This window comes from Arthrobacter phoenicis (assembly GCF_047238215.1).
In the GTDB taxonomy this organism is placed as follows: Bacteria; Actinomycetota; Actinomycetes; order Actinomycetales; family Micrococcaceae; genus Arthrobacter.
The window spans coordinates 2548061-2775794 of record NZ_JBDFMK010000001.1 but is presented as its reverse complement, the minus strand read 5'-3'; the positions used below and the strand labels follow the sequence as shown (position 1 = coordinate 2775794).

Genomic DNA, 227734 nt, shown 5'->3' with positions numbered 1-227734 from the left:
ATGGCCTGGCGGCGCAGCTTGCCGGCCTCGCCGCTCCACTCCGGCAGGTATTCCGGGATGGCGATGGTCTGGTTGCCGGCGTACGGCTTGTTGATGGTGCGGTCACCCAGGTCGGACTTGTAGTTCTTCAGGGCGCTCGTCGGGATGGTCTGCAGGATGTCCAGGTTGTTGGACAGCAGGTCCTGGTAGGCGGCGTCGTCGTTCTGGTAGATCTTGAACGTCACGCCGGCGTTCTTGGCCTTGCGCGGGCCGTTGTAGTCCGGGTTCGGGACCAGCTGGATCTGCACGTTGTGCTGCCAGCCGCCGTCGGCCATCTTGTACGGGCCGTTGCCGACCGGCTTCTCGCCGAAGCCCTTCGGGTCCTTCAGGGCACCGGACGGGACCGGCACGAAGGCGGTGTAGCCCAGGCGCAGCGGCCAGTCGGATTCCGGCTGGGAGAGTTCAACGGTGAAGGTCTGGTCGTCAACGACCTTCAGGCCGGACATGGTCTCGACCGTGGAGCCTTCCTTGCTGGCCTCGTCGTAGCCCTTGATGGACTCGAAGAAGCCACCGCTGAGCTGTGCGTTCTTCGCGGCGGCACCGAAGTTCCAGGAGTCAACAAAGGTCTTGGCCGTGATGGCCTCGCCGTTGGTGAACTTCTGGTCCTTCTTGATCTTGATCGTGAAGTGCTGGCCGTCCTTGCCCTCGATGGACTCGGCCAGTTCGTTCACGGGCTTGCCGTTGGGGTCGTAGCTGACCAGACCGGAGAACATCATGTCGATGACCTTGCCGCCGCCAACTTCATTGGTGTCGGCGGGCATCAGCGGACGCTGGGGCTCGGAACCGTCAGCAATGATGACCTTGCTGGTGTCGCCACCGGTGCTGCCGCCGGCGGTGTTGGAACCGCCGCCGCCGCAACCGGTCAGGGTCATGGCAGCGATAGCCACCAGGCCCAGTGCTTTGGAAGTGCGCGAAAAACGCATTCCTCCTCCTAAGAGTTGTGGGAGTTCTGCGGGAGAGACTTGTGCTTCCCGGCAGGCGCGGGCACAGGGATATCCCTGTGACGTGGCCTACATATGGAAGTAGCCTAACCGCAAGATGTCCAGATCATGGAACTCCGTTGCCAAACCGTGACTCGACAGCACTGTGACGGCTAGCGTCACGCGCAACGTATTTCAAGTCACAGATTACTGGCTGGTAGGATTCGTGCCCCGCCTTTCGGTTCCTCCTGGATTCCCTCCCTGTTGCCCCTCTCCTAACCGCTCCCTTAGCTGGCGCCCGAGAGCAGCTGGGCACGCAGTTCCCGCCGTTCCCGCTGCTTCTCCGGGTCCGGCAGGGGCACCGCGGCCAGCAGGCGCTGGGTGTACGGTTCCTGCGGGTTGCGCAGGATCTGGTCGCGGCTGCCCTGTTCGACGATCCGGCCCCGCTGCATCACGCAGATGCGGTCGGCGAGGACGTCGACGACGGCGAGGTCGTGGGTGACGAAGAGGCAGGCGAAGCCGAGTTCCTTCTGCAGGTTCTGGAACAGCTCCAGCACCTTGGCCTGGACCGAGACGTCCAGTGCGGAGGTGGGCTCGTCGGCCACCATCAGCTTGGGCTTCAGCGACAGCGCCCGGGCGATGCCGACGCGCTGCTTCTGCCCGCCGGAGAGTTCGTGCGGGTAGCGGTTGCGGTAGTTGCGCGGCAGTTCCACCTGGTCCAGCAGCGCCTCGATCCGGGACTGCAGCTCGGCGCCCTTCGCCACGCCGGCCAGGAACATCGGCTCGCCGATGCTCTCGCCGATCGGCAGGCGGGGGTTCAGCGAGGAGGACGGGTCCTGGAAGACCATGCCCACGTGGCGGCGCATCTCGTGCAGCTGCCGGCCGTTGCGTTTGGCGGCGGAGATGTCCTGGCCCACCACCTTCATGGTGCCGGCCGCGACGGGCAGCAGGCCGACGGCGGCGCGGCCGATGGTGGTCTTGCCGGAGCCGGACTCCCCCACCAGGCCGACGACCTGGCCCGGGTAAATCGCCAGGTTGGCGCCCTCGACGGCGCGGAACGCCGGCACCCGGCCCTGCTTGGGGTATTCGATGGCGACGTCGGTCAGTTCCAGGACCGGATCGCCCTGCGGCTTGGCGGCCTCCGCGGCGGCGGCGAGGGCCGCGGCGTTGGCCCGCTCCCGGCGGAGGAGCTCCTCGTGCGGGATGGCTTCGAGGTCGGCCTGGGTAGCGGCGGCGAGGGCCGCGGTAACGTCGACGTCGCCGTCGGCCTCCCCGCCCTGGCCCAGGTGCGGGACGGCGTCCAGCAGCGCCTTGGTGTACTCGTGCTGCGGGTTGTGGAAGATTTCCGCCGCCGTGCCGGTCTCGACAATCACACCGCGGCGCATGACCGCGATCCGGTCCGCGAGGTCGGCGACGACGCCCATGTCGTGGGTGATCAGGACAATCGCGCTGTCGAGCTTGTTGCGGAGGTTGCGCATGAGGTCCAGGATTTCGGCCTGGACGGTGACGTCGAGGGCCGTGGTGGGCTCGTCGGCGATCAGCAGCTTGGGGTCGCAGGAGAGCGACTGGGCGATCATGGCGCGCTGCCGCTGGCCGCCGGAGAGCTGGTGCGGGTAGGAGCGGAAGGCCTTCTCCGGATCCGGTAACTCCACCAGCTCGAGCATCCGGACGGCCCGTTCCCTGGCCTGGTCCGGGGAGACCTCGTTGTGCAGCCGGATGGTCTCCACGATCTGCGACCCGACGGTGTAGACCGGGTTCAGCGCGGTCATCGGCTCCTGGAAGATCACGGCGACGTCCTTGCCGCGGACGGCCCTGATGTTGGCCTCGCTGCCGCCGAGGAGTTCCTTGCCGGCCAGCTTGACGCTGCCGCTGACGCGGCTGTTGCTCGGCAGCAGGCCCAGAAGCGCCATGGAGCTGGCGCTCTTGCCCGAGCCGGACTCGCCGACGATCGCCAGGACCTCACCGGCCCGGACCTCGTAGTTCAACCGGATGGCGGCCGGGACCCATTTCTTGTCCACGCCGAAGTCGACGCTGAGGTCGCGGACCTCCAGGACGACGTCGCCCTTGCCGGGGGCGGAGGGCTGCGCCGGGTCCACGGTGATGAAGTCAGTCATGATGGGGTGTTCCTTCCGCCGGGCCGCCGCACCGGGAATTTAGTGCGCACGGCCGGAATGCTGAAATATGGGGGGCATGAGCACAGTGCCCGATGCCGGAAACGTCGAAATCTTCAAGGCCCGGACCAACAAATGGTTCGCCGGCCTGGCCTGGGGTGTCGGGCTGCTGGGCCTCGTCGTGACGGTGGCCTCGGCCGGTCCCGCGGGGCTGCTGGGCACCGCTCCCCTGCTGCTGGTGGCCTTCCTGGGCTGGCAGTTCTTCTGGCTCCCCGCCGTCGTGGTGCACGACAGCGGGGTCACCCTGGAGAACCCGTTCCGGTCCGTCGAGGTGCCGTGGGCGGCGCTGGTGCACGTGGACACCCGCTACGCCCTGACGCTCGTGACGGCACAAAAGAGCTACGCCGCGTGGGCAGCCCCCGCGCCGGGCATCTGGGGCGGCCGCAACGCCCGTCCCGAGGACCTGCGCGGGCTGCCGGACACCAGCTACGGCCCGGGCAACTCGGTGCGCCCGGGCGATTTGAAGACCACCGACTCGGGCCAGGCCGCCCGGCTGGTGCGCGGCCGCTGGCAGGCCCTCGTGGAGACTGGCGCCCTGGCCGCCGGCGAGGCCGCCACCACCGCAGTATCCGTGACCCCGCGGTGGGCGGCGATCGCCGTCGCCGTGCTGCTGCTGGCGGCCAGCGCCTGGACCGTCGCCGCCGTCTAGCCTGCGGCCCGGGTTCGGGGCTGTCACCTTAGTCGTCCTTGGTGCCGTTGAAGGCGGTGACCGCGGACTTTTCCGCGGCCGGCGAGGCACCCGCCCCGGCGGAAGAACCCGCCGGGGCGCCCGCGGCGGCGTCGGCCTCGCGGGCCTTCTTGGCGTTGAACTTCTTCTGCCGCGGGTCGAAGGCGTCCCGCAGTCCGTCGCCGATGAAGTTGATGCTCAGGCAGATCAGCACAATGAACAGGCCGGGGAACCAGAACAGCCAGGGCCGGGTGGCGAAGGCCTGCTGGTTCTGCGAGATGAGCAGGCCCAGGGACGTGTCCGGGGCCTTGACGCCGACGCCCAGGAAGCTCAGCGCGGTCTCGGTGAGGATGGCCGCGGACATGGTGAGGGTGACGTTGACGATCAGGACGCCGACGGCGTTGGGCAGGATGTGCTTGAAAATGATCCGGGCGTTGCTGGCACCGGAGATCCGGGCGGCGTCGACGAATTCGCGTTCCCGCAGGGACAGGAACTCGCCGCGCATGAGCCGGGCGAGGCTGACCCAGCTGATCAGGCCGAGGAAGATGCCCAGGGCCAGGACGCCGTTGGTGCTGGCGAAGGAGGCGAACCAGCTGCCGGAGTCGCGCCGGCCGGCCATCTGGGCCATGACCGCTGCGAGGAGCAGTGCCGGGATGATGATGATGACGTCGGTGAGGCGCATCAGGACGGCCTCGGCCCAGCCGCGGAAGTAGCCGGAGATGGCTCCCACCAGGACACCGAGCAGGCCGGCAATCACGCCGATGACCACCATGACGGTAATGGACTGCTGCGCGCCGCGCATGGTCATGGCGAACAAGTCGCGGCCGATCCGGTCCTGGCCGAAGGGGTGCTCGCCCCAGGCCAGCGGCCAGAGCGAGGAGGTGGGGGCGCCGTCGTTGACCAGGGCGGAGACCTGCTCGTGGTTGTACTTCCACCAGCCGGGGATGCCGAGGTAGCCCACTGAGGTGAAGGCCATCAGGAAGATGATGGCGAAGACCACCAGGCCGATAATCGCGCCGGTATGGCCGAGGAAGCGCTTGCGCACGATCTGGCCCTGGCTTAGGCCCTTGGCCTCGAGGACGGGTTCGATGCCGGCCGCGGGGGCACCCTTGAGGGCCGCGTCCTCGGCCATGATTTCGTCTTGCTGGCTTGGCTGGCTCATGCTTTTACCCTTACGCGCGGATCAAGTGCGGAGTAGGCGAGGTCCGCAATGAGGTTGAAACCCATGGCCGTGATGGCCACACAGACGAAGACGCCCATGACTGGGTTGGGGTCGGTGTGGGAGATGCCGTCCAGGAACAGGAAGCCCATGCCGCGCACCGAGAACACGGATTCGGTGATGACGGCGCCGCCGATCAGGCCGCCGATGTCGAAGGCCACGATCGTGGCGATGGGAATCAGGGCGTTCCGGAAGGCGTGCCGCATGACCACGGTCCGTTCCGAGACGCCCTTGGCCCGGGCGGTGCGGATGTAGTCCATGTTCATGATTTCCAGCATCGAGGCCCGGGTGAAGCGGGTGTAGCTGGCCAGCGAGATGAGGATCAGGGCCATGGTGGGCAGGATCAGGTGAGTGAAGGAATCCAGCCCCAGGATCCAGAAGTCGCCCTCGATGTTGGGGGTGCCGGCGCCGATCGTGGCGATCGGGCGGCCTCGGACGCGGCTGTTGTCGAAGTAGCTCGGCCAGGCCTGCATGAACCGGTCCAGCAGGATCATTCCGCCGACCAGGAACGAGGTGATCGCTGCGGCGCGCATGGACTGGCCCCGGTCGTAGCCACCCATCAGGTAGCCGATGCCCAGGCCCACCAGGACGGCGGCGACGGCCAGCAGCACGATCATCAGGAAGGTCGCCTGGTTCAGCAGCGGCTGGACCACGAAGTAGAGGACGACGCCGACGGCGACGGCAATCAGCGAGGACTGCAGCGCCTTGCGGTTCTTCAGACCCGCAGAGAGCAGGGTGACGGCGAAGGCGATGCCGACGCCGGCGATCGCAATCACCACCGGGCCGAGGCCCGGGTTCTTGAACCAGAGGGTGGCGGAGAAGTAGACCAGGACGGCGCTGACGAAGGCAAAGACGACAGCGCCGACGGTGAGCCGTCGTCGCAGTGCGCCGCCCGCGGCGACGGCGACGATCACGCCGAGCACCAGCCCGATGGCCAAAGCCACGGGCAGCGGGACGTCGGGGTCCCTCAGGAAGTTGTTGAAGCCGATGGCGCCGAATTCCTTGAGCAGGACGGCGACCCAGAAGATCGGCAGCGAGAAGAACAGGAACGCCATGAAGGTGACGCCGTAGTCCAGGGCGCTGTACTGGCGCAGGGCGGTGATGATGCCGAGCGTGATGCCGATCAGGATGGCCAGGATGGTGGCGCCGGTGACCAGCGTCAGGGTCTGGATCAGGGCGTGGCCGAGGGCGTCCGTGACGGGCTGCCCGGCGATGTTCTTGCCCAGGTCGCAGGAGTTGGCGAACGGCACCAGGCACTGGGCCGCTCCGCCGAGCCAGCGGAAGTAGCGCACCGGGGCGGGGACGTCGAGCTGCAGCAGCTGCGTCCGGGCGTCCATCAGGGCCTGCTTCTGCGGGGAGTTATTGACCCGGAATTCCTCCAGGGGGTCTCCGGACGCCGCTGTCAGGAGATAGACCAGGAAGGAAGCGCCGAGAAGGATGAGGGCGGCCGTCATGAGCCGCCGGACTACGTAAGTCACCATGGGAGTACAACCTCGGTATTCAGGTTCTGGGATTGCCGGGACCGGTTGCTGGGTTCACGCCGGCCGCGGGGATACGGCGGGGCCAAACCTCTGTGGGGTGCCGCTAGAAAGGCGTCGGGACCGTGGAGCCTTGGTCCCGACGCCTTTCGCCAGCACGTGTTACTTGCGGTCGTCGGCTACTTCTGAGCCCACTCCCAGAAGTTCCACCAGACGCCGGTCTGGTTCGGCATGTACTTCACACCGGTGATGCGGTCGGAGTAGGCGTCAACGCCCACTGCCTGGAACAGCGGCAGACCGTACGCGGAATCCCAGATCTTCTTGTCGATCTGCTGGATCAGGCCGTCCTGCTTGCTCTTGTCGGTGGTGACGATCAGCTCGTCCATCAACTTGTCAGCATCCTTGTCGGAGAACTGGTTGAAGTTGGAGTCGTTGCCGGTCTTGAAGATCTGCGGGACGCCGGAGACACCGACGCCCGGGTTGATCCAGCCGAAGATGGTGGCGTCGTAGCCACCCTTGCCCAGGGCCTTGCCCCAGTCGGACTTGCCGAGGCCGCCGTCGACGATCTTGAAGCCTGCCTTGGCGGCGGACTCGCGGATCAGGGAGAAGGCGTCAACACGGTTGGGGTTGTCCTTGTTGTACATGATGCGGACTTCGGGGGTGGCACCGTTGAGCAGCTTCTTGGCGCCGTCGATGTCGACATCCTGGTATGCGGAGGAGCCGTTGTTCTTGACCGAATCGGCGTAGGCGGCCTGGTCCGGGACGAACAGCTGGGAGTCCAGCGGCGCGGCCTTCGGGTCAAGCTTCTTGACGATCTTGTCGACGATGTCCTTGCGCGGGACGGTCTTCATGAACGCCTCGCGGACGTTCTTGTCCGCGAACGGCCCGGTGTAGTTCAGGTCGATGTGGTCGTAGGAGAGCTGGTTGCCCTGGTCGACCGTGACGCCCTGGCTCTCGAGTGCCTTGAGCTGGTCCACCGTGTCGGCGGAGGCCTGCGGGGCGATGATGTCGGCTTCGCCGTTCTTCAGCGCCTGGACCTGGGCGGCGGAGTCGCCGATGTAGCGAACGGTGATTTCGTCCAGCTTGGCGTCCGGGCCCCAGTTGTAGTCCTTGTTCTTGACCATGGTCAGGGACTGGTCCTGGTTGATGGTCTTGACGACGTACGGGCCGTTGGAGAGGAAGAGCTCCGGATCGGCCGGGAGGGTCTTGGTGTCGAAGCCGGTGTTCCAGAGGTCGGACATGGCCTTCAGCTGCGCGTTGGCAGGCTTCGGAGCCTTGGAGTCGCCGCGTGGCATGCCCTTGAGCATGGAGACGAACGCCTTGGCGTCGGCCAGGCCGGCCTTCTTGGCCAGGACGTGCGCGGGGATGTCGATGCCCGGGCCGCCGAGGGCGATTTCCCAGTCGGCGAAGGGCTTGGAGTACTTGATGGTCATCGACTTGCCGTCGTCGCTCAGCTCCGGGAAGTCGGTGAGCGCCAGGCCGGTGGGGTCACCGGCGTAGGAGAAGTACGAGGTACCGGTCTTCGCATCGGCGTCTGCGTCGTTGTAGTAGCCGGAGAAGGCCGCCCACTGCAGTAGGAGGTCGGCGGTGGTGACGGGCGTGCCGTCGGACCACTTCACGCCGTCGTTGATGGTGTATTTCACCGTCAGCGGGTTATCGGACGTCTTTTCCATCTTGCCGAACTTTTCGTTGCGGACAACGTTCAGCTTGTTATCGATGTAGTAGAAACCCGAGTGGGTGGCGTAACTGACCTTGGAGTTGATGTCAGTGTTGCCGTCGGCGGTGTTCGGGTTGAACGTGTTGAACGCGTTAACCTCGACGACCGTTGCCGATCCGCCGGATTTGCCTGCCGCGGCCGACGACGACGGGGTTGACCCGCCGCTGTTGCCGGCGCAGGCGCTGAGTGCGAGGGCAGCTGCCGCTGCCACCCCCACCGCTTTGGAAATACGACCGAAGCGCATTCCGCCTCCTTGTTTCTGTGGTGTGGATGAGACCTGCGCCAACGGCACCGGCCAGACGCCCACACTCCCCCAGCGGCAGTGTGGTTCGTCTCACATGGCATGAACTGTAAACCCGGGATGGCGCGGAATGGTGGGAAATTCGGACAGCACTATCGTTCGTTATCGAGCTGTAACAAACTTTGATTCCGCTGTGTAAATTTTGTGAAAATTCGTTGACGGATCCGTTACCGGGGGCTATTGACGGCCCGGCAGAAATCCGCTTGGCGGCGCCCGGACGCGGTTTCCCAGTTAAGCCGTAATTACCGGGCTCCCGTTGCGGTGAGCCGGTTCCCCGGCCGGCCGGCCGCCAGGAGGACTTCAGCGCGGTTCCGGTGGCGGGCGCGCGTCTCCGGATCCATCCCGTCCAGCAACGAGACGACCATCCGCGACCGCGGGTTCGCGGCAAACACCTCCCGGTGGTCCGCGATGAATGTCCAGTACAGCCCGTCCCAGTCCGCGGTCCACTGCCCCGGCGGGAGGTCCGACATCTTCTTCAGGTAATTGCTGCCGGAGACGTAGGGCTTGGTGGTGATGGCATCCCCGGCCGCGAACTGGCTCATGGCGTAGACGTTGGGGACCATCACCCAGTCGTAGGCGTCGATGAACAGTTCCATGAACCACTCGTAGACGGCGTCCGGGTGAATGCGCAGCAGGGACATGGCGTTGCCGAGGACCATCAGCCGTTCGATGTGGTGGGCGTAGCCGGTGGCCAGGACGCGGGAGACCACCAGGTCTACAGGCGCCAGGCCGGTGCCCGCATCCCACCAGCCCTCACCCAGTTCATTCCGATGCCCCAGCCGGTTGGCACTGCGCAGGGCACGGCCACCCGTCCGGTACGTGGCGCGCATGTATTCGCGCCAGCCGATAACCTGCCGGATGAAGCCCTCCACCGAGGCCAGGGGCGTGGCCTCATCGGCCGCGTCCAGGACGGCGTCGACCACCTCCCGCGGATCCAGCAGGCCGACGTTCAGGGCCGGGGTGAGCAGGCCGTGCGCGATGAACGGGTGCCCGGCGGAGATCGCGTCCTCGTAGGGTCCGAAGTCGTTCAGCCGGTCCCGGACGAATTCACGCAGATGGTCCCGGGCCTCCCCGGCGCTGGTGGGCCAGGCGAAAAGCGTCGGGTCCCCCGGGGCGTCCGGGAACTCCCTGGCCACCCAATCGATGGCGTCGGCGACGTCGCGGTGCTGGCCGGCCTGCGGCCCGCCGTCGGGCTGTTCCGCCGCGGGTCCGTCCAGACCCGTCAGGTCGAAGCTGCCCTGCGGCTCGACGGCGGGATGACCGGCGAACCGGCCCACGGTGGCTGGGGTATAGCCGCGCGGCAGTTTCTTGCGGTTCTCCGCGTCAAAGGACCATTTGCCGCCCACGGGCTGGCCGCCCTCCATCAGGAGGTCCAGCCTGCGGCGCTGCCACACGTAGAAGTCGTGCATGCGTGCGGTTTTCCCGGCGAACCAGTCGTCGATCTCCCGGCGGCTGGTGAGGAAGTTCGGGGTCTCCAGCACGTCGGCCTCGCGCGGCCGGTAGCCGCCGTCGTTCAGCGCGGCGTCCAGGTCCCGCTCCAGCCAGTCGTCGACGACGTCGAACCACGTGACCCGGGACGGGCTGCGGCCGCGGACCAGCGCGGCCAGCTGTTCGCCGGAGGGCCGCCCGGCGTCGCTGGCCAGGACCTCCACCTCGAAGCCGCGGCCGCGCAGCCGGCGGGCGAAGCGGGTCATCGTGGCCCGGTGCAGGACCAGCTTCTGGGCGTGGAACGAGTACTGGCGGAACATCAGGTCGTGCTCGATCAGCACGAACACGGTGCCGGCGGCCGCGTCCAGGTGCTGGTCGAACAGCTGGTGCGGGAGGACGAGGCGCAGTTCCGGGCCGGGGCTCATGACCCTACGATAGAGGACTCCGCGCGGCGGTCCCCGGCCTCAGCCGAGGTCCAGGGCCTTGAGGACGCGGGCGACGCGGGCCCGCTGCTCCGTGTCCAGCCCCCGGATGGGCAGCGGAAGGCTTGGCCCCTGGACGAGGCCCAGCTGTTCGGCCACCGCCGCAACAACGCGGAGGCTGCCGCCGAACTCCTGGAAGAGTTCCCACAGCGGGCCGAGCCGCGCGGACTCCGCCGCCGCGTCCGCGGCCCTTCCCTCCTGGACGGCCCGCGTGATGGTGAGCGCAGGCCCGGGCAGCGTCCCGGCAATCACTGAATACCAGGCGTCGCAGCCCGCTGCCAGCCCGGCCGCGGCGGAAGCATCCCCGGAGATGCCGATGGTGACGTGGGCGGGGATGACGGCGCGGATCCCCGCGACCCGTGCGCAGGCCTCCGCCGGTCCGGCGGGGACGGCGGGGATCTTGATCGAGGCGATCCCAGGGAGCGCCGCGATGTCCGCGTACAGGTCGGTGGTGAAGGTGAATCGGGTGGTACCGGGATTGTCGTAGACGATGACGGGCAGCCCGGTGTGCCCGGTGACCGTCTCGAAGAGACCGAAGACGTCGTCCGCGGTGAGCGGCTGGTAGGTCATCGGAGCGATCAGGAGTCCTGCGGCGCCGGCGCGTTCGGCGGCGTCGATATGGCGGAGGACGTCGGAGGTGCGGAGCGCGCCCACCCCGACGAACACCGGCACGTCGCCGGCGTTGGCGACGGCCAGGCGTGCCACACCGGCCCGCTCCTCCGGGCTGAGGTAGGCGTAGGAGCCGGTTGATCCGAGGGCCGTGATCGAGTCGACGCCTGCCGCGGCCAGGCGCCGGACGAGGCCGCCGAACGCCTCCTCATCCACCGCGTCGCGTGTCAGCGGTGTGAGGGGGAAGGCACTCAGGCCGGTAAAGCTGGGGTTCACTGGTTGCTCCTTGCCGTGGCGGCCGACTGCGTGGGCGGGCCCGAAGGGCAGCGGCCGGCCCTTGCGCCTAGAATACTGACATGCCCACACGTGTTCACGAGTTTGACTGGCCAGACCGGGTGGTCGTCGGCACCATCGGCGTTCCGGGGGCGCGGACGTTCTACCTCCAGGTGAACGCCGGGTCGCAGACGGTGAGCATCGCCCTCGAGAAGCAGCAGTCGGCCCAGTTGGCGGAGAAGATCGACGAGATCCTCGATCAGCTCTTCACCGTCGACGGCAATCCCTTCAGCGTGCCCACCAGCACACCGATCGAACTGGTCGACAACGATCCGCTGGCGCCCGTCCAGGAGCAGTTCCGCGCCGGTGCCATGACGCTCGGCTGGGACCCGACGACGGCCCAGATCATCATCGAGGCGTACCCGATCACCGACGTCAACGCCGATGAGGACGACGATTCGTTCGACGCCGACGCGGACGATCGCGAAATGCTCCTGGTGCGCATCCCGGTGGGAACCGCGCGGGCCTTCGCCAAGCGCACCCGGGAAGTTGTGGGAGCCGGGCGTCCGACCTGCCCGCTCTGCGGCTATCCGATGGGCCCCGACGGTCACACCTGCACCCTTCCCGGCATGTAATTTCCCTCTAGGCGAACCAGGTTATTCCGGCCCCTCGGGTCTTCAGGAGGTCACGACCCGCCGCCCGCGAAAGCCGTGCTGGGAAGATCCTTCTCGCCGTCGATAATGGCGGTGACAATCCGGGCGGCGACCGCGTCCGGGTCCAGCGCCGCGCCAAACTTCGGCGCCTGCCCGGCGATCGGATGTTCTGACAGCGCCGTGCCGGTATGGCCCGGCCTCGCGTCCAGGATCCGGATCCCGGCGCGGCGGAACTCGCGGCCGGCGGCCACCGCGAAGGCTGCGAGCGCGGCCTTCGACGCCGAATAGGCCGCCAGCCCGGCGACGGGTGCCTCGGCGACAACCCCGCTCAGGGTGACTACGAACGGCTCCCGGCCCGCCCTCGCCGACTCCGCCAGGTGCGGCTGGGCCCCGGCGATCAGCTCCATGACGCTGGTCGTGTTCACGGCGAAGAGTTCGTCCACCGTTGCCGGTTCCAGGTCCGCCGCGGCGCCGAAGGCGACCACCCCGGCCGCCACCACCACTCCGTCCAACCGGCCGTGCTGGGCCATCACGCCTTCAAGCACTTCCCTGACCGCGGCGGGCGAGCGCAGATCCTGTCCGCCGGAGCGCGAGGACCGGACCACCGTGGCTCCGCCGTCTTCCAGTCGGGCGGCTATGCGTGCCCCGAGCCCTCCCGTGGCACCCAGCACCAGAACAACTGAACCCTCAAGCGTCGTCATGGCTCGATCCTAGGGCAGGGGCGCCGGGCTGCCCAGAGCAGCAAATTTGAAGAGATCTTCTTTTCCTGACAGACTGTCGGCAAGATGCTGACAGCACGTCAGCATCCGCTCCCCTCACTCTCCAACCTAGGACCGCCAATGTTCCTCGCACTCCGCGAATTGATCTTCGCGCGCGGCCGCTTCAGCCTGATGGGCGGTGTCATCGCCCTCATCGCCGTGCTGATGGTGATGCTCTCGGGCCTCTCCTCCGGCCTCGTCAACGACGGGGTATCCGGCCTCAAATCGATGCCGGTCACCGCTTTCGCCTTCGACCACGGCACCAAGACCGACAATGCCTTCTCCCGCTCCGTCGTCGACCGCCGGCAGCTGGACGCCTGGCGCGGCGCCGACGGCGTGGCCGCCGCCGGACTGATGGGCGTCGGCATGGCCAACGCCACCACCGACGCCGGCAAGCAGGTGGACCTCACCCTCTTCGGCGTCGAACCCGGTTCCTTCCTTGAGCCGCCGCGCTCCGCCGGCAACGCGCTGGGCGCCCCGGACGGCATCGTCGTATCTTCGACGGCTAAGAGCGAGGGCATCAGCCTTGGCACCGTCGTCACCCTCGACCGGATCGGCACCAAGCTCACGGTCGTCGGCTTTACCGACGGCCAGGCCACCTTCGGGCACGTGGACGTCGCCTATCTGCCCTTGAAGACCTGGCAGCTGGTCGCCTCCGGCCAGGCCGCCGCCGGAGCACCGAATGAGGCGCAACTGTCCGCGCTCAGCTTCGATACCGCCAGCGTCGTCGCGCTTCAGGCGAAACCGGGCGCCACCCTGGATCTTGCCGCCGGTGACTCCGCCGCCGGGACATCCGCCAAGTCCTTGTCCGCGGCGTTCAACTCCTCCCCAGGGTACGAGGCCGAAACCATGACCCTGAGCATGATCCAGGTCTTCCTCTACGCGATCTGCGCACTGGTGGTGGGGGCGTTCTTCACCGTGTGGACCATCCAGCGCAAGCACGAAATCTCTATACTGCGGGCGATCGGCGCCTCCACCGGCTACCTGCTGCGCGACGGCCTGGCCCAGGCAGCCGTCCTGCTGGTGGGCTTCACCGCCCTCGGGGTCGCCGCGGGGCTTGGCCTCGGCGCGGCGATCCCGGAGGCCATGCCGTTCTCGCTGGAGCCGGCCCCCATCGCCACAGCCACGGCGCTCACCATCGGCCTCGGCCTGATCGGGGCGGCCGTGGCCGTGGTCCGTATTTCCCGGATTGATCCGCTCAATGCCCTTGGAGGACAACGATGAGCACACAGCTGTTCCCCGCCGGCGGCCCCTGCCGTCCGGACCCTTCACCCGCCGCCGGGCTGTCCATCCGTCATGCTGTCATGAGCCTGGGCGACGGCGACACCAAGGTCACGGCCCTGGACGATGTCAGCCTGGACGTCGCCCCCGGGGAGTTCCTCGCCGTCGTCGGGCCGTCCGGTTCGGGCAAGTCCTCGTTGCTCGCCGTCGCCGGTGCCCTCGCCTCCCCCGACGCCGGAACCGTCAGCGTCAACGGGCAGGACCTTGGCGCAATGAGCCAGGGCGAGCGTGCCGCATTCCGGTTGGCCAACATCGGCTTTGTCTTCCAGTCCGGCAACCTCATCCCCGCCCTGACCGCGGCGGACCAGCTGCGGCTGGTCAACCGGCTCGCCGGCGGCCCGCGGACGTTCGATCCCGTGGCCCTGCTGGAGAGCGTCGGCATGGCCCACCGCGCCGGCAACCGTCCGGCGCAGCTGTCCGGCGGTGAACGCCAGCGCATCGGGATCGCCCGGGCCCTGGTCACCGGGGCGAAACTGCTCCTCGTCGACGAACCGACGGCCTCGCTGGACCGGGCCCGGAGCCGCGAGGTGGTGGAGCTTCTCGCCCGGCAGAGCCATGACCACGGCGTCGCGACGGTGATGGTCACGCACGACCACGACGTCCTCGGGTACTGCGACCGCGTCGTCGAAATGGTGGACGGGCGGCTCGGGGCTCCCTCCCCGGTCCGCTAGGGCCCCCGGGTGCGGGGCGGCGGTCCTATCGCGCCGCCGTCCCGCGCCTATTTTGCGCTTCACCGCTGAGCCGGGACGTACCCTTGTGGGTAGGCCAGTCAGCGTCAAAGGATCGAGTCATGCCCAGAATCAGTGCCGCCACCGTCGCAGAGCACCGTGCCGCCCAGGAGCGCGCGCTGCTGGACGCTGCCCACGAGATTCTGCGGGAGACCTCCGAGGCGCCGACCATGGCGGAGGTGGCCACGCGCGCGGGGCTGTCCCGGCCGAGCGTCTACCAGTACTTCGACTCGCGGCAGGACCTGCTGCAGGCCTTGGTCCGCGATATCTTCCCCCGCTGGACCGAGCGGGTCACCGGCGCCATGGCCGACGCCTCGACCAAAGCCGACAGGGTGCTCGCCTACGCCACCGCGAATGTGGATCTGGTGGCCGAGGGCGCCCACGCCGTCGGCGCGGCACTGGCTGCGCTGGCTCCGGGGGCCGAACTCGATGAGCAGGCCACGCGAATGCACCGGCAGCTTCAGGAACCGCTGATCGCCACGCTCACTGACCTCGGCGTGGCCGATCCCGTGTCACTCGCGGAGCTGATCAACTCGGTGGTCCACGCCGGCACGCGCCTGCTGGAGGCGGGCCAGCCCGTTGCGCAGGTCCACGTGCACCTGGAGACCCTGTTGGGGCCGTTCGTGGCGGCCCACAGGAATGCCGCGGGCGGCAGCGGCGACGCTGAAGGGCACCGCCCGCGGCACTAGCGTCCTAGCGGGACCGGGCTTTAGTTGCCCCCGCCTGGGGGCCCTTGCCGCGCCGCCTCGATGCCCGGAGGCTCAGGGCCACGACTGCCGCCGCGACCACGGCCCCTGCGACGGCCAGCAGCACCGTATTTTTCGATGCCGGCGGGGTGAAGGCGTTCGCCCCGGCAGTAGCGCTGCGGCCCGCAGCCTCGGGAATGTTCCAGTCGGATGCGGAGGGTAAGATACCCGGCGGCAGCTTCTCCTCACGGAGCTCGCGGCGCTTCTCCAGACGCTCCCGGACCTGCTCATTCGGGGCGGCGACGACGTCGTCCGCTGCCAGCGCCGTCGGGAAGTCGATGATGTACGGCTCGCCGTAGTAGGCCGAGGATGCCACGGACTCCAGCCAGGTGAAGGGCGGTTCGTCCACGCCATGGTCTGCGAAAGCCGCACGCAGCCGCGTAATGATCTCATCGAGGCTCCGACCCTTGGAGTCCTTGCTGACCTCGAAGATTGCCAATTGGAGCTGCAGTTTCGCCTCGGCATCCGGGTCGGTCGCGGCCGGGTCCTGACCGGTCGGGTCCTCGACCGGCAGTTTGGCGTTCACGTCGGCGGACTTGCTGTGGTCAGGATTCATGGGTTTCCTTTCGTCGTGCGTCTCCGCCTTACGCCCCGCTGCCAGAGCCGGAGACGTTCGACGACGACGGCGCGCTTGTCATCGCGGACTACGCAGCCACGGTGTGGCTCCTACCGGGATTATCCCCCACGATACCGACAGCAAACTTAGTATCGCGTGGAAATTCCCACCGCCTCTCGCGCGGCGGCGGGGAGGGTAACCGTTCAGACCGTCGAGCAGAAGGCTGGTCAGGCGCTCCTGATGACGCTCGGCGGGTCCTGCTCCGGCCCGGGGTCGGGCCCCTGTCCAGGGCTTGGACGGGCGCCATCCAGGAGTTGCTGCTCTCCATGCACCACCTGATTGACGTATTCCGTGAGACGGTCCGCCTCGGCGCGGTAGTTGTCTGGGTCGGCCAGCGACATCGTCGTCTGGACAAACAAGGTCCCGTTCTTCGCTGCCACCCGGAGGAAATGGGCCGGCCGTCGGCCTTCCATGATGATGGTGGCTATCACGGCAAAGCTTTGGTCAGCATCGGTGAACGCTGAGGCCCGCTGGTACGTGGCGGTGAACGACTGATCGTCCAGGGTCATGGTGGCCGGGGAACAGTCCGGCAGCTTGGTTATGGAGCGGAAGGCCAACGCCAACGCGGCATCCCGGTCCGCGCTGAGGGCGATGAAAACGGGTTCGGCACGGGTTCCGCTGAATGTTCCGGCGGAGGGTATTCCCTCCGCCATCAGCGTGGCCCAACCGATCACGTCTGAGCACTCGGCCGGGATGACCTCTGCCGAACCGGCACCGAAATGCAGGGACTGGTTGGTATCCCACAGCCGTTCGCCGGTAAGAACCTCCCCCGTCGCTCCTCCCGGCCCGGCCACTATGCCTGCCAACGTCTCGACGTCGGCCTGTGAAAAGAGCCGTGTCCCTTTGGCGGTGACCGCGGAGTCTTTCGGGGCGGCGGTACTGGTCGCGGAGCTTGGGGTACCGGAATCCGCGCCGGGTTCGGCCGGAACGGAGGCGGCCAGGAGGATCGTCACGAGTGCTGCCGCCGCGAGACTGTGAAGAATTTTCGCCCTCGACATCATGGTTCCCCCAACCTTGCCCGGATGTGAAGTCATCCTATGCGACCCTGGCGGCATCGTTACACCGGATCGTCCTACCCGTCGTCATCGGGTTATGTCACGGCGGTGGGTGGCACGTCCCTGGTCAGGGACTCGAGCGCCCGAGGGTGGAGCGAGTCTGCATGGTCCGGGTCGGGATCCGGATGCTCCACGGTCAATGCGGCACTGCCGGCGGCAGCCGCGTTTGGCACCGGTTGCAGCAAGGGCGCCTCCGCCGACGTCTCCGCCGTCGCAGATCCGCAGACCGGATTGTCCGTCTATGCGCCCACCAGCAGCACCGCGTCGTCCTGGGCGCAGTATGGCGGCACCAGCCTCTCCTCGCCCCTGATCGCCGCCATGTACGCACTTTCCGGGAACACCGGCAACTCGTCGATGTTGGCCAACTCGCTCCCGTATTCACACACCGGCAACTTCAACGATGTCACCTCGGGTTCCACGGGCAGTTGCCCTGTAACGCAGTGGTGCCTCGCCGGCAATGGCTGGGACGGACCCACCGGCGTCGGCTCGCCAAACGGGGTCGCGGGTCTCTGACCGCAATCCATAACCGGCCCAGTGATGGCCGGCAGCCCACGGCTGCCGGCCATCACTGTTGTTACTCGCCGGCCCAGGCGGTGATCGTCGCCCCGGCCTCCACCCGCCGTTGCTGAACCCCTGTCAACCGATCAGGTAGGCAAATCCGCGCCCATCCGAGGCCGCCGCATGGACGAAGACCTTCGCCCTATGAAGGAAGGCGGCGGCATAGGCCACCTCGGACTCCAGCGAGCGGCCGGACGAGCAAGACCCGTCCAGAGCGGCATTGATGTCGTGGTCGTTGATCGCCTCAAGGTCCCGGGCAATCAGAGCGACTTCGCGCGGCGGAAGCGCTCGCACCCACGGCTGCCAGGTAAAACCATCGTCGGCGTATGTCACATGCCGTTCGAACATCCGGTAGGAAGCCCTGGCTGCAGCACCCGGCGAGGGCGCAGCAGTGAGCCGCTGCAAGTACGGCCATGCTCTGTCGAGGTAAAGGAAATCACGCTCCGACAGGGCTTGCCGGAGGTCTGTAGAGCCCTGTATGAAGCCACGCTCAAGACCGAACGCGTCCGCGAGCGGGTCGGAGCCGATCACGGTGCGTGGATCAGCGAGTGCTTTTGCCGCCTGATCACTCTCAAATGCGTAGGCGTAGTACCGGATTCCCATGGGACCAATCCTGAACGGACAGCGGGCTGCGCTGAACCGAGTCCTGCCGTATGTGGATGACTCGCGGATCCGGACCGACGGCCGTACGACCTCCTCGTCGAATCTCACTTTGCCTGGGGTGAAGGCCCTTCCTAGCGCGCCAGCGAGCGGCCAATCTGCCGAAGGGCGGCATCATAGGCGGCTTCCCACGTCCAGCCGGCTGCTGGTGCCCCGGCAAGCTCCAGTGACACCATTCCGTGGACCTGGCCCCACACCACGCCGACCGTCGACGCGACCTCATCCCCCTGCGCTCGGGGCATCGCTGAGGCAACTGCAGCGAACAGCGGCGCCATGGCTGGTTCGGCGGCTCCCGGTGTCGGCCGGCAGGGTACTTGGCTGGTCAGCGAACCACTAAACATCAGGCCGTAGAGGACCGGATGCTCCAGGGCCCAGGCCCGGTAGGCCAGCCCTAATGCTTCGACGCCGCCGTCGGACGCGTCTTGCTGGGAGGCAGCAAAGGACGCAAAGCCGTCATCGAGGACGGCACTCAGCAGTTCCGCTTTACCCCCGAAGAGGGAATACACCGCCGTCGTCGACGTCCCCGCGGCCGCAGCGAGACTGCGCAACGATACGGCGGCGGCGCCCTCCCTGGCGATCAGGGCTGCGGCGGCGTCGAGCAGGGTGCGACGCAGGTTTTCGTCGTGGACAACGGGTCTTGCCATAGGACCAGTATTCCATAACACTGTTCTGTAACACTGTTATGAAGGGAAGAGGCATGGCGAATCAAGTTCACCCGGGACGCTTCACTGCCGCCCCGGAAGGATCGGTGACGGTCTTCCTCATCGGGATGCGCGCGAACCGGTGGTGGAAAATTGGCAAGGTGGCCCGGGTGGCCGCGTCCATGCCCAGGATGCTTGCTTACCTGGCCACGACGCCGGAGGCCGGGTTGCTGGGCTACGAGCAATGGTTCGGTCGGAACACCATCATGGTCACCTACTGGAAGAGCCCGGAGCATCTGCAGAGGTTCGCGGCGGACCGCTCCGCACCGCATCTTGACCCCTGGCGCCGGTTCATGCGCGAATCAGCAGGCACTGGGGACGTCGGCGTATGGCACGAGACCTACGAGACGCTCCCGGGCGGCAGGGAAAGCATGTACAGCGACATGCCGGTCTTCGGGCTGGCAGCAGCTACCGGCCACGTCCCGGTCGGAGCAGGACTCAACACGGCACGACAGCGTTTGGAGTCAGATAGGGCGGGTCATCATCTGTCCGATTGAGGCGTCCCGGCCGGGGCGTGCAGGAGGCTTCATTCTCACTCGGCCCAAAATGCGCGTGGCCGCCGGGAACAGGTGTTCCCGGCGGCCATCCCATCGCGATCTCTGCGGAACTACACGTTGAAGCGGAACTCCACCACGTTCCGTCACGCACCAACCTTTGGTTCCCTCACAACAGACCCCGCGAGGGAAAGCTGGCTCGTCTCCTAGTAGGGGGATTCGAGAATCTTCTTGAGGTTCTCCAGGTCCTTGCGCATGGCCCTGCGCATCAACGGCGCCATGAAGATGCCTGTCAGTGCTGAAAACCCGGAGGGTTCACCTGTGTTGCGGAGGGTCATGCGGGTCGCACCATTCTCATCGGACCAGCCGTAACTGGTCCGCATCGGAAAAGGACCTTGACTTGTACGCATAGTGAGTTTGTATCCGGGGACAAGTTCGGTTATTTCGTAGACATAATCCAGATTCCGGCCCAAGAATCGTGCGGTGAAGGCAACCCGGGATCCGACCGTCAAGGGCCGCGGAGTCTGCCATTGTGCAGATCCTATGTTCACGTACCAAGCTGGCGCGTTGTCAGGGTCGGAAGCATAACTGGCCACGATCTCACGGGGCCGCCGGATCAGTGCTTCGGTCTGGACGTTCACCATGGTGTTCCTCTGTGTGTGCTGGCGGGTCGGAGATGCCGGAGGCGGACCTTCCCAACTATCGCATGACGCGCTTGCCGGCGTGGCCACCGCGGATCGTCGGCACCATGCAATCGGCCGTCCGGGGCCTGTTTGATAGCCCTGATGCTCGCAGTGGCACGCCCCGAGGTTGCATGGTGATCGTACGCCAACGGCAACGATCGCGCAGACCGCCACTTCCTGACTTTTCCTGAGCTAGGAAATGCTGGCAGCATCATTTCGACGTGGCAACGGCCCCAAAAGCGCGTGGCCGCCAAGAACATCTGTTCTTGGCGGCCAACGCGAAAGTTTCAGGGAGGTCAGGACCTAGACGTTGAAGCGGAACTCCACCGCGTTCCGGCGCGGAATAACCTGTCGCACCCTGCCAGGGATACCGTCCGGCCGAAAGCTGAGGCTATTCCACGCGCTTAGCTCCCCAGGAGTGTGACGTCGCGGACGGCGCCCTTGTCCGCGGAGGTGGCCATGGCGGCGTATGCGCGCAGTGCGGCCGAGACCTGGCGGTCCCGGTCCTTGGGCTTGTAGCCGCCGTTGATCAGCAGCTTCTCCCGCCGCTCGGCCAGCAGCTCATCGCTGACTTCCAGCTGCAGGGACCGCTGGCTGATGTTGATGCTGATGATGTCCCCGTCTTCGACCAGGGCGATGGTTCCGCCGGAGGCGGCCTCCGGGGAGATGTGTCCGATGGACAGGCCGGAGGTGCCGCCGGAGAAGCGGCCGTCGGTGATCAGGGCGCACTTCTTGCCCAGGCCGCGGCCCTTGAGAAACGACGTCGGGTACAGCATTTCCTGCATGCCCGGACCGCCCTTGGGCCCCTCGTACCTGATGACCACCACGTCGCCTTCCTTGATGGTCTTGTTCAGGATCTTCTCCACGGCCTCATCCTGGGACTCGCACACCACGGCCGGGCCGGAGAAGGTCCAAATGGATTCATCCACACCGGCGGTCTTCACCACGGCACCGTCCACGGCCACGTTGCCGCGGAGCACGGCCAGCCCGCCGTCCTTGGAGTAGGCGTGCTCCACGGAGCGGATGCAGCCTTCGGCGGCGTCGGTGTCCAGCGAGGTCCACTCGTTCGACTGGGAAAAGGCGGTGGAGGACCGGACGCCGCCGGGGGCCGCGTGCCACAGTGCGCTGGCTTCCTCCGTGGCCTTGCCGCCGCGGATATCCCAGTCGTCCAGCCAGCCGTCCAGGTCGGCCGAGTGCACCGAGTGGACGTCCTTGTGCAGGAGGCCGCCGCGGTTCAGCTCGCCCAGCAGCGCGGGGATGCCGCCGGCACGGTGCACGTCCTCCATGTAGTAGGTCCGGTCCTTGGCCACGTTCGGGGCCACCTTGGCCAGGCAGGGTACCTGGCGGGACTTGGCGTCCATCTCGGCCAGGCCATAGTCCACGCCCGCCTCCTGGGCCGCGGCCAGCAGGTGCAGGATGGTGTTGGTGGATCCGCCCATGGAGATGTCCAGCGCCATAGCGTTGTCGAACGCCTTCGCGGTGGCGATCGAACGGGGCAGCACCGACACGTCGTCGCCGTCGTAGTAACGCTTCACGAGCTCGACGACGGTGGTCCCGGCCTTCTCATACAGCGCCTTGCGCGCGGTGTGGGTGGCGAGCACGGAGCCGTTGCCGGGCAGCGACAGGCCGATGGCCTCGGTGAGGCAGTTCATCGAGTTGGCGGTGAACATGCCGGAGCAGGACCCGCAGGTGGGGCAGGCGTTCTCCTCGATGAGGTTGATGTCGGCGTCGGAAATGGACTCGTCGACGGCGTCGGAGATGGCGTTCACCAGGTCCAGGGAGCGGACGGACCCGTCGGTGAGGGTGACGCGGCCGGCCTCCATGGGGCCGCCGGAGACGAACACCACGGGGATGTTCAGGCGCAGCGCGGCCATCAGCATGCCGGGGGTGATCTTGTCGCAGTTGGAGATGCAGACCAGGGCGTCGGCACAGTGGGCGTTGACCATGTACTCCACCGAGTCGGCGATCAGGTCGCGGGAGGGCAGCGAGTACAGCATGCCGCCGTGGCCCATGGCGATGCCGTCGTCCACCGCGATGGTGTTGAACTCGCGGGGAACCGCTCCGGCGGCGAGGATCGCGTCGGAGACGATCCGCCCGACGGGGGCGAGATGGGTGTGGCCGGGAACGAACTCGGTGAAGGAGTTGGCCACGGCAATGATCGGCTTTCCGATGTCCGAGTTGGCGACGCCGGAGGCGCGCAGCAGTGCGCGGGCTCCGGCCATGTTCCGGCCGTGGGTGACTGTTTTAGAGCGAAGTGCAGGCATGTCTGACATCTTCCCCCGTCCCACGACCGGGGTGAAGACAGCCCTGCTACTAGTAGTGAAAGTAACAGAGTAATAGTATTCTGATGTACAGCACTCCGATCGTCGAAAAGAACTGGGACTCTTCCTCCGCGCCCGCCGGAACCAGGCCGTCCGGGTGGATTACGGCCTTCCACCCCTGTCCCGCACCCGCGAGCGGGGCCTGCGCCGAGAGGAGGTAGCGTTCCTCTCCGGCGTCAGCGTGACCTGGTACACCTGGCTGGAGCAGGGACGGGACATCAATCCGTCCCGCCAGGTCCTCGAAGCGGTCGGCCGGGCCCTGCATCTCTCGGACGCCGGGCTGGACTACGTCCTCTCCCTCGGGGGCTACGCCGCCGTCGGGCCGGGGCCCGCCGCGGCGGCCACCGCCCCCGCCCATCTCCAGCGCCTGCTCGACGCCCTGGACCCGAACCCGTCGTTCGCCCTGTTCCCGGACTGGGGCATCGCGGGCTGGAACAGCGCCTACGCGGCCCTGTTCCCCAACATCGCCACCGTGCCCGCCGCCGACCGGAACCTGCTGTGGCTCGTCTTCACCGACCCCTACGTCCGGGACCTTCTGCCGGATTGGGAGGTGACCAGCCAGCGGTTCCTGGCCGAGTTCCGTGCCGAAACCGGGCAGCGCCTGGGCGACGTGGACGTCAGGAACCTGGTGGAACGGCTGAAGTCCGCCAGCCTGGAGTTCAAGGAAGGCTGGGACCGGTACGACATTCTCGGCTTCGAATCGCGGGAGAGGGTCTTCCGCCACCCGAGCGTCGGCACACTGCAGTTGGAGCACCATCAGCTCTCCCCCTCGGACCGGCCGGACCTTCACCTGGTGGTCTACACGCCGGCTCCGGGCAGCGGGGCCGACGTCCGCATGAGGCGCCTCATCCCATTCGATGGCTGAGTGGTAGTGTCCTCGACGGAGAAGGCGTAAGTGGGTGCGGCCGCACCCGCGATCGCAGCGTCCCGCGCTGGCCGCTATGCGACTTCCAGGATGCCGTGCCTGCGATAGAAGAGCACCTTCACTCGATCGAGGATGAACATAACCACCACCGTCACGACCGCCACAATCAGCAGCGCCGGCCCCGGGACGGGGCTGGTGAACACTCCCGACAGGACTAAGAGGGTCGTGAGCACGATGTTGCCCGCGACGACGCTTCCCACCCACCGGCCGGGTATCGACTTCCAGAATGCGTTGCGGGTGCGTGTCATCAGGATGGTGACCATGGCCGAGTAGATCAGGTAGGCGAACAACAGCGCGCTGACCTGCCCGGGTTCGAGCCTCTGGACGTCCAGGCAATACCACAGCAGGCCGAGTCCGACCACGACCCACCCGACCGTGAAGATCGCGGCGGTGCGTGCCAGCCGCGGCATGTCCCACCGTTCCGGACTGCTGGAGGCACCGGCCCGGTCGGTGCCCAGGGTGAGAGTGACAAGGTCATTGAGGATCACGATGAGAACGATGAGACTCAGGGAGACGGGGAAGAACCCGGCCAGGATGAATCCGAAAGTCAGCAGGGCCGCCAGCTCGGCGGTACGGGCGAGTTTGGTGATGGTCCAGGTCATCATCCGCCGGTACACCCGGTGCCCGCTGTCGATGACGTCCGGGACGGCGCCCAGGCCCTCACCGGTGAGCACGATGCGGGCGGCGGCTTTCGCCACGTCAGTGGCGGAGCCGACGGCGATCCCGACATCCGCCTGCTTGAGCGCGGGGGCGTCGTTGATTCCGTCACCGGTCATCCCCACGACGTGCCCGGCCTTCTGCAGGGCCACGACCACGGCATGTTTGTCCTCGGGGTAGACCTCGGCGAGCACATCGAAGGCGGCCGGGTCGTTGATTGCATCCTGTCGGGTGCCGGTCCGCTCACCCACGCCGACCTGCGCGGCGATGGCCCGCGCGGTGCGCACGCTGTCGCCGGTGATCATGATGATGCGCACGCCGCGGTCTGCCACCTGCTGCAGGACGTCCTTGGCGTCCTCGCGTGGCGAGTCCGCCAGCGCGACAAGCCCTCGCACCCGCAGCCCGTCCTCGTTGGGACCGGTGGCAACGGCCAGGACCCGCGCCCCCGTAGTGGCCAGCGCGTCGACCTGCTCGGCGTAGTCGGCCGGAACGCCCGCCAGCTCGACCAGCACAAGCGGGGATCCGAGCACGACTGCGGCCTGGATGCCATCGTCCTGCGTGATGCGTGCCTTCGATACCTTCGCCACCGGGTCGAATCCGTTGAACCACGACCGCGTGAACGACTCCGGAGCCTGATACTGCGCGGCGCGGGTGATCGCCGCGCTAATGGTGTCGGCTGCGTCCGCGTCCGTCGCGGCCGCAGCCAGCCGCAGCACCTCGGAGCCGGACAACCCGTCGAAGCCCCGCAGGTGCGCAATTTCGGGCCGGTTCCGTGTCAGCGTGCCGGTCTTATCCACCAGCAGCACATCCATGGCAGCGGCTTCCTGGACGCCTGAAAGCCCTACGACCAGCGCGCCACGACCAGCCAGGGCCCGGGCCTCCAACGAGTTCGCCACGGTGAAGCTGGAAGGCATTGAAATGGGGATGGTGGCGATGAACAGGATCACCAGGAACGGCAGCAGTTCCAGCCACGACTCGGCACGGATCACAGCGGCGGCCACGAGGATAATCGCGAGTCCAACGTCGAGGAACGCGAGGTAACGGACGATCGTGAACAGCAGCTTCTGCAGCCTGCCCGGAGGCTCGGCGGTGCGGACCAGCTGGGCAGTCTTGCCGTAAGAGCTGGACGCCCCGGTGGCGCTCACGGTACCAATCGCAGCCCCGTGGCTGATCGTCGCGGCTTGGGAGAGCATGTCACCGGCGGTCTTGGTGACGTCGGCCGACTCCCCGGTGAGCGCGGACTCGTCCACCTTCACCGTGCCCTGGTCGACGCGGACATCAGCGGGCACGATGTCGCCCACAGCAACGTAGACGACGTCGCCCGGCACAACCTCCCGGGAGGGCAGAATGACCCAATGGCCGTCCCGGAAGGCGCGGGCGCTGACCTGTAAGTGCCGGTGAAGAAATCCAATCGCTCGCGACGCCCTCGACGCTTGCACCTGCCCGGTAATTGCTGAGAACACCAGCAGCAGGAACACGAACAGTGCTTGAACGGTCTTGCCGAGGGCCAGTTCGAAGATGATCGCAGCTTCCAGGAGCCACGACACCGGGTCCCACATCCGCTTCAACGTTCCCAACACGGGGCCCGTTCGCTTCTCCGGAACCTCGTTGTAACCGTGCTCGGCGCGACGCTCTGCCACCGCGGCGGCGTTCAAGCCGCCCCCGGAGTAGCTCGCTTCGAGAGTGCTCAGTTCGTTTTCGGACGTCATGGACTCTCTCCCTCTCGGATCCGGACGGCCATATGGCCGGCGGCACTCGGCCGGAGCCAGCCCCCGTGACGGAGAGGACGCAACTGTTTAGCGGCGAATCTTCCCGGGGCGCGCATTCCTACGAACCTCGCGCCAGCCGGTGGTGCCGAGTAAGGCGCGTCAACGAAGGGCGAGGAGGCATGCGCGCGTTATTGCGCTTAGGCCGGTCCCTCCGCGGACTGCTCCTGCCAGCGCTTACAGCAGGCGTCGATGATGGTGATGGCCTCCTCGACCCGGCCCCAACCAAGGACCCGGGTAGTTGATCCCTGCTGAAAGTCTTTGTAGTGGTTGAAGTGGTGCTCTATTTGCTCCCGCCATCTCGTGCCGAGGTCATCCAGGGACCGGACCCTTTGTCCGGTGTCCCTTTCGTCGGCGGGGACGATGACGATTTTGTAGTCGGGGTCGTTCCCATCGAGGAAGTTAAGCAGCCCGAGGATCCGACCGTGGACAACCAGCCCGGTGGGCAGCGGTTCCCTGGTTACACAGAGAATGTCCAGTTCGTCTCCGTCCTCGTCCAGGGTTTGTGGGATAAAGCCATAGTTGACGGGTTTGGCAAAAATCATGGGATCGACCCGGTCCAGGTGGAACGCTCCGGTCCTTCTGTCCCATTCGATTTTGTGGCTTGATCCCATGGGGATGTCGATGACACCCGTGACCAGGCCGTTCCGGTAGTCCCCGCAGTCGTAGAGTGCATTGAAATCAGTCATGATGCCCCCTCCGAAGCCTCTTCGAACCGGGCCCCGATCCATACCGGCGGGTTGCGGGTTGGGCGGTGGAACGCAGCGGCTAGGTTCAGTTGCGGCGGGGGGCCGAAAATGGTCATGGCTTTCCTGTCCAGGCATGTATCACCAAACAGGAACTATCAGCCGGGTCGGCGGTTCGGACAGAAAAGCCATCTCTGTCCCGGCGAGATCCATCACCGTTCCAATAATCAACCACAACAGCCCCACCGGAGGCAAGGGACGGCTGCGTTTTTCGTCGTCCACGGCTGGATGGGCCCGGACCGGCTCGACGCCCGGTTGCGGGACAGGGGGCAGGTCCAGGCTTAGGACGTCCGTTGCGTCCCGGTGGCGACGACCGGGGGCGCAGCGGTGCGTTCATCGGTGACGGCGTCGGTATCGACGGTGTTGCCGGGATCGGCGGGGCCGTGCTGGTCCTTGAAGATGCGCAGGTACAGGTCTTTGCCGTAGCTGGTCGGTGTCGGTTCGCCTTGCTGCAGTTTGAAGGTGCGTCGTCCGTCCTCCCGTCGTTCGGCCTGCAGGAACAGTGCCCCGGGCAGATGGCGGGTGAACAGCGAGTGGGCAAGGTCGAACATGTGGGTGACAAAGAATACGCGGACCCCTGATTCAGCCAGGGCAAAGATCACGTCCCGGGCTATGCCGGAGCCTTCACGTTCGTTGGTGGCTGCGAAGGACTCGTTGAACAGAACCATGGAAGAGCTGGTGAGCCTGCACGCGATGGTGTCCATGCGGGCCAGTTCCTCATCGAGCTTTCCGCTGGTTAGGCTGGCGTCTTCTTCCCTCTTGAAGTGCGTGTGCAGGCTGTCGCAGGGGGTGGAGCTGAAGTAGTCGGCACAGACGAACATTCCGGCTTGCATCATCAGCTGGGCCAGTCCGACGGCGCGCAGGAAGGTGGACTTCCCGCCTTGGTTGGCGCCGGTGATGATTACTATGCGCTTGCCGTCAGCAGGAAGGTCATTGCCGGTGACGTTGGTGCCGGCCAGGGCGAGGGTAGGGTCGCTGAGGGCACGGGCCGAACACACCGGGGCCTTCCCCGCTTCATAGGATTCAGGTTTGGGTATGCACAGTGGGGCGCCGACGGTTTCGAGCTGCTCACGCAGGTTCAGGCAGCCGATGTAGAAGCCCAGTTCGTTCCGCAGCGCCGTGAAGAAATCGACGATGTGGTCGTCGGCCTGCGCCAGGGCGTTGGCGGCAAGGTTCAGGCCGCGGTCCCGCAGGGCGGAGAGGGCACGGTAGCCTCCTTCGTCCCGGTCAGGGATCTGGAAGGACAGCGCTGAACGGTCCGGGACAAACCACTGGCGCAGCAGCCGCTGGAGCTTACCGCCCGGGATGGCCTCGGATCTGCGCAGCCTGTAGCCCGTGCCTTCGTTGGCCACCCCGAGCCCGGCGCTGATCTCCACGCCGCCCCGGAATTTCAATCTCCGCAGGTGGACGTCGACGGCGTCGAAATATTCGTCGTTGAGCTCATCGGTGATCATCGTGAGGAACCGGTTCATCCCCGGGGACGCGAAGTGCCCGCGGGACGCGCCGGCCAGACGGCGCAGCTCGCGCAACACGACCATCAGGGCGTTCAAGGATTCGATGGACCGGCTCAGCACCGCCGCGGGATAGTTGTTAAAGATGCTGCGGTAGATCTTCTTCTCTGCCTCGACCGCTTCCACGGCCAGGCCATAGAGCTTCCGGACGGTGGCCGGGTGTTCCAGGCAGTCCAAGAGGACTTGTTGACGGTAGATGATCTCGTCCGGCTCCCTCATACCCGCCAGGACCGTCCGCAGGGACACATCACGGAGGAACTCATCGCCGCGCGCCATGGCCTCGATGACCGGGGCGAGGGCGAGGTCGCCGATGATGTCAGGGGCATTGGCAGGCAGGTCAGCCGGCGGTGCAGGGTCATAGGTGCGGTAGAGCAGGAATGCCTTCATGACCGTATCCGTTCTTTGAGCGACTCATAGTTCAAGCCGTATTTGCGGGCCAGGACCTTGGCGTACGCGCGGCCGTCGGCCCGCCGCCGGACGACTTTGAAGGTCCGGACCGAGGGATCCTCGGGCAGGACGGTGCTGACCATGCTCACCGTGGTGGCGCTGACTGAGGCCAGCTCCTCCACGAACGTCACGCACACACAGATCAGGTCCAGGACAACGATGCGTCCGAGCACTTCCCGGCCCAGGTAGATGGCGTCGTTCAATGTGGTGGAGGTGAAGATTTCGTTCAGAATGATGACGCTGCGCGGCGTCGCCTGGGAAAGAACCCGCTGGACCCTGATCAGGTCATCCTCGAGTTTGCCCCGCAGGTCCATCCGGTTCTCTTCACGCTCAAAATGGGTGTAAATCCCGTCCGGAAGGAAAACCCTGGCGCGTGTGCCCGGAACGGGCACACCCAGCGCGGCAAGGTAATGCAGCTGGCCTACGGTCCGGGCGAAGGTCGTCTTTCCGCCCTGGTTCGGGCCGGACACAATGAGGATCCGTTCGGCGCCGTGCAACTCGACATCATTGGTGACCACCGGAGCCTTCTCGCGGACCAGGTTCACGGCAAGGGCGAGGTCGAAGGCATCCGCGGCGCTGGTCTGCTTGGAAGTGACCGATACCTCCGGGTAGCAGAAGCTAAGGCCCGCGTCTTTCAGGGGCCGTATGTGGCACAGATACGAGATGTAGAACTGGATTTCGCGGTCGAAACGGGTGATGGTCGGGTTCTGGAATGACGTGTATCTGGTGCAGAAGTCGTTGAGCCGGTCAAACGTGTCGGCGAACAGGATCGCTACACGGTCAAGCACCTGCGCCTCGACATGGTCCAATTCGACCGGCGTCGGGAGTTTGCTGCGGTAGTCCTTCACCGCACCTTGCCGGAACCTGGCAAACGTAGCTTCCACTTCGGCGGTGTAGTCCACTTCGTCCCGGTAGGGGCTGACGCTGACGTGTCCCCCGTCGATATGGATTTTGTAGGAGACCGCGTCCAGGTCGGCCCGGATCCGGTCGGCCTCTGTCCGGATCCGGGTAAAGAAACCTGACGAGGTGTAGGCGTCCAGGAAAGCGGTCAAGGCCCTGAACCCGGGCGACTGCAGGCCCAGGGCGGAAAGTTCCCCGCGCAGGCCGGTCACGGCTGAACAATAGGTCCGGGCCGCAGCCAGGACCAGTGCCTGTTGCTGCAGCCTGTAATGAAGCTTCCCTGCCTGGGCCAGCTGCTCGCGCACACTCTGCATCCCGCTGCTGAACCTTTCAACCGCATCCAGGCAGGACGGGATTTCCAGATCACGGAACACCTCATGCCGGAAGGCCACCGTTTCCGCATCCCGGCATGGGGAGTGGAAGAACGGGACAAGGTCATACCCGGCACGACCGGAAGTGACCGCCCCGATGATGGCATCAAGCTGCAGGTCCTTCAGGGTCTCCAGGAACAATGGCCCCTCACCATCGGGCACCACCCCGAGAACACTTACTGCCATGGCACCAGCGGTCCTGGCGGTGAACGTTACGGGGCCAAGCGTCGGCGCGGCACCACGATGGATTCCCCCTGTGGGGACTTCTTCGGGAAAGACCGGCATGTCAGGGCTCCGTCCGCCGAGAACTTCGGACAGGAACCATAGGCCGGGAGGCAGTTTGAACCGGGTATCCTGTCCGGTCCGGGCGGGATCCACCGCCTGAACACTATTTTACTCGTCCGGCGAACGAGGCGGTAGCGTCCGGATCAGGACCGGCCGCCGTTCAGGGTGCAGCTGGCAGCACGCGTGCCCCACAGACGACGTTCGCAAGCGAGGACCGCGGCCCCTAGGAGAATCGGTATGGCCAACCAGACAAGGTAGAGTTGGTCTCCGGCGATGGATCCCGCCTGAGCTGGACAGCTCGAACCGCCGCACGGCTGATGGTTCCTGCCTTTGAGACCGAAGGTAGGTGAGCCATGCCCGGCGACCGGGACCGGCCGCGCGAAATCCCCATCCGGCGCCAGGAATCTTCCCTGCCGCCCCTGCCCGCCCACAGGCTCCCCGGGGGTGGACCGGTGCCGCCGGCAGCACCGCCCTGGAACCCAGACCTCCGAGGCGCGACGGGCGCGTTGTCAAACGGTCCGATTTGAGACACCACACAATTCATGGGGCCGTGCTGCGGTCCGGGAGGAGAACATAATGGATCGTGACTTGTACCTGACTGTTATCGCGTTAGCCCGGCAGACGCCGTGGCTCCATGATTTTATGGCCGCCTACGCCCTGTGGGGCGGCCTTGTGCTCCTGTCATTGCTGCTTGTCGTCGGCTGGCTGCAAGGTCGGCGGCGAAAGGATGCTCCGGCCCGCTCAGCGTCCGCGCTACTGACAGGCCTTTCCGTCGTGACCGCAGTCCTCCTCAACCAGCACCTGATCTCCCCACTGATTGGCCGCGTCCGGCCGTGCAACGCCGTCGCCGGGGCCCAGGCCTTGCTGCCGTGCGGGCAGGACTTCTCGATGCCCAGCGACCACTGCATCATGGCCGGGGCGTTCATGGCAGGACTGTTCTTTGTCAGCAGGAAACTGGGAATCCTGGCCGTCATTGCGGCCGCCGTCCTGGCTTTCGGCCGTGTGTATACGGGCATGCATTACCCGACGGACACCGTTGCAGGTCTTGCCGCAGGAACGCTCATCGCCCTCGTACTCCAGTGGCTGCTCCATCGGCCGGTGTCGCTGTTGTTGGTGCGCCTGAACCGGACCCCGCTGGCAGTGCTGGTGCAAGCACCAAGGGCTTCCACCGCTCCACATCTGCCCGCTATCCCGGGAAAGTGACCGAACGGGCGCGGTTACCAGCGGGCCTTGCCCACCATGCGGAGCAGTTCCAGCCCCAACACGCGGTCCAGGCGGGTAAAGGTCGCAAACTTGCCGCCCGAGGCCAGGCTCTGGTCGGTTTCGAGCCGATGAAGCAGGGTCAGCACTGCGGCCGTGTTCAAGTCGGAGCTAAGAGCATGGTCGGCGGCTGCTAGAACTTCAGGCACAGCCGGCGCGGCCGGCATGTCCTTCCAGTTGGCCACCTTGAACCGCCACCGTTGCAAGGTCTCCCCAGCCCGGTGGAGCCTGGCCCGCGACAGAACGGCGGGACTGGCGTAGGGGAAGCGAAGGATGCAGAGGCGAAGCGCGAGCGGATCGTGGTCGCCGGGCAGGCTGGAGTCGAACGGCGCTCCGCACGGAGCAGGAGGTTGCACCGCGCCGATCTCCAGGATCTGCCCTGGCACGGGTGCCCTGGCGACGGTCCCTGCGGGTGCTGCGGCTCTGATGACGGCAGCTGCGGGCCCGCGGAGAAACGCCTCAATCTCCGATTCGGAGTGGCTGCGCATTGACGGCTCCCCGATCAGCGACGCCTTCTTCCAGTCACCTGGGCCAGCCGGCAGTCCGTTACCGTCATCGAGGACGGCCAGCAGCACCTGGATGCCATGCAGGTCCTCAGCCAGACGCCGGAGCACATCAGCAACCAGCAACACCCTCAGTGCCTGAAACGAGCTTTGCCCCAGACCCCGCACGTCTACTTTGACCCGCAAGGGGCCCTGCCCGGCCTTTACGCATGCAGCCGAACCGGTCGACGTGATCGGGTGTTCCTCTATGGCTCTTATGGCTTCCGCAGCCAACATTGGCCCCTCAACGCGAGTCATTCAGGACCCGGATGAGGACATCCTCGCCGCCGTTGTACCGCAGGGTCGCGACCCACAGCTGATAGGGCTCCTCCCCGGCCCTGACCGGCGGGAGCACCCGCGGTTTCTTCAAAGGCGCCGCCCAGCCCGGGATGTCCTCCTCACGGAGGGCTTCCAAGGCACTGGGCACCATTCTGTGCGGAAGTTCGGCCAGGCAGGCCCAGAAGAGCGCGTCCAGACCGTTGCCCTCCCCATACGGCGGAAGCCAGCGGGCGCGGCCGAACCGCGTCAGGTCCACCGCCGACAGCGGAGCATCAAATGATGAATTCACGCCTCATCACCTTCTTTGCCGGTCAGTCCACCCAGCCGGTCGCGCGCAGGTATGCCGCGCACACCTCATCGACCAGGTGGTCGGCCTCGAGCGTGGGGCTACAGCCGACGACCGGATGCCGTGCCCCCGGTAACATCCGGTCCAGTGCAGACGCCCAGGCTTCCGGTTCGGCGTGCCACTGCGGCAGGTCGGTCCTGTCTGTCAGATGCGAGAAGCATTTTTCCTCGGCGACGCACAGAATCTCATCGACCGGATCATCGCCTCCCAGATGCAGGACCGCGACGGGCCGGGCGAGGACGTCGACACCGGGAAGAGCCGGCTCACGCATCAGGACAAGGGCCTGGGCTTCCCCGCCGTTCCCGGTAAGGGTTTTCTCTACCCGGCCCCACCCCACCGGCCATCCATCACGCAGGTCCGTTTTTCCACGGGCGATTGCAGTAGGTCCGTCGGGTTCCTCACGGATAGCCGAGCCGACCGTTGAGATCACATGGACCACAAGTTTGGACAATGCCTCCACCTCCCGCAATCATCAAGCATTGATCACGTAGGGGCCATCAGCATCGTCCGGATGCGGTTTGCGGCGAGCCTCATCACCACCTCAATTCTCGCCCAAACCGGTCACCAATAACAGGCCCTGAGTTCCGCCCAGTTTTTCCTCCCAGCGCCAGGCCCTGACCGTCGCACTCCTGGGTGTCGCCGCGGTCGCCGCCGGCACCCGGCTCCTCCTGCTCTTCACCGACCAGCTCTCAACAGAGCGCTCTTCACAGCTACCTCCGCCTCCGCGACCGTCAGGCTTAGCACCCGTGTCACCCCCGGCCTGCACGCGACTGCCCCGTGGGTGGTCGTGGTGCTCATGTCCACCGGAGGGGTCGGGACCATTGCCGTCGCATCAGCTCTCGCCCTCTCATCCCGCCCCAAGCTTTACCCAACTCCCAGAAGAACGGCCAGTCATGGAGTACGGCCCGCAACCGCACCTGCACCTGCACCTGCCCGGAGTTCTCGGACGGTTCTGCACGTGCTTCGGCCTCCGCATCTGTCCAGTCTCCATGAGTTGCCCCTCGCCCCTCCTGAGATGAGAACCGCGTGGTCTAGATTCGTCTTAGCGTCCCGCGCTCCGCACCGGAGCTTGGGTGAGCACTGGGAAAGAAAAATGGGAGTTCTTTGTGGCCACTGCCTTGCTGTTGTCCTTCGCGGTCCTGCTACTGATCGGTGTGCTCATCTCCGAACGGGCGCATCGAACCGTGCTGTCCACGGCCGTGCTCTTCCTCGTGGGCGGCTTCCTCCTGGGACCCGGAGCCCTCGGATTCATCACCGTCACACCGGGAGATCCGATCGTTAGCGGGCTGGCGGAACTGGCGTTGTTTTCGGTCCTCTTCACCGACGGGATGCGGGTCGGGTTCCGGGACCTGCGCGCGGCCTGGCGCCTGCCCGGCCGCGCCCTGCTCCTCGGCCTGCCCCTGACCCTCGCCCTGACAGCTGTCTTCGCCCACTATCTCGTCGGGCTGCCGTGGCTGGAAGCGTTCCTCCTCGGGGCCATCCTCGCCCCCACCGATCCGGTCTTCGCCGCCGCCATCGTTGGCCGGGAGGAAGTCCCCGGCCGGCTTCGGCACCTGCTGAACGTTGAATCCGGCGTTAACGACGGCCTGGCGCTGCCCATTGTGCTGATACTCCTCGCCGCAGCCGGCGGCAGCAAGACCACCAGCGAGGAGCTGCTGCTCGAAATCGTCCTCGGCATCGCCGTCGGCGTCGTCGTGCCCGTCATCGTGCTCGGACTCGAACGGCTGCCCTTCCTGCAGGCCATCCAGTCGATGCAGCCGCTGCTTGCGGTGTCCATCGGCCTCCTGGTCCTGGCCATCTGCCAGGCGACGCATGCCAACCTTTTCCTGGGCGCCTTTGCCGCGGGCATCACCGTAGCCACCCTCGGTAAGGAGCTCCGGCACGACTTTGAGCAGTTCGGCGAGCTGGTCACCGAGCTGCTCAAGCTGGCAGCCATCATGGTCTTTGGTGCCCTCATCACCCCGACCTTCCTCTTCGGCGATATTTCCTTCGCCGGCTGGATTTTCGGGCTGCTCGCCCTGCTCGTTGCCAGGCCGCTTGCCCTGCTCGTGTCCTTCATCGGAGCCAAGCTGAGCTTCGGCGAACAAATCACCGCCATGTGGTTCGGCCCGAAAGGCTTCGCTTCAGTCGTCTACGGCCTGATCATCCTAGAATCAGGCATCGCCCTGGCCGACCAGATTTACCACCTCGTCGCCCTCGTCATCGTCCTGTCGATCCTCGCCCACTCTTCCACCGACGTCGTCATCGCCCGCAAATTCGCGCGCAGCCAGGAAGGGACGCGTTCAGGCACGAAGACCTCTTGATCCAACTTCAGTAGTTTGAGCGCCTGTTCTTTGCTGTGGTCCCCATCGCGACCTCAGCACCGGCCCGAAACCCCTACCGGCAGGAGAAGAGACCAGATTTCCCCAGGCCGTCCCACGCGTCCCGGCGAAAGAAGTCCAGCCGCACCTCGTCGGACTTCAGGTCCACAACAGGCCGGCCAGGGCGAGGCCCGCGGCTGCTGCACCGACCGCTGCTACGGCGGTGCCGACGCTGTTGGCCAGGGCCAGGCCCGGGCGGCGGGACTGGATGAGGCGGACCGTTTCGAAGCTGGCCGTGCTGAAGGTGGTGTAGCCGCCAAGGAACCCGGTGCCGGCAATCGACTGCACCTCCACTGGTGCGGCGTGGACGACGACAGCGCCCGCGACCAGGCCCAGGAGGAAGGATCCGGTGACGTTGATGGTGATGGTCCCGACCGGCAGTGCGGTTCGAAGTTTGGAGCGGACGAGGCCGTCGACGACGAAGCGGGACCCGGCACCGATCCCGCCGGCGAGTCCGAGCAGGATAACTGTCAGTGCGTTCACAGGCCGGCCTCGTGCCGGGTCGTTGCCCGGGTGTGGTGGCTTGCGGCAAACCAGATCCCTGCCAGTGTTGCCCCTGCTCCGCCGGCCAGGGTCGCGGCGAGGTAGAGCAGCGCGTCGGTGACCCGTCCGGAGTCCAGGAGGGTGTTGGTTTCCAGGGCCAGGGTGCTGTAGGTGGTGAAGGCTCCCATGAACCCGGTCCCGGCGAGCAGGCGGGTGATCCTGCGCCTGCCGGCATCAGGGCCGCGGCGCACGAGCGCTTCGAGCAGGCCACCGAGCAGAAAGGCCCCGGCCAGGTTGATGACCAAAGTGGGTAGCGGCCAGCTGCCCGGGGACGGCAGCAGCGCACTGAGCCCATAGCGGGCGAGGGCGCCGAAAAAACCCCCGGCCATCACGACCAGCACTAATCCAGGGTGCAGGTGGACGGGGCGGTGGGCACGGGGCTCACCGAGGGTTTCCGCGTCGGGATCAACGTCAACGGTTATCGATTCGACCGGCCCGCTGTCTGTCGGGAGCAGGTTCTCGTCCCCGGCTGCCGCGAGGGTACGGGCCGACGCCGTGGTCCCGGGAAGGGGCGGTTCCATCATCGGCTCTCCTTAGGATGCTTCATGTGAGGGGCGAGCGGGACGACCAGGACGGGCCGGTGCTGGCGGTGGGTGAGGTGGACCGCCACGGAGCCGACCAGGAGCTCCTCGAATCGGGCGCCGAGGCCGCGTTCCCGGGTGCCGACGACGATGACCGAGGAATCGGTTGATTCGGCTAGTCGCCCCAGCGCCCTGGCCGGGTCGCCGGCCAGGGTCACGAAGGACCAGTCAATGCCTGCATCCCCAAGGACGGCCCCGAGATGTTCGTTGATCCCGGCGCTGATGCCCTCGATATCGTCATCAACTCCCTCCGGATCGATCGGCAACGCCTCGGCCCGGCCGTCGGGTTCCTCGGCGAGGTAGGTCGTGACGTCGACGTAGGCGCAGATCAACTTCACGCCCAGGCTGTAAGCCATCTCCGCGGCACGGTGTGCCACAACCAGCGACTGGCCCGGGACGACCCCCATCAGCACCGGCCCAGTAATCTTCCCGGGCACGTACGGGTGGCCCGCGCTGTGGGCGTCCTTCGCCGGCTCGTTCATCGGTTCTCCTGTCGTAGGTGGGGCTTTTATTGGTCGTTCAGGTGGGTGCCGGTGGGTCCGTAGGGCAGGCCCGGGTTTTCGTCCTGTATCTCCAGGAGCCGGTTGTATTTGGCGACGCGTTCCCCGCGGGCCGGTGCCCCGGATTTCAGCTGCCCGCAGCCGGACCCGACGACAAGGTCAGCGACAAAGGTATCGTCGGTTTCTCCGGAGCGGTGCGAGACCATGGCACCGAAGCCGCCCTCCACGGCGGCAGTGAGCGTATCGAAGGTTTCACTCACAGTGCCGGCTTGGTTCGGTTTGATCAGGACCGCCGTCGCGGCGGCGGTCCTGATCCCCTCCCGGACACGGTCTGCGGACGTGACGAACAGGTCATCGCCGACTACTTGCACCCGGCTCCCGAGGGTGGCGGTGAGTGCAGGCCAGCCCTCGGTGTCTTCCTCGGCCAAGGGGTCTTCAAGGCTCCAGATCGGGTAGTCCGTGATGAGTTTCTCGTAGTAGCTGATCATCTGCCCCGGGGTGTGGGCGCGGCCGGCCACGGTGTAACTCCCTTCGCTGTAGAACGAGTTCGCGGCCGGGTCCAGGGCGATCGCGATCCCGTGCCGTCCCGCGGTGTAGCCCGCGTCTTCGATGGCGGCCACGATCAGATCCAGCGCCTCCTCGGGCCGGGCGATCGCTGGTGCGTAGCCGCCCTCATCCCCCAGCCCGGTCGCCAGGCCCTGCTGCTTCAGCCGCTTAGCCAAAGCATGGTAGACATCCGAGCCCCAGCGCAATCCGTCAGCGAAGGACGGCGCCCCGGCAGGGGCGATCATGAACTCCTGGAACTCCAACGGATTCGCCGCGTGCTGACCGCCATTTAGGACGTTGAAGTGCGGCACCGGCAGCCTCCCGCCCCGACCCAGTCGCTGCCCGATCCAAACATGCAAAGGAACACCGGCGACCGCAGCGAACGCCCGGGCAGCTGCCATCGACACCGCAACGATGGCGTTAGCCCCCAACCGGGACCGGCCAGGGGTGCCGTCCAGGGACACCAGGGCGTTATCCAGTTCCGCCAAGGTCGTCCAAGGGCGTGATGTCAGCAGGTCGGCTATTTCACCGCGGACGTTATTCACAGCTTTTTCCACGCTTCGGCCGGAATACTCCGTGCCGCCGTCCCGCAGTTCGACCGCCTCATGCGCGCCGGTGGAGGCCCCGGACGGCGCGGATGCGACCGACACGGTCCCGTCGCCGGCCGTGAGCCAGACCTTGACGGTCGGGTAGCCACGGGAATCCAGAATCTGCAGGGCGCGTACCCCTGTGATGTGAAGGTCATTCATGATGTACTCCATTTCCTCATCCTCGTGTCAGGTCCCGCCGGCGGCGGCGACCAGGGCAGCGGCGGTCCGCGCTGCCAGCGGATTCAGGTAGTCCCCGCCCCGCACTACCGGCACCATGGCAGGCGTGAAGCCATACAGCAGCGGATGCCCGGTGGGAATGTTCAGCGCCTCGACCTCGGCCTCGGTGAGACTGTCCAGGACGCAGCACAGGGCGCGCAGCGAATTACCATGGCCGACGAGCAACACGTCTGCTCCGGCCTCCAGACGGGGCCGGAGTTCCCGGTGCCAAAAAATGCGGACCCGTTTCACGACCCCGCACAGGGACTCCGTAGCCGGGAGCGCCTCCGGAGGCAGCCCCTGAAGGGCGAGACTACGCCGGATCACGCCCAGCTGGGTGCCGGACATGGGAGGTGGCGCCCCATAGTAGGAACGCCGCCAAAAGTGGAAGACCTCCGGCCCGAGTTCGCAGAGCAACTCATTCCTGGCGCGGCCGGTCAATGCCCCGTAGCTACGCTCGTTCAATTCCCACACACGAGCGACCGGAACACCGGGGCTTCCTAGCTCTTTCAGTACGATGCGAGCGGTATCCACCGTGCGCCTAAGCGTCGACGTGTAGACGATGTCGGGGATGAGCGCCGCAGAGGCCAGCATTGCTCCAGCCTGGACTGCTTCGGCTTTGCCGGCAGCGCTCAGGGGTGGGTCCAGCAGGCCGGTGAAACGATCTTCGGCATTCAGGACGCTCTGGCCGTGGCGGAGTACCAAGAGTTTGCCTGGTGCTTGCATGGCTCACCTACCTTCGTATCAGCAAAGGTAGGAACCATTAGCCAAAGGGCGGTTCGAACACCACGCACCTCACGTGCGGTGTTCCGGCGGGATCCATCACCGTCAACAGAGACTACAGGGACACCGCGGCTGCCGCCACATGTGACGCACCTAGTTCGGCATCCCACGGCCCTGCGCGTCCTTGGAACCGGCATCGCCGATGAGGAAAAGAGGCAGTCCCCAGCCCGCGAAGAAGCCCACCGCCTCAATCCAGGAAGTGTTCTCCTCCGCTCCGGCCGGGGCGCCACGATCGGTCATGGACTCGGTCAGTCGCCGTATCCTGTCCCTGATTCCCAGCAACCGGGAGGCCACCTCGTGCCGGAGCGACTCGGAAAGAGGGCGGCGCCCGGCCAGATGGAACCGACACAGCAGCGCCAGTTCCCCGGCACCGTCCGGCATGTCAGGGTCACAATCCGGGCAGACCCTGGTCCGCCATAGCGCCGATGTTTCCCTGAACCAGGTCTTGGTGTACGCCAAGCTGTTCGCCTCGGCGGTGAGAGCCTCTGTGTTCGAGTTCGCGTAGCCCATCCTCAGGCCCGGCAGTTCCGGGGAGGCCATATCCGCGCAGATCCTGCACGGCCCGACGGGGAGAAGCACCTCATCCGGATGCCTGTGCAGCAGGGAGCCTCTCCGGGCGAGCCCGTCCGCGACGTGTTCCAGGAGGTCCTCGTAAAGGACGGTGACGTCGAAGGGCTGGTGCCCTCCCCGGGCACCAGCGCCGGCCTGCCATAGTTCGACCTCCACCACGGCGTAGGCCCACGCGTGCCGCGGGCACAGCCCCAGGGAAGCACGGAGCAGCCGCCTCATGTTGCCGTCCATGATGTCCCCATGAATGAACGACCACAGCTGGCGAACTTCCTCCACCGACAGCTCCAACGCCGCCGCGGGCACCAAAGCCCCGGTCAGGCGGTCACGTTCGCATGTCCCCGGCTCCACCGGCCTTTTCCATGCCTTATCCCCAGTAACCATCTCGCCTCCACACCCGATGCAGGAGCCATCAGCATCACAAACCATTGGAGCCAGCCCATCGCCGGGCCCGACCGCGTCCATCTCTGCAACACAAGGCTAAACCCGCCAGTCCCTCCCGAACATGAGCCGCCGTGCACGGGCACCGCCGGAAGGCAACAGCACAGCTACCCCACCTACGGGCGCGGGGACGCCGCCATCAGAACCAATACGATCCGGGACCGCCGAACGGCCGCGGAGGGAGGCCACCCTTAAGCCCCATTCGTGCCGCAGTCACGGGGAGCGTGGCCCTGTAGACTGAAAAGAGGTGAGCCGGGAAGTCTGGTCGGCAGTGTTTTTGTCGACTCAACTTCCGAGGATTCCTTCATGAGCCAGAAACTTCCCACCCCGCCCCCTCCGAGATTCACCGTCTTTGGGCGGGGTAACTATGCGGAGTCACTGCGCATCGGCGAAATCCTGCGCAAAGAAACCGTCGGCGGTGTCCTCCTGGTGGCGGCCGCTGTCCTTGCGTTGATCTGGGCCAACTCTCCGGTGTCGGAGAGCTACTTCGCCCTCAGGGACTTCAAGATTGGCTACGAGCCCTGGCATCTTGAGCTGAGCCTGGGCGCCTGGGCGGCCGACGGGCTGCTGGCGGTCTTCTTCTTCCTTGTGGGACTGGAGCTTAAACGGGAGTTTGTAGCCGGGGACCTGAGGGAGCTCAACAAATCGGTTGTTCCCGTCACGGCCGCAGTAGGCGGCGTGGTGGTTCCGGCTCTCGTTTACGCAGCGCTGAATGTCGCCAGCCCGGAGTCTCTTCGCGGCTGGGCCATTCCGACGGCCACCGACATTGCCTTCGCCGTCGCGGTCCTGGCTATCGTCGGGTCGCACCTGCCGAGCGCCCTCCGGATCTTCCTCCTGACCCTTGCCGTCGTTGACGATCTGATCGCTATCGGCATCATCGCATTCTTCTACTCCAGCGACATTCAGGCCGCGCCCCTGCTGTGGGCACTGATCCCGTTCGGGCTCTACGCGTTCCTGGCCCAGAAATACCGGCTGTACTTCAGGATTAAGGCCGCTGCCGCGTGGCTGATTCTGCTGCCTCTGGGGACGGTGGTGTGGGCCCTGGTGCACGCCTCGGGAATCCACGCGACCGTTGCGGGCGTCCTGCTTGGATTTGCGGTCCCGGTCCTGCGCTCCAAGGCCAGCGGTGGTCCGGACACAGGGCCTGGCTTGGCCGAGGTTTTCGAGCACCGGTTCCGCCCGCTCTCCGCGGGCGTGGCCGTGCCCGTCTTCGCTTTCTTCTCCGCTGGCGTGGCCGTCGGAGGCTGGGACGGCCTGGTCTCGGCACTGACGGATCCGGTGGCGGCGGGCATCATCTTGGCGCTGGTACTCGGCAAGCCGGCCGGGATTCTTGGAACCACGTGGCTCCTCACTAAGGTCACCAAGGCGGCTCTGGACAACTCGTTCAAATGGATCGACGTCCTCGGCGTCTCCCTGTTGGCGGGCATCGGTTTTACCGTATCGCTTCTTATTGCGGAGCTGAGCTTCGGCAACGGCAGCTTGCACGACGACCACGCGAAGGTAGGGATCCTCGCAGCGTCCGTCCTGGCAGCGCTGCTGGCCGTCGCCGTGCTGCGGGTCAGGAATCGGCAGTACCGGCGCACCCGTGAGGCCGAAATGATCGATTCTGATCACGACGGCATCCCCGACCTCTACGAACCCCGCGACCCTTCCTGACCCTTCCGCCACACCCGGCAAGTCCCGGCCCACGGCCACAGGAAGGAACCGGCCATGACACCACAGCCCTCCGGACCAGACCCGATACCCGCGAAGCCTGTGCCGTGGCACGCCATGGGTTCTGACGCCGTTTTTGCCGGGTTGTCGTCCGGCCCGGACGGGCTGGGCGCCGCTGAGGCCTCCAGCCGGCTGACCGACGTTGGGCCGAACGAACTGAGTTTCGCCGGAGCCACCCCATGGTGGCGGGTCTTGTTGCGGCAATTCATCAGCCCGCTGATCGGAATCCTTCTGGCCGCCGCTGTGGTCACCCTCCTCCAGCGGCACTGGGTGGACTCCGGCGCGATCTTTCTGGTTCTGTGCATCAACGCAGCCCTGGGTTTCGTTCAGGAGCGTAAAGCAGAGGCGGACGTCCGGGCGTTGCAGTCACTTTCCACGCCTTCCTGCCGGGCGTTGCGGGACGGCATCGAACAGACGGTCCCCGGACGTGACATCGTCCCCGGCGATGTCGTCCTCCTCGAAAGCGGAGAACGGGTCCCGGCCGATCTTCGCCTCTTCGACACCAACGGCCTTCAGCTCGACGAGTCCATGCTCACGGGAGAGCCGTTCGCCGCCACCAAGCACCCGGATCAGCTGCCGGCCGATACGGGTGTCGCGGACCGGGCAAATATTGCTTTCAGCGGCACGTTCGTGGGCAGCGGCCGCGGCAGGGGCGTTGTGATTGCGACCGGTCCAAGAACCGCGCTGGGTGAAATCAACGCCCTCGTTCAAGGCCCGCCCGGCAAATCACCGCTGCAACTGCTCACTCACAGCCTGGAACGGCGCATCGGTTTGATCGTGCTGGCCGCACTCGTCTTTATCTTCATTGCCGGACTGGTCCTCGGCAACGACGTCTCCACCATGTTCCGCACTTCTGTCGGGCTGGCGGTGGCGACCATCCCCGAGTCCCTCCCCATCGTCCTGACCGTCGCGCTCAGCCTAGGCGTCTCACGGATGGCGAAACGGAACGCCATCATCCGCACGCTCCCCGCCGTGGAAACGCTAGGCTCCACCGATGTCATCGGATCCGACAAGACCGGGACCCTGACAGAGAACCGGTTGACCGTGGAAAAGATCTGGACCACGGCAGGCCTGGTGGACATAACTGTCGCGCCCGGCAACGGCCAGCCCTCCGAACCGAAGCTCGTCCGGGCCGTGCTGCGCGCCGGTGCACTGACCAACGAGGCGACACTCTCCTCGGAGGAGGAAGACCTGGAATACTCCGGCGACGCGGTCGACGCCGCCATGGCGAAAGCCGCCGTCGCCCGCGGTGCCATCAGCGAGCAGACCCGTACCGCCCCACCACTGGCCCACCAGCCCTATGAACCCCACCTGCGGTACTCGCAAACTGTGCACGTCGATGACCACGGCGGCCGCATCCTGTATGTCAAAGGCTCCCCCGAAGCAGTGCTGGACGCCGCCGCCACCATGGCCCGCGGGGACGGCGACGGCCCGCTGGACAGGGCGTTGATCCACACGGCCAACGAGGCGCTGGGGCGGGACGGTCTGCGGGTCATCGCCACCGCGTCCCGGACGCTGGCAGAGAGCGAAAAGCTGTGTTCTCCGCTCCCGGCGCCCTCCGGGCTGACGTTCCTGGGCTTGGAAGGAATGACCGACCCGCCGAGGCCCGGCGTGGCCGAGGCCATCGCAAAGTGCAGGCGCGCCGGGATCAAAGTCATCATGATCACCGGAGACCATCCCGCGACCGCGACTGCCATCGCCGGCCGGCTCGGGCTCCCGATCGACAAACCCGCACTGACCGGCGTCGAAATGGCGGAGTTGGATGACCATCTACTCTCCGCGCGCCTCGAGCAAGCCAGTGTGGCGGCCCGGGTCTCCCCGGTGGAAAAACTCAGGATCGTACACGCTCTGCAGAGTGCCGGCCGGGTCGTCGCTGTCACCGGCGACGGCGTCAATGATGCCCCGGCCCTCAAAGCAGCAGCGATCGGCGTCGCGATGGGCAGGTCCGGCACGGACGTGGCCCGCGAAGCAGCCGACGTCGTGCTGACCGACGATAACTTCGTCACCATCGTCCATGCCGTGGAAGAAGGCAGGATAACTTTCGCCGCCATCCGTAAAACCACGTACTTCCTGCTCTCCACCGGGGCTGCAGCGCTGGTGGCCGTGACGCTGAGCGTCTTCGCCGGGACGCCTCTGCTGTTCCTGCCCGTGCAGATGTTGTGGATGAACGTGGTAACCAACGGCGTGCAGGACATCGCCCTGGCCTTCGAAGCGGCGGAGGGCGATGAACTCGCCCGCCCGCCCCGTCTACCGTCTGAGGGCATCCTCTCCCGCACCCTCTGGTTCCGGGCCGGCATCACCGGCGCCTGGATGGCCTTGGCCGTGATTCTGAGCTTCATCGTGGAACTGCACGCCGGGTACCCCGAAATCCACGCCCGAACCCTCGCACTGACCATGTTCGTCATGCTCAGCTTGTTTCAGGTCTTCAGCTCCCGGGCCGAGAACAAGTCCCTCTTCCAACTCAAGCTGCACGGCAACAAACCCCTCCTCTACACCTCACTGGCCGCCCTCACCCTCCACTGGGCCGCCATGACCTGGCCCGTCACCGCCGGGCTGCTGGAGCTCACGCCCCTGAACGCGTGGGAATGGCTCCTCTGCGCGGCCGTCGGCTCCACCGTACTGATCATTGTGGAGGCAGAAAAAGCGGTACGTCGCTGGGCGCACCGGAACGAGGTCCCCGTCCACCAGCAGCCGCCGAGATGAGACGCCGAAGCGTGCCCCGAGCACTTCCCACACGCGCAGCGCGACCCTCAGTTCGAAATGGGAGGGCCTTTAGTTGGCCTCCATTGTGTGATTGTGCTTGCTTCGCAGTGTCCGCAAGGAAGATCCTGTGTAGCTAAGGTCTGAAAGCCTACGTCTTGTCTCGTGACCATGATTCCGTGAGGGATTGAACTCGACAGGTTGGACGCCGCCCGGTTGGACGGCCTTTTGGCCGACCCTGAGACCGCCGGTGCGGTTGTGACGGTATAGGCGGCCCCGGCTGAGTCTGTTTCGTCTGTTGGAATAAGACTGTTGGGGGGGACTTACGGGCGTACGGGTGGGACTCCGCGAGGATCAGGAAGGGACGCCGGGATCGAAGGATTTTCGATCCTGGCGTGGCACATCCTCATCGCTTTGATCGAAAAACCGCGCGGCGGGCACTCCAATCCTCTGAGCTCCTCCGACCGGGAACGTGACACTTCATATCGTCTAGGCTGACCTAATGACCCCTCCTGACGGACTGATCCCGGCCCTGCTCGGCGTCGCCGTGCTAGTGGTCCTGACCCTAGCGGTACTTACGGTCTACAAGGTGGCGGCCCGGTTTGCGCCTGCCTGGGCGATTCTCCGCGGGGCGGTGCAGTTGGCGGCGATCAGCCTCGTCCTCAGCGGCATCATCACCAACGGCCTGCTCGTAGGGCTGGCCCTGCTGGTGATGTTCACGGTCGCCACGGCTACGGCCGCCCGGCGGCTGCGGCGGGACTGGCAGATGTTCGGCTACGTCTGTTCCGCCATGGGGGCCGGAGTGGCAACCACCCTGGCGGTTGTCTTCGCCACCGGTGCCATCGAGTTCTCGCCGCGCTACGCCCTGGCCATCGGCGGCATCGTCATCGGCAATGCCATGTCCATCACCACCCTGGCCGGCCGGAATTTCAACTACACTGCCATTGCCCGCTGGGAAGAGGTGGAAGGTTGGCTGGCCTTAGGCGCCCGGCCGCGGCAAGCCACAGCGGAGCTGGCCCGCGACGCCGTCCACTCGGCCCTGATCCCCACCACCGACCAAAGCAAGACCACCGGTCTGGTCACCCTGCCCGGGGCCTTCGTGGGCGCCATCTTCGGCGGCATTTCTCCCCTGTCCGCCGGGCTGTTCCAGATTGTGGTGCTGGCCGCCATCATGGCCGCCGGCACGATCACGGCCGTGGTCATCGTGGTATTCCTCGCGCCGCTGCCGGTCCGGCCACTGCCGGTAGGCTGAGTTGCCAGATGTACTTTTTGCCGACAGGCCTACGCTAGGAAACTTCACGCGCGGCCTGTTTGTTTTTGGGAGCTTTGGCGCATTCTCCTAGGCGGGTAGCAGGACGGCGGGAAGGCTGGCCGGCAGCCGCTTTTACACATCGAAGGCCTTCGCAAAGACAATGCACCGCTTACGTCCTTCACCTACCTCGATGACGCCCTGCTCTGCCTCTGCGAAGTGCATGTGGGGGCAGTCGCGGATGAACGAAGGAACCGTCCGCAGTCGATGGCAACGTTCTCGCACGGCGCTGGACGCAACGCGAAGTACACCTCACACTTCAGTAACACCGCAGCCGCCCAGTTGGGGCACCAAGAACTCTCCCCCAAACAGGCAGGCTTGCTTCTACCGTTGACGTCGCTGCCCTTTGGGCCCTCGCCTCGGGCTGCACACCCAAACCGTGGGGGTTGCGGTCTAACCTGGTGGCCCCTCAATCAGGCCGCCTCGGTGATCTTGGTTTCATTGACATATTGACGTCAACCAACAGCGGCCTCGTTGAGGGTGACAGCCGCGGTGTGACCGAGAGCACGTCGCATGCGCGTCGTGACGTCCCGACAGCCCGGACGGGAAGGTTCTTAGTGGTCACGGTCTTAGGTTCGTGTTTGGCGTCGGTCTCAGTTGACTTCGCGAGAGGCCGCAGAAAGGCAATAGCCGCTAAGACCTCTGTTCTTAGCGGCTATTGCACAAGGCCTCAGAGAGGTCAAAAATTACACATTAAAGCGAAATTCAACCACGTTCCGTATCTAAATAACCTATCCAATTCTGGCGTCAGCGCAAACATGGGCTCAAAGTTTGGCGACTCACGAACGCTTAGAGTCACTGATGCTCTAAACCGAAAGTGACGGATCCTCTGTCGACAGGATCGATATTAGAGCACTCATAGACGGCCACCTTGGTCGCTTCGAGGGGAACCTGTGTTGCCCACACTTGCCGGCGATCACCGGGAACCTGGATAGCAACTGGTGTAGACCACCCCTCGCCCACGTCGTATGCGGCGGATAGTTGGGAATTCGATACGGCCGCAGTGCCATGAATCTCAAACTGTTCTCCCACCCTCTGCACGCCGATGACTTCAATATGGGATCGCCCGTCATAGCTGATAGTCGCTGAGCGGTATTTGGGCCATGGGGTCAAGTGGCGATAGAAGTCCATGACCGACGATACAAACGCCGGGTTGGAATTGTGCTTTTCAATACGTGCCTCAAGCAAGGTCTGGCGAACCATACCCGTCGAATTTCGCAATGGGTAGTAGCCAGCATGCTCTTGGCAGAGCGCTCGAACAGATTGCGCATCGCTTAATGGGTGGGATGCTGATATCTGCGCAACTCCGTAGCTGCCCTTAGGAACGAGACGTCCTTTAGCTCGCTCCAAGCGCCGCATCCACCTCGGTCGTTGCAGCGCCTCCGCCGCCACGATGGCCTGCATCAAGACCGGCTCGCAATTAGCGTCGAGGGCAGCCTGATTCACATACTCCCAAGTGTCTTCGCCTACATCTTTCCTCGCCGCTGCCAATTTCTGCTCGACACTTAGCGCTGGGGAGCGTAGGAGCTGCTGGAAAGCAGTGGCGAGTACCGCGGCGAAGACAGCGGTCCACACAGCGAAAATGAGTTCATCAGGTTCTGGGATGAAATCCGCGTACCAGCGATAGGTAAAGTAGGACAGGGCCACGAGCCCTGCGATCAGAACGAGATTGAAGAGGTAGTAGAACCAAAGCACAGGTCCGCGCCCTGCGCCCCCGCGCCGCAAGCGCCAAAGGGCGCGACCATCGTTCACCAGCGCATATGGGACGCCCATGCACACCAGGGCGACCAGGGCATAACCGCCCAACCGTTCCACCGTGATGGCCAGCAGGCTACCAACCGCATAGGTCGGTAGGCAGCGGAAAAGCAAGTACCTCAACGCACTTGATCGTGGAGCACTGTCGAGCGCAGTGCGGACTGACATGTAGGACTCTGGCCACTGGGATCGCATGCTGGTGTAAAGGACATGCAAGAAGCCTGCCCCTAGGAAACCGAGTATTACTGACGTCATGGGATTACTTTGACTTGTGAGCACCTCAAAACAAAATCAACGCCTGGTCAGCGTCTAAGCCTCACAATATTTGAGAGCACACCCGATCCCTTCCGCACTGGCCCCGCCTCGGCTCGCTCATCCGGCGAAGATCCATAAGGGCTAATAACCTTCAGGCCCTCGATTCTGTTATAAGAAATGCCGCCCTGATCTGCTTTCACAAAGGGCGGCAATTCTATTTATTCAAGCGAAGAAACTAAACATTGAATCTAAATTCCACCCACGTTCCGTCACGGAATAGCGTCTCAATAGCGGGCCCAAGGGATGGGCGGATCAACTCAGTATTCCCGGGTTGCGTCTGCTTGGCGGCCGGGGACTTTGAAATGATGAGGCCTCCGTTAACTTTCTTCGTAGCCCGTTCCTGTTGCAGAACTCCCCGCCCACTACCGGGCACCTAGGCTGTCACAACCTTTGAGCCCTAATCCTCACTTAACAACGTGGCCACGGTTGTGAATCACCCGCGGCGTCAGTGCCAGCCTGTCGCACTAGAGGGTCTTGACCCGAGTGTAAAGGTCGCGCAGGGCCGCATCAGACAGATCGATGATCGGTTCGTACATGAACGAGTTCACATGGATGTTCTCCGGGGTCATGAGCACGACGTCGTCGATCGCGCGTAGCGAGTCAAGAGTCCCGTGTCCACGACTCTTGTATGCCTGGAACAGGGCCTGCGTCTGATTCCCGGTGATCGCGTCAGTGAAGGTGGGGTCACCGAGCTCGGCCACCATGTGCTGCTCCGCTACGATGCGCGTTGCGATCGAGAGCACGATCTTATTCTCGAAATTGATACCCTCATCGGCCACCAGCGCCGCATCGGCCTGCTCCAGCAAGAGGCCGATCACCGACTTGTTGCCGGCCTTCCAAGACTTCTTTTTGCCCGACTGGAAAGTCTCATTGAAGATGCGGTCGAGCTCGGCGTTGTCGATGGTGTCGGAGTCCGTCTTCCAGTGCAATAGTGAGGTCAGTTTCAAGTAGTCGGGGTCGTCCTCGCCCTTGGTGTACTCGAGAATGTTGCGCACGAAAGGAATCGCGGCGATGCGCTGCATTCCATCATTAAAGAACTGCTTCTTGAAGCCGTAAATGAACGGATTATTGATGTGGCGCGCTGGGTTGATCGTGACCTTACCCTCGCCCTTTTGCGCCATGAAGCACTTGCTGTAACCGACGACCTGGCGGCTGCGAAGAGTCCGGAAGAAGTCGAAGTTGTGGGTAAGCATGATGAGCTTGAAGTTTGCGTGGTCAGCCATCTCCTTTAGGTACTGGATGATGGCGTACTTGTTCTTGTAATCGAACGAGTCGGCGAGGTCGTCTATGACGAAGATCGTTTCCCGACCGGAGGCCTTGCGCGCCTCCATCTCGAACAGGACGTTGAGGATGTACAGCGCCTTCTTCTCGCCGTTGCTGAGCACCGCCAATAGATCGTCTCGCTCGACGCCGGTGGACTCAGTGCCGTCATTGAACTCGAAGACGAGCTTGAGCATGGTCTCCTGTCCGAGAGCCACGCGGTGCTTGTTCTCCGCGCGGAGAGTAAAGGGTACAAAGAAACGGTCATTGAAGATGTCGATGACTTTGTCCCACTGAGTGCTCTCGGTCGCAGCTTGCCGCTCAATCTCCTTGCGCCGGACCTCGGTCTTTTTGTAACACTGCACGACGTGCAGGAAGGCCTCCTCGTGAGCCTTGAAGTAGGACTTCCAGACGTCTTGGTGGAAGGCCTGCACGTTGGCGAACTCCGGGAGGAGATCCTCCCTGTCGGCAATGAACTCGAAGAACTTCCTCGTATCATCGTTGCGCTGGACGGCACGCTCAACGGCGTCGAGCTTCTTGCGCAGGGCCGCGTCATCACTGATGCGAGTCCTCTCCTCCGTGATGAGCGCCTGCAGGTCGGCGTCGCTGGTGATCCGGCGGGGTTCGTCTTCGCCGTGCAGGAGGAGCGAGTGCTGTGCCGCGAAGAAGCCGTTGGCGCCTAGACTCTTCGTCACGTTGGTCGCGTTGTAGTAAGTGAACGAGCTGCGGTTGAAAAACGTGGACTCGTCCAGGAGCTGGTTGAGCCTGCTCACGTAGTCAGCCAGCTGCGCCTGGACATCGGCGCCCTTGAGCGCCGTAGCGACCTTGTCGTTGAAGAGCAGGTCGTGCGGCAGGTCAGCGAACCGCGCGTCCTCGAGCTGCTCGATCTCGTATGAAACGCGGATAAGCGCGTCGAAGAACTTGTCCTCGCTCTGCGTGAAGACGCGGGAGACCGCTGTGATGACATCCTGTTTCGTGCCCGACTGGGAGGCGAGCGCAGAGACAAGAGCGTCCCTGGCGTCAAGGAGATCCATTTGGAGCGTCTCGTACTCCTTTCGGAGCGCCGGGTTAACGAGCAAGGTCGACGTCGACTCCGTCGGCCCGAGCTCCTCGTCGTAGGACAGTACGACGGCCACGTCGTCGGGATCGGGCGACTGACCGTTCTCGTCCGTGATGGAGCGCGAGGACTGCCGGTCAGGAAAGACGTTGTCGACGCTGTCTTTGCCGCAGGCGAGGTCCTTGAAGGTTCGGGCGAACGAGGTCTTCATGGTGCCGTTGGGCGCGTAGATCGCGACCGCGTTATCGTCTCCAAAGTCCAACGTCGCGTCAAGCGCCCGGATCCCATGGCAGTTGGTCAGCTCAAGGTTCAGCATCTTCATGTCAACAGAATATGGCGCTCACTGCCTCCTCATGGGATGACCTATCCGCGGATGCAAGAGAAGACTTCATGATGGAGAGCAGGCGCCTCAACAGGGCGCACCCAAAGCCGCCAGACATTTGCCAGGCCAGGACCTGTCAACTTTCGACCTTGAGTCCTAAGAATCCGTCCGCACCTGCACCCGACCAGTTTGTATGGCAGCACTTCACGGAGCTGAGATTGCGATGCCCAACCGTTAGCGGATGTCCCGCGACCATCAACGAAGCCATGTGGTTCATCGGCTACACTCACGCGTGGTGACCCCACTTCTCTCGGCTTACTTCCGTGGCGTTCGCGTGCCACCACTTCGAGGACCGAGGTTTCGTTTCTGGGCCATTCCGGTATGCAGCGGCTCAGTGGACCAATTCCAGTACAAGGAGAATTTTTGACACCCAATAGTGCCCTCCCGGGCATTCTGACTCGCGCCGAAACTGCTATGTGGAAAGAGTTCGCAGACGCTTCAGCGTTCGACAACACCTCTGACATAGGAGAGGTTCGTGAACGGGGCCTAGCACTTTTCTTGTCTGATCGGTTGCCCAGCAAGTACAAGGTGGCGAGAGGAGAGGTGGTCGACGCCGGCGGTTTTCAGAGCGGACAAACCGACATTCTTATATACGATGGAAGCTCCACCGCACCGCTGCTAACGAAGCCAAATGGACTAGTGCTGCTGCCAGTGGAGGCTCTGCTCGCTTCGATTGAGGTGAAGAGCAAACTTACCAGGGACGAGCTCAGGAAATCGGCGCGCGGGGTGGGGAAGCTGCGCAGCCTCCGGCCTTTCGCCTCCCCTTGGGGGCTGTCCAAGCGTAACGGTGACCATGCAGACGACGGCCTGCCCACTTTCCTTTCCACTGTTTTCGCATACGGAAGCACTATTGAAAAGGATTGGGACACCCTTGAGGTCCAACGTATACGGGACGTGTGTTCAGAATCGGAAGTGCCTACTGAATGGATTGATCGCGTCGTCGTCCTCTCACGGGGAATTGTTCTGCCGGCAGCAGGGCGAGTCGTCGGATTCCAGTCTGATCAGCAAGTTCTTGGGCTATGGTTCTTTCACCTTATGAACTTCTTGGCCCGGGAGAGCTCCCGTCGAGCGCCCTTTCCATGGGCTTTGTATGAAAGGAGCCTGAGTCCTAAATGGACGCAACAACTCCCGCCGTTAGCGGACGCTCCCATGCCTAAGAAAGCATCGTCCAGCTCGCGGAGACGCTACCTCCGCAAAGCGTAGGAGCAATCCCCTGACGCTGAAGATGGCGAAGGTCGCCTCGGCTGGCTAGCAATCCCGGTAGCCAAGGAGGCGCGGTTCAAATGGCATCGCATTGAGAGGCGACCAGATGGGAAGGCCATGCTGATCGCGGAACCCGCCCCGCTCCCCCGGGTTGGCCGGCTCAAGTTGGCCCAAGGGGGAGGATGAGGGCAAGCCAGAACGCGTAGAGACTGATGGCTGCCGTCGACGCCCATGCCTCCCAGGGCTTGAGCCCGATCTGGTGATTCCCCTCGTCAGGATGCCTAACCCTCACGAGGGCGGTTCCCGTCCCTGCGAGGGTGAGGGCGATTCCCACTCCGACAGTCACGTTGACCCCGTCCAGGTTCATTGCCCAGTGCACATCGAACAGCCGCAGCACGAACACGAGCATCATGGGTGCGATCCCAACCTTGATGAGGGTGTTCGCCGCTTTAGAGGCTTCCTTCTGGTTCTGAATCCATTGTTGTTTACGCCAGTTGATCAGGGAATCTACATTCCTGGTGGGGTGCATGCTCCAGCTATCAGCGACGACGGCGGCGGAGAAGAACACGGTGGCCGCTCCTCCGGCCACGGTGATGAGCGCGAATAGCTTGGCAGATGGCGCTAGGAATGTGGCGGCGAGAGCTTCGAATGATCCAAGGATTCCGAGGAATGCCAAGGAGACCGGCACGGCAATGAACATGACGGAGGCGGGGATGTTCGCAGTGGGGTCGTCCTCGGCGGCGATGGCTGCGAGGGCGAACGACCCGGCGAAGCTGCCGAACACCGCGATGGCGAGCAGGCCCGCAGTGAGGGTTTGGATTGCGTGGTCTTGGTCCTGCGGGGCGGGAGGGCTGGTGAAGACGACTACAAGGGCGGTGACGGCGAGTGCGCCGAATGAGGCGACGATGGGTGCGTATCCTTGAGCGCCTTTGCGTGGGTCGTAGCGTCCTTCGTCGGGTCCTCCGATGGGCCTGGACCTCTCTGGTAATTGATCCATGCCCAAGGTTACGACTGGGGCTCCTTGCTTGGGGAGGGGTAACGCTACCCCATTTGCAAGCCATGAACCTGCCCCAGCAAACACAGCCCGTCGGCCGGACCCGCTCTGCTACTCTCACGCCTATGCAACAGCGCGAGACAGGATTCATTGCTCAGTACGACAGCGGAACATGTACGGCGTGCAGCGCGCCGATCGTGGCCGGCCAGGAAATCGCGACTTCGTCATCAGGGCGAGTGACGCGTTACCACCACATTGAGCCATGCCCTGGTTCTTCACCGATCACTTGCAGCATCTGCGGTGACAACTGGTGGGAGTGCGACTGCCCCTGACAGAATCCGAGAGGTTGTCTGAGGCTGGTCCGGGAGGAAGTGTCAGACGGCGCAGACTGCCGTTGCACTTGGCAAGGATCACTTCAACGAAGACGACGTCCCAGAGAGCAGCTATCTCTGCTATTCGAACGCCGAGTATTTTGGCTATCTAGCGGAACGCCCGAGGCTATGCACTGGCGAGAACACAGAGTCCCGACAAGTGAGTTTTTCTAGGTAGCGCCTACTAATAGCGGTCGGTTTCAGGAATGGCGTCCTTCTAGCGTTGTCCAGCGATTGCCTGCCACCTACTGACTTCATCGGCCAACAGTGTCCCGCCGACTGTTAGGCGTAGAACCTCGCCATACGTCAAGCGGTCGGTGTTCAGTGCAGCCGCGGCGATCCGTTCGACATCCCCCCAGGAGGACGTGATGACAGCCATTGTCACTGGTAACGCCGCCTCCGCATAAGGTCCGGCGTGGATATAGTCATCCGGTTCGTCGCAGGGTTCTGCTTGAGCAAACTCCCGCCGCTGTTGGAGCTGATCGACGATCCATCCGTAGATTTCCGTGTCACCGCCGCGGCCGACGTGATACATAATCGACTCAACGGCGGGGCCAGCCATAGCGGTTACAGCTCGATCCCAGGCGTCTATGGTCTGCCCGTTTCCAACGAGCTGCCAATCGACGGCGGACAGATATTCAAACGCGCGCCCGATGCTGAGATAGGCGACAGCATGACCAGCCTCATGCAGAGCGGTGGCAACCCGGTCATCCTTGCGGGCGGCGTCCAGGAGGGTCACGCGTATGCCAGCCAGGCCACGTCAGCCAGAACAACAGCGGCGACCTTCCCGGTCAGTCGCCGCGTACTGACCCGATGGATGAGGAGCCCGTGAGTCGGCGGAGCGGTCATCCGCCGCAGCGCGGCCGTGTAGTTCGGGCCGGTGAAGTCTGGCCAGACGCGTGCATCCTGCTGAAGCTTGCGGGTCTGTTGGTGGTCTGTGGAAGTCAACTCAATCTCCGTTCCGGGCCACGCACCCCACGCTTACCAGCCCCGTGTATGAATGGAGAGATCCCGGTCCAACAGGCACTGACTCTCTGGACCGGCAACCGTTGCCCTCGGCGACTTTGTCGCGTGGGGCCTCAGCCGCGGAGATGGGCAGTTCAAACTGTCCACGGAGAGCGTAGCCAGGAGAAGTCGTTATGTCCAAGCATCTGCACGAGTCGGCCGGCCCAGAAGGAGGTCGGGCGTAAGAACACATCCAAGGGGCGCGCCGGGCGGAGTCTCGGGCGGTTCATTCCCAGCGGCTACGGCCCCCTTTGATCAGTTAAGGGTCATCACTCCGAGGCGACACGGAAGGCTACTCCAATGTCGGGAGCTTCCTCTGGGCCAGCCTCTTAACGGCTTCGGGAGTCGGCCGGTCCCGTTCCTTGTCCAGGGCGACCCTCAACTGCGCGGCCAGGATATTCCGGCGAACGTGGAGCGCCAGTTCTCTCCGGGCCTCCGGGTCCCTCCGGAGCTTCCCATCCGGCGATCTCAACGTAACGAATGGGGAGGGCAGCTTCGGGGGCGGCAGCTGCGCCAGCCGTACCACCGCCTCCGGAGTCTCCCGCCCACGGACCTCGTCCAAGGCGACCCGAAGTTGGGCCGATCGGATACAGCTCCGTATACGCAGGATAGTTTCTTTCCTGGAGGCCTGGGCCCCCTCATCAGTAGCAGACACTGGCGCGCCCCTCTCTGCACGTTGCTTCCATCATTTTAGAGACGTCCACAACCGCCATGGCATCAACGTTCAACAATGCGGGCGCCGCGCAAAGCACATCTCTACGCTTGCCTGCCAAGACAACTCCGCCCGGAATGTAAGGCGCAAACCGCAGCGCTTTCCGGTCGCCAATGGATGGTCTATCGTCACATAGCAAGGCATATTTTGGCATGACAGGGAACAGACGATGGCCGCACCTTCAGGACCTTCCGACCGGCACGGAGCCGACGACACAGCGCGCGCCCGGTCCGCAGAAACTACGGCAGCGGTGTTCCGCGCCTTGGAGAGCGTGGACGGCGACGTCTCGCCGCAATTAGCCCGGTCTGTTCAGGCCCAAATCAACTTGGTAAAGCAGATCGGTCGGGAGTTCGGGCTTCTCACCGAGGACGATGCCCAAGCCGCGCTTGGACAAGTAAACGCCACGGATCTGCCAGACTTCGGGGTCCGGTATCGCGGCGAGACCCTGTATCCGGGGTTCCTGTTTGAACCGTCGCCCTGCGGTGAGGTGCCGATGAGTGTCCGCCCACTATTGAAAGACTTGAAGGAGATCGCCAGCGAGTACGGCTGGAGTGGCCAGAGCACCGTCTTTTGGATGACATCCCCGACGACGTACTTTGCGGATGATGGCCGCCCAGTCGACCACCTTGATGAACCCGCCAGAGTCATCGCCGCGTTCACGGACGCGGCCGGCAGCCGAATGTGACCAGACCCAACCGACGTCCAACTACCGAACCGGCACCCCACTTGCTAGCTCGGAGGGGTCGTCTACACGGAAGCCGGCCATCGCTGGCAGGAGACAGCCTGGGGCGCAAAACCGGATTCTCGCCACAGGCTCCCGCGGGCGTCAAGGTTGAAGTTCCACCGACTTCTAGGAAGTTCTAGTGGGTTCTAGGATTTTTCCTAGAACCCCCTAGAACTTCCTAGGTCTTCCAAGACCCTTCGGATTGCGAGGTTATTGAGCGGCAGTCGGCTAGGTGGCCAGAGCTTCCTGGATGAGCCTGATCGGCATGCTGTGTTTCCTTTCCCAGTCGTAAACTTCAGGGGCCGCCACACCAGGAACAGGAGGTCGCAATGTGTGACCCAAGGCAGCATCGAGATCTCCCCGAAGAGCAACCTGACCGTGTCCTGACGCCTAAGCAACTACGCGAACTCACCATCGATACGATGGCCAGCTGGGCCTTGGACGGCATGTACCCCACCCGCGAGACCGTCGAGAGCATCAACGAGTTCCTGGCCAGCGGACTCACGGCCGGCCAATACATCGAGAAGTTGAAGGAGAAGTGGCGTCAAACGGAGGGTGACTAGCCTTTCAGTTATGACTTTCGGCGCTATGTGGCTGCTCTCTTTGACAGCGTTGCTTATCGATCGGTCAAGCACGAAAGGGGATCGGCTATCGGGCATCCTAGAAACGAGTCCGTCAGATATTTATCGTGTAGCGCCCGACTTCCCCCTGGGCTGTCACGACGGTTCGGTCCAGAACTCCTCTGCAGCGTTCCATAGTCCTGACCGAGGAAACGTTGTCTACAAAGCAGGCCAGCAGACTCGATTCATACCGCGTGCCTTTGCCACACCGAGTATTTCCTGTAGCGCCACAGCGGAAAGGCCGCGGCCTCGGGCGGACGGCCGGAGGCCATAGCCTACATGTCCCAGTACATCCACGTCCTGGGCTGATTCGTGGCGCAGAGCGATTCCCCCACAAACTCTGCCGTCCTCAACGATCCAACGGAAGGTGGCCCCGTCGCCTCCAGTCGAAGCTTCCTGAGTATGTCAACCTGATTCAGGACCACTTAGACGGCCTGATCCAGGACCACCTGCCGTTCCGTTGCAGGAAGCCGAAGCAGCATCCTTCACCGGATGTGCGCCGAGGTGGCAGCGGCCAACTTCAGCCGAACGCCATTGTCAGTTCCGCCAGGGATTCAATGCGCATGTCGGCCAGTTCGACTTGCGGGCGCTGTGCGTGGAGGTATCCCCACGGGCCACGACGAACGAAGGCAGTCCGCATGCCGGCATTGCGGGCAGGCAGCACATCGTTATCGAGGCGATCGCCGACGTACAGGATCTGCCCGGCATCAAGCTTCGCGGTGTCGACGATTCGGGAAAAGAACTCTGCGGAAGGCTTCGTGACACCCCAGGCGGCAGAGGAAGCGATGAAATCCGCGTTGAAACCTGCCTCGCGCAGCTGGGCCTCGACTCCAGCCGGCTGATTCCCGGCTATACCGACCGACAGGCCAGCATGCCCAGCAGCGCGTAGACAAGCAATCGCATCGGGGTAGAGGTCGACTCGCTCGATGAGTGGAGGCTCGGCCGGACGCTCAACCCCCAGCATGTCCCATACACGTCGGTGGTCCTCGTCTCGGGCGATGAGTGCACCAAGAAGCCCCATCAACGTGAACGGCGTTACTCCCGCGCGCTCTGCCTGGGTCGTCCACGCGCGGGTTTCGTCAACCAAGGTTTCTCCGACATCGAACACCACCCCCCGGATTCCAGCAGGCATACGAATTGTCGTCATCGTGTAATCCTTTCACTACTCCAGGGCCGTCCGATGTCCGGTCCCCTTACGGCATGTTGCGTGGGAAGGCTCGCCGAACAGACTCTCCCTGGCGTTATTCTCTTCAAGGTGTCTGGGATGTCCCGATCGAGCCACCATGGAACGTGCGTGCAATTCAAGGAGGTATGACCAATGGATGATCGATTCCAGCTAACTCCAGTCAGCTATGTCGTTTTCAGACGCCGCGACTGCGTACTCCTACAGCTGCGTAAAGGGACCGGCTACTTAGATGGGCACTGGGCAGATGCTGCTGCGGGACACGTTGAATCAAACGAGTCAGCTATAGGCGCCGCAGCGCGCGAAGCCTATGAGGAACTGGGAATCGTGGTTAGTTCAGCGGACCTGCGCCCACTAGTGGTTACGTCCCGTGGAGTGGTGTAGTTCTCCGGCGTTGCGCGTTGCTCCGGCAACGTAGTGAGCCATCGTGCGATGGTCAGTGAGTACCGATCAAAGAACTCACAAAGGACACAAACACACGATGGCTCTAGACCAGTCTGCCCTGCTTGACCTGCTTGGCCAACTGAAACTCACCGATGTCTCCGATCGGATCCGTGCCGCGACCGAAACGCTGTACCAGCAGCTCATCGATGCGGAGGCGACAGCGTTCATCGGCGCCGCCCCGTTCGAACGGACCGGGGACCGAACCACCCACCGCAACGGGTCCCGGCCCAGGACGCTGACGACCACCGCAGGAGACCTGAACCTGAAGATCCCGAAGCTGCGCAACGGGTCGTTCTTCCCGGCACTGCTGGAACGCCGCCGCCGCGTCGACCAGGCCCTCTACGCCGTGGTGATGGAGGCGTATCTGCACGGTGTCTCCACCCGCAAGGTCGATGACCTGGTCAAGGCCCTCGGCGCCGATACAGGGATTTCCAAGTCAGAAGTTTCCCGGATCTGCGAGGACCTGGACCACGAGGTCGGCGCGTTCCGGGACCGCGACCTCTCCGGACTGGACTACCCGTACGTGTTCCTGGACGCCACCTACTGCAAAGCACGTGTCGGGCACCGCGTCGTGTCCCAGGCGGTCGTGGTCGCCTTCGGCGTCGCCGCCGACGGGCGGCGGGAAGTCCTGGGCTTCGACGTCGGCGACAGTGAAAACGAGGGGTTCTGGACCGCGTTCCTGCGGTCCTTGAAGGCCCGCGGGCTGGCCGGGGTGAAGCTGGTGATCTCCGACGCCCACAGCGGGCTGAAGAAGGCCATCGGGACGGTGTTCCAGGGCGCGGCATGGCAGCGCTGCCGGGTCCATTATGCCGATGTCCGGATTATGCCGATGTCGCCGGTGGTGCCCTTATTCCGTGCGGGTTCCGTGGAATTGGAGTCGGCATAATCAGAGCGTGCCGAGCCACGCCAGAATGTCGTCTGGGGGACGATATCTGCCCCGGGCGCTGGTGAGAGGCCGGGTGCGGTTGATGGCGTCTTCCTTCACTTTCAGGTCTGCGACGATGTAGATCTGTGTGGTGTCGACTTGTTCGTGGCCGAGCCATAGCGCGATGACGCTGGTATCGACGCCGGCGTGGAGAAGTCGCATCGCGGTGGTGTGTCGCAGGACGTGGGCGGTGACGTGTTTATCGGCCAGGCTCGGACAACTCCCAGTTGCGGCGTGGGTATGGATGGCGATGCGATGTTCGATCGCGTCGCGGCTGAGGAGCTGGCCGGTGCGGCTGGGAAACAGCACCGTGATTCCCGTAGGCGCCTGTTCTCTCTCCCAGTCGCGCAGTGTGGTGACCGTGTTCGGGGTGAGCGGGGTGATGCGGTCTTTGCGTCCCTTGCCGCGGCAGGACAGGTGAGCTCCGGCACCCAGATGGACATCGCTCGTGGTGAGTCCGATGAGTTCAGACACGCGTAGTCCGGTTTGTAGGGCAACGACCAGGAACGTGTAGTCGCGCCGCCCGGTCCAGGTGCTGCGATCCGGCGCCGCCAACAGTGCTTCGCACTCCCGGTCCTCGAGGTAGTCGATGAGGTGACGATCGACGCGTTGAGGTGGGATCGCCAACACTCGCGCGATGCTGGCAGCGTGCTCTGGATGGTGGAGGGCCGCGTAACGGAACAGGCTATGGATCGCACTCAGCCGGGCGTTGCGGGTCCGGGCGCTGTTACCGCGGTCTTTCTGCAGGTGGTCTAGAAATGCGGTGATGTCCGCGGCATCGAGGTGGTCCCACTGCAACGACGACGCCGGGACCTTATGGGTGGCGGCGGCGAAGACAAGAAGCAGCCTCAGGGTGTCGCGGTAAGCGGCGATGGTGTGGCTGCTGGCGTCCTTTTGCCGTGTCAAGCGGTCCGTGAAGAACGACTGCAACGTGGCATTTATGGCGGTCATGACCGCTCCTCGTATGCGGCCAGTCGGTTGGTTGCGGCGGCCATGAGGTCGGGCGCGGCGGAAAGATACCAATACGTTGCCGCGGGATCGGTGTGCCCCAGATAGGTCGAGATCAACGCCAGCTGCGCCTGGCCGTCACCGCCAGCCGTGTAGGCGTCCAGCATCGAAGCTACGGCGAACGAGTGCCGGAGGTCATGAATTCGGGGTCGGCATTTGCCTGACCGTGCCGGTAGTCCCCCCTCGGCCACCATCCGTTGGAAGGCGTGGTGGACGTTGCAATACAACAGCCGGGTGCCGGCCAGTGAGAGAAACAACGCCGGGCACTCACTTGCCGGCTGCCACTGAGCGCGGTCGGAGCGATACTTTTCCAGCGCAGCGATGACGGTGGGATGCAGCAGCACCTCACGGGTCTTGCCGAATTTGCTGTCGCGGATCCGCAGTAATTGCCGGTTCGTGTCAATATCGGTCACGTCCAGCCGGATGGCCTCACCGACCCGCATGCCGGTGGTCGCCAACAGCCCAACCACCGTGGCCATTGTGCCGCGCCGTTGCGGGCAGGACAGGATCGAGGCGGCGTCCATCAATGCCGTGATCTCGGCGGCCGAATACAGATACGGCGTTGCCCGCGGTGGGCTGTAGGGCAGCAGGCCCATCGCCGGGACTTCAGCCGTGGTGTCCGAAATGTTCAGATAGCGGGCGAAGGTGCGAACGACGGAAAGTCGGTAGTTGCGCCAACTTCCGTCCGATTTCTCGGGCAGGCTTGCCCACGACAATGCCGCTGCCGTATTGATTCCGGCCGCGTCCGATGCGACGAGATAGTCGACGAACTGGTTCAGCAGCTTCTCGGTGCGCGCCAGCGTGTATCCGAGCGCGCGACGGGTCTGCAGATACTCCACCAGCGCGAGTCGCAGACCATCAGCTGTCTTCGTGTCCATCACAATGCCCCCGGCCAAGCGCGGGTCAGGCCCCGGAGTGCTTCGCGGTCGACTTTGGCGTAAATCGCCGTCGTCAGCTGGCGTTGATGGCGAAGAACCAACCCGACCTCCGCAAACGATGACCCACCGCGCAACATCTGTGTCGCCGCCGCATGGCGCAACCGGTGGGCGTGGATCGTGCCCAGTCCCGCCCGCCGGGCCGCGCGGGCAACAGCAGAGCTGAGCCCGGAGGAACTTATCGGGTCATGGGGTGCTTTATGCCCTAAGAAGACTGCCGTGTGATGGATCCCGGTCGGACGGGCGTAGCGCAAATACTCCACCAGCGCCTCGCCCACCTCGGTGGGAAGCGGCAGGCGTGCCGGATGGTTTCCCTTGCCGTGCACCACGAATTCTCCCGCGCCCCAATGCAGATCACGCAGCTCGAGCGCGGCGACTTCGCCGGCGCGCAGACCGATCCGGCATAACAACAACATGACCGCGTAATCGCGGCGCCCGCCCCCGGTGTCCCGGTCGCAGCTGGCCAGCAGCGCCGCAAGTGCGGCGGCGGTCAGATCTTTGGGCAGAGCAGCCTGCGACCAGCCTGCCGCCGATGGAACTGCCGCCGCCGACACCGACATAGCAATGCCATCCAGGTGCAGGAAACCCAGGAACGAGCGCACCGCCGAGACGCACAACTGCGCCGACGATGCCGCCTCACCGGCGCACCTCTCCGCAAGGAACCGGTGAACATCGATCGACGTCAAGCCATCAAAACCGACCCCGGCCGTCTCCAGCCGGGCGACAACCAACGGGTGTATCCGGCCGATGTAACCGGTGACCGTGCCAGCAGCCAAGCCCCGCACGTGCGTGAGGTATTCGGCGAAGCGGTCCAACACAAGTTGCGATGCAGTCGGCACCGCCGTCGAGGTGACGACGACCCCGTGCGTGGCCAAAACCCGCCGCAAAGGCCTCGCGGCCTTCATCGTCCGATAGTTCACATACCCCGCCGTCCGGCGGGTAGTAAAGTACTTCTCCAGCACATCGTCCGTCAGATCCTCGACGGAGTGATGCTCACCCTCCATCCACCGACTTAGATGAGCGACGAATGCCATGTGCTGACCAGCCGACGAGGTTGTGTAACCGACCCGCGCCAATTCTTCCGCGACCGCCGGAGCGTAATCCTGTAATGGGCCCACGACCAACGATCTGAGAACCTTGATCATCCTGCTCTCCTCTCATACGAATGAGAATCAAGCGTCCCCCCGGTGGGTCAGATTATGCCGACTCCAATTCCACGGAACCCGCACGGAATAAGGGCACCACCGGCGACATCGGCATAATCCGGACATCGGCATAATGGGTTTTATGCCGACGTCGGCATAAAACCCATTTCATGCGGAACGTGCTCTCGACCGTGCCAAAGGGATCCCAGGACATGGTCGCCTCGATCATCCGCACCGCCTTCGCCCAGCCCGACGCCGGGCACGTGAACACCCAGTTCGACGAAGTCACCCGGATGCTCGCCAAATCCCACCCGAAGGTCGCCGCGATGCTCGGCGATGCCCGGGACGACGTGCTCGCGTTCACTGGGTTCCCGGTGAAACATTGGCGTCAGGTCTGGTCGACAAATCCCATGGAGCGGGTCAATAAAGAAATCAAAAGACGCACCGACGTCGTCGGGGTCTTCCCCAACCCCGCAGCCCTTCTCCGGCTCGCCGGCGCCGTCCTGGTCGAGCAGCACGACGAATGGGAAGCCGGAGACCGCCGCTACCTCTCCGAGGCCTCCATGGCCGAACTCACGGCCATGGACACCGCACCCGCCACGCCGATAGAGGAGGCGATTTTGCTCCCCGAACTCACAGCAGCATAATCAGAGAACTGACCTGCACGGTGTCGAGAAACTCCACCACTCAGCGGGACGTAAACCCACTAGTCGTGATGCACCGTAGTCAAGAAGGTGCGGAAGCCAGCCATGGAAGAGTTGATTTCTTCTTCGAGTGCACGTCATGGGCATCAGAGCCGCAATTGATGGAGGAGGACAAAGCCGCTGATCTTAGATGGTTTCATCTCGATGACCTGCCGTCGCCAGTCGTTCCCCATGAACGCCACGTCCTCGAACCGCTTAGGCGCGGAAATGCCCCCAATCATCTCCTTTGGATTTTCGTCGTCGGTTGAAGTATGAATCGCCGGGCTGGATGGCGGGCCTCCGCTTGAGGAACCAAGACCGCCCGGTTAACCTGCGGTTTGTTGGGCGAGGGTGTGGGCGAGGCGGTAGGAGTCGGTGCCGGTTTCGATGATGGCGCCGTTGAAGGTCAGCCGATCGACGATGGCGGCGCAGAGGCGGGGGTCGGTGAAGGTCTTGGTCCAGCCGGAGAAGGACTCGTTGGAAGCGATGGCGATGGAGTTTTTCTCTTCCCTTTCGGTGAGGACCTGGAAGAGGAGTTCGGCGCCGCGGCGGTCCAGTTCCATATATCCGAGTTCATCGATGCAGAGCAGGTCGACACGGCCGTAGCGGGCGATGGTCTTGGCGAGGACTTTCTCGTCGGCGGCTTCGACGAGTTCGTTCACGAGCCGCGTGGCGAGGGTGTACTTGACCCGGTAGCCCTTCTCCGCCGCGGCGGTGCCAAGCCCGATGAGCAGGTGGGATTTGCCGGTGCCGGAGTCCCCGATCAGGCACAGGGGCGATCCTTTGCGGATCCAGTCCCCGGTGGCGAGGGTGTGGATGGTGGCGGGGTTGATATTCGGGTTCGCGTCGAAATCGAAATCGCCGAGCCATTTGTCACGCGGGAAACCTGCCGCTTTCACCCTGCGGATGGAGGAGCGCCGGTCCCGGTCGTCGCACTCGGCCAGCAGCAGTTCGGCCAGGAACCCCTGGTAGGACAGTTGTTCCTTGCCGGCGACGGTGAGGGCTTCGTCCAGGACCGCCCGGATCGTGGGCAGCCGGAGCCGGCGGCAGGCCTGGTCCACGGCCGCGACGGCGGCCTGTTCGGTCAGGCCGCGCCGCCGGCGCAGAGTCGGAGTGATGCTTGTTCCGGGGACATTGGGGCTCATGAGATGTTCTCCTTCGACGCTGTTCCTGTGGAGTCTTCGGTGCGTTTGGCCAGCAGCTCGTCATAAATTCCGATCGACGGAAGCGGACGCCTGTCCGGCGGCAGCCCAGCGATGACCGCGGCGGGGTCCATGAGCCGGCGCTGCGTAAGGCTGACAACTCGGTGCACATTCTCTTCAGCGTGAGCACCGGGATGACGGTCCGAACCGGACCCACCGCCGTACGGCATTGTTGCGTGTCTGCGGGCTTCGACGGCGACGACATCGGCACTGACAGCACCGACCCCTAGCGCCGCAGTGATCCCGGCCTCAATGTCACCGGCGTCCATGGAGCGGTGGAGCAGCAGGACGTCGATGAGTTCACGGGTCCCGTCCGCGTCGCCGTTGACCCGGCGGGAGGCGGCCCAGAACGCCTCGTGGGCGCTGGTGAACGCCCCGGACTCCCGCGCCCGGGCCAGTGCGGTGGAACCGGGAAGGGCGCCCGGTTTGGTCTTGAGGACCTCGAGGTAGTGGTCCAGCTGGACTGATTGCCCGCCTTTGGCAACGATCCGCGGATGTCTGGCGGCCACGGCACGGCCGTCGAACACCACGACCTCGGATGCCCGCAGCGACACCCGGACTTTCCGGCCGATGAACCGGGCCGGGACGGAGTACTTCACCATGCGCACGGTGATCATCGAGGACCCGTCCACCCTGGGTGTCAGCACCAGACCCGGGTCGAAGGCCTCTGCGGGCAGCGGTGTCAGGAACGGCTGTTCGGCGGCGAAGTCCTGGCCGATGGTGCGGATCCTGTCATTGATCCGCCGGGCATCGTCCTGGGCTTCCCGGGCCCGGATGCGGTCGTTGAGCTCATCCAGCGACTCAGCAACGGGCATGGGCGAGAGCCGGTTGCGGCGGAACCAGCCGACCTCCCCCTCAACCCCGCCCTTCTCATGAGCCCCGTCGATACCGGGCTGGCAGTAGAACGGGTCGAAGCCATAGTGCGATCTGAAGAGCACCCACCGGTCGTTCTCCAGGCGCTGCCGGCCCCGCCCGAACACCACCGCCGTGACCGCGCTGGTGAGGTTGTCATACCTGATGTGCTTGACCGGCACCCCGCCGATCTCGCTGAATGCCTCGAGGTGGCCTTCAAGGAAAGCCTCCTGGGCCTGTGTCGGGTAAATCCGGTGGAACGCCTTGCCGGAGTGGGACAGCCGGAAGACGAACATGTGGCACTTCGTCTTCACCCCGTTCAGCACGACCCAGACTTCACCGAAGTCCACCTCGGCCTCCGCACCCGGAGCGTGTTCCTGCGGAACGAACACCTCGACCCTGCGACCAGCCTCCACATCGATCTGCGCCCGACGGACGCGCACGTAGTCACGCACCGTCGAATACGACAACTCCTCCGCTCCGTGCTCCTCGATCAGACGGGCCAGGACCCTGCGGGCGGTATGACGCTGCTTCCTCGGCGCCGTCGTGTCCTCGACCAACATCGCGTCGATCGCATGCTTGAACGACTCCAGCCGGGGCGACGACCTCTCGGGCGTCTTTCGTGGCGGTGGGACAGGATCCGACAAGGCCTGCCGGACAGTGTCTCTGCCGATCTGGTGCCGTTTCGCCAGCCCACGGATGGACATGCCCTCAACGCGGGCGTCTCGGCGAATCTTGGCAAACAGCTCCATGCGCACCCTCATCCGGACCTCCAAATGCTCGCTTTCATTAGATGAAAGCAACACTGGAGGTGGTCCTGACTCAAACCGTTACAAGCAACCGGCGAGTCGTGGGTGGTCCTGGATCAGGCCGTCACACCGGTCCTGAATCAAACTGCCATATTCACGTCGCCCCATTCCCTGTGCGCCTCTAGCCACGCCGCATGAAAGCCAACCGAAGGGGGAACGAGTAGAGACACGGTCCAACGCTACTACCGACTAGGGGCGTCCCGGTGAGGGTCCCCTAGCGGCCACTCCATCGGCATAGGGCAAGCGATCAGAGTCGCGTTGTCGCGTAGAGCACCATGTCGCGCCGGGTGCCGTCAATTTCCTGATGGCTGCGGAGCAGGCCCTCCCGCTGGAAGCCAGACGCTTCGGCAACGCGACTTGAGCTGCTGTTCCACGGCTCGATATACAGCTCGATCCGGTGCAGAGTGGGGATGGTCCAAGCGAAGGCTGTCAGTGCCTTCAACGCACTCTTGGCGATTCCGCGGCCCCGGTGCGCGGGGGTAACCGAGTAGCCAGCCGTCGCACGTCCGGCCGACATGTCCTGAAGCCACAGCCCGATGGCGCCGACAGCGTTGCCGGATTCAGCATCAGCGATGGCGAAGGACAGCCCTTTTCCTTCGGCAAGCCGGCCACGCTGCCGGTAAATCCACTCCTGAGCCTGCTTTGCCGTGGGGAGCGCGGGAAGGCTGCCAATGAGAGGGATGTAAGGATCCTCCCCCAACTCGAGGGCGAGGTGTACGTCGTCGTCGGCGAACTCGCGCAAGACGACTGAACCGAAGGTCGGTGGTGTGGTCGGCCAAGACGGTAAGTGCTCAGTCATACCTCGATTATCGTCATGGTCATCGTCCCGCTGCTCAAGATTCATCCTCGCCTGCCGAAGAGAGGCGGTTTTCCACCCTTTGCCCACTTCCGGTAACCGATCCTTCCCTGGGCAGAAGCGTGCCGCCTGTTCCGTACTCCCAGTTATCAAGCACTGAAGCCGCAATCTTCTGCGCTGCCTGGTGCGCCGTTATGTGTGTGGTGTCAACAACCTCGGCTTCATTGTGCAGCCAGGTATGCGCTGCCTCGGCGTAGGGCTCCAAGTACGCGAAGCGGAACGTCGAGGGGCCTAGGTCTTTGTCGTTCTGTATGCGGTCGCGGAGCGTGGCCTGGTCTGCGTGGAGCACGAAATGCTGGATCGGTATGCCGTACCCCTTAAGACCATCGCTTATCTCCCGCCAGTAGTTTTCGACTAAGACAGTCATCGGCATCACGAGTGTGCCTCCGGTGTACTCGAGCACGCGCCGAGCGGTTTCGACGACGAGGGTCCGCCATGGCTGCCAGTGCTGGAAGTTGTCCGTCGCGGGAAGTCCCGGCTTGATGTCCATGAGCACCTCACCGACCTTCTCCGCGTCGAAGACGCGCGAGTCGGGCAACAACCGTTGCACGAGCGCGCTCGTCGTCGTCTTCCCCGCCCCGTGGGTGCCGTTAAGCCAAACGATCATAGACCGAACTCTAGCGCCAGAAAGTGTCCCTCACGGGGTGCCCGCAAGCCGGTCGATCATCGTGCCCGTGCAAGGCCGCCGCCGCGCCCGCGCGGTTGCTGACATGGGCCATGTACGTAAGACCCGCACGATCAAATGCACGGTGACGGGGGGCGGTTTCTGGGGGATTACTGCAACCACGTTCCGTCCGACTGGAACTCCGACAGCCGGCTTGCTCGTTCACCGCGCCACCCTTGACCCCAGGGCCACAACATAACGGTCATTATGTTGCTGGATTTTTCGACCCTCCGGCCCATCGCCAGGACCGACGACCACCGAGAGGCCTGCCCAAGGTAGGGCGCAGCACTTCATAATGTCGCGGCCGTTGGTTCCGCACATTCCAGGTACCCATCAGAGGTGTCGCGGGGCTGACTGGGCTCGACCTGGAACAGCTGACCGCCGTGGATCGGATGCCCATAGCTTCAGCCCTCCCCACCGCCCGGGTCGCTTCAACGTGGCGACGACTTAGAACACCGCAGGACCTGGATCTGGACTTCGATCTACACGACTAGGCACAGGACACGCCCGGGCATGCCTGACGCGCCCACGAACGCAGCGGTCTACCCGCTCCGGGGTAATTTTCCCGCCGCTCATGAAAAACGAGGCGCACTGAAAACGAATCCAATTTTCGCCGACTTGACTCGCGACATGGCGGGTGTGACACTTGTGACACCTAGAAATGATTTTCCTGGACCCGGAACGCTAGTGCGTTCTCTTATGAAGGCGAACTCCACATGACTACCACCTTGTCCGCTTCCGTCGTGCCCGAAAATGAGATTGATGCGCTGAGTAGACTGCGTGCGTCACTTCCGGATGGTTCGGAACTTGGCAAGGTATTGGGCGCGATGAGCGATGGCTTACGTAGCGGCGTTGGCGTCACTGTCGCACGTGATGACGACCAGTTGACCCCCGCCCGGGCCGCGGCGATGCTGGGAATCAGCCGTACACACCTCTACAAGGTTCTGGATGCCGGGCTGCTCCCATTCCACGTTGTTGGTGAGCGTGACCGCAGGATATTTATGGTCGATGTCCGCGAATACCTGACCCGCACGATGGCGTTCCGCGCTGCGGATGCGCAGTCCATCGCAAAGCGTCAGCAGCTTGAAGACGACCTGCTCGACTCCATGGAGTAGCCCGGAGCCGGCATTTCGATCTCCAGCTAAGCTGGGCGGATGTTGCTGGATAGACGAGTTACCCTGAGGTGCCTGGTTGATGACCTTACTTCCGATTGGGATGATGCGAACCATCACCGTTACGCAAAGACTCTTCGTGCACTCGTCAACAAGTGTATTGCTGGCGAAGCTCCGGAGTCCTCGGTAGCGGCTCAACTCCGGAACATGCCCCGCCTCAACGCCCTCGATCACCCGCTGGTTAGGCACTTCGACGCCTCTTTTGGCCTCGACCAGCGTTCGGAGTCGCGAGAAAGCATTTCGGGCCTTTCAGCACCACACTGGTGGAAACAGAAGACCTCGCGTTGGAGAGGTGCAGCCACGGACCATTCAACTGTTGGCACGAGCACAGTATGGCTGTGCGCCGCCGGTGTCCGCCGCCAAGGCGATACCGATGATTTTTACGCCGCCTTCATGCGTGATGTAACCCGGTCAGGTCCACAACCCTGGCTGCCCACAGAAGAAGATTTCCTGGCCGGCAAGGTCGACGACAAAATTCTGGCCCTGGATGCTTGGAAGCTGCAGATACATTGCGGCGCCTTGGCGTTGCTAGCCGAATCATTTCTAAGCCCCAGCGAGACGTTCACACTGGAATTTCCAGCGCCATCCCGCACGTCCTCAAGAGCCGCTATCGGGGAACTCTCTATGAGTATCGAATCAGTCGACGTCGACGGCGTTGAGCTGGGGGAAGTTTTTCTCGTTGCCTCGGTCCTCGACCGCAAGCAAATAAAGGCAGTTGACCTTGCCGTTCAGATCGCGCGCGCGGCTCTGCAAAGTGACGCGGAAGTATGGCATTCGACGACCTACACAGACGACGCCTATGCATTCTCGGCTCTGATCGACCCGGCAGCTCGGGCATACTCAGAGGAACTCGCCCGCACAGGAAACCTTCCCGTGGAATCAGTACCGGGGGGTCTCCGCATTGGCCTCCGCGCCCACTACGCCCGGAAACATGGTCTCGTTGACGCCCAAGTTGAGGGATCATCGGTACTTAGTTTGTGTGGCTATTGGTTCGTACCCACAGCCGATCACACGGACCTCGAGACTTGCAGCGAATGCTCCCAACGGCATGACCAGATGGGTGTGGTCTAACCTCGTCGCGGCAGACTGGAGGCCAAGCAATCTGACTGATTCCATGGGACACAGCCCGCCCGAATCAGGGGTGGGCTCTCGATGTGTCAGATGACTTGATCGGCCATCCAGCCCTGCCGAGAACTGCAGCTCAAAACCGGACTGTTCACCGCAGTCCCCGGAGCCCGCTGAGACCATTGCTACGCGGCCGCGGACAGCTCAATCGGATGCCCCGAGGAGTTGGAAGGAGCGGCCTCGGATTCGTCAATGCGTCCAAGTTCGGCAGCGCACGTGAGCCTTCGCCAAGCGCTTCCACAGGGTCACGCCCTCAGTTATAGGAAGTTATAGGGGGTTATTGGGTTTTTCCTATAACCCCCTATAACTTCCTATATCTGGCTATAGCCCCTGTCGCACCGGGTGGATGCTGAACACTCCGATCGGTGCCCACTCCAAGCACCAGCGGCATCAGAACATCCTAGGGTGACCTTCGAGTCGGCGCCGTGGCAAGATGACACCCATCATGGACAGCAAGTTGCGGCGCGCTCCTGACGCGGAATGGGTGTTGATGTACCGGCTCGGGCTGAGCCGGAAACGCATCGCTGACCTCGTTGGCGCCGAGCCCGCCACTGTCGGCTACCACCTGGTCATCGCGCGCCGGAAGGACCCGGAGCTCGAGGCAGCACATCTGGCTGCTACCGGCACAAAACGCAGACGCTCCCCTGTGGACCTTGCCCGCATGGAAGAAATCATCAGGTGGGTGGTAACCGAGGGCCGGTTCCCGAGAGAGCGTTCCGCGGATCAGGAGGAGCGATCTATGGCACGGTGGTTCTCTGACCGCCGTCGCGAGGTAGCCCAAGGCACTCTTCACCAGGCCTACGGCGAGGGCCTTGTCCGTGTCCCGGGATGGGGTTGGAATCTCAGGACTGCGGCGGAGGAAGCCAGATGGCACCAATGGCTGGGTCAGCTCGTGAACTTCCGCGCCGAAGGCAACGATTGGCCGCGCCACAAGAAGTGCGGTTCCGAGCGGGAACACACTCTCGGCGTGTGGGTGCATGCGCAGCGGCAAAAGCAGCGCCGTGGCGAGCTCGAAGCTGAAAAGGTCAAACTTCTGGACGACGCTGTTCCAGGCTGGCAACGCGGAAGGACCAGGGGCCGCCCTCCCCGACGATAAGCGCGCAGCCCGGCAACGCTCGAAACGTCAGACCTGCGACTCATACTGTGCGCATGATCGAGATCCGGCAGCTCTACCCTCGGGACTGGGAACCTACAGAGCCCCTAGTCGCCTACAACAAGGCCGACCGGCGTGTGGTGATCGCAGCCGAGATGCGCCGCGGGAACAATTCCTATTACGACCGCTACGGATACAAGGGTTCCCAGGACATCGTCTGCATCGACTGCCTGGAGGCCGGCCGCGACGTTCCCGTCTCGCTCGTAGAGACAGAGAAGAAGTGTATACACTTCCGCCACAAGGCCGGAGAAGCTCCCGACGGTCTGGGCCGGCACGGCGAGACAGCAGAGCACCTGCACGGCAAGCAGCTGATGATGGACTGGGCAGGGTACCAACGACATATTTTCCCTGGGTCAATTGACGATGAAGTCTGGGTGCCGGGCGTACGGCTGCGCAGCGACGTGAAGGCAGAGACGTTCGGCGGCCGGCAATTGGCGTTCGAGGTCCAACGCAAGCCGATGGACCGCCAGGACTGGGGCCGGCGCCATGGTGGCTATGAGCGTGCAGGCGTCCTTGACGTATGGCTATGGTCCCCGGACGTTCCTCACCTGGTCCTGGGCCTGCCCCTGACAAGCGTCGTGCTCGACATGGAGTACGAGGAGATCGGCATCATGGTGGCGGACTACGCAGGACGTTATCGCCACCCCACGGCGGAGAGCCGCATCATCAGGCCCACTCACTACGCCGCAGCGTCGCTCACGGAGTGGGGCTTGTCAGCTGTAGGGTCTCTTGTGCCCCCACCGGAGATGGCCGAGTACATCGGCGACAAACCTGAACCGAGGCGTGTTGCTCAGCTCAATGATCACCGGAACCCCCCGGCGAAGCCGCTGGGAAACCCACCGCAGCAGCAGGGTGCCTCGTCCGGTAAATACTGGAGCGTCACCCGCTCCGGCTGGGGGCAACCGGGCGTTGGTGGACGTGCGCCGTATATCGACCCGGAACGCGAAGAGCAACGCAGACTGGACGCCATCGCACGTATTATGAGCAAGAAGCGCTAGTTCGCCGGATCTCCGCGGTGCCAGCTAGAGCCCGCCGCCGCCCTTCCACTCCTCCGGGCTCACGCGCTTGATGTTCCCGGACTGGGCCCAGCCCAAGTGGTACTTGCCTGAGGCATCCAGCCACTCGATTAGGCCGTAGCGGTCTGACCAGGCCACAGCCTTGCCGTAGATCCCGTTGACGCACACAAGCGGGCGGCCATACTTTGGGAAGTCCCGGATCCGCGAACTGTCATCCATAGGACGGATCCTGTCTGCATCCAGGCGCGCGACCATCCGATCCATGTCCTCGGGAGAGCCTGCCTTGATCACAGCTAAATTTTAGAACGGATTCCCGGGTTTATCGAACATACGTTCTCCACAGACTTCTCCACATGTGAACACAGATTCGACAACTAAGAAAGCGCTACGGCACGTCCGAAAACTAAAAAACGTGTGGCGGCGCGTAGCGCCGGCCCTCGTTGTTCTTTATGCCCTCAATCGCAAAAGTTTAGAATAGTAGTGGATTTTTTGTGGCTAAACCGTACCCGTAGCGATAGAGTGAATGAGCCCCCCAACACACAAGGATCAACAGTGAGCATCTCGACTATTCAAAACACCGGGTTCGCCGGGACCGCACGCCTGGGGATCCGCGAAGTCGTTCGTCAGCTCAACTCCGCCCTGGGAGCAACCCTCGTGGCGGCCCTCACAGGCAGCAAGGACCCGCGCATAAGCTACAAGTGGGCCCGCGAAAACGGCCCGGAGCCTAAGCCTGCTGCGGTGCAGAGACTATTACTGGCCCACCGGGCGTGGATCGCGGTCTCCACCAACGAGGGCGAGCACGTTGCACGCCTCTGGTTCATCGGAGCCAACCCCTGGCTCGGTGAAGTATCGCCCATCGAAGCCATTGCCACCATGGAGTCGAAGAAGGTCATGGCCGCGGCTCAGGCAATGATCGACGACAGCTTCAACGGATGAGACGCATCTGCGCGAGCACCGACGGGTTGACGCATTCTCACGCGCAGGCCTTTTTGCCCTGCCGCTCACCGCTAGGCCGACTGCCGCATTTGGCCCCCCTTCATCTCGCCAGCGGCGCAATCAAACGCGCTGTGGCCGACCCTGAACGCGCCGATTAATCAGCTCGACAGGGACCAGTGAGGCAAATAGGGGTGTTGCCATGGTCGTCGTTTTTCCGCTGCCCGGTCTATGAGTTCCGCAGGTATGCCGCACAGGTGTGGCCCGGCGAACGGCTCGCCCGGACGGACGGGGGTGCGACGAGGGTGTCGTAGTCAGCCATATCGCTGCAAGGTGGGACGAAGACGCGGGTCCATTCGTTGGACTCGGCGACGATAGAAACCAGGTCCTGGGCGAATAGTCCCTCATGGCGGAGGCGAATGCCTTCGTCGGTTTGCGCGTAAACCCAATCCTTGTAGCGCTCGTGGATGAATCGGAAGGTGACGAAGGACTTGAAGTCCGGAGCATTAGTCGACCAAAACCCCCGGGTGTTTTCGTCAACGCGTCTCCGCATTGTAGATCCGCTCTGACTACCGACGATGCGGTTGGGAGGGTTCGACGGTCTCGTTGCCAGATGCGTGCCTTCTGCCACGTCGTCGTCATCACGACAGCACGCGATGAGGCCGACTCCGCCTGACCGGACGACATAACGGAATGTCCTGACCGGGCGGCCCTCATCCAGCAGCTCCAGGATGCCGTCAGCGGCTTCCGGATGGATAGACGCTGCGATGATGACTGATACCTGGGATTCGTTCACTTTCTCTGGCAGCGGGTGCCCGAAATGACGCTGAAAGGCCTTCACCAAGTCGATCTTGAGATCACCGTCGGCCACGAACCGAATGAGCTCCTCCCTGCTCAGCCCCTTAATCGCGCGCCGATAGCGCAAGATCTGATTGGTGATGCTGGGGCCGGCTTTGCCGAGCTTGAGTTCGATGATGTAGACGACACCAGCAGAGTCGATCGCTAGCAGATCCATTCGCACTCCGACCGCCCTTACCTGCCACCCGCTCCCCAGCTGCCTGTCCCTCACCACCTGTCGTCCGATTTTCAACAGATCGTGGCCCGGAAGCAACCGGCAACTCTCCAGATAGGTTTCCAGGTCCCTTTCGAGCCGAAACAGGAGCACGGTCTGGTCATTCACCCGAACACGCCCGATTCGCCATCGAGTGCCTCACCAAGTCCGGGCGTACAGCGGATCACGAGTAACGAGACCAAGGCCGCTCGGTGCGCTGCGAGTGAGTCCGAAAGGCCCCTGCGACGTTGGCGCTCATACGCGACACGAAGCGGGCATTTAGCGGCGCGTCCGTCAAGTGCGCCGGTCCAGTAAATCGAGGACGACGATACGTCCTCCAGTTCACTGAGGAAGACGCCCGCGCCAATCGCTAGCCCACGGCCTACCATGACGGAAGCTTCATCCCATACGATGGGGCCACTAAGGGTGGCGGCGTCCCCTGTGCCAGCCGGACCACTGCTTTCGGAGTTTGGCGCCCCCAGGTCTCGCCCAGCGCAACCCGCGGAAGGACCGCCAGGATACCGCGTCGTACCCGTTGACGGGTATGTTCCCCGATGGCGCGGGTTTTGTCGCTTCCAGCAGAGATTAAAATGCCTCTGTCCCGCATTGCTTCATAGTGGCAGAGAGGGCAAGACATGCCAAGGCTTCCCGTCAGCGAGTTGTAAGGACAACCAGCGCTGGAGCACACTCGGACGGCCGCAGGACAGGGGCGACACCAGGATCTGGAGAGGCTTCGGGCCGCCGTCGCTTCCTAAACCTGCGCCCCCTGGGCCTGTCTTATCGATCACGGTATCAACGATCAGGAGGGCCAGTCCGCCTCCGCCCAACAAACTGATCACAACGCATGTAGCCACCGAAGCCACTCGACGATCCACAAGGGGCAGCGATGCCCCTCCAGGCTCCACGTATCGCTGTATTAGGCAACCAAGGCCCAACGACGACTCGCCTTCGCCGTCGTCGGGCCAGTCAGGTCTGTGGCTCATGGGTCGTGCCGGGACCAAGCGGCATGGAGTTCTGGGCACGCCCCTGGCCAAAAATGGGCCAAATCTGGCCAATTTCTGGCCGGATTTGGTCAAACATTCCTGTCGCCGCGGAAATCCGGCCATTTTTGGGCTAACGGCGGCCCAAAAGTGGGCCACTTCTGGCCAGCTAAATGGGCCGCTAGGCGCCTGGGGCACGGTTTGGCCACATTTAGCCCAAGAAGGGCCCAAGAAGGGCCCATTACTGGGCCAGCAGGCTGTTTCAGCGCGCCGCGAGGGGCCACGAGAGCCGCTTTCCGGCCCTGGGCCTCAATCGTGGCCAACTATTGGCCATTTTTGGTCAATTTCTGACCAAACGCGGGCCGGAAACAGCCCACGACGTTGCAGCCTTCGGGCTGCATATTTCCGCTGACAGGCGGCTTGGCGACCGCCACGCAGCGTCGAAGGCACGGTGCTAAAAGCGTAGAGGGTGGGGATGGGTCGCGATGCACTGGCCCGTGCGCCCGGCGCTCACATGGTGGTCCGGGAGTCCGGTTCCACAGTAGTTTTGTTGGATGACCTCCGAACAGCGCCGGGCGGCGATCTACCTCCGCATCTCTCAGGACCGCGAGAACACACGTCTGGGAGTGGATCGTCACAGGGAGGACGCCGAAGCCCTCATCACGGCCCGGCGGTGGACGCCCGCCGGTGTCTACGAGGACAACGACATCTCCGGCAGCGGGCATAAGAAGCGACCGGCATTCGAACGGCTCCTCCATGACATCGAGGCAGGACTCATCGACGTTGTCGTCGCCCAGGAGTGGCCCCGCCTCGAACGAAACCGTGCAGACGGCGTGCGGATCATCGAGGCAGCCCAGCGTCACCAGGTCCTGCTGACCTTCGCGAAGGGATCCGACATTGACTGCCGGACGGCCGCGGGCAGGCTCTCCGCCGACATGTTCTCGGCGATCGCCCGCAACGAAATCGAAGTGAAGGCGGAAAGACAGTCCAGGGCGCAACGCCAACGCGCCGAGCAAGGAAGACCGCCCAAGGGCGTACGTCCGCTGGGCTACGCCACTAACGGCGACGTCATCGAACACGAGGCAGAAGCCGTGAAAAGGATCTACGCAGCGTTTTCCTCGGGGGCGTCGCTGCGGGCGATAGCCGCGGCTTTATCCGGCGACGAGGGAGAGGATCTTTCTGACATCCCGGCTCTCCCCCGCCACAAACGGACCCTGATGATCGAACGCAATACTCGCCGCGCCGAAGAGGGACTCGACCCGCGTCCTGTTCCGGACGACGCCCCTTGGGTGCCGTCGACCGTCCTGGGCATCCTGCGCAACCCCAGATACGCCGGGTACAGCACATACACGCCCAAGGAGGTGCTCGCCAATGGCGACCGGCGGCGATCATGGCGGGCACAGATCCTGCGCGATGAGCACGGGGAACCGATCCTCGGCAAATGGGACCGAATTGTCAGCCTGGACGTTTGGGAAGCCGTACAGGACCGGCTCGACGACCCCGGGCGTATCTCGAACCGGGTGGGAACCGACAGGAAGCACCTGGGCTCCGGCCTGTATCGATGCGGGGTGTGCGACAAGCCGGTGAAAGCACACGGGCAGCGGTACCGGTGCGAAGGGCACGTTATGCGCTCACGGGAGCAGATCGATGATTTCGTTGTGGAGACCGTGCGGAGGCGGCTCCGACTGCCGGACCTCCACGACCTGTTGCCGTCTGCCGATGAGCCGCGTCTGCGGGAGATCAAAGCGGAGATCGATGAACACCGGGCCCGGATTCACAGGGCGCAGCGCGATTACGATAGCGAGCTTATTGAAGGCCTCGACCTCAAGCGCATTCGGGACCGTGAAAACGCCGCTATTGACACCTTGGAAGTGGACCGTTTGCGGCTCTCGCTGGGGATGACACCCAACAGTGTGCTGGAGGCTCCGGACCGAGTTGCTGCCTTCGATGCCGGCGATCTCGCTCTCCGCCGGCAGGCTATCGAAATCCTCTGCGAGGTGCATCTCTTCCCGCATCCACGGGGTCTCAAGGCGTTCAATCCTGATTCTCTGACCGTCACGTGGCGGTGATTTCTCAGCAGAGGCACGCCTTACAGACATTTTGCACTTGATCTAAAGTGTCGCCAGCAAGCGCTATAGTGATGACTGTCTGACCACCCGGTCAGATGCACCCGACGGAATCACGGGGATGGGATCCCTCCGTCGAGATAGTTCCCACGCTCCGGGCGAGTGCGATCACCAGCGCATTATGAGCCTAAGAGTCTAGTCTGGTGAGGTCGGGTCGGCCACAAGCGATCCTGGCAGGGTAGAGCGCGGTAGCGTCCTGTGAGAGGTACAAGGTGTTCACTCCTCACGAGAGGAGCGGGCCTTTGCCTGCTACCACCCTTGCTCCCCCTATTCGCCGGTCCCTGAAGGAAGCTGTTGAACGCGGCTACGGAGGGTATTCCACTCTTCGAAATAAAATTGCCTCCGGCGAACTCCCCGCCGAGCGCGTCGGACGACGCTACCTGATTCTCGAGTCCGACCTTGAGTCCTTGGTCGTCCCCGCTGTCGGTCGCCCCACTGAGCACGCCTCCGTCAGCGCGGCCATCGACCGAATAGTCGCCTCCGCGCCGCGGCTGTCGAAGGAACAGCGCGAACGCCTGGCTAATCTCCTTGGCGGAGGTGCAGCATGAGCGCCCCGGCACCGGGGGGATGGTCCAGCCACGAGATCAAGGACGGCGGTGGCCGCTTCCAAGTGCTCGTACGGCGGACCCAACGCGGGGGCGCCTTCGCCGCGCACGTGTACCCGCAGACCGCGGTTCTTTCCGCTCAGAACCGCTCAATTGCTCCGGGCAGTTTCAAAGTACCCGAAGTAATTGAGCGCACACGAGCGGATAACTTCCGCGGAAATCCGGGGATTTCGCCACGGGGTCATAAGACCCCTATGGGCCCCCCGAGCTACGGCGTTATGACCCCGTCGCCTGCGCAGCCCCTTGCGAGTGTCGTGCCGGCGCCCCCAATCGCCTTTGGCGACCTGCCGTCGGTACGCGCCATGGGCACCGGCCGCGCCGGGATCGTCGTCGGCTTCGACACGGAATTCACGACCAGCGGCCCCGGCGGGACGCGCGTCATCGACTCGTACCAGTTCGCACTCCCCCACCCTCGACCCAGCGGTCATGGTCCAGATCGTGATCCTGCCTCTCGATGAGCGGCGCATCAGTCTCCATGCTGCATTGTGGGAGGTAGTCGTGGCAGCCCGACTATGGCACTCCCCCCTCGTCCGTGAAGGGGTCGACGACCGGGGGGTGCGCCGCGATCTGGTGCTTGATCAGCCTCCCCACGGGGCAGCGAAGAATGCCGCGCTGGCTTGGGCGGCGGATTCCCATGACTGGGAGGCGCGGGCAGCGACCCTGGCTCCTTGGGGGGTGCCGATCGTGCTCGCATCCCACTACGGGTCAGCTGATCTCACGGCCTTCCGCGGCGACCGGTTCGTCACGGACCACCTCACCCGGCTCACTTCTGCTGCCGGCGGCCTCGTCACGCTCCTGCCTTTCCGCCTCCAGCGGGGCGACGGTCAAGGCGATTGGTGGCGTCCGTTGTCGGTGACCGTCCGGGACACAATGGGCCACACGCCTGCGGGCAAGAAGAGCTTGGCAGTGATCGGGCCCGCGTGCGACGTTCCCAAGCTGGAGGTCCCGGACGGGTGGATCTCCGACATGACGGGTTACCGCGCCGCCCACCTTGACGACTTCCTGGAGTACGGCATAAACGACGCAGTCATCGTCGTCGAATACCTCGCGCGGCTCTGGGGCGACGGTGTCATCCCTCCGATCACCTTGAGCGGTGGCGCTGCCGCCGCCCTCGTTGCCACGGGATCCGACTATTTCGGTGTCCAATCTCCTAGCGACTTTCGGCTCCTGTTTGCCGGACTCGTCCAGGACGACGGCCTTGAGATCGTGGACGAGGATGACCAGCTCAGCTTCTACAGCAAACGTTTCCGTCGCCCTGTCGACGGTGCAGCCGACCTTTTAACGTCCTCCTATGCCAGGGCTTACCACGGCGGACTCAACGCGTGCAGCGCGCCGGGCTACTACCCCCATCCAACTGTCGACATTGATGCACAGAACGCCTACCCGACCGCGATGGCGCTCGTCCATGACCTCGACTGGGAAGCCGGCGTCATCGATGAGACTGTGAACAAACGCCAACTGACCCTCGCGGACGTGCCGGAGCCGACGACACCGATCGTCGGGTTCGTGTCCTTTACATTCCCTCCGGGCGTTGCCTTCCCGTGCCTTCCGATCGTCGCTGACAGCACGCTCGTCTACCCGCGCACGAGCGAGGGAACTGCCGGCACTTGGGCATGCGGTCCTGAACTGTGGCTCGCCCTCACCCTCGGTGCCGAGGTCTTCTGTCAGATCGGGTTCTCCGCAAAAACTGTCACACGCAAGGACGGCACTCCTTCACGAGTACTGCGTTACGGCGTGAAGCAGCTCATCGACGACCGCAACACTGCCAAGGCGCTCTACGGGGAGAAGTCCATCGAAGAGCAGACCCTAAAGACAGCAGCGAGCTCGGTCTACGGCAAGACCGCCCAGGACGTTGCCGAACAACGCGCTTGGAACGCCCACGAGCAACAGATGGACAGCGTCGGCGGTTCCGCGATCACCAGCCCCTACCATGCGGCGACGTCGACGAGTCTGGTCCGGGCGGAGCTGCTCGCGACGATGAACCAGATCACCGAACGCGGGGGCCACGTCTACAGCGTCACGACCGACGGGTTCATCACGGACATGACCCTGGACGAAGTCAATGACCTTGACCTGTACGGCCTGACTAGGCACCTCCAGGAGGCTCGTACAGCCCTCACCGGGGACCCGTCCGTCTGGGAAGCCAAGCACCATCAGAACGACCTGGTGAACTTCACGACCCGCGGAAACGTCTCACTCTCGCCCCACGGAGTCTGCGCACACAACGGAATCAAGCGCCCGGAGGACATGGATGCGGACAGCCCCGAGGACCGCGAGCACCTGCTGACGCTGGTTGTCACCCGAACAGGTCGTGTCGACAACGAATACAAGCGGTTCCCCAGCTTCAGCGAGCTCTCAAGCAGGGACAACCGCAAGGACTTCTTACCGAGATGGGTGTCCGCACCCCGCTCCATGGACTACGACCTCAAACGCGGCCCCGTCATGAACTCGATGACCGCCGAGTTCGTGCCCCTGCCCGACGGTTCACGTCACGAGATGGCGACATTCACAACCGAGCCATGGGAGACCGTCGAGGAGTGCCTGCGTGCGCGCGAGATCGCCCGCGAGATATCGAAGACCGGATGCCTGCGCACCGTCGACGAATGGCGCGCATGGCACGTCAGGTACACCCACGGCAAAGGCCGGCGGATCATCACAGCCCAGCGCGCCGTGCTCATGAGCATCGTCATGGCGCATCGCCAAGGCATCGTCAACATTCCCGCACTGGCCGACCGATCATCGACGGTTACAGACAAGATCGCATGGCTGGCGCAGTGGGGCTTGGGAACGGTCTCTGAGGGCGACTGGAAAAACGCCCGCAGACCCGAGCGCGTCTCTCAAATGCTCCCCCTGGACGCCCTAAACCCTTACCTCCACCGCATGCTCTCCATGCCCGCCGGCGCCACCCCCGGCGACGCTGACCGCTTGCCCTACTAATCAGACCCCGGACCACGCCAGCGTGGTCGCCGCCATCGCGGGATCGGCTCCGCACAACAGCACTCATCAACGAAAGGTCACCACCATGACCAACACGATCACTGCCAACCTCGACGCCGAAATCGCGAAGGCGAGGAAGCAGGCCGCGGAGCGTATCGCCAAACTCAAGCGGGAGGCCGCAGCCGAACAGAAGAAGATCGATGCGAAGGTCATCGAACTGCTCCGCGAGCAGGACCTCGCCCTGCATGAACGGCTTACGCGCGCAGCCGTGGAAGTTCTCGCCACGGCAAAACGGTCAGGTTCCGTCGGCGCCCGCCGCGCGGCTCCGACAAGCTCATCCGAGCCGACGAGCATCGACGACGCACGTCAGGCGTTTGGGGAGGGAGCATGATGGACGTCGAGTTCAGCGCTCCGCCCTTCCCGGGGATCGAAGGGGGCGCAGCCCCCTCGCAAGCAGCACCGGAAGACACGAGCGCCAGCGAAGTGTCTGACGGGGCTACTGCTTGCCGCTCTGACGTACAGGTGGATCAGCAGCCCGACACCCGAAGCAACGCCGGTCGGGATGCTGTGGAAGCTGTGCGTCAGAGCCACGGCGCGCAGCGTCGTGCCAGTCGAGCGAAGCTCGATGTGGACTTCGGTCACACGACTCTTCCTGCGGTGCGCGCCCGCGCGCACCGCCTCGGGCTTCAGCCCGGCGTGTGGGTGAAGGCCGTCGTCCGGGACGCGCTGCATGCGTCGCGGGCGGAGGAGCTCGATGCGGCGATAGCTGCGGCTATGATCGGCGGCGAGGCACGGGCCCAGGCATCAGCGGACGTTCGGGCATTGGCCGCGCAGATCCGACCGCTGGCCATCAACGTCAATGATCTCGACCGACGTGCCCGCGCAGGCGAACCGGTTTCGCTCGACGGCGCCGTGGCGGAGCTCGTGGATCTTCTCCGCGAAGTGCGAGGTCTTTTGGGCGATCGGACGGCCGGATGAGCACCACACATTACAGCCCGAGCAACAGCGCTGCCGACACTGAGCGGTACGTCAGGGGAAAGGACAACTCGCGAGGCGTGGCGATCACGTGCGACGTCCCGGGGCCGCCGGGCGCTTTCGCCGCCCGGGCGCGGGCATTGACGCAGAACACCCGGCGTGAGGTGCAGGTTCTGCACTATCGGCAGTCATTCAGCGACCAGGAGTTTGATCCGAATAAGCCCGAGCACGTGCAGCGCGTTAATGACCTGGGCTATCTGTTTGCGAAGAAGATGCACCCCAACTCGGACGTCCTCATCGTCACGCACACTGACGGCCGCGGTGGGAAAGCACACAATCACATCATCGTGACTAACCACGACACCGTCACCGGCAAAGCACTCTCGCAGTACAGAACATTCCACGACCGGAAGTCCGGTCACCAGCGCGGTGTGCAGTCCGCTAACGACGAGCTGATGATCGAGCACGGTCTGTCAGTGGTAAAGCGCATCGATTATCAACCGAAGGACTGGGAACTCCGCCGGGAGGACTTTGCCGACGGCTCTTTGGACCGGCAGATGGGCGACCGCATGATGGCTGCGCTCGAAGACCCACGTTCCACCAGCAAGACGGGACTCATCGCGGTGTTGGACGAGCAGAATCAGCTGCCCGCTGACGACGGTGGCTTCCCTCCGCGGATCCGGCTGCACACCTCGGTCGCCAGGAAAGGCAAGCACGCAGGTCAGGAAACCTGGACGCTCTACATCGAGGATCGCCGCGGTGAGACCAGCCGCGCCGAGCGGCGGAAGCGTACGTCGGTGCTCTCGGCCGACTTCACCCCGGAAGGCGCACAAGCGTTCTTCGACTACCACCAGCAGAACTTGATTCAGAAGGAGCACGACAATGAGCGCAGCACTCGAACGGCTGAAGCAGCACGACGCGCAGCAGGCGCCGCCCGCGGAGCAGACCGACAAGATCATGGAGGTGTTGACCTCACTCCTCACCGCCGTCGAGACACAGAACAGCCGCCTCGCGGCATTGGCGGACCGCCAGGAGAAGCTTGCCTCGTACGTGCGGACGATGGACCTGGAGACCAACAAGCAGATCGAAGCGCTGGAGCAGCTGGTCCGGTTATCGATCACGCCGGCATCCGAGCCCGCACCCAACGAATCCTTGACGAGCGAGACCGTGCGGAACGAGATGAACGAGTTCGGGCAGACGCTGAGCTTGCTCGCCGGCGCGATCGACGGCAAGCAAATCGCCGGCGCAGTTTCGTCGCTGATGTTCGCGAAGAATCAGATCGAGAAGACGACCGCCTGGAATTCTGACAAGGCCAACGAATTTGTCCAGAAGTACCAGCAGACACTCAACGTTGCAGGAAGGGCGATCTCCGCGACCAAGGATAAGGCCGTCACGACAATCGAAGAGACAGCGTCGGCAGCGGCCGACGGGGCCGCTCATCGGGTAGACGCCGCCATTGGACGCCTCGATGCTGCTAGCCAGAGTGCAGAACGTCTTGTGGCTGTCGCGGAGCGGCTGCAGAAACCGTTGGGGTGGGCTGCAGTAGCCCGGCTGAGTCTCGTCCTGCTCCCCGTTGCCGCGGTGTTACTTATGGGGGTGATGACCGTATGGACTCTCGTGGTCGGCATCCGGTGGGCGCTGGCTCAGGACTGGGAGATCTGGCTGAACATCACCGCGGGAATCGGCCTCACAGGATTTGTCGCGGGGGTCGGGTTCGGATTATGGCGGTTGACGGTATGGGTGAAGGTCGCCCTCGATAGGGCAGCAATGGAACTGGGGAGGAGAAGGTGATGAAGTACGGCTACACGCGGACCAGCACGAAGGACAAGCAGGACGACGACCTCCAGCGGCGCGCATTGGTCGATGCAGGTGTTCCCGGCAGTGCCATCTTCTCTGACCAGGTCTCTGGTTCCAAGGAAGCCAAGGCCCGCTCGGGATGGACAAACCTCGACGGGCGGCTCTTGAAAGGTGATGAGATCGTCGTCTGGCGCATAGATCGCATCGGGCGTTCCATGATCGACGTCATCACCACTGTGAAGGAACTGCTCGACCGGGGAATCGAGGTGAGATCCCTCTCCGACGGTATTGACCCGTCGACCCGCGAAGGACGCTTGATGCTGCACCTCATGGCGACCTTCGCTGAGTACGAACGCGAACTCATCCAGGAACGTGTTCAGGCCGGCGTCGATGCAGCCAAGGCCAGGGGCGTGAAGTTCGGGCGTCCCACCCCGGATGCGAAGAAGGTCGCGTTGAACCTCCGGACGGTTCAGCATCTCATCGAGTCGGAGGGACTCGGAGTTGTCGATGCATCCCGGACCGTCGGGTGGTCGAAAGCCACCTACTATAGGCACCGTTCAGCGGCCGGAGTCTCATAAACCCCTAGCCGAGGCTGGAACTTCTGAGACAACGTTCCGAGACCCGTTCACCTGCGCATTGAACCGTACCGGGTTTGATGCCGCTTCCTTTTTTGTGAAGGATGGCGATCATGCCCAAGCGATACCCCCAGGATCAGCGTGAGCGTGCCGTGCGGATGGTCCTGGACCACCTCAGTGAGTACGACTCCGTTTTCGCCGCCTGCTCCGCCATCGGACCCAAGCTGAACATCGGCAGGGAGTCCCTGCGCCGGTGGGTTCTCCAGGCCCAGATCGACGCCGACGAACGTCCCGGCGTCACCAGTGCCGAGCAGACCCGGATCAGGGAGCTGGAAAGTGAGAACCGGGAACTGCGGGAGGCCAACGAGATCCTGAAGAAAGCCTCGATTTTCTTCGCGAGGGAGCTCGACCCTCGCCGCCGCAAATAGCCGGATTCATCGACGAACTGCGTGCCGATGGCCACGGGGTCGAGCCGGCCTGCAAGGTCCTGCGTGAGCAGGGCGTTCAGGTCGCCCCGCGGACTTACCGGTCCTGGAAATCCAAAGCACCCGCTGCCCGGACTGTCACGGACGCTGCTATCGTCAACGCGCTGAAAGACACCGCAGAGAAACCCGAGTCCCTGTACGGACGGCGGAAAATGACAGCCTGGCTGCGCAGAGAGGGCCACGAAGTGGCCAGATGTACCGTCGACCGGCTCATGCGGGATGAAGCCATGAACGGCCTCGTCCGGGGCCGGAAACCCAAAGCCGTCGCGCCAGCGAAGGACTCCCAGCGGGCCCCGGATCTACTGAACAGGGACTTCACCGCGGCCCGGCCGAACGCCGTGTGGGTCACCGACTTCACCTATGTCAGAACGTGGGCCGGCTTTGCGTACGTGGCCTTCGCGATAGATGTCTTCTCCCGGGCGATCGTGGGCTGGCACGGCTCCACAATCAAGGACACGGACATGGTGCTCACCACCTTGAAGATGGCGCTCTGGCGCCGGGACCAGGCCGGAACGCCGGTCCCTGCTGGCATGGTTCATCACAGTGACGCCGGCTCCCAATACACCTCGATCCGGTTCGGAGAGGCACTGCTGCTTGAAGGCTTGGCGGCTTCCGTCGGCAGCGTCGGCGACGCGTACGACAACGCCCTCGCGGAATCCACGATCGGTCTGTACAAGAACGAATGCGTCCGCAAAGGCAGTCCCTTCATGACAGGCCCGCTAAAGCAGTTGGCGGATGTGGAGAAGGCGACCATGAACTGGGTCCACTGGTACAACACAGAGCGGCTGCACAGCACCTTGTCCATGATCCCGCCCGACGAGTTCGAGCAGAACTACTATGCTCAAATAGACGCCTCATCAGACGACGAGGCCACCAGCAAGAAGACGGCCTAAAACCCGGTACGGTTCACATCGCCGGTGGGCGGGTCTCGTCTCGTCTAGGAGATGTTCGCGAGACGCCAAAGTTCTTCTCTTGCGACAGGGAGTTCGCCTCTTGGACTCCTCCAGCGCGACCGAACGATCCGTGGGGGACGCCAAAAGAAGTTGGAGGCCCAGCAATGCCCCCAAGTGGGGCTGTTATCGGGCGATCAGCCGAAACCTGCCCAAGTATTCAAGGTGCTAATAATCAAGACTCACCCGCGGACGAAGGTCGGTGCACGCATGCCCGTCTGAGCACAAGAGGCTGGTGTGGGCGGCAACGCAATCGCAGGCAAGTAGCTCTCTAGGTCGGCGACAGCGAAGCGGACACTAAGGTGACAACACCCCTCGGCTGTCGGCCGGCACGCCGTCCGCCGGCAGCACGTGAATCTCACCCTTCAACAAGTTTTCGAGCAGGTCCTCGCGGACCGTCCCAAGACGGTCACGTTCGTCGGCAACCGCCTGGATCTGCACCCGGATGGCATCCGTCGAGGCAACTACCCGCTCACGGTCGTTCTCGTCCTCAGGCCACTTCACTGAGGTGGTGAACAGCTGCTTACGGTTGAACTTTGGCATTTTTGCTCTATCAGAGGCCATCACGACCTGGGCTGTGAAACTGTCCTCGAGGAGGACTTCCCGAAGGACGCCCGGGTGCACGCCGTCAGCAGGAGCGAGCGGGTAAGCATCTGCACTGCAAAGCACCGGAACGTCCGGAGTACATGCCTTCCGAAGGGCGGGCCGGACTTTCGACAGCACAACCTGCCCAGGGGATACGAGGAACTTGCCGCTGATGACGCCATCTTCCTTAGCGCTGCGCATGGGCAAGAGCCGCCCCGTAGACTTTTCAATCGCGTCGACACCCATATGAGGTAGCTCCGCGTGCTCCGGCAACCTCGGGTCTACAAGCTTGGCTGAAATAGCACATAGATCTCCCAGCGGCTTTGACGGCGCATCAGCCAGCAGCGACTGCCTCACAGCGGCCATTAATTTGATCAGGGCCACAGCTTCGTCATCGAGGGTGTCGATCGCTTCATCCACGGCAGCGATGACATTGATGATGCGACGCTGCACGGCAAGTGGCGGCTTCGGCACAAGCTGCATCACGAAGTCGGATTCCTTCCAACGGGCGCGACCGTCCCGCCCGTTGCGGGCTGAACCGATGCCCCGCAGCACGCTCCGTCGGAGGAAGCAAAGAGCCAGAAACCTCGGGTGGAAGGCCTCTGCATCTACCTTGTAAAGGGGGAACTCGTTGCTGACCAGGGCCCCCTCGAGCTCGCGCGGCACGACGGCGAAAGGACCGTTCTGCGTGTCGATGCGGCAGAACACGAAGTCCTCCGCTTGCGCTCGGGCTAGGGATTTTGTCTGAGGTCTACTAGTAGGGCGCAAGTAGGCGCCCCTGCCGTACCAGCGCACACCCATCGTTTCGTACTCGCTGCGCGGGTCAATATCGATCCTGTCAGTTCGGCGTTCGACGTGGTTTCCTATGGCCACGTGGGGCCACTCAGACATTGAAGCCCTCAATTCCCGCGCTACTCAGCACCTCAATCATGCGTTCGGATGCCTCGTTCCGCTGGGTGCGCGCCTCCTGCCAATCAGTGACTGCAGTGTCGAGATCATGGGTTGCCGCCTGGGGCCACGGGTTTCGACGAATTCCACGCGGGTCGATGCGACCGCCGTCCCCAAATATCGGGGTGCGCCAGGATTGCATCTCCCTCCCTTCGACAGAGTCCCGCACGGCTCGCAAGGCGTTCTCCCTGAGACTCGCCCACCTTCCTGTGTCGCGTCTCCCCTGCCCGACTCGAACCTCATGACCGTCGTCTTCGAGGTTTACAAAGGTAACGAGCGCATCGTGGCGATGGCCTGAGCTTGTTTTGGTGAAGCCAAAAACAGACGTTTTAACCACACGCCCCTGTTCAAAGAAGAGCTGGCCAGGCATGTCGATAACGAAGTCAAGGCGCGCCTTGTTCAGAATCACCTTGGCAACCGCATCATGCTTGGCCAGAACATTGTTAGGCATGATGATTACGAGACGACCGCCCTCTTCAAGGTACTCGATCGCCGACATCGTGAAGTTTATCGGGTTTTCGTTCTCATAAGGTGGATTAATCACACACTTGTTTGGCTCGAGTGACTTAATATAATCGCGCAACTGCTTGTCGGCCGCACTCACCTCAAACGATTTGCTCCGGGTGACCAGCGAGTCCCTGTACAGCAAGTTCGAGCGACCGTCGCCGTGAAGAAACATGTTCGAACACGCGAGAGCGAACAAGATCGGGTCGATCTCCAGCCCAACGAGCTGGTTCTCGTGTATGTGCTTGATCCGCGTTTCGTCGCCATGAGCCATCTCGACGAGCTGCTCCATGGCGTCCATAAGAAAGCCACCCGACCCCATACACGTGTCGAGGACTACGTCGTCCCGTCCCAGCTGCGCAAGATCGACCATTAAGGTCTTGATGTGATCAGGGGTCAAGATGATGTTCTTGTTGTCCATCTTCCCGGCCCGAGAAAGAAAGACCTTGTACGCCCGACCGAGGATGTCGCGCTTCATCAGGCGCTTCGAGGGTTGGTGCACCCGGTCATCAATGTCTGAGATTATGGCCTTGTATTCATGAAGGGGAATATCGACGGTCTTAATGAAGGCGAAGCGATCCTTCCAGTCAATTTCCTTGGACCAGTTCTCGTCCATCTTGTCTTTGAGCTGCCGATCGACTGCGGCGACGATTTCGTCATTCAGGAATCGCGCACGCACGAGCCGCCTATCAGCAGGTGGCTGCTGCAACTTATAGACGGCTCGGAACTGGTCGTCATCCAGAGCGATCATCAGGGCCGAGAAGAACAGAGAACGCTCAGTGTCTCGCACGCGAGAGTCCTTGTGGAACTTCTCGTTGAGGCCCACCAAAAATCGCTGAAGTTCCGCATCAGAAAGCGGATCTCCGTGCGCCGCAGTTTGGTAGTACTTCGTCAGCGCGTCAAGACTCACGAGGCTCCAGGGTGACTCCATCTCTTCGATCTCGTCACTCTCCCCTCGTCGCAATAAATGCGTCACACGCAAGCTTTCGAGAGTCTGCCCCGAAATTGCGATGCCAACGATGTCGGCGTGAGGCACCGCGTTGTTACTCATGTAGCTGCGAACGTCGGACACTGCTGCGGCATGATCCGATCGCAATCCGGGCTCGCCAGACTTGGCCTCGACGACGATGAGCCATTCGCCCATGTCCTTGAAAAAGTCCGGGAAGCCGTCTACGACGGAACCAGTGCGCTTGGACTGGAACCCGAACTCTTTCGGGATGTCGCGCTTCTCGACGAACGTTGAAGCCCCGTAAAACTCGCGGAAGATGTTCTCGGTCGTGCTCTCAGCCACTTCCGGTTACTTCTTGCCTTGCGCCGCAGACGTTATTCCGTGACGGAACTCCACCACGTCGCCGTCGGCCATGACGTATTCCTTACCTTCGATCCGGACCTTGCCGCGGGACTTGGCCTCGGCCATGGAACCGGCGTCGATCAGGTCGTCGAAGGAGACCACTTCGGCCTTGATGAAGCCACGCTGGAAGTCCGAGTGGATGACGCCGGCGGCCTGCGGAGCGGTGTCCCCCTGGTGGATGGTCCACGCGCGGGTCTCTTTGGGACCTGCGGTGAGGTAGGTCTGGAGCCCCAGGGTGTGGAAGCCGACGCGGGCCAGCTGGTCCAGGCCGGACTCTTCCTGGCCGTTCATTTCCAGCATCTCGCGGGCCTCGGCCTCGTCGAGTTCGACGAGGTCGGACTCGAGCTTGGCGTCCAGGAAGATGCAGTCGGCGGGAGCCACGAGGGCGCGCAGCTCATCCTGCTTCTCGGGGCTGCCGAGGATGCCTTCGTCGGCGTTGAACACGTAGATAAAGGGCTTGGCCGTCAGCAGGCCCAGCTCCTTCAGGTGTTCCATTTCCAGCTTGTCGCTCTTGATCGAGGAGAAGATGGTGTCGCCGCGCTCCAAGACGGCCTGGGCGGCCTTGACGGCGGCCAGCTCGGCAGCCTCACGCTTCTTGATCTTGACTTCTTTTTCGATCCGCGGGATGGCCTTCTCGATGGTCTGCAGGTCCGCGAGGATCAGCTCGGTGTTGATCGTTTCCATGTCCGAGCGGGGATCGACCTTGCCGTCGACGTGGATGACATCGGGGTCGTCGAACACGCGCACCACCTGGGCGATCGCCTCGGCCTCACGGATGTTGGCGAGGAACTGGTTGCCCAGGCCTTCACCCTCGGACGCGCCCTTGACGATGCCGGCAATGTCAACGAAGGACACTGCGGCCGGCAGGATGCGCTGGGAGCCGAAAATCCCGGCCAGCTTCTCCAGCCGCGGGTCCGGCAGGTTCACGACGCCGACATTGGGCTCGATGGTGGCGAACGGGTAGTTCGCCGCGAGCACCTGGTTGCGGGTCAGTGCGTTGAAAAGAGTTGATTTGCCGACGTTGGGCAGTCCGACGATGCCAATAGTAAGAGCCACGAGGATTGATTCTACCGGTAAACGGCTCCCCGGCGTCGCTGGCTAAAACTGTCAGGGGTGCGTGCCAGAGTGAAGCCATGGACGCTTTCGCACTCATTCTTGCCCTCCTGATGCTGCTCATCGGGGCCGTCGCCGGCGGCGGCTTCACCTTCGTCGTTCTCCGCCGCCGCGCGATTGGCCTCGAACAGGACTTCGACGGTCTTTCCGCCCGGCTTTCCGAGACCACGGCTCAGCTCGCCGCGGCCGACGCCGAACGCCGTCTCCTCGCAGCCCAGAACCGCGAGCTGGGTGACGCACGGTCGCAGGACGGCAGTGTGCTGCGCGCCCTGGCGCCCGTCGCGGAGAAGCTTTCCGCCGTCCAGCAGCAGGTTTCCCTGCTGGAGCGGGACCGCCTGGAACAGTACGGCCAGCTCGCCCAGCAGCTGCAGGAAGCCAGGCTCTCGGATGAGCAGCTGTTGCGCTCCACCCACGCCCTGGAATCCGCGCTCCGGTCGAACAGTGCGCGCGGCCAGTGGGGCGAGGTGCAGCTGCGCCGCGTCGTCGAGGCAGCCGGCATGCTGCGGCACGTGGACTTCCACGAGCAGGTGCACAGCACGGGGTCGGACTCCGCCGTGCGGCCGGACCTGGTGGTCCAGTTGCCCGGCGCGAAGCAGCTCGTGGTGGACGCCAAGGTCCCGCTCACCGCGTACCTTGAGGCGCAGGAACTCGGTGCGTCCGGCCGGGCCGGCCACGCCGCAGCGGGGACCGCAGGACAGGGCCCTTTGCTGGCGGCACATGCCAAGGCGCTCAAGGCGCATGTCGATGCGCTCAGCGGCAAGAAGTACTGGGACATCCCCGGCAACGCCCCGGAGCTGGTGATCTGCTTCCTGCCGGCCGAATCCATCTTGGCCGCGGCCCTGACGGCGGACCCTGCTTTGCTGGACTACGCCTTGTCCCGGAACGTGGTGCTGGCCTCCCCCGGCACGCTGCTGGCCGTCCTCAAGTCCGTGGCATTCACGTGGCGGCAGGACGTGCTGACAGACAGCGCCCGGGAACTGTTCGAACTGGCACAGCAGCTCTACGAGCGGATGGGCACCCTGGGTGAGAACGTCTCCAAGCTGGGCTCCTCGCTCAAGACGTCCGTGGACCGCTACAACTCGATGGTGGGTACCCTTGAGGCCCGGGTGCTGCCAACCGCGCGCAAGCTCAACGCCATGGATGCCGCCGGTCTCACCGCGCCGGTCACCGTCGAAGTGACGCCGCGGTCAGTGGCCGCCCCGGAACTCCAGTACGAGGCCCCCTCCCTTGCCGCAACCGGACCGGCCGAAGAGGGAGAGTCCGCCGCCTAAGGCTTTCCTGGAAGGCCGGGAGCCCTAGGAACCGGCGGCGGGGCGTGCCCCACGGCCGCCCAGGGCGCGGGAAACATCGCCGGCCTGCTTGAGGGTGGCCCGCAGTTCCTTCGGCAACGAGAACAGCAGGTCCTCCTCCGCGGTGACGACTTCCTCCACGGTGCCGTAGCCGTAGTCGGCCAGCAACCGGAGGACCTCCTGGACCAGGACCTCGGGCACGGAGGCGCCGGAGGTGACGCCGACGGTGGCAACGCCCTCGAACCAGGACTCGTCGACCTCGTTGGCGAAGTCCACCCGGTAGGAAGCCTTCGCCCCGTACTCCAGTGCCACCTCCACGAGCCGGACGGAGTTGGAGGAGTTGGCCGAACCCACCACGATCACCAGCTCTGCCTGCGGCGAGATCTTCTTGATCGCCACCTGCCGGTTGGTGGTGGCGTAGCAAATGTCATCGCTGGGCGGATCCTGCAAGGTCGGGAAGCGTTCCTTCAGCAGCCGGACCGTCTCCATGGTCTCGTCAACGCTGAGCGTCGTCTGCGAGAGCCAGATGACTTTCTCCGGGTCCCGGACGGTGACCTTGTCCACCTCGTGCGGGCCGTTGATGATCTGGATGTGTTCGGGGGCCTCACCGGCGGTGCCCTCGACCTCCTCGTGGCCGTCGTGGCCGATCAGCAGGATGTCGAAGTCGTCCTTGGCGAAACGGACGGCCTCGCGGTGGACCTTGGTCACCAGCGGGCAGGTCGCATCAATGGTGCGCAGGCCACGGTCCTCGGCGGACTGCACCACCGAGGGAGCCACGCCGTGCGCGGAGAAGATCACCAGGGCGCCCTCGGGGACTTCGTCGGTTTCGTCGACGAAGATGGCACCCTTCTCCTCCAGCGAGCTGACCACGTGGACGTTGTGGACGATCTGCTTCCGCACGTAGACCGGCGGCCCGTAGTGCTCGAGCGCCTTTTCCACGGCGATCACTGCGCGGTCAACGCCGGCGCAGTAGCCGCGCGGGGCCGCCAGCAGCACGCGCTTGGGCCCGGAAACGGGGGCCGCGGCCAGGATTTCCTCCGGCGAACGCCGCCGGCGCGGAACGGAGGGCATCGGAATGGAAACAGCGGTGGACGTCATGTCCCCCATGCTACCGGTGTTCGCTACGGCCGGGCCGTGGGCCGCCTGTGCGGGGCGACGATGCGGAGTACGATGCCGGCCACCAGCAGCGCACCGCCGGCCACCAAGGCGGCGATGATCCACTGTCCGAAGTTTGCGGTGGCGGCGTCCACGAATTCGCGCTTGAAGATGCCCGCGACGTCGTTGCCGCCCGAGGTCGTCAGGACAGCTTTCCCGGCCAGGTCCGAGCCGAACTTCCACACCGCGGCCAGCACGAGCGCGCCCAGGCCCATACCGGCCAGAACGGTCCACTTGCGGCGGGCAGCGACAAAAGCCAGGAGGAAAGCGATGCCGGCCCCCACGGCCACGGGCGTTCCCATCGGCGCATAGGCGGACACGCGTTCGATCATCTGGCGCTGACTGGATTGCCCGATGTTGATCCGGACCGTGTCGGGGGCCTTCAGCGACAGGGGCAGCGGGGAAGCCTCGGTGATCCGTTTCACCACCAGACCCACCAAGGGTGCGACGTCGAGGGTCAGGGAGGTAGCGCCGTCGGTTTCCGGGGGCAGGGTCGACGGGTCCGCAAAGCTCAGCCGGTGACTGCGGCGGAGAGTCTCCGCCCAGGCGTCCGCGTAGCCCGGAGCGGTGGTGAGGGACTTCGCCGCGTCGGTCAGGATCGGTTTGATCAGGTTGGCCAGTGCGTCCGGGAGCTGCTGCTGGCCGGTGCCGATGCCGTTCACCGCCGCCGTCGCCAGGCCCTGCTGGAAGGCGGGATCCTTGCCCAGCGGAGCGGTCAGGGCAACAAAACCGTCTTCCTGGACGATGTTGCGGTCCACCCAGAGGGCGGGGACGGCGACCGCGGACAAGGCGAGGCCGATCAGCACGGCGATGGCCGAGACAAAAGTGCGCACGAAAGTCTCCTGATGGGTTGGGAGTGAAGCCATCCTACGGGTGAGCCCGGGCGGACGGTTAAACCACCGCGCTCCCGGCCTCCAAGAGGCCGGCCGTTATAAAGTCGGATGCCGCTGGTATTGCTATGGATAGAGTTGAAGCCGGCCCCGCCGCCGGAACCGTTCCGAGACCACCACCGAAGGACCCCGCAACCATGCACCTGGCACCCCGCGTCGACAGCCGCCGGCATGTCTGAGGAGACCGCCGAGGCCACCACCCTGCCAGCCACCGCGGCCGGAACCAGCCCGGATAACCCGTGGCCGCTGCAGCTGCTCTCCCAGAAGCTGAAGGGCTACATCGACCGGGCACCGTCGGCGTGGGTGGAGGGGCAGGTCATCGAACTGAACCGCCGCGGCTCCAACGCCTACCTGACCCTGCGGGACATCGACGCGGAGATCTCCCTGCCGGCGTCCGTGTGGAGCAGCGTCCTGGACCGGCAGGCGACCCCGCTCGAACGCGGCTCACGCGTCGTGGCCCTGATCAAGGCCGAGTTCTGGCTGAAGACAGGCCGGCTGAACATGTCGGTCAAGGACATCCGCCCGGTGGGGCTCGGTGACCTGCTGGCCCGCATCGAACGGCTCCGCCAGGCGCTGGCCGCCGAGGGGCTCTTTGCCGAATCCCGCAAGAAACGGCTGCCGCTCCTGCCCCACCGGATCGGGCTGATCACCGGCCGGGACTCGGACGCCAAGAAAGATGTGCTCCGCAACGCGGCGTTGCGCTGGCCCGCCGTCGAGTTTGAAATCCGTGAGGTCGCCGTCCAGGGCAACACCGCCGTCGCGCAGGTCCTCGGCGCTCTCCGCGAGCTCGACGCCCATCCGGGGGTGGACGTCATCGTCATCGCCCGCGGCGGCGGCTCCCTCGAGGATCTCCTGCCGTTCAGCAGCGAGGAGCTCATCCGCGCCGTCTCCGCGGCGTCCACCCCGGTGGTCAGCGCGATCGGCCACGAGGCGGACCGGCCCATCCTCGACGACGTCGCCGACCTGCGCGCCTCCACCCCCACCGACGCGGCCAAGCGGATCGTGCCCGACGTGGCGGAGGAACTCGCCCGGGTCCGGCAGGCCCGCGACCACCTGCGCCGCGGCGTCGGCCGGCTGGTCGACCGGGAAACTGACCGGCTGGCATCGCTCCGGTCCCGGCCCGTCCTCTCCGCCCCCGAGGGGATGATCACCACCCGCCACGACGACGTCGAACGGCTCAAGAACCGCTCGCACGCCGCGATCACCACGGCCGTGGTCCGCGCCGCGGACCAGCTGGTGCACCTCAAGGCGCAAATCCGGGCCCTGTCCCCGCAGAAAACCCTGGACCGCGGCTATGCCGTGGTCCAGTTGGACGACGGCATCGTCGAACCCGGGGCCCGGCACGAGGTCATCCGCTCCCCCGACGAGGCCCCGGACGGCACCGCCCTGGCCATCCGGGTGGCCGGCGGAAAATTCACCGCCCGGTCCACCGGCGGCGCCGAACCCACCGACGACTAACCCAACAGACCACCAGGAGAACCACCATGGCAGCGGACAGCGCGGCAACGCCCACCACCCACACGGACCTCGACGCCCTCAGCTACGAGGAAGCCCGCGAACAGCTGGTCGCGGTCGTCGGCAAACTGGAGGCCGGCGGGGTCAGCCTCGAAGACTCACTCGCCCTGTGGGAACGCGGCGAGGCACTGGCGAAGCGCTGCGAGCAGTGGCTGGAGGGTGCCCGGAAGCGCCTGGCCGCCGCGAAGGAGCACGCGGCCGACGAGTCCTAGGAGCGCCGGACCAGCTCCCGCTCCATGTCCAGGTCTATCTCCGGGGCGGGCCACTGCAGGGCCAGGGACTCCAGTGCGTCCAGCAGCAGCTGCTGCACGGCGATCCGGGCGTACCACTTCTTGTTCGCCGGCACCACGTGCCAAGGCGCGTGCTCGGTGCTGGTCCGCTCAAAGGCAGCCTGGTAGGCGTCCATGTAGTCGTCCCAGAACGCCCGCTCCTTGAGGTCGTTGCCGCTGTACTTCCAGTGCTTGGCCGGATCGTCCAGGCGGGCGAGCAGACGCTCCTGCTGCTCGTCCCGGCTGATGTGCAGCATCACCTTGACGATCTTGGTGCCTGCCGCGGCCTGCCGCGCCTCAAATTCGTTGATGGCCCGGTAGCGGCGGTCCAGTTCCTCGGCGTCGGCCCAGCGGTGCACCCGGTGGATCAGGACGTCCTCGTAGTGGGAACGGTCGAAGACGCCGACCATTCCGGCCGCCGGCACTTCCTTCTCGATCCGCCACAAAAAATCGTAGGACTGCTCCTCGGCCGTGGGTGCCTTGAAGGATTTGAGCTGCACGCCCTGCGGGTTCATCTGGCCCATGACATGGTTGACGATCCCGCCCTTGCCGGCGGTGTCCATCGCCTGCAGGACCAGCAGCACCCGTTTCTTGCCACCGGCGCGCGACTCCGCGAAGAGCTGCTCCTGGAGCCGGGTCAGCTTGCCGTCGAGTTCGCCGAGCAGGGTCTCGCCCGCGGCCTTGTCGCCGCTGTACCCGGGGGTGGCGCCGGGGTCCACACCGCCCAGGCTGAACTTCTTGCCCGCCCTCAGCAACTCGGCGGGATGTTCCTCAAAGTTCACGGCGTCTGCCATTACAGCCTCATTCCGGTCCGGGCAGCCTGCCTCCGCGACGGGTGTCCGGCGGCGCTGCTGACCCGAATCCTAGTTGCCCTTGTAGCGGCTGAGGAAGTCCGCCATGCGGTTGATGGCTTCCTCCAGGTCCTTGACGTTGGGCAGCGTGACCATGCGGAAGTGGTCCGGCCGCACCCAGTTGAAGGCCCGGCCGTGGGAGACCAGGATCTTCTGCTGCCGGAGCAGGTCCAGCACAAACTTCTCGTCGTCCCGGATGTGGTAGACCTCGGGGTCCAGTTTGGGGAACAGGTACATGGCACCCCGGGCCTGCTGCGTGCTGACGCCGGGAATGGCGTTGAGCATGTCGTAGGCCTTGTTGCGCTGTTCCAGCAACCGGCCGCCGGGCAGGATGAGATCGTTGATGCTCTGGTACCCGCCGAGGGCGGTCTGGATGGCATGCTGGGCCGGGACGTTGGCGCAGAGCCGCATGTTGGCCAGCAGATTGATGCCCTCGAGGTAGTCCGCGGCATTCTTCTTCGGCCCGGAGATGGCCATCCAGCCGGCCCGGAACCCGCAGACACGGTAGGCCTTGGACAGTCCGCTGAAGGTCAGGCAGAGCACGTCGTCGCCGGTGAGGCTCGCCATGTTCACGTGGACGGCGTCTTCGTAGAGGATCTTCTCGTAGATCTCGTCGGCGAAGAGCACCAGGCCGTGCTTTTCGGCCAAGGCCACGATCTTCTTCAGCGTCTCCTCGGGGTAGACGGCGCCCGTGGGGTTGTTGGGGTTGATCACCACGATGCCCTTGGTGCGCGGGCTGATCTTGGCTTCCAGGTCCTCCAGGTCCGGCTGCCAGCCGGACTCCTCGTCGCAGAGATAGTGGACGGGCTTGCCGCCGGCGAGGGCGACGGAGGCGGTCCACAGCGGGTAGTCCGGTGTGGGGATCAGCACCTCGTCGCCGGCGTCGAGCAGGGCCATCAGGGACATGGTGATCAGTTCGCTGACACCGTTGCCGAGGTAGATGTCGTCGACGTGGATGTTCTGGATGCCGCGGGTCTGGTAGTACTGCGAGACGGCGGTGCGGGCGGAGAAGATGCCGCGGGAGTCGCTGTAGCCCTGGGCGTGCGGCAGGTGGCGGATCATGTCCACCAGGATCGCGTCCGGCGCTTCGAAACCAAACGGGGCCGGGTTTCCGATGTTCAGTTTGAGGATGCGGTGACCCTCTGCCTCCATCTGCTGGGCGGCCTGAAGAATCGGTCCACGGATGTCGTAGAGGACATTATGAAGCTTGGTGGACTGCTGGATTTCTGCCATCCATCAAATATGCCATAAGGGTGATGGACTTCCCCTGAGACTTGCCTCACAGACCGTCACAGCCTCACGGACCGACGGCAACGGCCGCCGGGTCCCGGTGATCCGGGTCCCGGCGGCCGCCGTCGTCAGGAGGTGGCGCCGTCTACTTGACGATGCCCTTGTCCTTCAGCCACGCCGCGGCGGCGTCCTTCGGGTTCTGCTTCTGGCTGCCGCTGACCGCCCGGTTGAGGTTGATCAGGTCGTCAGTGGTGAGCTGCTTGGAGACGGCGTTCAGCGCTTCCTTGGCCTTGTCCGTCATCTTCGCCTTGTTGTACAGCGGCAGGACCTGCTGGGCGATGAAGTTGTTCTTCGGGTCCTCCAGCACCACCAGGTCGTTATCCGCGATTGCGGGGGTGGTGGTGTAGATATCGGCTACCTGGACCTGGTCGGAGAGCAGGGCCTTGACCGTCAGGGGGCCGCCGCCGTCGCTGAACGGTTCCAGCTTCTTGGGCTCGCAGTTGTAGTTCTTCTTCAGGCCCGGGAGGCCGTAGGCGCGCTCGGCGAACGTCGCGGGGGCGCCGACGACGATCTCGTTGCAAACCTTGGCCAGATCCTCGATGGACTTCAGCTTGTACTTCTCCGCGGTGGCCTTCGTGACCACCATGGCGTCCTTGTCCTCGGCCTTGGACGCATCCAGCACTGCCAGGCCGTCGGGCAGCTTGCCGGGCAGTGCCTTGGCGATGTCGTCCGCGGAAACCTCGGTGGCTTCCTTGTTTACGTACAGCAGGAGGTTGCCGGTGTAGTCCGGAACCACGTCCACCGAGCCGTCCTGGACGGCTTTGAAATACACCTCGCGGGAGCCGATGTTCGGCTTGGTGGTGGCGGTGACGCCGGCCGCATTCAGGGCACCGGCGTACAGCTCGGCGATGATCTGGCTCTCGGTGAAGTCGGCCGAGCCGATCACCAGGGACCCGCCGGCGCCGCCGGTGGAACCGCCGCTGGCGGGCGCGGAGGACAGCGGGTTGGACGAGCCACCGCAGGCGGACAGCGCCAGGGCCAGGCCGACACCGGTGGCCAGGGCGCCGAATGCGCGCCTGCCGAGGGCTCGTTGGCGGTTTTCCTTCATGATGTACCTCCTTGAAGAACAGGCTCCGCGGTCGCGGGGTCTGTGAGATCAACCGTGGCCTGCTGGCCCCGGTTTGGTGTGCGGGCGGCGCCCCGGACGAGGAAGAGCCGCTGGAACAGGGCGAGGACGAGGTCGACGGCGATCGCCAGCACGGCGATCAGCAGCGAACCGCCGAGCATCTGGGGGAAGTCGGAGAGCACCAGCCCGTCGAAGAGGTAGCGCCCCAGGCCGCCGAGGTTGATGTACGCGACCACCGAGACGGTGGCGATGACCTGCAGCACGCCGGTGCGGAACCCGCCAAACATGACGGGCAGGGCATTGGGGAACTCGGCCCGGAACAGCACCTGGAGTTCGGTCATGCCCATCGCGCGGGCGGCGTCCACCACGTTCCGGTCCACGCTGGAGATGCCGGCATAGGTGCCGGCCAGCAGGGGCGGGACGGTCAGGATCACGAGGGCCCAGACCGGGGGCATCAGCCCGATTCCGGCGAGCAAAACAAAGAGCGTCAGCAGGCCCAGGGTGGGCAGGGCCCGCAGCGCGCCGGCGAGGGCGACGACGGCCACCCGGCCGCGGCCGGTGTGTCCGACGTACAGGCCCACCGGCACGGCGATGGCCACGGCGATCAGCATGACCAGGCCGGTGTACTGCAGGTGCTCGGCCAGGCGTACGGGTATCCCGGTGCTGCCGGACCAGTGGTCCGGGTCGGCCAGCCAGGCGAAAGTATCGGAGAAGACGTTGCTCATGCGCCGGCCTCCACGGTGGCCGCGCTGCCGCGGGTGGCCCGCTCCGAGCCGGCCGGGGTGGCGCCCGCGGCGCGGGCCCACGGGGTCAGGAGGCGTTCGAGGACCACGAGGATTGCGTCCATCACGAGGGCGAGGATCAGGATGGCGATGATGCCCACCATCACCTCGGTGACGAAGTCGCGCTGCAGTCCGGAGGTGAACAGCATGCCGAGGTTTCCGATGCCCAGCAGCGCCGCGACGCTGACCAGCGAGATGTTACTGACCGAGACCACCCGGAGGCCGGCGAACATCACGGGCAGGGACAGCGGCAGGTCGATCTGCAGGAAGCGGGCCAGCGGCCTGAAGCCCATGGCGACGGCGGCCTGCTGCAGGTCATCGTCCACCGAATCGAAGGCGTCGAGGGCGGCACGGACCAGGAGCGCCACCGCATAGATGGTCAGCGCGACGACCACGTTGAGGGGGTCCAGGATCCGGGTGCCGATCACGGTGGGCAGGATGATGAACAGCGCGAGGGAGGGAATGGTGTAGAGCAGGGACGAGGCCGTGAGGACCACGGCCCGGAGGGTGCTGCTGCGTCGCGCCAGCTGGGCGAGCGGGATCGCGATCAGCAGGCCCAGGACCATCGGAATCACCGCGAGGACCAGGTGCTGGCCCGCGAGGGTGAAGACGGTTCCGCTGTTGGCCAGGAACCATTCCATCAGAGCCGTCCCTGCCTGGCCCGCCGGTCCGCGTCGATGACGGCGAGCACCTCGTCGGCCTTGAGAATCCCGGCGACGCGGCCGTCGTCGTCGACGGCGACTCCCAGGCCCGAGGGCGAGGACAGCGCCGCATCCAGGGCGCGGCGGAGGGTCTCGCCCTTGCGGAAGAGGGAGCCGCCGGGGACGGTGGCCGCTCCTGCCCCGGGACCGCTCCAGCCCAGGGGACGGCCCTCGTCATCGACCACCAGCTGCCAGTCTCCGGCCCCGTTGCCGGTGCCGAGCTCGTGGAGCCGGACGGTCTGCGCTGCGTGGATGCGGACGCCGTCGGACGGGCTGAAGGCCAGGTGCCGGAAGCCGCGGTCCCGGCCCACGAAGGCCGCCACGAACTCATTCGCGGGAGCGCGCAGGATTTCCTCCGGCGCGGCGTACTGGGCGAGCTTTCCACCGGTAGCGAAGACGGCAACCTTGTCCCCCAGGACGGTGGCCTCGTCGATGTCGTGGGTGACGAACACGATGGTCTTGGCGAGGTCCCGCTGCAGGCGCAGGAGTTCCTTTTGCAGCTCGTCGCGGACCAGGGGGTCCACGGCGCTGAACGGCTCGTCCATGAGCAGCACGGGCGGGTCCGCGGCGAGCGCCCGGGCCACGCCGACGCGCTGCTGCTGGCCGCCGGAGAGCTGGGAGGGGTAGCGCTTCCCGAGGGTGGAGGCGAGCCCGACGACGTCGAGCAGCTCCTCGGCGCGCTTGCGGGATTCGGCCTTGGAGACGCCGTTGAGCCGCGGGACGGTGGCGATGTTGTCCAGGACTGTGCGGTGCGGCATGAGGCCGGAGGACTGCATGACGTAGCCCATGGAGCGGCGCAGCTGGGGTGCGGGGACGCTGGTGACGTCCCGGCCGTCCACGGTCAGGGTGCCCGAGGTCGGCTCCACCATGCGGTTGATCATCCGCAGGGAGGTGGTCTTGCCGCAGCCGGACGGGCCGACGAAAACCGTGATCGCGCCCTTGTCGATGGACATGCTCAGATCGTCGACGGCGGCCTGGCCGCCCTGGTACGTCTTCGTGACGCTCTGGAACTCGATCATGGCCTCTGCCATTACGGGCTTACCTAACTGTTGGCGGCAACATGGGACGGTCCAGCCAACTGATCATATGCATGCTTATTTTTTACTGTAAAGCGAGTAGGAGCCCAGCGTAACGGGCGCCGCAGACAGGTTGATCAAACGAGTCGAAAAAGTGATCAAACCGTCCCACGGCGCCCGCGTCTCCCGCAGCGACGGCGGACCGCCTCCGCGGGGAGAGCGAAACTCTCCCCGCGGAGACTTCGGCACCGTTGACCGGACGGATGGGCGTAACTTTCCATTAGCGGCCGCGCCGCCCGGCCTTGTTACCCCTGCTGGCGCCCCTGCCGCTGCCGGGTTCACCGGAGCCGGCGGCCCGTTTGGCCCCGTACCCCTCACCCAGGCGTTCCGCCGCCCGCTGGCCGCGGCTGGCCGCGGACACTTTCTGGTGCCATTCCCGCTGGTAGGCCCGGCGCGCGGCCGCGTCGTGCCGGCGGCCCAGGGCGGCGAGCTCGCGCTCCATCTTCCGGTAGCTGGTCCAGCGGCGGGCCTCCAGGGTGCCGTCGGCGAGCGCCGCCTGAACGGCGCAGCCCGGTTCGCGGTCGTGGGCGCAGTCGGCGAACCGGCAGGCGGCAAACAGCTCCTCGAGGTCGCCGAACATCTCTCCCATGCCGTCCTCGGCGTCGTACAGGCCGAAGCCGCGCACCCCCGGGGTGTCCATCAGGACGGCGCCGCCCGGGAGCGGCACCAACTCGCGGACGGTGGTGGTGTGGCGGCCCTTGCCGTCACCGGTCCGGACGGGGCCGGTGTCCTGGACGTCGGCCCCGGCGAGCGCATTGATCAGCGTCGACTTCCCGGCTCCGGAGGGTCCCAGCAGCATGATGGTGCCTCCCGGAGGCAGGTGGGCGAGCAGTTCCTCGAGCCCGTCGCCCTGCTGCGCGGACGTGGTGACCACCGCGGCGCCGGCAGCCTGGTGGAGGACGGTGGCGACGACGTCGTCCGCCACGCCCGCCAGGTCCGCCTTCGTGATGACCACCAGGGGTGTGGCGCCGGAATCCCAGGCGGCCACAAGCGTGCGCTCCAGGCGGTTATGGGTGAGGGGCCGGTCCACCGGCACCACCACCCCTACGAGGTCCATGTTGGCGCCAAGCACCTGGGCCTCCGAGGAGGCGTCGAAGGCCTGTTTGCGGGTCAGGGCGGTCCGGCGGGGCAGGACGTCGATAATGACCGTCTCCCCCGCGCTGTCGCGGCCGAGCCACACCCAGTCGCCGGTGGCGGGCAGGCCGCCGTGGCGGGGATAAGGGAGGTGGAGCGGACCGTCGTGGGCGGCGACCACGACGCGGGTGCGGTCGACGCGGGCCACGCGGCCGGCACCGGTTCCTCCGGACACGGGATGGCCGGCAAACAGGTCCCGGACAGAATCGGTGAAACCGTACGCTTCCGGGCCCTGGAGGCCGTGGTGGTGGTGAAGAGATGGTGCAGAGTGCGCGTTCAAATGAGCGTTCAATGGGAACCCTTTGTACTGGGCCCCGGGACATGTCGCCCGCCGCGGTCGGAATGGACCGGTGGATACCCGCCCGGCAGGGGGCGCCGGTGGTCGGGTCAGGAAGCGCGGACGGCCGGGGCAGAACGTGTGCTGTGGCTGCTGATGGTGCGCTGCGCACACTGGTCCGTTGCAATCATCACGTTCACCTCCCCCGCAGTAACTTTCGCATTTCCCCGCTGCCGTTCACGGCCCGGTGTCTTCAGGGTAGCCGCCCCCGCGGCCGCTGGCTAGGGCCCGTTCGGGGAGAGCCTGCCGTCCAGCGGCCGTTCCCGGTAGAGCCTCAACGCCACGTCCACCAGCGAGACCCGGTTCAGTCCGGCGACCTCGGCCAGCGGGATCCATGCCGCGTGCGTGGTGCTGCCGCCGACCTCATGGCGCAACTCTCCCCCAGTGATCTCCGCTTCGTAGACGAGCCGGAGCGACTGGAAGTCCCGGTGGCCGCCGTCGAGCCGTGACTCGGCGGGCCAGTACCCGACGTCGACGCCAAGCAGGGCGCCGACGGCGGCGTCGTAGCCTGTCTCCTCGAAGATCTCCCGCCGGCAGCCGTCCACGGGGTGTTCGGCCAGGTCCAGTCCCCCGCCGGGCAGCGTCCAGCCCTCGCGGCCGCCCTGCTTCCAGTACGCGAGGAGGAGGCTGTCGTCGCGGATGACGACGCCGTAGGCGGCCGGGCGGGTGTCGAATGGCAGGGTCTGGCCGCTGGCGGGAACCATCCGGCACCGCGACAGCGTGGGCAGCGACGTGATTGTGCGGCCCGGGGAGCTCAACATCATGACCGCCGGCCGGGGCGTCTCCCACTCCGAGTTCGCGGTGCTGCCCGGCGGCCCCGATGCCGAAATGCCTCTGCAGCGCGGCCTGCAGCTGTGGGTGGCGCTCCCGGACAGCGACCGGCACCGCGCCCCGGCGTTCGAACAGCACCGGGACCTGCCCGTGGTCCGCGGCGAGGGCTTCGCGGCGACGGTCATGGTGGGAAGCTTGGCCGGGACGACGTCGCCCGCCACCACCTTCACTCCGATCCTTGGGGCCGACATCAGTTGCGACGGGCCCCTGGACCTGCCCTTGGACCCGGACTTCGAGCACGCCGTCCTGGTGCTCGACGGCAGCGTGGAACTGGACGGCCAGCAGGTGCCGCCGGGACCGCTGGGCTACCTCGGCACCGGCCGGGACCGACTGAAACTGGTGGCCGCTCCCGGGACCCGGTTCGTGCTGCTCGGCGGGGAACCGTTCGAGGAGGAACTGCTGATGTGGTGGAACTTCGTCGGCCGCAGCCACGAGGAGGTGGCCCAGGCGAGGGCGGACTGGGAGGCGCAGGCCGGACTCACGGACGCGGACGCCGCGTCGGCCCGCTTCGGCCTGGTGCCAGGCCACGGGCCCGAGGCCGGCCCGGAAGCCGGGCGGATCCCCGCGCCGCCGCTGCCCGGGGTTCCCTTGCGACCGCGCCGGCGGCACTAACGACGACGGAGGGGTGGCCCGCCGGGCCCTGGTAGGCCGGCTCAGTCCTGTTCGGCGACGAGCTGCAGGACCCCGAACACCGGCTCCTGCTGCAGCACCCGGACGTCGGTGATCCCCTCGGCGGCGAGCGCAGTGCGGAACGCATCCTGCAGGCGCACCACGTTCATACCGAGCCCGCTGCCCAGGATCACCGGCCCGGCGATGCCGAGCTGCCGGAGGGTCTGCGCGGCGAGGTCCGCCAGGTCGCGTCCGGCCTGTCCGATCAAGGCCTGGCTGGCGGGGTGTCCGGCGTCGGCGGCCTCGACCACCAGACGCGCCTGCTGGGCCCAGAAGCGCCGACCGGTGGCCGGTGAGTGGAAGAGGGCAATGAGCTTGTTGGGGTGGTCCGTGCCGCAGGAGGCCAGCAGCGCCCGGGTCAGTTCGTCGGGTTCCAGTCCCTGATTCATCCGGCGCAGGCTGTGCCGGACAGCTTCCCGGCCGAGCCAGTAGCCGCTGCCCTCGTCGCCGAGCAGGTAACCCCAGCCTCCGGCCCGGGCCTCGGCGCCGTCGGCGTTGCGCCCCCAGGCGGCGGAACCGGTGCCGGCGATGACGGCCACTCCGGTGGCGGCTCCCCCGGCCGCCAGCAGCAGCCGGGAGTCATGCACCACGGTGACCCGGGCGCCGGGGGCGTGCGGGGCAATCAGCGCGGCGAGCGCGGCGGCGTCCTCGTCCGTATCGATGCCGCCGGCGCCGGCATAGACGCGGGCGATCGTGCCGCCGCCGATCCGGGCAAACAGCTCCGCCAGGTTCCTGGCCGCCTCCTCGGGAGTGACGTTTTGGACGTTGGCGCTGCCGACGGACTCGTCGGCCACGGGGACGCCGGCTTCGAAGCGGACACCGCGGGTCTTCGTTCCGCCGATGTCCAGGCCGATCACGGCCCCGTCAGGGCTCGGGACGGCGGCCGGGGAAACGGAGGGAGTGTCAGAATGGGTCACCGGACAAGCCTACTGACAACGGCCGCCGAAAATCCCGTCAGGAGTACCCATGCCGCACCCGATGTTTGGCACCAGCGTCATCGCAGCGCCGATGGCCGGCGGGACGTCGACGCCGTCGTTCGTCACCGCCGTGCACCAGGCCGGCGGCCTGGGCTTCCTTGCCGCCGGCTACATGGACCCCGCCGCCATGGCGGCCGAGATCCGCTCCGTGCGCGCCACGGGCGCCAGGTTCGGGATGAACGTCTTCGTCCCCGACCCGGCCCAGCTGCCGCCGGGCCCCGCCGTGATGGCGGCGCTGGAGGCGTACCGCCAGGAGCTGATCCCCGAGGCGGAGCGCTACGGCATTGAGCTCCCGGCGCCGCGGCTGGACGATGACGACAGCTGGCAGGAGAAGATCGAGCTGCTGCTTGCCGACCCCGTGGAACTGGTCAGCTTCACCTTCGGCCTGCCCGGGACGGACACGGTGCGTCGCCTGCAGCAGAAAGGTTCCCTGGTCCTGGCCACGGTGACCGGGGTGGCCGAGGCGAGGCTTGCGGAGGAACGCGGCGTGGACGCCGTGGTGGTGCAGCACTCCTGCGCTGGCGGGCACAGCGGGGCCTTCCTGCCGGGATCGGCCGGGCCTGCGGAGGGAACGACGGCGGACCTGGTGCGGGCCGTCCACGCCGCCGTCGGACTCCCCCTGGTGGCTGCTGGCGGCATCATGGACGCGTCCGGCGTGGCCGGCGTCCTCGCCGCGGGGGCCGGCGCCGCACAGGTAGGGACGGCCCTGCTGCGCACCGCGGAAAGCGGAACCCGCCAGCTGCACAAGGACGCACTGGCCAACCCGCGCTTCACCGGAACGGCCATGACCCGGGCGTTCACGGGACGCTCCGCCCGGGCCCTGGTGAACGAGTTCGTCGCCGCACACCCCGACGCGCCGGAAGCCTACCCCGCGGTCCATCACCTGACGGCCCCGCTGCGGGCCGCCGCAGCCGCCGCCGGCGATCCGGAACGGCTGAACCTCTGGGCGGGCACCGGATGGCGGGAGGCGCAGCCCGGGCCGGTCGCCGGGGTGCTGGCACGACTCCTGGGCTAGCCGGGCTTAACGCGCCGGCGCAGCGCACCGGCCGCCGGAGACGACCAGTCAGTGCCCGGAGCGGCCACGGACGAAGCCTGCCAGCAGGGAGGGGCCCTCGCTGAGCACCAGCTCCCGGAACAGCCGTACCGGGTCCGGTTCGGCGTCGGCCCCGCCGCGCTGTTCCCGCCAGGCGAGGCCGATCTCACGGAAGGCCAGGTCCGACTCCAGCGCCAGCTCCACCCAGCCCAGTTCCGGCGGCTGCCCGGGCTGGTGCCGGTCCAGGGACGGCCCCGCCGGCGGAAGGATGCTGACGCCCAGCCCGGCCGAGACCAGGCCCCGGGCCGTATGGGAGTCCTGGCTTTCGAAGGCAATCCGCGGCCGGAACCCGGCCTCCCGGAACAGGGCATCGGAGAGGGAGCGCAGCCCGTACCCGGAGCCCATCGCCACGAACGGTTCGGCCCGCACTTCGGCCAGCGGCACGCTTGCCCGGCCCGCCAGACGGTGACTGTGGTGGACCACCAACCGCAGCGGTTCACGGTAGAGGGCGGCGGAGGAAATTCCCCGGGTGGGGGCGGCGACGGGGGCGGTCAACGCCAGGTCCGCCTCGCCCGCGGCAAGCTCGGCCAGGCATCCGTCGCGGGAGCCCTGGCTGAGCTGGAAGGCCGGCTGCGGGTGCCGCCGGTGGAAGGCGCTAATCAGCAGGGGCAGCATCGCCTCGCCGAAGGTGTGCTGAAAGGACACCGCGATCCTGCCGCGGACCACCTCCGATTCGTGCCGGACCACGTCCAGTCCCGCCTGAAACTGGGAAAGTGCTGCCTCGATGTGCGGCAGCAACGCCTCCGCCGCAGGGGTGAGCCGGACACCCCGGCCGTCACGGAGCAGCAGTTCCGTACCGATGAGGCGGCCTGCCCGCGCTATGCCGCGGCTGACCGTGGATTGCGGCACGCCCAAGGCCTCGGCCGCCGCGGTGACGTGCCGGGTCCGGCCCAGCTCGGCCAGGACCGGAAGCAGCGGCAGCAGCTGGACAAGGTGTTTGTGCTCCACATCCACGCGGGACCTCCTCGGCACGGGACCTCCCGACGGGCCGGAAGTGTTCCGTTACGGCTATGAATCTGATGATAATGATGCATTGGAAGCATACCCGGCCGACGTCTACGCTGGGCAGATGCCCCACCACCCCGCCTCCAGCCCCGCCACCGGCCGGCCCACCCCCGCGGTTCCGCCCGTCGCCGGCGCTGAACTCCCGGGGAACCAGGAGCACCGGGAACCCCAGGCAGCGTGGGCCGGCCACCGCAAGGGCTCCGCGGGGTACCGCAGGATCCTCGCCGGCCTGGCCTTCGCCGGCGTCGCCACGTTCGCGCAGCTGTACTCCACCCAGGCCGTCCTGCCGCTGATTGCGCGCGGGATGCAGGTCACCGCGGCGGAGGCCGCCCTGACGATCTCCCTCGCCACGGTCGGGCTGGCCCTCACGGTCCTGCCGTGGTCCTTTGTTGCGGACCGGGTGGGACGGGTCCGGGCCATGGCCTGGGCGATCTCGGCGGCAACCGTTTTCGGCCTGCTGGCGCCGCTGGCGCCGACATTCCCGGTGCTGCTCGCCCTGCGGGCACTGGAAGGTATGGCACTGGGCGGGATTCCGGCGATCGCGGTGGCCTACCTGAATGAGGAGATCACCAAGGCCCAGGCCGCCCTGGCCGCCGGGACCTACGTTGCCGGCACCACCCTGGGCGGGCTGGCCGGCCGGTTGCTCGCCGGGCCCGTCGGCGAACTCTGGGGCTGGCGCGCCGCCGTCCTGTGCGTCTCCGCCATGGCCGCGGTGGCGGCGGTCCTATTCCTGGTCCTGGTCCCGCCGGCCCGGAACTTCACCCCATCCCCCGCCGGGGGCTTGCGCGGCGCGCTGGCCACCCTGGGACGCCACAGCCGGAACCCCCGACTGCTGGCCATCTACCTGCAGGCCTTCCTGCTGATGGGCGGGTTCGTGGCGGTCTACAACTATCTGGGCTTCCGGCTCTCCGCAGCACCGTTCGGCCTGCCGGCCACCCTGATTAGCCTGATCTTCCTGGCCTATCTCTCCGGCACGGTCTCGGCCCGCTGGGCCGCCGGGCTGACCGCGAGGTATGGCCGGCGGAACGTCCTGATCGCCGGCACGGTGCTGATGGTGGGCGGCCTCGCCTTGACGCTCACCGCCCAGCTGGTCCTGATCCTGGCCGGGCTCCTGATCTTCACCGGCGGTTTCTTCGCCGCCCACAGCATCGGCTCCGGCTGGACCGGGGTGATCGCCAGCGGCGGCCGGGCCCAGGCCGCCTCGCTCTACAACCTCGCGTATTACCTGGGCTCCAGCGTCCTGGGCTGGGCAGGGGGCCTGCTGTTCCAGTCGCTGGGCTGGACTGCGCTGGCCCTGGGGGTCATGGCACTGGCGGCGACGACGGCGGCCGTCACCGCCGTCGTCCATCCGGCCGGGGTGCCCGGCGCCGCGCAGGCCTAGCGCGTGGCTTCCAGGGCCTGAACCATGTCCGCGATGATGTCCGCCGGGTCCTCGAGGCCCACCGAGACCCGCAACAGCTCGGCGTGCGGCCTCGCCTCGGCCGCAACGGGCCGGTGTGTCAGGCCGGCGGGATGCTGGATGAGGGAGTCGATGCCGCCCAGGGAGACCGCGTGGCTGAGCAGCCGGACGGCGCCCGGAAGCCGCTCGGCATGGTCCGGGCTGCCCAGCTCAAAGGCCAGCAGCGATCCCGGTCCGGCCATCTGGGTCCCCACCAGCCCCTGCGGATCGCAGTCCGGCAGTCCCGGGTAGTAGACGCGGCGGACCAGCCCGTGGCCGGCCAGGGCGAAGGCCACCTTATGCGCGCCGACCTGCTGGGCCCGGACCCGGACCGGCAGGGTGGCCAGGCCGCGATGCAGCAGGTAGGCCGGCCAGGGCGTCAGGATTCCGCCGGTGATGGCCCGCACCCTCCGCAGCCGGGCGGCCCACTCGCCGTCGGCCGCAATGACCCCGCCCATCGCGTCCCCGTGGCCGCCGATGAACTTGGTGGCACTGTGCAGCACCATGGCCGCCCCGTGGCGTGCCGGCTGCTGTAGCACCGGGGTGGCGAAGGTGTTGTCCACCAGCACCGGGACCCCGTCGGCGGCGGCCACGACGGCGGCGATGTCCACCAGGTCCAGGCTGGGGTTCGCCGGTGTCTCCAGGATGACCAGGCCGGTGTCCGGCCGCAGCGCACCGCGCACGCCGTCGGCCGTGGTGAAGGTGACCTCGGTGCCCAGTGCGCCGGTGGCCAGCAGGTGGTCGCTGCCGCCGTAGAGCGGCCGGACGGCGACGACGTGCTTCCGGCCCGTCGCCACGACGGCCAGCAGTGCGGCACTCAGCGCCGCCATGCCGCTGGCGAAGCCCACGGCCTCGGGCATCGCCTCAAGCAGGGCCACGCCCTCTTCGAAGCGTGCCACCGTCGGGTTCCAGAGCCGCTGGTAGACCGTGCTTTGGCCCTCCAGCGGGGTGCCACCCGTGGCCAGCTGCTCGTAGGCGAGGCCGCCGTCGTGGACGGAGGGAAGCGGGGCGGTGGTGGACAGGTCGATCGGGACGGCATGCAGGCCCTGGTCCGTGAGGCCCTGACGGCCGGCGTGGACGGCCTGGGAGTCGAAGGAAAGCACGATTCTCCTTGTGAATATTCGCCATTGAATAGGGAAAGTATCCGGCAGATATTCGGAAGGAGACAGGTGTTTCGAATGGAACCGGCGGATATGGCCGCCTATGATGAACCTAAACCAGATCGAGGAGGACCCGTGAGCAGTGCCGCGAAGAATGTTCGGACCGGAGCGGGGGCCGGCGAACCGCTGGACGCGATCGATGAGCGTCTGCTGGCGGCGCTGGTGGCGGACGCCCGCATCTCCAACAAGCAGCTGGCCGAGCTGGTGGGCATCGCGCCGTCTACCGCCCTGATGCGCACCCGGGCGCTCTCCGACCGTAGCATCATCCAGGGCTTTGAGGCCAAGCTCAGCCTCCCCGCCGTCGGCCGGTCCGTGCAGGCGCTGATCGCCGTGCGCCTGCGGGCCCACGACCGCGAACAGATCGACCGGTTCACCGCCCGCGTGCCCAAGCTGCCCGCCGTGCTCTCGACTTTCCACACCTCCGGCTCGGTGGACTACCTGCTGCACATTGCCGTGGCCACCACCGAGGATCTGCGCGACTGGGTGCTGGACAACCTGGCCACGGACCCGGTGGTGGGCCACACGGAAACCACGCTGGTCTTCGACCACATCCAGGGAAACCACGGGCCGCTGCCGGACTGAAGAGCGCGCGGAGTCGTGGGACCTTCGCCGCCCGCGGAAGCGCGGGACTAGGCGCGCAGCGCCTGCCGCAGCGACACCGCCGCGAGGACCAGGCCCAGCGCGGCACAGAGCACCACGAAGCCGGCCACCGCGGTCTGCAGCCCGACAGCGCCGGCGGCCAGGCCGAGGCCGATCACCGGGAAGGCGCTGCCGAGGTAGGTGATCACGTACACGGTGCTGATGATCTGCGCGTGGCGGGCCGCCTCGACCTTGCCGGCGACGGTGTTGAAGACGGTCCGGAACGCCACGCCCTGGCCCAGGCCGGCGGTGACGCTGGCCGCGACCAGCAGCCAGGGGCTGCTCCAGGCGGCAGCGGCGGCGATCAACAGCACCGACACGGAGAGCAGCACGAGCCCCACCGGCACCACGAAGCGTCCCCGCACGGCCAGCAGCTGGCTCAGGGCGGACGCGGCGAGGGTGAGCCCGGCCAGCACACCGATCAGCGGCCGCGAGTCGGCGTGGACGATCTGCGCGAAGTAGCCCGGGGCCAGGGAGAGGCAGAAACCGAACACGGCGAAGCTGAGGAAGCCCACCGACGAGGCGATCCAGAAGGCGCCCCGTGCCTCGCTGGAGACGGAGGGCCGGCGCGGGGCGAGGACCTTCAGCGGCTGCTGCCCGGCGGTGGAGGTGATCGCCGGGCGGGCTTTGAGCAGGTACAGCGGGACCAGCAGCGCCGCCAGGACCAGCGAGTGCAGGTAATACGGCGTCGACGTCGGACCCGGGAACACCGAGAGCAGCCCGCCGATCGCAGGCCCGGCCGCCACCCCGCCGGCCGAGGCGAGCAGCGTGAACCGGGAGGCCCATTCGGGCCGGCTGGGCAGCAGTTCACGCAGCGCCGCGGAGCTCGCGCCCGTGGCCAGCGCCACCGCGGCGCCCTGCAGGGCGCGGCCCGCGCAGAGCGCCGCCAGGCTGTCGGCCAAGGCAAAGACGAGTCCTCCGGCCAGGCCGGTCAGGACGGCCAGCACCAGGGCAGCCCGCCGGCCGATGTGATCGGACCAGTGCCCCGCAAGGATCAGGGTGGCCACGAGGGCCAGGACGTAGGCGGAAAACGCCACTGTCACGTCCAGCGCCGAGATGCCCAGCCGGGTCTGCAGCAGCGGGTAGAGCGGGGTCGCGAGATTGGCTCCCACCAGGAGCGTGAAGATGACGACGCCGGCCATCACCAGCCGGGCGGTGACGGAGGCATCCCAACCCCAGCGGGCGGCGGTGGCCGGGCGCATGCGGAGTTCACTGAAGACGGTCATGACGGTGTCCCTGCACATCGGGGTGCCGCGGGCGTTCCCGGTAGGGAGGCCGCGGACCCGGTAAAGAAATGGATGCCTCCAGAATGCGGCACGAATGATCGTTCACATCCCTTTTCATGCCAAGATTGATCAAAACCATCAATGATGACCCGCACGGATGAACCGGAGTGATGATTTGAACAGCCTCGACCCCACCGACCTGCGGATCCTGCTGGAACTGGTCAAGGATCCCCGGGTCCAGATCGGCGAACTCAGCGACGCCCTGGGCATCGCGCGGAACACGGCGCAGACCCGGGTCAGGCGGATGCTGCGTTCGGGGATCCTGCACGACGGCGGCCGCGAGATCGACCTGGAAGCGGTGGGATACGACGTCGTCGCGTTCGTCACGATCGAGGTGAACCACCGGGAGCTCGACGGCGTGGTCGCAGCGCTGCGCCTCATCCCCCAGGTCCTGGAGGTGCACGAAATCTCGGGCCGGGGCGACGTCTGGTGCCGGCTGGTCGCCACGGACACGCACAATCTCCAGACTGCCCTGCGCTCCATCCTGCGGATCAAAGGCGTCATCCGGACCGAGACGGTGCTCGCCCTGCACACCCACATCCCCTACCGCACCGAGCCGCTGATCAGCCGGCTGGCCCAGGGCGCCGCCGGAACCGCTGCGCGGCCAGCGCGCCGGGCCGTTGCGCCCGGTGACGGCACCGACGCTGGATAATGGCCCGGTGACTATCATCGACAACGCCGTCTACGTGGACGGCGTCCGCCGGGCCGAACCCGAGAGCCTGGAACAGACCTTCGAGACCCTGAACCGCCACGGCGGCATGGCGTGGATCGGCCTGTACCGCCCCACCACCGAGGAAATGGCCGCCGTCGCCGCCGAATTCGGGCTGCACGGCCTCGCCGTGGAGGACGCCGTCTCCGCCCACCAGCGCCCCAAGCTTGAGCGCTACGACGACAACCTCTTCACCGTGCTCCGGCCCGCCCGCTACCTGGACGACTCCGAGACCGTGGAGTTCGGCGAGCTGCACGTCTTCACCGGTCGCAACTTCGTCGTGACGGTGCGGCACGCGGAGACCGCCGGCGTCGGCCAGGTTCGGCGCCGCCTGGAGCTGCGCCCGGACCTGCTCTGCCATGGTCCCGAGGCCGTGCTCTACGCCCTGATGGACCAGGTGGTGGACGACTACGGGCCCGTGGTTGCCGGGCTGGAAAACGACATCGACGAGATCGAGGACCAGCTCTTCAGCGGCGACCCCCTGGTCTCCCGGCGCATCTATGAGCTCGCCCGCGAGGTGATCCACTTCCAGCGGGCCATCCATCCGCTGCCGGCCATGATGCAGCACCTCCGCAGCGGCTTCGAGAAATACCGCGTGGATTCGGAACTGCAGCACAACCTCCGCGACGTCGAGGACCACGTGGAGCGGCTGATCTCCCGCGCGGACTCCTTCCGCGACCTGCTGCAGAACGCGCTGACCCTGGACGGCACGCTGACCGCCAACCGCCAGAATGAGGCGAGCGCCGAGCAGAACGAGCAGGTCAAGAAGATCTCCTCCTGGGCCGCGATCTTCTTCGCCCCGTCCTTCGTGGCCGGGGTGTACGGCATGAACTTCGAGAACATGCCGGAGCTGCACTGGGCGTTCGGGTATCCGATGGCGATCGGCCTGATGGCCGCCACGGCGACGCTGATGTACGCCATCTTCAAGCGGAAGGGCTGGCTCTGACCGGAGCCCGCTGACACCGCCGCCCGCTCACGGGCGGGCCTTCCCTACCGCCCCGCTTCCCGCGCCCCCGTGTACTCTGGCCGCATGAGCGCGCGGCGGGAGCGGTTCCGGCACATCGTGGAGACCCTGGGCAGGCACGGGCTGGGGTTCGCGGTGGGCGGGCTGCACCTGGAGCGGCTGCACCTTCCCGGCCTGGCCGCCGGCACGCCCGGCGCCCGGATGCCTGCCCCGGAGCGGGTGCGCCTGGCCCTGGAGGAACTCGGGACGGTGTTCATCAAGTTCGGCCAGATCGTCTCCACCCGGACCGACATCCTGCCCACGGACTACGCCGCGGAACTCGCCACCCTGCAGGACGCCTCCCCCGCCATCCCGGCCGAACAGATCCGCGCCGTCATCGCCGAGGAGCTCGGGCCGGCCGCGCACCAGCTGCTGGATGGGCTGCGGGACACCCCGCTCGCCACCGGTTCCATCGGGCAGGCCCACGAGGCAATCCTCGCCGGCGGCGGCGCGGCCGACGGGGGCGCCCTGGCCGACGTCGTGGTCAAGGTGCGCCGGCCCGGCGTCGTCGAGGAGGTCAAGGAGGACCTGGAAATCATGGCCGAACTGGCCAAACGCGCCGAACAGGCATCCGCGGCCGTGGCCGGCTGGCGGGTCGCGGCGCTGGTGGACGAGTTCGCCCAGACCCTCCGGGCGGAACTCGACTACCTGCAGGAGGCGCGCAACGCCGAGCAGTTCGCGGCGAACTTCGCCGGCGACCCGCGCGTGCACATCCCCCGGGTCTTCTGGGACGCCACCACCACGCGGGTACTGACCCTGGAGCGGCTGCGCGGCATCAAGATCAGCGACGTCGGCGCGCTGCGGGCGGCGGGAATCGACACCGGGGACCTCGCCGTCCGGGCCTGCACCGTGCTGCTGAAGATGGTCTTCGAGGACGGGTTCTTCCACGCCGACCCGCACCCGGGAAACTTCTTCGTCGAACCCGACGGCAGGCTGGGCATCATCGACTTCGGCATGGTGGGCAGGATCGACGACGGCGCCCGGTGGAACCTGGTGCGGGTACTGCTGGCGGTGGTGGATAAGGACCCCCGGAGCCTGACCACGGCGGTGGTGCGGCTCTGCGGAGGCGCCGACGGCGACTACGGCACCCTGCAGGCGGCGCTGGGCCGGCTGTTGGACCGCTACGCCGACCGGCCGCTGGCGGAGGTGCCGCTGGTGCCGGTGCTGGCCGAGCTGGCGGGCCTGCTGCGGACCAGCCGGCTCCGCCTGCCGCGGGAGACGGCCCTGATGGTCAAGATGCTGGTCATGGCCGACGGGCTGGGCAAACAGCTGGACCCCGGCTTCGAGCTGACCGAACAGCTGGGGCCCTTCGCCCGCGGCGTGGTGCTCTCCTCGCTCACCCCGGAGGCGGTGGCGGAACGGCTGAAGAAGCTCGGGTGGGAGGCGCTGAGGTTCGGCATCGAGGCCCCGGAACTGGCCCGGAGGCTGCTGGAGGTGCTGGAGCGCGGCGGGGTGGACGTGCACTTCCGGGCCGGTGAACTCCAGGCGCTGATGGACCGGGCGGAGAAGACCGGCAACCGGATCGTCGCGGGCCTGATCGTCGCCGCGCTGATCGGCGCCGTCGGGGAACTCGTGTCCTTCCAGCCTGACCGGTGGAAACGGTGGCCCAAGGCCCTGTTCACCGCCGGGCTGGGCGGGGTCGGCGCGCTCGGCGGCTACCTGGCACTCGGCTCGAGGCCGCACCGGCGGCGCGGGACCGGCTAGGGCCGCCCGCTTCAATCCAGCAGGTTTAGCGGGACTGCCTCAGGGTGTGGGGCGGCGATGCCGTGCCTGCGCCACCAGCCGGGCAAAGGCCAGGACGAATACCGCCTCGATCGCCGCCATCAGCGCGAGCCAGAGCCACTCCCGGTGGCCGATGAAGTAGACCACCCCCGCACCGACCAGGATGCTGCCAAGAACCAGCGCATACACCGCGAAGCCGACGGCCACCTTCGCGCTGCGGACTCCTGTGCGGAAGCCGAAGCCGTTGGGCTCGCCGCCCGGCTGTCCGCGCACACGGTCCTGCCGTGCCGGGCCAAGCCGGTCGAATTCCTCCCACGGATCGGGTCCCTGGTCCGGATGTTGGTCCGGAGGTAGGTCCGGAGGTTGTTCCGCCATTGCCCCATTTTAGTCGGCGCCGTCAGCCGCCGCAGGTCAGGCGGCGCGTTGCTCCACCTGGCCGGGGGCGGCGCCGTCGGCCCCGAAGACCAGCAGCCGCGTGGCGATCTTGTCCGTGAAGAACCGGTCGTGGCTGACCACCACGACGGCGCCCGGGAAGTGCAGCAGGGCCCGTTCCATCACCTGGGTGCTGGAGAGGTCCAGGTGGTTGGTGGGTTCGTCGAGGAGCAGCACGGACGCCCCCGAGAGCAGGCACTGGGCCATGGCGACGCGGGCCTTCTGGCCGCCGGAGAGGTTGCCGATCTTTTGCTTGAGGTCCGCCTCGGAGAACTGGAACATCGCGAGGAAGCGGTTGACCGACTTCCTGGTGGCGGTCAGGGCCAGGCTGTCCGGGAGGGCGTTGACGGCGTGCGAGACGGTGTCGCCGTCGTCGAGCCCCGCCAGCATGGCGTTGTAGGAGACGTACCCCGGGCCCTTGGCCCAGGTGACCGTGCCGGCGTCGGGGGCCTCCTCGCCGGTGAGGACCCGCAGGAGGGTGGATTTGCCGCTGCCGTTGGCGCCCAGGACGGCGATCCGGTGGCCCTTGCGGATCTCGAAGCCCAGGCCCGTGAACAGCGTCCTGCCGTCGTAGGCCTTCTCCAGCCCCTCGACCCGGCAGAGGACGTCCTTGACGTGCAGGCCGCCGTAGATCTCGGTGACGATCTGGTCCACCGGCCGGGGGTGCGGGACTTCTTGATCTTGGCCAGCTTGTTCTCCAGGCCCCGGCTGGCGGCCTTGACGGCCTCGCGCCGGTCGGCAATTCCCTCCGCCTCGAAGGCGAGCAGCTCGGCCTCGTGGACGAACTGCTGTTCCAGGGTCTTGAGCCGGAACTGCTTCTGGACCACGTATTCGGCGAAGTTCCCCGGGTACTCGTGCAGGTGGTAGTTCTCCACTTCGACGATCCGCGTGACCACGGCGTCCAGGAACATGCGGTCGTGCGAGACGATGACGGCGGCGCCCTTGAAGTCACGGAACCAGTTCTCCAGCCACTGCACCCCGGCGACGTCGAGGAAGTTGGTCGGCTCGTCCAGCAGCAACACGTCCGGGCTTTCGAGCAGGATCTTCGCCAGCGCGGCGCGGTTGCGCCAGCCGCCGGACAGGTCGTCGATGGCGCAGTGCCGGTGGGCGTCCTCGAAGCCGAGGGTGGTCAGCACGGTGTCGATCCGGCGCGGGTAGTCCCACCCGTCCAGCCGTTCCATCTCCTCGAAGAGGGCGGCCTGCCGAGTGATCAGGCGGTCCAGTTCCCCGGCGCCGGGATCGGCGGCGATGGCGGCGTCGATCCCGGCCAGTTCCGCCTCGACCGCCTTCACCGGGCCGAACAGTCCGTTGAGGACCTCCGTGATGGTTGAGGCACCGTTCAGCTCGGAGAACTGGGAGAAGTAGCCCACGCGGACGCCGGGATCGACGCTGACCGTACCGGTGTCCGGGGCGACCTGGTCCAGGACCAGCTTTAGGACGGTGGTCTTGCCGGAGCCGTTCTTCCCGATCAGCCCCACCCGGTCGCCGGGCTCGAGCCGGAAGAAGACCTCACGGAGAACCGGCATGTTCTCGAAGCGGACGCTGACGTCGTTCAGGCGGATCAGGCTCATGGGGGGTCCTTTCGGGGCGCCCGTGCCCGACGGCGGACCGTGCGATGGGCGGCCCGGCTGCTGTGGGAAGCGGGAGTGGAGTCCGGGTGGCGCAGGGAACCCGTGGTCTCCAGAATATCCCGGCACGCGAAGAGCCCCGCACCGCGGTTGCGGTACGGGGCTCTTCGGGTGTGGGGCTCTTGGGCTGCGTGGCCCTTGGGGTGTGCGGTCCGCTAGCGGCCGGACTTGCCGTGGCCGGCAGCGGGAGCGGCTGCCTGGGCCGGAGCGGGAGCGGGAGCCGGGGCGTGCTCGGCCTCGTGGGCCGGGCCGTTGCCGTAGCTCGGGACGGCGGGGGTGGCCGCGTGCTCGTCGCGGTGCTGTTCGGCGTTGGCCTGGCCGGCGGCACGGTGCGCTTCGGCGTTCGCGTGGGCCCAGGCGCTGTTGCCCGGCTCAGCGGGAGCGGACTTCTCCGGTTCGCTGTCCTTCGTTTCCGTGGACTCGGCCGGTTCCGTGGCCTCGCCGGTTTCGGTCGGGGCCGCGGACGGGGTATGGGTGGCCGTAGGGGCCGGGGCGGGCTCCGTCGGTTCAGCCGTTTCCGTCGGCTCCGCGGATGCGGTAGCGGCCGGGGCCGGTTCCGTCGGCTCGCCGGTCTCGGTGGGGGCCGCCGTCGGAGAGTCGGTGGCGGTGACGGCCGGCGTCGGATCCGCGGTGATCTCGCTGACCGTGGCGGCCATCGCCGCCCCCGCTCCGCCGGTGACGACGACGGCGGCCACGGCTGTTGCCTTGCCTGCGGTGCCCAGGGCGCCGAGCCACGTGAAAATTCCTGCCAAGGGGTGTTCCTTCCAGAGTTCCAAAGAGGTGTCCGGCAGGCCCTGTCACCAAGCCAACCGGGGAAAACATTACTCAGACGGTGACGGCGCGACGGCGGGGAACGGGATTCCTGCGGATTTCTTTGGGATAAACAGCGATGCGGGGCGTCGGCGCGGGCTCAGGGACCCCGGGGCGCGAACATGATCACGGCCACGCCCGCCAGGCAGACCACGGACCCGATGATGTCCCAGCGGTCCGGCCGGAATCCGTCCACGGCCATTCCCCAGGCCAGGGAACCGGCCACGAAGACGCCTCCGTAGGCGGCCAGGATCCGGCCGAAGTGGGCGTCCGGCTGAAGCGTCGCGACAAAGCCGTAGAGCCCGAGGGCGACGATCCCGATCCCGGCCCACCACCAGGCGCGCCCCTCGCGGACGGCCTGCCAGATCATCCAGGCTCCGCCGATTTCGGCCACGGCGGCCAGGGCAAAGAGCAGGACGGTGCGCGCAATGGTCATGCCACCATCTTTGCGCACCACGGCCCTTGTCCGCGGCGGCGTCGGCGGGTATGAGGGAAGCATGCAGACCGGACAGGGGCTCCTCCGGGGGCGGGTAGCGGTGGTGACCGGGTCTTCCCGAGGCCTGGGCTTTGCGATGGCGGGGCTGCTGGGCACCGAGGGGGCCGCCGTCGTCCTCGCGTCCCGGTCGGCCGCCGACGCCGAGGCGGCCGCCGCCCGGCTCCGGGCGGCGGGAATCACGGCGTCGGGGCTGCGCTGCGACACCGCGGAGCTGGCCGACGTCGAGTCCCTGCGCGACGAGGCCCTGCGCCTCGGCGGGCTTGACATCTGGGTCAACAACGCCGGAGTCTCGGGTGTGTACGGGCCGACGGCGTCCACGCCGGTGGACGACTTCACGCGGGTGGTCCGGACCAACATCCTGGGCACCTTCCACGGTTCCCGGGTGGCGCTGCCGGTGATGCTCGGGCAGGGCCACGGTGACCTGGTGAACCTCTACGGCCAGGGCGACGGCGGACCGGTGCCGCTGCAGAACGCCTATGCCTCCAGCAAGCGGTGGGTGCGCCAGTTCACCGAGACGCTGCGCCGGGAAACACGCGGCACCGGGGTGCGGGTCCACGGGATGAACCCCGGCCTGGTGGAAACCGACCTGCTGCGGCACACCCGGGCCCAGTCCGGCTACGAGAAGCGCCTTTCCGCCCTGCAAGTGGTCGTGGGACTCTGGGGCCAGGACCCGGAGGCCGCCGCGAAGCCCCTGCTGGGGCTGGTCACGTCGGATGCCGCGGCGTACCGGGACCTCACCCCGGCGCGGCTGCTGTCCAGGGGCGCCCGGAGCGTCCTGGCCGGCCGGCTCCGTAGGAGTCACCGGATGCCGCTGGATATCACCGTGGTGGAACCGGAACGCTGACCGGCGGAAGCGCCGCCGCGGCTACCTGATGGTCAGCGCCGGGTTGACGGGCGCCTTGCCGGCGTTGACCTGCAGCCCGACCGTGACCTTTTGCCCGGCGGCGAGCTTCGCCGTCCAGTCCGAGCCGGTGCAGGTGACGGACGTCTTCGGGACCACGGTGCACTTCATGCCCCAGGAGTTGGCGACCGAGGTGACCGTGGGGTCGTTCCAGGACACGGACCAGGACGGCACCGCGCGTAGCGCCGTGAGGTCCAGGTTGGCCACGTAGCCGCCGGGCCAGGAACTGGTCAACCGCCAGGTGGCTGACAGGGCGCCACCGCCAGCCGGGCCCGGGCTCGCGCTCGGCAAGGGCGAGGGGCTGGTGCTCGGTGCGGGTGCGGGAGCCGTGGGCGCGCTCGTCGGCGTCGGAGAGGGCGAGGGAGACGTCGTAGGCGTAGGCGCGGGCGACGTCGTCGGCGTCGGCGTTGGGGACGTGCCCGGGGCGTTGTTCAGGATCGGGGCCAGCGCATCCCGCTTGGCGCGTTCCGGCGTGCGCCAGTCGGACTGGACCAGACCGCCCGTCCCGGCCGAGTTGGGGTTGAACGCCCAGTAGGCAAAGGACATGCCGCTGGCCTTGAGGTAGCTGACAATGGAGGTCATCCAGGCCTTGTCGGAGGCGGTGGCCAAGGCGGTGCCGAACTCCCCCAGCAGCACCGGCGCGATTCCCTGCTTCTGCAGGTATCCCCAGTTGCGGTCCCAGACGGCGGGAAGGTTGGCAGGGTAGGCGGGGTCGCTGAACCATTTCTGGGCGAACATGGACGCCGGGTAGTCGTGCGGCGAGTAGACCACCCGGTGCGGCACGGCGAGGGTCACCGGCTTCGCGCCGGCGTCGGCCAGGCCCCCACCCCACCAGGTGCCTCCCGCGGTCGCCTGGTTTTCGATTCCCTCCACGAGGATCAGGAGGTTCGGGTTGGCGGCCAGGACGGCGTTGCCTCCCCTGGTCGCCGCCGCCTGCCAGTCGGTCGCGGCGGGTCCGCCCCAGGTGGCCGACCCCGCGGGCTCGTTGTGCAGGTCGGCCCCGATCACGGTCGGATCGTTCCTGTAACGGGTCGCCAGCATCTGCCAGTCCGAGATCCACCGGGACTCGGGGACGGCGGCGGTGTACCAGAGGGGCGACTGGCTTGCCGAGGAGGGGCGGTGCCGGTCCAGGATGACCTGCAGGCCGTTGGCCTTAGCCCGGGCGATGACCGTGTCCATCACATCCAGCGGGCGTTTGCCTTCCAGGTTGTAGGCCCGGTTGGCCCAATAGTTGACGCTGCCCTTGATGGTCGTGGCGGCCAGGCACTCGTTGGAGAACGGCAGCCGGACGGTGTTGAACCCCATGGACTTTATGTTGGCCAGGGCTTCGTCGATGGTCAGGGTGCCCCAGAGTCCGTGCGGGACGCAGTCGGGGGTCTCGAGCCCGAACCAGGAGGCCGCCTTGATGATGTACGCGGCGTTGTTCGAGTCCCGGATGGTGCCGCCGTCCGTGTGCAGCCATCCCGTGGCCGCGGGCGTGGTGTCCGCGAGCCGCTCAAGGCCGGCACCGGACGCCGCGGGCCCGGCGCAGCCCGCCACCGCCAGCAGGGCGGCGACTCCCGCGGCGACGACGCCCAGCGTCCGGGCAGGACGACGGCGGGCAGGGCTCTGTTCGGTGGGGCGGCCTGATGACACATGTCCTCCAAGATTCCGGGCCAGGCAGGCCCACTGTGCCTCACCGTACCCACCCCGGGTGCCGCCCCTTCGGCGACGCTCTGGGTGGTCGGAATATTTCCTGGTTCTGGGCCGCGGCAGACGGCGACTAACCCTCGCGGCGCACGTGGCCGGGGCTGGGGTTTGGCTGGGACTTGGCCCCGGATGCGGCGCTCCTACTTGCGCGATAGATCATAAGCAGGCTTAGGATAGAGATATGGCCGTATCGAGCGGCCGCCAACCAGAGGAGGAAACACCATGGGACTGGGCGACAAGATCGAGAACGCTGCCGAGAAGATGACCGGCAAGGGTAAGGAAGCCGCCGGCGACGCGACGGGCAACGACCGCCTCCGCGCCGAGGGCCAGGCCGACCAGGCCAAGGGCGACCTCAAGCAGGCCGGCGAGAAGGTCAAGGACGCCTTCAAGAAGGACTGATCCTGGACAACTGCCAAGGGCGCTTCCCGTCACGGGGGGCGCCCTTTGCTGTGCCACCACACTTCCCACGGCGAACCGACGCGCCGGGAAGCGGTGGATCCTAGAACTTGCCGTACTTGGCCCGGGCCATCGAATACACCCCGTAGCAGACCAGTCCGGCGGCGGTGGCGGCGAGCAGCACCACGCCGAACGGCTGGGACCCCAGGGTCTTGAGGCCGCCGTCCAGGCCCGAGGACTTGGAGGGGTCCGCCGTCGCCGCCGCCACGATGATGAGTATGCCGACCACGGCCAGCACCACGCCCTTGGCGGCGTACCCGATGGTGCCAAGCCATTCCACGGCGGTGCGGGTGTTCCCGGGAACGCTGAGGTCCTCCATGAACTTCCGGGTGACGCCCCGGTAAACGTAGTAGGCCCCGCCGCCGATGATCGCTGCGCCGATGACGATCAGCAGGAGGACGCCGGCGGGTGCGCCGAGAATCTTTGCGGTGAAGTCGCTGGCCGACTGGCTGGAGCTCTTGGAACCGCCGGCGGCGAAGACGGCAAAGGTGATGGCCAGGAAGCCGAAGATGACGGCTTTTCCGGCCGCCGACGCCGTTTCCTTGACCTTGTCCTTCGCCTCACCCTGTGCGCGGCCGGCGACGACGGCCTCGCTCACCATCCACAGGGCCAGGGCCGCGCAGGCGGCGAACCCCACCCACAAGAGGATGGCTCCGCCGGGCTTGGACGCCAAGGAGCCGATGGCCCCGGACTGGTCGGCCTCGCCGCCCTGCCCGCGGTCGATCTGGAGGGCGATGGCCCCGATCAGGATATGGACCAGGCCGATGAAGACGTAGCCGGCCCGGGCGAGGTTCCGGAGTACCGGTCCTCTGGCAGCGGAGCTGGCCTCCGAAACGGCCCGGTTGGCTTTTTGCGAGGCTTCACCCACGGCGTGATCCTTCACTGGTCATCAAGCGGCTGAACTGGTCCGCTCAGCATAGCCAGCGTGAGGGTGGAGGGGAATGATGGCGCCGCGCGGGGAACCTGCGGCGGGGAGGCAATGTGGAGCTAAGGAGATTCGAACTCCTGACCTCTTCGATGCGAACGAAGCGCTCTACCAACTGAGCTATAGCCCCGTGACAACGCCGCTCCCGAAAGGGAACGGCGTCACCAAACGTTCTTAGGCTACAAAGTATCTGCCCGCAACGCCAACCGACGCACCGGCGCGGGCAACAACCTCACCCGGAAAAGCCAGAAAGCCCCGGATTCACCGTGGTGGTGGATCCGGGGCCTCCTGCGTGGACTCAGGCTCGGCGCCGCTGGAGGACGTCGTCGAGGTTGCTCAGTGCGCTCTGGCCCTTGCCCTGGGGCTTGGCCTCGGCAGCCTCCTCGGCGCCGCGCACGGAGGCCTGCTTCAGAGACGGCTTGCCGACGGCCTTCGGTGCGGCTGGGAGGTCGAGGGGTTCCGGGGCCGCACGTTCGGCCTTGGGTGCCTCGACGTAGGTCGGCTTGGGCACCTGGACCGGTTCCCAACTGGCGCCCTCGGGGGATGCGGGGTCGCCGACCTGGTGGATGGAGGTGTCACCGGACGCGGCGGCCTCGGCCAAGGCAGCCTGCCGCAGCTCGGCGACGGTCAGCGCTGCGGGACGAACCGGCCCGGCGTCGGCTTCGGCGTCGAACAGGGGGCTGTCCTTTGCCGGCGCATCGGAGGGGGCAGCAGCGGGCTGCTCGGCAGGCGCGGGCCGGGCCGGGCGGGCCGGCGCCATGGCCGACCGGAACGCGCGCTCAACCTTACGGCGACGGTCACGGACAGCGAGGGAACGAAGGACCACGACGGCGGCCACCGCCGCCAGCAGGGTCAGGACCGGCAACCATCCAGAGCCCAGGCCGAAGAGGCGGAGCACGCCGGACACGACACCGGTCAGGAGGGACACCACCGCCAGCAATGCCAGCGACAGGCGGCCATACCGGATGCGGAACGCGGAGTTCGCCGGAAGGCTCGCGGGCCGGGCGGACTTCATCGACGCCGGGGCGGCCTTTAGCGACGACGGCGCAGCCGCGTCGGGCGTCGAAGGGGCGGAGGCGGGGCGCTGCGTACTGGTCATCGGTTTCTCCTGCGGTGACGTCATGGCCATGACGTCACCGGCTTGGGGGTCGGCTCGTTCCACGTCCGCGGCGTCCATCAGGAAGTCTCCAGCCGGCCGAAGCTGGCGGCTGTTCCGGAGCATGTAGGGAGCCACCCATACGATCCAGAGCGCAACAGCGACGACAAGGATCACTGAGCTGCTGAGAGGGAAGTCCACACTCAAAACCGTAAGAGCTTGAGGGCGTGGCGGACCGCATTAGCGGCGGTGTGTCGCGCGGCGGCCGGAGAAACTGTCCGACGTGACGAAAACGCAGGTCAGGACGGCGTTTCCCGCTGGCGTACCGGACCCTCCCGGAGCCACCGGCCCAGCAGGCCCTCGGGGACTTCCTCGGCCGTCAGCGCGAAGCTGCGGTGGTCCGCCCAGCGGCCGTTGATGTGCAGGTACCGGGGCCGGTACCCCTCGTCCCTGAAGCCGAGTTTCTCGACCACCCGCAGGCTGGGACCGTTCTCCGGACGGATGTTGATTTCCATCCGGTGCAGCCCGAGGGTGCCGAAGCAGTGGTCCGTGGCCATGGCCACCGCGGTGGGCGCGATGCCTTGGCCGGCGCGGTCCTGGTCCACCCAGTACCCCAGCGTGGCCATCATGGCTGAGCCCCACACAATCGAGGAGACGGTCAGTTGCCCCACAATGACGGGTTCCCGATGTCCCGGCGTCCAGGCGGCGATCACGAACGGCAGGGCCGTCGCCTGGGCCGCCTGGGCCTTCAGTGAACTCACCATCTGACGGTAGTTGGGCAGGCCGCCCCCGGGGGCCGGGTTGGACGCTTCCCAGGGGGCCAGCCACTGCTCGTTCCGGGCGCGGAGGGCGCTCCATTCGCGGCGGTCACGGTACTTGATCGGCCGCAGGACCAGGTCGCCGCTCTCCAGCGTGACCGGCCACGTGAAGCTGCCCCCCACCGGACTAGTGCGTCAGGCCGGCGGTGAAGCCCGGCAGCCACTCACGCAGGCCCGGGCCCAGGTCTTCGCTGTCGCAGGCCAGCTGAACGCAGGCCTTCAGGTAGCTCAGCTTGTCGCCGGTGTCGTAGCGGCGGCCGCGGAAGACGACGCCGTAGACGCCGTAGCCCTCGCCCTCGCCGGCTGCGAGTTCCTGCAGGGCGTCGGTGAGCTGGATTTCGCCGCCGCGGCCGGGCTCGGTGCGCTCCAGCACATCGAAGACGGCCGGGTGCAGGACGTAACGGCCGATGATCGCCAGGTTGGAGGGCGCGTCTTCGACGTCGGGCTTCTCCACGAGGTGGTTGATGCGCACGTAGTCTTCGCCGTCGACGGCCTCGACGTCGGCGCAGCCGTAGGCGCTGATCTGGGACGGATCAACTTCGATCAGGGCCACGACCGAGCCGCCGGTCTTGGCCTGCACCTCGATCATGGTGCTCAGCAGTTCGTCGCGGGCATCGATCAGGTCATCACCGAGCAGGACGGCGAACGGCTCGTAGCCGACGTGCTGCTTGGCACGCAGCACGGCGTGGCCGAGGCCCATCGGGTCACCCTGGCGGACGTAGTGGATGTCGCCGAGGTTGCTGGCGGCCTGGATGGACTCGAGCTTGGCGGTGTCACCCTTCGCTTCGAGGGTCGCCTCCAGGGTGGGGACCCGGTCGAAGTGGTCTTCGAGGGCCCGCTTGCTGCGCCCGGTGATCATCAAGACGTCGTTGAGGCCCACCTTGACGGCTTCTTCGACCACGTACTGGATTGCCGGCTTGTCGACGACGGGCAGCATCTCCTTCGGCATCGCCTTGGTGGCGGGAAGGAAGCGGGTGCCGAGGCCCGCTGCGGGGATGACGGCCTTGCGGACGGAGGCGTTAGGTGTCTTCACCCGACTAATCTAACCGAGGGGGCAAACATCAGGTAATTGCCCTCACAGTGCGGCCGTGGCATTTTTGCCCGGCCGGCGAGGCGAAGGAGCCACCGCATGGACACGCACGACAAGGACACCAAGGAAGCGATCCGCACCCGGCACCGGCAGCGTCGGGCGGCGATGACGCCGGCGGCGCGTTCGGCGGCCGGCGCAGCCCTGGCTGTGCGTGGCGCTGCGTGGGCGGCTTCGCTGACCGACGGCGGAACGGGCACCTTCGCGGCCTACCTGGGGGTCGGCTTGGAGCCGCCGACTCTTCCCCTGTTGGAGGCCTTGCACGTTGCCGGGCACAGGGTGCTGCTTCCCGTCTGCGAGCCGGACCTGGAACTGAGCTGGGTGGCGTGGACGCCGCAGAGCGAATACGTGCGGAGCCGATACGCGCCGCTTCAGGAACCGGTCGGGGAACGGCTCGGCACCGATGCCGTGGCGGGGGCCGCCGGAATCTTCGTTCCCGCCACGGCGGTGGACCTCGACGGAAACCGGATCGGCCAGGGCGGCGGCTACTACGACAAGTTCCTCGCCGCCCTCTCGGCCCTCCCCGGGAACGGCGGCAGCCACCCGGTGCCGACTGCCGGCGTCGTCTACGCGGATGAAGTGCTGCCCGCGGGCACCATCCCCGTCGAAGTCTTCGACCGGAAGGTCGGCGCCGCACTCACGCCCGCCGGCCTTGTTCCCACCGGCGCCGGCCGCTGACGCCGCATATTCTTCCACCTGTTCGCACGGTGATAGAATTGGCACTCAGGCCCTGTGACTGCTAATCCCCTGGCTCCCGAGCCAGCCGCCCCTCAAGGGGCGGACGGGAGGGACGCAGTACGGACCTGCTCGTTTGTCCTAGAGGAGGAACCCAGTGCCCACGTACGCCTACGCTTGCAAGGACTGCAACCACGCCTTCGAGACCGTGCAGTCGTTCTCCGATGAATCGCTGACGACCTGCCCGGAGTGCCAGGGAACGTTGCGCAAGAAGTTCAACAGCGTCGGAGTCGTCTTCAAGGGCTCCGGCTTCTACCGGACCGATTCCCGCGATTCCAAGGGCAGCTCCGTGGCGCCCGCCGCACCGGCTGCCACTCCTGCCGCCGCTCCGACCGCCGCCGCCAACTAGGGCACCTGCCGCTTCCCGCTGCAGCTTGTCCACATAGCCCCGACCGGGGCTGAGCCCGCCGCGTTCAGGCTCTTACCGTGGAGCCATGGCACCAGTAAGGCTTCCCTTCTTCCGTCCCGGGTCTGCCGGGGGCCCGCCCGTTGCGGGCCGGCCCGCGGGAGGACGACTAGTTCCCTCCCGCCGGTCCGCCCCACGTCGCCTCCGTCGCTGGGTGGGGCGCAACCGCAGGTTGATCGCCGCCCTTTTGCTGTGCCTGGCCGCCGGGCTCGCAGTCCAGCAGCTTACTCCCGCCCCCCCGCCGACGGTTACGGCCTGGGCCGCGGCCGGGGACCTTCCGGCGGGGAGGCTCCTCGCCGCGGGGGATTTCACCGCCGTCCAGGTTCCGCCAGGAGTATTACCTGACGCGGCCGTTGACCCGTCGGCGGCCGAGGGGCAGCAACTGGGCGTCGCGTTGAGCCGGGGGCAGTTGCTGAGTTCATCGTTCTTTGTCGGCCCCGGCCTGTTGACCGGCACCCCACCCGGTTCCGCCGCCGTGCCCTTGCGCATGGCTGATGCTGCCTCGATCCAGCTCGTCTCCCCCGGTCAACTGGTCAACGTCGTGCTGACCGGCGGCAACGGGTACGAACAGGCGGCAACGTCGCAGGTTCTCGCCGCGCACGTCCCGGTACTCTGGACCTCCGCCCGGGGCGGCAAATCCGGGCAATGGCTCGGCGCCGGCGATACGGACGGGCTGATGGTGGTCGCGGCCGACCCGGAGCAGTCCAGAAAGCTTGCCGGCGCATCGACGCAGGGAAAGTTGTTTTTCGTCCTGGTTGGCCCCGGCGGGCCGTAGTCACGCTGCGGGCGTGCTGTGGCCCACCGTGCTGCGCAGGCCCCGGCCCCCTGGCGTCAGCCCCAGTGCGGTGGCTTCTGTTCCTGCAGCCAGGCGTCGTGGTCATACCCGCCGGGCTCGTCGCCCCAGCGTCGGGGGTCATCCTCCGCGGCCTTGGTGGGAAGAATCCCCGCCGGGGACGCGCTGTGTGCAGCGGCGCCTTCGGCCTGGGACGGCTGACCGGAAGCACCGGCTGCAGTCCGGGTCGCGTCCTGGTCCGGGGATCCGGCGCTCCGGCCGACTCCGGCCCTGGCGGCTGCGCTGTCGGTATCGATGGTGGCCGCCGTGGCGGGTTCCCCGTGGGCCTCGCCGGGCTGGTTCCGGTTGTCGTTTGCGGCGCTCTGGTGACTGGTCACGTCCGCCTCCTTAGTACTGCTCGTAAATTCCTGCTGGTGCGCCGCGGCGGCCCAGGCGGTGGGCGCCTGGCCGGAGGCTGCGTACGCGTCCCGGGCGCTCTCGAGCCCGAAACTTTCCATGTCGTCCGAGAAGCCCGGCGCGGTCCCGATCCGGGAGGACGCCACCGGCTTCTCCAATCCAAGGTACCCGCCAATCCGGTCCGCGCACACGGAGGGATCAGTGAAGACCTCGATGGTCCACAGCGGCATGTAGCGCCAGCCCAGGCGTTCCAGCAGCTGCGGCCGGAGGCGGCTGCGTTCGCGGACGGTCATCCGCCGGTAACGCTCGGTGCCGTCGGACTCGATGGCCACCGGACGCGGAATGTCGGCGTCATCCTGTCCAATCGTGTGCAGTGGATCCGCGGCTGCCACCATGTCCAGGGCCCCGTCGTACTGGTGCCAGACGCGGGCGCCACGGGCGCGGAGCCTGTCGCCGAGGTCCGTGACCAACGGGTCGGCACCAAGGGCCTGCTCGCTGGCGGCGGCGCGGGAGGCGGGGCTGCCCAGGTCCGAGTTGCCGGCAATCTCCCGGTCGATCAGCTCGTAGAAGTCAACGGCCCCGTGGCTCAGCCGGGAGCTGTCCAGATCCTCGGGCCGGAAGCAGGTCAGCACGTGGAGGGAGCGCCGGGCACGGGTCATCGCGAGGGCGAACTTGGCGCGGCCGCCGTCGACGGACAGGGGCCCCAGGCTGTGCAGCGCGCGGCCGTGCGGCGTGCGGCCGTACCCGGGCGAGAAGATCACGCGGTCGCGGACGAGGCCCTGCGCCCGTTCGAGGTCGACGACGCGGAACGATTCGGTGCCCGCGGTGAAGAAGCCCGCCAGGAGCGGGTAGTTCGGCAGCTGCAGACGGATGGCCTCGCCGATCCGGGCGGCGTGCCGCAGGCTGCCGGTGACCACGGCGAGAGAGGTCCTCGGACGCAGCCTCGCATGATCGAAGACGAGTTCCACGACCCGGTTCACCTCGGCCAGGACGGACTCGACGCCGTCCTGGTCGGCGCTCGGCAGACCGGTTCCGTCCGGCAGGTATTCGACCGTGAGGGCGCGGTCCAGCCCGGTTGCGGACTGCCCCTCCGGCAGCCGCCGGAGTTCGCCGCCGTAAAAGTTCTTGCTCAGCTGCCGGACCAGATCCTCGTCCACGGCACGGTAGACGGTACGGAGCCTGCGCACCGGCAGCACCGCCGCCAGGCTCTGGTAGGCGCTGTCGACACGGTGGTGGGAGCTCTCTCCCGCCGCGAGCCGCTCGACACCCACGGTAAAGGTCCGCGGGCTGGCGATCCTGTCGTCACCAAAGGCAATGACCTGGCGGGACCGCGCGACCGCCGGCAGCACTGCCTGCAGGGAGGTCGCCTCGGCGTCGAGGATCACCACCGCGTCGAAGTGCTGTTCGGCGGGTAGCAGGCTGGTCATCAGGTACGGGCTGATGGACCAGACGGGCACGAGCATGGGGATGAGTTCGGCAGACTGGGCGGTGAGCGCCGCCGGCGTGACCCGGCCGTCCTTGAGCAGGCTCCGCAGCAGTTCGGCTTGCCGCGGGTGCTCGGCCAGCGCCGCCCGCCAACGCTCCGCGAGCTTCCAGCGGAGCCGGGCAGCGCCGCTGGCGATGTGGGCGTTGTCCGCGAGACGGTACTCGGCCTCCAGCTGGCGGAGGGCGTCGCCGTCGGACATGGCGAGGTAGTCGTCCCCGCTGATCATCGCCTCCAGCGCGGACTGCCACCAGGCGAGCTCGAGTTCGGCGGCGACGGAGTCCGCGGAGACCTCACGCTCGGCGAGGTCCGCCAGGAGCTCACCGAGGCCGTGCTCGCGCATGTTTTCAATCAGCAGTGTGCGTTCGGGCAGGGTCTCGAGGGTCCCGGTGTCCGCCACGAGGCGGGTCAGCCGGTCGAGCAGTTCCGGGTACGGCGTATTCTGCACGTCGCCGCCATCGCGGGTATATCTGACGGCCTCGCCGAGGTCCTTGAGCTCGGCGTCCAGTTCCCGGTACAGCGCCGACAACTCGCCCAAGCCGGACGGCACCGCGGGGTGCCGCTGCGTGGTGGCGTACCCCGACCACGCCGCCCGCTGCTCCTGCACCAGGACGAGCGAACTGTGCAGGTCGGCAATGTGGACGCCGGGCCGGACGTACTCCTTCGCGACCCGCCGCAGCCGCGACCGCTGCATCGAGGGCATATCAATGCTGCGCTCCCGACGCCACGACGAGGATGCGGTGGCCGAGATCAGGTCGTGGACGGGACGGTCGAAGATGTCGGGGGTGAATTTGTCCAGGCTTCCCCGCACGGCGACCAGCAGGTCGATCTGGTCGCCCCACTCGGCGAAGGTGTCCCCCAGCCGGATTTCTGCGTGCTCGGCGACCTCGTTCATGCGGTCGCGGAGCCGCGGCAGCTTCTCCGCGACAGAACGCGCCACCTGCTGCGCTTCCTGGGTTTCCTTGCGGGTCAGCAAACGGGCGCCGTGCCACGGGCTCAGAGTCGAGGCCCGGCTGAAGCTGCCCAGCTCCGCGGCACGCCGCAGCCGCTCGGCCAGTTCCGCGCGGTCTCGGATGTTGTCCAGGACGCTGCGCTTGAGCCTGACGGTGGTCGCCGGAGCGGGATGGATCGCGGTCAGGGCCGCGAGCGACTGCATCGCCTCGTACGGCGAGCAGCCCCAGCGCTCCCGCACGTTGTGCAGGGAGGCCACGTGGTCCATCAGGGCGTGCCGGTGCTCGGTCAGGGTGGCGTGCAGGTTCTTCAACTGCGGTTCGAGGGACTTCTCGTTGCGCACGATCGCGCGCACCAGCTGGCCCTTGAGCTGGAGCGGGGTGGTGCCTCCGGCCAGCTGCACCAGCATCGAGTCCAGGCCCAGCGCTTCGAGCTGCGCGGAGACCTCGCCCAGGCTGGCGCGGCGGTCCCCCACCACCAGCACGCTTTTGCCCTCGTCGACGAGGGCGCCGATGGTGTTGATCGCGGTCTGGGTTTGTCCGGTTCCCGGAGGGGCGCTGACAACCAGGGAATCGCCGGCACGGGCGGCGTCCACCACGTACTGCTGGTCGGCATCCGCGTCGAGGAGCAGAAGCTCGTCGGCGGGATCCCGCTCATCCGTGCTGGCGAAGCGGCCGTCCTTGAGCTCGGGGACCTCCACGGGGTCGCCGGCCGCGACGCGCCCAAGGGCGGCCACGAGCTTGTTCTCCGGGTTGATCCATGGGTCGTCGAGGTTGCCGGAGAGATCGGCGAAGGTGGAGACGAGGAGGTTGTGCTCCACCTCGGCGCCGTGGATCGGCTGGATCAGGGTCGCGAGCCGGTCCAGGACGGGGAGCGGATCGAAGCGTGCGGTGCTGTACGCCATCCGCGTCACGGCGTTGACGTCGAAAACGATGCCGTGGATGCTCTTCAGGTGACGGACCAGGGCCGGATTGATCCGGGCCTGCTCGGTCAGTTGCAGTTCGTAGTCGTCTTCGCCGGGACGGACCGTGAGGGACACGGCGGTGAGCATGACCGGAGCGGAGACACGCTGCGGTTTCCCGCCGACGGCCGAGGTCCAGACGACGGTGCCGGCCGAGAGGTACCCCGCGTCGATGCCCCGGTCGTTGGCCAGCTCAAAAATCTTCGAGCGCAGGTTCCGCGAGGCCCGCGCCGCCACGACGTACTGCTGGCGGTCACGGATGAGGGTGGACAGCCGCGTGCGCCGCCCGGCCATCAACTGCGCCAGGCCCGACGGGTGGGCGTGCGTCAGGTCGATGGAACCCTCGGGAGTCTTGGTGAAGCGCAGCATCGTGTCGGGGCCCGTGACGGGCTTCAGTCCCGACAGCCATTTCCTGAACTCCTCGGAGCCTTCGGGGTGGCCTTGACCAACTGACACTTCTGCCTTCTTTTCTGTGCTCACGGTTTCTGTGTTCGCGCGGAACGCCCTGGACCATACCGGCATGCCTTCGAGCGTAGCCCGGATCGGTCCGCCGGGAGGGGCCGCAACACTGGCGGGGGCCAAAATAGTGCGGCCGATTCCTCTCCGCCGGCCGGAGGATTAAACGCCAAGGGCCGGCCTCCGGGGAGGCCGGCCCTTCACAACGCTATTCCCACTCGATGGTTCCCGGCGGCTTGCTGGTCACATCCAGCACCACCCGGTTCACGCCGTCGACCTCGTTGGTGATCCGGTTCGAGATCCGGGCCAGCAGGTCGTACGGGAGCCGTGACCAGTCTGCGGTCATGGCGTCCTCGGAGGAGACCGGGCGCAGCACGATCGGGTGGCCGTAGGTGCGGCCATCGCCCTGCACGCCGACGCTGCGGACGTCGGCCAGCAGTACCACGGGCATCTGCCATACCTCGTTGTCGAGGCCTGCGGCGGTCAGCTCGGCGCGGGCAATCGCATCGGCCTTGCGCAGCAGGTCGAGGCGTTCCTTCGTGACTTCGCCGACGATGCGGATGCCGAGGCCGGGGCCCGGGAAGGGCTGGCGGCCGACGATTTCCTGCGGCAGGCCGAGCTGGGCGCCCACGGCGCGCACCTCGTCCTTGAACAGGGCGCGCAGCGGTTCGACGAGCTCGAACTGCAGGTCCTCGGGCAGGCCGCCGACGTTGTGGTGGCTCTTGATGTTGGCCGCACCCTCGCCGCCGCCGGATTCGACGACGTCCGGGTACAGCGTGCCCTGGACCAGGAACTTGATCTTGTCGCCGTGCGCAGCCGCCTCGGCGATGATGGCCCGCTCGGCCTCCTCGAAGGCCCGGATGAACTCGCGGCCGATGATCTTGCGCTTGGTCTCGGGATCGCTGACACCGGCCAGGGCGGCCTGGAAGCGTTCCTGTTCGTTGGCGACGTAGAGCTTGACGCCGGTGGCGGCGACGAAGTCGCGCTCCACCTGTTCGGCTTCACCTTCGCGCAGCAGGCCGTGGTCGACGAAGACGCAGGTGAGCTGGTCACCGACGGCCCGCTGGACCAAGGCTGCTGCGACGGCGGAATCCACGCCGCCGGAGAGGCCGCAGATGACCCGGGCGTCGCCGACCTGCTCGCGGATCCGGGCGACCTGCTCTTCGAGGATGTTGCCGGTGGTCCAGTTCGGTTCCAGCTTGGCGCCCTTGAAGAGGAAGTTCTCCAGGACCTGCTGGCCGTAGGCGGAGTGCTTGACCTCGGGGTGCCACTGCACGCCATAGAGGCACTTCTCCTCGTTGGCGAAGGCGGCGACGTCGGCGCCGGCGGTCGTGGCCAGGACCTCGAAGCCCTCGGGTGCCTCGTGCACGGAGTCACCGTGGCTCATCCAGGTGCTCTGGTGCTGCGGCATGCCTTCGAGGATGGAGCGGCCCTCACCCAAGACGGTGGTCTCCGTGGCGCCGTACTCGCGCAGCCCGGTGCGGGCCACCTTGCCGCCCAGGGCGTTTGCCATGGCCTGGAAGCCGTAGCAGATGCCGAAGACCGGGATGCCGGCGTCGAACAGGTCCGCGCCGACGCCGGGGGCGCCCTCGGCGTAAACGCTGGACGGGCCACCGGAAAGGATGATCGCGGCGGGGTTCTTGGCCAGCAGCTGCTCGGTGCTGTAGGTATGCGGAACAACTTCCGAATACACATTCGCTTCCCGGACGCGGCGGGCAATCAGCTGCGCGTACTGGGCACCGTAGTCAACAACCAGTACCGGCCTCTGGGACGTCTGGGATGCAGTGGGTGTGGTCACCCCTCTAGCCTACTTTGCGCCCCCGCTCCCCCGCACATTCGCGGTGCGGCGGGTAAGCGAACTCACAGCGCTTAGTAGCGCTGCGGTGCCTGCGGGTTGGCGGCCAGTTCGGCCTCGACCTCGGCGTGGAACTTCTTCTCCACGAAGAACGAGAGGAACGGCACAACGCCGCCGAGGGCCAGGATGATCATCTTGCCGAAGGGCCAGCGCATCAGGGACCAGAGGCGGAAGTTGGACATCAGGTAGACCACGTACATCCAGCCGTGCACGATCAGCACGGTGACCGAGACGTTGACGCCGCCGATCACCCCGGCCGGGTCGGCGTCGGCGAACCCGAAGCCGAACGGCTGCCCGGTGACCGCGTTGGTGCCGCCGGCGAAGAGGTACTGGCCGAAAACGTAGCGGGCGATCAGCTCGGCGCACAACAGCAGCAGCATGGAGCCGGTGAGGTAGGCCAGCACCTTGTAGAACTTCAGCGCGGAGCGGATCTGGGCCTCGGTCCCGCCGAAGCGGCGCTTCTTGCCGGAGGGACGTCCAGGTCCGGCGGGCTGCTGCGGGTCGATGGCCGGTTTGGGCTCAATCATGATTGCACTCTCGGGTCGGTGGTGGTGTGGGTGGACGGGGTGTCGGTGTCCGGGTGCGGCGGGTCCTGGCGTTCGGCCTGCTCGCGTTCCTGCTCGTCGAGGGCGTCCTCGAGGTCCCGGCGGTAGTCATCCTTGACCAGCCGCCACCAGATGAACAGGGCGAACCCGGCGAACACCACCCATTCGGCGGCGTAGAAGAGGTTCAGCCAGTTGATGCTCTGTTGCGGCGGCTGGGGGCCGATGTCCAGGGCCTTCGCCGGGGCGGTAACGGCGACGTCGGCCCCGCCCGAGCGCTCGGCGCTGGCGGCGACGAAGCCGGGGTAGCTGCTGACATTCCAGACGTTGATCAGCTCGGCCGTGGAAACGGCGGTCGCCCGGCCAGGACCCGGGTCCGTGTTGGGGACGGGTGCCTCGGACGGTATCAGCCGCCCGGTCAGGGAGATGGTGCCCGAGGGCGGCGCGGCCGCGTCCGCGGGATCGGCAACCCAGCCGCGGGCAACGGCCAGCCAGGTTTCGGGGCTCGCGCCGGCACCGGTCAGCACGGGGGCTCCCTGGACGGCGAACCCGGTGACAATCCAGTACCCCTTGGCACCGTCCTTGACCCGTCCGGGGACCAGGACCTGCTTCTGCGGGTCGTAGTGACCGGTGGCGGTAACCACCTGGTCGGCCGCGGTGCCGGGGAAGAACTCGCCGGGTTTGAGGACGGCGGTCAGCGGTTTCGGGTCTTCGGTGGCGGTGGAAACCGGCGCCTCGGACCGCGTGGAGCGGCCGAACTGCCACTGGCTCAGCAGCACGAAGACCCCCGAGATCACCAGCGCAAAGACCAAGCCGGCTATCCAACGGGGTTTGAGGGCGGTTTTCAACACCCCTTAACCGTACTTCGTCCGCCTGTAGAAGACCGAAACGGGGCCTGGGAGTCCCCGCCACCAGAGTGGAGCAGCCGGAGCCTGCCCCTAGAGTGGGGCAGCAGGGTCCCTGCGTGGCGACGAAGTCGACACGGAAGGGCCTGCACCACCCCTAGTGGTCGAAGAACACCAGCGAGGAGTTGATCAGCTCGGCAATGACTTCCGGGTCATAGGCCCGGCGCAGGGACTCGCGGAAGGATTCCTTGGACAGCGAGCGGGCAAGCGTGGCGAGGACCTCAAGGTGGTCGGAGAACGAACTCGCCGGCGTCGCGATCAGCAGCACTACGGTGGCTGGACCGTCGGCGGCGCCGAAGTCCAGCGCCTTGCCATACTTGGTGATGCCTACGGCGATCGAGGTGCGGGAAACGAACTCGCTGCGGGCGTGCGGCAGGCCCACTCCGCCGGGCAGGCCGGTGGCCATCTGGTGTTCCCGTGCGTTGACGTGTGAGAGGAAGCCCTCCAGGTCCGAGATCCGGCCCGCCTCGAACATCCGCTGCGCGAGCTGGGCGGAGGCGTCGTACTTGTCGGCGGCGTCCAGCTCCAGGATCACCATCTGCGGCGTCGTGAGGTCGGCATCGTACCGGTCCAGTGGTTCCGCCAAGAGCTGTCCCTTCGGTTTGGCTTCGTGCACGCCGGCCGGCTGGGGCCGTTCCCGCCCGGGTCAGCGCAGCGGGACGATGTCCTCCACACCCAGCCGTGCGGCGTCGGCGGATTCGTCGTCCGGCTGCTCCTGGCTGAGCCGTTCGGCGTCCACCCGGGCCAGGTAGTGCTTGATTTCGCTCTCGCGCTGCGCATCGCTCCAGCCGAGAACTTCACCCATGAGTTTAGCGACTACCGGCGCGGCTGACACACCGCGGTCCCAGGCCTCGATCGAGATCCGGGTCCGTCGGGTCAGGACATCCTGCACGTGACGGGCGCCCTCGAACTTGGCAGCATAGACCGCCTCGGCGCCCAGATAGTCGTCGGCCCCGGGCAGCGGCTCGGCCAGCTCGGGGTTCTCGGCGATGAGGGCCAGGACTTCCGGGGCCATCGAGCCGTACCGGTTGAGCAGGTGTTCGACCCGTGCCACGTGCACCCCGGTCTCCTCGGCCATCCGGCTGCGCTTGTTCCACGCCGCCTTGAAGCCGCTGGCGCCCAGCAGCGGGATGGACTCCGTGCAGGACGGCGGGACGCGTTCGTCCATGGTGCGGGTAGCCTCGTCCACGGCGTCCTTGGCCATCACGCGGTAGGTGGTCCACTTGCCGCCGGCGACGACGACGAGGCCGGGTACCGGGTGCGCCACGATGTGTTCCCGGGAGAGCTTGGCGGTGGAGTCGCTCTCCCCCGCCAGCAGGGGCCGCAGGCCGGCGTAGACGCCCTCGACGTCCTCCCGGGTCAGCGGGCGTTTCAGCACCTTGTTGACGTGCTCGAGGATGTAGTCGATGTCCTTGCTGGAGGCCGCAGGATGCGCCTTGTCCAGGTTCCAGTCGGTGTCGGTGGTGCCGATGATCCAGTGCCGGCCCCAGGGAATGACGAACAGCACCGATTTCTCGGTCCGCAGGATCAGCCCGACGGTGGACTGGAACCGATCGCGGGGCACCACCAGGTGGATGCCCTTGGACGCCCGGACCTTGAGCTGGCCGCGGTCCGTGACCATGGCCTGGGTCTCGTCGGTCCACACCCCGGTGGCGTTGATGACCTGCTTGGCGCGGATGTTGAAGCTGGAGCCGTCCTCGTGGTCGACCACTTTGGCGCCGACCACCCGCTCGCCCTCCCGCAGGAAGTCCACCACGGCCATCTGGTTCACGGCGTGCGCCCCGTAGTAGGCGGCGGTCCGGATCAGGTTCGCGACGTACTTGGCGTCGTCGACCTGGCCGTCGTAGTAGCGGATGGAGCCGACGAAGGCGTCGTTCTTCAGGCTGGGGGCGGCGCGGAGAGTACCCCGCCGGCTCAGGTGCTTGTGGAAGGGGACGCCGCGGCTGTGGCCGCCGGTGATGGACATGGCGTCGTACAGGGCGATGCCGGAGCCGACATAGGGACGTTCGACGAAGCGCTTGGTCAGCGGATACAGGAACGGGACCGGCCGGGCCAGGTGCGGGGCCAGGACCGAGAGGATCAGGCCCCGCTCGTGCAGCGCCTCCTTGACCAGGGCGAAATCGAGCATCTCCAAATAGCGCAGGCCGCCGTGGATGAGTTTCGAGGACCGGCTGGAAGTTCCTGCGGCCCAGTCGTTGGCCTCCACGATGGCGACGCTCAGCCCCCGGGTGACCGCGTCCAGCGCGGCCCCGGCGCCGACGATGCCACCGCCGACGATGAGGATGTCAAGTTCCTTGCCGGTCTCTGCGGTTGCCCGCAGCGCGGCCAGGGAAGCTTCGCGCTCGTCGGGTCCGAGCGCGCCTCCGGCCTTGGGAGCACCACCGGGAAAACTGTTCATCTCACGCCTCCATCCGGATCAAACCTCGTAGTGCACCACACTACGTCCAAGTTCGGCGGATGGGCAGGGGCAGGACGGCGGACCGGTTACCCCCGGCGACGTCTCAGTTCCCGGCGTAGGGCGAGACGACGACGTCGACGCGCTGGAATTCCTTCAGGTCCGAGTAGCCGGTGGTCGCCATCGAGCGGCGCAGGGCGCCGACCAGGTTGGAGGTGCCGTCGGTGTGGTGGCCGGGTCCGAAGAGGACCTCCGCGAGCGGGCCGACGGTGCCGACGTTGACCCGGTCGCCGCGCGGCAGCTCCAGGTGGTGAGCCTCCTGGCCCCAGTGCCAGCCGCGGCCGGGGGCTTCCTCGGCGCGGGCGAGGGCACTGCCGAGCATGACGGCGTCGGCGCCCATGGCGATGGCCTTGACGATGTCGCCCGAGGTGCCCATGCCGCCGTCGGCGATCACGTGGACGTAGCGTCCGCCGGATTCGTCCATGTAGTCGCGGCGGGCGGCCGCGACGTCGGAGATGGCGGAGGCCATCGGCGAGTGGATGCCCAGGGCGCGCCGCGTGGTGGTGGTGGCGCCGCCGCCGAAGCCGACCAGGACGCCCGCGGCGCCGGTGCGCATCAGGTGCAGGGCCGGTGTGTAACCGGCGGCCCCGCCGACGATCACGGGGACGTCGAGCTCGTAGATGAACTGCTTGAGGTTCAGCGGCTCGTGGTCCTTGGAGACGTGCTCGGCGGAGACGGTGGTGCCGCGGATGACGAAGATGTCGACGCCGGCGGCCAGCACGGTCTTGTAGTGCTCCTGGGTCCGCTGCGGGGTCAGGGAGCCGGCTACGGTGACGCCGGCGGCGCGGATCTCGGCCAGCCGGGAGGTGATGAGTTCGGGCTGGATCGGCGCCTGGTACAGCTCCTGCATGCGGCGGGTGACGGCCGTGGAGTTCTCCTCCGCTTCGAGGGCCGCCAGCTGGTCCAGCACCGGCTGCGGATCCTCGTACCGGGTCCACAGGCCTTCGAGGTCCAGGACGCCGAGGCCGCCGAGACGGCCCAGGGCGATGGCGGTTTCCGGCGACATGGCCGAATCCATGGGTGCGGCGATCACCGGCATGTCGAACTTGTAGGCATCGATCTGCCAGGAAACGGAGACGTCCTTGGGGTCACGCGTACGGCGGTTGGGGACGATCGCAATGTCATCCAGGGAGTAGGCACGACGCCCACGCTTGCCTCGGCCAATCTCAATCTCGTAAGTCACTGCTCTAGGTTATCCCAGGCCCGGCCCGGGATGCCTGCGGCCAGCCGCCATGGGCAGCGCTGCCCATGGCGGCCCCGCGGGCCTGTCCCCTACGCTGGGGTCACACCAGCCCCACTTCATCCCTTCCTGGAGGACCATCCATGGCCCCTGGCCTTTACGGCGCCGACGTCGAACAGTTGCGGTCCTTGTCAAAGTCCATGGGGCTCTCCGGGTCGCGGCTCTCTGACACCGAACGCCGGATCAACTCCCTGGTGGCGGGAGCCGCCTGGCAGGGCGCCGACGCCGGCCGGTTCCGCAGCGAGTGGAGCGGCACCCTGAAGCCGCTCCTCAGCAGGGCCTCGCAGTCGCTGGCGGAGGCCTCGAAGCTCCTCCTCACCCAAGCCAACGAGCAGGAGGCGGCCAGCGCGCAGGGTGGAACCGCGGGAACCCCCGACACCGGAGGCACCTCCCGCCCGGGGACTCCCGCCGGGCCGTCCGGCAGCACCGGCGGCACCGGGCAGGAAACCGGCCTCGAGGCGATCGTCGCCGGGGCCGGCGGGGCACCGTGGCTGGCAGGGAACGCTGCCGTCACCTCCGCCGGGCTCTACGCGGACAAACTCTTGGACACCATGGCCAAGGGCGGGCTGGTCACGAAGCTGACCAACTGGCCCATGCTCAGCGCCCAGTACGGCCAGGCTGCCGAAGCCGGCTACGTCCGCGGCACCCAACTCCTCAACGGCACCTCCATGCTGGGGCGGCTGTCCGGCGGTCTGGGCATCGTCACCGGCGGCCTGCAACTGGCGCAGGGAATTGCGACGAACAACACCGGGATGGAGATCGACGGCGGCATCTCCACCATCCTCGCCGCGGGCAGCTTCGTTCCGGTGGCGGGGCCCTTCTTTGCCGTCGCCGGGGTCGCCTGGGGCGGGGCGGGCCTGCTCGCCAGCAAGTTGGGCTACGGCTCGGCCTCGGAAATGATCGGCGACGGCGCCACGCACGTTGCGGATGCCGTGGCCGACGGCGCCAAAAAGGTGTGGGGCTGGCTCACCTGAGCCGCCCACCGCCCCTTCTCCCTAGACTGGGACCAGAGACCGAGACCCGCACCACCATCCAACCCCCAGACCCGTCGCCCGAAAGGCAGTCATGACCGCGCAAGACGACGCACCCCTGCTTATCACCGAGCACGAACTGATCGCCCTGGTCGCCTTGGCGGGGACCGACGCGGCCCTGAAATGCCAGCGCTTGTTCCGGCTGGACCATGCCGCCGGAGCGCCGCTGGAACAGGCAGGGGTCAGCACGCTCCTGGAACGGGGGCTGATGACCGTCGAGGCCGATGCCCTGGTGCCGGTCGGGCAGGCCGCCAGCGTGGCGGCCGCGCTGGCCGGTGCCGATGCGTGGCTGGAAATCGCACTGGTTACTCCCCAGGCCGACCACGTGTACTTCCTCTTCGGCTCCGCCGAGGGCGCCCTGATCCTCAGCCTGAGCAAGTACGGGGTGCACGAACTGCGACCGCTCACCGATGCCGAGGGCATGATCGTCACGGCCGTCGAGATGGTCGATTTCTACCTGGGCGCGGCCCCGGACGGGCGGCCCGCCGCGGCCACCCTCCGGCGCCACCTCCCGGACGGCGCCTCCCACGCCGTGCACGTGAAGGCGGACCCGGACGGGTCTCTCGAGCTCCGCGCCGGCGACGACGGCAGCGAGGCAGTCCCCCTCCGTCCGGAGGACCTGGACTCCAGCCTCCGCAGGGGCCTCGGCCTGCAGCCGGCATGACCGACCCGTCAACGTTCGCCCGGGACCGGCCTGTCCATCCCTTGGACCAGTGGGCGTCGCCGGAACTGGCCCGGGTCAGCCCGCCGAACGCCCCGTCGCGCCTGCGCCAGTTAGCCGACGCGCAGGCGGCCCGGGCCGCGGCCTGGAGCGCTGCCGTCGCCGCCGGCCCCGTGCTGCTGCTGGCGGGAGCCTTCATCTCGGCCCTGTCCGGAAACCCCGCGTGGGTCCTGGCCCTCGGCGTGGCCGGAGTGCTGTTGACGGTGCCGGGCATCGTGGCCTGGAAACGGGTCCGCGCGACGCTACCGGACGCCGGCGCCAGCCTGGTCACCCGCGGCCCGGGGTCGGCGCGCGGCGGCATCATGATGGTCGCGGTGCTGGCCGTAGTCCTCGGGGCCATCCTGGGGTTCGTCTCCCCCGGCATCGCCGCCCGGGGCGGCTCAACGCTGGCGGCGGTGGCCGGCGCCTACGTCCTGCTGGTCGCGCTCCTGGTGGCCTGCATCCTGGTCCCCGCCGTGGTCCTGGGCCGCGGCCGGCAATCCTTCCGCCGCAGGATCGGCACGGACCCGCGCCTCCGTGCCGCGGTGGAGGCAGACCTGGCTACCTGGCGTGACCCCGGCGGTGCCGCCGGCTACGGACCCCTCTGACCGTGGCCGGGCACTAATCATGGCCGAGCGCTGGACTTTTGACGGACACATCGCGGGGATTGGCGCCGCGTCCGGTTTCCGGGCGGTGGTCGGCATCTGGCATTCGTCCCCCTTGGGCGCCTTCGCCGACGTGATGGTCCAAGAGGCCACCGGACGGCGGCTGCTGCTGGCCCCCTCCGCGGCGGTGGCGGAGTTCGTCGCCGCCACCTACCAATTCGACGAGGTGCGGATTGTGGACGTGGACGCCGGGCTCGACGGCGGCCGGCTCACCGTCGCCGCCGGTCCCCTGGCGATCGAGGCAGGCATCGGCACCCGCACGGCGACCGGCGTCGGGCTCCGGGCGGTCCCGCGCCGGCTTGCCGTCCACCCTGCCTGGCTGACCGCGATCAATCCTCTCGCCGCCCTGTTCAGCCCGGGTGCCCGGACGGCCGGCACCGCCGGGAACGGCAGGCGGGAGTTCTACGGCGTCACCGACCTGCACCGGATCACCGACGCCCGGGTCCGCTGGGACGGCGAAGACCAGGGCACGCTGGTGCCGATCCGACCGGCGGTAACCTTCGGCTTCAGCAGCGTCCCGGCCCGCCCCGCCGTGGCGACGGTCCGCACCACAATCCTTTCCGGGGACTGAGCTTCCAGTGAGGCAGCGTCGCGACGGTCAGACGGCGTCGTCCATGCCCAGCTGCGATTCAAACATCCGGAAGTAGCGGCCGCGCAGGGCGACGAGGTCCTTGTGGGTGCCCTGCTCCACCACGCGGCCGTCCTCGAGCATGTACACCACGTCGGCTTTCTCGATCGTGGCGAGCCGGTGGCTGATGGCGATGATGGTGCTGCTCCGGTCCGCGAACAGCCGGGTGAAGATCCGGTGCTCGGCGAGCGCGTCGATCGCCGACGTCGGTTCGTCCATCACCATGAAGGCGGCGTCCCGGTAAAAGTTCCGGGCCATGGCCAGCCGCTGCCACTGCCCGCCGGAGAGGCCGCTGCCCTTGCGCCCGCGGGGGTCCTCCATCCAGTTGCTGACGTGGTTGTCCAGGCCGTTGGGGAGTTTAAGGATGAAGTCCAGCGCCTCGGCGTCGGCCGCTGCCCGGCGGATCCGTTCGTCGTCCCGCGGGGCCTCGACGTCGCCGAAGCGGATGTTCTCAGCGGCGGTGGCGAACTCGTACTTCAGGAATTCCTGGCTGAGTACCGCCAGGTGGCGGTGCCAGGAGGTGACGTCGACGGCGGCCAGGTCGACGCCGTCGAGCAGCACCTGGCCCGAGTCGGGGCGGTACAGCCCGGCGAGAATCCGGATCAGGGTGGACTTGCCGGCGCCGTTCTCCCCCACGATGGCGACGTGCTGGCCCTGCCGGATGGTCAGCGAGATGCCCTTGATGACTTCCAGGTCGCTGCCGGTATAGGTGAAGCGGATATCCCGCAGTTCCACGGTCCGGGGTGCCTGCAGCAGCGGCGGCGCGTGCTCGGAGTGCACCGGCAGCGCCATGAACAGTTCGTAGTCCTTGAGGTTGGCGAGGTCCTCGTCAATGGAACTCAGCGAGGAGACCAGGTTGTTCGCCGTGGACAGGGCGCGGCTGACGATCTGCTGGACGTAGAGGAACTGCCCGACGGGCTGGGCCCGGGCGATGATCTGCCCGACGACCCAGATCAGCGCGACCACCTCGGCGCCGTACTGCAGGGCGTCGGCGGCGAGCTGGCGCGGGATGTAGCGTTTCTGGAAGTCCAGCCGTCGTTTCTCGTCGGCGTCGCGGAGCCGGGACCGGAGCCCCATCAGGTAGCCGACGATCCCGTAGAGCCGCATCTCGGCGATGTGCTGCGGCCGCAGCAGGTTGGTTTCGATCATCCGCCGCTGCCGGCGCGAATCCACCTGGGTGTTCCAGTGGGCGATCTGCTCCCGTGAGAGCTTGTACTGCAGGTAGACGCTGGGGACGATCGCCACCAGCACGATCACGGCAATCCACCAGCTGACCAGCCAGAGTGCGCCGATCGCCAGCACCACGGAGACCAACTGCGTGAAAATCGCGGCGATTCGGTCCAGGACCCGGGCGTAGGAGTCGGAGAAGCGCTTGGCCCGGTCGTAGAGGTCCACGGTCTCCTTGTCGTCGTAGCGCCAGAACTCCAGGGCCAGGAACCGCTCGTACATCAGGTCGCCCACGATCGCACCGACCCGGAAGCTCATCAGCTGTTGAATGTAGCGGTCCACGCTGCTGAACGCGCCCCAGAACAGCCCCAGCGCGGCGGTGACGACGACGTAGACGATCGCCTGCTGCCCGGCGGCGGCGTTGCCCGCGTAGGCGGCGGCCAGCGCGGTCGTCGTCAACGCGGCGAAGTAGGTGGTGACCAGCGGCAACAGCGCCGAGATCAGCGAGCCGGCCACCTTCATGACGACGGCGGCGGGCGACGCGCGGAAACTGACCCGCAGCACCTGCGCCACGGCCCGGGTGTAGGGCCGCAAGGCGAGCTTCCGTGCCGGTTCGCGCGCGGGCAGCAGTTCGGACATAGCTTCAGCCTAGGTCAAGCGCCCAACGCCAAGGACACACGGAAGGGGCCGTTCTGAGTGATCAGAACGGCCCCTTCCGTGTGTCCGTCGGGCGACGGGTATTGGTCAGCGTGCGCCGTAGTTGGGCGCTTCGACCGTCATCTGGATGTCGTGCGGGTGCGATTCCTTCAGCCCGGCCGGGGTAATCCGGACGAACTTGCCACGGGCCTTCAGCTCGGGGACCGTGGGGGCGCCGGTGTAGAACATGGTCTGGCGGAGCCCGCCGACCAGCTGGTACGCCACGGAGGCGAGCGGGCCACGGTAGGCCACCCGGCCCTCGATGCCTTCGGGGATGAGCTTGTCGTCGCCGGAGACGTCGGCCTGGAAGTACCGGTCCTTGGAGTAGGACGTGTTCTTGCCGCGGGTCTGCATCGCGCCGAGGGAGCCCATGCCGCGGTAGAGCTTGAACTGCTTGCCGTTGACGAAGATCAGGTCACCCGGGGACTCGTCGCAGCCAGCCAGCAGGGAGCCGAGCATGACAGTGTCGGCGCCGGCCACCAGGGCCTTGCCGATGTCACCGGAGTACTGCAGGCCGCCGTCGGCGATCAGCGGCACGCCGGCGGGAATCGCGGCCTTGGCGGATTCGTAGATGGCGGTGATCTGCGGGACACCGACGCCGGCCACGACGCGGGTGGTGCAGATGGAACCGGGACCCACGCCGACCTTGATGCCGTCGGCACCGGCGTCGATCAGGGCCTGAGCACCCTCACGGGTGGCGGCCTGGCCGCCGACGATGTCCACGTGCGCGGCGACCGGGTCCGACTTGAGGCGGCGGATCATGTCCAGCACGCCCTGCGAGTGGCCGTTGGCGGTGTCCACGAACAGGGCGTCGACGCCGGCGTCGATCAGGGCCATGGCGCGTTCCCAGCCGTCGCCGAAGAAGCCGATGGCGGCGCCGACGCGGAGGCGGCCCTCGTCGTCCTTGGTGGCCAGCGGGTACTGCTCGGCCTTGGTGAAGTCCTTGGTGGTGATCAGGCCCTTGAGCCTGCCCTGGTCGTCGACCAGCGGGAGCTTCTCGATCTTGTTGGTGGCCAGCTTGTGGGAGGCTTCCTCGCGGCTGATGCCCACGTGGCCGGTGACCAGCGGCATCTTGGTCATGACGTCGCTGACCAGGCGGATCGCGAAGTCGGCCTCGGGAACGAAGCGGGTGTCGCGGTTGGTGACGATGCCGAGCAGGCGCATGCCCTCGTCCACGACGGGCAGGCCGGAGACGCGGTAGTGGGAGCAGATCTCGTCGAGCTCGGCCAGGGTGGCCTCGGGGCCGATGGTCAGCGGGTTGGTGATCATGCCGGATTCGCTGCGCTTGACCCGGTCCACCTGGTCCGCCTGGTCGGCGATCGAGAGGTTGCGGTGGACGACGCCGAGGCCGCCCTGCCGGGCCATGGCAATGGCCATGCGGGACTCGGTGACCGTGTCCATCGCGGCCGAGAGCAGCGGGGTCTTCACGGAGATGCGCTTGGAAATCCGGGAGGAGGTGTCGGCGTCGGAGGGGATGACGTTGGTGTGCCCCGGCAGGAGCAGAACGTCGTCGTAGGTCAGGCCGACGAAGCCAAAGGGGTCGTGTTCGGGCTGGGTCATGAGTGCGCCTCTTACCTTGGGTTTCTGGGGTTCACGGGTAGGGGTTGCAGCAGATGACCAGCCCGTCATTACGGGCATGGCCTGTGCAGAAGTGTTGAATAGATACTAGAACCTTGGCGCCGATCCCCATATTCCGGGCGGCGGATGTGAGCCACTTCATCCGGGGCGCCGGCACGGCACGCAGGCTCCGCTCAACTCCAGCCGGTCGCCGCGAGCAGCCGCTCCTCGAACATCGGGATCATGGTCTGCACGTAGGTCTTGGTCAGGTGGTTATCGTCCTTGTAGACGTAGACGTTGCCCACCACGGCGGGGCAGGTGCCGTTGGCGCAGATGAAGTCGCTCATGTCCATCAGGTGCAGCCGGGGCACCTTGCCGCGGTAGTCATCCAGCGGCGAGGCGGCGGCCAGGGACTCCTGGAGCGGGACGTTGCACGCGGCGGCGTCGGCGCCCTTCTTCTGGACGCATTCGGGCATGTTCTGGGTGAAGCGGGGGTTGTCCCGGATCCCGACGACGTCGATCCCGGCGTCGGTGAAGGGTTTGATGCCCTCGAGGTACTGCGGTACCTCGGTTTCGTAGGGGGCGTCCTTGTGGGTCAGCGAGGCGACGGTGAAGACCGCATCCGGCTTATGCTCCAGGACATACTCGGCGCTGGCCTTGTTGAAGGCGTTGCAGTCGGCGTCTCGCTGGTCCGACTGGCCGCCGAACCTGCAGTTGCCCTTGAGCAGGGTGACCACCTCCCAGCTGTGGCTCTTGGCGACCGGGCCGAGGGCGGCCATGTACTGCTGGGCGTGCGAGTCGCCGAGCACCACGATCCGCTTGGTCACGTGGTCGGGGCGGCTGTTCTGCAGGCAGCCCTGCAGCAGCGGGTTGCTGGGGACGTTGGCGTCCGTGCAGAGGCCGTCGATGTCCGCCCATTCGTTTTTCATCGCCTGCGGCGCGGGGATGATCTTCGCCTCCGGCGTGGGTTTGCCGGCGTTCTCCGGCGCCAGGACGGCGGCCCCGGGGGTGAGGTCGCGCGGCTGCGCGGCGGCGGCGGCCTCGTCCGCGCTGATGCGCCCCTGCCAGAGGGTGATCGGGGCGGCCAGCAGGGCGCCGCAGGCGGCGATCACGACGGCGGAGCGCCAGGCCCGGCTCTGCGGCCAGTGCCATTGGCGCAGCGGCTTCTCCACGTAGCGGGTGGTCAGCACGGCCAGCGCGATGGAGACGGCGACGATCGCCAGGCCCTGCCAGAGGTTCGGGGCGGTGATCCCCCACCCGGCGAGGGCCAGCACCAGCAGCGGCCAGTGCCAGAGGTACAGGGCGTAGGAGTTGTCGCCGAGGGCCACCAGCGGCCGCCAGGTCAGGAGCCGGTCCACGCCGAACCGGCTGCCGCTCTGCCCGGCGACGATGATGGCGGCGGCGGCCAGCGTGGGCCAGAGGGCGATGAAGCCGGGGAAGGACCGGTCGACGGTCAGGAGCAGCCCGCAGGAGAGCATCGCCACGAGGCCGGTCCAGCCCAGCACCACGCGCAGCGCCTTGCCCGGCTTCAGGTGCGGCAGGGCCAGTGCGAGCAGCGAGCCCAGGGCGAACTCCCAAAGCCGGGCCCGGGTATCGAAGTACGCGTAGGCCTGGTTGCTGGCCGTCTGGTCGATGGAATAGACGAGCGACGCGGAGAAGACTGCGCCGAAGGCCACCGCGAGCAGCAGCGGGTAGCTGACGCCTTTCTTCCCCAGCGGCGTCCAGCGGTTCAGGGCCCGGCGGAGCAGCGCCGTCCCGGCGAAGATCAGCGGCCACAGCAGGAAGACCTGCCCCTGGATGGAGAGGGACCAGAAGTGCTGCAGCGGGCTCGCGCCCGAGTGGTCCTGGGCGTAGTAGTCGACGGCGGTGTCCGCGAGCAGCCAGTTCTGCCGGTACAAGAGGGAGGCCCAGGCCTGGCTCAGGACGTCGGGCCAGCGGCTCGCGGGGAGGATCGCCCAGGTCCCGGCGAGCACGGCCAGCACCACCACGACGACGGCGGGCAGCAGCCGCTTCAGCAGGTGGAGCCAGTGGTGTAGGAGGCGCAGCGGCTTCCCGGCCTCGACCTTGCGGGCGAAGCTCAGGGTCATGAGGAAGGCCGAGATGAGAAGGAAGATGTCCACGCCGCCCGAGACCCGGCCCAGCCAGACGTGGTAGGTCACGACCATGAGGACGGCCAGGGCACGCAGCCCCTGAACCTCGGGGCGGTAGCCCGTTTTCCGGCTCGCCGGAGACCCGGCCGGTGTATGCGGCCGGGTGGTACTGGTTCGCAGCTCTGGCACGCGGGACCCCTCGGGGTGATTCATCGACATAGTGGACAGGATTCCGAACCATCAATGTTACCGAACCGTAATTTCCTTCGCCAATCGCCAGAGTGCTTACTCATCGCGGCTGTTCCAGGGTCCGCGCTCCTCGAGACCGCGCGGCTGGGTCGCCCGCCGCCCTCCCCCGGCTACTCTGAACGGGTCGAAGGAGGCCGCCGGTGATTGTCACGGTGCGAATAAGCGTTCCGGCGGAGCTGACCTCCGCCGTCGTCGAGTGTTGCTCGGATGCGGAAGGTGTGGCGGAAGTGGCGTTGCACCCGGGGACCTCGCTGGTGCCCAAGGGTGACGTGCTGCAGGTGATGATCGCCCGGGAAGCCGTCGAACCGCTGCTGGAAAGGCTTCAGTCACTGGGCGTGCAGCGGGCGGGCTCCATCTCCGTGACCACCCCCGAACTCCTGCTGTCCGATCGGGCCGACCGCGCCGTCGCCGAGGCCCCGGGCGAAGGCGCGGACGCGATGATCTGGGACGAGGTCTCGCGGCAGACCGGGGACGACGCCAAACTGACCTGGAGTTTCCTGGCCTTCCTGGTTCTCGCCACCCAGCTTGCGGCCATCGGCATCGTCACGGACTCCACCATCGCCATCGTCGGCGCGATGGCCGTCGGTCCGGAATTCGGGCCGCTCGCGGCGCTGGCGGTGGCGCTGGTGCGGCGGCAGTGGCGGCTCGGCCGCAGCGCAGCCCTGGCCCTCGGCGTCGGGTTCCCGGTCGCGATGCTCGCGGCGGCCTTCACCGCCTGGCTGTCCGTTCCGCTGGGGCTCTTTCCCACGTCCGCGCTGGACACCGGCTCCGCTGTCGAGTTCATCTACCACCCGGGACCGTACTCGCTGATCGTGGCGCTGCTGGCCGGGGTGGCCGGCATGCTGTCGGTCATCAGCCGCCGTTCCACTGCCCTGGTGGGTGTGTTTATCTCGGTCACCACAGTGCCGGCGGCGGGGTTCGTCGCGGTGGCGCTGGTGCTGGGCGAGTATCAGAAGGCGGCCGGCTCGGCCGTGCAGCTGTTCATTAACCTCGCCGGGCTGGTTGTCGCGGCGGTGGCCGTGCTCCTGTTCTACCGGGTGGTGACCCGGCGGCACCCCCGCGGCACCCGACCCCGCCAGGGACGGAGCCGCGCTACTCCCAGCCGGTAGCGGAGAGCAGCCGGTCCTTGACCATCGGGGCCATGCTCGCCGAATAGGTGCGGCTGAGGTGGTTGTTGTCCAGGTAGACGAAGGTGTTGCCCACGACGCCGGGGCAGTCGTTTTCACGGCAGATGAGGTCGGTCATATCAAGTGTGACGACGTTCGGGGCCTTGTCTGCCAGGGTGTCGAGCGGGTTATCTGCGGCGAAGAGCCCACTCTTGGCCGGCAGGCACGCCGGGTCGGATTCGCCTTTGGTGACGACGCAGTCTGCCATGTTGAATCCGAACCTGGGGTTGTCCCGGAGCAGGACCACCTGGATGCCCATCCCGGTCCAGGTGTCGAGGCTGGCCTCCAGACCGGGAATCAGCGTTTCATCGGTTGACGAGGGCGACGCCGCGGTGCCCACCACCACGATCGCATTTGGCGGGTTGCGCTTGACCTCTGCCGTGACGGCGGCGTTGAACTTGTCGCAATCGGCGTTGGCGTTCTGCGCAGTCGTGGCGGGCTTGCAGCCGCCCATCAGCATGGCGTAGAGCCGCCATCCCTTCTCATCACTCACCGGTTCAAGGGCCGGGAGCCACTGTTCTGCGTGTGAGTCGCCGAGGACGAGGACCGTCTTGGCCGAGTCCCCGGTCTGGGTGTTTTCGTTGCACACTCCGCGGAGGGTGGCGTCCTGGGGCTCGAGTGTACCGCTGCACGGCTGCGGCAAACTGGCCCAGTCCTTGCCTAAGTTCTCCGGCGCGGGAAGGAGCGCCGCATCGGCGTCGGCCTGCTCTGTGAAGTCCGGCAGCAGCGCACGGGCACCGGGATTGTTTCGCGCGGCCTTAGCCAGGATGCCCTGATTCTCGAAGTACAACGCCAGCTGAAGCCCGACCAGTGGGACGGCTGCGACCGTCAGGGCGGCCACGATCGCGAGTGAGGCCCGGCGCCGCTTTACCTCCGGCCACTTCCACTGCCGCCACGGGCGCTCCACGAACCGGGTGGTCAGGTAGGCCAGCGCGATGGTGGCCACAATGATCGCCGAGCCCGTGACCGGACCGGCGTGGTCGCGCTGCTGGACGGCGAGCGCAACGACCAGGAGCGGCCAGTGCCAGAGGTACATCGCGTAGGACGTGTCCCCGAGGCGGACCAACGGCCGGGAACTGAGAATCCGATCCACCCCAAACCGGCTGCCGGTCTGACCAGCGACGATCACGCAAGCGGCGGCCAGGGTGGGCCACAGCGCGATACTGCCAGGGAAGGACGCCTGGACGTCCAGCAGGAAGCCGCAACTCAGCATCGCGGCGATACCAAGCCACCCAAGGCGCACCCGCCATGGGACCGGAATCCGGAGGATCGGAAGGGCCAACGCCACGAGCGATCCGAGGGCAAATTCCCACAGGCGGGCACCGGTGTCGAAATAGGCTTCGGTCTGGTTGGAAGCTGTGAACACGATGGAGTAGGCCAAGGAGACTGCGAAGACGAGCCCGAAAACGTAGGCCAGCAGCGACCGGTACTTGAGGCGGAAGCGCTTGGCGAGGAACCCGGCACCCACGAAGATCAGGGGCCACAGGATGAACACCTGCCCCTGGATGGACAGCGACCAAAAATGCTGGAAGGGGCTGGCCGAGGAGTGGTCCGACGCGTAGTAGTCGGTGGCCTGGGCCTGCAGCAGCCAGTTTTCGGAATACACCAGGGACGCCCAGGCCTGGCCGACGATGTCCAGCCACCGGGTCCGGGGAAGGAACAAGATCGTCGCCGCCAGCGTGGCGACCACCACGACGACGGCCGCCGGGATGAGGCGGCGGAAGAGGTGCAGCCAGTGTTTGACCAGGGCGGTCGGACGCCCGTCCTCGAAACGTCCCACGAACTGCAAGGTCATGAGGAACGCCGACACCAGCAGGAAAACGTCCACACCGCCGGAGACCCGGCCAAACCAGATGTGGTACGTCATCACCATCAGGACAGCCAGCGACCGCAGCCCCTGGATCTCGGGCCGGTAGCCGGGTTTCCGGTTGGGACGGGCCGGAATGCCCGTTAGGGCGGCTTCCTGGAGCCCCGCCTGCTGCGTCATCAAAATTCCTCACCACGGACGGCCCGCATCGGGCCGCCGAAACCTAAGTGTTCCACTTTACGGAAGGTGCGCCGGGGGTGCCAGCCGCCGTTATGCACCCAGCGAGTTAAGCAGGGCGGACTGTGAGGAGCTTGTGAACCGGCCATGCGGTTCCAGGCCGCACCGCGGCAAAACAGGCGCGCCATAAGACGAAAGAACGCCCCGGCGCGATGCCGGGGCGTTCTTTCTGGATGCACGTGGTGCAGCCGGAACTACACGTTGACCTTAGTGCTGGTGGCCGGCGTGCTCGTCCTCGTCGGCCGGCTTCTCCGCCACCAGGGTCTCGGTGGTGAGAACCAGAGCGGCGATGGAGGCAGCGTTCCGCAGGGCGGCGCGGGTGACCTTGACGGGGTCGATCACGCCGGCGGCGATCAGGTCCTCGTACTCACCGGTCTTCGCGTTGAAGCCCTGGTTGACGGCCGAGTCCGCCACCCGTGCGGCAACGACGTAGCCGTCGAAGCCGGCGTTCTGGGCGATCCAGCGCAGCGGCTGGGTCAGCGCCCGGCGGACGATGCCCACGGCTGCTGCCGCGTCGCCGTCGAGGGCCTTGACCGTCGGGTCCTCGTCGAGGGCCTTGAGGGCGTGGACCAGGGCCGAACCGCCGCCGGAGACGATGCCCTCTTCCAGCGCAGCACGCGTGGAGGACACGGCATCTTCGATGCGGTGCTTCTTTTCCTTCAGCTCGACCTCGGTGGCTGCGCCGACCTTGATGACGCCGATGCCGCCGGCCAGCTTGGCCAGGCGTTCCTGCAGCTTTTCCTTGTCCCAGTCCGAGTCGGTGCGGGTCAGCTCGGCACGCAGCTGCGCGACGCGGGCCGCAACGTCCTCGGCCGAACCGGCGCCGTCGACGATCGTGGTGTTGTCCTTGGTGACGGTAATACGCCGCGCGGTGCCGAGGACCTCCAGGCCCACGGTGTCCAGGCTGAGGCCCAGTTCCGGGGAGACAACCTGCGCGCCGGTGAGTGTCGCGATGTCCTGCAGCATGGCCTTGCGGCGGTCACCGAAGCCGGGAGCCTTGACGGCGACGACGTTCAGGGTGCCGCGGATGCGGTTGACGATCAGCGTGGACAGGGCCTCGCCGTCGACGTCCTCAGCAATGATGAAGAGCGGCTTCGAGGACTGCAGGGCCTTCTCCAGCAGCGGCAGGAAGTCCTGCAGCGAGGAGATCTTGCCCTGGTTGATCAGGATGAGAGCGTCCTCGAGGACGGCTTCCTGGCGGTCCGCGTCGGTGATGAAGTACGGGGACAGGTAGCCCTTGTCGAACTGCATGCCCTCGGTCAGGACGAGTTCGGTCTGCGTGGTGGAGGACTCCTCGATGGTGATCACACCATCCTTGCCGACCTTGCCGAACGCCTCGGCCAGCAGTTCGCCGACCTCGTCGCTCTGCGCGGAGATGGCGGCAACGTTGGCCACCTGGGTCCCCTCAACCGGACGGGCGTTCTCCAGCAGGCGGGCAGCGATGGCCTCGACGGAGACCTCGATGCCGCGCTTGATCTGGCCCGGGGCGGCGCCGGCGGCAACGTTGCGCAGGCCCTCCTTGACCAGGGCCTGCGCCAGCACCGTCGCGGTGGTGGTGCCGTCACCGGCGACGTCGTTGGTCTTGGTGGCGACCTCCTTGGCCAGCTGCGCGCCCAGGTTCTCGTACGGGTCGTCCAACTCAACCTCGCGGGCGATGGTCACGCCGTCGTTGGTGATCGTGGGGGCGCCCCACTTCTTGTCCAGAACGACGTTGCGGCCGCGGGGGCCGAGCGTCACCTTGACGGTGTTGGCGAGCTTATCGATACCGGCCTCGAGGGACCGGCGGGCAGCGTCGTTAAACGCGAGCTGCTTTGCCATGGTGTTGTCCTTTCACGAAAGAACCCCGCGCAGCCGTTCCGTTCATTGCTGACGGTCCGGCGGCGCGGGGATCCAAGAGAGTTACTTTACGACGATCGCCAGAACGTCGCGGGCGGACAGTACGAGGTACTCGACACCGCCGGTCTTGACTTCGGTTCCGCCGTACTTGGAGTAGATGACGACGTCGCCAACGGCAACGTCGACGGGAACGCGGTTGCCGTTGTCATCGAAGCGGCCGGGGCCTACCGCGACAACTTCGCCTTCCTGCGGCTTCTCCTGTGCGGAGTCCGGGATAACCAGGCCGGAGGCCGTGGTCTGCTCGGCTTCGAGCGGGCGGACAACAATACGATCCTCAAGAGGCTTAATAGAGACCGACACTCGGACCTCTCCTTTTCGTCAGCAAATTCATGGACTTCAAAGCGGTGGTGCCATGCGTACAGACCGTCGTCGCGGTGCCGGCAGCAGCCTGGCAGCTGATGCTTTGGTATTAGCACCCGCCTAGGGGGAGTGCTAATGACGACTCTATGTAAGGAGTTAGCACTCGGTCAAGGTGAGTGCCAGAAGTTCATCTGTGGCGAACGGCCTTCTGGAAGAGCGGACGGGCGAGCGGCCCGGCTACTCCCCCGCCAGGTCGTCGTAGTCCCACTCCAGTCCGTCGTCGTCCTCCTCCACCCGGGGCACGTCGTTGCGCGTCCGGTAGAGCAGGAACCCGCCGGCCAGGGCCGCGATGACGCCGGCGACGAGGAAGATGATGCTGCCGATCCGGACCCCGGCGTAGGTGTCGCGGATGGCCCGGGCCTCGTCGGTGGCGTCCGCGACGTCCTTGCCGTCCACCGAGTAAACCGTTGCGTTGAAGGTGTCGAGGAGGAAGATGATCACGAGCAGCGCGACACAGACGACGGCGACCACGATGCCGGCGATCAAAGCCGGGCGGGCGTAGCGCGCCAATCCCCGGCGGCCGGGAGCCTCCCCCGCTGCCGTTCCATCGGTTTCCGTGTTCCTGTCGTTCATGCCGTCAAGCCTAGTGGGCGCCGCGGGGTTCCCGGGCCTGAACTACGATCGATGGCATGGCTGAGACACCGCAGGACCAGATCGCACCATTGCTCAACCCGGCGGGGTGGGAACTGCTGTCCTCGCTGGGCCCGTACCGCGAGGAGGAGGCGTTCCAGCTCAACGCGGCGCTCCGCAAGGCCGGTCACCCGGCGGATCTGGTCTCCGCGGCCTTGACGCAGTCCCGGCTTCGGACCAAGGCGGAGGCCAAGTTCGGCGAATTCGCCCGGCAGATGATCTTCACCCGTGCCGGCCTGGAGCAGGCCACGCGGCTCACGGTCGCCGCCAGGCACGCCCAGCGCTTCGCGGAGGCGGGGGTCACCCACGTCGCGGACCTGGGCTGCGGCCTCGGCGCCGATGCGATGGCCCTGGCGTCCCTGGACCTGACGGTGACCGCCGTGGAGCTGGATGAAACCACCGCCGCCTGCGCCACGATGAACCTGATCCCGTTCCGGAACGCCACCGTGGTCCACGCCGACGCGGAATCCGTGCCCCTGGACGGGATCGACGGGGTCTGGCTGGACCCGGCCCGCCGGACCACGTCCACCTCGGGCACCACCAGGCTCTGGGACCCGGAGGACTTCTCCCCGCCCCTGTCCTTTGTCGAGTCGCTGGCCGCCTCCGGCCGCGCTATCGGCGTGAAGATGGGCCCCGGGATCCCCCACACCGCGATCCCCGCGGACTGCGAGGCACAGTGGGTTTCGGTGGGCGGCGACGTCACCGAGGTGGCCCTGTGGTTCAACGCCGTCCGCCGCCGGGGCATCCGCCGCGCCGCTCTGGTGCTCGGCCCGCGGGGGGCGGCGGAGCTCACCAGCGCCGAGGACTTCGACGGCGGCCCGGCGGCCCCCGTGGGCCCGGTGTCCGGGTACCTCTACGAACCCGACGGGGCCGTGATCCGCGCCGGACTCGTGGCCGACGTCGCGCTCCGGCTCGGCGGACACCTGGTGGACGAGCACATCGCCTACATCTGCGCCCCCGACCTGCAGGACACCCCGTTCGCCCGGGCCTACGAGGTCCTCGAGGTGATGCCGCTCAACGTCAAGGCCCTCAAGGCCTGGGTCAGGGAAAACGGAATCGGGGTACTCGAGATCAAGAAGCGCGGCGTGGCCGTCACCCCGGAGGAACTGCGCCGGCAACTCCTTCCGGGTGGCCGGGCCGCGAAGCAGGCCAAGAACAAAGCCACCCTGGTCCTCACCCGGATCGGCGAGGAACGGGTTGCCGTCTCGGTACGGCCGGTGAACCCCTACGTCCCCTAGGGCCACTGGCGCCCTTACTGGGCGCGCATGAACTCCTCGGCGGCCCGGACCTGCTCATCGCTGGGCCGGATGCCGGTGTACAGGACGAACTGTTCCAGCGCCTGGATGGTGGCCACCTCGGCGCCGGTGATGACCTTCTTCCCGGCGGTCCGCGCGGCCTTGATCAGCGGCGTCTCGGCGGGCAGCGCGACGACGTCGAACACCACCTCGGCGGCGTCCACCGCCCACTGCGGGTAGGCCAGGGCGTCCGCCTCGGCGCCGCCCGCCATGCCGATGGGCGTGACATTGATCAGCAGCGCGGCGGGGTCCACCCCGTCACCCTGGGCCGGAACGTCGGCGCGCCAGGCGAAACCGTAGAGGTCGGCGAGTGCCCGGCCGGCGTCCTCGTTGCGGGCAATGATGGTGACGTCCCGGAACCCGGCGTCGCGCAGCGCTGCCGCCGTTGCCTTCGCCATGCCGCCGGCACCGCGGAGCCAGACGGAGTAGTCCACCGGCACGGCGTTGCGCTGCAGGAGCTGTTCGATGGCGGTGTAGTCGGTGTTGTAGGCGGTGAGGGTGCCGCCGTCGTTGACGATCGTGTTGACCGAGTCGATGGCCTTCGCGGACGGGTCCATGACGTCCACCAAGGCGATCACGTCCTCCTTGTACGGCATCGACACGGCACAGCCGCGGATCCCCAGCCCGCGGACCCCGGCGATCGCCTGGCCCAGGTCCGTGGGGGCGAAGGCCTTGTAGATCCAGTTCAGGCCGAGCTGCTCGTACAGGCGGTTGTGGAAGCGCGTCCCGTTATTGCTCGGGCGGGCCGAGAGCGAGATACACAGCGTCATGTCTTTGTTCAGGATAGGCACCGCTCCATTAAACGCCACTGGGCCGGACGGTACCGGGCGTAGGGACTGCTGCAGGGTCCAGCGGCTGAACAGCTCCTGGGTGCAGCGCCTAGGTGCAGCCGGCCCCCGGGCCCTGCGCGCCCACGGCCACCGGGAGTTTCCCCGGCGCGGGTGCCTTGCCGGCCAGCACCGCCGCGAGGGCTTCGAAGGCCTCCTGGCTCCGGCCGTAGAGGGCGATTTTGGCCGGGGCAGCGGATTTCTCCAACGGCCAGGGCGCGTCGAGGGCCACCGCGACGTCGGCGGTCACGGGGCCCTCGCCGTAGCCGATGAGCGCCACCACCGGGCCGGACCCGACACTGATGCCGGCCTGCCGGGCAGCGGCGGCGAAGCGGGCCCGGTCCTGCTCCGTGCCGCCAGTCACCCGGACGCTCGCGGGCACGATCGGACCCCTGCACGGCCCGGACAACACCGTGATGGCTTCCTGGGAGACCTTCTCCGAGAGGGCCGAGCCGCTGCCGGGCGCCGAGGCACGGGCCGGCTGGCTGCGTCCGCGCCAGAGCTGCATGGTCACGACGCGGCGCGCGGCCTCGTCCAGGCGTGCCGCCGGCAGGCTGCCGTTGCGGACGGCGGAGACAATCGCGGCGTGCGCGGTGTCCACCGAGGCGGGCATCAGGATCAGGTCCGCCCCCGCCGCGAGCGCCAGGGGCGCGGACGAATCGTTGGGGAACTGCTCCGTAATGGCGCCCATGTTCATGGCGTCGGTGACCGCCACGCCCCTGAACCCCATGCGGCGCAGTTCGGCATAGGAGGCAGCCGAGACGGAGGCGGGCACCCCGGGCTGGAGGGCGGGCACGGCGATGTGGCCGGTCATCACCATGGGCAGGCCCGCGTCGATCGCCGCCTGGAAGGGCTTGAGGTCACGGGCCCGGAGCTGGTCCAGGCTGGCGCCCTGGACCGGGAGTCCCTGGTGCGAGTTGACGCTGACGGACCCGTGGCCGGGAAAGTGCTTGGCCGCGGGCAGCACGCCGGCATCCAGCATGCCCTTGGAGAACGCGGTGCCGACGGCGGCCGCAGTGTCCGGGCTGCCGGAGAACGAGCGGGCACCGATCGTGGGATCCGCCGGCCCCATGGTCACGTCCGCTGCCGGGGCGAAGTCGACGTTGAAGCCCACCCCTGCCAGTTCTGCCGAGAGGGCGCGGCCGGCGTCGGCGGCCAGCGGGTCGCTGCCGGCGGCGCCGTAGCTCATGGGGGCCGGCCATTCGGTCAGCGGGGCGCGCAGGCGGGCCACCAGCCCGCCCTCCTGGTCGACGCCGACCAAGCCGGGCCAAGTACGGCCGTCGGCGCGGGCCGCCCGCTGCAGCCGGTCGGTGGCGGCGCGCATGGCGGCGGTATCTACCTGGCCGGTCGCCGTCGCAGGAACGTTGTCGCCCATCACGATCGAGCCGGCCAGATGCAGCCGTTCCACCGTCTTGGCGTGCGCCTCGACGTCGAGCCCGGCGAAGGAGGCCAGCAGGACCTGGCCCGCCTTCTGCTCCAGCGACATTCCCGCCACCGCCCGGGCGGCGGCGTCGGCGTCGGCCTGCTCGGGTCCCCAGCCGAGGGGCTGCGCGGAGGGGGCGGCGGGGTGCCCGGTTTGCCCCTGCGAACCGTCGCCGGGAGTGGCCGGAGACGAACATCCGGCGGCCGGGAGCACGAGCCCCGCCAGCAGCGCCGCGGTTACGGGCAACAGGTTACGGTTGTGAAGACTCTCACGCATCAGCTGTAACTTGACCACCAGCTCGATGCTACCCCTGCACTAGACTTGGGACATTGTTGCCATACCCCCGCTCGCCGCCCCGGCTGCGGTGACGGCGCACATAACCACCGGCGAGCGCCGCCACTACAGCGAAGGGACCGCATGAAGATCGAGTTCGCTTCATCCAGGCAGTCAACACTCGGCGTCGAATGGGAGCTGGCCCTCGTCGACGCCGAGACCGGCGAGCTTGCGTCGGTGGCCAAGGAGGTGCTGCGCGGCGTTGCCGCCCGGCACCCGGAACTCAACGAGGACGACGAGCACCCGCACATCAAGCAGGAGCTGTTGCTCAACACGGTGGAGCTGGTCACGGGGATCTGCACCACGGTGGCCGAGGCCAAGGCGGACCTGGCGGGTTCCCTCGCCGCGCTCCGTGAGGTCACGGACCCGATGGGCGTGGAGGTCTTCTGCGCCGGCTCCCATCCGTTCAGCCCGCCGCAGCTGCAGCCGGTGACGGACAAGGAACGCTATGCCAAGCTGATCGACCGCACCCAGTGGTGGGGCCGGCAGATGGTGATCTATGGCGTCCATGTCCACGTCGGCCTGGACAGCCGCGACAAGGTCCTGCCCGTGCTGGACGGCCTAGTCAACTACTTCCCGCACTTCCAGGCCCTTTCCGCCTCCAGCCCGTTCTGGGGCGGAGAGGACACCGGCTACGCCTCGCAGCGGGCCCTGATGTTCCAGCAGCTGCCCACCGCGGGCCTGCCGTTCCAGTTCGGCAGCTGGGAAGATTACGAGTCCTATGTCCAGGACATGTTCACCACCGGGGTGATCGACGCCCTCTCGGAGATCCGCTGGGATATCCGGCCCGTGCCCAACCTTGGCACCATCGAGATGCGCATCTGCGACGGCCTGGCCACGCTGGAGGAAGTCGGTGCGATCGCGGCCCTGACCCAGTGCCTGGTCCACGAGTTCTCCACCATCCTGGACAACGGCGGGACCATCCCCACCATGCCTCCGTGGCACGTGCAGGAAAACAAGTGGCGGGCCGCCCGGTACGGCCTGGACGCGATCATCATCCTCGACGCCGAGGGGAACGAACAGCTCGTCACGGATCACCTTCGGGAAACCCTGGATCGGCTCGCCCCGATCGCCGAGCAGCTGGGCTGCGCCGCCGAACTGGGCGACGTCGCGAAAATCATCGACCGCGGGGCCGGCTACCAGCGGCAGCGCCGCATCGCCGCCGAGCACGGCGGCGACCTGCGCGCCGTCGTCCTGGACCTGGTCAAGCAGATGCGGCAGGGCCGGGCGGCCTGACGCCTCCCGCCCGACGGCGTGGGCCGGGCGAATTAGCCGGGCCCTTGGCCTCGACTCTCCGCCGGGTCAGACCGAGACGGACGTGACCGGCATCGAGGAGTCCGGCGCAAAGCCGATCCCGCTGGGGGCCGTTCCGGCCATCACCAGTTGCGCCCCGAGGGCGGCCACCATGGCACCGTTGTCCGTGCAGAGGCTCAGCGGCGGCACGGTCAGGCGGATTCCGGCCGAGGTGCAGCGCTGTTCGGTGAGCTGCCGGAGCCGGGAATTGGCCGCCACTCCCCCGCCCAGCAGCAGCTCCGTGATGCCGTGTTCGCGGCAGGCGAGCACCGCCTTGGCCGTGATGACGTCCACCACCGCCTCCTGGAACGCCGCGGCGATATCGGCCACCGGCACCTCCTCGCCGCGGGCCTCGAACTGTTCGACGCAGCGGGCGACGGCGGTTTTCAGGCCACTGAAGGACCAGTCGTAGCGGTGCGGGCCGGGCTCCTCCGCGGTCCCCATGTACTTGGGCTGGCTGAGCCCGCGGGGGAAGCGGATGGCCTTGGGGTTGCCGGTGCGCGCCAGCTTGTCGATGGCCGGGCCGCCGGGGTAACCCAGGCCCAGCAGGCGGGCCACCTTGTCGTAGGCCTCGCCGGCGGCGTCGTCGATTGTCGATCCGAGCAATTCCACGTCGTCGGTGATGCTGCGGATGCGCAGGATCTCGGTGTGTCCGCCGGAAACCAGGAGTGCACCGAGGTTGTCGGGCAGGGCGGCCGGCTGGCCGGGACCGCCGGCGCCGTCAGTGTCCAGCAGGCCGACGCCGACGTGCGCCACCAGGTGGTTGATCGCGTAGAGCGGCCTCCCGGTGGCCACGGCCAGCGCCTTGGCCGCACAGACCCCCACCATCAGGGCCCCGGCCAGGCCGGGTCCGGAGGTCACGGCAATCGCGTCGATGTCGTCCAGGGCCACGTCCGCAGCGGCGAGCGCCTCGGTCAGCGTGGGAACGAAGGCGTCGAGGTGGGCGCGGGAGGCGATCTCGGGGATGACGCCGCCGAAACGGACGTGTTCCTCCATCGAGGAAGACACGGTGTTGGCCAGCAAACGGGTGCCGCGGACAATGCCGACGCCGGTCTCGTCGCAGGAGGATTCGATGCCGAGCACCAGCGGCTGGTGGCTGTGCGGAGCGTTGTTCATGCCTGGCCTGTCTCCTCAGGGTTATCGTCCGGCGTGTGGCCCGGGGTTGCCGGGCCGGTCAGCGTCAGGCGCATGATCAGGGCGTCGACGCCGTCGCGGTAGTAGCGCGGCCGGATGTGGATCTGTTCGAAGCCGAAGCGCCGGTAGAGCTGCTGGGCGCGCGGGTTGTCGGCCCGGACCTCAAGCAGCACGTCCGCGGCGCGGCGCCGCCGGCTCTCGGCGATCAACCGGGTCAGCAGGGCCGAGCCGATCCCGCGGCCCTCCTGCTCGGGGACGACGGCGATGGTCTGGACGTCCGCGATGGGCTCGATGCACATCAGTCCGGCGTAGCCCACGATCCCGCCGTCGGCCTCGGCCACGAGGTAGTGGCGGGTGTCGGTCTGCGAGAGCTCGTCGCTGAACATCTGCAACGGCCACGCGTCCACGGGGAAAAGCCGGACCTCCAGGGCGTGGACGGCCGGGATGTCCACGGCCGTCATGGGCCGCAGGGTCACGCCCCCGGGGGCGGGTCCGGACGCGGCGGAGGCTGCCCCGGCGGTCACAGTGCGCGCTTCCGCGGGCCGGGCACCTGGGCGTCGGATTCGCGCAGGTAGAGCGGTGTGGTGTCCGGCAGTTCTTCCCCGGCGGCCAGGCGTGCGAGGGCGAACTGGCCCAGGGAGACCGCCTCGGGCTGGCGTTCGGCGAAACCGGCGACGGCGCGCACCTGGTCGGCGTACAGCCCGGCACCGGCACCGTAGACCGGCAGGTCCGGCAGCTCGGAGGCGAAGCCGACATGGGGTCCGTCCGCGAGCTTGGGCAGCTGCCCGGCGGCCAGGGTGTAGCGGGCCCAGTACACCTCGCGGCGCCGGGCGTCGGTGGCCACCAGGAACTCGGCGGCGCTGTCGATGGACTCGGCCACCTCGAGGGCGATCGCGTCCAGGCTCATCATCCCGTACAGCGGCTTGCCCCAGACGTTCGCGAGGGTCCGGGCGGTGACGATCCCCGAGCGGAGGCCGGTGAAGGGTCCGGGGCCGACGCCGGTGACCACCGCGTCGAGATCGGCGCCGGTCAGGCCGGCCCCGGTCAGGAGCTTCGCGATGCCGGGGGCGAGGACCTCGGCATGGCTGCGGGTGTCCTCGGTGGCGAAGCAGCCCACCACGGATTCGAGGGAATCGTCGGAGACGAGGGCCGCGCTGGCAACCGCCGAGGTGTCGATGGCGAGAATCAGCATTTAGTCCTCTTCCTGGTTGCGCGTTGCGGCCGGGCCGCCCATCAGGGCCGCGGGAGGTTCGGCCCAGCGCGGGCCGTAGCCGCGGAAGACCACGGTGCGGGGTTCGTCGTCGTCTTCGTCTTCGAAGTCGAGCACGCCCTCCGGGGCGGTGTCCGTTTGAGGGGCGGGCTGGTGGCCTCCGCCGGGGCCGCTTCCCAGCCGGCGGTGCAGGTCGATTTCCAGGCGGCTCTCGCTCAGGTGTTCCACCCGGTCCCGGCCCCACTCCACCACGGTCACCGCGGAGTCCATGGTGTTTTCAAGGTCGATGTCGTCGATCTCGGCGGCGGACTCCAGCCGGTAGGCGTCCACGTGGACCAGGTCAGGACCGCCGGGGCGGGGTCCGTCCGGCAGGTTGGGGTGGATCCGGACCAGGACGAACGTCGGGGAGATGATGCCGGCGCGCACGCCGAGCCCCTCACCCAGGCCTTGGGTGAACGTGGTCTTGCCGGCGCCGAGTTCCCCGGTGAGCACCAAGAGGTCCGCCGCCCGCAGTTCGGCGCCGAGGGCGGCGGCCAGCGCCTGTGTCTGGGCGGCGGTGGCGACCTCGACGCTGCGCTCCCACACCGGCGCGCTCACAGCGACTCCCCGCCATCGGCGTCGGGGGCCTCGTTGATGTAGCGGCGCGGCACCCGGGTGCTGATCCGCGTGACGATCTCATAGTTGTTGGTGCCGGCGGCGCGGGCCCAGTCCTCGGCGGTGGGGCCGCCGTCGGCGCCGTCGCCGAACAGGACGGCTTCCTCGCCCAGCAGCGACGTGCCGCCCGCCGAGACGCCCAGCGGACCGAGGTCGATCACCATCTGGTCCATCGCGATGCGGCCCACCACCGGGTAGGTCCTCTCCGCCACCCGGACGGGTCCGCCCGTAGCCACCCGCGGGACGCCGTCGGCGTAGCCCAACGGGATGAGGCCCAGGGTGCTGGGGCCGGCGGTGCGGTAGTTCAGGCCGTAGGAGACGCCCTGGCCGGCGGGGACGTCCTTGCAGTGGGCCACCACGGTGCGCAGGGTCATGGCCGGGCGGAGGCCCACGTCCTCGGCGCCCTGGTCCTCGAAGGGCGAGAGGCCGTAGATGCCCAGCCCCACCCGGACCAGGTCGAAGTGCGTGTCCGGCCGGGACAGGGTGGCAGGGGTGTTCGCAAGGTGGCGGACCTCGGGGTCGACGCCGGCATCCTGGGCCATGGCCAGGATGTCGCGGAAGGCGGCGAGCTGCGCGTCGGTTTCCGGCCGATCGGGCTCGTCCGCGACGGCCAGGTGGGAAAAGATCCCGACCACGCGCAGCAGGCCCTGGTCCTGGTACTCGAGGGCCTCCCCGAGCAGCGAATCCCACGCCGCGAGGGTCACACCATTGCGGCCCAGGCCGGTGTCCACCTTGAGATGAACCCGGGCGGGGCGTTCCTGTTCGCGGGCCGCCGCGACGATCCGGCCCAGCTCCCAGCCGGAGCAGCCGATGTCGATCCCGGCGGCGACCGCGGCGGCAAAGTTGCTGTCCGGGGTGTGCAGCCAGGCCAGCAGCGGCGCGTCGATGCCGGCGGCGCGGAGGGCGAGTGCCTCGGAGATGTGGGCCACGCCCAGCCAGCTGGCGCCGGCGCTGAGCGCGGCGCGGGCCACCGGGATGGCGCCGTGACCGTAGGCATCCGCCTTGACCACGGCCATCACCTTCGCCGGGGAGGCGACGGCGGCGAGCCGCCGGACGTTGTGCCGGACCGCGGCGAGGTCGATGACCGCTGACCGTTCCTCCGCGCGGGCCGGCGCGGCGTCCTCGGACGGCTGGGACTCACCTGACGCTGCTGGGGATATCACCTAACGATTCTACGGGTGGCCCCGGACGCGGCTGAATTCGGGGGCCGGGCTCCCGGCCTGGGTCCCGGCCGTCCTACGTGACCCAGCCGTCCTACGCGTCCGAAAGGTGCGCGATGGTCGCCGCGGCCCGGCGCTGCGCCGCCGGCGGGACGTCGCGCACAATTTCCTCAAGGAAGCGGTAGCGGCGCAGCCACTGGCTGCCCTGCCGTTCCTTCCGGGCATTGGCCCGCTGCCACCAGTCGGCCACGTCGCCCCAGCCCGGCGCGGCGAGGGAACCTCCCACATGCTGCACGGCCAGGGCGGCGCAGAGATTGGCGAAGCGCAGCCGGTCCCCCAGCGGCCAGCCGGCCAGGCAGCCCACGATGAACGCCGCGGCAAAACAGTCGCCGGCGCCGGTGGGGTCGAAGGCGGTGACGGGCAGCGAGGGCACCCATTCCTCCTCGCCGCTCTCCGAGTCCACCGCCATGGCACCCTGCGCGCCGAGGGTCACCACGGCCACCGGCACCCGGTCCGCGAGCGCGTAGAGCGCCGCCCAGGGGTTGTCCTTGCCGGTGAAGGCCATCGCCTCCTCCTGGTTGGGCAGGAAGGCGTGGAAGTAGCGCAGGTTCTCCAGCCGCGCCCGCGCCCAGGTTTCCGTGGGGTCCCAGCCGACGTCGCCGAAGAGCCGGACGCCGGCCCCGTGCGCGGCCACCGCCCACGGTTCCATCTCCTCGGAGAGGTCGGCGACGGCGGCGAGCGCGAGCGGCCGTGACCCGATCAGTTCTGTGGCGGACACGGGCGCCGGGTGGCCGTGGGTGATCATGGACCGGTCCTTTTCCACGCTGAGGGACACGGTGACGGGCGAGTGCCAGCCGGGAATCCGGCGGGACAGCGAGAGGTCCACGTGCTCCTGCCCGGCCAGGATCTTCCAGTTCTCCTCGCCGTATCCGTCGTCGCCGAAGGCTGCCGCGAGTCCCGTCCGCAAGCCCAGCCGGGCCGCGGCGATGGCCTGGTTCGCCACCCCACCCGGGCAGCTGCCCATGCCCTCACTCCAGATCTCGGTGCCCGGCTTCGGGGCGTGCGGGAGTCCCGTGAAAATGATGTCCTGGAACACGGTGCCCGTCAGTAGCACGTCGAATCCCAGGGCCGCCGGGGTGCGGACAGCGGCAAGCGGATCGAAACGCGGCGCTGGAATCGCGTCCATACACCGCAGGGTACGCCGGCCAGCCCGCTCCCGGTAGCGTCTTCCGTCCGTCCCTCCCCTGCCACCGGCGGACGGGCCTACACTGCTGGCATGCGGCTCATGGTTGCCGGCGGCGGCGGGTTCCGGGTGCCGCTCATTTACCGGGCACTCTGCACCGGCCCGTACGCCGGGCTGGTGGACGAGTGTGTGCTGTACGACGTCGATGCTCAGCGGCTGGAGGCCATCGGGTCGGTGCTGGCCTCCTTCCGCGCCCAGCTTCCCGACTCCGCGCAGGTCCCTGCCGTACGGACGTCTACGTCCCTGGAGGTGGCCCTCGCCGGGGCGGACATGGTCTTCGCCGCCATCCGCCCCGGCGGAACCGCGGGTCGGGTGAGGGACGAACGGGTGGCCCAGGGCCTGGGACTGCTGGGTCAGGAAACAACCGGTGCTGGCGGCATCTCGTACGCGCTGCGGAGCATCCCGCCGATGCTTGAGCTCGCCGAGGCCATGCGCCGGCTGTGCCCCGGGGCCTGGCTGGTCAACTTCACGAACCCTGCCGGGATGGTGACGGAGGCCCTCGTGCCGGTCCTGGGCCCGAAGGTGGTGGGGATCTGCGATTCCGCCGGCGGCCTGGCCCATCGGGCGGCGCGCGCGGCCGGGGCAGCGCTGCCGGACGGCGTTCTGGCGGGGGTGGGCTATTACGGGCTGAACCATCTCGGCTGGCTGTACCGGCTTGAGGCCGGCGGCCGGGACCACCTGCCGGAGTTGCTGGCGAATCCGCGGGCTCTGGCCGGGTTCGAGGAGGGGCGCCTGTTTTCCCCGGAGCTTCTGGCCGGGCTGGGCTGCCTGCCCAACGAGTACCTCTTTTACTACTACGCCACGGAGCAGGCCGCCGCCGCGATGCGGTCCGCGACGGAGACCCGCGGCGAGTCCATCCACCGGCAGCAGGCCGGGCTGTACCCGCGGGCTGCGGCGGGGGCAGAGGCCTATGCGCTGTGGGACGCAGCGCGCCGGTCCCGTGAGGAGGGCTACCTCGCCGAGGCCCGGCCCGGCGGCGAACAGCGGGACGAGGAGGATCTCGCCGGGGGCGGGTACGAGCGGGTGGCGCTGGCCCTGATGCGGGCGCTCTCCGGCGGCCCGGCGACGGAGTTGATCCTCAACGTCCCCAACACCCTGCCGGATGCCGGGAGCGGGGGTGCCGCGATTCCGGGCCTGCCGGGGGACGCCGTCGTCGAGGTGCCGTGCCGGGTCGGCGCCGACGGCGTCGTGCCCATGGCCCAGGACCGGCCGGCCCCGGCGCAGCTGGACCTGATGCGCCGGGTGAAAGAGGTCGAGCGGCTGGTGGTCCGGGCCACGACGCCGGGGCCGGGCTCAGGGAAGGGCATTCCGGCAAGCAACGACACCGGCGGCGCGGGCGGGGACGGCGGTCCCGGCGCCAGCTCCGGATCGGCACGTAGGGAAGCGGCGCTGGCGGCCTTCGCCCGCCATCCGCTGGTCGACTCCGAGGAGCTGGCCGCGAGGCTACTGGCCGGATACGAGGCGGCCTTCCCCCGGCTCCACGCGCTATGGCAGGACGGCGCGGGCAGCTAGACGAAATTGCCGGACAAGCGGGAAAGCCTGCGTGGGAGCGGACCTGCCTACAGCATCCGGTGCATCACGTGCAGACCCACGAACCCGCGCTCCGGGTGCTGGAAGGCTTCCGGAATGGTGGCCAGAACGATGAAGCCCATGCCCTGCCAGGCGGCGACCGCCCTGACGTTGGTCTCCACCACAGCGTTGAACTGCATGGCCCGGAAGCCTTCCCGGCGGGCGGCGTCGAGGGAGTAGGCGCAGAGCGCGCGGGCCAGGCCACGGCCGCCAAACCCGGCCCGCACCATGTAGCCCGCGTTCGCCACGTGGCTCCCGCCGCCGCCCTGGTTGGCGTGCAGTTCCCCCGTGCCCAGCACGACGCCGTCGCGCTCCGCAGTGCCCACGGCCACGAAGGTCCGGCCCGGCGCCGTCTTGACCCACTTGGCCCGCGCAACGTCCTCGGTGGTGTCCCGGTCCCAGGTGAAAGTCTCACCGGCACGGATCACCGGCTCCAGGATTTCCCAGATGCCGGGCCAGTCGTGGTCCGTGGCGTCCCTGATCATCCAGTCGGCGGTTTCCTGCGGGGCCTTGTCAACGGTGCTCACAGCGGCCACCGTATCAGCGCCGGTGCGGCGGTGGGCCCGGTGAGCACGGCGGCGCCGGCACCGGCGGGCGCACCGGCGGCGGGCTGCCGGGTCCCGGGCGGGAACCCGCGGCCCCCGCAGGAGTAGTGTTTTACCGAATCCACGTCCCCGGAACGCCGGGAACCACACGCTGAGAGGAAGGACACCACGATGCCGCTGGTCCGTCGGGTCGCATTCCTCTCGCTCCACACCTCCCCCATGGAACAGCCCGGGTCCGGCGACGCAGGCGGCATGAACGTCTACATCCGGGCCCTGGCTGCCGCCCTCGCGGAATCCGGGGTCGAGGTGGAAATTTTCACCCGCTCCACCGCGGCGGACCAGCCCGCCGTCGAGCACCCCTCCCCCGGCGTGTGCGTGCACAACGTCTTCGCCGGGCCCCCGCGGAAGGTCCCCAAGGAGGAACTGCCCGCGCTGCTGCACACGATGGTCGCGGAGATTGACCGGATCAAGGCCGACCAGCCGCGCGGCCGGTACGACCTGATCCACTCGCACTACTGGGTCTCCGGAGTCGCGGGGCTGGAGCTATCGGAGCTTTGGGGCGTGCCGCTGGTCCACACCATGCACACCATGGCCAAGGTCAAGAACCTGCTGCTGGAGTCCGGGGAAAAGCCGGAGCCGCGGCGCCGCGAAGAGGGCGAACACCGGATCGTCGACGGCGCCACCCGCCTGATCGCGAACACCGCGGCGGAGGCGGCCGAACTGGTCTCGCACTACGACGCGGACCCGGACCGGATCGACGTAGCCCCGCCCGGGGTGGACCTCGATGTCTTCACTCCGGCGTTCCGGGCCAAGGCCCGCAGCGACCACGGCATCCCGCCGGGCCGGTTTCACCTCCTCTTCGCCGGCCGGATCCAACGCCTGAAAGGCCCGCAGATCCTGATCAAGGCCGCGGCCCTGCTGCGTGCCCGGCGCCCCGATATCGACCTTCAGGTCACCATCCTCGGCGCCGTGAGCGGGGCGAAGGACTTCGACCTCAAGGCCCTGATCACCGCCGCCGGGATGGACGACGTCGTCACCCACCACCCGCCGGTCAGCGCGCCGAAGCTTGCCGGCTGGTACCGCTCGGCCGACGTCGTCGTGATGCCCTCCTACAGCGAATCCTTCGGGCTGGTGGCGCTGGAGGCCCAGGCCTGCGGCACCCCCGTGGTCGCGACCCGGGTGGGCGGCCTCTCCCGCGCCATCTTCGACGGCAGGACCGGGATGCTGGTGGAGGGACACAAGGCCTCGGACTGGGCGGACGCGCTCGAATCCCTGCACGACGACCCGCTGACCCGTGAGGATATGGGCCGCGCGGCGTCGGTGCATGCCCAGGGATTCGGCTGGCACCACACGGCCGCGCTGACGCTGGAGAGCTACCAGGGCGCGCTGGTCCAGTATTTTGGAACACGAAGCACCACGGCGGTGCCCGCTCCCTGACCGGGAGCCCCGCCGGACGCTTGGCCGGGACCGCCGGCACAGCGAATCCACGCCACGAGCCGAAGGACGCCGATGTCAGCCCCCACCTCCCCCGCCGCGCCCGTTCCCAGCGACCTCGAGATCGCCCGGCGCGCCACCATGCGGCCCATCGACGACGTCGCGGCGGCCGCCGGGATCAACCCCGAGGCGCTGGAACACTACGGCCGGTACAAGGCCAAGATCGATCCGGCTCGGCTTACCGGCGCCGCTACTCCGGCCCGCGGCAAGGTGGTGCTCGTTTCGGCCATGTCGCCGACTCCGGCAGGAGAGGGCAAGTCCACCACCACGGTCGGCCTGGCCGATTCCCTGGCCCGCGCCGGCCACCGGGTGATGATTGCGCTGCGCGAGCCCTCGCTGGGCCCGATCCTGGGGATGAAGGGCGGCGCCACCGGTGGTGGCTTCTCGCAGGTGCTGCCCATGGACGAAATCAACCTGCACTTCACCGGCGACTTCCATGCCATCACCTCGGCCAACAACGCCCTGATGGCGCTGGTGGACAACCACATCTACCAAGGCAATGCGCTGAACATCGACCCTCGCCGGATGACGTTCAAGCGGGTCCTGGACATGAACGACCGCGCGCTCCGCGAAGTGGTCATCGGCCTCGGCGGGCCCACCCAGGGCGTTCCGCGGCAGGACGGGTTCGACATCACCGTCGCCTCCGAGATCATGGCCGTCTTCTGCCTCGCCACGGGCCTGGATGACCTTCGCTCCCGGCTGGGCCGGATCACCTTCGGCTACACCTACGACCGGGAGCCGGTTACCGTTGCCGACCTCGGCGTCGAGGGGGCCCTGACCATGCTGCTCAAGGACGCGATCAAGCCCAACCTGGTGCAGACCATCGCCGGCACACCCGCCCTGGTCCACGGCGGTCCCTTCGCCAACATCGCCCACGGCTGCAACTCCCTGATCGCCACGCAGACGGCCCGCTCCCTGGCGGACATTGTGGTCACCGAGGCCGGCTTCGGCGCCGATCTGGGCGCGGAAAAGTACATGGACATCAAATCGCGGGTGGGCGATGTGGCACCGTCCGCCGTCGTGGTGGTCGCCACCGTCCGCGCGCTGAAGATGCACGGCGGGGTGGCCAAGGACCTGCTCCAGGCGCCCGACGTCGATGCCCTCGCCGCCGGCGTCGCCAACCTGCAGCGGCACGTCCGCAACATCGGCAAGTTCGGCATCACCCCGGTGGTCGCCATCAACAAGTTCGGCACCGACAGCCAGGAGGAGCTCGACTGGCTGCTGGCCTGGTGCAAAGCGGAGGGCGTGGAGGCCGCGGTCGCCGACGTCTGGGGCCGGGGCGGCGGGGGCGACGGCGGCGACGAGCTCGCCGCGAAGGTGGCCGCCGCGATCGAGGCCCCGCACGGGTTCTCCCCGCTGTACCCGCTGGAGCTGTCGGTGGAGGACAAGATCCGAACCGTAGTCCAGGAAATCTACGGCGCCGACGGCGTGGAGTTCTCCGTGCCGGCGCTGAAGCGGCTGGCGGACATCGAGAAGAATGGCTGGTCCTCGATGCCGGTATGCATGGCCAAGACGCAGTACTCGTTCAGCGACGACGCCACCAAGCTGGGCGCACCGAAGGGCTTCACCGTGCACGTCCGGGACCTGATCCCCAAGACGGGCGCGGGCTTCATCGTGGCCCTCACCGGCGCCGTGATGACCATGCCCGGGCTGCCCAAGGTCCCGGCCGCGATGCGGATGGACGTCGACGCCGACGGCAACCCGGTGGGCCTCTTCTAACCCCTCCCTCACGTCCTGCACCGATCGACGAAACCCTCCCTCACATCCGGCACCGATCGACGAAACGCTCCCTCACGTCCGGCACCGATCGAGGAATCCCTCCCTCACGTCCGGAACCGATCGAGGAATCCCTCCCTCACGTCCGGCGCGGCTTCTCGGGCCGCTGTGGATAACTCCTCCAAGGCTTGTCCAAGTCGTCCACAATGCCAGCATGAGCGCACGAAGAGAGTTGCCGGAGTCGTTGGAGGCTGGACCTTTCACCCTCACGGCCGCGATGTCGTTGGGAGTAACGAGAGCCAGGTTGCGGCAGCCGGATGTCCGGCACGTCAGTCGGGGGCTCTACCGGCCCGCAGGTTGGAGCTTCGAGTTGGAGTCGGCCGCCCGCGCGTTGTCCGAGGCCTCCCCCGGGGCGTGGATCTCGCACGTCACGGCCGCTCGGCTTCGCGGCCAACTCTTGCCCCCGCGGCTCTCCGATTCCGAGGAGTTACACCTAAGCAAGCCCCGCGCGCTCCCGGAAGTCCGTCGGAAAGGGATTGTTGGACACACGGTTGTTGCGTTCGACGGCGAGGTCGAGACCGCGGATGGCATCCGGATCAGTACGCGCTCCCGGACGTGGCTCGACTTGGCCAGGGTCCTGAACGTGCCTGAGCTGGTCTGCATGGGGGACGAGCTCGTTCGTGTCCCCCGGTTAAACCTGGAGGGCCGGAGCGAGCCGTTCGCGACCCTCGCCGGATTGCGTTTGATGCTGGGTCGCCACCCGAACCTTCAGGGAATCGTCCGGGCCCGAACAGCTTTGGAGTTAATGCGCGTCGGAGCAGACTCGGGACCTGAGACCCTCCTGCGCCTCGCAATGTGCGACGCCGGGCTTCCTGAACCGGAGCTTCAAATAGAACTGCGCCCGGGCAGTCCAGCAACCCCGACGGCCGACCTCGGGTACCGGCGTCGGCGCCTCGCCATCCAGTACGACGGCGGTCATCACCTGGAGCCCGCCCAAATCTTCAGCGATCGACGCCGAGATAAGGCCTTTGAAGCGGCCGGCTGGGCAGTGATCCTTTTGACTAAACAAGACCTCGCCGACGGTTTCGTTGCCGCGACGTCCAGAATCAAACGTGTCCTTCGCAACGCCTACGTTAGCCCGTCAAGCGCCGCTGGCTTTTGATGTCGATTTGAGGGAGCGTCCCAACGGAACCCGCCGATCGTGAGGGAGCGTCCCAACGGAACCCGCCGATCGTGAGGGAGCGTCCTAACGAAACCCTCCAATCCTGAGGGATCGTGCGGACAGGAACGTCCCTCCGGCCGGAAAACACGACGCTCCCGCACCGGAAGTGCGGGAGCGTCATGGTGAAACGTGCCGGATCTGAGGGAGCGTCCGGAGGCGAGGAAGGGCTTTAGCGCTCCAGGTCTCCGCGGATGAAGGCCTCGACCTTTTCACGGCCGAGGTCATCGTTGAACTGCTCCGGCGGGGACTTCATGAAGTAGCTGGACGCGGAGAGCAGCGGGCCGCCGATGCCGCGGTCCAGGCCGATCTTGGCGGCGCGGACGGCGTCGATGATCACGCCGGCGGAGTTGGGCGAGTCCCAGACCTCCAGCTTGTACTCCAGCGACACCGGGGCGTCGCCGAAGTTGCGGCCCTCGAGGCGGACGAAGGCCCACTTGCGGTCGTCCAGCCACTGCACGTAGTCGGACGGGCCGATGTGCACGTCGCGGGCGGCGAGGTCGGCCTCGACGTTGGAGGTGACGGCCTGGGTCTTGGAGATCTTCTTGGACTCGAGCCGGTCGCGTTCCAGCATGTTCTTGAAGTCCATGTTGCCGCCGACGTTCAGCTGGTAGGTGCGGTCCAGGGTGACGCCGCGGTCCTCGAACAGCTTGGCCATGACGCGGTGGGTGATGGTGGCACCGATCTGGCTCTTGATGTCGTCGCCCACGATCGGGACGCCGGCCTCGGTGAACTTGTCCGCCCACTTCTTGGTCCCGGCGATGAAGACCGGCAGGGCGTTGACGAAGGCGACGCCGGCGTCGATGGCGCACTGGGCGTAGAACTCGGCAGCCTCCTGCGAGCCGACGGGCAGGTAGCAGACCATGACGTCCACCTGGGCGTCCTTGAGGGCCTGGACGACGTCGACCGGCTCCTCCGGGGACTGCTCGATGGTCTCGAGGTAGTACTTGCCGAGGCCGTCGAGGGTGGGGCCGCGCTGGACGGTGACACCGGTCGGCGGGACGTCCGCGATCTTGATGGTGTTGTTTTCGCTGGCCAGGATGGCGGCGGAGAGGTCCTGGCCCACCTTCTTGCCGTCGACGTCGAACGCCGCCACGAACTGCACGTCGTTGACGTGGTACTTGCCGAACTGGACGTGCATCAGACCCGGGATCGTGGCCTCGGGATCGGCGTCCCGGTAGTACTCGACACCCTGGACCAGCGAGGTGGCGCAGTTACCCACGCCCACGATTGCAACACGAATCGGATTTGCAGACACGAAACTCCCTTAGAGAACCAACAGGTGCCCGGCGAGGCCGTTCCGCGAAGGGGACGGCGAAGAAGCGGGCACGACGCCGTGCGGCGTCCTTGCATTCTAGTCAACGGTGCCACGGGCGGGGTTTGTTCCCGTCCGCGGCACCGTTTCGATAACGGACCGGTTACTTCTGGGCCCAGAGGTTGATGTCGGACTCGACGGCGAACTCGTCGATGGCGTCCAGTTCCTCGGCGCTGAAGTCCAGCTTGTTAATCGCGGCGAGGCTGTCCTCGAGCTGCCGGACGCTGGAGGCCCCGACGAGCGCGGAGGTGACCGGGGCGCCCTTGCGCTGGTCGCGCAGGATCCAGGCGATGGCCATCTGGGCCAGGGTCTGGCCGCGGCCCTCGGCGATCCGGCTGAGCCCGCGGACGCGGTCCAGGTTCTCCTCGCTGATCATGTCCGTGTCCAGCGACTTGTGCTGGGCGGCGCGGGAGTCCTCGGGGACGCCGTTGAGGTAGCGGTCGGTGAGCATGCCCTGAGCCAGGGGTGAGAACGCGATGCACCCGGCCCCCACCTGCTCCAGCGCCTCGTGCAGGCTCGGGCTGCCGTTCTCGGTCCAGCGGTTCAGCATCGAGTAGCTGGGCTGGTGGATCAGCAGGGGCGTGCCGAGGTCCTTCAGGATGCGGGCCGCCTCCAGGGTCTGTTCCGGGGTGTAGGAGGAGATGCCGGCGTAAAGGGCCTTCCCGGAGCGGACCGCCTGGTCCAGGGCGCCCATGGTTTCCTCCAGCGGGGTTTCCGGGTCCGGGCGGTGGCTGTAGAAGATGTCCACGTAGTCCAGGCCCATCCGGCCCAGGGACTGGTCCAGGCTGGCCAGCAGGTACTTGCGGGAGCCCCAGTTGCCGTAGGGGCCGGGCCACATGTCGTAGCCGGCCTTGCTGGAGATGATCAGCTCGTCGCGGTACGGGGCGAAGTCGTCCCGGAAGTGCCGGCCGAAGTTGGTTTCGGCGCTGCCGTAGGGCGGGCCGTAGTTGTTGGCCAGGTCGAAGTGCGTGACGCCCAGGTCGAAGGCGCGGCGCAGGATATCCCGTTGCACCTCGAAGGGCTTGTCATCGCCGAAGTTGTGCCACAGGCCCAGTGAGATGGCCGGCAGTTTCAGGCCGCTGCGCCCGACCCGGCGGTAGGGCATCGTGTCGTAGCGGTTTTCCGCTGCGGTGTAGGTCATGGGTTTCCTTCCGTTCTGACGTTAGGGCCGGGACGCGAGGATGCCGGCGCTGTGGCCGGGCAGGCTCAGCGTCCCGCCATCGAGGGCGACGGCGTCGTCCGTGGCGAGCCGCAGGGCTGACCAGGCGACCGGCACGGTCCGGGCCTCGGCGGAGAAGTTCAGGGCAACCTCGGTGCCGCCGCGGCGCAGCAGCAGCCAGCCTTCGTCCTCGCTGAAGTCGACGGCGGTGTCCGCGAACCCGCCGTCGGTGAGGTCCGGCGTCGAGCGTCGCAGGGCGATGAGCTCCCGGTAGAGAGCCAGCAGCCGGGCGTGGTCTCCCTCGGAGGCCTCGGCCCAGTCCAGCTTGGAGCGGGTGAACGTCTCCGGGTCCTGAGGGTCGGTGACGACGGCGGGGTCCCAGCCCATGCGCTCGAATTCCTTGATCCGGCCCTCGGCGGTGGCCTTGCCCAGTTCCGGTTCCGGGTGGGAGGTGAAGAACTGCCAGGGCGTGCTGGCGCCGTATTCCTCGCCCATGAACAGCATCGGGGTGAACGGGGCGGTGAGGGTGGCGACGGCGGCCAGGGCCAGCTGCCCGTAGCCCAAGGTCTGGGAGAGCCGGTCGCCGGTGGCCCGGTTGCCGATCTGGTCGTGGTTCTGGTTGCAGACCACCAGCGCGGCGGGGTGGACCAGGCCGGTGTTGATCGGCCGGCCGTGGTGCCGTCCGCGGAAGCTGGAGTAGCTGCCGTCGTGGAAGAAGCCCTTCTCCAGCACCTTCGCCAGTGCGCCGAGGGAGCCGAAGTCCTCGTAGTAGCCGGTGGTTTCGCCGCTGACGTTGACGTGCACGGCGTGGTGGAAGTCGTCGCTCCACTGCCCGGCCAGGCCGTAGCCGTTCGCGTCCCGGGGGTACAGCAGGCGCGGGTTGTTCAGGTCGGACTCGGCGATCATGGTGGCGGGCCGGCCGGTTTCGGCGGCGACAGCGTCGGCGAGCGCGCCGAAGTCCTCCAGCAGGTGGACGGCGCGTTCATCCTTGAAGGCGTGCACGGCGTCGAGCCGGAGGCCGTCGACGTGATAATCGCGCAGCCACATGGCGGCGTTGTCCAGAATGTAGGAGCGGACGACGTCCGAGCCGGGGCCGTCGAGGTTGACCGAGTCGCCCCAGGTATTGCCCTCGCCGGACTTCAGGTACGGGCCGAAGCGGGGCAGGTAGTTGCCGCTGGGGCCAAGGTGGTTGTAGACCACGTCCTGGATGACGCCCAGCCCGGCGGCGTGGGCGGCGTCGACGAAGCGCTGGTAGGCCGCGGGCCCGCCGTACCCCTCGTGCACGGTGTACCAGAGGACGCCGTCGTAGCCCCAGTTGTGGGTGCCGTTGAAGCCGTTGACCGGCAGCAGTTCGACGAAGTCCACGCCGAGGTCGGCGAGGTAATCCAGTTTTCCGGCGGCGGCGTCGAGGGTTCCCTCGGGGGTGAAGGTGCCCAGGTGCAGCTCATAAATGACACTGCCCTGCAGTTTCCGGCCGGACCAGCCGGCGTCGGCCCACCGGTGGGCGCGGGGGTTGAAAGTCCGGGACAGGGAATGCACGCCCTCGGGCTGCCGGCGGGAGCGCGGGTCCGGCAGCGGGCTGTCGTCGCCGTCGAGGAGGTAGCCGTAGTCGACGTCGTCGCCGGCGGGCGCGTCCGCCGCCGTCCACCAGCCCTCGGGGCCGGAGGTCGCCTGGGTCATGGGGTAGCGCTGGCCGTCGGCGAGCAGGACGACGTCCTTCGCCTCCGGCGCCCAGATGTCGAAGCGCGCGGATCCGTCTGTGGGCAGTGTCATTGTAGTTCCCCCTGGGTTGGCGTCGGTCTGTGAAGGGCTCATGCGGTCGGGGCGAGGAGGGCCACCGGGAAGTGGCGGAGGAGGTCCCCCACCGCCACGGAGCCCGGCTCGAAGAACCGGCCGGTGAGCTGGTCGGTCATCGCCACGGCGAGCTCGAGGGCCGTGTCCTGCCAGCCGCCGCGCTGCTCCAGCCCGTGGGGCAGTCGGGTCGCGACGGTGACGGCGCCCGGGGCGTCCTGTCCGCGGTCGAAGGCGACGACGTGGCCGGCGGCGTGACCGGTGGCCTGCAACGGCGTGTAACCGGTGAAGAGGTCCTGCCGGTCGCGGCGCAGGCGCAGGGCCCGGGAGGTGACCAGGAGTTTGGCGTCGTCGTCGCGGTAGGAGTCCGGCAGTTCCCCGGCGTCCAGCCGCGCCAGGGCGGCCCGGCGGGCGCCGAAGTCGAACGGACGCCGGTTGTCCGGGTCGGTCAGCGACCGGTCCCAGAACTCGGTGCCCTGGTACACGTCCGGGACGCCGGGCATGGTGAGCTGGACGAGCTTTGCGCCGAGCGCGTTGACCGCGCCCCGCGGGTCCAGCCATTCGACCAGTGAGTCCAGCTCGGCGCGGACGGCCGGGTTGTCGAAGGCGGCGTCGACGGCGGCGGTCAGCTTAACCTCGAACTCCTCGTTCGGGTCCAGCCAGTCGGTGGAGTTCCCCGCTTCCCGGGCGGCCTTCTGCGCGTAGGACTGCAACCGGTCCCGGTCCGCCGGCCAGACTCCGGCGATGGCCTGCCAGAGCAGGTTCGCCAGCGGGCCATCGGGCAGCGGGGCGAGCTGCTGCAGCCGTCCCAGGGACGCGCTCCATTCGGCGGGGCACTCGGCGAGCACCGTGATCCGGGCGCGGGTGTCCTCGCTGCGCTTGGTGTCGTGGGTGCTGAGAGTCGTCATGGAGAGCGGCAGGCGCTCCTGCCGGCGCGTCATCCGGGTGTGGAAGTCGTCCACGGAGATTGCGAATTCGGTGGGGTCCGCACCGACCTCGGTGAGGGTGCCCAGGCGGGTGTAGCGGAAGAAGGCCGTGTCCTCGACGCCCTTCGCCATCACCATGCCGGAGGTCTGCTGGAAGCGGCGGCCCAGTTCCTCACCGGCGTCGGGGCCGGCCTTGAGGAGCAGCGGCAGCAGGGCGCGGACGGCGTCCTTGAGCTCCGGGCGGCGCTCGACGGCGAGATCGCACGCTTCCTTCAGCACGTCCTCCCCCTCGGGCAGGTAGCTGCGGTAGACCGGGAAGGCGGCAATGATCTCGGAGAGTGCGTCCGCCGCGGCGTCGACACCCAGGCCCGCGTCCGACGGGACCAGCCGGGCGAGGCGGAGCATCTCGGAGTGCAGGATGCCGTCGGTGATCCGCCTCTTGGTGCCGCGGATCATGTCCTCGTAGTCGGGGACCCGGCCGTCGCGCAGGGACGCGTCCAGGGCGTCCAGGCCGGCCTGGCCGGCCGGGTCGACGAAGAGACGGTCCACGTCGGCTAGTGCGTCGTAGCCGGTGGTCCCCTCGGCTTCGAACCCGGCGGGCAGTTCCTCGCCCGGTTCCAGGATCTTCTCGATCAGCAGGTACGCCCCGCCGGTGGCCTCGCGGAGCCGGTGCAGGTAGCCGCCCGGGTCGGCCAGGCCGTCCGGGTGGTCGATGCGGAGGCCGTCCACCAGGTCCTCGCGGAACCAGCGGACAATCTCCTCGTGCGCCTCATCGAAGACCTTCGGGTCCTCGACCTTGATTCCGGCGAGGGTGTTGACCGCGAAGAACCGGCGGTAGTTCAGCTCGTTGTCGGCGCGGCGCCAGCCCACCAGTTCGTAGTGCTGCCGGTCGTGCACCGCGCGGGGGTCATCGCCCTCTGTGTAGGTGCCTTCGGCGAGGGGGAACCGGTGGTCGTAGTACCGGAGTTCGCCGTCGCGGACCTCAAGGGCATCGACGTCGGTGTCCTCACCGAGGACGGGGATGCGGATGCGCCCGCCGCCGAAGTCCCAGTCGACGTCGAACGCCGGGGCGTAGGGCGACTGGCGGCCTTCCTTGAGCAGGGACCACCACCACGGGTTCTGGACCGGGGTGGCGACGCCGACGTGGTTGGGAACGATGTCCACCAGCACGCCCATGCCGGCCTCTCGGGCGGCGCGGGAGACAGCGGCGAGGCCCTCGGGTCCGCCGCGGACGGGGTCCACGGTGGAGGGGTCGGTGACGTCGTAGCCGTGGTCCGATCCCTTCTCCGCGGTGAGGATGGGTGAGAGGTAGATCCAGTCGACGCCGAGTGACTTCAGGTACGGGACCTGGGCAGCGGCGTCCTGCAGGGTGAAGCCGGACCGGATTTGCAGCCGGTACGTGGAAATCGGTGTTTTCATGCCTGGGTGGCCTTCGCTTCGCTCTCGTCGGCGGCCTTGGTCTGGGCCTGAACCATCTCTTCCTGGGCTTCCTCGTCGGCGGCGCGGGCGGCCAGCGACGCGGCGGCGGAGTAGTCGACCTCCACCTCGGGGCCCGAGTAGGCACGCAGCACAACCATGGACTTGGCGGCGAGGGTCAGGGTGGTCCCGGCCTTCAGCGGCTCGTAATCGTCGGCCTGGGCTGCGGTGTCGATGAGGACCTCCCAGTTCGGGGAGTACTCGTCCGGCGGCAGGACGAAGTCGACGCCGTCGTCGTGGGCGTTGAAGGCCATGAGGAAACTGTCGTCGGTGATCCGCCGGCCGCGGGAGTCCTGTTCCTGGATGCCGTGGCCGTTGAGGAACACGCCGATGGTCCGGCCGAAGCCGCTCCCCCAGTCCTCCGGGAGCATGCCCGTGCCGTCGGTCTTGAGCCAGACGATGTCCGGCAGCTTCTCACCCTCGCCGCGCACCACCGGGCGGCCGTCGAAGAAGCGGCTGCGGCGGAAGGTCGGGTGGTCGTGGCGGAGCTTGTTCACGAAGGCGGTGAACTCCACCAGCGGCTGGTCCATCGCTTCCCAGTGGATCCAGCTGAGCTCGGAGTCCTGGCAGTAGGTGTTGTTGTTTCCCTGCTGGGTGCGGCCGAGTTCGTCGCCGTGGAGAAGCATGGGGACGCCTTGGGAGAGCAGCAAGGTGGCGATGAAGTTCCGCTGCTGGCGGGCGCGCAGGGCGAGCACGGTCTCGTCGTCGGTGTCACCCTCAATGCCGCAGTTCCAGGAGCGGTTGTGGGACTCGCCGTCGTTGTTGCCCTCGCCGTTGGCCTCGTTGTGCTTCTCGTTGTAGGAGACGAGGTCCCGCATGGTGAAGCCGTCGTGGGCGGTGACGAAGTTGATGGAGGCCACCGGCCGGCGGGCGGAACTCTCGTAGAGGTCCGCGGAGCCGGTCAGCCGGGACGCGAATTCGCCCAGCGTGGAGGGTTCGCCACGCCAGAAGTCGCGCACGGTGTCCCGGTACTTGCCGTTCCATTCGGTCCACTGCGGCGGGAAGTTGCCCACCTGGTAGCCGCCGGGGCCGACGTCCCAGGGCTCGGCGATCAGCTTGACCTGCGAGACGATCGGGTCCTGCTGGATGAGTTCGAAGAAGGTCGAGAGCTTGTCGACGTCGTAGAACTCGCGGGCCAGGGTGGAAGCGAGGTCGAAGCGGAAGCCGTCGACGTGCATCTCGGTGACCCAGTAGCGCAGCGAGTCCATCAGCAGCTGCAGCGAGTGCGGGTGCCGGACGTTCAGGGAGTTACCGGTGCCGGTGTAGTCCATGTAGTGCTTGAGGTCGCCGTCCACCAGCCGGTAGTAGGCCTGGTTGTCGATGCCCTTGAAGGAGAGCGTGGGTCCCAGGTGGTTGCCTTCGGCGGTGTGGTTGTAGACCACGTCGAGGATGACCTCGATGCCGGCGCGGTGCAGGTCCCGGACCATGGCCTTGAATTCCTGGACCTGGTGTCCGCTGTCACCGGCGGAGCTGTAGGTGTTCTGCGGGGCGAAGAAACCGATGGTGTTGTAGCCCCAGTAGTTGTTCAGGCCCTTCTCCACCAGGGTGCCGTCGTTGACGAACTGGTGCACGGGCATGAGCTCGATGGCGGTCACGCCGAGCTTCTTGAGGTGTTCGACGACGGCGGGGTGCGCCACGCCGGCGTAGGTGCCGCGTTGCTCCTCGGGGATCTCCGGGTGGAGCTCCGTCAGGCCCTTCACGTGTGCCTCGTAGATGACCGACTCGTGGTACGGCACGCGCAGCTGGCGGTCGCCGTCCCATTCGAAGTAGGGGTTGATGACGACGCCGTGCATGGTGTGCGGCGCGGAGTCGGCGTCATTGGTGGAATCCGGGTCGCCGAATTCGTAGGAGAAAAGGGCCGGTTCCCAGTCGATCTGGCCCTTGATGGCCTTGGCGTAGGGGTCCAGGAGGAGTTTGTTCGGGTTGAACCGGTTGCCGTTGGCCGGGTCGTAGGGGCCGTGGACGCGGAAACCGTAGCGCTGGCCCGGCTGGACCATGGGCAGGTAGCAGTGCCAGACGTAGCCGTCCACCTCGGTGAGTTCAATCCGCGTCTCGGTGAGGTCATCGGCCAGGAGGCAGAGCTCCACCCGCTCAGCCTGTTCGCTGAACAGTGCAAAATTGGTGCCGGTGCCGTCGAACGTGGCACCCAACGGGTATGCCGTACCGGGCCAAACTTCCATGTGTACTCCTCGTGCGATGCGGACTATCTCTAGACAGACTACTTGTAAGCAGGGTTACTAAATTACCAAGGCGCGACGGGGTCGGTTGTGTTACAGCGCGGCCATGACCTCCGGGAGCGTGCGGGCGATATCGGTGGCCGTAATGGGGCCTCCGCGGCTGGCGAGTGTCCCGGCCCGGCCGTGCAGGCTTGCGGCCATGGCGCCGACGGCGGCCCAGCGGTCCGCGGTCGCGATTCCGGCGGCCGCGAAGTGGTCCGGATCGTCTGCCAGCTGGGCCATCAAGGCGCCCAGAATGCCGCCCAGCACATCGCCGCTGCCCGCCGTGGCCATCCAGGGGGTGGCCTCGGCCTGGCTGAACACCGCGCCGGACGGGGCCGCCACCAGCGTGGTCGCCCCCTTGAGCAGCACCGTCGCGCCGGTCAGGGACACGGCGTGCCGTGCGCTGGCCAGCGGCGCGGCCTCGACGGCGGTGCGTTGCCCGTCGGCGCCGTAGCGGGTCAGGAGGGTGGCCAGTTCGCCGGCGTGGGGGGTCAGCACGGTTCGACCGCTCAGATCGTGAGGCAGGACGGGAAGGGCCCCGGCGTCGGCCACGACCGGCAGCCCGGCGGCGGCCGCGGCCCGGACCCGGTCAAGCTGCTCCCCGGCGCCGTCGTCCAGTCCCGAGCCGAGGAGCCAGGCCTGGACCCGCACGTCGGTGTCCTGGCCGCATACCACCTCGGGGCAGGCCTGCCGGACCAGGTCGGCGACCGCCGGCGGTCCGACGTAGCGGACCATGCCGACGCCGGCGGCGAGGGCGCCGCGGCAGGCGAGGACGGCGGCTCCGGGGTACCGCTCCGAGCCCGCGACCACGCCGAGGACGCCACGGGAGTATTTCTGTGCCCGGCGGGTCGGGTGCGGCAGGAGCGCCGCCAGGTCGGGGCCCTGGAGCCGGCGCAGCGGCGGGGCACCGAGGCCGTGCTCAACGCCGATGGGTATGGTCACGATCCGGCCGGCGTGGTCCGCGCCGGGGTCGGCCAGGAGACCGGCCTTGGCGGCGCCGAACGTCACGGTCAGGTCGGCGGCCAGGACTGTCCCGTCCGCTTCGCCCGTGTCCGCGTCGATGCCGCTGGGAATGTCACAGGCGACCACGAGGGCTCCGCTGCCGGGCGCCAGCCTCCGGTCACGCTGGTCCCGGATCTCGCCGGCCAGCAGCTCGAGGAAGCGCGCCGTCGGCCCCTGCAGGCTGCCGCGTGCGCCGGTGCCGAGGATGGCGTCGATGACGATGTCCGAACCGGCGGTTTGGCGCGCCAGCCCGGCGGCGGCGTCGCCGGAGTCCGGCAGGGCGATGGATCGGCCGCCGGCGGCGTGGAAGGCGGCCAGGCCCTCCGGGTGGGCGTCGCCGGCGGTGAGTACCGCCGTCGTCCGCATGCCGCGGCGGGCCAACAGGGCCGCGGCGAAGAGGCCGTCCCCGCCGTTGTTGCCCTTGCCCGTGAGGACGGTGACGCTGCCTCCGTAGAGCCGGCGCCCTCGGCCCCGCAGCTCCCGCACCACGGCGTTGGCCAATCCGTAGGCGGCCCGTTGCATGAGAACAGCGCCCATACCGGGGTCCGCAGCTGCGTCCAGGAGCCGCCTTTCGACGTCCCGGATGTGCGTTCCGGTATGGGCGCTGATCATGGCCTAGCCTTCGGCGATCACCGTGGCGGTGGCGATCCCGCCGTCGTGGCTGATGGACAGGTGCCAGCGCTTGACGCCCCTGGACTGGGCCACGGCCAGCACGGTGCCCTTGACCTGCACCGTGGGGCCGTTCTGGTCCAGGCCGATCCAGCAGTCCTGCCAGTTCATGCCGGCCGGAGCGCCCAGGACCTTGGCGACAGCTTCCTTGGCGGCAAAACGGGCCGCCAAGGAGCGGGTATTCAGCTCACGCTCAGCCGGGACGAACAGCCTGTCCCTCAAACCGGGGGTGCGCTCAAGTTGCCGCCCGAACCGCTCGATGTCTACGACGTCTACGCCAATGCCTACGATCATGCGGCTATTCTACGGTCACGCTCTTGGCGAGGTTCCGCGGCTGGTCCACGTCGTAGCCCTTGGCGCTGGCGAGGGCCAGCGCGAAGATCTGCAGCGGGACGGTGGTCAGCAGCGGTGCCAGCAGGGTGGGGGTTTCCGGGATGTAGATGACGTGCTCGGCGAAGGCCTTGACCGCTTCGTCACCCTCTTCGGCGATGACGATCGTCTTGGCACCGCGGGCGCGGACTTCCTGGATGTTGGAAACCACCTTGGCGTGCAAGGAGTCGCGGCCGCGCGGGGACGGGACCACCACGAACACCGGCTGGCCCTCCTCGATCAGGGCGATCGGGCCGTGCTTGAGCTCGCCGGCGGCGAAGCCCTCGGCGTGGATGTAGGCGAGCTCCTTGAGCTTGAGCGCGCCCTCCATGGCCACCGGGAAGCCGACGTGGCGGCCCAGGAACAGCACGGACTTGGCGTCCACCATGGACTCGCCGAGCTCCTTGATCTGCGCCGCGTTGTCCAGGATGGACTGGACCTTCTCCGGGATCTTGCCCAGGTCGGAAAGGATGTCCTTGATCTCGCCCTGGAACTTGTTACCGCGCAGCTGGGCGAGGTAGAGGCCCAACAGGTAGGCGGCGGTGATCTGGGCCAGGAAGGCCTTGGTGGAGGCGACGGCGATTTCCGGGCCGGCGTGCGTGTAGAGCACGGCGTCGGATTCGCGCGGGATGGTGGAGCCATTGGTGTTGCAGATGGCAACCGTCTTGGCGCCCTGTTCCTTGGCGTAGCGGACCGCCATGAGGGTGTCCATGGTCTCGCCGGACTGGGAGATCGAGACGATCAGGGTCTGGGCGTCCACGATCGGGTCGCGGTAGCGGAACTCGTGCGAGAGTTCGACCTCCGTGGGGATCCGGCACCAGCGCTCAATGGCGTACTTGGCGACCTGGCCGGCGTAAGCGGACGTACCGCAGGCGAGCACGATGATCTTGTCGACGCTCTTGAGCAGCTCGGGGTCGATGCGCAGCTCGTCGAGGGTCAGCTTGCCGTCGACGTCGGAGCGGCCCAGCAGGGTCTGCAGCACGGCGTCGGGCTGATCGTGGATTTCCTTCTCCATGAAGGACGGGAAGCCGCCCTTCTCCGCGGAGGCCGGGTCCCAGTTGACGTGGTATTCCTTGCCCTCGGCGGGGGCACCGTAGAAGTCGGTGATCTCCACGGAGTCGGCGGTGATGGTGACGATCTGGTCCTGGCCGAGTTCCACCGCGCGGCGGGTGTAGTCGATGAAGCCGGAGACGTCGGAACCGAGGAAGTTCTCGCCCTCGCCCAGGCCTACCACCAGCGGGGAGTTGCGCCGGGCGGCCACGACGACGTCGGGCTGGTCGGCGTGGATGGCGAGCAGCGTGAACGCGCCCTCGAGCCGCTGGCAGGCGAGCTGCATGGCCTTGGTCAGGCCGCCGTTGGCGTTGTCGCCCCCGAGCTGGTTGCGGTAGATGTCGCCGAGCAGGGCGGCCGCGACCTCAGTGTCCGTCTCGGACTGGAAGGTCACGCCCTTTTCCAGCAGTTCCTGCTTGAGTTCGGCGAAGTTCTCGATGATGCCGTTGTGGATCAGCGCCAGCTTGCCGCCGTCGGAGAGGTGCGGGTGGGCGTTCTGGTCGGTCGGACCGCCGTGCGTGGCCCACCGGGTGTGGCCAATGCCGGTGGTCGCATCCGGCAGCGGGTTGGCCTCGAGTTCGGCGATGAGGTTGCTGAGCTTGCCGGACTTCTTCCGCGAGGAGATCGCGCCATCGGCGACCACCGCGATGCCCGCGGAGTCGTATCCGCGGTACTCCAGCCGGCGCAGGCCTTCGAGGACAACGTCCAGGGCCTGGTGCTCAGTACTTGTCTGGCCACCCGGGCGGCCTACATATCCAACGATTCCACACATGGACCCAAGCCTATCTGGTTTTGGCGCTGCGTTATGGATCGCTACGTCCGGAAGGCCCGCCGCCACGGCGCGCGCATTTCGCTCTGGGCGCCTGCGAGGGCAGAATCTCTAGGGTGACTTCGCAACGCAACGATGCGAACGGCGAGGGCGTCTCCCCGTTCGTGGAGCTGGACCGGCAAACCTGGTCCCGGCTCGCTGCCCAAATGGAGCAGCCCCTCAACGAAGAGGACGTCCTCCGGCTCCGCGGCCTCGGCGACCCGCTGGACATGCGGGAAGTCCGCGAGGTGTACCTCCCGCTTTCCCGGCTGCTGCACCTCTATGTTGAGGCCGCCAATCAGCTGCACGCGGCCACCACCACGTTTCTGGGTGAGACGACCCGCCGCACCCCCTTCGTGATCGGCGTCGCCGGCTCGGTGGCCGTGGGCAAGTCCACCATTGCCCGTGTGCTGCGGGAAATGCTGCGCCGCTGGCCCGGCACGCCCAATGTGGAACTCATCACGACGGACGGCTTCCTCTATCCCCTTGCCGAGCTAAAGCGGCGACAACTGCTGGACCGCAAGGGATTCCCGGAGTCCTACGACCGCCGCGGCCTCCTGCGTTTTGTCAGCGAGGTCAAGGGCGGAGCGGAGGAAGTCCGGGCCCCGTGGTACTCGCACGTCACCTACGACATCGTCCCCGGCAAGGAAGTGGTGGTCCGCCGGCCGGACGTGCTGATCGTGGAGGGCCTGAACGTCCTCGCCCCCGCCCGCCCGCGCTATGACGGCCGCCAGGGCCTTGCACTGAGCGACTTCTTCGACTTCTCGATCTACGTGGACGCCAAGACCTCCTACATCGAGGAATGGTACGTGGACCGGTTCCGCAAGCTGCGCACCACCGCGTTCGCCCAGCCGGAGTCCTACTTCCACCGGTACGCCACGCTCTCCGACGCCGAGGCCGAGGAGACGGCCCGTGGGATCTGGAAGCGGATCAACGAGCCGAACCTGGTGGAAAACGTCCTCCCGACCCGGGGCCGGGCACAGCTGGTGCTCACGAAGGATGCTGACCACTCGATCCGCCGCATGTTGCTCCGCAAGGTCTAGCACGGGTGGGCTATATACCGGGCGAAGATGGGCTTGAGGGGCTTTTCAGCCGCCGGCGCTTCGGCGGCCTTCTGGCTGCGGCAGCCGTCCCAGTAACCGCCGCCGCCCTGACAGCCTGCGAGCCCTCCGCCGGACCGGCGCCGTCGTCCGGCACGGGCGTGCCACCAACGCCCGCTGCCGCCCCGGTCAGCGCCTCCCCTAAAACGACTCCGTCGGCGACGCTCTCAGCAAGTCCGGAGCCCGCCACCCCGTCGGCGACCGTCCCGGCATCATCGTCGCCGGCGGCTTCCGCGCCCGGGCCGCAGCACTCCCTGACAGATCCTGCCAGCCCCTGGGTGGTGGTCAACAAGCATCGGCCGCTCTCCCCTGCAACTTTTATCCCGCCGGATCTGGTTCAGCCCGCGATCCGGTTGGCGGTGTCCGGCGAGGCCGCCCTCCTGAACAGCATGACGGCGGCGGCAGCGGAGCGGATGTTCGCCGCGGCCGCAATGGCCGGCGTAGTGATGACCCTGGCCAGCGGGTACCGGTCCTTTGTCACCCAGACCTCGACCTACAACGGCTACGTCGCGACGCGGGGACAGGCGGAGGCGGACACGGCATCCGCGCGGCCGGGCTTCTCCGAGCACCAGACGGGCTGGTCGTTTGACATCGGCGACGGCGGGGGCGCCTGCAGCTTCCAGCCGTGCTTCGCCGAGCAGCCCGCGGCCGTCTGGGCGAAGGCGAACGCCCACCGCTTCGGCTTCATCGTCCGGTATCCATGGATGTACCACGAGACCACCGGCTACTACTACGAGTCCTGGCACCTGCGCTACATCGGAGTGGAGGCCGCAGGCGACATGGCCGCCAGGGGTGTCCCCACCTTGGAGGAGTACTTCGGCCTGGAAGCCGCGCCGGCCTACCTCTGATCGAGGCAGGCCGACGAAATCTGCTCCGCGTGGTCGTTAGTCGCTGGCCAGCGCCAGCGCGAGCTCGGTCCGAACCACCTCGGCCAATTCCCCGGCCACCCGTTCTGCGGTTTCATGGTCCCCTGCTTCGACCATGACGCGAACCACCGGCTCGGTGCCCGAGGGACGCAGCAGCACCCGGCCAGTGTCGCCCAGCGCGGCCTCGGCGGCTTCCACGGCGGCGGCGACGGCCGCGTCGCCGTTGACCCGGCTGCGGTCGACGTCGCGGACGTTGATCAGTACTTGGGGAAGCTTGGTCATGACCGTGGCGAGGTCCTTGAGCGGGCGCCCCGTCAAGGCCACCTGCGCGGCAAGCTGGAGGCCGGTGAGGACACCGTCGCCCGTGGTGGCGTGATCGGCGAAAATGACGTGGCCGGACTGTTCACCACCCAGGCTGAACCCGCCGTCGCGCATGGCTTCGAGGACGTACCGGTCCCCCACACCCGTTTCCTTCAGCTCGATGCCGGCGCCGCGGAGGGCCAGCTTGAGGCCAAGGTTGCTCATCACGGTGGCCACCAGGACGTCGTCCTTGAGTTTCCCGGCGTCCTTGAGGGCCAGCGCGAGGATCGCCATGATCTGATCGCCGTCGACTTCGGTGCCCTCATGGTCAACGGCCAGGCAGCGGTCCGCATCGCCGTCGTGCGCGATGCCGAGGTCTGCCCCGTGCGCCACCACGGCAGCCTTGAGCGGGGAGAGGTGGGTGGATCCGACGCCGTCGTTGATGTTGATGCCGTCCGGCTCAGCGCCGATGGTGATGACTTCGGCGCCGGCGGTCTTGAATACCTCGGGTGAGCAGCCGCTGGCCGCGCCGTGGGCGCAGTCCACGACAACCTTGAGTCCCTCAAGGCGGTGCGGAAGGGTGCCGAGCAGGTGAACGATGTAGCGGTCCTCGGCGTCGGAGAAGCGCTGGATACGGCCGACGTCAGCGCCCACGGGGCGGAGCGGCTCCTCGCCGAGCCTGGCCTCGATTGCGTCCTCGACCTCGTCGGGGAGCTTCTGGCCGCCGCGGACGAAGAACTTGATGCCGTTATCCGGTGCCGGATTGTGCGACGCGGAGATCATCACGCCAAAGTCGGCGTTGAGGTCCGCCACCAGGTAGGCGGCCGCCGGGGTGGGGAGGACACCGGCGTCGTAGACGTCGATGCCGGAGCTGGAGAGCCCCGCCTCCACGGCGGCGGCGATGAACTCGCCGCTGGCCCGGGGGTCGCGGGCCACGACGGCGCGGGGCCGCCCCTGGCCTGTGTTGCGGTCGTGCCCGAGCACGACGGCGGCGGCCTGTGCCAGCTGCATCGCCAGCTCCGCGGTCAACAGGCCATTAGCAAGGCCCCGGACACCATCTGTTCCAAATAATCTAGACATCGTGTCCGAGTTTAGTCGATGGCCCGGGATACGACGTCGGGTCCCACGGCCCCGTTAACGACGGAAGCCCGCCCCGCGCATGCGGGACGGGCTTCCAAAGCAGGCGCTGTTTAGCGCTTGGGGATCCGAGCGCTGAACAGCGCCGCGGGTCCCACGGTATGGTCGCGCCAGCGGCCACACCGTGGGTAGGCGCTGTTTAGCGCTTGGAGTACTGCTGAGCCTTGCGGGCCTTCTTGAGACCGGCCTTCTTACGCTCGATGACGCGGGCGTCACGGGTGAGGTAGCCGGCCTTCTTCAGGGTGGCGCGGTTGTTCTCGACGTCGATCTCGTTCAGCGAACGGGCGATGCCGAGACGCAGTGCACCGGCCTGGCCGGAGGGGCCACCACCGTGGATGCGGGCGATGACGTCGTAGGCGCCTTCCAGATCGAGGATCTTGAAGGGCTCGTTGACGTCCTGCTGGTGCAGCTTGTTCGGGAAGTAGTTCGCCAGCTCGCGGCCGTTGATGGTCCACTTGCCGGAGCCGGGGACGACGCGGACGCGTGCGACGGCTTCCTTGCGGCGGCCAACAGCTGCGCCGGCAACGGTCAGGGCCGGACGCTCCTTCTTGGGAGCGGCTGCGTCAGCAGCGCCGCTCTCAGAGGTGTAGCTGGTCAGGTTTTCCTCAGCCTCAACGGCTTCGGTGGTCAGTTCTTCGTTCTGAGCCACGATTCTCCTTGATAAAAAGTTGGTTGGTGGCCAGGACTACTGGGCGACCTGGGTGATTTCGAAAGTCTTGGGCTGCTGGGCGGCGTGCGGGTGCTCTGCACCGCGGTAAACCTTCAGCTTGCCCAGCTGCTGTGCAGCGAGGGAGTTCTTCGGAAGCATGCCCTTGATGGCCTTCTCCACGGCGCGGACCGGGTTGGTCTCCAGCAGCTCCGCGTAGTTGACGGAGGTCAGGCCGCCCGGGTAGCCGGAGTGGCGGTAAGCGCGCTTCTGCTCCAGCTTGGCGCCGGTCAGGGCAACCTTCTCAGCGTTGATGATGATGACGAAGTCGCCCATGTCCATGTGGGACGCAAAGGTGGCCTTGTGCTTGCCGCGCAGCAGGATTGCGGTCTGGCTGGCAAGACGACCAAGGACAACGTCGGTGGCGTCAATGACGTGCCACTGGCGGTTGATATCGCCGGGCTTCGGGGTGTACGTACGCACGGTGTTTGCCTCGTTCTTGTTCTGGCGTTCTTGTTTTAGGCGTCACGCGGGGTGCACCTACTATCTATGCGCTACCGGAACAGAGGTGAGGGCTCTATGTAACCAGTCATCCTGTGGTCTCGAATGTGCACGCGGAGTAGTTATCCTGCAACCGGATTCTCTGCGGGCACGCACCATCGAGATAGGACACGCACAACGACTACCTAGATTAGCGGAAGCCGTAGGCATGGGTCAAAATGAACTGTCCGCCGCCCGCAGGCCCGCAGTGGCGCAGAACCGGGCGGCACCAGAGCCGCGCTCGATCCCAGGAGGCCCCGTGACCGCTCCCACCCTGGCCGGAGCGGAACATCTCCCGGCGGCCGGAGCGGCACTCTTCATCCTGGCGACCGCCCTTGCCGGTGTCGCGCTCGACTTCGCAGCCCGGGCCGCTTCCAGACGCGCACTCCCCCAGTACGCTGTTTCGTCACCACGCCGGGCGTGGCCGACGGCGGCTGCGGCCGGACTGCTCTGCGGCGCCTTGGCCTGGCACTTCGGCCCCGCGCCGGAATTAGCCGCCTACCTATTTCTGGTAATTGCCGCGGTGGAATTGACGCGAATTGATCTTTCCTTCCATATCCTTCCCAACCGGATTGTGGCACCCCTCCTGGGCGTCGGCCTGGTGCTCCTGACAGGCTCCGCGATGGTCTCCGGCGAGTGGCCGGCACTGCTCCGGGGCCTCATCGGCCTCGTCATCCTCTTCGTTTGCTACTTCATCTTGGCGCTCATCAGTCCCAATGGCATCGGAATGGGCGACGTAAAGCTCTCCGCGCCGCTCGGGCTGTACTTGGGATACCTAGGCTGGCCGCAGCTGTTCTACGGAGGCACCCTGGGCTTCGTCGCTGGCGGTATCGCAGCAGCCTTGCTGGTGCTGAAAAACCGCGGAACCAAGCCTCAGGAAGTTGCCTTCGGGCCCTCTATGCTTGCGGCCACCCTGGCCGTCATCCTGTTCTCCGCATAAGGCTTCCGACGTCGGTTCCTCTCCCCGCCAATAGGTAAGCCGACTTAGTAAAACAAGTAGTTCGCCGCCAGGGCCTGGTCAGACTGAGTACACCGCTTCGGATACCTGCGTAAACGCGCTCTTTTACGGGCGGAAGACGAGTAGTTGAAATCATTGCCGGGTCGATATTTGCCGTGCCATTGTGGTCGCATCGACGCTCCACCGAATAGCAAATGGGGGATTTGCCGGAGTTTCGATAAACATTCAAAACTCTGGAAAAGGATTAATACAATGACTGGTCTCATGGTCTCAATGCTTTCTTTCATCGCCGGCGTCAAGGGCAAGTTCGAATCCGAAAAGGGCGCGACCGCGACGGAATACTCGCTGCTGGTGGCCTTCATCGCCTTCGGCATCATCCTCGCCGTTACCGCCTTCGGCACGGCCCTCGCCGGCTGGTTCAACGGCCTCGCCGCCACCGTCAATGGATGGGCCCGGTAGGTTCCCTGCCACCTCTCTCAAACAGGTCTCAGCACCAACCTCTGTGCCGCGTCCGCGCCACGCGGGCGCGGCACAGTCCACCCCTTCGCTGCATCTATTCCCTGGGGGGATCCCATGAAGCGCAGCAATCAGCCACCGTGCCCGCCGAGGCGGGCCGGCCGTGAACGCGGGGCGGCCGCCGTCGAATTCGCCCTCGTCGCACCGATCCTCCTGGCCCTCGTGGGCGGGATCGTCGAGTTCTCCTACACCTACAACCTGCAGATCTCCGTCACGCAGGCGGCCCGCGAGGCAGCCCGGACCATGGCGATCTTCAACGACCAGGCCCGGGCCCAGAGCGCCGCCGTCGCGGGGGCGCCCGGACTGAACCCGGCCGGCTTCAGCTACACCTTTACGGGTGCTTGCCCCGTCGGCGGAACGGGCAACGCGCAGGTGGCGGTCAGCTACACCGCAAACTCCCTCACCGGGATCTTCGGCGGCTCAGTCACCGTCCGCGGAGCGGGGGCCATGCGATGCCACGGCTGAAAGCTCGAACTGGCAGAAACCGGGCACGCGTGAACACTGAGCGCGGCGCGGCCGGCGTCATGGTGGCGCTGATGATGGTGGTCCTGATCGGGGCCGGGTCCCTGGCCGTCGACGCCGGGCAGATCTACTCCGAACGCGCGCAGCTGCAGAACGCCGCCGACGCCGGCGCCCTTGCCGTCGCGCAGCGGTGTCATGCAGCCGGCAGCTGTACCGTCGCCCAAGCGATCACATGGGCCCGCGAACTCGCGGGGCCCAATGCGAACGACGGAGCATCCGCCGTCGATTCGGTGGACCTCTCCGTGGCCGGCCAGGCCAAGGTAGTCACCTCCACCCTGGGATCCAACGGTGCCGGCTTTCTCACTACGATGTTCGCCAGCGCCCTCAATGTGGGACCGGCCACCGTTCGGGCCGCAGCCACCGCGTCCTGGGTCCCGCAGAGCGCGGGCTCCGGGTTCCCGCTGGCCATCTCGGACAGTTGCTACAACCTGTCCTCCGCGGCCGCCACAGCCCAGGCGCAAAAGATCTCCTACAAGCCCGGGGGGACCTGCACCGGCCCCTCCGGGACGCAGATTCCGGGAGGCTGGGGCTGGCTGGACCAGAGCTCCCCGTGCGTCGCCACCACTTCGATCGGAAGCAACCGGGTGGGTTCGGACCCGGGCAACAATCCGCCCAGCGGATGCGCGACGGTCCTTGCGGGCTGGCGTTCCACCATCCTGGCGGGCGGAGACGTCAAGATCGCCTTCCCCGTCTTCGATGACGCCAGCAACCAGGGCCAGAACGGCTACTTCCACGTCATCGGCTACGCCACCTTCAAGATCTGGGGCTGGCGCTTTGGCAACAACAGTGCACAACACCCCGAGTACTCGTTCCGGAACACGGCCGGGGATCCGAACATGACCAGTTCCCTTGCCTGCCCGGCCAGTCAGGACCGCTGCGTGATTGGCCAGTTCGTGAAATTCGAAACCATCGATTCATCCGGCGCAATTTCCGGGGGCGGCACCGATCTGGGGACCGTCGAAATAAGACTCACACGATAAGTAATTGTTAGGAGTTGACATGAGAACACGCCTGCTGGGGGGCATTGCGGCTTTACTTGTTGCCATTATTGGCACAGTGCTTTTGGTCTCTTACGTCCAAAATGCAGATAAACGCGCAATCGCCGGAACTGAAACTGAATCCGTGTACGTCGTGCAAAAAGCCATTCCCGCCGGAACTGCGGCCGACAAGGTCGCCGGCATGGTGACAAAAAAGGAGGTTCCGAAGCTTGCCGTGGCGGAAAACACCATCACCGATCTCGCCTCCCTCGGGTCGAAGGTCACAGCGGTTACCCTGGAGCCCGGTGAGCAGCTGCTGTCCAGCCGGATGGTGGACGAAACGTCGTTCCTTGGGCCGTCCCGGGTCCAGGTGCCCGCCGGACTGCAGGAGATCACGCTCAAGCTGCCCATCGAACGCGTGGCGGGCGGCATCCTGAAGGCCGGCGACACCGTGGGTGTCTTCCTCTCGCTGGACTCCGCGGCCACGGGCACCGACGGTGCGGCCGGGGCCAAACTGAGCCGTACCCAGCAGTCCTTCCACAAGGTCCTGGTCACCGCGGCACAGTACAGCGACGGTGCGGCGACCCAGCCCGGAACGGCCGCGGACACCGGCGGCGCCAGCCAGGTCTCGTCGACGACGTCGAAGTCCTCCGGCGACGGCGGTTACCTCATCACCCTGGCGCGGAGCAGCGCCGACGCTGAACGGATCGTCTTCGCTGCGGAGTTCGGCAAGATCTACCTGTCCAAGGAACCCTCGGATTCCCCGGACGCCGAAACCGGCACGGTGGATGCGGCAGGGCTGTTCAAATGAGCCGCTTCGTCCTGATCACCCCAAATTCGGATTTCGAACGCCTGGTCCGCCTGGCCGTCAACGGAATGCACGGCGAGCTGCACGTCTTCAAGGCGGACTACCTGCCCGAGGGTCCGGCCGACATACTGAAGCAGTTGGTCGGCGAACCTCCGGAGGTCCTTATCCTGGGACCGGGCGTTCCGGTGGCGGACTCGCTGAAACTCGCGTCCGTGATGGATCTCCAGTACCCCGAGATCAGCGTCGTGCTGGCCTGCACTGCCGATCATGAGACCGTGGTCCAGGCCATGCGCGCCGGCGTCCGGGACCTCCTCGACCCCGACGCGGATCCGGACACCATCCGGGTCATGCTGGAGCGGGCAAGCCTCGCCGCCGCCGGCCGGCGCCGGGGGCTGGGTCCGCAGGCCACGGAGCACGCAGACCACGGCCCCGGCCGCGTGATTGCCGTGATGTCACCGAAAGGCGGCGTCGGCAAGACAACGGTGGCCACCAACCTCGCCGTCGGACTGGGAAAGAGCGCCCCGATGAGCGTGGTGGTGGTGGACCTGGACCTCCAGTTCGGCGACGTGGCCAGCGGGCTGTTACTGGAACCGGAGTTCACCATCACCGACGCAGTGGCGGGTGCGGCAAGCCAGGATTCCATGGTGCTGAAGACCTACCTCACGGTCCACCCGGCCGGAATCTACGCGCTCTGCGCCCCGCGGACGCCGATTGAGATGGACCGCATTACGGCGGCCCATGTCAGCCACCTGCTCGAGCAGCTGCGGCAAGAGTTCCGCTACATCGTGGTCGACACCGCACCGGGCCTGGGCGAGCACGTCCTGGCCACGTTGGAGCAGGCAACTGACGCAGTCTGGATCTGCGGGATGGACGTCCCCAGCATCCGGGGACTGCGGACCGGGTTCCAGATTCTCGACGAGTTGAATCTGGTGCCGGCCCACCGGCACATCGTCTTGAATATGGCAGACCGCCGCGCTGGTCTCTCGCTCAAGGACGTCGAGGCCACTATCGGCGCCCCGGTGGACGTCGTCCTCCCCCGCTCTCGCACCCTGCCGTTCTCCACTAACAAGGGCGTACCCATCCTCCAGGACAACAGCCGGGACGCGGCCCTCAAGGGCCTGCGGCGCCTGGTCGACCGGTTCAAGCCGGACTGGGACGCCCGGCCGCACAAGCAACTCCACAGAAGGGCGGTAGTCCAATGAGCCTCGCGGACCGGTACCAACAACTGCGCGGGGGCCCCGGGCCCACCGAATCGAACAAGCCCGACGACGACGTTTTCGCCGCCCGCAACTCCCCGGCCACCCTCGGCCGGATCCTCGAGGCCAAGACAGCCGCCGATGCGCAGCTGCCGTCCGAAGAGCTCCAGCAGACGGCGACGGTGGCCAGCGAGGCGCTCAACGCGCTCAAGGAACGGGCCAGCGCGTCGCTCTTCGAACGGTTGGGCTCCCGCATCACGGATTCCTCGGTGGACGAGGCCGAGCTGCACCAGTCGGTCAAGGAAGAGCTCAAGGCCGTCGTCGAAGAGGAGCAAATTCCCCTCTCCGCGGCAGAACGCCAGCGGCTGATCCGGGACATTTCCGACGACGTGCTGGGCCACGGACCCATCCAGCGCTACCTGGACGACCCGACCGTCACAGAAGTCATGGTCAACCGGTTCGACCAGATCTATGTGGAACGTCAGGGACGCCTGCAGCTCACCGATGCGAAGTTCACCTCCGACGAGGCACTGCGCCGGGTGATCGAGCGGATCGTCTCCAACGTTGGCCGCCGCATCGATGAGTCGTCCCCATTGGTGGATGCCCGCCTCTCCGACGGTTCACGTGTCAACGCCATCATCCCGCCCCTCGCGGTCAGCGGGCCGGCCCTGACCATCCGCAAGTTCGGCAGGGACCCCCTGACGGTGCACGACCTGGTCACCATGGGCAGCCTGTCGCCCGAGATGGCCGAACTGCTCCAGGCGTGCGTTCAGGCACGGCTGAACATCATCGTCTCCGGCGGTACCGGCACCGGCAAGACCACCCTTTTGAACGTGCTCTCCTCCTTCATTCCGAGCGCGGACCGGATCGTCACCATCGAGGACGCCGTGGAACTGCAGCTGCAGCAGGACCACGTGGTCCGGCTGGAGAGCCGTCCGCCCAACATTGAGGGCAAGGGCGAGATCTCCATCCGCGACCTGGTCCGCAACTCGCTCCGCATGCGGCCGGACCGGATCGTGGTTGGCGAGGTCCGCGGCGGCGAGTCCCTGGACATGCTGCAGGCCATGAACACCGGCCACGACGGCTCCATCTCCACCGTCCACGCCAACTCGCCGCGGGACGCCATCGCCCGGCTGGAAACCCTCGTGCTGATGGCCGGGATGGACCTGCCACTGCGGGCCATCCGCGAACAGGTCGCCTCCGCGGTGAATCTGATCGTGCACATCACCCGCCTCCGGGACGGTTCGCGCCGGGTCACGCACATCACCGAGGTCCAGGGCATGGAGGGCGACGTCGTCACGCTCCAGGACGCGTTCGTGTTCGACTACGCCGCCGGCGTCGACGGCAACGGCCGCTTCCTGGGCCGGACCATCCCCACCGGTGTTCGTCCCCGGTTCACGGACCGCTTCGCCGAGCTGGGGATTCCGATCTCGCCGGCGGTCTTCGGCGCCTCAGCACTGAGGGGGCGGTAACGGTGGAACAGTCTCCTCTCATTTTTGTCGGCGGACTGCTCCTGGTCTACGCCGCCCTGGTGATCGTGGTCGCCGTCGTGTTCGCGTCCCGCACCGTCCCCCTGTCGCGGCGCCGTCCCGAGCTGCAAGCCCAGCACACCTCAGGCCTAACGAAGCTGACCGACACCGCCGTGACCGTCCTCAACCAGCAGCTCCGCGGCCGGGGGCCGGAACTGCTCAGCCGGAAACGGCTGGACAGTGCTGGTCTGAAGAAGCAGCCCGGAGACTACCTTCTGTTCGTCGGAGCTGCTGCTTTCGTGGCAGCAGTGATCGGTTTTCTTCTCGGTGGCCTGCTGCCGGCCTTCCTGCTGCTGGTGATGGCCCCCGTGGGACTGGCCGTCCTCCTGAACGTCCTCGTCTCCCGGCGCCGCAGGAAGTTCGACGAGCAGGTACCGGATGCGCTGCAGATGTTGGCCGGGGGCCTGCGCGCCGGGCACAGCCTGCTCCGGGCGGTGGACGCCGCCGCGGAGGAAAACGAGTCGCCGATGAAAGAGGAACTCAGCCGGGTGGTCAACGAGACCCGGATCGGCCGGGACCTCGGGGAATCACTCGCAGACGTGGCACAGCGGACCGCCAATGAGGACTTTGCATCCATCACCCGGGCCATCGAGATCCACCGCGAGGTAGGCGGTGACCTCGCGCAGGTCCTGGACAACGTCGGCGAGACCATCAGGGACCGTACCCGGCTCCGTGGCCAGGTGAAGGCACTGAGCGCGGAGGGGCGGATGTCCGCCATGGTCCTGATGGCGCTCCCGATCCTCATGTTCACCGGCCTGGTCATGTTCAACCCGACCTACTCCAGGACGTTCCTGACCACGGTCCCGGGATTCATGATGATCGCGGCCTCGGTGGTACTGCTCGCCGTCGGCGGTTTCTGGCTCAGCCGCCTCATCAAGCCGAAGTTCTGAGAGGGAGAAGACCATGAATCCCATCGCCTACGCCGCCATCCTGGCGATCATCGCCCCGGTGTCCGTCATGACCTGGTTTGCCGTCACCGGCGACCGCGCCGGCCTGCGGAACATCCAGGCCAACCTCGGGCGGCGGCCCGCGGCGGGCGGGTCCCCGCTGTCGGCCACGGGGCAGTTCGCCGCGGTATCCAGGAGGATCACCCCTGCCGGCTACACGGCCTGGTTGGACCGGCAGCTCGCCGGTGCGGGCCGTCCCAAGGACTGGCCCCTGGGACGGGTGCTGATGATGAAGCCCCTCCTCGCCTTGGGCGGCGCCCTCACGGGGGCCCTCCTCATCGCGGAGAACCCCACACCCGTCAACATCCTGCTGGCAGTCGCGGCCTCCGGGCTGGCGTATGCGGTCCCGGACATCCTGATCCGAAACCACGCACAGAAGCGGCGTGAACAGATCAAGCTTGAACTCCCGGACACGCTCGATCAGATGCTCATCTCGGTCCAGGCCGGCCTGGGCTTCGAGACGGCAATGGCGCGGGCCGGCCAGTCCGGCCGGGGTCCCCTGGCGGACGAACTGATCCGGACGTTGCAGGACATCCAGGTGGGCAGGTCACGGAAGGAGGCGTACCTGGCCATGGCCCAGCGCGTCGACGTCCCCGACCTTCGCAGCTTCGTCCGCGCCGTCGTCCAGGCCGACTCCTACGGCGTTGCCATTGCCAACGTGCTGAACGCCCAAGCCAAGGACATGCGGGTGAAGCGGCGCCAGCGAGCCGAGGAACACGCCATGAAGATGCCGGTCAAGATGCTCTTCCCGCTGATTTTCACCATCCTGCCGACACTCTTCATCGTGCTGCTGGGGCCGACGGTGATGAGCACGATTGCGGTGTTCGGCGGTTCCCGCTGACGACGGCGGAACGCCTCACCGGCGCCCGTAGACCGGACCCCCTCGGACCAGAGCCGAGGGGGTCCTCCTCTGTTGTGGCCGGCCGTAAGGAACATCCGGCGCAGTATCGGCGCAGGTAAAGAGCAGGAAAGGGACAGTTCGGCAAGCCTTGCCACAGGAAGTTGGAAAGTGGGGTTGAGGGCGTGTCGGTGGTTGCTAAGTTCCTCTCAGTGCTGGTGCAGGGCCAGCCGCCCACCTCGCTCAGGAGTCACCAATGCGTTCCTATCTCTCCACCATCGCAAGCCGCCTTCGCCGCGACCAGCGCGGCGCCACCGCCGTCGAATACGGCATCATGGTCTCGCTCATCGCCGTCGTCATCATCGTCGCCGTAACGCTACTCGGCGACAACTTGAAGGGGACGTTCAACTCAGTGGGTTGCCAAATTCAGGGCAAGACCTACTCCGCCACCGGTGGAACCGACGGCAAGGGCGGATGCGGATAGCAATACCTCTATCGCAGGTCAGGGTTGGGACAGGCTCCGGCTTTCCCAACCCTGACTGCGTTTCGCAACAGCCACACGAAGCACCAGGAGGGCGGTACCCATGTCCAAGACAAGCGAACGGGGTGCCGTTGCCGTGGAGTTCGCGTTGCTGGCACCGGTCCTGGTGATGCTGCTGTTGGGCATCATGGAATTCGGCCGTGCCTACAACGTCCAGGTGTCGCTTTCGAGTGCAGCCAGGGAAGGCGTGCGCGTGATGGCCATCAACAACAACCCCGCAGCCGCCCGCATCGCGGTCAAGAACGCAGCGCCCCAGTTGCAGCCGGCGATCACCGACGCGAACATCACCGTCAGTCCATCGCCTTGCACCTCGGGTGCGCAGGTCACGGTCACCATCAGCTATACCTTGTCCACCATGACCGGCATCGCCGGGCCTTTCCCCATGTCCGGCAAGGGGGTCATGCTATGCGGCGGCTAGCTTTCCCCGCATCCGATCCCGACGGCGAGCGCGGAGCAATCGCGGTCATCGTCGCGATCCTCATGGTGGCCCTACTGGGATTTGGAGCGATCGCCGTGGACGTCGGTATGCTCTATGCTGAACGCGCCCAACTGCGCAACGGGGCGGACGCGGGGGCCTTCGCCATCGCGCAGAAGTGCGCCAAAAACCTCAACGACCCGGACTGCTCGGCGACATCGTCCCTTCCGGGCAGCCTCGCCAACGGCAACGCCGGCGACGGGCTGAGCAACGTCCAGTCCGTCGCACTGGACAAGACCAATCGAACTGTCACCGTCAAGGCCGGCGCCCAGGAAGCGGGCAAGACGCCCAACAAAGTATCGCTATTCTTCGCGAAGGTTCTCGGATTCCAGGACACCACGGTCGCCGCCGCCGCGACGGTGCAGTGGGGGCGGCCGATCTCCGGACCCACCGCCTTTCCGATTGCCTTCTCCGTCTGCCAGGTCAACGCGCAGATCAACGCCGGGATGCAACTCCTGGTGAGCCACGGCAGCAAAGCTGAGACGTCCTGCAATTATGGACCGTCCGGGCAGGTCGTCCCCGGCGGTTTTGGCTGGCTGCAGCGCCTCACCGGAGGTTGCGCGGGAAACGTCAACGCCTCGGGCTGGGCCACCGGTGACCCCGGCAATAGCTATCCGAGTGTGTGTGACGCCCAGCTCACGTCGTGGGCGTCGGATCTCTCCGCGGGCAAGGATGTCACCGTCCTCCTGCCGATCTTCGACCAGGTCACAGGCACAGGCTCCAGCACCGCCTATCGGCTAATGTCGTTCGCCGCCTTCAAGATCCAAGGGTGGAGCTTCAACGGAAACACCTTTCCCACCACCTTTCGAAATAAACCCCCGGACGTGCCATCCAGCCTCTCGTGCACCGGCAGCTGTGTGGGCGTCATCGGCAGCTTTATCAGCTACGTGTCACTGGACAATGCGTACACCCTGGGCACCCCGCCGGACTTCGGCGCCGGCGTCATCAAACTCACGAACTGAAGAGCTTCCCCCTTCCCGTAGAACCGCAGGAGCAGTTTTTTGAAGTCACGCTTATTGGCAGGCGTAGCGGCCGTCGTCCTCGCTATCGTCGGCGCCATTCTCGTCGTCAGTTACGCCCAGGGTGCGGACAGCCGTGCCGTCAAGGACCTTGACCCCGTCAGCGTCCTGGTAGTCCAGAAGGCCATCCCCGCGGGCACCCCGACGGCGGGCCTGCAGGCCTTCCTCACCACCCAGGAGCTCCCCGGCACAGCTGTTTCCAAGTCGGCCTTGAAGAACCTGGACGGCCAGGGCGGCAAAGTCACGTCCGTGGAGTTGCTGCCGGGCGAGCAATTGGTGGCCGAACGGCTGATCCAGCCCGAGGAACTGAAGGCCAGCGGCGCCGTCGAGATCCCCAAGGGCCTCCAGGAAGTCTCCTTCCAGCTCGAACCCCAGCGCGTCGTTGGTGGCCGCATAGCCGCGGGCGATCACGTCGGTGTTTTCATCAACCTGAAGAATGGAGGCCTGGACGCCAAACCGGAGAAGGAAACCACCCAGCTGAGCATTCACAAGGTGCTGGTGACCTCCGTGCAGCGGGCGCCAACGGCCACGCCGAGCCCGGCGCCGTCAGCCAACGGCTCAACTGGCCCTGCACAAGACACCTCACTTCCCACCGGTTCCTTCCTCATCACCGTCGCCGTAAACGAGCCAGATGCGACCAAGATCGTCTATGCCTCCAACTTCGGAGAGGTCGCCAGCATCTGGCTCAGTAAGGAACCCTTGGACGCCACAGAAGCCCCCCGCCCCGGAATCATGACCCGCCCGGAGGTATACAAGTGAGCCGCTTCGTCCTCATCTCCCCCAACACCGACTTCGACGCCCGGCTCAGGCGGGCAGTGGGCGGCGGGCTGGCGGGCGGCGTCCAGACCTTCGCCGCCGTCGACCCCGCCAACCCGGGCGAACTCTTCGCCAAGCTGGACCAGGAACGCCCCGAAGTGCTGATCATCGGACCGGACGTCCCCGCCGAGGACGCGCTCCGCCTGGCGACGGTCTTCGACGTGCAGCTGCCCGAACTCAGCGTGATCCTGGTCGGGGAGACGGACCCCGACGTCGTCCTGCTCGCCATGCGTGCCGGCATCCGGGACGTCCTCAGCCCTGCCTCGGACCCGGCGCAGATCCGTGTGCTGCTGGAGCGGGCATGCCAGTCCTATGCCAGCCGCAACCGCACCGCCGCGGTCCAGAACCCTGACGCCCCTCGCGGCCTGGTGATCGGGGTCTTTTCCCCCAAGGGCGGCGTCGGGAAAACGACCATCGCCACGAACATCGCCATCGGCCTGGGCAAGGTCGCGCCGATGAGCGTCGTCGTGGTGGACCTGGACCTGCAGTTCGGCGACATCGCCTCCGGGCTCTACCTCAACCCCGAACACACCGTCACGGACGCCGTCTCCGCCTCCGCCAGCCAGGATTCCCTGGTCCTCAAGGCGTTCCTCACCGTGCATCCCAGCAGCATTTACGCGCTGTGTGCGCCGCGAACCCCGGTGGAGGCGGACAGCATCACCCCGCAGCAGGTCAGCCGCCTCATCGCCCAGCTTGCCGAGCAGTTCCAGTACGTCGTCATCGACACGGCGCCCGGGCTGCCGGAGGTGGGGCTGGCCGCGCTGGAGCAGTGCACCGACGTGGTCTGGGTCAGCGCCATGGACGTCCCCAGCATCCGCGGCCTCCGGTCCGGCCTCGACATCCTCCGCCGGCTGGACCTGCTGCCCGAGACCCGGCACGTCGTGCTGAACATGGCCGATGCCAAGTCCGGCCTCAGCGTCCAGGACGTGGAAGCCACCATCGGCGCCCCGGTGGACGTGAGCATCCCCCGTTCCAAGGCCGTGGCCTACTCCACCAACCGCGGCATCCCTGTCCTTCAGGATGGGCGGCGGGACCCTGCCGTGAAGGGGTTGCGGCAACTCGTGGCCCGGTTCGATCCGGCCTGGCGGGCCAAGGCCCAGAAGAAGCTGCACCGAAGGGTGGTCGTCTAAATGAAACTTTCCGAACGCCTGTCCGCGGCAGAGGGTGGGCACGGCCCGGCAACCCCGCAGCCGGCTCCGCCGGCGCCGCACCCGTCCCCCATCCCGGGCGGTCCCCTCCCAACCGAAATCGGTGCACAGGCCGTCCCGGCGCAAGCCCCCGCCCCGCAGGGTCCATCACGCCTGGCCGCGGCGCCGTCGCACGCCCTCGGCGAGCACCACGACGGCGGCCGCGGCGCCCAGCCGGTGGACGCCTTCGCCGCACTCAAGGAACGCGCCGCCACCGCCCTGTTCGAACGGATGGGGACGCGCTTCAATGACTCCGCCCTGAAGGAAGACGAGCTGCGGGCTACCGCCCGGGACGAACTGATCCGCATCGTCGACGCCGAACAGGTTCCGCTCTCCGCCGAGGAACGCGGCCGGCTGGTCCGCGACGTCGCCGACGACGTCCTCGGCTACGGACCGCTCCAACGGCTCCTGGACGACCCGGCCGTCACCGAAATCATGGTCAACCGGATGGACCAGATCTACGTGGAACGCAAGGGCCAGCTCACGCTCACCGACTCCCGCTTCAGCTCCGAGGAGCACCTGCGCAAGGTGATCGAGCGGATCGTTTCCAAGGTGGGCCGCCGCATCGACGAGTCCTCGCCCCTGGTGGACGCCCGACTCGAGGACGGCTCCCGCGTCAACGCCGTCATCCCGCCGCTGGCCGTCGGCGGGTCCTCGCTTACCATCCGTAAATTCAGCAAGATCCCCCTGACGGTGCAGAACCTGATCGAGTTCGGCACGCTCACCCCGGAGATGGCAGAGCTGCTCAACGCCTGCGTCCGGGCCAAGCTGAACATCATCGTCTCCGGCGGCACCGGTACCGGCAAGACCACCCTGCTCAACGTCCTGTCCTCCTTTCTGCCCCACGACGAGCGGATCGTCACCATCGAGGACGCCGTGGAACTGCAGATCCAGCAGGAACACGTGGTGCGGCTGGAGAGCCGTCCCCCGAACACCGAGGGCAAGGGCGAGGTCACTATCCGCGACCTGCTCCGCAACTCCCTGCGTATGCGGCCGGACCGGATCGTCGTCGGCGAGGTCCGCGGCGGCGAATCCCTGGACATGCTCCAGGCCATGAACACCGGCCACGACGGATCGCTGTCCACCGTCCACTCCAACTCCCCCAGGGACGCCGTCGCCCGCCTGGAGACGCTGGTCCTGATGGCCGGGATGGACCTGCCCCTGCGCGCCATCCGGGAACAGATCGCCTCCGCGGTGAACCTGATAGTGCAGATCTCCAGGCTCCGGGACGGCTCCCGGCGCATCACCCACGTCACCGAGGTCCAGGGCATGGAAGGGGACATCGTCACCCTCCAGGACGCCTTCGTCTTCGACTACTCCGCCGGTGTCGACAGCAGCGGACGCTTCCTGGGCAAACCGGCGGCCACCGGCATCCGCCCCCGCTTCATCGACCGCTTCGAGGACCTCGGCATCTTTGTCTCCCCGAGCGTGTTCGCGACGCCGCTGGCCCCCGCCGGGCGGGGGTGACCCTGACTGTGATTCTGTACGCCGGCGTCGCCCTCTTGGTCGCCGCCATCCTGCTCCTCGCCGTCGCCGTCGTGGCCCCCGGCGCGTCCCGGGTACCCCTTGACCGACGGCGGCCGGTACAGGCCGCCGCGGAGTCCTCCCTCAGCCGCTTCGCCGGCTCCGCCGCAGGCCTGGCCGAGGGTTTCTTCGCCCGCCGCAAGATCCGGCTCTTCAACCGGGAAGCCCTCGAGCAGGCCGGTCTCCGCCTGGGACAGGGGGACTTCTACGTGCTGCTGCTCTCCGGCGCACTCGTCGGAGCCCTGGCCGGCCTCCTGGTGGGCGGCCCCCTCCTGGCGGTACTCCTGGTCCTCCTCGCTCCGGTGGCGGGATATCTGGTCCTCACCTTCCTCGCCGGCCGCCGCCGCTCCCGGTTCGATGACCAGCTCGGTGACACCCTGCAGCTGCTCTCCGGCGGCCTGCGCGCCGGGCACAGCATCCTGCGGGCCATCGACGCGGCCGGCAACGAATCGCAGAGCCCCACCGCCGAAGAGATGCGCCGGATCATCACGGAAACCTCGCTGGGCCGTGACCTGCTCGACTCCCTGACCGACACCGCGGACCGGATGCAGAACGAGGACTTCGTCTGGATCGCCCAGGCCATCCAGATCAACCGCGAGGTCGGCGGCAACCTGGCCGAAGTCCTGGACCAGGTCAACGAGACCATCCGCGAGCGCAGCGAGATCAAGGGCCACATCAAGTCCCTCGCCGCCGAAGGCAAATTCTCCGCCTACATCCTGATGGCCATGCCCGTGGGCATCGTACTCATGCTGATGCTGGTCAACCCCGGCTACATGAACGTCATGTTCACCAACCCGCTGGGCTGGGGCATGATCGTCGCCTCCATCATCCTGATGACCATCGGCGGTCTGTGGATGCGCAAGATAATCGACCTGAAGTTCTGAGGCCGCCGTGAACCCCATCCTCCTCGCCGGGCTCCTGCTGATCTGCCTGCCGCTGTCCTACCTTTCCTGGTCCGTGCTCTCGGTGGACCGGAAATCCCAGCGCGCCATCCGCCAGATGCTCGCCCTCGGCACCGCACCCGTAGAGGCCACCGAGACGCGCAAGCGTGACGTGCTGGAGCGGCTGGGACGCCGCCTCACTCCCCCGGCCTACGTCCGCAAACTCGACCACCTGTTGGCCCTCGCCGGCCGGCCGGCGTCGCTGCCCCTGGGCCGGGTGCTGGCCGCGAAGCCGCTGCTCGGCGCCGTCGGTGCCCTGCTGGGGCTGTGGTTCACCAGCACCCCCGCGCCCATGCTCAAGCTCGTGGGGCTCTTCGTGATATTGCTGGGCTACTTCATCCCCGACCTGCTGCTGTACAGCAAGGGCCAGGAACGCCAGAAGGCCATGCAGCTGGAGCTGCCGAACACCCTGGACCAGATGCTCATCTCGGTGGAGGCGGGCCTGGGCTTCGAGGGCGCCATGGCCCGGGCCGGCGAAAACGGCAAGGGCCCCCTCGCGGAGGAACTGGTCCGCACCCTGCAGGACATGCAGGTGGGACGAAGCCGCCGCGAGTCGTACCAGGCCCTCTCCGAACGCACCAGCATCCCCGAACTCCGCAGCTTCGTCCAGGCCGTCGTGCAGGCGGACACCTACGGCATCGCGATCAGCCGGGTGCTCCGGATCCAGGCGAAGGTGATGCGCGTCAAGCGCCGGCAACGGGCCGAGGAGAAAGCCATGAAACTGCCCGTGACCATCCTGTTCCCCCTCCTGTTCTTCATCTTTCCGGTGCTGTTCATCGCCATCCTGGGCCCCGCTGTCATCAACGCAATCAACACCTTCAGCGGCCACTGACCCCGCCTGTGGCGGGTGCCTTCGGGCCCGACAAGGTTCCCCGCAGGGTTTGCGCAGGATCATCGGGCGCCCGGACGGCCACCGGGCCAAGCGGGTACCGTAGTGCCATGTCTCTTTCAGCTGCCAGCCCCGAAAACCCGGCGTCGGGGGCCGCGACCACAGCCGTCACTCCCGACGACGGCGCGCGGCCGGGGCCCGCGGCGGCACCCCTGATGGACCCGGGCGCCCTCCAGGACCTGGGCGAACAGCTCAACAGTGCGACGGTCGCGCGGGGCTTTGCCCGCGATTACGCCCTGATGTGGGAGCAGCGCTACGACTCCCTTGCTGTTTCCCTGGAGCGCCGGGACGCGACGGCGGCCCTCGACGCCGTGCTGAGCGTGAAGACCTCGTCCTCGATGGTCGGCGGCCTGCGCCTGGCAGCCCTGGCCACGGAGCTGGAAGTCCTGGTCCGGGAGGGCCTGCTGGCGGAGGCCGAGGCCAGGCTCGGCGAGGTCGCCACCCGGGGCCGGGAAACCGTCCAGGAATTGCAGTTCAGCTACATCCTGATGGAGTGCTAGGTGTAGTTCCCACGGAGGTTGTGAACGCGGCTGATGGGGGTTTTGCCTCCGATGCCGGTATGGGGTCTGTGGTGATTGTAGTGGTGGAGCCAGTCTGGGTAGGTGGCTGCCCGTTCGGTTTCTGATGTGTAGGGCCGGGCGTATGCCCATTCCGTGGCGAGGGTCCGGTTGAAGCGTTCTACCTTGCCGTTGGTTTGGGGCCGGTAGGGGCGGGTCCGGCGTTGCTTGATGTGCGGGCCCAGTGCGGCGGCGAAGGCTCTGGAACGGTAGCAGGCCCCGTTATCGGTGAGCACGGCTTTGACGGCAATTCCGTGGGCTGCGAAGAACGCGGTCGCGCGGAGCCAGAACGCTGCGGCGGTTTCCTTCTTTTCGTCGGTGAGGATTTCTGAGTATGCGAGCCGCGAGTGGTCATCCACGGCGTGGTGCAGGTAGGCGTAGCCGGTCCCTGCGCGGCGGTTCCTGCGGCCCAGCGCCCGGCCCAGGGTGCGGTGCCCGCCGCCTTGTGGGATGCGCCCAAGTTTCTTGATGTCCACGTGGATCAGGTCCCCGGGATGGTCGTGTTCGTAGCGTCGTGGCGCAGGCTTGCGCACGGGCAGGCCGGTGCTTTGGTCAAGGCAGGCCAGTCGGGGCATCTGGTACCGGGCCAGGACCTTGCCTACCGTCGAGCGGGCAAGGTGTAGGTGGGCCGCGATCCGGTGGGGTCCCCAGCGGCGGGTGAAGCGCAGCGCCAGGATCCGCCGCTCAGTGCGGGTGTTGGTGCGGTTCGGGCTCCGGTGAGGTCGCGATGACATGTCAGCCATGCCGTCCTCGCCGCAGGCCCGGTACCGGTCCACCCATTTCTTGGCCGTGGCCGGCGAGCACTGGAACCGTTCTGCGGCGCGGCGCAGAGTCCAGTCCTGCTCGATGACCAGCCGTGCGAGCTTTCCCCTGGCCCTGGGTGTCAGGTCTGCGTTGGCATGGGTAACGTAGGACACGAGAGCCTCCTGGCGTCGAGATGAGTGTGGTAACCCAAATCGATACCGGAGGCTCTCGCTCTTTACATCAAGCCACGCTGTTCACAACCTCCGTGTGAACTACAGCTAGGGCTGCGCAGGCGCGAGCCGGTAGCCCACACCGCGGACCGTCTGCAGCCAGCGGGGCTGCACGGCATCCTCGCCCAGTTTCCGGCGCAGGTTGCCGATGTGAACCTCTACGGCGCGCTCATCGGAGTCGCTGATGTACGCGTCGGCCCGGTAGTACTCCCCCCGGACCACGCGGACCAGGTCCGTCTTGGACCGGACCGCGCCAGCGCCCTTGAGGAGCGCATGGAGCAGGTCGAATTCGCTGCGGGTCAGCGACAGCGGCTCGCCGTCGACCGTCACGGAGCGCATCTCCGGATTCAGCGACAGCCCGTTGTGGCGCAGCACGTTGTCCGGCGCCGGTGGAGGCGCGGCCACGGCGCCGCCGGTGTCCCGGCGTGGGCGGCGCATCATGGCCGCCACGCGGGCGCGGAGTTCGCGCGGCCGGAAGGGCTTGGTGAGGAAATCGTCCGCACCTGTGTGGAGGGCGGTCAGTGTGTCGAGTTCGTCGGTGCGGGCCGTGAGCATGACGACATATGCGTCGCTGAACTGGCGGATCCGACGCAGGACCTCAAAGCCGTCAATGTCCGGCAGTCCCACATCCAGGGTGACCACCTGGGCATCCTCGCGGCGGACGACGTCCACGCCTTCGCGGCCCTCGGATGCGGAATGCACCTCGAAGCCCGCCTGCCGCAGCACAGCCTCGACGAGGTTCCGCACATCGGCGTCGTCTTCCACGACCACGGCCACGCCCAGGTCTGTCATGCCACCCTCACATCCGCTGCAGTTCCGCTTCCACCGCCGCCACCGGCCCGGGGCACCACCGCCAGGCGGGGCACCGCCGCGCCAAAGACCCGCAGCACGTCCTGCCACCATACCCAGCCGGGGACCGAATCCCGGGCTCCGGCACATTTTTGTTCAGCAATCTTCGTATGTTTTATGTCAATTTATTTTGACACGACTGTAAACTCAAGCTTCGTGAGAGGAGCGTTGGTCTTTGGGTGAGTGGCGGCTGGTTCATGACGTGCGGGTGCCCCGCCGCCCGACCACCCTGCACACCCGGCTTCGCGTCCTGACCTCCCAGCTTCCCCTCACCCTGCTGCTGACCGCTGGCCTCGCCGCGGCCCCCTCGGCTTGGGACCTGCACCTCTACAGCGGCTGGGGCCAGGCCGCCGTCGCCGCCCACGCCGCCCTCTTCCTTGCCTGCCTGGTGGTCCCGTGGGAGCGCCTCCCGCCCCTGGCAACGCTGTGGATTCCGGTGCTCGATCTCGCCGCCATCGGCCTGAGCCGGGTCGCCGCGGCCGAGGAGTTGCCGGGCCTCGGGGTGCTGTCCGTCCTGCCGGTGGTCTGGCTCGCCTCCTCCCGGCTCTCCCCCGCCGTCACCGCCGCCCTGAGCTTCTTCGGCCCGCTCCTGGCCGGACTCCCATGGTTCTTCGATGCCGGCCCCGACGACAGCCCCGGCCGGATCGCCACCGTCGCCCTGCTGTCACTGACCACCCTGGCCGTGGCGGTGGCCATGGAATTCGTCAAGGGACAGCTGGCCCGCCAGCAGCGCCGCGTGGACTCGAAGGAGGCGCAGCTGCAGGCACTGCTGGCCGAGAGCCGCGAGCGGGAGCGGCTGCTGAACACCATCCTGGACACCGTGGACGTGGGGATCGTCGCCGTCGACGCCGAGGGGCGACGGCTGCTCACCAACAGCTGGCAGAGCCGCCTCGAGGCGGGCGCCGCGCCGCACGGGGCCAGCACCGCCGTGCACCGCGGCTGGGAGGACCACCTGCTGCTGACCGGGCCGGACCAACGGACCCCGCTCCAGCCCGAACGGCGGCCCATCCGGCGTGCCATGGCGGGGGAATCCTTTGCCGACCACCTGGTCTGCTTCGGCGGCGCCCCCGGCGGCCGGGTGGTCTCCACCGGCGCCCGGCCGCTGCGCGACGACGACGGCGGCTTTGGCGGCGCCGTCGTGGTCTACAACGAGGTCACGGGTCTAGTGAACGCCCTGGCCGCCAAGGACGACGTCGTCGCCACCGTGTCGCACGAATTCCGGACGCCCCTGACCTCCATCATCGGCAACCTGGACCTTGTCCTCGGCGAGGAGCTGCCGCCGTCCGTGCTGCGCCGCATTGAGGTGGCCCAGCGCAACGCCGAGCGGCTGCTGGCCCTGGTCTCCGACCTGCTGGTTACCGCCAGCGCGGCCGTCCAGCTGCAGCCCCGCCGCACCGACCTCGCCGGGCTGGTGGAGGCCAGCATCGGCTCCGCCCAGGCCCACGCGCAAGCGGCCCGGGTGTCCCTGTCGATGGAGGCCCGGGAGCCGATGTGGGCGAACGTCGATCCGCTGCGCATCAGCCAGGCCCTCGACAACCTGGTCTCCAACGCCATCAAGTACTCGCCCGACGGCGGGTCCGTGACGGTCTCCGGCTGCGCCGCGGAAGGCCGCGTGGTCCTCCAGGTGCGGGATACCGGGATCGGGATGACCGCCGCCGACGCCGACAGGGTGTTCACCCGCTTCTTCCGCAGCCCGGCGGTGCGCGACGGCGCCATCCCCGGGGCGGGGCTGGGATTGTCCATCACCAAGGCGATCGTGGAGGGACACGGCGGGTCCATCACCTGCCGCACCCGCCCGGGTCACGGCAGCACCTTTACCGTCGAGTTGCCCGCCGACGGGCCGCCGCGCTCCTTCTAGCCGCGCCCCGCCAACCGAAGATCAGGGGTGGCCGGCGAAGGGTTGCTACTCGCGCCGGGCGCGGGTCAGCTCCGCCCGGGCCATCAGCCCTTCCGCCGAGGGGTACGCCACCTCTTCCAGGATCAGCGGATGCGGCGGGGCCAAAACGGAGCGGGCGTCCCGCTGCCGGGCCAGCAGCCGTTCGTAGAGCCACCCCGGAGGCTGCTCGCCGGCGCCGACGAACAGCGCCGAACCGATGAGGGCCCGGACCTGGTTGTGGCAGAAGGCGTCCGCCTGGATGGTGGCGACAATGACGCCGTCGGCCCCGCGGGTGAAGTCAAAGCGCTGCAGCTCACGGATGGTGGTGGCGCCCTCCCGCGGCTTGCAGTAGGAACGGAAGTCCTGCAGCCCCAGCAGCGGCGCGGCACCCTCGTTCAACAGGTCTGTGTCCAGGGCCGTCTTGTGCCAGAGCGTGGCGTACCGGGTGACCGGGTCCCAGCGGGGTGTGCCGTCGGCGATGCGGTAACTGTAGCGGCGCCAGAGCGCGCTGAACCGGGCATCAAAGCCCTCCGGCGCCAGCGCCGCGCGGTGTACCTCGACAGCCCCGGCGAGGTCCCCCATGCCCCGGCGGAGGGCGCCGCGGAGCCGGCGCAGTAACGCGGCGGCCGGATCCAGTCCGGCGCCGCGGGGAAGGCCGGCCCATTCGGCGGCGGCCATGTCGAAGTGCACCACCTGGCCGCGCGCGTGCACACCGGCGTCGGTCCGTCCGGCCACGGTGACCCGGACTGGGCGGCGCAGCAACAGGGCCAGGGCCTCCTCCAGGACCCCCTGGACGGTTCGCCTACCGGGCTGGAGCGCCCAGCCGCTGAACGGCGCCCCGTCGTAGGAGAGGTCCAGCCGGATACGCAAAAACCCGCCGTCCCCGGTAAGGGGGACAGCGGGTTCGTGCTCGTTCATAGACCTAAGTCTATAAGAAGGCGGTCAGCGAATTACTTCGCTTCCTTCTCGGTCTCGGCGGGAGCTTCCTCGGCGGCCGGAGCCTCTTCGGTTGCTGCTGCCTCGGCCTCGGGGGCCTCTTCGGTTTCAGCGGCTTCGGTTTCGGCAACCGGAGCAGCCTCGTCCTTCTTGTCGGAGTCCTTCTTTTCAGCGTCCCGCTGGGCGGCGGTGGTGGCCTCGGCAACCACGGCCTGCTTGGCGGAAACCGGCTCCAGGACCAGCTCGATGACAGCCATGGGGGCGTTGTCGCCCTTGCGGTTGCCGATCTTGGTGATGCGGGTGTAGCCGCCGTCGCGGTTCTCCATCGCCTGGGCGATGTCGGTGAACAGCTCGTGGACGACGCCCTTGTTGCTGATCAGGCCCAGCACGCGACGGCGGGAAGCCAGGTCGCCGCGCTTGGCGAAGGTGACCAGACGCTCGGCATACGGCTTCAGGCGCTTGGCCTTGGTCACCGTGGTGGTGATGCGCTTGTGCTCGAACAGTGCGGCAGAGAGGTTCGCGAGCATGAGGCGCTCGTGAGCCGGGCCGCCTCCGAGGCGCGGACCCTTAGTGGGGGTAGGCATAACTATTTCTCCTCATATGGAAGCCTGCGGACCGTGCACGCTGCGGTGCGTCCGATCCGCCGGCCAAGATCTGTTTTAGAGCTCGTCGTCGCTGAACGCGGCGTCGTCCTCTTCGATGGCTGCGGCGCGGGCTGCAAGGTCGAAACCGGGAGGGGAGTCCTTGAGGGACAGACCCAGCTCAACAAGCTTTGCCTTGACCTCGTCGATGGACTTCGCACCGAAGTTACGGATGTCCATCAGGTCAGCCTCGGAGCGGGCAACGAGTTCACCCACGGTGTGGATGCCCTCACGCTTGAGGCAGTTGTAGGAACGGACGGTGAGGTCCAGATCCTCGATCGGCAGTGCCATGTCCGCTGCCAGGGCAGCGTCCGTCGGCGACGGGCCGATCTCGATACCTTCAGCTGCGGTGTTCAGCTCGCGGGCCAGACCGAACAGTTCCACCAGGGTGGTACCGGCCGAAGCAACGGCATCGCGCGGGGCGATGGCCGGCTTGGTCTCGACGTCGACAATCAGCTTGTCGAAGTCGGTGCGCTGCTCGACACGGGTAGCTTCCACGCGGAAGGTCACCTTCAGCACCGGCGAGTAGATCGAGTCGACCGGGATGCGGCCGATCTCGGAGTCGCCGGACTTGTTCTGAGCTGCCGACACGTAGCCGCGGCCGCGCTCGATGGTCAGTTCGAGTTCAAACTTGCCCTTCGAGTTCAGCGTGGCGATGTGCAGATCCGGGTTGTGGAATTCGACGCCGGCCGGCGGAGCGATGTCCGCGGCGGTGACGACTCCCGGGCCCTGCTTGCGCAGGTAAGCGACAACCGGCTCGTCGTGCTCGGAGGAAACCGACAGGTTCTTGATGTTCAGGATGATCTCGGTGACATCTTCCTTGACACCCGGAACCGTGGTGAACTCGTGCAGCACGCCATCGATCCGGATGCTCGTGACAGAGGCACCGGGGATGGAGGAGAGCAGGGTACGGCGGAGGGAGTTACCGAGGGTGTAGCCGAAGCCCGGTTCCAGCGGTTCAATGATGAAGCGGGAACGGTTTTCGGAGACGACCTCTTCGGAGAGGGTGGGGCGCTGTGCAATGAGCACTTAGGTTTCCTTTCGGCGAGCATCCGCTATATGACGCAACACAGGTGGTGGAAAGATCGGTCTAATGGCTTAACGCCGCGGCGCTTGCCCGGACCGGCGACGGTCCGGGCAAGCACGGCAGAGCATTAGACGCGGCGGCGCTTCGGCGGGCGGCAGCCGTTGTGGGCGCTGGGGGTGACGTCCTGGATGGAGCCAACCTCGAGGCCAGCGGCCTGCAGCGAACGGATGGCGGTCTCGCGTCCCGAGCCCGGTCCCTTGACGAAAACGTCAACCTTGCGCATGCCGTGCTCCTGGGCGCGCTTAGCAGCGGCCTCGGCGGCCATCTGAGCGGCGAACGGAGTGGACTTACGCGAGCCCTTGAATCCAACCTCACCGGACGAGGCCCAGGAGATGACAGCACCGGACGGGTCCGTGATGGACACGATGGTGTTGTTGAACGTGCTCTTGATGTGCGCCTGGCCCAGCGCGATATTCTTCTTGTCCTTCTTACGCGGCTTGCGAACCGCGCCACGAGTCTTCGGGGGCATTATTTCTCCTACAGAAAGTTATTTGGGGGAAGCGAACGCTGTCGGCCCACAAATGCCTGGTTCCCTGCAATCGCGAAGCGATCTCAGGGGGCACTTGGGTTTTAGCGTCCGGCCTTCTTCTTGCCGGCGACGGTGCGCTTCGGGCCCTTGCGGGTACGAGCGTTGGTCTTCGTACGCTGACCGCGTACGGGCAGGCCCTTGCGGTGACGCAGGCCTTCGTAGCTGCCGATCTCGACCTTGCGGCGGATGTCGGCGGCTACCTCGCGGCGAAGGTCACCCTCAACCTTGTAGTTGCCTTCGATGTAGTCACGCAGCTGAACCAGTTCGGCGTCGGTCAGGTCCTTGACCCGAACGTCGGCGCTGATGCCGGTGGCAGCCAGGGTTTCGTGTGCACGGGTCTTGCCCACGCCGTAGATGTAAGTAAGCGCAATTTCCAGCCGCTTTTCGCGGGGAATGTCTACGCCAGCGAGACGAGCCATAGTGGCGGTACTCCTTGAATAAACCGGAGGTCGTAGGCAGTACACCCGCACGGTGTGTGCGGCCCCAGCCTCCGACCGGGGGTTAGCTGTCCGGACTCGTTGATGCTCAATGTCCCAGATCAGCTTGTGCTGCCTTTTATTTACTTGCGTGGGTTAGCAACCCGGGGTTCTCCGAAGGGGAGAATTAGCCCTGGCGCTGCTTGTGGCGCGGGTTCTCGCAGATCACCATGACCCGGCCATTACGGCGGATCACTTTGCACTTTTCGCAGATCTGCTTGACGCTCGGCTTGACCTTCATGGCGTTCCTTTGCGTGTTGCAGTGGTCAGCTGGCCCGGACCCTGGCTGATGCCACGGCCGTCCAGTGGTTATTTGTAGCGGTAGACGATACGACCACGTGTCAGGTCGTAAGGGCTCAGTTCCACCACTACGCGGTCCTCGGGGAGGATCCGAATGTAGTGCTGTCGCATCTTTCCAGAGATGTGTGCCAGAACGATGTGCTTGTTGGTGAGCTCAACGCGAAACATCGCGTTGGGCAGCGCCTCGGTCACAACGCCCTCGATCTCAATGACCCCGTCCTTCTTGGCCATACCCTCCGCTAACTGTTGTTGCCGCGGCACCCCGGTTTGCACCGGATGCGGCCGCGAACGTTTGTGATTTCTTGCTTGCCTCCCGGCTACCGCTCCCCAAAAGGGCACAGCAGGGCAGACAACCAACAGTCAACATTACGGCATCGGAGGCCGAATGTTAAATCCAGTCATGCTAGCGCACTCAGCGGCGGTATGCACGAAACCGGCCCGTCGGGGTGGTCTCGTCGCCTGCGGCGTCGACCCCGTCCAGGATGGCCAGCCGCACGGCGTCGGCTGCCGCGCTCTGCAGCGTGATCAGGCTCAGCTGCCGCGCCGCGTCGGTGTCGCGGTCCAGCGCGAGGGCGCCCGTGGCGAGGCAGAAGACCGTGTCCCCGTCGGCCAGAGTGTGGCTTGGGTTCAGCGCCCGCGCCAGTCCGGCATGTGCCGCCGAGGCCGTCCTTTTGCACTCGGCCTTGTCCAGGATGGCGTTCGTGGCGACGACGACGAGGGTCGTGTTGAGCGGCGGCAGCTGCGGCGCTTGCGCGCCCTCCGCCCCGTGGCCGGCTTCCGCCGGCGCAGCCGCAACCCTCTGCGTGCTCGCTCGTTCCTCGCTTAGACGCACGCTGCCGGGTTCCGCCTGCTCCGGCGATGTGCCAAAGGGTAGTCCCAGCGCGTTGACTACTGCTATTGCTCCAACCACCACCGGCCCGTCTTTGGAGATGTTCTCGAGGGTGATTGATGCGGTACCGACACCGCCCTTGAACTGGCCCCGGCCGATCAGGGCTCCGGTGCCGGCGCCGGTGCTGCCGCGTTCGACGTTGTGGCCCTCCGGGCGGGAGGCGGCGTCAGCCGTGGCGTCGTAGCCCATGGCCGCGTCCGGGCGGGCGCCGAAGTCGCCGCCCCGGCCCAGGTCGAAGATCGCCGCGGCGGGCACGATCGGAACCACCCCGCCGGGGACTGCGAAGCCCCTCCCCTGCTCCTCGCACCACCTCTGCGCCCCGTGGGCGGCGGCGAGTCCGAACGCGCTGCCGCCGGTGAGGACGACGGCGTCGACCGTGGCCGTGAGGGTGGTGGGGTCCAGGGCGTCGGTCTCGTGGGTGCCGGGTCCGCCGCCGCGGACGTCGACCGAGCCGGCGGTCCCCGGCGGCGGCAGCACCACCGTCACCCCGCTCAGCCAGCCCCCGCTGCGGCGGCCGGCATGGCCCACCCTGATCCCCGGTACATCCGTGATCCCCGTCATGGCTCCATTGTGCGCCGGTGCGGGCCGAATTGGAGCCCGATCCGCCTTTCCCCGCATCCCTGACCACAGGCGAACGGTGTGGAATACTGCAACCAACAGTAGGTAAACGGGCAAGGAAGCCTGGCATAACAAAGCTCTGACGGGGCCTTGTGCGGGGTTCCACCCACCAAGTGTGTGATGAAGTGTATGTTGATCCCCCGCCCGAACGCCTGCCAGTGGCAGGCCTGGATCCGTTAGAGACGCACCATGACAAGACAATTGACTGACAGGCCTGCGGCTACCGCCGCGGCCGTCGCACCGGCCCGGCGCAGGGGACGCTGGTCCGCCAGGACCCGCCGGGACTTCTTCGTATTTCTCGCGCTGGCGTTGCCCAACCTGGCCCTGATCGCGGTGTTCACCTACCTGCCGCTGATCAACAACATCTACTACTCGACGCTGGACTGGACGCTCGGCTCCGCCTCCGCGACCGTCGTCGGCCTCGACAACTACATCAACTTCTTCACCAGCGCCGATGCACCCAACGTGCTCGGCACCACGGCGGTCTTCACCGTCGTGACCGTCGGCGGTTCGATGATCCTGGGGCTGCTGGTGGCCCTGGCCCTGAACGCCAAGGTCCGCGGCACCACCTTCGCCCGCTCCGCCGTCTTCGCCCCCTACGTCCTCAGCGGCGTCGGCGTCGGCCTGGTCTGGCTGTTCATCTTCGACCCGGGCTACGGCGTCCTCTCCTGGCTCCTGCGCGGCATCGGCCAGCAGAGCCCGCAGTGGATCAACGACCCGCAGCTCTCGCTGGTCATGGTCATCATCGTCTACATCTGGAAGAACCTCGGCTACTGCGCCGTGGTGTACCTCGCCGGGCTGCAGTCGCTGCCCAAGGACGTCATGGAGGCAGCGTCCCTCGACGGCGCCAATGGCTTCCGCCGCTTCATCAGCATGGCCGTTCCGCTGCTCTCCCCCACCACGTTCTTCCTCCTGATCACCACGCTGCTCAGCTCCCTGCAGGCGTTCGACCTGATCCGGATCATGACCCCGCTGGGCAACGGCACCTCAACGCTGATTTACGAGGCCTACCTGCAGGCCTTCGGCGCCTACAACCGGGCCGGCTACTCCGCGTCCATCTCCGTGATCCTCTTCGCGATCCTGCTCATCATCACCGTGCTGCAGGTGCGGTTCGTCGAACGTAAGGTGCACTACTCATGAGCACGCTCTCCCCCGTCAGTCCCGATCCGGCGGCCGGGGCCGCCCCCGCGGCAGGCGCGAACCAGGACCTCCCGCCGCAGCGGAACCGCCCATTCTCCCGTGCCAACCTGGTCCAGACAATCGTCGGCGGCTACGTGCCGCTGATCCTGGCCACCCTGGTCGTCGTCGTCCCGCTGCTGTGGATGCTGCTCAGCTCGCTTAAGACGCCGGGCGAGATCGTGACCACGGACCTGAAGATCCTGCCGCAGAGCTTCAACCTGGAGAACTACAAGGTGGCCATGACCACCGTGCCGTTCGGCCAGTTCTTCATCAACAGCCTGATCGTCACCACGGTCGGTTCCACGGTGAAGGTCATCCTGGCCATCCTCACCGCCTACGCCCTGGTGTTCGTCCGGTTCCCGTTCAAGAACGTCATCTTCATCGTGATCCTCGTGGCCCTGATGGTGCCGCCGCAGGTGTCCATCCTGCCGAACTACATCCTGATCGCCGGGATCGGCGGGAAGAACACTCTCTGGGGCATCATCCTCCCCGGCCTTGGCACGGCGTTCGGCACGTTCCTGCTGCGCCAACACTTCCTGACCCTCCCGGCGTCAATCCTTGAGGCCGCGGAGATCGACGGCGCCGGCCACTGGCGCCGCCTCTGGCAGGTCGTCGCCCCGGTGTCCCTGCCCTCGATCGCCACCGTGGCGCTCGTGACCGTCGTCAGCGAGTGGAACGACTACATCTGGCCGCTGATCATCACCGACCGGCCCGAGACCATGACCCTGCCGGTGGGCCTGACCCTGCTGCAGAACTCCGAGGGCAACGGCGCGGGCTGGGGCATCCTGATGGCCGGCGCCATGTTAGTGATCGTCCCCATCCTGCTGGTCTTCGCGGCGCTGCAGCGGTACATCGTCGCCGGCCTCACCCAGGGCAGCGTCACCGGGTAGCCGCCCGGCCTGCCCTCCGCCCACACCCGATTTCCCCATTCCACCGCGCTTCAATCGAGTCAACCTTTCCCGAGAGGAACCATCATGGCCCCCACCTTTGACCGACGTAACTTCCTTGGCCTCGCCGGCGCCACCGCCGGCGCCGCGGCCCTGGCCGCCTGCGGCGGACCGTCCACCAGCGGCGGAGGCGCCACCACCGGCGCGTCCGACATCGACTTCACCGGCGTCAAGCCGGCCGGCTCCTTCGACTTCTGGACCAGCCACCCCGGCAAGTCCCAGGACGTCGAGAAGGCCATCATCGACAAGTTCCAGGCCAAGTACCCGGGCATCAAGGTCAACCTGATCACCGCCGGCGCGAACTACGAGGAGATCGCCCAGAAGTTCCAGACCTCCCAGGCGGCCAAGTCCGCCCTGCCCGGCCTGGTGGTCCTCTCCGACGTGTGGTGGTTCCGCTACTACACCAACGGCAACATCATCCCGCTCGACGGCCTGATCAAGCAGCTGGACTTCAAGATGGACGATTTCCAGAAGTCGCTGGTCGATGACTACAAGTACAACGACAAGCAGTGGGCCCTCCCCTACGGACGGTCCACCCCGCTGTTCTACTACAACAAGGACCACTTCAAGGCCGCGGGCCTGCCGGACCGGGCACCGAAGACCTGGCAGGAATTCGGTGAGTGGGCCCCGAAGCTGAAGGCCGCCTCCGGCGCCAGCTACTCCTACATGTACCCGGCGCTGGCCGGCTACGCCGGCTGGACGCTGCAGAACAACCTCTGGGGCTGGGGTGGCAGCTGGTCCAACGGCTGGGACCTCAACTGCGACTCCGCCGAGTCCGTGGCAGCCCTGCAGTGGGCCCAGGACTCCGTCTACAAGGACAAGTGGGCCGGCGTCTCGTCCAAGAACGCCGCCGACGACTTCGCCGCCGGCATCGCCTCGGCCACGATCTCCTCCACGGGTGACCTGCTGGGCGTCCTGCAGTCCGCCAAGTTCAACGTGGGCGTCGGCTTCCTGCCGGGCGGCCCGAAGAAGGACACGGGCGTCTGCCCCACCGGCGGCGCCGGCCTGGGCATCCCGAGCGGTGTCAGCAAGGAAGTCCAGATGGCAGCCGCCACGTTCCTGAAGTTCATGACAGAGCCGGAGAGCACGGCGGCCTTCTCCGCCGCCACCGGTTACATGCCTATCCGCAAGTCCGCGGACATGGCCGCGGTGCTCGCCAAGACCCCCCAGATCAAGACCGCCATGGACCAGCTGGCCGTGACCCACGTCCAGGACAACGCCCGCGTGTTCCTGCCCGGCGCGGACCAGGAAATGGCCAAGGCCGCTGCCAAGATCCTCACCCAGCAGGGCGACGTCAAGGCCACCATGACGGACCTAAAGACCACCCTCGACGGGATCTACACCAAGGACGTCAAGCCGAAGCTGAAGAGCTAGCACCGGCCGGCGATACGCAAAAGCCCTGGCGCAGCCGGAATTCCCGCAGCGCCAGGGCTTTTCTGTGTCACCGGGGACGCAGGGCGCCAACGTCCCTGGGTGACCGGACGTTAGGGAATCGGGACGGGCACGACGCCGAGCGGGGCGAGCTTCGCGGCGCCGCCGTCGGGTGCGGAGAGGACCCAGATGCCCTTCTCATGCACGGCCACAGAGTGCTCCCACTGGCAGGAGCGGGCGCCGTCGGTGGTGACGACGGTCCAGTCGTCCTCCAGCACGGCCGTGTCGATGCTGCCGCGCACCAGCATGGGCTCGATCGCCAGGCACAGTCCGGGACGGATCTTCGGCCCGCGGTGGCTGGTGCGGTAGTTCAGTACGTCAGGGGGCATGTGCATGGCCGAGCCGATGCCGTGGCCCACGTAGTCCTCGAGGATGCCCAGCGGCTTGCCCGGGACCGAGGAGACGTAGTCGTCGACGGCGTTGCCGATGTCGCCGACGAACTTGCCCTTCGCCAGGGCCGCGATCCCCCGCCACATGGCTTCCTCGGTGACGTCGGAGAGGCGCTGGTCCTCGGGGTCGGCGGTGCCGACGATCACGGTGCGGGCCGAGTCCGAGTGCCAGCCGTCAACGATCGCACCGCCGTCGATCGAGATGATGTCGCCGTCGTTCAGCACCCGGTCCCCGGGGATGCCGTGCACAACTTCCTCGTTGACCGAGGTGCAGATGGTGGCCGGGAAGCCGTGGTAGCCGAGGAAGTTCGACGTGGCCCCGGCTTCCTTGAGGACGCCGGCAAAGACGGCGTCGAGGTCCTTGGTGGTGACACCGGGGACGGCCGCGGCGACGGTGGCGTCGAGCGCCCGGCTCAGCACCAGGCCGGCCTCGTGCATGGTCCGCATCTGGGCGTTGGTCTTGTATTCAATGCGCGTCTGGCCGAATGCCATACTCTGCGTCCTCTCGGTGGTGCCGCCGCCCCTGGCGGGATGGCGGACAAATGCCTGAGGCTCCTCCCGGCAGTGCGGGAGGAGCCTCAACGGTCTGCGGCGGGTCCTAGGCGGACTGTGCTGCCTTGATGGCCTGCATGACGCGGTCGGTGACCTCGTCGATACCGCCGAAGCCGTCCACGCGGGTCAGGATGCCGCGTTCGGCGTACTTGTTGACGACCGCCTCGGTCTGGCCGTGGTACAGATCCAGCCGGTGGCGGATGACGGCTTCGTTGTCGTCGCTGCGGCCGGTTTCCTTGGCGCGGCCCAGGAGCCGGGTGACGAGCTCCTCGTCGTCGGCGGTGAGCTGCAGGACGACGTCGAGCTTCTGGTCATTGTCGGCCAGGATGCCGTCGAGGTAGTCCACCTGTGCGGTGGTACGGGGGTAGCCGTCCAGCAGGAACCCTGCCTCGACGTCGCCCTCGGAGAGACGGTCGCGGACCATCTTGTTGGTCACGCTGTCCGGGACGAAGTCGCCGGCGTCCATGTACTTCTTCGCTTCGAGCCCGAGCGGGGTCTCACCCTTGACGTTGGCCCGGAAGATGTCGCCGGTGGAGATCGCAATGACGCCGAGGCGCTCCGAAATGCGTTCCGCCTGCGTTCCCTTGCCGGAGCCGGGAGGTCCGATAATCAACATTCTCGTCATCGCAAAAGCCCTTCGTAGTGACGCTGCTGTAGCTGCGCATCAATCTGCTTGACGGTCTCCAAGCCAACGCCCACCATGATCAGGATCGAGGTGCCACCGAACGGGAAGTTCTGGTTGGCGTTGATCAGGACCAGGGCGATGAGCGGGATCAGGGCAACGAAGCCCAGGTAGATCGCGCCGGGCAAGGTGATCCGGGAAAGCACGTACTGCAGGTAATCCGCGGTCGGCTTGCCGGCACGGATGCCCGGAATGAAGCCGCCGTACTTCTTCATGTTGTCAGAAACTTCTTCAGGGTTGAAAGTGATCGCAACATAGAAGTACGTGAAGAACACAATCAGGGCGAAGTACAGGGCCATGTAGATGGGGTGGTCGCCCTTGGTCAGGTTGTTGTTGATCCACTCAACCCAGGGGGCCATCTGCTCGCCCGGCTTGGGCGCGTTGAACTGTGCGATCAGGCCCGGCAGGTACAGCATCGACGAGGCGAAGATGACGGGCACGACGCCGGCCATGTTCACCTTGATCGGGATGTAGGTGCTGGTGCCGCCCACGGTGCGGCGGCCGATCATGCGCTTGGCGTACTGCACCGGAATACGGCGCTGGGACTGCTCGACGAAGACCACCAGGGCCACGGTCAGCAGGCCGATCAGCAGCACCAGGAAGAACGTGCCGGGGCCCTGCGCCTTCCAGATGGCGCCGAGGGACGTCGGGAAGCCGGCGGCGATCGAGGTGAAGATGAGCAGCGACATGCCGTTGCCCACGCCCTTCTCGGTCACGAGCTCGCCCATCCACATGATCAGGCCGGTGCCGGCCGTCAGGGTGATGACGATCAGGATGGTGGTGATGATGCTCGAGTCCGGGATGATCGGCAGCTGGCAGTTCGGCAGCAGCTGGCCGGAGCGCGCCAGCGACACCAGCGTCGTGGCGTTCAGCAGGCCGAGGGCGATCGTCAGGTAGCGGGTGTACTGGGTCAGCTTGGACTGGCCCGAGGCGCCCTCTTCGTAGAGCTGCTGGAACCGCGGGATAACCACGCGGAGCAGCTGCACGATGATGCTGGAGGTGATGTAGGGCATGATCCCCAGGGCGAAGATGGAGACCTGGAGCAGTGCACCGCCGCTGAACAGGTTGACGAGCTGGTAGATCCCGCCCGAGGTCTGACCGTTCTGCAAGCATTGCTGGACATTCTGGTAGCTCACACCGGGCGAGGGGATGAAGGCACCCAAGCGGAAGATGGTGATGATTCCCAGCGTGAACAACAACTTGCGTCGCAGATCAGGCGTGCGAAAGGCCCGGCCAAATGCGCTAAGCAAGCGTCCTCCTGTGTAATAAGTAAAATCATGTGAGATAGGTCAAACAAACCCAACAACCGAGTCTAGCGGTTGGATGCTCCCTGCGAACAATCGACAGGGGGTCCGGGCGTGAAAAAACTCCCGGCACCCGGAGGCGTGAGCCCCAGGGTACCGGGAGTTTTATGCAACGGGCATCAGCCCCGCCGCCTCCTTAGAGGGCGGTGGTGCTTCCGCCGGCTGCGGCAATCTTTTCTGCGGCGCTGGCCGAGAATGCGTGGGCGGTGACGTGAACCTTGACGGTGATGTCGCCGGTGCCCAGCACCTTGACGGGCTGGTTCTTGCGAACGGCGCCCTTTTCGACCAGGTTCTCCACGGTGACAGTGCCACCTTCCGGGAACAGCTCGTTGAGCTTGTCCAGGTTTACAACCTGGAACTCAACCCGGAACGGGTTCTTGAAGCCGCGCAGCTTCGGCAGGCGCATGTGCAGCGGCAGCTGGCCGCCGGCAAAGCCAGCCTTGACCTGGTAGCGGGCTGCCGTGCCCTTGGTGCCACGACCGGCGGTCTTACCCTTGGAGCCTTCACCACGACCAACGCGGGTCTTGGCGGTCTTGGCACCCGGGGCGGGACGCAGGTGGTGAACCTTCAGCGCGTTCTGCTTCTCAGCAGCGCCCTGTGCCTTCTCGGCGGTGTTCTTCTCGGCCATTTACTTCGCCTCCTCTACCTTTACCAGGTGCGGAACCGTGTTCAGCATGCCAACGGTCACGGCGTCGGCGGTGCGGACAACGGTGTGTCCGATCCGCTTCAGGCCGAGGGACCGAAGGGTGTCGCGCTGGTTCTGCTTGCCGCCAATGGCGGACTTGATCTGGGTGATCTCCAACTGAGCGTCGGACGGAATCAGGTTCTTCGCCATGACTCAGACACCTGCCTTCTGGTTCATGATCGCCTTCACCATTGCCGGCGTGGCGATCTCGTCGAGAGGCAGGCCGCGGCGTGCTGCCACTGCTGCCGGCTCTTCGAGGCGCTTCAGCGCGTCAACGGTCGCGTGAACGATGTTGATGGCGTTGGAGGAACCGAGCGACTTGGAGAGGATGTCGTGGATGCCCACGCACTCCAGGACCGCGCGGACCGGACCACCGGCGATAACACCGGTACCAGCCGACGCCGGACGCAGCATGACGACGCCTGCGGCGGCCTCACCCTGAACGCGGTGCGGGATGGTGCTGCCGATGCGGGGAACGCGGAAGAAGGACTTCTTGGCCTCTTCAACGCCCTTCGCGATGGCGGCGGGAACTTCCTTGGCCTTGCCGTAGCCGACGCCGACCATACCGTTGCCGTCACCGACGACGACGAGGGCGGTGAAGCTGAAGCGCCGACCACCCTTGACGACCTTGGAAACACGGTTGATGGTTACGACGCGCTCTACGAACTGGCTCTTCTCCGCTTCGCGGCCGCCGTCGCGGCCACCACGGCCACCACGGTCGCCACGGCCCTGGCCGCGGTCGCCACGCTCGCCACGACGGGCACCGCCACGGCGGTCGTCGGTGGTAGCAGGCGCAGCGGTCTCGGTTGCCGGAGCAGCTACAGCTTCAGTCACCTGAGTGTCCTTTTCGTTATTTTCGGTCACAGTGCCAGCCCACCTTCACGTGCGCCGTCAGCGACGGCGGCGATCCGGCCGTGGTACTTGTTACCACCGCGGTCGAAGACGACAGCTTCGATGCCGGCAGCCTTGGCACGCTCGGCAACGAGCTCGCCGACGCGCTTGGCCTTGGCGGTCTTGTCGCCGTCGAACGCGCGCAGGTCGGCTTCCAGGGTGGAGGCGCTTGCCACGGTCAGGCCCTTGGTGTCATCGACAACCTGGACGAATACGTGGCGGGCCGAACGGTTGACGACCATGCGAGGACGTACAGCCGTACCGGAAATGCGCTTGCGGATACGAAGCTGGCGGCGGCTGCGCTGGGCAGACTTGCTCTTGTTCGTACGCTTCTTGTTAATTGCGATGGCCATGGTTACTTACCAGCCTTTCCGACCTTGCGGCGGATGACCTCGCCGGCGTAGCGGATACCCTTGCCCTTGTACGGGTCGGGCTTCCGCAGCTTGCGAATGTTGGCAGCAACTTCGCCGACCTGCTGCTTGGAGATACCTGAAACAGAGAGCTTCGTCGGGGTCTCAACTGCAAAGGTGATGCCGTTCGGAGCCGAGACGTTGACCGGGTGGCTGTAGCCCAGAGCGAACTCCAGGTCAGAACCCTTGGCCTGGACGCGGTAACCGGTACCGACAATCTCAAGCTTCTTCTCGTAGCCTGCGGTGACACCCTGGATCATGTTGGCGATCAGGGTGCGGGTCAGGCCGTGCAGCGAACGGGAGGCGCGCTCGTCGTTCGGGCGGCTGACGGTCAGGGTGCCATCTTCCAGGGCGACCTCGATCGGGCTGGGCACGGTGTGGCTCAGCTCTCCCTTGGAACCCTTGACGGAGACGACAGAGCCGTCAACCTTGACCTCAACGCCGGCAGGAACGGTGATGGGGAGACGTCCAATACGTGACATTATTCTCTTCCTTTCCCGTTACCAGACGTACGCGAGGACTTCGCCGCCCACGCCCTTCTTGCCGGCCTGCTTGTCAGTCAGGAGGCCGGAAGAGGTGGACAGGATTGCGATACCCAGGCCACCCAGCACGTGCGGCAGGTTGGTGGACTTCGCGTAAACGCGGAGACCCGGCTTGGAGATACGGCGAACACCGGCGATGGAACGCTCGCGGTTCGGACCGAACTTGAGCTCGAGGGTCAGCTTCTTGCCGACCTCCGCGTCTTCTTCCTTCCAGCCGGCGATGAAGCCTTCTGCCTTAAGGATGTCGGCGACGCGAGCCTTGAGCTTGCTGTAAGGCATAGACACGGAATCGTGGTATGCCGAGTTTGCGTTGCGCAGACGCGTAAGCATATCTGCGACAGGATCTGTCATAGTCATGGTGGGCTCTTGCCCTTCCTCATAACGGTTTCCGCTGCCGGTCTAGTGACTGGCGTGCGGACCTTTTATGTAGCTGGATTAGTCTTCGGTCTTGAACGGGAAGCCCAGCGCCTTGAGCAGCGCGCGGCCTTCGTCGTCGGTCTTGGCAGTGGTCACGACGGTGATGTCCATACCGCGGACGCGGTCGATGGAATCCTGGTCGATCTCGTGGAACATAACCTGCTCGGTCAGACCGAAGGTGTAGTTGCCGTTGCCATCAAACTGCTTGCCGCTGAGGCCCCGGAAGTCCCGGATACGCGGCAGAGCCAGCGTGACAAGGCGGTCCAGGAATTCCCACATGCGGTCGCCACGGAGGGTGGCGTGTGCACCAATCGGCATGCCTTCGCGCAGCTTGAACTGTGCGATCGACTTGCGGGCCTTGGTGACCTGCGGCTTCTGGCCGGTGATCAGGGTGAGGTCGCGGACGGCGCCGTCGATCAGCTTGGAGTCCTTGGCGGCATCTCCAACACCCATGTTCACAACGACCTTCACCAGGCGGGGAACCTGGTTGACGTTGGCGTACTTGAATTCCTCAACGAGCGCGCTCTTGATGGAATCGGCGTACTTGGTCTTCAGACGAGGAACGATCTTGCTAGCCGGAGTCTCGAGAGTCTCAGTCATTAGATGTCCTTCCCTGAGCTCTTGGCCACGCGGACGCGCACTTCGCGCTTCACGCCATCGCGCTCAACGGTCTCGGTGCGGAAACCGACGCGCGTGGGCTTCTTGGTGGAGGGGTCAACCAGGGCCACGTTGGAGATGTGGATCGGGGCCTCAACGACCTCGATGCCACCGGTCTTGGTGCCGCGCTGCGACTGACCGACCTTGGTGTGCTTGGTGACGCGGTTGATGCCTTCGACCAGCACGCGGTTGGTCTCGGGGAACACGCGCAGGACCTTGCCCTGCTTGCCGCGGTCGCCGCCGCGCTCAGCCTTGGCGCCAGTGATGACCTGAACGAGGTCACCCTTCTTGATCTTAGCCATGGACTAGAGCACCTCCGGAGCCAGAGAAACGATCTTCATGAACTTCTTGTCGCGCAGTTCACGACCAACCGGTCCGAAGATACGGGTACCGCGGGGGTCACCGTCGTTCTTCAGGATCACAGCTGCGTTCTCGTCAAACTTGATGTAGGAACCATCCGCACGGCGGCGTTCCTTCTTGGTGCGGACGATGACAGCCTTGACGACATCGCCCTTCTTTACGTTGCCGCCCGGGATTGCATCCTTGACGGTGGCGACGATGACGTCGCCGATGCCTGCGTAGCGACGACCGGATCCACCGAGAACGCGAATGGTAAGGATTTCCTTAGCACCCGTGTTGTCGGCGACCTTGAGTCGCGACTCCTGCTGAATCACTATTTACTCCTTGCGTCGCGCCGGTTCTCAGGCCGTGATCTTGCTACGGAATGAGCCTTGCGGAACGGTTGATCGGGGTGTCTCTTGACCTGCCTGGATTTTGCCAGACCAGGCCTAAACGCCCGTGCCAAAAGCAGTTGCATCCCGTGCGCCCTGGGGCGCGGGCATGCACTATGCCGTGGCACGATTGTTTACGAGGTTGACGATGGCACACGAAAGGCGCCATACAAACTCAATATCTTAGCACGGCCGGGGCCCTGGCAGAGAATCGCCCATTACCACAGACCCTCCCCGGATCCGGCGGCCACTTCCCCGGGAACGGCGAAACCCCCGCTCCCAGACGGGAACGGGGGTTTCCTAGCCGATTCCCCTGACGGGGAGGCAGCAGATGCTACTTGGCCTTTTCGAGGATCTCGACCAGGCGCCACCGCTTGGTAGCGGAGAGCGGGCGGGTCTCGGCGAGGAGGACCAGGTCGCCGATGCCGGCGCTGTTCTCTTCGTCGTGAGCCTTGATCTTGGTGTTGCGCCGCATGACCTTGCCGTAGAGCGCGTGCTTCACGCGGTCTTCGACCTGGACAACGATGGTCTTTTCCATCTTGTCCGAGACGACGTAGCCGCGCTTCGTCTTGCGGTAACCGCGCTCGTCAGCCTTGGCAGCGTCGGAAACAGTTTCCGTCACGTTCTCGTCCTTTTCACTCACTTGGCGTCCTCCTCGGTCTCAACCTCGTCGGCCTTGTCAGCCTTCTTGGTTGCAGCCTTCTTGGACTTCTTTTCTTCCTTGGCTTCCACAACCGGTGCGGCAACCTCGGCACGAATGCCCAGCTCGCGTTCGCGGAGAACGGTGTAGATGCGTGCGATGTCCTTCTTGACCGCGCGCAGACGACCGTGGTTCTCCAGCTGTCCGGTGGCGGACTGGAAACGCAGGTTGAACAGCTCTTCCTTCGCCTTGCGGAGTTCCTCAACGAGACGCTCGTTGTCGAAACCGTCCAGCTGCTTGGGTGCGAGTTCCTTCGACCCTACTGCCATTTCTATTCACCACCTTCGCGACGCACAATGCGTGCCTTCAACGGCAGCTTGTGGATTGCCAGGCGCAGGGCCTCGCGAGCTACCTCTTCATTGACACCGGAGAGTTCGAAGAGAACCCGGCCCGGCTTGACGTTGGAGACCCACCATTCCGGCGAACCCTTACCGGAACCCATGCGGGTTTCGGCCGGCTTCTTGGTCAGCGGACGGTCCGGGTAGATGTTGATCCAGACCTTGCCGCCACGCTTGATGTGGCGGGTCATCGCGATACGGGCGGATTCGATCTGACGGTTGGTGACGTATGCCGGGCTCAGAGCCTGGATACCCCACTCACCGAACGAAACCTCGGTGCCACCCGTGGCAGCGCCGGAACGACCCGGGTGGTGCTGCTTACGGTGCTTGACTCGACGTGGGATAAGCATTTAAGCCTGTCCTCCTTCTGCAGCGGCCGGAGCCGCCTCTGCCGGAGCCTCGGCAGCAGGAGCTGCGTCGGCGGCCGGACGGTCGTTACGACGACGGCGGTCACCACGGTCGGCGCCACCGGGACGGCCCGGACGGTCGCCGGCGCGGCCGCGGGACGGTGCAGCAGCAGCCTGCTGGGCCAGTTCCTTGGCAGTGACGTCACCCTTGTAGATCCAGACCTTCACGCCGATGCGGCCGAAGGTGGTCTTGGCCTCGTAGAAGCCGTAGTCGATGTTCGCGCGGAGGGTGTGCAGGGGCACACGGCCTTCGCGGTAGAACTCCGAGCGGGACATTTCAGCGCCACCCAGTCGACCCGAGCAAGCGATACGGATGCCCTTGGCACCGGCACGCTGCGCCGACTGCATAGCCTTCTTCATCGCGCGGCGGAAAGCCACGCGGGAAGTCAGCTGCTCTGCAACGCCCTGGGCAACAAGCTGGGCTTCCATCTCGGGGTTCTTGACCTCGAGGATGTTCAGCTGGACCTGCTTGCCGGTCAGCTTTTCGAGCTCGCCGCGGATGCGGTCTGCTTCGGCGCCGCGGCGGCCGATCACGATGCCCGGACGAGCCGTGTGGATATCCACGCGGACACGGTCGCGGGTGCGCTCGATCTCAACCTTGGCGATACCGGCGCGCTCCATGCCCGTGGACATGAGCTGGCGGATGCGGATGTCTTCGCGGACGAAGTCCTTGTACCGCTGGCCGGACTTGGTGCTGTCGGCGAACCAGTGCGATACGTGATCGGTGGTGATGCCGAGTCGGAACCCGTGCGGGTTTACTTTCTGTCCCACTTAGCGAGCCTCCTCTTTCTCCGGGGTAGCGACTACCACGGTGATGTGGCTCGTGCGCTTCTTGATCTGAAATGCACGACCCTGGGCGCGCGGCTGGAACCGCTTCATGGTCGGGCCTTCATCAACAAACGCTTCGCTGATGATGAGGTCACCTTCGTCAAACGCCACGCCGTCGCGGTCCGCGAGGACCCGGGCGTTGGAGATTGCCGACTGAACTACCTTGAATACCGGCTCAGAAGCTGCCTGCGGGGCAAACTTCAGAATTGCCAGAGCCTCGTTCGCTTGCTTCCCACGAACAAGGTTGACGACGCGCCGGGCCTTCATAGGCGTTACGCGGATGTGACGCGCAATTGCCTTGGCTTCCATTGCTTTCCTTCTCTCGTCTTTGACGTAAGTGCAGGCGCCTAGCGGCGCTTGCCCTTACGGTCGTCCTTGACATGGCCGCGGAAAGTCCGCGTGGGAGCGAATTCGCCGAGCTTGTGCCCGACCATCGACTCAGTGACAAACACCGGGATGTGCTTGCGTCCGTCGTGCACGGCGATCGTGTGGCCGAGCATGTCGGGGACGATCATCGAACGGCGGGACCAGGTCTTGATGACGTTCTTGGTGCCCTTTTCGTTTTCCCTGGCTACCTTCACAAAGAGGTGCTGGTCAACGAAAGGACCTTTTTTCAGGCTGCGTGGCATGTGTCCAGGCTCCTATCGCTTGTTCTTGCCAGTACGACGGCGACGAACAATAAGCTTGTCGCTCTCTTTGTTGGGACGGCGGGTGCGGCCTTCGCGCTTACCGTTGGGGTTGACCGGGTTACGACCACCGGAGGTCTTACCCTCACCACCACCGTGCGGGTGGTCAACCGGGTTCATGGCGACACCACGGACGGTCGGGCGGACGCCCTTCCAGCGCATACGGCCGGCCTTGCCCCAGTTGATGTTCGACTGCTCGGCGTTGCCGACCTCGCCGACGGTGGCGCGGCAGCGCACGTCAACGTTGCGGATTTCGCCGGAGGGCAGACGCAGCTGGGCGTAACGGCCTTCCTTGGCGACGAGCTGGATCGATGCGCCGGCGGAGCGGCCCATCTTGGCGCCGCCACCCGGACGCAGTTCAACTGCGTGGATCACGGTACCGACCGGGATGTTGCGCAGCGGCAGGTTGTTGCCGGGCTTGATGTCAGCGTCGGCACCTGCTTCCACGGTGTCACCCTGGGCCAGCTTGTTCGGGGCGATGATGTAACGCTTGGTGCCATCAACGTAGTGCAGGAGGGCGATGCGAGCCGTGCGGTTCGGATCGTACTCGATTTCGGCAACGCGGGCGTTGACGCCGTCCTTGTCGTGGCGACGGAAGTCGATCAGACGGTACTGACGCTTGTGTCCACCACCCTTGTGACGGGTCGTGATCTTACCGGTGTTGTTACGTCCACCCTTTTTCGGGAGGGGACGAACCAACGACTTTTCCGGCGTCGACCGCGTGATTTCGGTGAAGTCCGCTACGCTCGAGCCACGACGGCCCGGGGTAGTCGGCTTGTATTTACGGATTCCCATAATTTATTTCCTCGTTAAAGTGGTCTCCGCTACGAGAGCGGACCGCCGAAGATGTCGATAGTGCCTTCTTTGAGGCTGACAATCGCACGCTTGGTGCTCTTGCGGGTGCCCCATCCGAATTTGGTCCGCTTGCGCTTACCGGCACGGTTGATGGTGTTGATCGAGTCGACCTTGACGGAGAAGATCTTCTCCACGGCCAGCTTGATCTCGGTCTTGCTCGAGCGAGGGTCCACCAGGAAGGTGTACTTACCCTCGTCGATCAGGCCGTAGCTCTTTTCCGAGACGACGGGCGCCAGGACGACGTCGCGCGGGTCTTTGATGGTGGCTGCGCTCACTTGGCATCCTCCTCGGTCTTTGCAGCCTTGTCCGCAACGAATGCGTCGTAGGCGGCCTTGGTGAAGACTACGTCGTCAGAAACGAGCACGTCGTAGGTGTTCAGCTGGTCTGCGTACAGAACGTGAACGTCCTGGAGGTTGCGCACGGAGAGTGCAGCAACATCGTTGGCGCGGTCGATGACGACGAGCAGGTTCTTGCGCTCGGAGACGCCACGCAGCGTTGCCAATGCTTCACGGGAGGACGGCTTGGAGCCGGCAACCAGTTCAGCGACGACGTGGACGCGGCCGTTGCGGGCGCGGTCAGAGAGAGCGCCGCGCAGGGCAGCAGCAATCATCTTCTTGGGGGTGCGCTGGCTGTAGTCACGCGGCGTCGGGCCGTGGACGATGCCACCACCGGTCATGTGAGGAGCGCGGACGGAACCCTGACGGGCGCGGCCGGTGCCCTTCTGCTTGAACGGCTTGCGACCGGCACCGGAAACCTCGGCGCGGGTCTTGGTCTTGTGGGTACCCTGGCGAGCAGCAGCGAGCTGTGCGACGACGACCTGGTGCAGCAGCGGCACGTTGGTCTGAACGTCGAAGATCTCTGCAGGCAGGTCAACCTTGACAGTGCTAGTCATTGAACTAGGCTCCCTTCACGGCGGTGCGTACGAGGACGACCTGGCCGCGGGCGCCGGGAACGGCACCCTTGATAAGGAGCAGCGACTTCTCGACGTCAA

Annotated in this window: 213 protein-coding genes, 1 tRNA gene, 5 pseudogenes, 4 riboswitches and 1 other annotated feature (2 of these 224 cut by a window edge); of the genes and pseudogenes, 81 read left to right on the top strand and 138 right to left on the bottom strand. The window is 66.7% G+C overall.

Translation table 11 applies throughout. The features are described from left to right. A protein-coding gene (locus tag ABC337_RS13090) for a peptide ABC transporter substrate-binding protein (protein ID WP_290255791.1) crosses the window boundary here: on the bottom strand, positions 1-962 show its 5' portion. The gene continues 679 nt to the left of window position 1, outside the view; 962 of the gene's 1641 nt are visible here — the first part of the coding sequence; its start codon is at positions 960-962; its stop codon lies off the left edge, out of view. A gap of 284 nt (positions 963-1246) precedes the next feature. Continuing rightward, a complete protein-coding gene (locus ABC337_RS13085; RefSeq protein ID WP_412883593.1) occupies positions 1247-3073 on the bottom strand; it encodes an ABC transporter ATP-binding protein in 1827 nt (608 codons plus the stop codon). Between the two features lie 76 nt (positions 3074-3149). On the opposite strand from ABC337_RS13085, the gene ABC337_RS13080 reads away from it, so the two are divergent. Next, a complete protein-coding gene (locus ABC337_RS13080) occupies positions 3150-3779 on the top strand; it encodes a PH domain-containing protein (protein WP_412883594.1) in 630 nt (209 codons plus the stop codon). Positions 3780-3807: 28 nt separating this feature from the next. Here the strand turns inward: ABC337_RS13080 and ABC337_RS13075 are convergent, their stop codons facing one another. The 5 genes from ABC337_RS13075 to ABC337_RS13055 form a co-directional block, all read right to left on the bottom strand. Next, positions 3808-4929, bottom strand: a complete 1122-nt coding sequence (locus tag ABC337_RS13075) for an ABC transporter permease (RefSeq protein WP_412884930.1) — start codon at positions 4927-4929, stop codon at positions 3808-3810. A gap of 26 nt (positions 4930-4955) precedes the next feature. After that, the gene (locus ABC337_RS13070; protein ID WP_412883595.1) at positions 4956-6497 is read right to left on the bottom strand and encodes an ABC transporter permease; all 1542 of its coding nucleotides are present in this window, start codon (positions 6495-6497) and stop codon (positions 4956-4958) included. Between the two features lie 176 nt (positions 6498-6673). Continuing rightward, on the bottom strand, positions 6674-8455 hold the full coding sequence (locus ABC337_RS13065; protein ID WP_412883596.1) for an ABC transporter family substrate-binding protein: 1782 nt from the start codon (positions 8453-8455) through the stop codon (positions 6674-6676). 299 nt (positions 8456-8754) lie between these two features. Then, positions 8755-10365 carry a cryptochrome/photolyase family protein gene (locus ABC337_RS13060; protein ID WP_412883597.1) on the bottom strand — a complete coding sequence of 537 codons (1611 nt, stop codon included), beginning with the start codon at positions 10363-10365 and terminating at the stop codon, positions 8755-8757. Between the two features lie 39 nt (positions 10366-10404). Further along, the gene (locus ABC337_RS13055) at positions 10405-11307 is read right to left on the bottom strand and encodes a dihydrodipicolinate synthase family protein (protein ID WP_412883598.1); all 903 of its coding nucleotides are present in this window, start codon (positions 11305-11307) and stop codon (positions 10405-10407) included. 80 nt (positions 11308-11387) lie between these two features. On the opposite strand from ABC337_RS13055, the gene ABC337_RS13050 reads away from it, so the two are divergent. Beyond that, the gene (locus ABC337_RS13050) at positions 11388-11939 is read left to right on the top strand and encodes a DUF3090 domain-containing protein (RefSeq protein WP_412883599.1); all 552 of its coding nucleotides are present in this window, start codon (positions 11388-11390) and stop codon (positions 11937-11939) included. A gap of 50 nt (positions 11940-11989) precedes the next feature. On the opposite strand, the gene ABC337_RS13045 is transcribed toward ABC337_RS13050, so the two are convergent. Beyond that, complete coding sequence (locus tag ABC337_RS13045) at positions 11990-12658, bottom strand: SDR family NAD(P)-dependent oxidoreductase (RefSeq protein WP_412883600.1); 669 nt, start codon at positions 12656-12658, stop codon at positions 11990-11992. 138 nt (positions 12659-12796) lie between these two features. Here ABC337_RS13045 and ABC337_RS13040 point away from each other — a divergent pair, with 138 nt between their 5' ends. The 3 genes from ABC337_RS13040 to ABC337_RS13030 all read left to right on the top strand — a co-directional run bounded on the left by ABC337_RS13040 (position 12797) and on the right by ABC337_RS13030 (position 15413). Beyond that, positions 12797-13939, top strand: a complete 1143-nt coding sequence (locus ABC337_RS13040; RefSeq protein WP_412883601.1) for an ABC transporter permease — start codon at positions 12797-12799, stop codon at positions 13937-13939. Next, the gene (locus tag ABC337_RS13035) at positions 13936-14667 is read left to right on the top strand and encodes an ABC transporter ATP-binding protein (protein ID WP_412883602.1); all 732 of its coding nucleotides are present in this window, start codon (positions 13936-13938) and stop codon (positions 14665-14667) included. The genes ABC337_RS13040 and ABC337_RS13035 overlap by 4 nt, the downstream gene beginning before the upstream one ends. A gap of 119 nt (positions 14668-14786) precedes the next feature. After that, positions 14787-15413 carry a TetR/AcrR family transcriptional regulator gene (locus ABC337_RS13030; RefSeq protein WP_412883603.1) on the top strand — a complete coding sequence of 209 codons (627 nt, stop codon included), beginning with the start codon at positions 14787-14789 and terminating at the stop codon, positions 15411-15413. Positions 15414-15417: 4 nt separating this feature from the next. On the opposite strand, the gene ABC337_RS13025 is transcribed toward ABC337_RS13030, so the two are convergent. The 5 genes from ABC337_RS13025 to ABC337_RS13005 form a co-directional block, all read right to left on the bottom strand. Then, entirely contained in the window at positions 15418-16026 is a 609-nt protein-coding gene (locus tag ABC337_RS13025; RefSeq protein WP_412883604.1) for a hypothetical protein, read from the bottom strand. Between the two features lie 227 nt (positions 16027-16253). Beyond that, the gene (locus tag ABC337_RS13020; protein ID WP_412883605.1) at positions 16254-17120 is read right to left on the bottom strand and encodes a hypothetical protein; all 867 of its coding nucleotides are present in this window, start codon (positions 17118-17120) and stop codon (positions 16254-16256) included. A gap of 260 nt (positions 17121-17380) precedes the next feature. Beyond that, a complete protein-coding gene (locus ABC337_RS13015) occupies positions 17381-17560 on the bottom strand; it encodes a hypothetical protein (RefSeq protein WP_412883606.1) in 180 nt (59 codons plus the stop codon). A gap of 217 nt (positions 17561-17777) precedes the next feature. Next, positions 17778-18302: a hypothetical protein gene (locus tag ABC337_RS13010; RefSeq protein WP_412883607.1), complete on the bottom strand. Its 525-nt coding sequence runs from the start codon at positions 18300-18302 to the stop codon at positions 17778-17780. 131 nt (positions 18303-18433) lie between these two features. Beyond that, a complete protein-coding gene (locus ABC337_RS13005; protein WP_412883608.1) occupies positions 18434-19003 on the bottom strand; it encodes a TetR-like C-terminal domain-containing protein in 570 nt (189 codons plus the stop codon). Positions 19004-19107: 104 nt separating this feature from the next. On the opposite strand from ABC337_RS13005, the gene ABC337_RS13000 reads away from it, so the two are divergent. Continuing rightward, a complete protein-coding gene (locus tag ABC337_RS13000; protein ID WP_412883609.1) occupies positions 19108-19557 on the top strand; it encodes a DUF4188 domain-containing protein in 450 nt (149 codons plus the stop codon). A gap of 203 nt (positions 19558-19760) precedes the next feature. Here ABC337_RS13000 and ABC337_RS12995 read toward each other — a convergent pair whose 3' ends face one another. Then, positions 19761-20198 (bottom strand): SRPBCC family protein, encoded by a 438-nt coding sequence (locus ABC337_RS12995; protein ID WP_412883610.1) that lies wholly within the window; start codon positions 20196-20198, stop codon positions 19761-19763. 443 nt (positions 20199-20641) lie between these two features. Then, the gene (gene ilvD / locus ABC337_RS12990; protein ID WP_412883611.1) at positions 20642-22501 is read right to left on the bottom strand and encodes a dihydroxy-acid dehydratase; all 1860 of its coding nucleotides are present in this window, start codon (positions 22499-22501) and stop codon (positions 20642-20644) included. 112 nt (positions 22502-22613) lie between these two features. On the opposite strand from ilvD, the gene ABC337_RS12985 reads away from it, so the two are divergent. Next, the gene (locus tag ABC337_RS12985) at positions 22614-23423 is read left to right on the top strand and encodes a helix-turn-helix transcriptional regulator (RefSeq protein ID WP_412884931.1); all 810 of its coding nucleotides are present in this window, start codon (positions 22614-22616) and stop codon (positions 23421-23423) included. Positions 23424-23497: 74 nt separating this feature from the next. Here ABC337_RS12985 and ABC337_RS12980 read toward each other — a convergent pair whose 3' ends face one another. The 4 genes from ABC337_RS12980 to ABC337_RS12965 form a co-directional block, all read right to left on the bottom strand. After that, a complete protein-coding gene (locus ABC337_RS12980; protein WP_412883612.1) occupies positions 23498-25849 on the bottom strand; it encodes an HAD-IC family P-type ATPase in 2352 nt (783 codons plus the stop codon). 197 nt (positions 25850-26046) lie between these two features. Beyond that, positions 26047-26595, bottom strand: coding sequence for an inorganic diphosphatase (locus tag ABC337_RS12975; RefSeq protein WP_412883613.1), 549 nt, complete (start codon positions 26593-26595; stop codon positions 26047-26049). Positions 26596-26734: 139 nt separating this feature from the next. Next, positions 26735-26818: riboswitch (Fluoride riboswitch) on the bottom strand. 115 nt (positions 26819-26933) lie between these two features. Continuing rightward, complete coding sequence (locus tag ABC337_RS12970; protein WP_412883614.1) at positions 26934-28550, bottom strand: MutS-related protein; 1617 nt, start codon at positions 28548-28550, stop codon at positions 26934-26936. Further along, complete coding sequence (locus ABC337_RS12965; RefSeq protein ID WP_412893235.1) at positions 28547-30259, bottom strand: MutS-related protein; 1713 nt, start codon at positions 30257-30259, stop codon at positions 28547-28549. The genes ABC337_RS12970 and ABC337_RS12965 overlap by 4 nt, the downstream gene beginning before the upstream one ends. Before the next feature lie 167 nt (positions 30260-30426). Beyond that, a riboswitch (Fluoride riboswitch) is annotated at positions 30427-30500 on the top strand. 242 nt (positions 30501-30742) lie between these two features. On the opposite strand from ABC337_RS12965, the gene ABC337_RS12960 reads away from it, so the two are divergent. Further along, positions 30743-31369 (top strand): phosphatase PAP2 family protein, encoded by a 627-nt coding sequence (locus ABC337_RS12960; protein ID WP_412883616.1) that lies wholly within the window; start codon positions 30743-30745, stop codon positions 31367-31369. Between the two features lie 14 nt (positions 31370-31383). Here ABC337_RS12960 and ABC337_RS12955 read toward each other — a convergent pair whose 3' ends face one another. The 3 genes from ABC337_RS12955 to ABC337_RS12945 form a co-directional block, all read right to left on the bottom strand. Beyond that, positions 31384-32058, bottom strand: a complete 675-nt coding sequence (locus ABC337_RS12955) for a cysteine--tRNA ligase (protein WP_412883617.1) — start codon at positions 32056-32058, stop codon at positions 31384-31386. A 154-nt stretch (positions 32059-32212) separates the two neighbouring features. Beyond that, on the bottom strand, positions 32213-32536 hold the full coding sequence (locus tag ABC337_RS12950) for a hypothetical protein (RefSeq protein WP_412883618.1): 324 nt from the start codon (positions 32534-32536) through the stop codon (positions 32213-32215). 22 nt (positions 32537-32558) lie between these two features. Continuing rightward, positions 32559-33044, bottom strand: coding sequence for an inorganic diphosphatase (locus ABC337_RS12945; protein ID WP_412883619.1), 486 nt, complete (start codon positions 33042-33044; stop codon positions 32559-32561). 30 nt (positions 33045-33074) lie between these two features. Then, positions 33075-33140: riboswitch (Fluoride riboswitch) on the bottom strand. A 559-nt stretch (positions 33141-33699) separates the two neighbouring features. On the opposite strand from ABC337_RS12945, the gene ABC337_RS12940 reads away from it, so the two are divergent. Further along, entirely contained in the window at positions 33700-34896 is a 1197-nt protein-coding gene (locus ABC337_RS12940; protein ID WP_412883620.1) for a cation:proton antiporter, read from the top strand. Positions 34897-35052: 156 nt separating this feature from the next. Here ABC337_RS12940 and ABC337_RS12935 read toward each other — a convergent pair whose 3' ends face one another. The 6 genes from ABC337_RS12935 to ABC337_RS12910 form a co-directional block, all read right to left on the bottom strand. Then, positions 35053-35427, bottom strand: a complete 375-nt coding sequence (locus tag ABC337_RS12935; protein WP_412884932.1) for a fluoride efflux transporter FluC — start codon at positions 35425-35427, stop codon at positions 35053-35055. A 5-nt stretch (positions 35428-35432) separates the two neighbouring features. Beyond that, positions 35433-36020 carry a fluoride efflux transporter FluC gene (locus ABC337_RS12930; RefSeq protein WP_412883621.1) on the bottom strand — a complete coding sequence of 196 codons (588 nt, stop codon included), beginning with the start codon at positions 36018-36020 and terminating at the stop codon, positions 35433-35435. Next, a complete protein-coding gene (locus ABC337_RS12925) occupies positions 36017-36559 on the bottom strand; it encodes a universal stress protein (RefSeq protein WP_412883622.1) in 543 nt (180 codons plus the stop codon). The genes ABC337_RS12930 and ABC337_RS12925 overlap by 4 nt, the downstream gene beginning before the upstream one ends. Positions 36560-36585: 26 nt before the next feature. Next, positions 36586-37872: a phosphopyruvate hydratase gene (eno, locus tag ABC337_RS12920; RefSeq protein WP_412883623.1), complete on the bottom strand. Its 1287-nt coding sequence runs from the start codon at positions 37870-37872 to the stop codon at positions 36586-36588. Positions 37873-37899: 27 nt separating this feature from the next. After that, complete coding sequence (locus tag ABC337_RS12915) at positions 37900-38655, bottom strand: 2,3-bisphosphoglycerate-dependent phosphoglycerate mutase (RefSeq protein ID WP_412883624.1); 756 nt, start codon at positions 38653-38655, stop codon at positions 37900-37902. A gap of 21 nt (positions 38656-38676) precedes the next feature. Then, positions 38677-38765: riboswitch (Fluoride riboswitch) on the bottom strand. Positions 38766-38805: 40 nt separating this feature from the next. Next, a complete protein-coding gene (locus ABC337_RS12910; RefSeq protein WP_412893234.1) occupies positions 38806-39501 on the bottom strand; it encodes a hypothetical protein in 696 nt (231 codons plus the stop codon). Positions 39502-40026: 525 nt separating this feature from the next. Here ABC337_RS12910 and nhaA point away from each other — a divergent pair. From nhaA to ABC337_RS12895, 3 genes are all read left to right on the top strand, one after another. Next, positions 40027-41376 carry a Na+/H+ antiporter NhaA gene (gene nhaA, locus ABC337_RS12905; protein ID WP_412883626.1) on the top strand — a complete coding sequence of 450 codons (1350 nt, stop codon included), beginning with the start codon at positions 40027-40029 and terminating at the stop codon, positions 41374-41376. Between the two features lie 54 nt (positions 41377-41430). After that, positions 41431-44136: a cation-translocating P-type ATPase gene (locus ABC337_RS12900; RefSeq protein ID WP_412883627.1), complete on the top strand. Its 2706-nt coding sequence runs from the start codon at positions 41431-41433 to the stop codon at positions 44134-44136. A 499-nt stretch (positions 44137-44635) separates the two neighbouring features. Further along, on the top strand, positions 44636-45385 hold the full coding sequence (locus tag ABC337_RS12895) for an ABC transporter permease (protein WP_412883628.1): 750 nt from the start codon (positions 44636-44638) through the stop codon (positions 45383-45385). 852 nt (positions 45386-46237) lie between these two features. Here ABC337_RS12895 and ABC337_RS12890 read toward each other — a convergent pair. After that, the gene (locus ABC337_RS12890) at positions 46238-47452 is read right to left on the bottom strand and encodes a hypothetical protein (RefSeq protein WP_412883629.1); all 1215 of its coding nucleotides are present in this window, start codon (positions 47450-47452) and stop codon (positions 46238-46240) included. 524 nt (positions 47453-47976) lie between these two features. Further along, positions 47977-50151, bottom strand: coding sequence for a hypothetical protein (locus ABC337_RS12885; RefSeq protein ID WP_412883630.1), 2175 nt, complete (start codon positions 50149-50151; stop codon positions 47977-47979). Positions 50152-50532: 381 nt separating this feature from the next. Here ABC337_RS12885 and ABC337_RS12880 point away from each other — a divergent pair, with 381 nt between their 5' ends. After that, positions 50533-51414, top strand: coding sequence for a DUF6602 domain-containing protein (locus ABC337_RS12880; RefSeq protein WP_412893233.1), 882 nt, complete (start codon positions 50533-50535; stop codon positions 51412-51414). Positions 51415-51574: 160 nt separating this feature from the next. Here ABC337_RS12880 and ABC337_RS12875 read toward each other — a convergent pair whose 3' ends face one another. The 3 genes from ABC337_RS12875 to ABC337_RS12865 form a co-directional block, all read right to left on the bottom strand. After that, on the bottom strand, positions 51575-52411 hold the full coding sequence (locus ABC337_RS12875) for a hypothetical protein (protein WP_412893232.1): 837 nt from the start codon (positions 52409-52411) through the stop codon (positions 51575-51577). Between the two features lie 585 nt (positions 52412-52996). Then, on the bottom strand, positions 52997-53518 hold the full coding sequence (locus ABC337_RS12870; RefSeq protein ID WP_412883633.1) for a hypothetical protein: 522 nt from the start codon (positions 53516-53518) through the stop codon (positions 52997-52999). Continuing rightward, positions 53515-53727, bottom strand: coding sequence for a hypothetical protein (locus ABC337_RS12865; RefSeq protein WP_412883634.1), 213 nt, complete (start codon positions 53725-53727; stop codon positions 53515-53517). Before ABC337_RS12865 ends, ABC337_RS12870 begins: the two co-directional genes overlap by 4 nt. Before the next feature lie 1040 nt (positions 53728-54767). On the opposite strand from ABC337_RS12865, the gene ABC337_RS12860 reads away from it, so the two are divergent. Both ABC337_RS12860 and ABC337_RS12855 read left to right on the top strand, forming a co-directional pair. Next, complete coding sequence (locus ABC337_RS12860; RefSeq protein ID WP_412883635.1) at positions 54768-55181, top strand: hypothetical protein; 414 nt, start codon at positions 54768-54770, stop codon at positions 55179-55181. 461 nt (positions 55182-55642) lie between these two features. Further along, entirely contained in the window at positions 55643-55783 is a 141-nt protein-coding gene (locus tag ABC337_RS12855) for a hypothetical protein (RefSeq protein ID WP_412883636.1), read from the top strand. A 216-nt stretch (positions 55784-55999) separates the two neighbouring features. On the opposite strand, the gene ABC337_RS12850 is transcribed toward ABC337_RS12855, so the two are convergent. Both ABC337_RS12850 and ABC337_RS12845 read right to left on the bottom strand, forming a co-directional pair. Then, positions 56000-56197, bottom strand: a complete 198-nt coding sequence (locus ABC337_RS12850) for a GNAT family N-acetyltransferase (protein ID WP_412884933.1) — start codon at positions 56195-56197, stop codon at positions 56000-56002. Between the two features lie 163 nt (positions 56198-56360). Further along, positions 56361-56987 (bottom strand): HAD family hydrolase, encoded by a 627-nt coding sequence (locus tag ABC337_RS12845; protein WP_412883637.1) that lies wholly within the window; start codon positions 56985-56987, stop codon positions 56361-56363. A gap of 171 nt (positions 56988-57158) precedes the next feature. Here ABC337_RS12845 and ABC337_RS12840 point away from each other — a divergent pair, with 171 nt between their 5' ends. Next, a complete protein-coding gene (locus ABC337_RS12840; RefSeq protein WP_412883638.1) occupies positions 57159-57407 on the top strand; it encodes an NUDIX domain-containing protein in 249 nt (82 codons plus the stop codon). 97 nt (positions 57408-57504) lie between these two features. Further along, positions 57505-58275 (top strand): annotated as a pseudogene (locus tag ABC337_RS12835) (IS256 family transposase); the annotation flags it as partial. Between the two features lie 78 nt (positions 58276-58353). Here the strand turns inward: ABC337_RS12835 and ABC337_RS12830 are convergent. Genes ABC337_RS12830 through ABC337_RS12820 form a run of 3 tightly spaced genes read right to left on the bottom strand, consistent with a single transcriptional unit; the run spans position 58354 to position 61480 of the window. Beyond that, entirely contained in the window at positions 58354-59343 is a 990-nt protein-coding gene (locus ABC337_RS12830; protein WP_412883639.1) for a tyrosine-type recombinase/integrase, read from the bottom strand. After that, positions 59340-60278, bottom strand: coding sequence for a tyrosine-type recombinase/integrase (locus ABC337_RS12825; protein WP_412883640.1), 939 nt, complete (start codon positions 60276-60278; stop codon positions 59340-59342). The genes ABC337_RS12830 and ABC337_RS12825 overlap by 4 nt, the downstream gene beginning before the upstream one ends. After that, positions 60278-61480 (bottom strand): tyrosine-type recombinase/integrase, encoded by a 1203-nt coding sequence (locus tag ABC337_RS12820; RefSeq protein WP_412883641.1) that lies wholly within the window; start codon positions 61478-61480, stop codon positions 60278-60280. Before ABC337_RS12820 ends, ABC337_RS12825 begins: the two co-directional genes overlap by 1 nt. A gap of 134 nt (positions 61481-61614) precedes the next feature. Between ABC337_RS12820 and ABC337_RS12815 the strand changes: the two are divergent. Further along, positions 61615-62127, top strand: a pseudogene (locus ABC337_RS12815) (transposase); the annotation flags it as partial. A gap of 362 nt (positions 62128-62489) precedes the next feature. Here ABC337_RS12815 and istB read toward each other — a convergent pair. From istB to ABC337_RS12795, 4 genes are all read right to left on the bottom strand, one after another. Continuing rightward, positions 62490-63308, bottom strand: a complete 819-nt coding sequence (gene istB / locus ABC337_RS12810; RefSeq protein WP_412883642.1) for an IS21-like element helper ATPase IstB — start codon at positions 63306-63308, stop codon at positions 62490-62492. Further along, positions 63305-64981, bottom strand: a complete 1677-nt coding sequence (gene istA, locus ABC337_RS12805) for an IS21 family transposase (protein ID WP_412883643.1) — start codon at positions 64979-64981, stop codon at positions 63305-63307. Before istA ends, istB begins: the two co-directional genes overlap by 4 nt. A gap of 292 nt (positions 64982-65273) precedes the next feature. After that, a complete protein-coding gene (locus ABC337_RS12800) occupies positions 65274-65825 on the bottom strand; it encodes a GNAT family N-acetyltransferase (protein ID WP_412883644.1) in 552 nt (183 codons plus the stop codon). Between the two features lie 34 nt (positions 65826-65859). Beyond that, positions 65860-66489: an AAA family ATPase gene (locus ABC337_RS12795; protein WP_412883645.1), complete on the bottom strand. Its 630-nt coding sequence runs from the start codon at positions 66487-66489 to the stop codon at positions 65860-65862. Positions 66490-67262: 773 nt separating this feature from the next. Between ABC337_RS12795 and ABC337_RS12790 the strand changes: the two genes are divergently transcribed. The 4 genes from ABC337_RS12790 to ABC337_RS12775 all read left to right on the top strand — a co-directional run bounded on the left by ABC337_RS12790 (position 67263) and on the right by ABC337_RS12775 (position 70994). Beyond that, a complete protein-coding gene (locus tag ABC337_RS12790; protein WP_412883646.1) occupies positions 67263-67661 on the top strand; it encodes a helix-turn-helix domain-containing protein in 399 nt (132 codons plus the stop codon). Positions 67662-67865: 204 nt separating this feature from the next. Then, a complete protein-coding gene (locus tag ABC337_RS12785) occupies positions 67866-68789 on the top strand; it encodes a DUF3039 domain-containing protein (RefSeq protein WP_412883647.1) in 924 nt (307 codons plus the stop codon). A gap of 499 nt (positions 68790-69288) precedes the next feature. After that, positions 69289-69939 carry a helicase associated domain-containing protein gene (locus ABC337_RS12780; RefSeq protein WP_412883648.1) on the top strand — a complete coding sequence of 217 codons (651 nt, stop codon included), beginning with the start codon at positions 69289-69291 and terminating at the stop codon, positions 69937-69939. A gap of 53 nt (positions 69940-69992) precedes the next feature. Continuing rightward, positions 69993-70994 carry a competence protein CoiA family protein gene (locus tag ABC337_RS12775; protein ID WP_412883649.1) on the top strand — a complete coding sequence of 334 codons (1002 nt, stop codon included), beginning with the start codon at positions 69993-69995 and terminating at the stop codon, positions 70992-70994. A gap of 24 nt (positions 70995-71018) precedes the next feature. Here the strand turns inward: ABC337_RS12775 and ABC337_RS12770 are convergent, their stop codons facing one another. Further along, positions 71019-71303: a hypothetical protein gene (locus tag ABC337_RS12770; protein ID WP_412883650.1), complete on the bottom strand. Its 285-nt coding sequence runs from the start codon at positions 71301-71303 to the stop codon at positions 71019-71021. Positions 71304-71564: 261 nt separating this feature from the next. On the opposite strand from ABC337_RS12770, the gene ABC337_RS12765 reads away from it, so the two are divergent. Further along, on the top strand, positions 71565-71948 hold the full coding sequence (locus ABC337_RS12765; protein WP_412883651.1) for a hypothetical protein: 384 nt from the start codon (positions 71565-71567) through the stop codon (positions 71946-71948). A gap of 226 nt (positions 71949-72174) precedes the next feature. Here the strand turns inward: ABC337_RS12765 and ABC337_RS12760 are convergent, their stop codons facing one another. Next, positions 72175-72960, bottom strand: coding sequence for a hypothetical protein (locus tag ABC337_RS12760; protein WP_412883652.1), 786 nt, complete (start codon positions 72958-72960; stop codon positions 72175-72177). 1570 nt (positions 72961-74530) lie between these two features. Between ABC337_RS12760 and ABC337_RS12755 the strand changes: the two genes are divergently transcribed. From ABC337_RS12755 to ABC337_RS12720, 8 genes and pseudogenes are all read left to right on the top strand, one after another. Beyond that, entirely contained in the window at positions 74531-76045 is a 1515-nt protein-coding gene (locus ABC337_RS12755) for a recombinase family protein (protein WP_412883653.1), read from the top strand. A 1088-nt stretch (positions 76046-77133) separates the two neighbouring features. Beyond that, positions 77134-79644 carry a hypothetical protein gene (locus ABC337_RS12750; RefSeq protein WP_412883654.1) on the top strand — a complete coding sequence of 837 codons (2511 nt, stop codon included), beginning with the start codon at positions 77134-77136 and terminating at the stop codon, positions 79642-79644. Positions 79645-79729: 85 nt separating this feature from the next. Further along, positions 79730-80035 carry a hypothetical protein gene (locus ABC337_RS12745; RefSeq protein ID WP_412883655.1) on the top strand — a complete coding sequence of 102 codons (306 nt, stop codon included), beginning with the start codon at positions 79730-79732 and terminating at the stop codon, positions 80033-80035. Continuing rightward, on the top strand, positions 80032-80622 hold the full coding sequence (locus ABC337_RS12740) for a hypothetical protein (protein WP_412883656.1): 591 nt from the start codon (positions 80032-80034) through the stop codon (positions 80620-80622). Before ABC337_RS12745 ends, ABC337_RS12740 begins: the two co-directional genes overlap by 4 nt. Then, positions 80619-81032, top strand: a pseudogene (locus ABC337_RS12735) (relaxase/mobilization nuclease domain-containing protein); the annotation flags it as partial. The gene ABC337_RS12740 and the pseudogene ABC337_RS12735, both read left to right, overlap by 4 nt. Positions 81033-81501: 469 nt before the next feature. After that, positions 81502-82410: a hypothetical protein gene (locus ABC337_RS12730; protein ID WP_412884986.1), complete on the top strand. Its 909-nt coding sequence runs from the start codon at positions 81502-81504 to the stop codon at positions 82408-82410. Continuing rightward, the gene (locus ABC337_RS12725) at positions 82410-82994 is read left to right on the top strand and encodes a recombinase family protein (protein ID WP_412883657.1); all 585 of its coding nucleotides are present in this window, start codon (positions 82410-82412) and stop codon (positions 82992-82994) included. The genes ABC337_RS12730 and ABC337_RS12725 overlap by 1 nt, the downstream gene beginning before the upstream one ends. Before the next feature lie 110 nt (positions 82995-83104). Beyond that, positions 83105-84369 (top strand): IS3 family transposase gene (locus tag ABC337_RS12720; RefSeq protein WP_412882480.1). Its coding sequence is split into 2 segments (ribosomal slippage): positions 83105-83378 and positions 83378-84369, totalling 1266 coding nucleotides; the frame shifts between segments, so codons are not numbered across the junction. Further along, positions 83374-83508: a sequence feature (AL1L pseudoknot), on the top strand. Its footprint overlaps the gene before it by 135 nt. Before the next feature lie 354 nt (positions 84370-84723). Here ABC337_RS12720 and ABC337_RS12715 read toward each other — a convergent pair. From ABC337_RS12715 to ychF, 3 genes are all read right to left on the bottom strand, one after another. Next, a complete protein-coding gene (locus ABC337_RS12715) occupies positions 84724-85719 on the bottom strand; it encodes a restriction endonuclease subunit S (RefSeq protein WP_412883658.1) in 996 nt (331 codons plus the stop codon). 175 nt (positions 85720-85894) lie between these two features. After that, positions 85895-87754: an HsdM family class I SAM-dependent methyltransferase gene (locus ABC337_RS12710; protein WP_412883659.1), complete on the bottom strand. Its 1860-nt coding sequence runs from the start codon at positions 87752-87754 to the stop codon at positions 85895-85897. A gap of 6 nt (positions 87755-87760) precedes the next feature. After that, a complete protein-coding gene (gene ychF, locus ABC337_RS12705) occupies positions 87761-88870 on the bottom strand; it encodes a redox-regulated ATPase YchF (protein ID WP_412883660.1) in 1110 nt (369 codons plus the stop codon). Between the two features lie 77 nt (positions 88871-88947). Between ychF and ABC337_RS12700 the strand changes: the two genes are divergently transcribed. Further along, positions 88948-90198, top strand: coding sequence for a DNA recombination protein RmuC (locus ABC337_RS12700; protein ID WP_412883661.1), 1251 nt, complete (start codon positions 88948-88950; stop codon positions 90196-90198). Positions 90199-90222: 24 nt separating this feature from the next. Here ABC337_RS12700 and ABC337_RS12695 read toward each other — a convergent pair whose 3' ends face one another. Together ABC337_RS12695 and ABC337_RS12690 are read right to left on the bottom strand one after the other, a co-directional pair. Continuing rightward, the gene (locus ABC337_RS12695; protein WP_412883662.1) at positions 90223-91314 is read right to left on the bottom strand and encodes a 4-hydroxy-3-methylbut-2-enyl diphosphate reductase; all 1092 of its coding nucleotides are present in this window, start codon (positions 91312-91314) and stop codon (positions 90223-90225) included. Positions 91315-91337: 23 nt separating this feature from the next. Further along, the gene (locus tag ABC337_RS12690) at positions 91338-92204 is read right to left on the bottom strand and encodes a hypothetical protein (protein ID WP_412883663.1); all 867 of its coding nucleotides are present in this window, start codon (positions 92202-92204) and stop codon (positions 91338-91340) included. 228 nt (positions 92205-92432) lie between these two features. On the opposite strand from ABC337_RS12690, the gene xseA reads away from it, so the two are divergent. Both xseA and ABC337_RS12680 read left to right on the top strand, forming a co-directional pair. Next, positions 92433-93719, top strand: coding sequence for an exodeoxyribonuclease VII large subunit (xseA, locus tag ABC337_RS12685; RefSeq protein ID WP_412883664.1), 1287 nt, complete (start codon positions 92433-92435; stop codon positions 93717-93719). Positions 93720-93745: 26 nt separating this feature from the next. After that, positions 93746-93988 (top strand): exodeoxyribonuclease VII small subunit, encoded by a 243-nt coding sequence (locus ABC337_RS12680; protein WP_412883665.1) that lies wholly within the window; start codon positions 93746-93748, stop codon positions 93986-93988. On the opposite strand, the gene ABC337_RS12675 is transcribed toward ABC337_RS12680, so the two are convergent. From ABC337_RS12675 to ABC337_RS12640, 8 genes are all read right to left on the bottom strand, one after another. Continuing rightward, on the bottom strand, positions 93985-94839 hold the full coding sequence (locus ABC337_RS12675) for a polyphosphate kinase 2 family protein (protein WP_412883666.1): 855 nt from the start codon (positions 94837-94839) through the stop codon (positions 93985-93987). The two genes, ABC337_RS12680 and ABC337_RS12675, sit on opposite strands and share 4 nt — an antisense overlap. Positions 94840-94908: 69 nt before the next feature. Next, positions 94909-96129 carry a pyridoxal phosphate-dependent aminotransferase gene (locus ABC337_RS12670; RefSeq protein ID WP_412883667.1) on the bottom strand — a complete coding sequence of 407 codons (1221 nt, stop codon included), beginning with the start codon at positions 96127-96129 and terminating at the stop codon, positions 94909-94911. Between the two features lie 142 nt (positions 96130-96271). Then, entirely contained in the window at positions 96272-97234 is a 963-nt protein-coding gene (locus ABC337_RS12665) for an ABC transporter substrate-binding protein (protein ID WP_290255816.1), read from the bottom strand. Next, entirely contained in the window at positions 97231-97977 is a 747-nt protein-coding gene (locus tag ABC337_RS12660) for an ABC transporter permease (RefSeq protein ID WP_290255817.1), read from the bottom strand. The genes ABC337_RS12665 and ABC337_RS12660 overlap by 4 nt, the downstream gene beginning before the upstream one ends. Beyond that, positions 97974-98675, bottom strand: coding sequence for an ABC transporter permease (locus tag ABC337_RS12655; protein WP_412883668.1), 702 nt, complete (start codon positions 98673-98675; stop codon positions 97974-97976). Before ABC337_RS12655 ends, ABC337_RS12660 begins: the two co-directional genes overlap by 4 nt. Then, positions 98675-99766 (bottom strand): ABC transporter ATP-binding protein, encoded by a 1092-nt coding sequence (locus tag ABC337_RS12650; protein ID WP_412883669.1) that lies wholly within the window; start codon positions 99764-99766, stop codon positions 98675-98677. Before ABC337_RS12650 ends, ABC337_RS12655 begins: the two co-directional genes overlap by 1 nt. Positions 99767-100031: 265 nt before the next feature. Continuing rightward, a complete protein-coding gene (rsgA, locus tag ABC337_RS12645; protein ID WP_412883670.1) occupies positions 100032-101237 on the bottom strand; it encodes a ribosome small subunit-dependent GTPase A in 1206 nt (401 codons plus the stop codon). Between the two features lie 266 nt (positions 101238-101503). Continuing rightward, positions 101504-101986 carry an NUDIX hydrolase gene (locus ABC337_RS12640; protein WP_412883671.1) on the bottom strand — a complete coding sequence of 161 codons (483 nt, stop codon included), beginning with the start codon at positions 101984-101986 and terminating at the stop codon, positions 101504-101506. Here ABC337_RS12640 and ABC337_RS12635 point away from each other — a divergent pair. Continuing rightward, positions 101967-102725, top strand: a pseudogene (locus tag ABC337_RS12635) (pirin family protein); the annotation flags it as partial. The gene ABC337_RS12640 and the pseudogene ABC337_RS12635 sit on opposite strands and share 20 nt — an antisense overlap. 41 nt (positions 102726-102766) lie before the next feature. On the opposite strand, the gene ABC337_RS12630 reads toward ABC337_RS12635, so the two are convergent. Then, positions 102767-103699, bottom strand: coding sequence for an N-acetylglucosamine kinase (locus tag ABC337_RS12630; RefSeq protein WP_412883672.1), 933 nt, complete (start codon positions 103697-103699; stop codon positions 102767-102769). A gap of 49 nt (positions 103700-103748) precedes the next feature. Between ABC337_RS12630 and ABC337_RS12625 the strand changes: the two genes are divergently transcribed. Next, positions 103749-104774 (top strand): nitronate monooxygenase, encoded by a 1026-nt coding sequence (locus ABC337_RS12625; RefSeq protein ID WP_412883673.1) that lies wholly within the window; start codon positions 103749-103751, stop codon positions 104772-104774. A gap of 48 nt (positions 104775-104822) precedes the next feature. Here ABC337_RS12625 and ABC337_RS12620 read toward each other — a convergent pair whose 3' ends face one another. Further along, the gene (locus tag ABC337_RS12620; protein ID WP_412883674.1) at positions 104823-105806 is read right to left on the bottom strand and encodes a LysR family transcriptional regulator; all 984 of its coding nucleotides are present in this window, start codon (positions 105804-105806) and stop codon (positions 104823-104825) included. A 115-nt stretch (positions 105807-105921) separates the two neighbouring features. Between ABC337_RS12620 and ABC337_RS12615 the strand changes: the two genes are divergently transcribed. Beyond that, complete coding sequence (locus tag ABC337_RS12615) at positions 105922-107238, top strand: MFS transporter (protein ID WP_412883675.1); 1317 nt, start codon at positions 105922-105924, stop codon at positions 107236-107238. On the opposite strand, the gene ABC337_RS12610 is transcribed toward ABC337_RS12615, so the two are convergent. Continuing rightward, positions 107235-108398: a trans-sulfuration enzyme family protein gene (locus ABC337_RS12610; protein WP_412883676.1), complete on the bottom strand. Its 1164-nt coding sequence runs from the start codon at positions 108396-108398 to the stop codon at positions 107235-107237. The two genes, ABC337_RS12615 and ABC337_RS12610, sit on opposite strands and share 4 nt — an antisense overlap. 132 nt (positions 108399-108530) lie before the next feature. Here ABC337_RS12610 and ABC337_RS12605 point away from each other — a divergent pair, with 132 nt between their 5' ends. After that, on the top strand, positions 108531-109037 hold the full coding sequence (locus tag ABC337_RS12605; protein WP_412883677.1) for an Lrp/AsnC family transcriptional regulator: 507 nt from the start codon (positions 108531-108533) through the stop codon (positions 109035-109037). Positions 109038-109084: 47 nt separating this feature from the next. On the opposite strand, the gene ABC337_RS12600 is transcribed toward ABC337_RS12605, so the two are convergent. After that, the gene (locus ABC337_RS12600) at positions 109085-110320 is read right to left on the bottom strand and encodes an MFS transporter (protein ID WP_412883678.1); all 1236 of its coding nucleotides are present in this window, start codon (positions 110318-110320) and stop codon (positions 109085-109087) included. Positions 110321-110495: 175 nt separating this feature from the next. Between ABC337_RS12600 and ABC337_RS12595 the strand changes: the two genes are divergently transcribed. From ABC337_RS12595 to ABC337_RS12585, 3 genes are all read left to right on the top strand, one after another. Next, positions 110496-111032 (top strand): Lrp/AsnC family transcriptional regulator, encoded by a 537-nt coding sequence (locus ABC337_RS12595; protein ID WP_412883679.1) that lies wholly within the window; start codon positions 110496-110498, stop codon positions 111030-111032. A gap of 7 nt (positions 111033-111039) precedes the next feature. Further along, positions 111040-112035, top strand: a complete 996-nt coding sequence (corA, locus tag ABC337_RS12590) for a magnesium/cobalt transporter CorA (protein WP_290255830.1) — start codon at positions 111040-111042, stop codon at positions 112033-112035. Positions 112036-112119: 84 nt separating this feature from the next. Next, positions 112120-113796, top strand: a complete 1677-nt coding sequence (locus ABC337_RS12585) for an ABC1 kinase family protein (RefSeq protein WP_412883680.1) — start codon at positions 112120-112122, stop codon at positions 113794-113796. Between the two features lie 39 nt (positions 113797-113835). On the opposite strand, the gene ABC337_RS12580 is transcribed toward ABC337_RS12585, so the two are convergent. From ABC337_RS12580 to ABC337_RS12560, 5 genes and pseudogenes are all read right to left on the bottom strand, one after another. Then, the gene (locus ABC337_RS12580) at positions 113836-114189 is read right to left on the bottom strand and encodes a hypothetical protein (protein ID WP_412883681.1); all 354 of its coding nucleotides are present in this window, start codon (positions 114187-114189) and stop codon (positions 113836-113838) included. Positions 114190-114225: 36 nt separating this feature from the next. Next, a complete protein-coding gene (locus ABC337_RS12575) occupies positions 114226-114900 on the bottom strand; it encodes an ATP-binding cassette domain-containing protein (protein ID WP_412883682.1) in 675 nt (224 codons plus the stop codon). Between the two features lie 401 nt (positions 114901-115301). Then, positions 115302-115772: pseudogene (locus tag ABC337_RS12570) on the bottom strand (ATP-binding cassette domain-containing protein); the annotation flags it as partial. Positions 115773-116029: 257 nt separating this feature from the next. Continuing rightward, positions 116030-116626 (bottom strand): hypothetical protein, encoded by a 597-nt coding sequence (locus ABC337_RS12565; protein WP_412883683.1) that lies wholly within the window; start codon positions 116624-116626, stop codon positions 116030-116032. Positions 116627-116784: 158 nt separating this feature from the next. After that, entirely contained in the window at positions 116785-117120 is a 336-nt protein-coding gene (locus tag ABC337_RS12560) for a YnfA family protein (RefSeq protein WP_412883684.1), read from the bottom strand. A gap of 61 nt (positions 117121-117181) precedes the next feature. Between ABC337_RS12560 and ABC337_RS12555 the strand changes: the two genes are divergently transcribed. Then, the gene (locus tag ABC337_RS12555) at positions 117182-118024 is read left to right on the top strand and encodes an SDR family oxidoreductase (RefSeq protein WP_412883685.1); all 843 of its coding nucleotides are present in this window, start codon (positions 117182-117184) and stop codon (positions 118022-118024) included. Positions 118025-118045: 21 nt separating this feature from the next. On the opposite strand, the gene ABC337_RS12550 is transcribed toward ABC337_RS12555, so the two are convergent. Further along, the gene (locus tag ABC337_RS12550; RefSeq protein ID WP_412883686.1) at positions 118046-119716 is read right to left on the bottom strand and encodes a cellulase family glycosylhydrolase; all 1671 of its coding nucleotides are present in this window, start codon (positions 119714-119716) and stop codon (positions 118046-118048) included. Positions 119717-119992: 276 nt separating this feature from the next. Between ABC337_RS12550 and ABC337_RS12545 the strand changes: the two genes are divergently transcribed. Then, positions 119993-120169 carry a CsbD family protein gene (locus ABC337_RS12545; RefSeq protein WP_290255838.1) on the top strand — a complete coding sequence of 59 codons (177 nt, stop codon included), beginning with the start codon at positions 119993-119995 and terminating at the stop codon, positions 120167-120169. A 100-nt stretch (positions 120170-120269) separates the two neighbouring features. On the opposite strand, the gene ABC337_RS12540 is transcribed toward ABC337_RS12545, so the two are convergent. The 5 genes from ABC337_RS12540 to galU all read right to left on the bottom strand — a co-directional run bounded on the left by ABC337_RS12540 (position 120270) and on the right by galU (position 124098). Further along, positions 120270-121094, bottom strand: coding sequence for a DUF1206 domain-containing protein (locus tag ABC337_RS12540; RefSeq protein ID WP_412883687.1), 825 nt, complete (start codon positions 121092-121094; stop codon positions 120270-120272). Between the two features lie 114 nt (positions 121095-121208). Continuing rightward, a tRNA-Ala gene (locus tag ABC337_RS12535) sits at positions 121209-121281 on the bottom strand. Positions 121282-121449: 168 nt separating this feature from the next. Next, complete coding sequence (locus ABC337_RS12530) at positions 121450-122448, bottom strand: hypothetical protein (protein ID WP_412883688.1); 999 nt, start codon at positions 122446-122448, stop codon at positions 121450-121452. Between the two features lie 98 nt (positions 122449-122546). Beyond that, positions 122547-123188, bottom strand: a complete 642-nt coding sequence (locus tag ABC337_RS12525) for a GNAT family N-acetyltransferase (protein WP_412883689.1) — start codon at positions 123186-123188, stop codon at positions 122547-122549. 4 nt (positions 123189-123192) lie between these two features. Further along, positions 123193-124098, bottom strand: a complete 906-nt coding sequence (gene galU, locus ABC337_RS12520) for a UTP--glucose-1-phosphate uridylyltransferase GalU (RefSeq protein WP_290255842.1) — start codon at positions 124096-124098, stop codon at positions 123193-123195. Positions 124099-124194: 96 nt separating this feature from the next. Between galU and ABC337_RS12515 the strand changes: the two genes are divergently transcribed. The 3 genes from ABC337_RS12515 to ABC337_RS12505 all read left to right on the top strand — a co-directional run bounded on the left by ABC337_RS12515 (position 124195) and on the right by ABC337_RS12505 (position 126068). Then, positions 124195-124830, top strand: coding sequence for a 5-formyltetrahydrofolate cyclo-ligase (locus ABC337_RS12515; protein WP_412883690.1), 636 nt, complete (start codon positions 124195-124197; stop codon positions 124828-124830). A gap of 154 nt (positions 124831-124984) precedes the next feature. Further along, positions 124985-125236 carry an FmdB family zinc ribbon protein gene (locus ABC337_RS12510; RefSeq protein ID WP_290255844.1) on the top strand — a complete coding sequence of 84 codons (252 nt, stop codon included), beginning with the start codon at positions 124985-124987 and terminating at the stop codon, positions 125234-125236. A gap of 211 nt (positions 125237-125447) precedes the next feature. Further along, on the top strand, positions 125448-126068 hold the full coding sequence (locus ABC337_RS12505; protein ID WP_412893231.1) for an RcpC/CpaB family pilus assembly protein: 621 nt from the start codon (positions 125448-125450) through the stop codon (positions 126066-126068). A 56-nt stretch (positions 126069-126124) separates the two neighbouring features. Here the strand turns inward: ABC337_RS12505 and ABC337_RS12500 are convergent, their stop codons facing one another. From ABC337_RS12500 to ABC337_RS12470, 7 genes are all read right to left on the bottom strand, one after another. Next, entirely contained in the window at positions 126125-130333 is a 4209-nt protein-coding gene (locus ABC337_RS12500; protein WP_412883692.1) for a DUF4011 domain-containing protein, read from the bottom strand. Between the two features lie 208 nt (positions 130334-130541). Beyond that, positions 130542-132131, bottom strand: a complete 1590-nt coding sequence (guaA, locus tag ABC337_RS12495) for a glutamine-hydrolyzing GMP synthase (protein ID WP_412883693.1) — start codon at positions 132129-132131, stop codon at positions 130542-130544. A gap of 71 nt (positions 132132-132202) precedes the next feature. Then, positions 132203-132715, bottom strand: coding sequence for a DUF3817 domain-containing protein (locus ABC337_RS12490; RefSeq protein ID WP_412883694.1), 513 nt, complete (start codon positions 132713-132715; stop codon positions 132203-132205). After that, positions 132712-133581, bottom strand: coding sequence for an SURF1 family protein (locus ABC337_RS12485; protein ID WP_412883695.1), 870 nt, complete (start codon positions 133579-133581; stop codon positions 132712-132714). Before ABC337_RS12485 ends, ABC337_RS12490 begins: the two co-directional genes overlap by 4 nt. A gap of 151 nt (positions 133582-133732) precedes the next feature. Further along, on the bottom strand, positions 133733-134221 hold the full coding sequence (locus tag ABC337_RS12480; RefSeq protein WP_290255850.1) for a PTS sugar transporter subunit IIA: 489 nt from the start codon (positions 134219-134221) through the stop codon (positions 133733-133735). 60 nt (positions 134222-134281) lie between these two features. After that, positions 134282-136033, bottom strand: a complete 1752-nt coding sequence (locus ABC337_RS12475) for a glycerol-3-phosphate dehydrogenase/oxidase (RefSeq protein ID WP_412883696.1) — start codon at positions 136031-136033, stop codon at positions 134282-134284. Positions 136034-136136: 103 nt separating this feature from the next. After that, positions 136137-137273: a GuaB3 family IMP dehydrogenase-related protein gene (locus ABC337_RS12470; RefSeq protein ID WP_412883697.1), complete on the bottom strand. Its 1137-nt coding sequence runs from the start codon at positions 137271-137273 to the stop codon at positions 136137-136139. Between the two features lie 140 nt (positions 137274-137413). On the opposite strand from ABC337_RS12470, the gene ABC337_RS12465 reads away from it, so the two are divergent. From ABC337_RS12465 to ABC337_RS12450, 4 genes are all read left to right on the top strand, one after another. Next, the gene (locus ABC337_RS12465) at positions 137414-138304 is read left to right on the top strand and encodes a WXG100 family type VII secretion target (RefSeq protein ID WP_412883698.1); all 891 of its coding nucleotides are present in this window, start codon (positions 137414-137416) and stop codon (positions 138302-138304) included. A gap of 91 nt (positions 138305-138395) precedes the next feature. Next, positions 138396-139025 (top strand): hypothetical protein, encoded by a 630-nt coding sequence (locus tag ABC337_RS12460; RefSeq protein ID WP_412883699.1) that lies wholly within the window; start codon positions 138396-138398, stop codon positions 139023-139025. Beyond that, positions 139022-139669: a hypothetical protein gene (locus ABC337_RS12455; protein ID WP_412883700.1), complete on the top strand. Its 648-nt coding sequence runs from the start codon at positions 139022-139024 to the stop codon at positions 139667-139669. The genes ABC337_RS12460 and ABC337_RS12455 overlap by 4 nt, the downstream gene beginning before the upstream one ends. 19 nt (positions 139670-139688) lie before the next feature. Then, entirely contained in the window at positions 139689-140297 is a 609-nt protein-coding gene (locus tag ABC337_RS12450; protein WP_412883701.1) for a hypothetical protein, read from the top strand. A 27-nt stretch (positions 140298-140324) separates the two neighbouring features. Here ABC337_RS12450 and ABC337_RS12445 read toward each other — a convergent pair whose 3' ends face one another. The 3 genes from ABC337_RS12445 to ABC337_RS12435 form a co-directional block, all read right to left on the bottom strand. Beyond that, a complete protein-coding gene (locus ABC337_RS12445; protein WP_412883702.1) occupies positions 140325-142160 on the bottom strand; it encodes an ABC transporter ATP-binding protein in 1836 nt (611 codons plus the stop codon). Between the two features lie 105 nt (positions 142161-142265). Continuing rightward, positions 142266-143777: an IMP dehydrogenase gene (gene guaB, locus ABC337_RS12440; protein WP_412883703.1), complete on the bottom strand. Its 1512-nt coding sequence runs from the start codon at positions 143775-143777 to the stop codon at positions 142266-142268. Between the two features lie 191 nt (positions 143778-143968). Next, positions 143969-146077 (bottom strand): acyltransferase family protein, encoded by a 2109-nt coding sequence (locus ABC337_RS12435; RefSeq protein WP_412884934.1) that lies wholly within the window; start codon positions 146075-146077, stop codon positions 143969-143971. A 176-nt stretch (positions 146078-146253) separates the two neighbouring features. On the opposite strand from ABC337_RS12435, the gene ABC337_RS12430 reads away from it, so the two are divergent. Beyond that, the gene (locus ABC337_RS12430; protein WP_412883704.1) at positions 146254-147222 is read left to right on the top strand and encodes a DUF389 domain-containing protein; all 969 of its coding nucleotides are present in this window, start codon (positions 146254-146256) and stop codon (positions 147220-147222) included. Here the strand turns inward: ABC337_RS12430 and ABC337_RS12425 are convergent. The 4 genes from ABC337_RS12425 to ABC337_RS12410 all read right to left on the bottom strand — a co-directional run bounded on the left by ABC337_RS12425 (position 147206) and on the right by ABC337_RS12410 (position 152152). Continuing rightward, complete coding sequence (locus tag ABC337_RS12425) at positions 147206-149266, bottom strand: acyltransferase family protein (protein ID WP_412883705.1); 2061 nt, start codon at positions 149264-149266, stop codon at positions 147206-147208. The two genes, ABC337_RS12430 and ABC337_RS12425, sit on opposite strands and share 17 nt — an antisense overlap. A 264-nt stretch (positions 149267-149530) precedes the next feature. Continuing rightward, positions 149531-151141 carry a chaperonin GroEL gene (gene groL / locus ABC337_RS12420; RefSeq protein ID WP_412883706.1) on the bottom strand — a complete coding sequence of 537 codons (1611 nt, stop codon included), beginning with the start codon at positions 151139-151141 and terminating at the stop codon, positions 149531-149533. An 81-nt stretch (positions 151142-151222) separates the two neighbouring features. Continuing rightward, positions 151223-151519 carry a co-chaperone GroES gene (groES, locus tag ABC337_RS12415; protein ID WP_056737866.1) on the bottom strand — a complete coding sequence of 99 codons (297 nt, stop codon included), beginning with the start codon at positions 151517-151519 and terminating at the stop codon, positions 151223-151225. A 237-nt stretch (positions 151520-151756) separates the two neighbouring features. Then, positions 151757-152152, bottom strand: a complete 396-nt coding sequence (locus tag ABC337_RS12410; protein WP_412883707.1) for a hypothetical protein — start codon at positions 152150-152152, stop codon at positions 151757-151759. A gap of 56 nt (positions 152153-152208) precedes the next feature. Here ABC337_RS12410 and ABC337_RS12405 point away from each other — a divergent pair, with 56 nt between their 5' ends. Then, complete coding sequence (locus tag ABC337_RS12405) at positions 152209-153447, top strand: class I SAM-dependent methyltransferase (RefSeq protein ID WP_412883708.1); 1239 nt, start codon at positions 152209-152211, stop codon at positions 153445-153447. A gap of 14 nt (positions 153448-153461) precedes the next feature. Here ABC337_RS12405 and ABC337_RS12400 read toward each other — a convergent pair whose 3' ends face one another. Together ABC337_RS12400 and ABC337_RS12395 are read right to left on the bottom strand one after the other, a co-directional pair. Beyond that, positions 153462-154295 (bottom strand): shikimate 5-dehydrogenase, encoded by an 834-nt coding sequence (locus ABC337_RS12400; protein ID WP_412883709.1) that lies wholly within the window; start codon positions 154293-154295, stop codon positions 153462-153464. An 88-nt stretch (positions 154296-154383) separates the two neighbouring features. After that, entirely contained in the window at positions 154384-156000 is a 1617-nt protein-coding gene (locus tag ABC337_RS12395; protein WP_412883710.1) for a glycoside hydrolase family 3 protein, read from the bottom strand. Between the two features lie 171 nt (positions 156001-156171). Between ABC337_RS12395 and ABC337_RS12390 the strand changes: the two genes are divergently transcribed. After that, complete coding sequence (locus ABC337_RS12390) at positions 156172-157323, top strand: glutamate--cysteine ligase (protein WP_412883711.1); 1152 nt, start codon at positions 156172-156174, stop codon at positions 157321-157323. A 66-nt stretch (positions 157324-157389) separates the two neighbouring features. On the opposite strand, the gene tsaD is transcribed toward ABC337_RS12390, so the two are convergent. From tsaD to ABC337_RS12360, 6 genes are all read right to left on the bottom strand, one after another. Continuing rightward, entirely contained in the window at positions 157390-158496 is a 1107-nt protein-coding gene (gene tsaD / locus ABC337_RS12385; RefSeq protein ID WP_412883712.1) for a tRNA (adenosine(37)-N6)-threonylcarbamoyltransferase complex transferase subunit TsaD, read from the bottom strand. Then, on the bottom strand, positions 158493-158975 hold the full coding sequence (rimI, locus tag ABC337_RS12380; RefSeq protein ID WP_412884935.1) for a ribosomal protein S18-alanine N-acetyltransferase: 483 nt from the start codon (positions 158973-158975) through the stop codon (positions 158493-158495). The genes tsaD and rimI overlap by 4 nt, the downstream gene beginning before the upstream one ends. 59 nt (positions 158976-159034) lie before the next feature. Next, positions 159035-159706 (bottom strand): tRNA (adenosine(37)-N6)-threonylcarbamoyltransferase complex dimerization subunit type 1 TsaB, encoded by a 672-nt coding sequence (gene tsaB, locus ABC337_RS12375; protein WP_412883713.1) that lies wholly within the window; start codon positions 159704-159706, stop codon positions 159035-159037. Further along, complete coding sequence (tsaE, locus tag ABC337_RS12370; RefSeq protein WP_412883714.1) at positions 159707-160321, bottom strand: tRNA (adenosine(37)-N6)-threonylcarbamoyltransferase complex ATPase subunit type 1 TsaE; 615 nt, start codon at positions 160319-160321, stop codon at positions 159707-159709. Then, on the bottom strand, positions 160318-161541 hold the full coding sequence (alr, locus tag ABC337_RS12365) for an alanine racemase (RefSeq protein ID WP_412883715.1): 1224 nt from the start codon (positions 161539-161541) through the stop codon (positions 160318-160320). The genes tsaE and alr overlap by 4 nt, the downstream gene beginning before the upstream one ends. 91 nt (positions 161542-161632) lie before the next feature. Next, positions 161633-162724: a carbohydrate kinase family protein gene (locus ABC337_RS12360; protein WP_412883716.1), complete on the bottom strand. Its 1092-nt coding sequence runs from the start codon at positions 162722-162724 to the stop codon at positions 161633-161635. A gap of 90 nt (positions 162725-162814) precedes the next feature. On the opposite strand from ABC337_RS12360, the gene ABC337_RS12355 reads away from it, so the two are divergent. Then, the gene (locus ABC337_RS12355) at positions 162815-164293 is read left to right on the top strand and encodes a family 4 glycosyl hydrolase (protein WP_412883717.1); all 1479 of its coding nucleotides are present in this window, start codon (positions 162815-162817) and stop codon (positions 164291-164293) included. Positions 164294-164340: 47 nt separating this feature from the next. On the opposite strand, the gene ABC337_RS12350 is transcribed toward ABC337_RS12355, so the two are convergent. Beyond that, the gene (locus tag ABC337_RS12350; RefSeq protein WP_412884936.1) at positions 164341-164835 is read right to left on the bottom strand and encodes a GNAT family N-acetyltransferase; all 495 of its coding nucleotides are present in this window, start codon (positions 164833-164835) and stop codon (positions 164341-164343) included. Between the two features lie 231 nt (positions 164836-165066). On the opposite strand from ABC337_RS12350, the gene mshA reads away from it, so the two are divergent. The 3 genes from mshA (at position 165067) to ABC337_RS12335 (ending at position 169267) form a co-directional block, all read left to right on the top strand. Further along, positions 165067-166332 carry a D-inositol-3-phosphate glycosyltransferase gene (mshA, locus tag ABC337_RS12345; protein ID WP_412883718.1) on the top strand — a complete coding sequence of 422 codons (1266 nt, stop codon included), beginning with the start codon at positions 165067-165069 and terminating at the stop codon, positions 166330-166332. A 72-nt stretch (positions 166333-166404) separates the two neighbouring features. Next, on the top strand, positions 166405-168108 hold the full coding sequence (locus ABC337_RS12340; protein ID WP_412883719.1) for a formate--tetrahydrofolate ligase: 1704 nt from the start codon (positions 166405-166407) through the stop codon (positions 168106-168108). A 211-nt stretch (positions 168109-168319) separates the two neighbouring features. Continuing rightward, complete coding sequence (locus ABC337_RS12335; RefSeq protein ID WP_412883720.1) at positions 168320-169267, top strand: hypothetical protein; 948 nt, start codon at positions 168320-168322, stop codon at positions 169265-169267. 229 nt (positions 169268-169496) lie between these two features. Here ABC337_RS12335 and ABC337_RS12330 read toward each other — a convergent pair whose 3' ends face one another. The 8 genes from ABC337_RS12330 to glmS form a co-directional block, all read right to left on the bottom strand. Further along, entirely contained in the window at positions 169497-170582 is a 1086-nt protein-coding gene (locus ABC337_RS12330) for an inositol-3-phosphate synthase (protein WP_290255877.1), read from the bottom strand. Between the two features lie 160 nt (positions 170583-170742). Then, the gene (mgrA, locus tag ABC337_RS12325) at positions 170743-171780 is read right to left on the bottom strand and encodes an L-glyceraldehyde 3-phosphate reductase (protein ID WP_412883721.1); all 1038 of its coding nucleotides are present in this window, start codon (positions 171778-171780) and stop codon (positions 170743-170745) included. 21 nt (positions 171781-171801) lie between these two features. Further along, a complete protein-coding gene (treZ, locus tag ABC337_RS12320; protein ID WP_412883722.1) occupies positions 171802-173571 on the bottom strand; it encodes a malto-oligosyltrehalose trehalohydrolase in 1770 nt (589 codons plus the stop codon). 38 nt (positions 173572-173609) lie between these two features. Beyond that, positions 173610-175934, bottom strand: a complete 2325-nt coding sequence (treY, locus tag ABC337_RS12315; RefSeq protein ID WP_412883723.1) for a malto-oligosyltrehalose synthase — start codon at positions 175932-175934, stop codon at positions 173610-173612. After that, on the bottom strand, positions 175931-178171 hold the full coding sequence (gene glgX / locus ABC337_RS12310) for a glycogen debranching protein GlgX (RefSeq protein WP_412883724.1): 2241 nt from the start codon (positions 178169-178171) through the stop codon (positions 175931-175933). The genes treY and glgX overlap by 4 nt, the downstream gene beginning before the upstream one ends. A gap of 90 nt (positions 178172-178261) precedes the next feature. Then, entirely contained in the window at positions 178262-179824 is a 1563-nt protein-coding gene (locus ABC337_RS12305) for an NAD(P)H-hydrate epimerase (RefSeq protein ID WP_412883725.1), read from the bottom strand. Positions 179825-179827: 3 nt separating this feature from the next. After that, on the bottom strand, positions 179828-180175 hold the full coding sequence (locus ABC337_RS12300; protein ID WP_412883726.1) for a holo-ACP synthase: 348 nt from the start codon (positions 180173-180175) through the stop codon (positions 179828-179830). Positions 180176-180179: 4 nt separating this feature from the next. Then, the gene (glmS, locus tag ABC337_RS12295; protein ID WP_412883727.1) at positions 180180-182072 is read right to left on the bottom strand and encodes a glutamine--fructose-6-phosphate transaminase (isomerizing); all 1893 of its coding nucleotides are present in this window, start codon (positions 182070-182072) and stop codon (positions 180180-180182) included. A gap of 113 nt (positions 182073-182185) precedes the next feature. Here glmS and coaA point away from each other — a divergent pair, with 113 nt between their 5' ends. Together coaA and ABC337_RS12285 are read left to right on the top strand one after the other, a co-directional pair. Further along, on the top strand, positions 182186-183151 hold the full coding sequence (coaA, locus tag ABC337_RS12290; protein ID WP_412883728.1) for a type I pantothenate kinase: 966 nt from the start codon (positions 182186-182188) through the stop codon (positions 183149-183151). A gap of 14 nt (positions 183152-183165) precedes the next feature. Next, positions 183166-184056 (top strand): M15 family metallopeptidase, encoded by an 891-nt coding sequence (locus ABC337_RS12285; RefSeq protein ID WP_412884937.1) that lies wholly within the window; start codon positions 183166-183168, stop codon positions 184054-184056. 36 nt (positions 184057-184092) lie between these two features. Here ABC337_RS12285 and glmM read toward each other — a convergent pair whose 3' ends face one another. The 3 genes from glmM to rplM form a co-directional block, all read right to left on the bottom strand. Beyond that, positions 184093-185454 (bottom strand): phosphoglucosamine mutase, encoded by a 1362-nt coding sequence (gene glmM, locus ABC337_RS12280; RefSeq protein ID WP_412883729.1) that lies wholly within the window; start codon positions 185452-185454, stop codon positions 184093-184095. 196 nt (positions 185455-185650) lie between these two features. Further along, positions 185651-186160, bottom strand: a complete 510-nt coding sequence (gene rpsI, locus ABC337_RS12275; RefSeq protein WP_412883730.1) for a 30S ribosomal protein S9 — start codon at positions 186158-186160, stop codon at positions 185651-185653. 36 nt (positions 186161-186196) lie between these two features. After that, positions 186197-186640, bottom strand: coding sequence for a 50S ribosomal protein L13 (gene rplM, locus ABC337_RS12270; protein WP_043454696.1), 444 nt, complete (start codon positions 186638-186640; stop codon positions 186197-186199). Positions 186641-186956: 316 nt separating this feature from the next. Between rplM and ABC337_RS12265 the strand changes: the two genes are divergently transcribed. The 18 genes from ABC337_RS12265 (at position 186957) to ABC337_RS12180 (ending at position 202880) form a co-directional block, all read left to right on the top strand. Next, positions 186957-187637 carry a prepilin peptidase gene (locus ABC337_RS12265; RefSeq protein ID WP_412883731.1) on the top strand — a complete coding sequence of 227 codons (681 nt, stop codon included), beginning with the start codon at positions 186957-186959 and terminating at the stop codon, positions 187635-187637. Positions 187638-187907: 270 nt separating this feature from the next. Further along, entirely contained in the window at positions 187908-188114 is a 207-nt protein-coding gene (locus ABC337_RS12260) for a Flp family type IVb pilin (protein ID WP_412883732.1), read from the top strand. A gap of 114 nt (positions 188115-188228) precedes the next feature. Further along, positions 188229-188636, top strand: coding sequence for a TadE/TadG family type IV pilus assembly protein (locus ABC337_RS12255; protein WP_412883733.1), 408 nt, complete (start codon positions 188229-188231; stop codon positions 188634-188636). Between the two features lie 29 nt (positions 188637-188665). Further along, positions 188666-189673 carry a pilus assembly protein TadG-related protein gene (locus tag ABC337_RS12250; protein WP_412883734.1) on the top strand — a complete coding sequence of 336 codons (1008 nt, stop codon included), beginning with the start codon at positions 188666-188668 and terminating at the stop codon, positions 189671-189673. 199 nt (positions 189674-189872) lie between these two features. After that, a complete protein-coding gene (locus tag ABC337_RS12245; protein WP_412883735.1) occupies positions 189873-190481 on the top strand; it encodes an RcpC/CpaB family pilus assembly protein in 609 nt (202 codons plus the stop codon). Then, on the top strand, positions 190478-191680 hold the full coding sequence (locus tag ABC337_RS12240) for a CpaE/TadZ family protein (protein ID WP_412893230.1): 1203 nt from the start codon (positions 190478-190480) through the stop codon (positions 191678-191680). The genes ABC337_RS12245 and ABC337_RS12240 overlap by 4 nt, the downstream gene beginning before the upstream one ends. Continuing rightward, the gene (locus ABC337_RS12235) at positions 191677-193146 is read left to right on the top strand and encodes a TadA family conjugal transfer-associated ATPase (protein WP_412883737.1); all 1470 of its coding nucleotides are present in this window, start codon (positions 191677-191679) and stop codon (positions 193144-193146) included. Before ABC337_RS12240 ends, ABC337_RS12235 begins: the two co-directional genes overlap by 4 nt. Positions 193147-193148: 2 nt before the next feature. Further along, positions 193149-194093 carry a type II secretion system F family protein gene (locus tag ABC337_RS12230; protein WP_412883738.1) on the top strand — a complete coding sequence of 315 codons (945 nt, stop codon included), beginning with the start codon at positions 193149-193151 and terminating at the stop codon, positions 194091-194093. 13 nt (positions 194094-194106) lie between these two features. Continuing rightward, positions 194107-194991 (top strand): type II secretion system F family protein, encoded by an 885-nt coding sequence (locus tag ABC337_RS12225; RefSeq protein ID WP_412883739.1) that lies wholly within the window; start codon positions 194107-194109, stop codon positions 194989-194991. A gap of 253 nt (positions 194992-195244) precedes the next feature. Then, positions 195245-195472, top strand: a complete 228-nt coding sequence (locus ABC337_RS12220; RefSeq protein WP_412883740.1) for a Flp family type IVb pilin — start codon at positions 195245-195247, stop codon at positions 195470-195472. A 100-nt stretch (positions 195473-195572) separates the two neighbouring features. Beyond that, positions 195573-195947, top strand: a complete 375-nt coding sequence (locus ABC337_RS12215; RefSeq protein WP_412883741.1) for a TadE/TadG family type IV pilus assembly protein — start codon at positions 195573-195575, stop codon at positions 195945-195947. Then, complete coding sequence (locus tag ABC337_RS12210; RefSeq protein ID WP_412883742.1) at positions 195935-196966, top strand: pilus assembly protein TadG-related protein; 1032 nt, start codon at positions 195935-195937, stop codon at positions 196964-196966. The genes ABC337_RS12215 and ABC337_RS12210 overlap by 13 nt, the downstream gene beginning before the upstream one ends. 54 nt (positions 196967-197020) lie before the next feature. Next, positions 197021-197782, top strand: a complete 762-nt coding sequence (gene cpaB / locus ABC337_RS12205; protein WP_412883743.1) for a Flp pilus assembly protein CpaB — start codon at positions 197021-197023, stop codon at positions 197780-197782. Beyond that, positions 197779-198969, top strand: a complete 1191-nt coding sequence (locus tag ABC337_RS12200; protein ID WP_412883744.1) for a CpaE/TadZ family protein — start codon at positions 197779-197781, stop codon at positions 198967-198969. Before cpaB ends, ABC337_RS12200 begins: the two co-directional genes overlap by 4 nt. Next, positions 198970-200493 carry a TadA family conjugal transfer-associated ATPase gene (locus tag ABC337_RS12195; RefSeq protein WP_412883745.1) on the top strand — a complete coding sequence of 508 codons (1524 nt, stop codon included), beginning with the start codon at positions 198970-198972 and terminating at the stop codon, positions 200491-200493. Positions 200494-200501: 8 nt separating this feature from the next. Beyond that, complete coding sequence (locus ABC337_RS12190) at positions 200502-201434, top strand: type II secretion system F family protein (RefSeq protein ID WP_412884938.1); 933 nt, start codon at positions 200502-200504, stop codon at positions 201432-201434. Positions 201435-201441: 7 nt separating this feature from the next. Further along, positions 201442-202323 (top strand): type II secretion system F family protein, encoded by an 882-nt coding sequence (locus ABC337_RS12185; RefSeq protein WP_412883746.1) that lies wholly within the window; start codon positions 201442-201444, stop codon positions 202321-202323. 107 nt (positions 202324-202430) lie between these two features. Next, a complete protein-coding gene (locus ABC337_RS12180; RefSeq protein WP_412883747.1) occupies positions 202431-202880 on the top strand; it encodes an Hpt domain-containing protein in 450 nt (149 codons plus the stop codon). On the opposite strand, the gene ABC337_RS12175 is transcribed toward ABC337_RS12180, so the two are convergent. Continuing rightward, positions 202877-203854, bottom strand: a complete 978-nt coding sequence (locus tag ABC337_RS12175) for an IS481 family transposase (RefSeq protein ID WP_412883383.1) — start codon at positions 203852-203854, stop codon at positions 202877-202879. The genes ABC337_RS12180 and ABC337_RS12175 overlap by 4 nt on opposite strands. A 105-nt stretch (positions 203855-203959) precedes the next feature. Next, on the bottom strand, positions 203960-204703 hold the full coding sequence (locus ABC337_RS12170) for a response regulator transcription factor (protein ID WP_412883748.1): 744 nt from the start codon (positions 204701-204703) through the stop codon (positions 203960-203962). A gap of 265 nt (positions 204704-204968) precedes the next feature. Between ABC337_RS12170 and ABC337_RS12165 the strand changes: the two genes are divergently transcribed. After that, the gene (locus ABC337_RS12165; RefSeq protein ID WP_412883749.1) at positions 204969-206618 is read left to right on the top strand and encodes a sensor histidine kinase; all 1650 of its coding nucleotides are present in this window, start codon (positions 204969-204971) and stop codon (positions 206616-206618) included. A gap of 45 nt (positions 206619-206663) precedes the next feature. Here the strand turns inward: ABC337_RS12165 and ABC337_RS12160 are convergent, their stop codons facing one another. From ABC337_RS12160 to ABC337_RS12125, 8 genes are all read right to left on the bottom strand, one after another. Continuing rightward, the gene (locus ABC337_RS12160) at positions 206664-207554 is read right to left on the bottom strand and encodes a tRNA pseudouridine synthase A (protein ID WP_412883750.1); all 891 of its coding nucleotides are present in this window, start codon (positions 207552-207554) and stop codon (positions 206664-206666) included. A gap of 32 nt (positions 207555-207586) precedes the next feature. After that, positions 207587-208156: a 50S ribosomal protein L17 gene (gene rplQ / locus ABC337_RS12155; RefSeq protein ID WP_412883751.1), complete on the bottom strand. Its 570-nt coding sequence runs from the start codon at positions 208154-208156 to the stop codon at positions 207587-207589. A gap of 75 nt (positions 208157-208231) precedes the next feature. Further along, the gene (locus ABC337_RS12150; protein WP_290255912.1) at positions 208232-209242 is read right to left on the bottom strand and encodes a DNA-directed RNA polymerase subunit alpha; all 1011 of its coding nucleotides are present in this window, start codon (positions 209240-209242) and stop codon (positions 208232-208234) included. Positions 209243-209367: 125 nt separating this feature from the next. Further along, positions 209368-209769 (bottom strand): 30S ribosomal protein S11, encoded by a 402-nt coding sequence (gene rpsK, locus ABC337_RS12145; RefSeq protein ID WP_066436904.1) that lies wholly within the window; start codon positions 209767-209769, stop codon positions 209368-209370. 101 nt (positions 209770-209870) lie between these two features. Then, positions 209871-210248, bottom strand: coding sequence for a 30S ribosomal protein S13 (gene rpsM / locus ABC337_RS12140; protein ID WP_011775569.1), 378 nt, complete (start codon positions 210246-210248; stop codon positions 209871-209873). A gap of 184 nt (positions 210249-210432) precedes the next feature. Continuing rightward, positions 210433-210546, bottom strand: coding sequence for a 50S ribosomal protein L36 (gene rpmJ / locus ABC337_RS12135; protein WP_009358722.1), 114 nt, complete (start codon positions 210544-210546; stop codon positions 210433-210435). 68 nt (positions 210547-210614) lie between these two features. Next, the gene (gene infA, locus ABC337_RS12130) at positions 210615-210836 is read right to left on the bottom strand and encodes a translation initiation factor IF-1 (RefSeq protein ID WP_009358723.1); all 222 of its coding nucleotides are present in this window, start codon (positions 210834-210836) and stop codon (positions 210615-210617) included. Between the two features lie 181 nt (positions 210837-211017). Continuing rightward, positions 211018-212055, bottom strand: coding sequence for a P1 family peptidase (locus tag ABC337_RS12125; protein ID WP_412883752.1), 1038 nt, complete (start codon positions 212053-212055; stop codon positions 211018-211020). Between the two features lie 246 nt (positions 212056-212301). Here ABC337_RS12125 and ABC337_RS12120 point away from each other — a divergent pair, with 246 nt between their 5' ends. The 3 genes from ABC337_RS12120 to ABC337_RS12110 all read left to right on the top strand — a co-directional run bounded on the left by ABC337_RS12120 (position 212302) and on the right by ABC337_RS12110 (position 215612). Continuing rightward, the gene (locus ABC337_RS12120; RefSeq protein WP_412883753.1) at positions 212302-213252 is read left to right on the top strand and encodes a carbohydrate ABC transporter permease; all 951 of its coding nucleotides are present in this window, start codon (positions 212302-212304) and stop codon (positions 213250-213252) included. Continuing rightward, the gene (locus tag ABC337_RS12115) at positions 213249-214181 is read left to right on the top strand and encodes a carbohydrate ABC transporter permease (protein WP_412883754.1); all 933 of its coding nucleotides are present in this window, start codon (positions 213249-213251) and stop codon (positions 214179-214181) included. The genes ABC337_RS12120 and ABC337_RS12115 overlap by 4 nt, the downstream gene beginning before the upstream one ends. Positions 214182-214265: 84 nt before the next feature. Further along, the gene (locus ABC337_RS12110) at positions 214266-215612 is read left to right on the top strand and encodes an ABC transporter substrate-binding protein (protein ID WP_412883755.1); all 1347 of its coding nucleotides are present in this window, start codon (positions 214266-214268) and stop codon (positions 215610-215612) included. A gap of 110 nt (positions 215613-215722) precedes the next feature. Here the strand turns inward: ABC337_RS12110 and map are convergent, their stop codons facing one another. The 22 genes from map to rplC all read right to left on the bottom strand — a co-directional run. Continuing rightward, on the bottom strand, positions 215723-216550 hold the full coding sequence (gene map / locus ABC337_RS12105; protein WP_412883756.1) for a type I methionyl aminopeptidase: 828 nt from the start codon (positions 216548-216550) through the stop codon (positions 215723-215725). A gap of 106 nt (positions 216551-216656) precedes the next feature. After that, a complete protein-coding gene (locus ABC337_RS12100) occupies positions 216657-217226 on the bottom strand; it encodes an adenylate kinase (protein WP_412883757.1) in 570 nt (189 codons plus the stop codon). A 5-nt stretch (positions 217227-217231) separates the two neighbouring features. Beyond that, a complete protein-coding gene (secY, locus tag ABC337_RS12095; protein WP_290255920.1) occupies positions 217232-218542 on the bottom strand; it encodes a preprotein translocase subunit SecY in 1311 nt (436 codons plus the stop codon). A 190-nt stretch (positions 218543-218732) separates the two neighbouring features. Beyond that, positions 218733-219224 carry a 50S ribosomal protein L15 gene (gene rplO, locus ABC337_RS12090; protein ID WP_412883758.1) on the bottom strand — a complete coding sequence of 164 codons (492 nt, stop codon included), beginning with the start codon at positions 219222-219224 and terminating at the stop codon, positions 218733-218735. After that, positions 219225-219431 (bottom strand): 50S ribosomal protein L30, encoded by a 207-nt coding sequence (rpmD, locus tag ABC337_RS12085; RefSeq protein ID WP_056626615.1) that lies wholly within the window; start codon positions 219429-219431, stop codon positions 219225-219227. It lies immediately after the preceding gene. Between the two features lie 3 nt (positions 219432-219434). Continuing rightward, positions 219435-220115: a 30S ribosomal protein S5 gene (gene rpsE, locus ABC337_RS12080; protein ID WP_290255922.1), complete on the bottom strand. Its 681-nt coding sequence runs from the start codon at positions 220113-220115 to the stop codon at positions 219435-219437. 26 nt (positions 220116-220141) lie between these two features. Next, positions 220142-220525, bottom strand: a complete 384-nt coding sequence (gene rplR / locus ABC337_RS12075) for a 50S ribosomal protein L18 (protein ID WP_290255923.1) — start codon at positions 220523-220525, stop codon at positions 220142-220144. 2 nt (positions 220526-220527) lie between these two features. Next, the gene (rplF, locus tag ABC337_RS12070; RefSeq protein WP_290255924.1) at positions 220528-221064 is read right to left on the bottom strand and encodes a 50S ribosomal protein L6; all 537 of its coding nucleotides are present in this window, start codon (positions 221062-221064) and stop codon (positions 220528-220530) included. An 18-nt stretch (positions 221065-221082) separates the two neighbouring features. Further along, entirely contained in the window at positions 221083-221481 is a 399-nt protein-coding gene (gene rpsH, locus ABC337_RS12065) for a 30S ribosomal protein S8 (RefSeq protein WP_018769139.1), read from the bottom strand. 78 nt (positions 221482-221559) lie between these two features. Further along, positions 221560-222141: a 50S ribosomal protein L5 gene (gene rplE / locus ABC337_RS12060; RefSeq protein WP_412883759.1), complete on the bottom strand. Its 582-nt coding sequence runs from the start codon at positions 222139-222141 to the stop codon at positions 221560-221562. Further along, positions 222141-222500 (bottom strand): 50S ribosomal protein L24, encoded by a 360-nt coding sequence (rplX, locus tag ABC337_RS12055; protein ID WP_290255926.1) that lies wholly within the window; start codon positions 222498-222500, stop codon positions 222141-222143. The genes rplE and rplX overlap by 1 nt, the downstream gene beginning before the upstream one ends. Positions 222501-222503: 3 nt before the next feature. Further along, positions 222504-222872: a 50S ribosomal protein L14 gene (rplN, locus tag ABC337_RS12050; protein ID WP_003803789.1), complete on the bottom strand. Its 369-nt coding sequence runs from the start codon at positions 222870-222872 to the stop codon at positions 222504-222506. A 391-nt stretch (positions 222873-223263) separates the two neighbouring features. Continuing rightward, positions 223264-223572: a 30S ribosomal protein S17 gene (gene rpsQ, locus ABC337_RS12045; RefSeq protein ID WP_056737811.1), complete on the bottom strand. Its 309-nt coding sequence runs from the start codon at positions 223570-223572 to the stop codon at positions 223264-223266. Further along, the gene (gene rpmC, locus ABC337_RS12040) at positions 223569-223898 is read right to left on the bottom strand and encodes a 50S ribosomal protein L29 (protein WP_290255927.1); all 330 of its coding nucleotides are present in this window, start codon (positions 223896-223898) and stop codon (positions 223569-223571) included. The genes rpsQ and rpmC overlap by 4 nt, the downstream gene beginning before the upstream one ends. 2 nt (positions 223899-223900) lie before the next feature. Continuing rightward, a complete protein-coding gene (gene rplP, locus ABC337_RS12035) occupies positions 223901-224317 on the bottom strand; it encodes a 50S ribosomal protein L16 (RefSeq protein WP_056737809.1) in 417 nt (138 codons plus the stop codon). Further along, complete coding sequence (rpsC, locus tag ABC337_RS12030) at positions 224318-225145, bottom strand: 30S ribosomal protein S3 (protein WP_290255928.1); 828 nt, start codon at positions 225143-225145, stop codon at positions 224318-224320. It lies immediately after the preceding gene. After that, a complete protein-coding gene (gene rplV / locus ABC337_RS12025; protein ID WP_003803798.1) occupies positions 225146-225511 on the bottom strand; it encodes a 50S ribosomal protein L22 in 366 nt (121 codons plus the stop codon). A gap of 38 nt (positions 225512-225549) precedes the next feature. Beyond that, positions 225550-225831: a 30S ribosomal protein S19 gene (gene rpsS, locus ABC337_RS12020; RefSeq protein ID WP_018773666.1), complete on the bottom strand. Its 282-nt coding sequence runs from the start codon at positions 225829-225831 to the stop codon at positions 225550-225552. A 12-nt stretch (positions 225832-225843) separates the two neighbouring features. Next, positions 225844-226683 (bottom strand): 50S ribosomal protein L2, encoded by an 840-nt coding sequence (gene rplB, locus ABC337_RS12015; RefSeq protein WP_290255929.1) that lies wholly within the window; start codon positions 226681-226683, stop codon positions 225844-225846. Positions 226684-226712: 29 nt separating this feature from the next. Further along, complete coding sequence (rplW, locus tag ABC337_RS12010) at positions 226713-227018, bottom strand: 50S ribosomal protein L23 (RefSeq protein ID WP_290255930.1); 306 nt, start codon at positions 227016-227018, stop codon at positions 226713-226715. Beyond that, positions 227015-227635, bottom strand: coding sequence for a 50S ribosomal protein L4 (gene rplD / locus ABC337_RS12005; protein ID WP_412883760.1), 621 nt, complete (start codon positions 227633-227635; stop codon positions 227015-227017). The genes rplW and rplD overlap by 4 nt, the downstream gene beginning before the upstream one ends. A 4-nt stretch (positions 227636-227639) precedes the next feature. Then, positions 227640-227734 carry the final stretch of a 50S ribosomal protein L3 gene (rplC, locus tag ABC337_RS12000; RefSeq protein ID WP_290255932.1) on the bottom strand. It continues 556 nt past the right edge of the window, so 95 of the gene's 651 nt are visible here — the last part of the coding sequence; the start codon falls outside the window, past its right edge — the gene reads right to left on this strand; the stop codon is at positions 227640-227642.

Excerpts from the sequence above, each read along its gene's own strand:
- ABC337_RS12335 (WP_412883720.1), top strand. The coding sequence starts at position 168,320 with ATGAGCGCACGAAGAGAGTTGCCGGAGTCGTTGGAGGCTGGACCTTTC.
- ABC337_RS12625 (WP_412883673.1), top strand. The coding sequence starts at position 103,749 with ATGCCGCACCCGATGTTTGGCACCAGCGTCATCGCAGCGCCGATGGCC.
- nhaA (WP_412883626.1), top strand. The coding sequence starts at position 40,027 with ATGAGCCAGAAACTTCCCACCCCGCCCCCTCCGAGATTCACCGTCTTT.
- ABC337_RS12775 (WP_412883649.1), top strand. The coding sequence starts at position 69,993 with ATGATCGAGATCCGGCAGCTCTACCCTCGGGACTGGGAACCTACAGAG.
- ABC337_RS12585 (WP_412883680.1), top strand. The coding sequence starts at position 112,120 with ATGAGCGCGCGGCGGGAGCGGTTCCGGCACATCGTGGAGACCCTGGGC.
- ABC337_RS12725 (WP_412883657.1), top strand. The coding sequence starts at position 82,410 with ATGAAGTACGGCTACACGCGGACCAGCACGAAGGACAAGCAGGACGAC.
- ABC337_RS13005 (WP_412883608.1), bottom strand. The coding sequence starts at position 19,003 with ATGGCAAGACCCGTTGTCCACGACGAAAACCTGCGTCGCACCCTGCTC.
- ABC337_RS13045 (WP_412883600.1), bottom strand. The coding sequence starts at position 12,658 with ATGACGACGCTTGAGGGTTCAGTTGTTCTGGTGCTGGGTGCCACGGGA.
- glmM (WP_412883729.1), bottom strand. The coding sequence starts at position 185,454 with ATGTCTAGATTATTTGGAACAGATGGTGTCCGGGGCCTTGCTAATGGC.
- ABC337_RS12450 (WP_412883701.1), top strand. The coding sequence starts at position 139,689 with ATGGCCGAGCGCTGGACTTTTGACGGACACATCGCGGGGATTGGCGCC.
- rplV (WP_003803798.1), bottom strand. The coding sequence starts at position 225,511 with ATGGAAGCCAAGGCAATTGCGCGTCACATCCGCGTAACGCCTATGAAG.
- ABC337_RS12245 (WP_412883735.1), top strand. The coding sequence starts at position 189,873 with ATGGTGACAAAAAAGGAGGTTCCGAAGCTTGCCGTGGCGGAAAACACC.
- ABC337_RS12875 (WP_412893232.1), bottom strand. The coding sequence starts at position 52,411 with ATGGATCAATTACCAGAGAGGTCCAGGCCCATCGGAGGACCCGACGAA.
- ABC337_RS12700 (WP_412883661.1), top strand. The coding sequence starts at position 88,948 with ATGGACGCTTTCGCACTCATTCTTGCCCTCCTGATGCTGCTCATCGGG.
- ABC337_RS12670 (WP_412883667.1), bottom strand. The coding sequence starts at position 96,129 with ATGGCAGAAATCCAGCAGTCCACCAAGCTTCATAATGTCCTCTACGAC.
- ABC337_RS12100 (WP_412883757.1), bottom strand. The coding sequence starts at position 217,226 with ATGTTGATTATCGGACCTCCCGGCTCCGGCAAGGGAACGCAGGCGGAA.
- rplX (WP_290255926.1), bottom strand. The coding sequence starts at position 222,500 with ATGGCTAAGATCAAGAAGGGTGACCTCGTTCAGGTCATCACTGGCGCC.
- ABC337_RS12120 (WP_412883753.1), top strand. The coding sequence starts at position 212,302 with ATGACAAGACAATTGACTGACAGGCCTGCGGCTACCGCCGCGGCCGTC.
- ABC337_RS12340 (WP_412883719.1), top strand. The coding sequence starts at position 166,405 with ATGTCAGCCCCCACCTCCCCCGCCGCGCCCGTTCCCAGCGACCTCGAG.
- ABC337_RS12235 (WP_412883737.1), top strand. The coding sequence starts at position 191,677 with ATGAGCCTCGCGGACCGGTACCAACAACTGCGCGGGGGCCCCGGGCCC.
- ABC337_RS12660 (WP_290255817.1), bottom strand. The coding sequence starts at position 97,977 with ATGAGCAACGTCTTCTCCGATACTTTCGCCTGGCTGGCCGACCCGGAC.
- ABC337_RS12515 (WP_412883690.1), top strand. The coding sequence starts at position 124,195 with ATGGACACGCACGACAAGGACACCAAGGAAGCGATCCGCACCCGGCAC.
- ABC337_RS12220 (WP_412883740.1), top strand. The coding sequence starts at position 195,245 with ATGCGTTCCTATCTCTCCACCATCGCAAGCCGCCTTCGCCGCGACCAG.
- ABC337_RS13035 (WP_412883602.1), top strand. The coding sequence starts at position 13,936 with ATGAGCACACAGCTGTTCCCCGCCGGCGGCCCCTGCCGTCCGGACCCT.
- infA (WP_009358723.1), bottom strand. The coding sequence starts at position 210,836 with ATGGCCAAGAAGGACGGGGTCATTGAGATCGAGGGCGTTGTGACCGAG.
- ABC337_RS12840 (WP_412883638.1), top strand. The coding sequence starts at position 57,159 with ATGGATGATCGATTCCAGCTAACTCCAGTCAGCTATGTCGTTTTCAGA.
- ABC337_RS12995 (WP_412883610.1), bottom strand. The coding sequence starts at position 20,198 with ATGGTGAACGTCCAGACCGAAGCACTGATCCGGCGGCCCCGTGAGATC.
- ABC337_RS12435 (WP_412884934.1), bottom strand. The coding sequence starts at position 146,077 with ATGAATCACCCCGAGGGGTCCCGCGTGCCAGAGCTGCGAACCAGTACC.
- ABC337_RS12125 (WP_412883752.1), bottom strand. The coding sequence starts at position 212,055 with ATGACGGGGATCACGGATGTACCGGGGATCAGGGTGGGCCATGCCGGC.
- rplD (WP_412883760.1), bottom strand. The coding sequence starts at position 227,635 with ATGACTAGCACTGTCAAGGTTGACCTGCCTGCAGAGATCTTCGACGTT.
- rplR (WP_290255923.1), bottom strand. The coding sequence starts at position 220,525 with ATGGCCATCGCAATTAACAAGAAGCGTACGAACAAGAGCAAGTCTGCC.
- ABC337_RS12615 (WP_412883675.1), top strand. The coding sequence starts at position 105,922 with ATGCCCCACCACCCCGCCTCCAGCCCCGCCACCGGCCGGCCCACCCCC.
- ABC337_RS12970 (WP_412883614.1), bottom strand. The coding sequence starts at position 28,550 with ATGAAGGCATTCCTGCTCTACCGCACCTATGACCCTGCACCGCCGGCT.
- tsaB (WP_412883713.1), bottom strand. The coding sequence starts at position 159,706 with ATGCTGATTCTCGCCATCGACACCTCGGCGGTTGCCAGCGCGGCCCTC.
- ABC337_RS12880 (WP_412893233.1), top strand. The coding sequence starts at position 50,533 with ATGCAGCGGCTCAGTGGACCAATTCCAGTACAAGGAGAATTTTTGACA.
- ABC337_RS12650 (WP_412883669.1), bottom strand. The coding sequence starts at position 99,766 with ATGGCAGAGGCCATGATCGAGTTCCAGAGCGTCACGAAGACGTACCAG.
- ABC337_RS12825 (WP_412883640.1), bottom strand. The coding sequence starts at position 60,278 with ATGGACACGAAGACAGCTGATGGTCTGCGACTCGCGCTGGTGGAGTAT.
- mgrA (WP_412883721.1), bottom strand. The coding sequence starts at position 171,780 with ATGACCTACACCGCAGCGGAAAACCGCTACGACACGATGCCCTACCGC.
- ABC337_RS12355 (WP_412883717.1), top strand. The coding sequence starts at position 162,815 with ATGCGGCTCATGGTTGCCGGCGGCGGCGGGTTCCGGGTGCCGCTCATT.
- ABC337_RS12900 (WP_412883627.1), top strand. The coding sequence starts at position 41,431 with ATGACACCACAGCCCTCCGGACCAGACCCGATACCCGCGAAGCCTGTG.
- ABC337_RS12980 (WP_412883612.1), bottom strand. The coding sequence starts at position 25,849 with ATGACGTCCGAAAACGAACTGAGCACTCTCGAAGCGAGCTACTCCGGG.
- ABC337_RS13065 (WP_412883596.1), bottom strand. The coding sequence starts at position 8,455 with ATGCGCTTCGGTCGTATTTCCAAAGCGGTGGGGGTGGCAGCGGCAGCT.
- ABC337_RS12930 (WP_412883621.1), bottom strand. The coding sequence starts at position 36,020 with ATGATGGAACCGCCCCTTCCCGGGACCACGGCGTCGGCCCGTACCCTC.
- ABC337_RS12755 (WP_412883653.1), top strand. The coding sequence starts at position 74,531 with ATGACCTCCGAACAGCGCCGGGCGGCGATCTACCTCCGCATCTCTCAG.
- ABC337_RS12890 (WP_412883629.1), bottom strand. The coding sequence starts at position 47,452 with ATGACGTCAGTAATACTCGGTTTCCTAGGGGCAGGCTTCTTGCATGTC.
- ABC337_RS13010 (WP_412883607.1), bottom strand. The coding sequence starts at position 18,302 with ATGGGAATCCGGTACTACGCCTACGCATTTGAGAGTGATCAGGCGGCA.
- ABC337_RS12665 (WP_290255816.1), bottom strand. The coding sequence starts at position 97,234 with ATGAAGGAAAACCGCCAACGAGCCCTCGGCAGGCGCGCATTCGGCGCC.
- groL (WP_412883706.1), bottom strand. The coding sequence starts at position 151,141 with ATGGCAAAGCAGCTCGCGTTTAACGACGCTGCCCGCCGGTCCCTCGAG.
- ABC337_RS12350 (WP_412884936.1), bottom strand. The coding sequence starts at position 164,835 with ATGATCAGGGACGCCACGGACCACGACTGGCCCGGCATCTGGGAAATC.
- ABC337_RS12180 (WP_412883747.1), top strand. The coding sequence starts at position 202,431 with ATGTCTCTTTCAGCTGCCAGCCCCGAAAACCCGGCGTCGGGGGCCGCG.
- ABC337_RS13080 (WP_412883594.1), top strand. The coding sequence starts at position 3,150 with ATGAGCACAGTGCCCGATGCCGGAAACGTCGAAATCTTCAAGGCCCGG.
- ABC337_RS12740 (WP_412883656.1), top strand. The coding sequence starts at position 80,032 with ATGATGGACGTCGAGTTCAGCGCTCCGCCCTTCCCGGGGATCGAAGGG.
- ABC337_RS12695 (WP_412883662.1), bottom strand. The coding sequence starts at position 91,314 with ATGACGTCCACCGCTGTTTCCATTCCGATGCCCTCCGTTCCGCGCCGG.
- ABC337_RS12780 (WP_412883648.1), top strand. The coding sequence starts at position 69,289 with ATGGACAGCAAGTTGCGGCGCGCTCCTGACGCGGAATGGGTGTTGATG.
- glgX (WP_412883724.1), bottom strand. The coding sequence starts at position 178,171 with ATGGAAGTTTGGCCCGGTACGGCATACCCGTTGGGTGCCACGTTCGAC.
- ABC337_RS12475 (WP_412883696.1), bottom strand. The coding sequence starts at position 136,033 with ATGAACAGTTTTCCCGGTGGTGCTCCCAAGGCCGGAGGCGCGCTCGGA.
- ABC337_RS12640 (WP_412883671.1), bottom strand. The coding sequence starts at position 101,986 with ATGGTTCCCGCCAGCGGCCAGACCCTGCCATTCGACACCCGCCCGGCC.
- ABC337_RS13075 (WP_412884930.1), bottom strand. The coding sequence starts at position 4,929 with ATGGCCGAGGACGCGGCCCTCAAGGGTGCCCCCGCGGCCGGCATCGAA.
- ABC337_RS13060 (WP_412883597.1), bottom strand. The coding sequence starts at position 10,365 with ATGAGCCCCGGCCCGGAACTGCGCCTCGTCCTCCCGCACCAGCTGTTC.
- ABC337_RS12600 (WP_412883678.1), bottom strand. The coding sequence starts at position 110,320 with ATGACCGTCTTCAGTGAACTCCGCATGCGCCCGGCCACCGCCGCCCGC.
- ABC337_RS12405 (WP_412883708.1), top strand. The coding sequence starts at position 152,209 with ATGGCTGAGACACCGCAGGACCAGATCGCACCATTGCTCAACCCGGCG.
- ABC337_RS12800 (WP_412883644.1), bottom strand. The coding sequence starts at position 65,825 with ATGACTGAGCACTTACCGTCTTGGCCGACCACACCACCGACCTTCGGT.
- ABC337_RS12680 (WP_412883665.1), top strand. The coding sequence starts at position 93,746 with ATGGCAGCGGACAGCGCGGCAACGCCCACCACCCACACGGACCTCGAC.
- ABC337_RS12895 (WP_412883628.1), top strand. The coding sequence starts at position 44,636 with ATGACCCCTCCTGACGGACTGATCCCGGCCCTGCTCGGCGTCGCCGTG.
- ABC337_RS12655 (WP_412883668.1), bottom strand. The coding sequence starts at position 98,675 with ATGGAATGGTTCCTGGCCAACAGCGGAACCGTCTTCACCCTCGCGGGC.
- ABC337_RS12460 (WP_412883699.1), top strand. The coding sequence starts at position 138,396 with ATGACCGCGCAAGACGACGCACCCCTGCTTATCACCGAGCACGAACTG.
- ABC337_RS12425 (WP_412883705.1), bottom strand. The coding sequence starts at position 149,266 with ATGACGCAGCAGGCGGGGCTCCAGGAAGCCGCCCTAACGGGCATTCCG.
- ABC337_RS12255 (WP_412883733.1), top strand. The coding sequence starts at position 188,229 with ATGAAGCGCAGCAATCAGCCACCGTGCCCGCCGAGGCGGGCCGGCCGT.
- istB (WP_412883642.1), bottom strand. The coding sequence starts at position 63,308 with ATGAGCCCCAATGTCCCCGGAACAAGCATCACTCCGACTCTGCGCCGG.
- rpsH (WP_018769139.1), bottom strand. The coding sequence starts at position 221,481 with ATGACTATGACAGATCCTGTCGCAGATATGCTTACGCGTCTGCGCAAC.
- ABC337_RS12305 (WP_412883725.1), bottom strand. The coding sequence starts at position 179,824 with ATGATCAGCGCCCATACCGGAACGCACATCCGGGACGTCGAAAGGCGG.
- ABC337_RS12760 (WP_412883652.1), bottom strand. The coding sequence starts at position 72,960 with ATGGATCTGCTAGCGATCGACTCTGCTGGTGTCGTCTACATCATCGAA.
- rpsS (WP_018773666.1), bottom strand. The coding sequence starts at position 225,831 with ATGCCACGCAGCCTGAAAAAAGGTCCTTTCGTTGACCAGCACCTCTTT.
- ABC337_RS12785 (WP_412883647.1), top strand. The coding sequence starts at position 67,866 with ATGCCCCGCCTCAACGCCCTCGATCACCCGCTGGTTAGGCACTTCGAC.
- rpmJ (WP_009358722.1), bottom strand. The coding sequence starts at position 210,546 with ATGAAGGTCAAGCCGAGCGTCAAGCAGATCTGCGAAAAGTGCAAAGTG.
- ABC337_RS12195 (WP_412883745.1), top strand. The coding sequence starts at position 198,970 with ATGAAACTTTCCGAACGCCTGTCCGCGGCAGAGGGTGGGCACGGCCCG.
- ABC337_RS13070 (WP_412883595.1), bottom strand. The coding sequence starts at position 6,497 with ATGGTGACTTACGTAGTCCGGCGGCTCATGACGGCCGCCCTCATCCTT.
- ABC337_RS13020 (WP_412883605.1), bottom strand. The coding sequence starts at position 17,120 with ATGACTTCACATCCGGGCAAGGTTGGGGGAACCATGATGTCGAGGGCG.
- ABC337_RS12455 (WP_412883700.1), top strand. The coding sequence starts at position 139,022 with ATGACCGACCCGTCAACGTTCGCCCGGGACCGGCCTGTCCATCCCTTG.
- rpmD (WP_056626615.1), bottom strand. The coding sequence starts at position 219,431 with ATGGCGAAGAACCTGATTCCGTCCGACGCTCAGTTGGAGATCACCCAG.
- ABC337_RS12910 (WP_412893234.1), bottom strand. The coding sequence starts at position 39,501 with ATGAGGCGGCTGCTCCGTGCTTCCCTGGGGCTGTGCCCGCGGCACGCG.
- ABC337_RS12750 (WP_412883654.1), top strand. The coding sequence starts at position 77,134 with ATGGTCCAGATCGTGATCCTGCCTCTCGATGAGCGGCGCATCAGTCTC.
- ABC337_RS12560 (WP_412883684.1), bottom strand. The coding sequence starts at position 117,120 with ATGACCATTGCGCGCACCGTCCTGCTCTTTGCCCTGGCCGCCGTGGCC.
- ABC337_RS12580 (WP_412883681.1), bottom strand. The coding sequence starts at position 114,189 with ATGGCGGAACAACCTCCGGACCTACCTCCGGACCAACATCCGGACCAG.
- glmS (WP_412883727.1), bottom strand. The coding sequence starts at position 182,072 with ATGTGTGGAATCGTTGGATATGTAGGCCGCCCGGGTGGCCAGACAAGT.
- ABC337_RS12300 (WP_412883726.1), bottom strand. The coding sequence starts at position 180,175 with ATGATCGTAGGCATTGGCGTAGACGTCGTAGACATCGAGCGGTTCGGG.
- rplE (WP_412883759.1), bottom strand. The coding sequence starts at position 222,141 with ATGACTGAGACTCTCGAGACTCCGGCTAGCAAGATCGTTCCTCGTCTG.
- ABC337_RS12445 (WP_412883702.1), bottom strand. The coding sequence starts at position 142,160 with ATGTCCGAACTGCTGCCCGCGCGCGAACCGGCACGGAAGCTCGCCTTG.
- treZ (WP_412883722.1), bottom strand. The coding sequence starts at position 173,571 with ATGACACTGCCCACAGACGGATCCGCGCGCTTCGACATCTGGGCGCCG.
- ABC337_RS13030 (WP_412883603.1), top strand. The coding sequence starts at position 14,787 with ATGCCCAGAATCAGTGCCGCCACCGTCGCAGAGCACCGTGCCGCCCAG.
- ABC337_RS13040 (WP_412883601.1), top strand. The coding sequence starts at position 12,797 with ATGTTCCTCGCACTCCGCGAATTGATCTTCGCGCGCGGCCGCTTCAGC.
- ABC337_RS12360 (WP_412883716.1), bottom strand. The coding sequence starts at position 162,724 with ATGGACGCGATTCCAGCGCCGCGTTTCGATCCGCTTGCCGCTGTCCGC.
- ABC337_RS12855 (WP_412883636.1), top strand. The coding sequence starts at position 55,643 with ATGGCCAGCTGGGCCTTGGACGGCATGTACCCCACCCGCGAGACCGTC.
- ABC337_RS12465 (WP_412883698.1), top strand. The coding sequence starts at position 137,414 with ATGGCCCCTGGCCTTTACGGCGCCGACGTCGAACAGTTGCGGTCCTTG.
- ABC337_RS12730 (WP_412884986.1), top strand. The coding sequence starts at position 81,502 with ATGAGCGCAGCACTCGAACGGCTGAAGCAGCACGACGCGCAGCAGGCG.
- rplQ (WP_412883751.1), bottom strand. The coding sequence starts at position 208,156 with ATGCCTACCCCCACTAAGGGTCCGCGCCTCGGAGGCGGCCCGGCTCAC.
- ABC337_RS13025 (WP_412883604.1), bottom strand. The coding sequence starts at position 16,026 with ATGAATCCTGACCACAGCAAGTCCGCCGACGTGAACGCCAAACTGCCG.
- tsaD (WP_412883712.1), bottom strand. The coding sequence starts at position 158,496 with ATGAACAACGCTCCGCACAGCCACCAGCCGCTGGTGCTCGGCATCGAA.
- ABC337_RS12210 (WP_412883742.1), top strand. The coding sequence starts at position 195,935 with ATGCGGCGGCTAGCTTTCCCCGCATCCGATCCCGACGGCGAGCGCGGA.
- ABC337_RS12160 (WP_412883750.1), bottom strand. The coding sequence starts at position 207,554 with ATGAACGAGCACGAACCCGCTGTCCCCCTTACCGGGGACGGCGGGTTT.
- guaB (WP_412883703.1), bottom strand. The coding sequence starts at position 143,777 with ATGACCCAGCCCGAACACGACCCCTTTGGCTTCGTCGGCCTGACCTAC.
- mshA (WP_412883718.1), top strand. The coding sequence starts at position 165,067 with ATGCCGCTGGTCCGTCGGGTCGCATTCCTCTCGCTCCACACCTCCCCC.
- istA (WP_412883643.1), bottom strand. The coding sequence starts at position 64,981 with ATGAGGGTGCGCATGGAGCTGTTTGCCAAGATTCGCCGAGACGCCCGC.
- ABC337_RS12410 (WP_412883707.1), bottom strand. The coding sequence starts at position 152,152 with ATGAACGACAGGAACACGGAAACCGATGGAACGGCAGCGGGGGAGGCT.
- ABC337_RS12915 (WP_412883624.1), bottom strand. The coding sequence starts at position 38,655 with ATGCAAGCACCAGGCAAACTCTTGGTACTCCGCCACGGCCAGAGCGTC.
- ABC337_RS12790 (WP_412883646.1), top strand. The coding sequence starts at position 67,263 with ATGACTACCACCTTGTCCGCTTCCGTCGTGCCCGAAAATGAGATTGAT.
- ABC337_RS13050 (WP_412883599.1), top strand. The coding sequence starts at position 11,388 with ATGCCCACACGTGTTCACGAGTTTGACTGGCCAGACCGGGTGGTCGTC.
- ABC337_RS12975 (WP_412883613.1), bottom strand. The coding sequence starts at position 26,595 with ATGACTGATTTCAATGCACTCTACGACTGCGGGGACTACCGGAACGGC.
- ABC337_RS12960 (WP_412883616.1), top strand. The coding sequence starts at position 30,743 with ATGGATCGTGACTTGTACCTGACTGTTATCGCGTTAGCCCGGCAGACG.
- rimI (WP_412884935.1), bottom strand. The coding sequence starts at position 158,975 with ATGACGGCCGTGGACATCCCGGCCGTCCACGCCCTGGAGGTCCGGCTT.
- treY (WP_412883723.1), bottom strand. The coding sequence starts at position 175,934 with ATGAAAACACCGATTTCCACGTACCGGCTGCAAATCCGGTCCGGCTTC.
- rplF (WP_290255924.1), bottom strand. The coding sequence starts at position 221,064 with ATGTCACGTATTGGACGTCTCCCCATCACCGTTCCTGCCGGCGTTGAG.
- ABC337_RS12260 (WP_412883732.1), top strand. The coding sequence starts at position 187,908 with ATGACTGGTCTCATGGTCTCAATGCTTTCTTTCATCGCCGGCGTCAAG.
- rpsK (WP_066436904.1), bottom strand. The coding sequence starts at position 209,769 with ATGCCCCCGAAGACTCGTGGCGCGGTTCGCAAGCCGCGTAAGAAGGAC.
- ABC337_RS12215 (WP_412883741.1), top strand. The coding sequence starts at position 195,573 with ATGTCCAAGACAAGCGAACGGGGTGCCGTTGCCGTGGAGTTCGCGTTG.
- ABC337_RS12555 (WP_412883685.1), top strand. The coding sequence starts at position 117,182 with ATGCAGACCGGACAGGGGCTCCTCCGGGGGCGGGTAGCGGTGGTGACC.
- rplB (WP_290255929.1), bottom strand. The coding sequence starts at position 226,683 with ATGGGAATCCGTAAATACAAGCCGACTACCCCGGGCCGTCGTGGCTCG.
- ABC337_RS13085 (WP_412883593.1), bottom strand. The coding sequence starts at position 3,073 with ATGACTGACTTCATCACCGTGGACCCGGCGCAGCCCTCCGCCCCCGGC.
- ABC337_RS12925 (WP_412883622.1), bottom strand. The coding sequence starts at position 36,559 with ATGAACGAGCCGGCGAAGGACGCCCACAGCGCGGGCCACCCGTACGTG.
- ABC337_RS12115 (WP_412883754.1), top strand. The coding sequence starts at position 213,249 with ATGAGCACGCTCTCCCCCGTCAGTCCCGATCCGGCGGCCGGGGCCGCC.
- rpsM (WP_011775569.1), bottom strand. The coding sequence starts at position 210,248 with ATGGCTCGTCTCGCTGGCGTAGACATTCCCCGCGAAAAGCGGCTGGAA.
- ilvD (WP_412883611.1), bottom strand. The coding sequence starts at position 22,501 with ATGCCTGCACTTCGCTCTAAAACAGTCACCCACGGCCGGAACATGGCC.
- ABC337_RS12845 (WP_412883637.1), bottom strand. The coding sequence starts at position 56,987 with ATGACGACAATTCGTATGCCTGCTGGAATCCGGGGGGTGGTGTTCGAT.
- ABC337_RS12795 (WP_412883645.1), bottom strand. The coding sequence starts at position 66,489 with ATGATCGTTTGGCTTAACGGCACCCACGGGGCGGGGAAGACGACGACG.
- ABC337_RS12545 (WP_290255838.1), top strand. The coding sequence starts at position 119,993 with ATGGGACTGGGCGACAAGATCGAGAACGCTGCCGAGAAGATGACCGGC.
- ABC337_RS12820 (WP_412883641.1), bottom strand. The coding sequence starts at position 61,480 with ATGATCAAGGTTCTCAGATCGTTGGTCGTGGGCCCATTACAGGATTAC.
- ABC337_RS12675 (WP_412883666.1), bottom strand. The coding sequence starts at position 94,839 with ATGGCAGACGCCGTGAACTTTGAGGAACATCCCGCCGAGTTGCTGAGG.
- ABC337_RS12225 (WP_412883739.1), top strand. The coding sequence starts at position 194,107 with ATGAATCCCATCGCCTACGCCGCCATCCTGGCGATCATCGCCCCGGTG.
- rpmC (WP_290255927.1), bottom strand. The coding sequence starts at position 223,898 with ATGGCAGTAGGGTCGAAGGAACTCGCACCCAAGCAGCTGGACGGTTTC.
- ABC337_RS12110 (WP_412883755.1), top strand. The coding sequence starts at position 214,266 with ATGGCCCCCACCTTTGACCGACGTAACTTCCTTGGCCTCGCCGGCGCC.
- xseA (WP_412883664.1), top strand. The coding sequence starts at position 92,433 with ATGTCTGAGGAGACCGCCGAGGCCACCACCCTGCCAGCCACCGCGGCC.
- ABC337_RS12170 (WP_412883748.1), bottom strand. The coding sequence starts at position 204,703 with ATGACAGACCTGGGCGTGGCCGTGGTCGTGGAAGACGACGCCGATGTG.
- eno (WP_412883623.1), bottom strand. The coding sequence starts at position 37,872 with ATGAATGACCTTCACATCACAGGGGTACGCGCCCTGCAGATTCTGGAT.
- map (WP_412883756.1), bottom strand. The coding sequence starts at position 216,550 with ATGGCATTCGGCCAGACGCGCATTGAATACAAGACCAACGCCCAGATG.
- ABC337_RS12390 (WP_412883711.1), top strand. The coding sequence starts at position 156,172 with ATGAAGATCGAGTTCGCTTCATCCAGGCAGTCAACACTCGGCGTCGAA.
- ABC337_RS12885 (WP_412883630.1), bottom strand. The coding sequence starts at position 50,151 with ATGAAGATGCTGAACCTTGAGCTGACCAACTGCCATGGGATCCGGGCG.
- ABC337_RS12240 (WP_412893230.1), top strand. The coding sequence starts at position 190,478 with ATGAGCCGCTTCGTCCTGATCACCCCAAATTCGGATTTCGAACGCCTG.
- ABC337_RS12490 (WP_412883694.1), bottom strand. The coding sequence starts at position 132,715 with ATGATTGAGCCCAAACCGGCCATCGACCCGCAGCAGCCCGCCGGACCT.
- ABC337_RS12745 (WP_412883655.1), top strand. The coding sequence starts at position 79,730 with ATGACCAACACGATCACTGCCAACCTCGACGCCGAAATCGCGAAGGCG.
- ABC337_RS12830 (WP_412883639.1), bottom strand. The coding sequence starts at position 59,343 with ATGACCGCCATAAATGCCACGTTGCAGTCGTTCTTCACGGACCGCTTG.
- rplO (WP_412883758.1), bottom strand. The coding sequence starts at position 219,224 with ATGGCCGAGAAGAACACCGCCGAGAAGGCACAGGGCGCTGCTGAGAAG.
- rplP (WP_056737809.1), bottom strand. The coding sequence starts at position 224,317 with ATGCTTATCCCACGTCGAGTCAAGCACCGTAAGCAGCACCACCCGGGT.